Source organism: Arthrobacter sp. DMZ02-1R (genome assembly GCF_057747935.1).
Genome location: NZ_CM173230.1, coordinates 1,353,482 through 1,584,167 on the forward strand (window position 1 = coordinate 1,353,482; position 230,686 = coordinate 1,584,167).

Sequence of the window (230,686 nt, forward strand, 5' to 3'; positions counted from 1 at the left end):
GGTGTTGGTCGCGTAGACGCTCGGCCGACTAGCGGCGTAGCGCACGATCGATACGGAGGCGGGACCCACGGTAATACGCTGGAACAGGTCAAGGTGCATGCCGAGCGCGTCGGCGAGGATTGACTTGATGATGTCACCGTGACTCACCGCCACCCACACGGCTCCTGGCCCGTACTCGGCTTCGAAGGCTGCATCGTGGCGTCGAATCGCTGCCACCGACCGAGCCTGCATCGAGGCCATGGATTCACCGCCGGGAAATACGACGGCGGACGGTTGGGACTGAACAACCGGCCACAGATTCTCGGTCGCTAGATCACTGAGCGTGCGGCCCTGCCACTGGCCGTAATCGCACTCGGTGAGATCGAGATCGACCGGCGCGTACGGCGTGCCAGCCTGGCGATCGAGAATGAGCTGGGCGGTCTGCTGACAACGCTCAAGCGGGCTCGACACAACCGCGACCAAGGGCACGGCCGCAAGCCGGTCTCCGGTCAGAGCCGCCTGGTGGCGCCCGATCTGGTCCAGGCTAACGCCGACGGCCCGACCGGCCAGCCGCCCAGTGGCATTGGCTGTAGTGCGGCCGTGCCGCACGAGAATAACTGTCGCCATCCACCCAGCCTAACCACCCGCTCGCTGCGGTGGAGCCGATATTTACGCCGTCCTATCCGGCCCGGGGTAGACCAGAGCGACTTCGCTGCCCGGACGTCTGCTGCTCACGGCGAGCACGGCGTTTACATCCTGGTCAGGTGCCCGGTCCTTCGTCGATGGCCGAGCCCCAGCATTCAGCCGGGCGGGGAATCGGGGGCTCGGACGGTCCACAGCGAACCGCTTTCCTCCTCCGGATCGTGCGCGCAGCCCAACGTCGTGCCGAGACGCTTCCCTGTGACGGAACGTGGTGGGGCTCCGATTTAACGTCTAGCGTTATTAACGCTGTGCGTTATATCCTGATGTCATGATCAGGTCGTTCGGGAGCAAAGACACCGAACGACTGTGGCGTCGTGAGCATGTGGCTTCGATGGATTCACGGATCCTTCGGTCCGCCCTCCGCAAGCTTCGCCAGGTGGGGTCCGCGGAGTCGATCGAGGATCTCCGCGTTCCGCCGGGGAACCGGCTCGAAGCACTGAAGGGTGACCGGGCCGGTCAATACAGCATCAGGATCAACGACCAGTGGCGGATCTGCTTCAGGTGGACGGACGCTGGACCAGAGGAGGTGGAGATCGTTGACTACCATTGACTATCTTGCGCCGATTCACCCAGGTGAAGTTCTCATGGAGGATTTCATTGAGGGTTTCGGCATCACGCAGAACAAGCTCGCCGTGGCGATCCATGTGCCGCCGCGCCGAATCAATGAGATAGTGCACGGCAAGCGTGCGATCACAGCCGACACGGCACTACGTCTCGGCAGGTATTTTGGAACGTCGGCTCAGTTCTGGCTCAACCTGCAGACGCATTACGATCTCGACGTTGCCGAAGATCGTGCGGCTGGGCAGATCGCTGCCATCACGCCTCTCAAGGTCGCGTGAACAAATCGGTGCGGCTGGTCATCGACGTGCCGGTACAGTTCATCTCGCGAGTTATCCACATAACGCAACTCAGCCGTCCTGCGCAGCTTGCGCTTTGGCAATACTTGGTGAATGGGAATCAGATATTACGCATATGCATTCGACGGCGACCTCACTGAACAGGTGCTTTCCGACCCGATGACCTTCGTGTCGGTCGATCCACTTGCTGATGCTTGGGGCCTTGACCCTGGTGTCGGGATCAGTGGTACCACCTTCGAGCAATTGATATCTGAGCGCGACATGCTCTATCTGGACAAGGCATGGCGGCATCTGCAGGTTCTCACGGCCCCATTGGGGGCGGCCATGGCGGCGCGACCCGCTTTTCGTATGTTTGAAGGCAACGTGACCATGCATGGCGAAGGTTGGGATCCGTGGGTAAGGGCCTTGACTCCGTCCGAGGTTTTGGCGATTGCTCAGGACTTGGACGATATCTCTGATGCGGAGGTGAGGCTGCGGTTGCCGGATTCGCCATGTGTCGATCGGGACCTTGACGTCGAGTATGCCGTTGGCTATCTTCGACGGGCTCGGGTCTTCGCCACCAATCTCGCCGACGAGGGGCGCGGCATGGTCTACCTGATCGGGTAACGATCATCCTGTCTTAGCCTCGACGGGCGACATCCTGGCTCAGGATGTTAGGCCAGGTTTCGACATCTCCTGGGGTGCGGGCGACCGTCAGCGTTGCTTTGGGGAGCAGCGCGGCAAGGGATTCCGCGGTTGACAGCGGGTGGCCCGGATCATCGACCCACGCCAAGATTGTCGTCGGTACGTCTATTCCTGCGACGGCCTCAGGGGCAGGCAGATCGCTGAGTGCCGCGCCTCGAAACAAGGACGGCAATAGGGCGTCGGCGACGTCGGGCACTGTCTGCGGCGCACCAATTGTGGCCGGCGGCGGTGTTGTTCCGCGCGTGGTGGCGAGGAATGCCTCGACACCAACAGATTCAATGAGCGCCGCGGCAACTTGGTAGTTTGCAGCCTGTGCAGCCCGGGTTTCCCACGCGGTGGGTGGCACCATAAGCGTGAGCCCGGTGAAGCGGTCTGGCTCGCGGGAAGCGGCGTGCAAAAGTGTGCCGGTACCCATGGAGGGGCCAACTCCGTGGACACGTTCGCCTGGGAACCAGTGATCGAGCAGTCGCAGGAGGTCGTCGGCCAGGCTTTGCCATTGATAGTCCTCGGGGACCTTCCGCCCCGTCGACCGGCCATGGCCTCGAGCGTCGTACCGCAGCAGTCGAGTTCCACTAAGCCCTCGACCGAGGTCGAGGTTGAGCACCCGATCGCGCGCGCGGCTTGAGGTAAGTCCATGCAGTTGGACAACAGGGTGTCCACCTTCGTCGCTCAAAGCGACCGCAAGCTCGGCTCCGGAAACCTCGAAAGTGGGCATCAGGCTCCTCGTTTCGTGACTGAACGCGTCACCTTGAGCGGCCGCGTTGAGCATTCAGGTTATCTGGGGCGATAGGATACTGCCATGCGGCTGACCAACGTCACGCACCTGCGCCTACCGTTCGGACGACTCTGGGGCTACGACGTCAGCGTCTCGGTGTCCGATCGGCGTCTTCCGGTGTCCTTTGACCAGCGGCTCCACGTGGGGGCAGGCGACCGCGCCGGCTCCTGGATGGCATTGTCTTTTCGGCTGCCTTCACCAACTCGTCGTGAGTCAATTGCCGATGCTTGGCTGGCTGTCGTCGCCCGTCATGGCACACTGCGAACGGCATTCGTGCCCGGTGCGGATGGTGATCCGGAGCTTCACGAAATTGATATTGATGCGGGAACCTGGGTCGAGCATCAGGTATCTCCTGGCCAGGCCGTCAATGACGCGGTGCGGGACATTCTCGATGCCGCATGTTCGCCATACGCACAGCCCTCACACCGGCTGTGCGTATTGGAGACTGCTGCTGGACTCACAGTCGTGATTGCGGCCGACCACGCCCACGTCGATATGTGGTCGATGCTGGTGATCGCGCGAGACCTGCTGTCGGCGCTCGATGCAGGGAGGGCGGGCGGTGAACCGTTGTCCGGGCCAGCGCCGGCATTTGTTGAACACACGCAAGCACTGCTAGATCGGAATGCGGCGCCGGACCACGTGCGTCACCGATGGGAAGACATCATCAGGGACAGCGGCGGCGTAATGCCGCAATTCCCACTGCCCCTGGGTGCGCCCGATCCGCAGCGCGAGCGTGTAGAAGTTCGCGATGTGTTCGATCTCGACGACGGTGCCGCATTTGCTGCGCAGGCACGCAACGACGGTGTCTCGACGCTCGCACTCGCTGTTGTTGCGATGACAGCGGTGACCCGCGAACTGGCGGGAACCCCGCTGCGAGCCGTTTTTCCCGTGCATAGCCGCTTCGACGACCGCTGGCATGACTCAGTCGGCTGGTTCATTACTAATTCGGTACTTGAGTCGGCGGTCGCCGAGCCGCGCGCTGCGGCGGCCGCGGTCAAAGAGGCTGTGCGGCTTGGCTCGTGGCCGCTCGCGGACGTGCTAGCTCCATGGGGCGGCATGCCCGTAGCTCCTGGTATGTTCGCGATCTCTTGGCTGGACCTGCGCAGACTGCCGGTGCGAATCGACTCCGTCGGACTCGACGCCCATTATGTGAGCGCGACAATCGACACCGACGGCGTCATGCTTTGGTTCATCCTGGACGAGTCCGGTCTGCACTTGAGATGCCGTTATCCCGACACCGTTGAGGCTCGAGCCAACGTCGGCGGATGGCTTGATCTGCTGGTCGCTCGTTTGCAGGAAGGTGCGCGATCCTCAGTTCGAGGACTGCTGCGGGTGGCGGGCCGGACCTTCAGGCTGGAACGGGCGAGTCGCGATGACGTCGAGGCCATCGCCGCGCTGCTGTCTGATGATCAGTTCGGTCCCGATCGTGAGTGCGTCGAGCTCGATCGATACGAGGCGGCCTACAACTTGGTTGTTCGCGACAGTTCCAACTATCTGGGGGTTGTCCGCAATGATGCCGATCGCATCGTTGCCACGATGCAATTGACCGTCATTCCAGGTCTTTCCCGGGGCGGTTCTTCCCGACTACAGATCGAGGGACTGCGAGTTGCGGCCGCGGAACGCTCACTTGGCTTGGGCACCGCGATGCTTGAGTGGGCACACAATTTTGGGCGTGCGCGTGGGGCGCAACTGGCACAGGTGACCACGGACGAAGCACGGGAACGGGCTCGAGCCTTCTACACCCGACTCGGATATCGGACTGCCCACGTAGGGCTGAAACGGCGCATATAGTAGCCGGCTCAGGCCGGGCTAGTCTGTTTTCGGATACCAGACCACAGTCGCAGGCTCATCGTCGTGATGTGGACTGTCTTGTTCGTCCAGGTCAGGCTGGCCCTGCGCCAACCCAGACCACTGGTACTCTCCGCCTGGATGAATCTCCGGGAAGTCCGACACCTCGCCTTCGCTGCGTTCTTTATCCCGGGGACCGCCCTCATAAATGAATTTCTCGCCCATACACCTCAACGTAAACCCCAAGACGATGTCTAGATACCCCCTGCACTACGTGGCAGTTCATGAGCCCTACCGAGCGTCTCCCTGTTATCTCTTCTCCGCGTTCCCGCTGGGAAGCTTCAGTGATGGAGAATTAACTGACATAAGCCGCGGTTCGCCTTGAATCGGGGCATTTGTCACGTCGGCTGGATCACGGAAGCACTTGGACGTCCTTCAATGATTGCATCTCGATAACAAACTTTACTGGCGGGAAACTTTGGACCCAAACATCCGGTCCGGGCGCTAGGCTACTGCTCATGTGAGACGTGCCGCAAGCCTGCTGAGGGGGTTGTGGCAGTCTGCCGGAGTCAACAGCGCCGGCTTTTTCCACTCAAAAAATAGGAGGCGGAATGCGTTTCGGACGTACTTCCAAAGCAGTGGGCATCGCGGCAATCGCCGCAATCGCACTGAGCGCCTGCGCCGGCAATACCGGCGGCAACACCCCGTCCACCGGAGCGGCCAAGCAAGGTGGCTCGGCCACCGTCGTCGAGGTCAACGCTTTCAACACGTTCAACCCCAATACTGCAGATGGCAACACTGACATCAACTCGAAGGTCAGCTACGCCACGCACTCGGGGTTTTACTACATCGACAACAAGCTGAATGTCGTCCACAACGACAAATTCGGCAAGATGGAAAAGGTCTCGGATAGTCCGCTGACTGTGAAGTACACCATCAACGACGGTGTGAAGTGGTCCGACGGCACACCCGTTTCGGCCGCAGACCTCCTCCTCCAGTGGGCAGCCTTCTCCGGCTACTACGACGACGCCGACGCCAAAGCGAAGACCGGCACGTCGTACTTCTCCTACGCTGGTGACAACTCGGGCCTCAGCCTGACGGATTTCCCGGAGATCAGCAACAACAACAAGACTCTTACGCTCAAGTACTCCAAGCCTTTCTCCGACTGGGAGATTGTCCTGGGTGGCCCTGGCATTGACGTTCCTGCCCACGTCCTGGCCCAGAAGGCCGGACTGAAGGACACCCAGGCCCTGATTGACTTCTTCAAGAGCAAGCCGCGCGGAGATGCCAAGGCACCCCAGCCCGCCGACGCGAAGCTGAAGGCCATGTCGGAAATGTGGAACACCGGCTTCGACACAAAGACGCTTCCCGCAGACCCGACACTGTTCCTCTCGAACGGCCCTTACATCGTCAAAAGCATGAACCAGGACCAGTCCCTCACCATGGTCCGCAACAAGGACTACAACTGGGGACCGACGCCGAGCCTTGACGAAATCACCGTCCGCTACATCGGTTCCGCTCCGGCTCAGGTCCAGGCCCTCAAGAACGGCGAGGCAGACATCATTGCCCCGCAGGCTTCCGCTGACACTCTCGAACAGCTGAAGGCACTCTCCAGCCAGGGCGTAACCGTTGACCAGGGCAACCAGCTGGCCTTCGACCACTTGGACCTGAACTACTCGGGACCGTTGGTCGACCAGAACGTGCGGCAGGCCTTCATGAAAACCGTGCCCCGCAAGGACATCGTCAACAAGATCATTGGCAAGCTTGACCCGAATGCCAAGCCGCTCGACTCGCAGATCTTCGTCCCGCAGCAGGCTGCTTACGCGGATTCGGCCAAGAACAACGGTTCCTCGGCCTACCAGGATGTCGACATTGATGGCGCCAAGAAGCTCCTCAACGGTGCCACTCCGGAAATCCGCATCATGTACAACAAGGACAACCCCAACCGTGTTGACGCCTTCTCGCTGATTCGCGAATCGGCCACCAAGGCCGGCTTCAAGATCGTCGACGGCGGCCTTGGCAAGTCCGACTGGGGCAAGGCACTGGGCAAGGGCGGCTACGATGCCACCATCTTCGGCTGGATCAACCCGGGCGTTGGTGTCTCCGGCGTTCCGCAGATCTTCAAGACCGGCGGCGGCAACAACTTCAACAAGTTCAGCAACGCTGACGCGGACAAGTTGATGGAAGAGCTCGTGATCACCACAGACCGCAGCAAGCAAGATGACCTCGAGAAGCAGATCGACAAGAAGATCTGGGACTCCGCATACGGTGTGCCGCTCTTCCAGTCCGTGAACGTGGACGCTTACAGCGACCGCATCACCGGTGTGAAGCTCATGCCGAACCAGACTGGTGTTTGGTGGAACTTCTGGGAATGGGCTCAGAAGTAAGACCCAATTCAGCGAGCAATATCGCCAGCCGAGGCGCCGGGACCGACGTATCATGGTCCCGGCGCCTTCGGGTTGGTGAACCGGCATATTGTCTGCTTCCCAACGACCTCATGCAGGGAAGGGGCACGATTCTGCGATAGGCGCCGGCGACCCCGGGCCTGGATTTCGAGGTTCTTCACCATGGTGACCTATATCGTCCGGCGGCTCATCACCGCCGCATTCATTCTTCTTGGAGCATCATTCTTGGTGTATCTCCTGACAGCGTTGTCCGGAGACCCCTTGGAAGAGCTCCGCACCAGCAGTGCACCGAACCGGCAAGCATTGATGGATGCGAGAATCAATTTGCTTGATCTCGACACACCAGCGCCGCTTCGCTATTTCAAGTGGCTCGGCGGCGCCGCCCAATGCCTAGTTCCCCTCGGCAACGCCTGCAATCTCGGCAAGAACATCGCCGGGCAGCCAATCACGGAGGCCCTCGGCTTCGCGCTGGTTCAAACCCTGACGCTCGTTACCGGCGCCACCATTCTTGCGATTCTCATCGGCATTTCGCTAGGCATCGTCACCGCACTTCGCCAGTACAGCGCCTTGGACTATGGCGTGACCTTCATGGCATTCCTGTTCTTCTCATTGCCGATCTTCTGGGTAGCCGTCCTTCTCAAGGAGTTCGGTGCCATTGGCTTTAATGACTTCCTGCGAAATCCGGAAATACCCCCGGCCGTGGCCCTTGGAGTCGGAGCCGTCTTGGGCCTCATTGGGGCTGTCGTCGTGGGCGGCGAAGTGAAACGCCGACTGATCGTCGGAGGGTCTGTCTTTGCTGCCGTTTCGGTTGTTCTTTTCTACTTCTCGCTGACTCAATGGTTCCGCAATCCGGGCCTGGGGCCGGTCATCATTGCGATCATGGGGGCGGGAATCGCCGTCGGAATCACCATATTGGTTTCCGGACTCAAGAACCGGAAGGCGCTGCAATCGAGCCTGATTGTGGCGGGCATCGGTGTGATCGCCTATTTCGCTGTGCAGCCGCTGCTCAATGACGCGACCGCGCTCATGATCTTCCTCCTTGCAATCGCCACCATTCTGGTTGGCGTCGCGGTGGGGTACTTCATGGGCGGCTACGACCGCGGCCAATCCATGCGCGCCGCAGGACTCACGGCCTTCCTGGTCGGAGCCCTTGTGGTCATGGACCGGTTCATGCAGGCCTGGCCCTCTTATTTCAACAACAGCCGGGTTCGCGGACGTCCGATCGCCACCATCGGAGCGGGAACCCCAAACATCCAAGGCGATTTCTGGATCATGTCTACAGACACCTTGACCCACCTCGTCTTGCCAACCATTGCCCTGATCCTTGTCTCGTTGGCCAGCTACACGCGGTTCACACGTTCGTCGATGCTCGAAATCATGAACATGGACTACATCCGCACAGCGCGAGCCAAGGGCTTGAGCGAACGTTCCGTGGTCATGGGCCACGCCTTCCGGAACGCTCTGATTCCGATTGCAACGATCGTCGCCTTTGACATCGGAGCATTGATCGGTGGTGCCGTCATTACTGAAACGGTCTTTTCCGTTCGGGGCATGGGTTTCTTGTTCATCGACGGACTGCTGCACACGGACCCTAACCCGGTGATGGGCGTGTTCCTTTGTGTGGCTATGACCGCCATGGCCTTCAACTTGATAGCGGACCTCGCGTACTCCGCGCTCGACCCACGCGTAAGGATCAAAGCATGAGCCAGCCAACCCAAGAGGACGAACTCCTCGCGCAACAGGCGCTTGCCGAAGCTGCAGCCACCCACGCAGGCAGCGAAGTTACCAGCGGCCTGAGCCAGGGCCAGATTGTCCGTAAGAGATTTTTCGGCCACACGGGCGCCCTGATAGGACTCGCTGTTTTCGCGGTGATCTTCCTGCTTGCCTTTACCGCGGTGGGCGCGTTCGGGATTCCCGGGTGGTGGAAGTACAACCACCTAGACGTCTCGCCGCTCGTCAACGATGGTGCTCCAACCTCCTCGCTGTGGCCGTTTGCGTGGGGCGAGCATCCGTTTGGCCAAGACCGGATCGGGCGCGATCTGTTTGCCATGACGATGCGGGGCGCGCAGCAGTCGATCACAGTGATGCTCCTGATCGGTGGCATTGCAGGTGCGATCGGCGCCATCGTCGGGGGACTTGCCGGCTATTTCCGAGGCTGGGTCGAAGCCGTTCTCATGCGCCTGACGGACGTCATTATCATCATTCCGTTGCTTCTCCTCGCGGCCGTGGTGGGCCAGATAGCCAACCGCAGGGATGAGGGCAGTTGGTTGACCGGCTTTGCCGCCAACAACGGCGTGGTCATTCTCGGCGTCTTCCTCGGATTTGTGAGCTGGGTGGGCCTCGCCCGTCTTGTCCGGGGTGAGTTCCTGACCCTCCGTGAGCGGGAGTTCGTCGATGCTGCCCGGATCTCCGGAGCCTCCAACGCGAGGATCATCTTCAAGCACATCTTGCCGAACGCCGTCGGTGTGCTGATCGTCAACGTAACGCTGACCATGTCCGCCGCCATCCTGCTAGAGACGGCCCTCAGCTACCTCGGCCTTGGAGTGCACCCGCCAGATACCTCACTAGGCCTGTTGATTTCCCAAAACCAGGAAGCCTTTGCTACCCGGCCTTGGCTTTTCTGGTATCCGGGTCTGTTCATCATCCTCATCTGCCTCAGCATCAACTTCATCGGCGATGGCCTGCGGGACGCCTTCGACCCGCGGCAGAAGAAGTTCCGGGCCAAGTCCGCGGTTGAGACCGCAAAGCACTCCAGCACGACGACGGCGCCGGTCGCCGATACTCCGAAGGGCAGCTGAGTGGGACCCGCCAGGGGAGCCTCAGTATCGGAAGACCGCCCAGTAGCTGGCCGCGGCCAGCGCCACTGTGGCTGCCACGCGGAACCATCCGACCGTAACCGCCACTGTGGCGTCCTCCGCCCGGCCGGGCTCTACCTGGCCGGACTCCACGAGGTCCTGCCAGCGGGTGCGGACCAAGACGGCTGCGGCACCCGAATCGGTGTTCTTGAGATCTCCTGGTCGAACCGAACTGCCAGGACCGTATGTGGTGCCTGGGAGCCCTCTCAGGTGCTCGGGGCGGGCATTGCGCCCGCCCCAAATCCCGGGCGCCGGTGCTGCCCACGCGGAGTATTTTTTGCGGGGCGTCACGAGCGTGAGGGCGTAGCGGGTGTCCACCTGCACCAGGGCATCCCACGGGACCTCAACGGTGCTGTAAGGGTTCTCCAGCCGTACGCCGGAGTCCATGACCACCACCACCGGGCGCCAGAACAGCAACCAGCCGATGAAGGCAACAAGGAGCAGGGGAGCGGTGCCCGGAAGGGCTCCCGGACCGGCCGCCACAAGCGTCACGACCACCCCGAAGGCCGCTATTGCCCAACAAGCCCAGGCGAACAGCCTGCTGGTGCGGGCCTTGAAGATTTCGACATTTCCAGCATGGGGCTCTCGGCTCATGCCCCTAATAATTCAGGATTCCGGGCTACTTCACTAATCACCCCTTGGAGGGTGGCCCGGGCGGAAGGGAATACCCAACATGACTGACAATGCCAGCCCCGAACCTGAGGCAACCCCGCTTGAGACTGCCTCGGACAAGAGTGCGCTTGGGAGCGTGGTCCTGGAAGTGCGCGATCTCAGCGTCGACTTCGGTGTGGAGAAGAAATGGGTCCCCGCCGCCATCGGACTGAACTATGAGGTCAGGGCGGGCGAGGTCCTCGCGATAGTCGGTGAGTCCGGTTCCGGCAAGAGTGCCAGTTCCATGGCTTTGTTGGGATTGCTGCCAAGCAACAGCCGGGTCACGGGGAGTGTGAAGCTCTCCGGCAAGGAGCTGCTTGGCGCCAAATCCGGCACCATCAGGGAGGTCCGTGGCAAGGATGTTGCCGTGATCTTCCAGGAACCGATGACGGCGCTCAACCCCGTCTACACGGTGGGTGCCCAGATCGTTGAGACGATCCGGCTTCACAACGTGGTCTCGCCGGATGAGGCCAAGGAGCGCGCATTGCGCATGTTGGACCTCGTGGAGCTTCCTGACCCGGAGAAGGCCTTCAGGTCGTATCCGCATCAGCTTTCCGGCGGCCAGCGCCAGCGGGCCATGATCGCCCAGTCGTTGTCTTGCGACCCGAAACTGCTGATCGCGGATGAACCCACCACGGCACTTGACGTGACGGTCCAAGCTGAAATCCTGGATTTGATGCGCAATCTGCGCAACAAGCTGGATAGCGCCATCGTCCTCATCACGCACGACATGGGTGTGGTGGCCGACCTCGCTGACCGGATAGCAGTGATGCGCAAGGGTGTCATTGTGGAAACGGGTACGGCGCAGCAAATCTTCAGCAACCCGCAACATGAATACACGCAGGCGCTTCTGGCAGCTGTTCCCCACTTGGGCCAGGGCGCGGACAGCCCCGATGTCGATGTCACTGCGGCCCTGGCTGCGGCCACCAACACCGAGCTGGAATCCGTTGAGCATGACGAACTGCTCCGCAGGGAACGTGAAAACCAGGCGGCTTTGAAGGCGGCGGCGGAAGAAGCGGCCAAGCCCAAGGGCAACCCTGTGCTTGAGCTGATCGACGTTACCATCGAGTACCCCAAGCAGGGCCGTGTTCCTGCGTTCCGTGCTGTCGAGGGGGCAAACCTGGTCATCTACCCGGGTCAAGTGGTGGGCCTGGTTGGGGAATCGGGATCCGGCAAGACGACCATTGGCCGCGCCGCCGTCGGGCTCTTGCCTGTGGCCGCCGGCAGCATGCATGTGGTGGGTCAGGACATTTCCGCAGCTAAACGGAATGGAAAACAGCTCCGCGAGGTGCGCCGGGATATCGGCATGGTTTTCCAGGATCCGTCGTCGTCGCTGAATCCGCGGCTGCCTATCGGTGAGAGCATCGGCGAACCGATGTTCCTTGCCGGGGCCGCCAAGGGCGTGGAACTGCAGAAGCGGATCGAGAACCTTCTGGACCAGGTGGAGCTGCCCCGCGGTTACCGCAACCGTTACCCGCATGAGTTGTCGGGCGGGCAGAAGCAGCGTGTCGGTATTGCGCGTGCGCTGTCCCTGCAGCCCAAACTTATGGTGGCGGATGAGCCGACGTCGGCGTTGGACGTTTCGGTGCAGGCGAAGGTTTTGGAACTCTTCCAGAACCTGCAGAAGGAGCTGGGATTCGCGTGCCTGTTCGTGACCCACGACCTCGCCGTGGTTGATGTGCTGGCGGACCGGATTTGCGTTATGCAGCGCGGCCGGATCGTGGAGCAAGGCACCCGGGAACAGATTCTCCGTAATCCGCAGGAACCTTACACGCAAAGGCTGCTTGCCGCGGTACCGCTTCCGGACCCGGAGAAACAGCGCGAGCGCCGGGAACTGCGGGCGCAACTCATGGCCGCCGGCATCGAGTAGCAACTGCGCGCGAAGCAGTTCGCGGCACAAACGGACTGCCGCTCGTTGCGAAAGAGTCCCCATGGCCAACGGTCCACGGGGGCTCTTTTTTGCGCCCGGGTGTTCTTTCGCACTTCCACGAAAGACGTTTTGGCACGCCCGAGAACCCCTATTTTTCGGCGAAAAGTAGGGGTCAAGCGTGTCGAGTGTACCAAGGGGTAACCCATTACGTGAAGTGACTGCTTCATTTACTTGAAATGACTGCTTCATTACTAAAACTGTCATATGCATACTTGCCCATTTGCGCCAAGGGGATTCCATATTTCGGACAAGGTGTGGTTAGGATTGCACATCCATGTAGGCCGCGTCACAGGATAATTCTGTGCCTGGCCCCGGGGCAGCCATGAGTTGCCCCGACCCATCCCCCTGAATCCATAGGAGGCGGAATGCGTTTTTCGCGCACTTCCAAAGCTCTAGGCTTGCTGGCAGTTGCCGCACTTGCCCTTACCGGATGCGGCAGCGCCGGCTCCGGGAGCAGCGGCCAGGCTGCTGCCGGCGATCCGAACAAAATCATCACCGCATACAGCAATGAACCCCAGCACCCCCTGCTGCCGTCCAACACCAACGAGGTGTATGGCGGCCGCGTCGTTGAACTCCTGTTCGAAGGCCTGCGCAGCTACGACGCCAGCGGAAAGTCCGTGAATGCCCTCGCGGAATCCATTGACACGACTGACGGCCAGAACTACACCATCAAGGTGAAGAAGGGCACCAAGTTCACCAACGGCGAGGAAGTCACCGCCAAGAGCTTCGTTGATGCCTGGAACTTCGCCGCACTGAGCACCAACGCACAGACCAGCAGCAGCTTCTTCGAGTCGATTGACGGCTACGACGCCGTCAGTGCTACCAAGAAGGAAACTGGCGCGGACGGCAAGTCCAAAGACGTTCCTGCCCCCACCGCGCAGGCCATGTCCGGCTTGGTTCTGAAGGACGCCTCGACCTTCACGGTGAAGCTGGCCCAGCCGGAAGCCGACTGGCCATTGCGCCTCGGCTACTCCGCCTTCATGCCTCTTCCGGCCGATGCCCTCAAGGATCCGAAGGCCTTCGGCGAAAACCCCATCGGCAACGGCCCGTACAAGATGGCCGCCAAGGGTGCTTGGCAGCACGACAGCCAGATCGCCCTCGTCAAGAACGCCGACTACCAAGGTCCACGCGTGGCCAAGAACGGTGGCGTGACCTTCAAGTTCTACACCGATCCGGCACCGGCATACACGGACATCCAGGCCAACAACCTTGACGTAACTGACGTCCTGCCGACGAACGCCCTGAAGACCTACACCACGGACTTCCCGGACCACAACCTCAACAAGGCTTTCGCGGGCAACGCAACGCTCAACATCCCGAACTACCTGCCTGAGTTCCAGGGAGACGCCGGCAAGCTCCGCCGCCAGGCCATCTCCATGGCCATCAACCGCGACGAGATCACCAAGGTTGTCTTCAACGGCACCCGTATTCCGGCCAAGGACTTCACGTCTCCCTCCGTTGACGGTTACAACGCCAACGCGGCCGGCTCCGACGTTCTGAAGTTCAACGCCGCGAAGGCGAAGGACCTGTGGGCCAAGGCAGAGGCCCTCAGCCCGTGGCCGGCTGGCAAGGTTCTTCAGCTCGCGTACAACACCGATGGTGGCAACAAGGAATGGATCGACGCAGTTGCCAACAACCTGAAGAACAACCTCGGCATCAAGGCAGAAGGCCAGCCGTTCGCCAAGTTTGCTGAGATCCTGAACCTCCGCAAGGCCAAGACGCTTCCGGGCTTCACCCGCGCAGGCTGGCAGGCAGACTACCCGTCGCTGTTCAACTTCCTCGGCCCGCTGCTGAAGACCGGCGCTAGCGCCAACTACGAGGGCTACAGCAACCCGGAATTCGACAAGCTGCTGACCGAAGGCCTTGCCTCCAAGACCACGGACGACGCGAACAAGAAGTTCACCCAGGCACAGGAAATCCTGTTCAAGGACCTTCCCAACCTGCCCCTGTGGTACCAGGCACGCCAGGCTGTATGGAGCCAGAACGTTACCAACGTTGACTCCGGCTGGAACGGTGTCCTGCTCTACTACAACATCACCGCAAAGTAGTCCTCTGGACTTGTTCCAAGCTCGCTAGTGCATGGGGGTCCGGTCGCAAAACCGGGCCCCTGTGCGCTTGATCCGGCACGAAAGCTGTCCCATATGAATCCCCTTAGTTTCAAGAGCGCCCAGGAAACCTTGCTGTGATCCAGTACATCCTCCGGCGTTTGCTGCAGATCATCCCGGTCTTCTTGGGAACCACCCTGCTTGTGTACTTCATGGTCTTTGCCCTCCCGGGCGACCCCATCCGCGCTTTGTTCGGCGACCGGCCGCCCAGCGAGTCCGTCATTGCCGCACTGCGCCAGCAATACAACCTCGACCAGCCGTTCTGGGTCCAGTACGGACTGTTTCTCAAGAACCTGTTCACCTTCAACCTCGGTGTTGACTTCACCGGTCAACCCATTGCCGCCACCCTTGGCCGCATCTTTCCCGTGACCGCCATGCTCGCCGTTGAGGCCTTGGCTATCCAGGCCGTCTTCGGTGTGGCCTTCGGCCTGATCGCCGGCCTGCGCAAGGGAAAGTTCTTTGACTCCACCGTGCTGGTTGCCTCCCTCGTCGTCATTGCCGTCCCCACCTTCGTGCTGGGCTTCGTGCTTCAGCTCGTCGTCGGCGTGCAGCTCGGCTGGGCCAAGCCCACTGTGGGATCCAACGCGGACTGGGGCACACTGATCCTCCCGGCCACGGTTCTTGGCCTCGTATCCTTTGCCTACGTGCTGCGCCTGACCCGCGCCTCGGTCATCGAAAACATGAACGCCGACTACGTCCGCACGGCAACCGCGAAAGGCCTTTCCCGCCCCCGCGTGGTCCTCGCCCACATCCTGCGAAACTCCATGATCCCCGTGGTCACCTACCTGGGTGCGAACCTCGGTGGCTTGATGGGCGGCGCGATCGTCACCGAAGGCATCTTCAACGTGCCCGGCGTTGGACAGAAGCTCTACCAAGCAGTGATCCGCAGCGAGGGCCCCACCGTCGTTGCCATCGTGAGTGTGCTGGTGCTGGTGTTCGTTGCCGCCAACCTGTTGGTCGACCTCTTGTACGCCTGGCTTGACCCCAGGATTCGCTATGAAAAGTAGATCCGCTATGAAAAGTAACCGTCAAATCGAGCACTACGTTGCCCCCATCGACGGGACACCGCTGCTCGCGACCGATACCCTCAAAGTCGACGCAGCACCCCTGAGCCTCTGGGCAGACGCCTGGCGGAAGCTCCGCCGTCGTCCGCTGTTCATCATCTCCGCGCTCATGATCTTCCTGCTCCTCATCGTCGCGTTCTTCCCTGGCCTGTTCACGCAGACAGCTCCGAACGACAACTGCCAACTGGGCGACTCTCTAGCGGGCCCCTCGGCCGGCCACCCCTTGGGATTCACCTTCCAGGGCTGCGACATCTACTCCCGCGTCATCCACGGCACGCAGGCATCCTTGACCGTCGGCGTCGTCTCGGTCATCTTCGTCCTGATCATCGGCGTCACGCTCGGCGCGCTGGCTGGGTTCTTCGGCGGCTGGGTTGACACCGTCATTGCCCGCATTGGCGACATCTTCTTCGCCCTGCCTTTGGTCCTCGGCGCGCTGGTAGTTACCCAGCTCCCCTTCTTCCGCGAGAACAAGAGCGTCTTCACGGTGGTCATGGTCATCGTGATGCTCGGCTGGCCCCAAATGGCCCGGATCACCCGCGGTGCCGTGATCGAGGTCCGCAACGCCGATTTCGTCACTGCCGCACGCTCGCTAGGCGTCTCCAAGATCGGCACCCTCGTCCGGCACGTGGTTCCGAACGCGCTCGCGCCGATCATCGTCCTGGCCACCATGGAACTGGGTGTCTTCATCGTCACTGAAGCAACGCTCTCCTTCCTTGGTATTGGCCTGCCCGGCAGCATCATGTCCTGGGGTAACGACATTTCCGCGGCGAAGGACACTCTGCGCACCAACCCCGAGGTGCTGATGTTCCCCGCAACCGCACTGTCCATCACGGTCCTGAGCTTCATCATGCTTGGCGACGCGCTGCGTGACGCCCTTGACCCCAAGAGCCGCAAGCGATGAAGGAGGCAATCATGACAACGTCCAACGTCACCATCAACGAGGCCGGAACCGAAGAGCGCCCGCTCCTTGAAATCAGGGACCTCGCCATCTCCTTCCAGACGGCGAGCGGCGAGTTCCAGGCCGTCAAGAACGCCCACCTGACCATCATGCCGGGCGAGACAGTCGCCATCGTGGGAGAGTCCGGTTCGGGAAAGTCGACGACGGCGCTCGCCGCCATCGGTCTCCTGCCCGAGAACGGCCGGGTTTCGGGAGGCCAGATCCTGCTCGACGGCGAGGACATCTCGCACGCCCCGGAACGGCGCATGATCGAGCTGCGTGGCAACACGATCGGCATGGTCCCGCAGGATCCGATGTCCAACCTCAACCCGGTGTGGAAGATCGGCTACCAGGTCCGCGAGACCTTGCGCGCTAACGGCAAGCCCCATGCTCCGGCTGATGTGGCCCGTGTCCTCGGGGAAGCCGGCTTGCCGGACTCGGCGCGGCGCGCCAAGCAATACCCGCACGAATTCTCCGGCGGCATGCGCCAGCGGGCACTGATTGCCATCGGCCTGTCCTGCCAGCCGCGGCTGCTTATTGCCGATGAGCCGACGTCGGCTCTCGACGTGACCGTTCAGCGGCAGATCCTCGATCACCTTGAGACCATGACGGCGGAGCTCGGTACGGCAGTCCTGCTCATCACCCACGATCTCGGCCTCGCGGCTGAACGCGCGGACAAAGTGGTGGTCATGTACCGCGGAAACGTGGTGGAAGCCGGTCCTTCGCTGGAACTGCTCCGCAACCCGCAGCACCCCTACACCCAGCGGCTGGTGGCGTCGGCCCCGTCCTTGGCTTCCCGCAGGATCCAGGCAGCCAAGGCTGAAGGCATCCAAACGGAAGAGCTCCTGGCACCCACTGAAGCTGTGGTTGAAAAGGCGCTCCCAGAGGACGTTCTGAAGGTCGAGGATCTCAGCAAGGTCTTCAAGTTGCGCTCGGGAGTGGGTAGGTCCACGGACTTCACCGCGGTGGACAATGTCTCATTCAACGTCAAACGCGGGACGACGACGGCGATCGTGGGGGAGTCGGGCTCCGGCAAGTCCACTGTGGCTCAGATGGTCCTTAACCTCCTGCCGCCGACGTCGGGCCGGATCGTGTTCGACGGGGTTGACACCTCCACGTTGAACAGCCGCGAGATCTTCAAGTTCCGGCGCCGTGTCCAGCCGATCTTCCAGGACCCGTACGGTTCCCTTGACCCGATGTACAACATCTTCAGGACCATCGAGGAACCGCTCCGGACCCACAAGATCGGTGACAAGATCAGCCGCGAGAAGAAGGTCCGGGAGCTCCTGGACCAAGTGGCGCTGCCGCAGTCCACCATGCAGCGATACCCGAACGAGCTCTCGGGCGGCCAGCGGCAGCGCGTAGCGATCGCCCGGGCCCTGGCGCTGGATCCCGAAGTGATCATCTGCGACGAAGCGGTCTCCGCCTTGGACGTTTTGGTGCAGGCACAGGTGCTGAACCTGCTTGCCGAGCTGCAGTCCAATCTTGGCCTGACCTACCTGTTCATTACGCACGACCTCGCCGTCGTACGGCAGATCGCGGACCATGTCTGCGTGATGCAGAAGGGCAAGCTCGTGGAAACGGGCAGCACAGACAATGTCTTCGATTCGCCGCAGCAGGAGTACACCAAAGCACTCCTCAACGCGATTCCCGGAGCAAGCCTGATGCTGCCGCCCGTGGTGGCCTGACCCGGCTCAGCAACCGTCATTCAACGCCCCGTAAGGCAATCAAGAGGGCCGGTGCCACTTCCCTGAGGGAGGGCGCCGGCCCCGTTTGCTGTTCCGGGGGTTCCCCGGAAGTTTTCCGCGGATTGTGATGAAGAGCACAATTCGGTGGCGTTGGGGGTGATTTTTAGGCCAATAAATACCACAGCGTTTAGACTCTAGGTAGGTGCCCTGTGTCAAAGGGTCTCTTCCGTCGTGCGTTCCGGTTGGAAATGTCGCGATACCACAGCTGACTTCACCACTGAATCGAGCAATAACGCATGTCTGAAACCACCACCAACACTGCGGTAGCCACTGCATCGCGCAGTGACCTGCGCAACGTCGCGATTGTGGCCCACGTTGACCACGGCAAGACCACCCTGGTCGATGCCATGCTCAAGCAGACCAACTCCTTTGCCGAGCACAACCACCTCGAAGACCGCGTCATGGACTCCGGTGACCTGGAGCGCGAAAAGGGCATCACCATCCTGGCCAAGAACACCACCGTGGCCTACAACGGACCGTCCTCCCATGGCGAGACCATCACCATCAACGTGATCGACACCCCTGGCCACGCTGACTTCGGCGGTGAGGTTGAGCGCGGCCTGTCCATGGTTGACGGCGTTGTCCTTCTCGTGGACGCTTCCGAGGGTCCGCTGCCGCAGACCCGCTTTGTGCTCCGCAAGGCCCTTGCCGCGCACCTTCCTGTCATCCTGTTGGTCAACAAGACCGACCGTCCTGACGCCCGCATCGAAGAAGTTGTCCACGAATCCATGGACCTGCTCCTGGGTCTGGCTTCGGACCTCGCGGACGAAGTTCCGGACCTCGACCTGGACAAGATCCTGGAAGTTCCCGTGGTCTACGCTGCAGCCAAGGTCGGCCGCGCCTCCCTGGAACAGCCGGCTGATGGATCGGCGCCGGAGAACGAAGATCTCGAACCCCTGTTCAAGACGATCATCGAGCACATCCCGGCTCCGACCTACAACCCGAATGGTGTCCTGCAGGCGCACGTCACCAACCTGGACGCTTCCCCGTTCCTCGGCCGCCTCGCACTCCTGCGCATCTACAACGGCACCCTCCGCAAGGGCCAGACCGTTGCCTGGGCGCGTGCCAACGGCGAACTGAAGAACGTCAAGATCACCGAGCTCCTGGCCACCAAGGCCTTGGACCGCGTTCCGACCGACTCCGCTGGTCCGGGCGAGATCGTGGCTGTTGCCGGTATCGAGGAAATCACCATTGGTGAGACCCTGACCGATGCCGAGAACCCGCAGCCGCTGCCCCTCATCACGGTGGATGACCCCGCAATCTCCATGACCATCGGTATCAACACCTCTCCGCTGGCCGGCAAGGTCAAGGGCGCCAAGGTCACGGCCCGCCAGGTGAAGGATCGCCTGGACAAGGAACTGATCGGTAACGTCTCCATCAAGGTTCTGCCCACCGAGCGTCCGGATGCTTGGGAAGTCCAGGGCCGTGGCGAGCTTGCGCTGGCCATCCTCGTTGAGCAGATGCGACGTGAAGGCTTCGAACTGACTGTCGGCAAGCCGCAGGTTGTCACCCGGACCATCGACGGCAAGATCCACGAGCCGATGGAACACATGACCATCGACGTTCCCGAAGAGTACCTCGGCGCGGTCACGCAGCTCATGGCCGCTCGCAAGGGCCGCATGACCAACATGGCCAACCACGGTACGGGCTGGTGCCGCATGGAATTCATCGTTCCTGCCCGTGGCCTCATCGGCTTCCGTACCAAGTTCCTCACGGACACGCGTGGCGCCGGCATCGCTTCCTCGATCTCCGAGGGCTACGAGCCGTGGGCCGGCCCCATCGAATACCGCACCAACGGTTCGATGGTTGCCGACCGCGCCGGTGTGGTCACCCCCTTCGCTATGATCAACCTGCAGGAACGCGGCTCCTTCTTTGTGAAGCCCACGTCCGAGGTCTACGAAGGCATGATCGTCGGAGAGAACTCCCGCGCCGACGACATGGACGTCAACATCACCAAGGAAAAGAAGCTCACCAACATGCGTGCCGCTTCCTCCGACACCTTCGAGAACCTGACGCCGCCGCGCGACCTGACCCTCGAAGAGTCCCTCGAATTCGCTCGCGAAGACGAGTGCGTTGAGGTGACCCCGGAGTCCATCCGCATCCGCAAGCTGATCCTGGACGCCAATGAGCGTGCCAAGGCTACGCGCGCCCGCGCCAAAGTCTGATCCAGCGCTGATTGCGTACAAACGCATTGAATAGAGGAGCCACCGGAGCAGTACGCGGCATTGCCGCAGCTGTTCCGGTGGCTCTTTTTGCTGCCCTGGCGGGCACCGCACTGCACCGGCAGTCGGTCCTTTTTGCCGGCGTCGAAGTCTACTGGGGTGCTGCTGCGGCACTGCTCCTGCTCGCCTCGTTGCAGCTCTGGCTGGGCGCTTGGTCGCGGTCTTTGCTCCCGACGGCGGTGGCCGGCATTGGCTGTTATGTGACGGTTGGCCTGCTGTCGGCTGCCGGAACGGGCAAGCAGCTGATCGTCGCAGATGTGCCGGGAAATGTGTGGGTCTATGGAAGCGCGGGAGTGACTTTTGTGACGCTCTTGTGGTGCCGGCGATACAGGCGTCCGCCGCGCGGCTGACTAGTCCGCGCCTGATCCCGGTGGTGGGCGATCAAGAGCGAAGTGGCCACGCCGTCGTCGTCCGCCGGAAGGCGCATGTATTCCTCGACGACTGCCCGCAGCTTGCCCATCATTTCCTGTTGGCGCGCGGCGTTGAACTTCACGCCAAGCCGCCAGACCTCGATATCCTCAGAGGCGAGTCCCCGGGTTTCCTGGACGAATGTTTCGATCGGGACAGGGGAAATATCGTCGACGGGAGTGCTCCACGAGGTGCGGGTGGCGATGTACGGCACCTCGCTCTGGATCGGCTTGGCCGGGAGCATCGTTTGCGTGGCACCAGTGTTGTTCTCGCCGCCTAGGGGAATGCGCAGGCTGCCTGACGGCGTGCACGGCGCCTGACCTCCTTGGGACATGCCCCACCTTGGCTCGCAGCACTGGACATAATGGCATCATGCGCATTACTTGGCGCATCCGCTGCGCATGCTCAGCGGAGATGAAGGCACATGTCCAACGTTTGATTTCAAGATTGGACTGGAAGTTCTCCACATAGCCTATGTTTGCGCTTCCGGGCCCGCGCCTTCCGCCGGGACGATTGGGCGCATGGTGAACATCAATGAAGTCATTTCAGCGTACGACGGCGTGGCGCGGGCTAAGCATCTCGCTGCGGCCCGGGTGTCGCATTTCCAGCTGAAGTCCGCGTTGGCGACCGGGCGGATTCTCCGCGTGGCCCGAGGGGTCTATGCGGTGCCAGGTGCCGATCCCGGCTTGGTCGCCATCCGGTCCCTTCCTGCGGAGCCGGGCTGCATTTCCGCGGCCGGGCTGTCCGGGCTGTGGGTCATGGATGCCCCTCAATTTCCCCACGTGGCAGTCCCTCACAGCCGAAAGTACAAGGGCTTCGTCTGCCATAGATCCGCGGCCCCGCCCACTTTGATGGATTCAGTCGTCCAGGCGCTGCGGTGCCTGCCGGATCTGGACGGCTTGGTCATTGCCGAATCGGCTGTGGCTCTTGGCAGGCTACCGCTCACGGCCATCAGGATGAGGCTGAGGGGACGGAACGATGCACGGGAGCGGAGGCTTGTGTCACGGATCGTTCCCCAGTCACAGTCGATCATTGAGTGCATCGCCAGGTACCTCCTGCGCGAAGCAGGCTTCCACGTTGAATCACAAGTGAACATTCCGGGCATGGGGCATCTGGACCTGATGGTGGACGGAAGGCTGGGGATTGAGACCGACGGAGCAGGTTTCCACATGGACAAGCCGAGCTTCGAAGAGGACCGCCGTCGGTGGAATGTCACCACCAGGCTGGGTGTGCCCACCTTGGTTGTGAGCTATTCGATGGTGAAGAACCGGCCTCGGGAATTTGTGGGCCTGGTCCGGGACACTCTGAGGTCTCTCGACCGAGCCGCGTGACCTCCGCGTAGGCCAACATTCCGCCTGTGCCCGAAGGGACATGCCCCTCGCTGCTCATCAGGAACGGACATGTCCCTCGCCCGGGCCTGCGCTGCCGCGGGACATGCTCTGCCCTGAGAGCCAGGAATGGGCATATTGGCACTATGTCCAGTGGTTCGAGCAAGCAGGGGGCATGTCCAGGGGTTCGAGCAAGCAGGGGGCATGTCCGGTGGGTGGGGGAGACGTGGGAGCGGGCCTACTGCGGGGCGGGGCGGGGGTTACGGCGCGGAGGCGGAGGCGGGACTTCTTTTGCTGCGACCACAAGGGCCAGAGGGATCTCGACGTCGGACTGGCGGGTGCGGATGGTGCACGCGCCATCGGTGACGGAGAGCAAGTAGCCAAGGGCATCAGTGAAGCCGTTGTCCAGCCGGTATCGGACAACCACCCGTGTTCCGGAGGCGGTGTTGAGCAGGAAATCCTGGGGCCGGGGCGAATTCACTAGTTCATAGTAGGACGCCCGGCTAGGTTGGCGAGTTCACGCTGGTGGATAATAGGCTCAGAATTCGATTTACCGGCCACCGGGCCGGTGGTACTACCCGGATACTGTCCGGGACAACTGTGGAGAGGCAAGGGACGTGACCTACGTAATCGCGCAGCCGTGTGTGGACGTCAAGGACAAGGCATGTATTGAAGAATGCCCTGTTGACTGCATCTACGAAGGCAAACGTTCCCTCTATATCCACCCGGATGAGTGCGTGGACTGCGGTGCTTGCGAACCCGTGTGCCCGGTGGAAGCGATCTACTACGAGGACGACACCCCGGAGGAATGGGCGGACTACTACAAGGCCAACGTCGAATTCTTCGACGATCTCGGGTCCCCGGGTGGAGCTGCCAAGATTGGCAACACTGGCAAGGACCACCCGTTCATCGCCGCGCTGCCTCCTCAGAACCAAGACCACTAAGAACGGTTGCTTCCTTTGATTTCTGCGGCCCCCGCCTTTGGCCTTAACCTGCCCGACTACCCTTGGGAAGCAATGGCGCCGTACGTGGCCAAGGCTGCAGAACACCCGGGCGGGGTGGTCAATCTCTCGATCGGCACTCCCGTGGATCCCACGCCGGAGCTTGTTCGCGAGGCCCTCGCCGGGGCAGCCGATGCTCATGGGTACCCGACTGTCCACGGCACGGAAGCTCTTCGCGAGGCTGTGTCCACCTGGTTCGCCACCCGACGTGGAGTCCCCGGGATTGACCCCCGGGACGTTCTGCCCACGGTCGGCTCCAAGGAACTGGTAGCCTGGCTGCCGTTCCTGCTGGGACTCAGCGCAGGCGACGTCGTCGTCCGCCCCACTGTGGCCTACCCGACGTACGACATCGGCGCCATGCTCGCCGGGGCCACCGCGGTCGCGGCTGACAGTCTGGACGAACTGGACGCCGCCACCCGTGCCAGGGTCCGGCTTGTCTGGATCAACTCCCCGGGGAACCCCACCGGCAGCGTTCGCGACGTCGAATCCCTCAGGCAGATCGTGGCCCAGGCCCGCGAGATCGGCGCGGTGGTGGCTTCTGACGAATGCTATGCCGAACTCGGTTGGGGCGAATGGGATGCCCAGCGCGGTGGCGAAGCGGTGCCCAGCATCCTTGATCCGCGTGTTACGGGTGGATCCACCGACGGCCTGTTGTGTGTCTATTCGCTCAGCAAGCAGTCGAACCTCGCCGGCTACCGGGCCGCCTTCGTGGCCGGAGACTCGTCGATCGTGGCGAATCTGGTCAACAGCCGCAAGCACGCAGGCATGATCGTGCCTTACCCGGTCCAGGAAGCCATGCGCATCGCGCTCGGCGATGCCGGCCACGTGCTGGCCCAAAAAGATCGCTACCGCGGCCGCCGTGAACGCCTCCTGCCAGCACTGCAGAACTTCGGACTGGAGATCCACGAGTCCAAAGCGGGCCTGTACTTGTGGTCCACCGCAGGGGAGGCGACGTGGGACACCGTGCAGCGTTTCGCTGACCTCGGCATCGTCGTCGGGCCCGGAGTGTTCTATGGAGACGCCGGCAACGGTTTCATCCGGGTGGCGCTCACCGGCACCGATGAACGCATCGACGCCGCTGTGGAACGCTTGAACACTGCACGGTAACAATGATGTGACTTGCCGCACAGCGCGCGTCATTCCGCTAGTAACCGTAGCTTGTGGATTAGTTTGTCCCGCTTACTGGCGGTAGCTTTTAACTGACTATCAATGGTGGCTTTCTCCACGAAGGCGGTCCAGCCGATGGTGTCTGCACCTGCAGGCTCCCGGCTGGAGTCACCAGATGTTGGTTGGATCAAGCTTTCGACCGAGGCCAAGAGCCTCATGAAGGGGACTCCATGACTGAGACCACCAGTGCTACCCTGCGCCATGCCGGCGGAGAGCTCGAGCTCCCGCGGATCAAGGTTGTAGAAGGGAACGAAGGATACGACGTTTCCAAGCTGCTGAAGCAGACGGGCGCCGTCGCCTATGACCCCGGCTTCATGAACACCGCCGCCACCACGTCGGCAATCACCTACATCGATGGCGACGCCGGTATCCTGCGCTACCGCGGCTACCCGATCGAGCAGCTTGCCCAGCACTCCAGCTTCCTGGAAGTTTCCTACCTGCTGATCTACGGCAACCTGCCCACGCCCACTGAGCTGGATGCCTTTGACCAGCGCATCCGCCACCACACGCTGCTCCACGAAGAGCTCAAAGGCTTCTTCGGCGGATTCCCGCGTGACGCACACCCGATGCCTGTCTTGTCCTCGGCCGTCTCGGCGCTGTCCACGTTCTACCAGGACTCCTTGGACCCGTTCAACCCGGAGCACGTGGAAGTTTCCACCATCCGCCTCATGGCGAAGCTCCCGGTCATCGCGGCCTACGCCCACAAGAAGTCCATCGGCCAGCCCATGCTGTACCCGGACAACTCCATGAACCTGGTGGAGAACTTCCTGCGCTTGAGCTTCGGCTTGCCGGCGGAGCAGTACGAGCTGGACCCCGTCGTGGTCAAGGCGCTCGACCTCCTGCTCATCCTGCACGCAGACCACGAGCAAAACTGCTCGACGTCGACCGTCCGCCTGGTGGGCTCCTCGAACGCGAACCTGTTTGCTTCCGTTTCCGCAGGCATCAACGCCCTCTTCGGTCCCGCCCACGGTGGCGCCAACGAGGCCGTGCTGAAGATGCTGCGCCAGATCCAAGCCGATGGCGTCAAGCCCGAGGACTACATGGAGAAGGTCAAGAACAAGGAAGACGGCGTCCGCCTGATGGGCTTCGGGCACCGGGTCTACAAGAACTACGACCCCCGCGCGAAGATCATCAAGGCGACGGCACACGAGATCCTGGGCAAGCTCGGCGGCAACGACGAACTCCTGGACATCGCCATGCGCCTTGAAGAGAAGGCCCTGGGAGACGATTACTTCATCCAGCGCAAGCTCTACCCGAACGTGGACTTCTACACGGGCCTCATCTACAAGGCCATGGGCTTCCCGGAGAAGATGTTTACCGTCCTGTTCGCGATCGGACGTCTCCCCGGCTGGATCGCCCAGTGGCGCGAAATGATCAACGACCCCCAGACGAAGATCGGCCGTCCGCGGCAGCTCTACACAGGGGAACCGGAACGCAACTACCCGGCGGTCTAGTTCCAACCGGCTCCCAGGCCTCGCAAGCTCGGCCCGGGTCCCTCGCCGGTGTGGGCCCTGCCAACGCGGGGTCACTTACAGCCAGTCCCTGGGGACATCATGGGCCGTAAGTGACCCCGCGTTGCCGTAAGTGACCCCGCGTTGCTCTAGGAGCTGTAGCCGAGGGGGTTGTTCTTCTGCCAGCGCCAGTGGTCTTCGCACATTTGGTCCACGGTCTTCGTGGTGGACCAGCTGAGGTCCGCCAAGGCCGAGGAAGCGTCGGCCCAGAACGCAGGCAGGTCTCCGGCGCGGCGTCCCGTGATCTCGTAGGGCAGCGGGTGGCCCACGGCCTGTTCGAAGGCGTGGAGCATCTCCAGCACGGATGTGCCCTTCCCTGAGCCGAGGTTCCAGCGATGCACGCCCGGACGGGCCGCAACATAGTCCAGTGCGGCGACGTGGCCATCCGCGAGGTCGACGACGTGGATGTAGTCCCGTAGGCAGGTGCCGTCCGGGGTGTCGTAGTCTCCACCAAAGACCATGAGTTTTTCGCGGCGGCCGACTGCCACCTGGGCGATATACGGAACCAGATTGTTCGGGATGCCCTGCGGGTCCTCGCCGATCCTGCCTGAAGGGTGTGCGCCGACGGGGTTGAAGTAGCGCAGCAAGGCGATGTGCCAGCGCTCGTCCGCGGCGCCGAGGTCCGTAAGGATGTCCTCGATCTGCTCCTTGGTGCGGCCATAGGGGTTGTTGGCCCCGATCTCCATCTTTTCAACGTAGGGAATGGGGTTGTGCTCCCCGTACACGGTTGCCGAGGAACTGAAGACGATGGAGCGGACCCCATGCTTGTCCATGGCCCGGAGCAGGTTCAGCGTGCCCACGATGTTGTTGTAGTAGTAGTTCAGGGGTTCCTGGACCGATTCGCCAACGGCTTTGAGGCCGGCGAAGTGGATCACCGCATCGATGCTGTGCTGATCGAACACCGACTCAAGCGCGGCCTCATCAACGAGATCCACCTGATGGAACGCTGCCGTCTTGCCTGCAAGTTCACCAACGCGGCGCAGGGATTCTTCGCTTGAGTTCACGAGGTTGTCCACCACGACTACTTCGTGTCCGGTTTCCAATAGTGACAGGACGGTGTGTGATCCGATGTAGCCGGTGCCACCCGTGACAAGAATTCTCATGAAAGTAACGCTAGCCGAAATTGATGCGTGCTCGCTGAGTGTTGCGTAGGACACAGTCCCGCATTCACCGTGTGCCGGACGGCATGGTTCAAGCACATTTGTGCTAAAAAGATCTGTGCCCAAGATTGTCGATGCCGAAGCCCGGCGCCAGGAAGTAGTCGAAGCGGTTTTCAGGATCATCGCGTCTGATGGCCTTGAACGTGCCTCCTTGCGGGAAGTCGCTGATGAGGCAGGCCTCGCCGTTGGTTCCGTCCGCCACTACTTTGCCAGCAGCGATGAACTACTGGTCCATTCCTTCGCTGTGGTCATTGACAGGATCGCCACACGGCTCGAGGAGGCGTTCGCCGTCGTCGAATCCCTGGACCAAGCCTCGGCGGAACACGACGATGCCGTGTTAACCCTGCTGGGTCAATTCCTGCCGCTTGACGAGGAATCGGCCGTGGACGCCTGCGTGTGGATGGCGTTTCGCCACGCGGCCCGGATCAGGCCCGTACTCGAGGAAGAAGCCGCACGGAGCCACCGTGCCGTGGCCGCCGTCGTCGGGCGTTTGGTCATGCGTTTGATGCCCGACGCCGGGGCCGGCCAGGAACTTCTGGTGACGGAGGCCGAACGCCTCCTGGCCACTCTGGACGGGCTGTGCATGCATGCCCTGTTGCAGCCCGAGTGGATGACGTTCGAGGTCTGCCGAGACGTCCTGAGCGCGCATCTTGACTCCCTTGTCGTCCCGTCCAACCGTTAACGTCAAGGCTCATCGGGAATAGACTGGAACCCTGAGCGGGCACCTGCCAAGGGAGGCAATCGGATGCATGACACAGGCGGTCAGGGGTGGCGGATCACAATGGACACCTCCGGACCGATGCTCATTGCCTTGTATCTGAGAGACGTTGCTGGACTGGACGGAGCCGGGACGCCGACGCTGTCCCACGCCACACCTAAAGTCAGACACGCGGATCACACGCACCTCACGGCCGAAGTAGGCGGTGTGCAGGCACTCAAGACGGAGTGGGAGGCCTGGTGGGAGCAACTGCTGAGGGCATATCCGGACGCCGCGCCGGAACTTTCACCGCCAGGGTTCAACGCATTCGGCAACTCGCCTGCCCTCCGCCGGGTGCTGCAGGCCCACTTCGGTGCTGCCCTGAGTTGGGCGGGTGAACGCCTGGAAGAGTACGAGAAGCTTGAGGCCGAACGCGAAGCCAGCGGCGCCACGCTGCTCCTGGGGGACCTGGTGGAGGACCGTTTGCTGGAAGTCGGCCGGAGCTCACGGGACTTCCAGCTGACAATCATCGAATTGCCCCTCAACGAGCCAAGGGCGTGGTATCTGGAACCTGACAAGATGATCATGAGCCACCGGCTTTTGTCCGAGCCTGAGGTTTTCCGCAGCTATGTCCAGCCGGTGGTTGAACTCCTGGTCTGACGTAGGGCGCCGTCTCCAGGTGCCGCCCAACCCTGGGACTACGTTTTCGGAGCGGAAACCGTGATGGTCATGGGTGCCGACGTTGCAGAATCCTGCCAGCCTTTGCGGTCCTGCCTGTTCCAGGTTGCTCCCGCGACATCCACCTGCGTCACTGAGAGGGCTTTGGCATTTGCCACCGCCCACTGAGCCACAGCCCACGCTTGCGCACCAGTAATGTTCAGCTGGACCGTGCGGCCCTGGGCCACTACCGGCAGCGCGCCGAATGCCGTTGTCATGGCCTCCACCACAGCGTTCGGATCACCGGCGTTGTCCGCGGCTCGGAGCGTGCAGTCCAAGGCCCTTTCGGAATGTCCGGTCAGCGCCGACGCGTAGGCTCGGCCCATCGCTTCCTGCTGCGCGTAGGCCTGGGGGTAGGCGGAATGCTGGACCGCCTGAGCTGCCTCGGTGATCGCCATGGTTTCGTAGCCGGGTATCTTCACCAAGTGGTCATAGAAAGCGTTTGTCGCGTACACGGGGTCCATGACCTGGGCCTCAGTGCCCCAGCCCTGGGACGGACGCTGCTGGAAGAGGCCCTTCGAATCCGGGCCGACCTCGTCGCCATGGCCGATGTTGCGAAGCTTGGACTCCTGCATGGCCGTGGCGACGGCAATGGTGGCAGCTCGGGGAGGCAGCCCTCGCTGCGCGGAGATGGCCGTGATGAGGGCGGCATTCGCCGCTTGGTCCGTGGCCAACTCGTATGAATCTGAGCCGACGACGGCGATGCAGCGCTCCGTAACCAAGGTTTCGGAGCGCTGCAGTACAGTCACCACGGCGTAGAAGGCGCCAGCAACCAGGGCGAGGGCCAGCAACAAGATGATGGTGCGTCGGAGACGGCGCATCCAGTTATCAGCTAGTTTGCGTGGAGGGCTTCATTGAGTTCCACCGTCTGGCCCTTGCGGGGGAGGACCTCCACTTCGCCGGTGGTGGAGTTGCGCCGGAACAGCAGGTTCGGCACGCCGGAGAGCTCTACAGCCTTGATGATGCTGCTGGTGTCCTCGCCGTTGGCGTCCTTCGGACCGGGGATACGCACGCGGGTTCCGGCCGTGACGTAGAGACCGGCTTCAACCACGGAGTCGTCGCCGATGCTGATGCCCACGCCGGAGTTCGCGCCCAGGAGCACGCGCTCACCCAGCGCGATCTTTTCCTTGCCGCCACCGGAGAGGGTCCCCATGATGGAGGCGCCGCCGCCGACATCGGTGCCGTCGCCGGCAACGACGCCTGCCGAGATGCGGCCTTCCACCATCGAGGTGCCGAGCGTGCCGGCGTTGAAGTTCACGAAGCCCTCGTGCATGACCGTTGTGCCTTCGGAGAGGTAGGCCCCCAGGCGGACGCGGTCGGCGTCGGCGATCCTGACACCGGTAGGAATGACGTAGTCCACCATGCGGGGGAACTTGTCCACTCCGTAGACCGTGACTGCGCCGCGCTTGCGCAGGCGGGCACGGGTCAATTCAAAGCCGTTCACGGCGGCGGGGCCGAAGTTTGTCCATACAACGTTGGGGAGCTTGCCGAAGATGCCGTCCAGATTGATGCTGTTGGGCTTGACCAAGCGGTGCGAAAGCAAGTGCAGGCGCAGGTAGGCGTCAACGGTGTCCGCGGGCGCCTCGTCGAGGTTGATCTGGGCGAAGACCACCTTCTGTTCGGTCCCGCGATCGGCGTCGTGGCTATCGGCTGCAAGTGCGGTCAGCGATTCGTCTGCGTGCTCCACGGTACGCAGGGATTCAGCCGCGACGCCCAGGTCCGGTGCCGGAAACCACACGTCCAGCACTGTCGCTTCTCCGCCGTCGGAGGTGGCGATGGTGGCCAGGCCAAAGCCAAAGGCGGAACGGGGGTTTGCGGAAGCGCTATCGAGCGCGGCAGAGGCAGCGGTTTCAGTCATGGCGCAAGTCTATCGAGAGCCGCTGGTTCCCTTGAAACCGTGTGTGGACCAAAGGGGTCGCAATTCGCTCGGGATACAGTGGACAGGTGACCGTCGAAACTACTCCGATTCTTCTTGACATCCGGCAAGACGTCGCGGTGCTGACCGCCGCGCTCATGGACATCAACAGCGTGTCCGGCAAGGAAGCCGCGCTGGCAGACGCCGTCGAATCCGCCCTCCGCGCGATCCCCGGCCTGCAGCTCGTGCGCGACGGCGACGCCATCATTGCCCGGACCGAACTGGGACGCCCGGAGCGGGTGATCCTGGCCGGCCACCTCGATACCGTGCCGTTGCCCACTGTGGAAGGCTCACTCGGCACCGTGCCCTCCACCTGGGAGACCGGCGTCCCGGGCACCGGAATCCTGTATGGACGCGGGGCCACGGACATGAAGGGTGGAGTCGCAGTGCAGCTTGCGCTCGCCGCAACCATGTTCGACGGCGGTGCCGAGCCAGGCAAGGACGTCACGTTCGTCTTCTATGACCATGAGGAAGTGGAAGCGGTCAAGAGCGGCTTGGGCCGATTGGTCCGGAACCACGGCCGGCTCCTGGAGGGTGACTTCGCGATCCTGCTTGAACCGACCGACGGCACGGTGGAAGGCGGTTGCAACGGCACCAGCCGCTTCGAAGCCACCACCGTGGGGGAGGCGGCCCATTCGGCCCGGGCGTGGATGGGCAGCAATGCGATCCACGCTGCCGCACCCATCCTGAGCCGTTTGGCAGCGTACGAACCGCGGACGGTCAACGTGGACGGTCTCGACTACCGGGAAAGCCTCAACGCCGTGAAGATCAACGGCGGTACCGCGGGCAATGTGATCCCGGATCGCTGCGTGGTGGAGATCAACTACCGCTTCGCCCCGGACAAGACCCCGGACCAGGCAGAAGCCCATGTCCGCGAACTGTTGGAGGGCTTCGACGTCGTCCGGACCGATGCCGCCGCTGGAGCGCGGCCCGGCCTCAACCACCCAGCCGCCGCGTCCTTTGTTGCTGCCGTCGGCGCTGAGCCCAAACCCAAATACGGTTGGACCGACGTCGCGCGCTTCAGTGAGCTGGGCGTCCCCGCCGTCAACTTCGGCCCGGGCGATCCTTTGCTGGCCCATAAGGACAACGAACACGTCGACGCCGACGCCATCCGTGAGTGCCTCCGCGCGCTGCGGTCGTGGCTGGCTGACTGACTCCCCAAGAAACATGGAGGGTCCGCAAGCTGTCGCTTGCGGACCCTCCATGTCTTGGCTGCCGATGAAAGCGGCCATGGCTCTGCTGTTAGCCCTCGATTGCCACAATTTCGGACTTGGCGACCTTCACAACTTTGATGTTGCGGCGCATTCGTCCTTCAAGCCACTTGGCGATTCCAGCCAGGATCAAGCACATACCCACGTACAGCACACCAGCGATGATCGCGGACGGAATGATGGGTGAACCGTATTGGGCCTGGCTTCCGAAGTACTTGGCCTGGAAGAGGATCTCGTTGTAGGTCACGATGAAGCCCAACGCGGTGTCCTTAAGAATGACCACGAGCTGGGAAATGATCACCGGGAGCATCGAACGGACCGCCTGGGGCAGCAGGATGTTCGTCATGACCGCGCTCTTGGGCAAACCGATGGCATACCCCGCCTCGCTTTGTCCGCGGGGGAGCGATTCGATGCCGGCACGGAAGACTTCAGCCAGAACCGATCCGTTGTAGAGCACCAGGCCTGAAACGACTGCCGTGAAGGGAGTGATCCCCTGGACGCCGAGCGGAGGAAGTCCGTAGTAAAAGATCATCATCAGGATCAGCAACGGAATGGCCCGGAAGAGTTCCGTGAACCCATAGCAGGGCAAGCTGATCCACTTGCGGTCGGAGAGCCTGCCGAAGGCCAGGAAAACACCCAGGACCAGGCTGAAGACGGCTGCTGTGGCAAAAGCCGAAAGCGTGGCCCCGACTGACTGGACGATGGTCTGCTGCACCAACGGGAAGGTGAACAACTGCCACTTCTTCGCGTCGAACTGCCCGCTCTGGGCGAAGCGGAGTGCAACGAATCCGACGATGGCGATGATGACCAAAGCAGTCACGACACCGAGAATGCGGTAGCGTGCGCGGGCTTTTGGCCCCGGGGCGTCAAAGAGGACTGAGCTCATCGGGCCACCTTCCATTTCTTTTCAAGCTTCCGCTGCACAAAGGAAAGGATGAAGACGAGTAGAACAAAGACCAGGGCGATCCAGAGGAGCCCGGCCATGGCTGGTTCGCCGCGCTCGGACAGGTTTGATCGAATGGCTCCTGCCTCGAAGACCGAGAAGCCTGCAGCGACGGTGGTGTTCTTGAGCAATGCAATGAAAACGCTGAACATAGGCGGGATCACGGCGCGGAAAGCCTGGGGGAGGATCACCAGCGTCAGGGTTTGCGTGAACGGTAGGCCGATTGCGCGGGCGGCTTCGGCCTGGCCCACGGGCACGGTATTAATGCCGGAGCGTACGGCTTCCGCCACGTAAGTAGCGGTGTACAGGCTCAGGCCGATGGTTGCCGCGGTCATGAAATCAATTTCCACGAGCCCGAGCTTCGGGTAGCCAAGGGCGAAGAAAAACAAGACCAAAGTCAGTGGGGTGTTGCGCACGACGTTGATGTACAACGTGGCAGCAGCCCGCATTGCCGGGATGGGGGAAACACGCAGCGTTGCCACCACGGTGCCCAGGATCAGGGCAAAGAACCCGGAGATGAAGAAAAGTATGAGGGTGTTCCGGAACCCTGTGATGAACAGGTCCGAATTATTCAGCAGCGTATTCACAGAATGGTCGCTTTCGGCCGATATTTGAGGGGGCGGCCGTTCGCCGCCCCCTCAACATGGGTTTAGTAGTTGTCCACTGCGGGTTGGGTGACCTTGGTGCCGGACTGTCCCAGGGTGGAGTCGTAGATCTTCTGCCACACCGAGCCGCCATCGGTGAACATCTTGTTCACGAACTTGCGAAGAGCGGCGTCGCCCTTCTTCACGCCCACACCATACTTCTCAACGGTGAAAGGCTGGCCAACCACCTTGAGGTTGTCCGGGTCCTGGGAGGCGTAGCCGATCAGGATTGCCTGGTCGGTAGTGACGGCGTCAACCTGGCCACTCTTGAGGGCCTCGACACACTGTGAATAGGTGTCGAACTCGGTGGTCTTGGTACCCGGGAAGTTTGCCTTGATGTTCTGGATGGGGGTTGAGCCCGTTGCCGAACACACGTTCTTTCCGGACAGGTCCTTCTCACTGTTGATTGAGGTGCTGCTCTTCTTGACGAGGAGGCCCTGGCCGGTCACGAAGTAGGGTCCTGCGAAGTCGATCAGCTGCTTGCGTTTGTCGGTGATGGAGTATGTCCCGACGTAGTAGTCGATGTCGCCGTTGGTAATCGCGGACTCGCGGTTGGCAGAAGGGATTGGCTTGTATTCGATCTTGTCCTTGGAGAAACCAAGGGATGCGGCAATCCACTGGGCAATCTGAATATCAAAACCGCTGTACTCACCGGTTGCGGCATCCTTGAATCCCAGGCCGGGCTGGTCCTGTTTGACGCCGATCCTGATCTTTCCGTTCGCCTTGATCGTGTCGAACGTGGGGCTGCCCGAAATTGACACGTTCTGAGCAACTGTGAAAGGCGCGGACTCGCTGCTTGGTGCGGTGGTGCCGCCTCCGCCGCCGCCGCATGCGGCCAGGGAAAGGGCGAGCGCTGCACTTGCAGCGACCAGGAGAGATTTCCTCCGGTTAATAAAAGCCTTCATTGGCGTTCCTTTCATTGTGCGGCCGCCCCTGCGGCCCGGGTGCGGTGCGTGCTAGTGGGTCAGGAGTTTGGAGAGGAAGTCTTTGGCGCGGTTGCTCTGGGGATTAGTGAAGAACTCCTCGGGTTTGGCGTCCTCCACGATCTGGCCGTCCGCCATGAAGACCACGCGGTCTGCCGCCTTGCGGGCAAAGCCCATCTCGTGGGTGACCACGATCATGGTCATGCCTTCCTTCGCGAGCTGGACCATGACGTCCAGGACCTCGTTGATCATTTCCGGGTCCAAAGCGGAAGTCGGCTCGTCGAATAGCATGACCTTCGGCTTCATGGCCAGCGCCCGGGCAATTGCCACGCGCTGCTGCTGGCCGCCGGAGAGCTGTGCGGGCATCTTGGGTGCTTGTTGCCCGACGCCGACCCGTTCCAACAACGCCATGGCGTCCTTGTCTGCGGTTGCCTTGTCCAGTTTCTTGACCTTGATCGGCCCCAGCGTGACGTTTTCGAGAATCGTCTTGTGGGCAAACAGGTTGAAGGACTGGAAAACCATCCCGACGTCGGCACGGAGGACCGCAAGTTCCTTGCCTTCCTCCGGAAGCTTCTTGCCGTCGATCGAGATCTCGCCGGTGTCGATGGTCTCCAACCGGTTGATGGCTCGGCACAGCGTCGACTTGCCTGAGCCCGATGGCCCGATCACAACGACAACCTCACCTTTTTTGACTTGGAGGTTGATGTCCTTGAGGACGTGCAGTTGACCATAGTGCTTGTTGACGCCATTCAGGGAGACGAGGGCATCGCTGGAGGCTTGAATAGTCATAGGACGAATCTAGCGAAGAAATGACGCAAGATGAGACAGCTCACATCAACTTCCGTAGATCGTGATTCAACAGATACCTGACTCGCAGGTGGCGGACAGCAAATGGTGCAACTCCCTGGGCAACACCTAAAACAACAGGGCTACACCGGGACAGCAGCGGCCCCGCATCCGCGCTAGCCTATGTCAATGAGTACCAGCCAGCCCCAGGTTCCGAGTCCAGACGCTAATGGCAAAGCGACGAGCAACGGATCGGCAGCGTCAGCCGCCGTTGCCGCAGATGCGCCAGCCAAGCACAAAGGCCCCTTGGAGCTTCGGCGCAAACAGGCCGCAATGCCGATGTCGGACCAGCGGCTCCTGGACACACGGGGAGCCGACCACTTCATTCACACGGACCCGTGGCGGGTACTGCGCATCCAGAGCGAGTTCGTTGAAGGCTTCGGTGCTCTCGCGGAGCTTGGGCCGGCCGTCAGCGTCTTCGGCTCCGCCCGCACCAAGCCGGGCACAGGCTATTACGATATGGGCGTGCAGGTTGGCCGTCACCTTGCCGAAGCCGGCGTCGCCGTCATCACCGGGGGAGGCCCGGGATCCATGGAAGCCGCCAACCGGGGTGCCGTGGAAGGCAACGGGGTTTCCGTTGGCTTGGGCATCGAACTGCCCTTTGAACAAGGCCTGAACCGCTGGGTGGACCTTGGCATCAACTTCAGGTACTTCTTTGCCCGCAAGACCATGTTCGTCAAGTACGCACAAGGGTTCATCGTCTTGCCGGGCGGTCTGGGAACCCTGGACGAACTGTTTGAAGCCATGGTTTTGGTGCAGACCCGCAAAGTGACATCGTTCCCCATCGTCCTGCTGGGAGTCGACTTCTGGAGCCCCATGATCGAATGGATCAAGGGGACTTTGGTGGCCGAAGGCATGGTCTCCGCGAAGGACCTGGACCTCATCCAACTCGTGGACGATCCCGCGGACGCCGTCCACCGTGTCCTGCACGGTGTCCCGCGGCCACCTTCGACCAACGGCGATCAGCGCCCGGAGTAACGTTGCCAGCAGTCAGCTCTCAGGTGAGTCTGGCACGATGGTTGTTGTGAGCTTCTTTCTGGTCTTTCTCGCGATCGCCGTGGTCGGCGCCGTGTTGTTCCTCGGCGCTGGAATGGCCCGGTCCAGCCGCAACGCCGGTGCCGGTTTGGATGAACCCGTGCCGAACTTGCCGCCGGTGCTGCTCCCGGCCGGAGCCAGGGCGTCCGACGTCGACCGCGTGCGTTTTGCGCTCGGCCTGCGGGGCTACCGGATGGACCAAGTGGATGAAGTCCTCGACGAGCTGAGGGATCAGTTGACCGCCCAGCAGACGGAAATCGAAGGGCTGAAACGGGCCCTTGAAGCAGCCGGGAACCCGGAAGATCCGAAAGCGTGACCCAGTCGCTCGAAACGCGCACACCGCTGCGACGGCTGGGCCGGGTCGCAGCCCACGCTGCGAGTTGGCCGTGGTGGGTCCAGACCACACTCGTGTACGTCGCCGCGAGACTTGTGAGCGCTTGTATTTTCATGGCTGCCGCATTGCAGCAAGGCGTCAATCCGTGGTTCCCGCCCGCGCCCGACTACTGGAACTTCATCACTATCTGGGATGGGCGTTGGTACGCGGAAGCGGCGAACAACGGCTATCCCTCGGTTCTGCCGCTGAACGCGAGTGGAAATGTCGCCGAAAACTCGTGGGCGTTCTATCCCCTGTTCCCCTACCTCGGCAGGGCACTCGGTGCCCTCACCGGCTTGGCGACCCTGCCGGCATTGACTGCCCTTGCCCTGGCAGCCGGGCTTGGGGCGGCCGCGGTCGTTTACAAATTGTTCCAGCACTACACCGGGCGCCGCACGGCGCTTTGGGCAGTGGTCTTCTTCTCGACCTTCCCCGTCTCGCCAGTCCTGCAGGTCCCCTACGCGGAATCCCTCAATATCCTGCTGCTGGCGGGATCGCTTCTGCTTGTGGTGCGCCGCAAGTACCTCGCAGCGACGCCCGTTGTTCTGCTCATGTGCCTGTCGCGGCCCACAGGCGTGCCCTTCGCGGCCATGGCGGGGCTGCTTCTGCTCCACCACCTCTGGAAAAGGTTTGGGCGCAGACCAGGGCCAGCCACGGCGCCCATGGTTCCGGCCGCCAGGTCTGTTGACACTGCCCTGCCGGCTCCTACGCTCCGGGAACTCGCATCGCTTGGAGCACTGTTGGTGGTCAGCGCGGCGGGGGCCTTGGCTTGGCCGGCCATTGCCTGGGCAGTCACGGGGGATCCGCTGGCGTACACCAAGACCGAAACCGTGTGGCGCGGGGACCACCTTGTCCCGTTCAAACCTTGGTTCGACACCGGACAAATGCTCTTCGGGCCAGTCCTCGGGATTCTGGCGCCGTTAGTGTTCGCGGGGCTTTTTGCCATGCTTATGTTCAGCGAGCCCGTCCGGGCTTTGGGTACTGAGCTCCGGCTGTGGTGCACGTGCTACATGGGTTATCTTCTGGTTTTCCTGCACCCTCAGACGAGTACCTTCCGGATGCTCCTCCCTCTGTTCCCCTTGGCGCTCAGTGCAGCCTGGTTGTCCCGTTCCAAGGCTTACCGCGGCACGGTGGTGGTCATGTTTTTCCTGCTCCAGATCGTCTGGATTGTCTGGCTGTGGGCGTGGGCACCCCTGCCGGGCGGTGGCGACTATCCACCGTGATGCCGAGCGTCCTTTGGCCTGTACAAGCGTGATCACGGCCCGCCGGGAAAAGTCCATCAATTAGCTACGGACGGGTAATTACGAGATAATGGACACAAGCAAGGACAAAAAGCACCCTCGGGTGCTCGGCGACGACGACTGAACTGCCATGACTGTCGACGCCGTACATTCCACGCGAGCCAGCCCGGCCGGGTTGGCGGGATTTGGGACAACTGGAGGGGATTTTCCTAATGGCGGCTATGAAACCACGTACTGGCGACGGCCCTATGGAAGTAACCAAAGAGGGCCGCAGCCTGATCATGCGTGTGCCGCTCGAAGGCGGAGGACGGCTTGTGGTCGAGCTCAACGCAGCAGAAGCGGCGAACCTCAAGGAATGCCTCGTAGGCGTTACCGAATAGATTCAATGGGCAGGGCCCGGCAGAAGAGCCGGCGCCCTGCTTCCATGTTTAAGGCGGAACGCGAACAGTTCGTGAATCGCCCGGCAGGCTACTTCTTGACCGCTACCAGCAAGCCGTCGCCCGTGGGAAGCATTGCCGAGGAGAGACGCTCGTCGTCGCGGATGGCTTTGCCGATCTGACGCAGCACAACGGTGGTACTGTCCCTGGCGGCAGGGTTGGAAACCTTGTCCTTGTCCAGGGCGTCATTGATGACCAGCGTTCCGCCCGACTTCAGCAACCTGATGGCTTGCACAACGTAGCCAGGGAAGTTCGGCTTGTCAGCATCGATGAACACGAGGTCGTACGCGGAATCGGTGAGGCGTGGCAAGACGTCCGCTGCACGGCCGGAGATGGTCCTGGTTCGGTTCGCCGGGCTGCCGGATTCCAAGAACGCCTCCCGGGCGGCTTTCAGGTGTTCGACGTCGACGTCGATCGTGGTCAGGACAGCCTGTGGGCTGAGGCCCCGCAGAAGGCATACCCCGGAGACGCCTGCCCCGGATCCAACCTCCACAACGGTCTGAGCCTTCGACGCCGCTGCCAAGACCGTCAGGACAGCGCCAACCCCGGGGCTGACGGGAGTAACTCCCAGTTCGAAGGAGCGTTCACGGGCGCGAAGCAACACGTCGTCCTCGGCAGGCAGATCTTCTGCATAGGACCAGCTGGTTGACTTGTCGGCACTCATGGGGGTTCGCTTTCCAGGCAGAGGGGTATTGCTTCCAGACTACTGTCTATGGGCCGCCTAGCCCGGACGCATGCGGCCCGTAATTCTGTGTCTTCCGGGTGTCCTCCGGACGATGTTCGCTCTGCGGAAAAAGCGTGCCTCTGATCAGCAAACTTTCAGACAACACTGGGATGATGTATATCCGGCCATCCAAGCGGCGGTCGGCACCGAACTCCTGAGTGACAGGCAGGATGACAAACAGTTTGAGGGGAGTGGACGATGCGGGCATCAAGTGCTGCGCCAGTCCAGACAACGGCAGCAGTCCTGGGTTCCACCGGCACGGCTCCGCCCGCGGAAGAGTGGGTCAGGCCCAGTTGGGAAGAAGTGGTGGAAAACCACTCCGCCAAGGTCTTCCGCCTTGCCTATCGGCTGACGGGAAACAAGTTCGACGCCGAGGACCTCACCCAGGAAGTCTTCGTCCGGGTCTTCCGTTCGCTCGAAAACTTCAAGCCAGGCACACTCGATGGCTGGCTGCACCGCATCACCACCAACCTCTTCCTCGATCAGGCCCGCCGGAAGAGCCGCATCCGCTTCGATGCGCTGGCCGAAGACGCCGAATCCCGGCTGCCCGGGCACGAACCCGGACCGGAGCAGAGCTTCGAGTTGAACAACCTGGACTTGGACGTCCAGCGCGCCTTGGAGGAACTCCCGCCCGACTTCCGCGCCGCCGTCGTGCTTTGCGATCTCGAAGGTCTCTCTTACGACGAAGTTGCCGAAGCTCTGGGCGTGAAGCTGGGGACCGTCAGGTCCCGCATTCACCGCGGCCGGACCATGCTTCGCGAAAAGCTGGCCCACCGGGATCCGCGCCCGGTCCAAGCCCGCAAGCCGCGGCTCAAGATTCCGCGCATCGCCGGTCTCCTTTAGTCGCCGATGGGTGGTCTGCTGAACGGACGACGCGGTGGCTTGAACCGGGGAAACCGCCGGCACAGCCGAGCCCCGAGCCATCTGCGGGAATGCTCTGAGTGCCAAGCCGCGGTACTCCGGGAACGCCAGTACTTGGAACGACTCCGCCGTGCTGCGGTACCCGAAGCCAGTCAGGATTTCACGAACCGACTGATCGAACACACCCAACGCTTGGCGCAGTCCGAGTTCCCTCACACCCGGACACCCCGGCGAAGCGTGTGGCACGGCATACGGGTTGTTGGCCTTACGGCCGGTGGAGTCGCTGTCAGCGCCGGAATCCTTGCGGTCGCAGCCTACGCGCTCGGCGGCGACGTTGCGCCGCAGGCGTCGAACCGCGGAGAGCAGGAAGTCCGGACCCTGGTCGGTTCGACCATGGCCGGAAACGCTGGGCAGCAACTCCCTGTCACGGGTTCACAGCTGAGCCTGCCGGTGACGGTAGCCGGAACCGTCAGCCTGAGCGGGCAGCAGTTGTCGGAACTGCGGAAAGACGGTTGGGCTTGTCCCGAGCTGGCAAGCATGGGATACCACGTGGTTTCTGCCCGGGCCATGATGCAGGACGGACACCCTGCAGTGGAGTTGCATCTCAGCACCGGCGACCATCACGCGACCTTGATTGAGGAGCACCTGGAGGGCAGCGGCACGCCCGGGACGCAGATGGCCGTCACGCCGGGAGCCCTGTGGCAAGCTGTCTACTCCTCGCCCGCGGCCGTGCTGCGTTATTCCTCCGATATGCCTTCCGATCAGGCTGCGGAGGCCGTTCCTGAGCTTGTGAAAGCGGGCGATTCGCTGGCTGCTATTCCGGCCGCGAGCACCTCAGGCACATGGAATGAACGGCTGCAGCGGGGACTCGGTGCCCTGGCAGCCTTGGCAGGTTTCTGAGCGGGCTGACGGACAAGGTAACCTTCGATACGTGTTTGGAATCAATGGCCCGGAGTTTCTGATCCTGCTGATCATCGGCGTAATCGTGATCGGTCCCAGCCGTTTGCCCGAATACACCCGGAAGTTGGCGAATCTGGTCAAGGAACTGCGGCGCATGGCGTCCGGTGCCCGCGAACAAATCAAGGAAGAAGTCGGCATCGACATTGATGAAGTCGACTGGAAGAAATACGACCCCCGCCAATACGATCCGCGCCGGATCATCAAGGAAGCTCTGCTCGACGACGACACGAAGCCGGTGAGCGCAGGGGCACCTGTCGCTGCCGTTGCCGTGGAAACAGTGCCCAAGGCCCCTGAACGGGTTATTGAACGGCTTCCTGTCGGTGAAAAGGCACCCTTCGACTCCGAAGCCACCTAAAACTACTTTGGCTGGATGCCAAGCGACATTCCGGCCAGACCGCGCGGCTTGGCGTTGAGCTTGCCCGCGATGCTTTGAAGCGCCTGTGCCGCGGGCGTCTCCGGAGCCACCAACACGACGGGACGGCCCGCGTCACCGCCTTCGCGCAGACGGATGTCCAAGGGGATCTGTCCCAGCAGCGGCACATCGGTACCGACGGCAGCGCTCAGCCGCTCAGCCAGCACCAGCCCGCCGCCGCTGCCGAACAATTCCATCCTGCCGCCGTCGGGCATCTCCAGGAATGACATGTTTTCCACGACGCCGGCAAGTTTCTGGCCGGTCTGCGTTGCGATCGTGCCGGCCCTCTCGGCAACATCCGCTGCGGCGGCTTGCGGGGTGGTCACCACGAGGATTTCGGCCTTGGGAAGCAACTGTGCCACTGAGATTGCGATATCGCCGGTGCCGGGCGGCAGATCCAGGAACAGGACATCCAGGTCGCCGAAATAGACGTCCGTGAGGAATTGCTCCAACGCCCGGTGCAACATGGGGCCGCGCCAGGCCACTGCCTTGTTCCCGGAAACGAACATTCCAATGGAGATCACCTTCACGCCGTATGCCACCGGCGGGAGAATCATGTCGTCCACCCGGGTAGGCTGCTGCGTGATTCCCATGAGTGCCGGGACGGAGAAACCGTGGACATCGGCGTCGACGATTCCTACGCGCAGCCCCTGCGCCGCGAGGGCACACGCAAGGTTGACAGTCACCGAGGACTTTCCCACGCCGCCCTTGCCGCTGGCCACGGCAAAGACCTTGGTCAGCGAGCCCGGCTCGTTGAACGGGATTCCGCGTTGGCCGCCGGCGCCGCGCAGCCGCTCCTTGAGCGCATCGCGTTGTTCCTGCGTCATGACCTTGAGTTCGACCTCGACGCCGGTAACTCCCGGAACCCGCGTGAGGGCAGCCGTGGTATCGGCCGTGATGGTCTCACGCAGGGGACAACCGGCGATGGTCAGCAGCACCGCAACCCGGACGGTTCCGTCCGCGCCGGCTTCCACCGAATCCAGCATCCCCAGCTCAGTGATGGGACGGCGGAGTTCGGGATCGATGACGGTAGCCAAGGCAGCGTTGAGGGCCTCGACGGATGGTGTACTCATGGAGTGGATGTTCAGCTTTCAGGCTGGTCGGAACCAGAAATTGGCCCCGTCGAGGTGCCGACGGCCGAGAGTCCGGGGTCATCTGGCGTGGCGCTGGAATGCGCCGGGTGGACTTTGGGGATTTGCTGCGTGCGGGGATTGCGCTGTTTGTCGCGCTTGTCCTTGACCTTCTCCTTGGCCTTTTCTCCGTTGTTCGAGCCCGTGGAATTGTTCGGACGCAACTCATCCTGGGCTTCGATGAGGTCTGAAAGGAGAGAGCGGAGTTCGGCACGCACGTAGTCCCTGGTGGCGACCTCGCGCAGGACGATGCGAAGAGCCGCGACCTCACGGGTCAGATATTCCGTGTCAGCAAGATTGCGCTCGTCACGGGCGCGGTCTTGCTCGATGGTCACGCGGTCCCTGTCATCCTGGCGGTTCTGGGCCAACAGGATCAGGGGAGCGGCGTAGGAGGCCTGCGTCGAGAAGAAAAGATTGAGGAGGATAAACGGGTAGGGATCCCATTGGAAGCCGAACAAGCCAACAACATTGAATGCGATCCAGACGATCACGAAGATCGTCATATAGAACAGGAAATTCGCCGTACCCATGTAGCGAGCGAAGCGCTCGGCAAATCGGCCGAAGGCATCGGGATCGTTGCCGAAATTCGGTAGCATGCGGGAACGCAGCTCGAGCGGAGTGTCCAGTCCTCCGCTGGTGGGCTTCTCAGCCAATTCGGCCTCCTAGTTTCCTGATCGGGGCTCCGTCTTCGTGGGTTCGCCAGTCGTCCGGGAGCAAATGGTCTAAGAGGTCATCAACAGTCACCGCCCCTACCAAGCGACCGGCGCTGTTGACGACCGGGAGGGAGTTGAGGTTGTAGGAGGCCATGGTGTGGCTGACCTCGCTGACGCTGGCGTGATCGGAAACCGGTTCCAGGTTCTTGTCCACGATGCTGCCCAGCCGTTCGGGCGGGGCGCTGCGGAGCAATTGTTGGATATGAACGACGCCGAGGAATCGTCCCGTGGGGGTCTCCAACGGCGGGCGGCAAATAAAGATGGCCGAGGCCAGGGCGGGGGAAAGTTCCTCGCTGCGCACATGCGCAAGCGCTTCAGCGACCGTAGCTTCCGGGGGCAGAATGACGGGCACCGGGGTCATCAGGCCACCGGCAGTGTCTTCGTCATACTGCAGGAGCCTACGGACGTCGTCCGCCTCGTCGGGCTCCATCAGAAGCAGCAGTTCCTCGGCCTTCGCGGAAGGCAGGTCGGCCAGCAAGTCCGCGGCGTCGTCCGGGTCCATTTCTTCCAGCACATCGGCTGCCCGTTCGTTGTCCAAGGCGGAAAGGAGCGTCACCTGGTCTTCTTCCGGCAACTCTTGGAGCACATCGGCGAGGCGTTCGTCCTGGAGCTCGCTGGCCACTTCGATCCGGCGCTTGTCCGGCATCTCCTGCAGTGCGTCGGCAAAGTCCGCGGGTTTGAGGTCCTCGTGGGTGGCAACGAAGTGACTGGCACCCTGGGGATCGTTCTCGGAGCCTTGCAGCGTGTCCGACCAGTCCACTAGCAGCGTGTGGCCGCGACGCAGCCCCCGAAGCCTGGAGGTAGACGTCCCGCGGCGAATGAAGAGTTTGGACACCAGCCAGTCGCCGTTGCGTTGCTGGTCCATGGCGATGTCTTCGATGATGGCGTCGCCGCTGCCGTCCTTGAGCGTCACCTTGCGGTCAAAGAGCTCGCCGACCACCAGTTGCTCTGCACCGCGTTGCTGGAAGCGGCGCAGATTGACCAGGCCGGTGCAAATGATTTGGCTCTGGTCCATGGACGTCAGCCGGGTCATGGGAACGAAGACGCGTTTCTTACCCGGAACTTCGACGACGATGCCCACTGCATGCGGTGCCCCGCGCAAGCCGCGCGAGAGCACAACGACGTCGCGCAGCCGGCCCAAACGGTCCCCCAGGGGGTCGAAGACATCGAGGCCGAGCAGGCGCGCAACAAAGACGCGTGAAGGATTTGTGCTCACACCTACAGGCTACCGAGTCTGCTCTCTTTTAGCTGAATTTCAGCCGCTGCACATGTGAATGGGACAGAATGGGGCTATGGCGAACATTTTCGGTACCCCAAAGGCCACGGAGGAATCCCGCAGCGTCCCCAAGGGCGACACCGTTGGCTCCTACACCTCCTATCTTGATGCCCAGAAGGCGGTTGATTATCTGGCCGACCAGCAGTTCCCGGTCCAGCATGTCTCCATTGTGGGAAACGACCTCAAAATGGTGGAGCGCGTGACGGGACGGCTCAGCTACCCGCGGGTTGCACTGTCGGGCGCCCTGAGCGGCATGTGGTTCGGCCTGTTCGTGGGGGTCATGCTTTCTTTCTTCACCCCGGCCGGGGGACCGTTCTCGATTGTGACGTCGGTTCTCATGGGTGCCGCGTTCTTTATGCTCTTTGGGATCGTCACTTATGCCGCCCAGCGCGGAAAGCGGGATTTCACCTCCACCAGCCAGGTAGTGGCGACAAACTATGACGTCATTGTCGCGTTGGAAGCATCGCAGGAAGCCCGCCGACTCCTTCACCAGTTGCCGATGAATCCCTCCGAGGCGGCGTTCGGCCGGCCGCCGCAGGCCTACCCGCCGCAGGACTACCGGAACCCGCCAGTCCAGCCAGGCCCCCAGGGCCCGGCCCCCGAACGGCCGGCTTCCTGGCAGGACCCCTACGGCCAGCGCGGACCCGAGGCCGCGCACGGAACAACCGGCGAGGCTGCCCAGCCGGCCGCCGATGTTCCAGTCCAAGCGGCACGGCCGGCCCCCGGCGTGCGCTACCCGGACCTTCCGGACGGCCGGCCACAGTACGGCGTTCGAGTGAACGACGCCGAAAACGGCCAGCAGCACGAAGCTGACGGCGAAGACGCGGCCAAGCAGTAGTTAAGCCGCCCAAGCAAAGGAGGGCTACCGGATCAGTATCCGGTAGCCCTCCTTTTGCGGTTGCCTGACTAATTACGCTTCGGCGTCTTGGTAAATGCCCGCCATCCAGGTCTCGACGTCGTCCGCCTTGCGGGGGAGGGCGGCGCTGAGGTTGACGGGACCGTCGGCGGTCATCAGGATGTCGTCTTCGATCCGGACGCCGATTCCACGGTATTCCTCAGGAATGGCGAGGTCCTCGTTCTTGAAGTAGAGCCCGGGTTCAATGGTGAACACCATGCCCTCCGTGAGGACACCGTCCAGGTAGAGATCGCGCTTGGCCTGGGCGCAGTCGTGGACGTCCAGTCCCAAGTGGTGGCTGGTTCCGTGCGGCATCCAGCGGCGGTGCTGCTGGCCTTCGGGGTTGATGGCTTCTTCCACCGAAACCGGCAGCAGTCCCCACTCGGCAAGGCGCTCGGCAAGGACCGTGGTGGCGGCGGTGTGGACGTCGCGGAACTTCACGCCTGGCTGGGCCGCGGCGAATCCGGCGTCGGCGGCGTCAAGCACGGCCTCGTAGACCTTGCGTTGAACATCCGAGAACTTTCCGTTGGCCGGAATGGTGCGGGTTACGTCCGCTGTGTAGAGCGAATCCGCCTCCACGCCAGCGTCCAGGAGCAGGAGCTCCCCGGCGTTGACCTTGCCCGTGTTCCGGGTCCAATGCAACACCGTGGCGTTGTTTCCGGCGGCCGCGATGGTGTCGTAGCCGAGTTCGTTGCCTTCCTCGCGCGCACGGGCGAAGAACGCGCCCTCGACGACGCGTTCGCCCCGGTGGTGGGTCATGGCGCGGGGGAGGGCACGGACGACGTCGGCGAAACCCGCGACCGTAGCTGCGACGGCGATCTTCATCTGCTCGACTTCCCAGGGGTCCTTGAGAAGGCGAAGCTCGGAGAGGGCCTCGCTGAGCAGTTCGTCCAGGGCGTCGAGTTCGCTCAGGTCCAAGTTCTCCGGATCCTTGGCCGTGTTGTAGCGGGCGGTGTCTACGAGGGCGTCGATGTTCTCGTCCACTTTGCGGACCAAGCGGATGGAGACGCCGCCGATTTCCGCGGCGCCCACGTTCTTGGTGATGGCCATCTCGAGCTCGTCGATATGAGCAGTTTTGAGTCCGAGGCGCGCTTCGAATTCGGCGAGCGTGGGACGGGCACCGATCCAGAACTCACCGGAACGCGAGTCCGCGTAGAACTGTTCCGTGTCCCGGCCCGCCAGCGGACGGAAGTAGAGCGTCGCGAGGTGGTTTCCGCCGTCGTCGCCGGTTCCTTCCTCAACGGGCTCCAGGACCAGCACGGCATCGGGCTCGTGGTCCAGGCCCAAGCCCGTGAGGTGGGCAAAGCCGGAGTGGGGGCGGAAGCGGTAGTCGCAATCGTTCGAACGGACCTTGAGCGGACCCGCCGGTACGACGAGGCGCACACCGGCGAACTTGTCGGAGATGGCCCGACGACGCGTGGCGGCGTGGTCTGCAACGGCGTCGCGCGCAGGGGTCACCTGCGCGGCGGGCGCCCAGTTGCTGGCCATGAACGCCTTGAAGGCATCGGATGTGGGCCGCTGGGAGCGGTTGTTGACGCGCTCCTCCAGGGGCTGGGAGGCTGTGGTTTCACCGTTTTGGGTGTTGTCTGCATCGTTCACCGTCCCATCGTCCCATCAAGGCAGACACTAGGCCAACGCCGCAACGGTCCAAGCCGCCCCTGATCCAATAGGCTTGGAAAGTGAAGATCGACCTGCACGCGCACTCCAATGTTTCCGACGGGACCGAGGCTCCCGCGGGAGTGATCGCTTCAGCGTCTGCCGCGGGTCTGGATGTGGTGGCGCTGACAGACCACGACTCCACCGATGGCTGGGATCAGGCTTCCGTTGCCGCCCTGGAATTCGGTGTGGCTTTCGTGCCGGGGATGGAGATATCCTGCCGGACCCGGGAGGGGATCAGCGTCCATCTGCTGAGCTATCTCCATGATCCGGAGCACCCCGGCCTGCTCGAAGAAATCACCAAGGCAAAGGACGCGAGACTCACTCGAGCGAAGCACATGGTCACGCTCCTTTCGGAGGACTATCCCTTGAGCTGGGACGACGTCATCCACCATGTGACTCCTGGCGCGACCGTGGGCCGTCCACACATCGCCGACGCCCTTGTGGCGGCCGGTGCCGTGGCTGACCGCTCCGAGGCGTTCACCGCGATCCTGACCTCGCACTCGCGTTACTTCGTGCAGCACTACGCACCGGACCCCGCGCTCGCCGTCGAACTCGTCCGCGCGGCAGGTGGCGTGCCCGTCTTCGCCCATCCGGTCGCCTCGGCCCGCGGCCGGGTGGTGGGGGAACGGACTTACCGGGAAATGATCGACGCCGGGCTCCAAGGGCTGGAAGTGGAGCACCGGGACAACCCCGAGGAAGGCCGCGTGTTCCTGCGGCGCCTGGCTGCCGAGAACGGGTTGTTCATGACCGGTTCTTCCGACTACCACGGAACCGGTAAGCCCAATCTGTTCGGGGAGAACCTCACGTCCCCGGAGGTCCTGGCCCGCATCGAGGAACTCGGCACAGGAAGTTCCGTGGTCCGCTGACGGAGGTTCCGCGGAGCCCAACTAGCTAGCATTTGTTGTCGTATACAGGCCGCTAAACGACAACAAATGCTAGCTGTTGGGGTAGAAAGTGGCCTTGCCGTCCAGGCGCTTCCGCATCACGTCGATGGCCGGGGCGTTCTGGTCAACGCACACGAACTTGCGCTCAAGCTTCGCCGCGACTGAACCAAGCGTGCCGGACCCGGCGAAAAAGTCCAGGCACCAGTCTCCCGGCCGGCTGGATGCGGTGACGATCCGCCGGACCAGGCCTTCCGGCTTTTGCGTTGGATAGCCGGTCTTTTCCTTGCCGGTGGGCGAAACTATGGTGTGCCACCACACGTCGGTGGGGAGTTTCCCCAGTTCCCGCTTGGCCGGCGTCACGAGGCCGGGTGCCATGTACGGCTCGCGGTCCACCTCGGCGTTGTCGAAATGGTATTTGGCGGGGTTCTTCACGTACACGAGGATGTTGTCGTGCTTGGTGGGCCAACGGTTCTTGGCGCGGGCGCCGTAGTCGTAGGCCCAGATGATCTCGTTCAAGAAACATTCCCGGCCGAAGATCGAGTCCAGCATGACCTTGGCGTAGTGGACCTCGCGGTAGTCCAGATGAAGGTACAAGGTGCCGTCCTCGGCGAGTAGGCGCCAGGCCTCCACGAGCCGGGGTTCCAGGAAGGACCAGTAGTCGCTGAAGGCATCGTCGTAGCTGTGCAGGGCGCCTTTGATGGTGTCATAGGAGCGGCCCTTGAAGCCGACGCGGTCGCCGTCGCCGTCGGCGTTGCGCACCATGCGCGTTTCCTGGCGGCTCTGGACGCGGCCTGTATTGAAGGGCGGGTCCACGTAAATCAGTGTGAAGGCGCCGTCCGGCAGCGTCGGGAGGAAATCCGCGTTGTCCGCGTGAACCACCAAATTGCTGCCGTCCGGCGCCCAAACAGTGTCAGTCATTGAGGCCGTTAAGCCTCGGTGCTCTCGGCAGAACCACCGGAAGCGGCCACCACTTCGCCGTTGCGGCGGCGGGTGCGCGAACGGCGTGCGCGGGAAGGCTTGTCCGCACCTTCGCCGGACTGCGGCTCGGCAGACGGGGCTGCAGCTTCGGCAGGGGCTGCGTCGCCTTCGGAAGTACGACGACGGCGCGTGCGGTTGTGTCCACCCTCGCCGCTGCCCTCGCGAGAGGGAGCATCGCCGGACTTCGCGCCACGGCGTCCACCTTCGTGTCCGCTGTCGCGGCCGGAGCGTCCACGCCCGGAATCGCCGCTGGAGCGCGAGTTTTTCTTTCCGGTCTCGCCGAGGTCTTCCAAGACCTCAGCGTCGACGCCGGCCAGAACGCGCTTGTCGCGGGGCAGGCGGCCCTTGGTGCCCGCGGGGATGTCCAGCTCCTCGAAGAGGTGCGGCGACGAGGAGTAGGTTTCCACGGGCTCCGGGTAGTTCAGGCCCAGCGCCTTGTTGATGAGACCCCAGCGCGGCATGTCGTCCCAATCGACGAACGTCACGGCCGTGCCCTTGTTGCCGGCGCGGCCGGTGCGGCCAACGCGGTGCAAGTAGATCTTTTCGTCTTCGACGCACTGGTAGTTGATCACGTGCGTGACGTCATCGACGTCGATGCCGCGGGCGGCGACGTCGGTGGCCACGAGGACGTCCACCTTGTTGTTGCGGAAGGCGCGGAGGGCCTGCTCGCGGGCGCCCTGGCCCAGGTCACCGTGGATGGCGGCGGCTGCGAAGCCGCGGTCCACGAGTTCCTCGGCGACCTTGGCTGCGGTGCGCTTGGTCTTGGTGAAAATGATGGTCCGGCCGCGTCCGCGGGCCTGCAGGATGCGGGCGACTACCTCGACCTTGTCCATGCTGTGGGCACGGTAGATGAGCTGCCGGATGTCGCGCTTGGTCAGGCCTTCGTCGTCCGGGTCGGCGGCACGGATGTGAGTGGGCTGCGTCATGTAGCGGCGGGCCATGGCGATGACCGGGCCGGGCATGGTGGCCGAGAAGAGCAGGGTCTGGCGGACGGCGGGTGTTCCGGCAATCAGGGTCTCGACGTCCGGAAGGAAGCCGAGGTCGAGCATCTCGTCTGCTTCGTCGAGAATCACCATGCGAACGTTCTTGAGGTTCAGGTGCTTCTGCTTGTAGAGGTCGATCAAACGGCCGGGCGTGCCGACGACAACCTCGACGCCCTTCTGCAAGGCCTCGATCTGGGGCTCGTAAGCGCGGCCGCCGTAGATCGTGGCGATGCGCGCGTTGCGCTTCCGGGATGCCGTCTGGAGGTCATTGGCCACCTGAACAGCGAGTTCGCGGGTAGGAACAATCACGAGGGCCTGGGGTGCACCGGGGACAGCGAGCTTGTCGTGGCCGGCGTCGTCCGGTCCGACAACGCGCTGCAGCGCCGGAATACCGAAGCCGAGGGTCTTTCCGGTACCCGTCTTGGCCTGGCCGATGATGTCGTGACCGCCCAGGGCTACCGGGAGGGTCATGGCCTGGATGGGGAAGGGGTGGGTGATTCCGGCGTCGGCGAGGGATTCAACGATGTCGGCGCGGACGTTGTAATCGGCGAAGGACTTTTCTGCGATCTCGTGGGGTGTTTCATCCGAGGAAATGGTCTCCTCGGGTTCGATCGTTTCGGTTCCGTCTGTCAGAACTTCATGGGTGTGCAATTCACTCACAGTGGAGTTTTCCTTATTCATTTGGGCTGCGCTGCGTGCTCAACGGTTGTGGCAGGGCCGTTCCGGAGCACGGATGGGCGCAAGCAAATCCAGTGGAAGCCGATCGCGGGCTATCTAAATACTGGCACTGGGGACCAGCTGGTGTATCTCAAGATCGCGTAGGGGCGGGCTTGTTGATGTCAAAAAATTAACTGAATCAACGACCGGGCATCCATTACTACTCACACAGTCTAGCGTCTGGGGGCAATAAACCCCGGATCACGGCCCCGGGCGTGCGAGCGGACTCCGCTACGCGATCAGTTCGAAGGTGATTTGGCGGGTGGCGATGTCCGCGTCAAGCAATTTCACGCGGACCTTCGTGCCGGACTCCATTTCGCCGTCGCAACGAGCGGTGACCGCGGGCTCGGCGATCTGGACGATGCCGTACGGACCGTGCGGGGCTCCGTTCCCATTCCCGTTGTTGCCGTTGGTGCTGTTCCCGTTGCCGTTGCCGTTGTTCTTGGCGGGTTTCGACCCGGAGATGACGACGGCGTCGAACTCCTGGCCGATATGGTTCACCAGGAGCGCTGCCTCCACAGTGTCCAAGGCCAGGCGCTCAAGCTTGCCGGCAAGCTGATCGGATGACGCCATGATGGCAGGCAAGCTCGGCAGGGCGTCCCGTGCCCACGCGGGAATTGCTGTCCCGTTACTCAGGGCTTCGCAGATGACCAAGACGAAGCGATCGATCAGCCGCCGCAACGGAGCGGTCGCGTGGGCATACGGGGCTCCGATCGCGGACTGCATCACGCTGTCTGGTACCGCGCCGTCGAAAGGTGTGTAGCCGGCGCCGCGGAAGAGCATCCCTGCCGAATGGAGGATAGCCAGCTGCCGGGGGTCCCTGGCATCGAGGGTGCGCAGGTACTCGCCGTAGCTGATCCCGTCGCGCCAAGGCTTGCCGAGGGCGCCCGCCTGCCGTTTGAAATGGAGCAACGAGCGTTCATCGGGGGCGGGCATGGTACGCAAGATGCCCACTTTTCCGTCGAGCATCAGCCGGGCTGCGGCCATCCCGGTCATAAGCGAAATCTGGGCGTTCCAGTCTTCCACCGGCAACGGGGGAGCAGCAACGATCCTGTACCCCTCGCCGTCGGGCAGCTGGATGATTTCCTGCTCCGGCATGTTCAGGCTGGCTCCGCCTCGGCGGCGTTCGAGTTCCACCCGCTTGAGCCCGACCTCCTTGAGGAGTTGCAGGACCGGATCAGCTGTTCCGGAATCGATCTCCGCTTGGACGCCCTTGTAGTTGAGCTTGGCGCGGCTGCGAACCCTGGCCCGACGCACGGAGACCGTGCGGAACTCCGCCTCGGCGTCGAGTTCGAAGTCCCACACGAAGGCGCCGCACGTCTGACCAGCCAGCAGGCTTCCGGCACGCTCGCTGATGATCTCGGGGTGCAGCGGGATGCGCCCGTCCGGGGCATAGTACGTTTGCCCGCGGTGGCGGGTCTCGCCGTCGAGCGCGCCTCCCGGAGTGACGAAGGAGGGTACGTCGGAGATCGCGTAGAGAACCCTGTAACCATCGTCCGATCGCTCCATGAAAAGGGCTTGATCGAGATCCGTGGAAGATGCCGGGTCGATCGTGATGAACGGAATCTCCGTGAGGTCCTGCGCTGGCAGCGTGTGACCGGAAACCGCAGTTTCGGCATCGCGCAGCGCTTCGGTGGGATAGCCGGCAGGCAGCTCAAGCTCAGTTCGAAGCGCCGCCAGCGCCTCTGCGAGCGTGTTCGACGTTTCAGTGAGATTCGGTGCTATCCGCTGATATGACACGAAAGTCAGGGTAACGCCAAAATCTCCCGGAGTCTTGCTAAGCCGCCGCAGCGTCCAGGGCGGCAAGGAGCGCTTGGGCTGCGGCCGTCGGATCCTCTGCCTCAGTGATGGCCCGGACCACCACGATGCGGCTGGCGCCGGCTTGCACCACTTCCTCAACGTTGCTGAGGTCGACGCCGCCGATTGCGAACCAAGGGAGCACAACGCCGCCCACTGTCTCTGCGTCTGCCTTCTTCATGGCCTCGGCAGCGTACTTCACGAGATCGAGCCCGACGGCGGAACGCCCGGGCTTGGTGGGGGTTGCCCACACCGGTCCGACGCAGAAATAGTCCAGGCCGCTGCGGCCAGGCGATGCGGCAATGGCAGCGTCAATCTGTTCGGGCGTGTGCGTCGAGAGGCCGATTATGGTGGGGTCGTGGAGCAGTTTCCGGGCCGAGCGCAGCGGGATGTCCTTCTGGCCGATATGGAACACCGGAGCGCCGGAGAGGGACGCGATATCTGCGCGGTCGTTGACGGCCCAGAGACGGCCGTGACGGTGCGCCACGGAATGCAGAACTTCCAGGAGCTCCAGTTCCTCGGCCGCTTCAATGGTCTTGTCCCGCAGCTGGATGATATCCACGCCGCCCTCGAATGCGGCATCGACAAATTGCTCAAAGTCGCCCTGTTGCTTGCGGGCGTCGGTGCAGAGGTACAGGCGGGCGGTGGTGTGGACATCGTGCTGGGTCATGGAAACAGAGTAGTTCCTCTAAACTGGGCTGGTACCGCGGGAGCCGCGGCGGCAGTCACAATCGCCGCGCGGCTGAGAGGGCTTCAGCGCCGACCGCTTGACCTGATCCGGCTAGTACCGGCGTAGGGAAGGACTCCATGGACGAAGTGAAGACTCAGCACGAACCCCTGCACGCCGATGTGGCGGTGATCGGGGGCGGTGTCATCGGCCTCGGTATCGCGTGGGAGGCCCGCAGGTCCGGCCGCTCGGTGGTCCTCATCGACCCCGCACCGGCCAGCGGCGCTACGTTTGCGGCAGCGGGCATGCTGGCGCCCGTCAGCGAACTGCACTACCAGGAAGAAGACCTCCTGGAACTCATGCTCGAATCGTCGGCCTTGTGGCCAGACTTCGAACGTCACTTGTCCGCCTTAAGTACCGGACGCAGTACGGGATACCGCACGACGCCGACCATCGCCGTCGGCGCGGACGCTGCGGACCGCCGGGCGCTCGCCGACCTCCGGGACGTCCAGCTGGCCTACGGTTTGGTGGTGGAATCTGTGCCGCTGCGCGAGGCACGCGAACGTGAGCCGCTGTTGAGCCCGCAGATTTCCTGTGCCTTCCACATTCCGGGCGACCACCAAGTGGATCCGCGAAAACTTGCGGCCGCGATTATTGGCGCACTGGGAGACCACCAACCCGGTGACTCCAGTTGGGTTGAGGGGGCCGAGGAGGGCTTTGCGGTCCGCAACAAGGCGGTGAGCCTTCTGTGGGAGGACGGGCGCGTCGTCGGGGCTGAGCTCGAGTCAGGCACACGGGTGCTCGCCAAGGAAACAGTGGTTGCCAACGGGCTGCACGCTGCCCAGTTGAACGGGCTGCCGGATGGCTTGTCCCTCCCGCTACGCCCCGTGTACGGAGACATACTGCGGCTGCGCGTTCCGGAACACCTTCGGCCCATGGTCACCGCAACGGTCCGCGGGGTGGTGCGGGGGGTGCCGGTCTACATCGTCCCCCGGGAGGACGGGACCGTGGTGATCGGCGCAACGCAACGCGAGGACGGCTTGTCGGCTTCGGGTGGATCCCCGAACCCGGTGTCGGCCGGTGGGGTATACCAATTGCTCCGCGACGCGCAGGTGCTGGTACCGGCCGTAGCCGAATTGGAACTCCTGGAAGCCACTGCCCGTGCCCGTCCGGGGACACCGGACAACGCACCCCTGCTGGGGAGGGTGGCAACAGATGCCGGCCCCGAAGGGACTGAAGGCGCAGTGCACGGCCTCACAGTACCCGGCCTCATCGTGGCCAGCGGCTTTTTCCGGCACGGAGTGCTCCTGACCCCGGCAGCCGCGAAAATCTGCGTCGGACTCATGGATGGCAGTGACGATCCGCGCTGGAACAAGTTCCGCCCGGACCGCTTCTCCAAACCACTCGCAAAGGCAGGTGTCGCGACAAACGGCTCGCAGCCTGCCACCTTAATTCCTCTTCCGAAGGACCACGCATGAACATCAAATTGAACGGCGCCGACCACACGCTGAGCGACGACGCCTCCGTGACCACGCTCGTCACCCACATCACTGGACGGGCCTTGGATGCCAAGGGCCAGGCGGCCGACGGACGGAAGATTGGCGTCGCCGTCGCGCGCAATTCCGAAGTGGTGCCACGCAGCCAATGGGCTGCAACCGCGCTCGCAGAAGGCGACGAACTCGAAATCGTTACCGCAGTACAGGGAGGTTGAACCATGACCACAGCAAGCACCCAAACAGCAAGCACCCAAACCGACGCCTTGGTGATCGACGGCGTTGAGTTCAGCTCGCGCCTCATCATGGGCACCGGCGGGGCGCCGAGCCTGGACGGTCTGGGGGCAGCCCTGCTGGCCTCGGGTACCGAACTCACCACCGTTGCGATGCGGAGGTACTCGCCCACGGAAACAGGCTCCCTGTTTCAATTGCTCGTGGATCACGGGATCCGTGTCCTTCCCAACACCGCGGGCTGTTTTACCGCAAAGGACGCTGTCATGACAGCCGAGCTTGCCCGGGAGGCACTGGAAACGGATTGGGTGAAGCTCGAGGTCATCGCCGACGAGCACACGCTCCTGCCGGATGCGGTGGAACTCGTGGATGCCACCGAAAAACTCGTCGACCGTGGCTTCAAGGTCTTCGCCTACACCAACGACGACCCCGTGCTGGCCCTTCGCCTGGAAAACCTCGGGGCTACTGCGGTGATGCCTTTGGGGGCGCCAATCGGCACCGGTTTAGGCATCCTGAATCCCCACAACATCGAGCTGATTGTGTCCCGCGCTTCGGTGCCGGTAGTGCTCGACGCCGGCATCGGCACCGCGTCCGACGCCGCCCTGGCCATGGAGCTCGGCTGCGACGCCGTACTGCTGGCCACCGCCGTGACCCGGGCCCAGAACCCCGTGCAGATGGGCGAGGCCTTCAAACACGCAGTCATCGCCGGTAGGCTGGCGAAGCAGGCGGGCCGCATCCCGCGCCGGGAGCACGCTCTGGCCTCCTCGGCCATGGAAGGCCGGGCTGAGTTCCTCTAGCGGGCTTCTGCCGGCCGCAGGGGGCATCCTGCGAAGGATTCCACGTCAGCGAAGGAGCCCCCATGGCCGGCACGGATGATGTTCTCACCAGGCCCGCGATCGACGACGCCTTGGCGGAGCTGCCGGACTGGCGGTACCGCCTGGGCGGTCTCGTCACCGCCTACAAATGCCCGACGTCGGCTGCCGCGCTCGGGCTGATTGCCGCCGTCGGGCGCATAGCCGAGGAACAGAACCACCACCCGGACCTGGACTGGCGGTACAACCGGGTGTTCGTCCGCTACACCTCCCACGACGCCGGGAGTGAGGTAACGCAGCGCGACATCCGCGCAGCCACCCACGCCAGCCAAGCAGCCAAGGAAGCCGGGGCCATGGCCGAGCCGGGACTCTACCGCACAGTAGAGGTTGGAATAGACACCCCTGATCCCGGAGGGATTTCGGAAGTCTGGCGAGTGGCGCTTGGCTACCGCAAGGGCCGCTTTGGAGGCCTTGAGGATCCCTATGGCCGCGGGCCCAACGTGTGGTTCCAGGAAACGCAAACTCCCAACCCGAACCGGCTCCACTTGGACGTGCACCGAAGCCAGGCTGAATCGGGGCCAGCCGTGGAGAAGACCGCCGCAACCGGGGCGTTAATGGACCATGACCACGCACCCAAATGGGTGGTGGTCACGGATTCACAAGGAAATAGGTTGTGCCTCTGCACCGAAACGGGCCACGAGCCGGATCTGTAATTGGAGCCGCAGGGCAGCTAGAGCCGCAGGGCAGCCGTCAGCTGCGCAGTGTCGTGCCGGAACCGATGGCGGCCCAGCAAGAAGGCGACAGCCGCGGCCGCCGCAGTGCCCAGAATGATGGGCAAGACCCACGGGATCCAGGTCACACCGGGCTGGTAGCCAAAGCCAAGCTGGATGAAGACCATCCAACTCAGCATGGCGACGGCTACCGAAACACAAGCGGGGACGGCGATTCCGTACGTGCCACGATGTTTGTCATTTCCCCAAACAATGAAGCCTGATGCGATGGTGGCTAGCGCCACGATGACAAGTGAGAGCATGCGGACTCCTGGCTCGCTGGTGTTCTTGCGTATTGCTTAGAGGGCGCCGAAACCGACCCTGCGGACTTCCTCGGCCCCGATCTCAACGTAGCCCAGGACGTTGCCGGGGACGATGACCTGGCGGCCCTTCTCGTCGGTGAGACGCAAGTCTGTTCCATTGGCAATGGCCTCGCCCACGATCTTGGCAACAGCCTCGGCATCCAGAGCGGACTCCAGCACGATCTCACGGCCAACGTTCTGAATGCCGATCTTTACTTCCACAGCAGGGCCTCCCAGCCAATCAAGAATTTACACAGTCCTCTATTTGTAGCCTAGGACTCTTTGGGGAAGCGACTGATTCCGCGCCAAGCTAAACGGTAGATCAGGTCGCTGGCCACATCGAGGTCCAAATCGCCATCGGTTTCGAGCCAATAGCGGGCGCTGACCTGCGCCATTCCAGCCAGGCCCCGGCCCAGCAACTGTGCCTCCAGCGGGGGCAGCTTGGTGTCTTCGGCTATGACCTTGGCCACGGCGTCGGCGAAAGTGCGGTTGAAAGTCTCCAGGCGGGAACTGACGTCCGGGTCATTGATGAGATCGGATTCGAAAACGAGCCGATGCGCCTGGTCATCGGCCGCGATGAAGCGATAGTAAGCGCGCATGACGGCCTGGACGCGTTCCTTATTGTCCGAGGTCGAATTCAGTGCCGTGAGCATCTGGTCCGTAAGCATGGCCAGATGGCTGTCCAGGAGTGCCATGTACAGCTCCCGCTTCGACGGGAAGTGTTGGTACAGCACCGGCTTGCTGACGTGGGCTGTCTCGGCGATTTCGTCCATGGCTGCGCCGTGGAAGCCGTTGGCAACAAACACTTCCAGGGCGGCGTTCAGGAGCTGGGCCCGGCGTTCATCGCGTGGCAGCCTCGCCGAGCGTGGCGAACCGGTCCGATCTTGCTTGACGTGTGCCTCCTGTTTGACACGTGCGCTCTCAGCCACTTGTCTGCCGCCTTTCTCTTGCAGTTATGACCACAATACTGCGCAGTAATATGACCAGGCGGCACCGGCAGGCATACTTTGGAGTATGGCCACTACTTTTGCTGCCCAAACGTTGCAGTCCTCGCTGCCGCCCCTCGTGGAACCGGCCGGAGAGCTGACCACCGAAGAGGTAGAACGCTACTCGCGCCACCTCATTATTCCCGAAATCGGCGCAGCCGGTCAGCGACGGCTCAAGAACGCGAAAGTGCTGGTGATAGGTGCCGGTGGATTGGGCTCACCCGCCCTGCTTTACCTGGCCGCGGCCGGGGTCGGGACACTTGGCATTGTGGACGACGACGTCGTCGACCTCAGCAACTTGCAGCGTCAGGTCATCCACGGGGTGGCCGACGTGGGCCGGCCGAAGATTGAATCGGCGCGGGATGCCATCAAGGAACTCAACCCGCTCGTGAACGTCCAACTGCACAATGTGCGCCTGGACTCTTCCAACGCTCTGGAGCTCTTCGCCGGCTACGACCTCATCCTGGACGGCGCGGACAACTTTGCCACGCGGTACCTGGTGAACGACGCTGCCGCCATTCTCGGCAAACCTTATGTGTGGGGATCTATCTTCCGCTTCGACGGCCAGGTCAGCGTGTTCTGGGAGAAGCACGGCCCCAGCTACCGCGATCTCTATCCGGAGGCACCTCCAGCCGGCTCTGTCCCGTCCTGCGGCGAAGGCGGCGTGTTCGGCATGCTGTGCGCCGCCGTCGGCTCACTCATGGTGACGGAGGCAATCAAGCTGATCACCGGCGTCGGGCGCTCGATGCTGGGGCGCGTGGCGCTCTTTGACGCGCTCGGCGGCAGCTGGCGGGAAATCAAGGTTTCCAAGGATCCGGAGGCCGAACCGATTACCGAATTGACCGACTACGAGGCTTTCTGCGGCATTACCCCTGCGCCCTCAGGTGACTCAGTGAGAACCGTCACGGCCACCGAACTTTCCGCGATGCTCGCGGCCCGCGCGGCGGGGGAGCGCGACTTCGAACTGGTGGACGTCCGGGAGATTGGTGAACACGAGATTGTGAACATCGACGGCTCGGTGCTCATCCCGCAGGGCCGGATCCTGGCGGGGGAGGCCTGGACGGAGCTTCCGCAGGACAAAGAGATCGTGTTCCATTGCAAGGGCGGCACCCGTTCCGCTGCGGTGCTCGCGGCAGCACAGCGTGCCGGTTACACGCGTGTCAGCCACCTCGACGGCGGGATCCTGGCTTGGGTGCGCGACGTCGAGCCCGGCAAGCCGGTCTACTGACCCGACAGCGTACTGAACACGAAAGGTCCGGACGTGAGCGAGGATTCCATGACAACACCGCAGCACCCCATCGGATCGGGATTCGGTCACGGTTCCACGGCATCGGACGTGCTCACCGGGGTGGACCTCCACGGTAAAACGGCCATTGTCACCGGGGGCTACTCCGGGCTCGGTCTGGAAACGGTCCGGGCATTGTCCGCTGCCGGGGCGCGGGTCACGGTTCCAGCCAGGCGGCCCGAGCACGCGAAAGAAGTCCTCGTCTCGGCCGGTCTGGGGCCGGAACAAGTGACCGTGGAGGCCCTGGATCTGGCAGACCAGGAAGGGGTGAAGAATTTCGCGGCACGCTTCTTGGCATCGAACCCAACGCTGGACATCCTGATCAACAACGCGGCCATCATGGCTAGCCCGGAGCAGCGCGTGGGCCCGGGTTGGGAATCCCAGTTCGCCACCAACCATCTGGGCCACTTCACGCTTCTCAACACGTTGTGGCCCGCGTTGGCGGCTGCCGGCTCGGCCCGCGTCGTGTCCTTGTCCTCCACAGGACACAAACTCTCGCCGATCCGTTTCGAGGACATCAATTTCGAGGCCGGCTACGACAAATGGAAGGCCTACGGCCAGGCAAAGACGGCCAATGCCCTGTTCGCCGTGGAGCTGGACCGCCTGGGCCGGTCCTCCGGGGTGCGGGCCTTTGCGGTCCACCCCGGAGGCATCATGACTGAATTGCAGCGCCATCTGCCACGGGAAGAGATGGTTGCTGCCGGGTGGATGGACGCCGAAGGCAACGTCAGGGAGGGTTTCAAGACTCCGGAGCAGGGAGCCGCCACGTCCACGTGGGCAGCCACGTCACCGGCCCTGGAGGGCATGGGCGGGGTGTATTGCGAAGACTGCGACATCGCCAAGCCAACGGACCCGACCTCGCCCCTGGCTCGGTACCAAGGCGTCGACGCGCACGCTGTGGATCCTGAAGCGGCGCAACGGTTGTGGGCCGTCTCCGCCGAAATGACGGGCGTCAACGCGTTCGCATAGGTTCCCGCGGTTCGCGAACCACCACCACAAAGGACATGCCCATTCGCGGTCATTGCTGCTGGACATAACCCTGTTATGTCCAGTCTTGGCGATCAGGGGAGCGCATGCTCTTGCAGCATGGGGCTTGCGAACCGCAGGGGGCTTGCGAACAGCATGGGGCGGGCGGCGTCGTGTGTGCTACGCGCTTTCAGCCTGCTGAGGTGCCTGTTGGTGGTCCACAGGGCATTCAGCTGCTGGAGCCGCGGCAACAGGCTGTTCCACCTGGATGCCGTACAGTGCCTCGAGTGCGGCCACGTACTCGTCCTGCTGGCCGTTGGCGGCAAGCTCCCGCGCACGGACCGTAGGGATATGGAGCAATTGCTTGACCATGCGGCGGAGGGCGAACTCAACTTCCTCGGCCGCGGCGGTGCAGCCGTGCCTCGCCCGGACTTTCTCCATTTCGGCGTCGAGGACGCTCATGGTGTGGCGGCGCAGCGCCACGATGGCCGAGTCAACAGAGCGGGCCTCCCGCTCTTGTTCGAAGGCTGCTGCTGCGCCGGACACAATAGTGCTGGCTTGTGCCAGCGACTCCGCCTGTTCCTGGGGTGCTGCCAAGCGGACGGATTCGAGCGTCAGGAGCTCGACGCCGTCGAGCTCGCCCACTGCGGGATCGAAATCGTGGGTGAGCGCGAGGTCGATCGCAATGAGCGTTTGAGGGGACAACGCGCGGACACGGGCAAGCTCCGCGGCCTCCACGCGCGTGTCCGATCCGCTGCAGCCGACCATGACGTCAGCCGCGGCGACGGCGGCAGGAAGGGTTTCGGCGTCGAGCGCGGTTCCGCCGCGAGTCGCCACGAAAGCCTCGGCCCGGCCGGACGACGAATAGACCGACACATCGGTGCAGCCCCGCTCGCGAAGAAGTGACATGGTGGCTCCGGCGTAGGCGCCGGTTCCGAAGACTACGACCTTCTTGGTGCTCCAGTCGGCGTTCTCCGAGAGATCCGTGGCGAGGTCCAGGGCAACGGAAACGATCGACAAGCCACGCGAACCGAGGGCAGTCTGGGCCCCGACGTCCTTGGCAGTCTTGGAAGCGGCCTGGAACAGCCGGACAAGTCCTGAACTTGCGGTTCCTTCATGCTGGGCAGTGATGAGGGCGCGGCGCACCTGTCCAGCGATTTCGCGTTCGCCCACGACGGCGGAGTCCAGTCCGGCGCTCACGGCAAAGAGGTGCCTGCTGACCTCCGGCCCGGTGCGGGTGCTGAAGGCGCGTGAGACGAGTTGCTCGTTGAGCCCGCTCAAGCCACTGATCTGCGTGACGAGCGCCGAGCGCGCGGCTTCGAGGTTCTCGACATGCGGCGTTTCGCCATAGATTTCGTAGCGGTTGCAGGTGGCCAGGACCACGGCGCCGGAGACAAGTTGGGAGTCGGCCAAAGCGGACGAGGCAACCTCGGATGAACCGTTGCTCAACTGAGCGACGGTTTCAAGGTCGATGTCGGCGTGTGTAGCCACCAATGAGAAAAGAACCACAGCAAAGCAATCATAGCTTTTTCGGCGCCATGTAGAACAATGCATGGCAGTGGTTCTCCGCACTGCTTGGAGTGACGCCTGCCACGTCCCATGGTGTGGGACAGGCTGTCGTTATCTTTTGGGCCCGATCTTCGGCACAATCGAAGGCATGACTTCCAGTTCTGCACTGCCTCACTCCGTGTCGGCCAACTCTGTGTCTGCCGCCGGCGCTTCCGGCATCGTCGCCTCAAGCCTTGACACAAACCACCCGCTCATGGATGGCCGCACGGCAGACTCGCCCCTGATCCAGGCCTACCGTGGCGGCAAGCCGTCCCGTCGTCCGGTGTGGTTCATGCGCCAGGCCGGCCGATCGTTGCCGGAATACCTCAAGGTCCGTGAAGGCGTTGCGATGCTGGACTCGTGCCTGCGTCCCGAGCTCGCCTCGGAGATCACCTTGCAGCCTGTCCGCCGCCACGACGTTGACGCAGCGATCTTCTTCTCCGACATTGTCATTCCCCTCAAGCTGGCGGGAGTCGGCGTGGACATCGTGCCCGGCATCGGGCCCGTCCTGGACAAGCCCGTCCGCACGGCGGCCGACGTCGCCGCGCTGCCGCAGCTGACGTGGGAAGCCCTTGAGCCGATCCGCGAGGCCGTGCGCCTGACGGTGGCGGAGCTCGGCGCCACCCCGCTGATCGGCTTCGCAGGTGCACCGTTCACTCTCGCTGCGTACATGGTGGAAGGCAAGCCGTCCCGGGACCACCTCGGTCCGCGCACCATGATGCACGCCGATCCGGAGACCTGGACCGCCCTGGCCAATTGGGCCGCGGACGCTTCCGGAATGTTCCTGCGCGCCCAACTGGAGGCCGGTGCGTCTGCCGGGCAGCTGTTCGACTCCTGGGCAGGCTCCCTTGGCCTGGCCGATTACACCAAGTACGTCGCTCCTGCCTCGACCCGTGCCCTTGACCACGTTCGCCACCTCGGCGCGCCGCTGGTCCACTTCGGCACCGGAACCTCCGAGTTGCTTGTCGCCATGCGCGACGTCGGAGTGGACGTCGTGGGCGTGGACTACCGGCTGCCGTTGGACGAAGCGAACCGACGCCTGGGCGGCACAGTCCCTCTGCAGGGCAACATCGACCCGGCGCTCCTCTCCGCGCCGTGGGACGTCCTGGAAGGGCATGTTCGTGAGGTGATCGCAGCCGGCTCCGCGGCCCCGGGCCACGTCCTGAACCTCGGCCACGGCGTGCCGCCGGAGACAGACCCCGCAGTCCTGACCCGAGTAGTGGAGCTCATCCACTCGATCCCGGCAGGGTAGCCGGAATGCGCGGGGCACACCCAAAGCCCGAACACGCCCTTCCCGAGACATCCCAGACCGGGCTGACGGCCGTTGTCGTGGGCGGCGGTATTTCCGGCCTCCTCGCGGCACTCCGATTGGCCAAAGCAGGAACCACTGTCACGGTGATCGAAGCGAGCGACGCTTGGGGCGGTTGCGTGGGAAGCCATACTGTGGCCGGCCTTGAGCTGGACAGCGGCGCCGAGTCCTTCGCCACCCGGTCCACCGCAGTGGCCGATCTCGCCCGCGAACTCGGGCTCGGTGACAAAATCGTCGCGCCACATCCGGGCGGCGCGTGGGTGCAGTTGCCCGACGGCCCGCAAGAGCTCCCCAAAACCGGGGTGCTCGGAATTCCCGCGAATCCCTGGGACCCGGAAGTCCGCCGCTCCTTGGGCCTCGCCGGTTCCTTGAGGGCCTCTCTTGACCGCTATTTGCCCGCATCAGTGGGTACCTCAGCCGCGGTCACGAGCGTGTCTGCATTGGTCCGGGCACGGATGGGCAAGCGGGTGCTCGAAAGACTTGTGGCACCTGTGGTGGGCGGAGTGCACTCTGCCGATCCCGGACTGCTCGACGTCGACATGGTGGCTCCAGGCCTCCGTGCGGCGTTGCGTGAGCACGGTTCGCTTGCCGCTGCAGTGGCCAGCCAGCGCAGGGCTGCCTCGGGGCAAAACGGAACGGGCGAGGCGAAGGCCGGATCCGCCGTCGGCGGCTTGAAAGGCGGGATGAACACCCTGATCACCGCCCTCGTCGCGGAGCTGCGCTCCCAAGGTGTCACCCTGATTTCCGGTGCCCGGGTGGATTCCATCGCCCGCACCGAAAGCAGCTGGCAGGTTTCCACCGCGCACAAAACGTACGACGCCGGGCGGCTGGTGGTGGCGCTGGACGGTCCGGCCGCAGTCGGGCTCTTGGAGAAGGCGCTTCCGGAGCTGTCCGGGTTGCGTCCCGCAGCGGGCCCGCTGGTGAGCTTGGTGACCTTGGTGGTTGACGTGCCCGAACTGGACCGGCGTCCGCGCGGTACCGGGATCCTGGTGGCACCGCAAATCGCCGGAATCGAGGCGAAAGCCCTGACACATGCCACGGCCAAATGGGACTGGCTGGCCGAGGAAGCCGGGCCCGGCACCCATGTGCTGCGGCTTTCCTATGGGCGCGGCGAAGGGGCGGACGTCGTTGAATCGACGGCCGCGCGTTCTGTCGCCGCACGCGATGACGATTTTCTGTTTGAGGCTGCGCTCCGCGATGCCTCGACGTTGCTGACCGTGCCGATTGTCCGCGAAGACGTGCTCGATTGGGACGTGGTCCGTTGGGCGGGTGCCTTGCCGTTCGCCGCGGTCGGTCACAAACAGCGGGTTGCCGAGGTGCGCCGCATCTGCTCCAAAGCCGGGGGCCTGTCGGCTGTGGGCGGCTGGCTCGCTGGAAACGGCCTGGCTGCCGTGGTTGCCGACACTTCTGCGCAAATCGACACAATCTTGTGAAATGCACCACTTCTACGTCTTGTAGAAGTGGTGCATTTCGACTTAGCGGCATCCACGGGGCAGACTTGTACCATGAGCCACACTTCTGCCGAATCTGTCACTAAAACTGCCGAATCCGAAGAGCAGTTCTTTACGCTGTGGACCGTCTTCAAGCGGTCGGGCGATGTCCTGCGCAGCACCGATGCCGTCCAGGATTTCGAGCAGCTGGCTGCCAAGCTCGGCGAGGACGGCGTGGTCCTTCGCGGAAGCTACGACGTCTCCGCCATGCGTTCCGACGCCGACGTCATGGTGTGGCTCCACGGGGCCAAGCCCGAGGCCCTGCAGCAGGCCGTCCGTGACATCCGCCGCAGCGCGCTGTTCGCCGGCACCGAGATTGTCTGGTCCGCCATGGGCGTTCACCGTGAAGCCGAATTCGCCAAGAACCACGTTCCGGCCTACGCCCGCGGCGTCGAACCCAGCACTTGGCTGTGCGTCTACCCGTTCGTCCGTTCCTACGAGTGGTACATCCTGCCGGCCGAAGAGCGGGGCAAGATGCTGCGCGATCACGGCATGCTGGGCCGCGACTTCCCTCAGGTCATCTCCAACACCGTGTCCTCCTTCGCCTTGGGCGACTGGGAATGGATCCTCGGCTTGGAAGCGCCTGAGCTTGTTGACCTGGTTGACCTCATGCGCCACCTGCGGGCCACCGACGCCCGCAACCACGTGCGCGAAGAAATCCCGTTCTACACCGGCCGCCGGATCACCGCCGCGGAGATCGCCGAGGTCCTCGCGTGAGCGGCCGCCACTCCACCGGGCCAGCCAGCCTCACTGAGGTCAATGACGTCACCGAGGCCGGGCGCATGGCTCCCAAAGAGTACGACGCCGTTCTCCTCGCCTCCTTCGGCGGCCCTGAAGGCCAGGACGACGTCATTCCCTTCCTGCGCAATGTGACCCGTGGCCGCGGAATCCCGGACGAGCGCCTCGAAGAGGTGTCCCACCATTACCGTGCGTTTGGTGGCATCAGCCCCATCAACCAGCTAAACAGGGACCTGAAGGCCGCCCTCGAGGCAGAGCTTGCCGCCCGAGGAATCGGCCTTCCCGTGCTGTGGGGCAACCGCAACTGGGATCCCTACATTCCGCAGACGCTCCAGGAAGCCTACGACGCCGGCCACCGCAAGCTGCTGATGGTCACCACCAGTGCCTACTCCTGCTACTCCAGCTGCCGCCAGTACCGCGAGGACATCGGCATGGCGCTGACCGAGACCGGCCTTGACGGCAAACTCGAGGTGGACAAGATCCGCCAGTACTTCGACCACCCCGGCTTCGTCGAGCCTTTCGTGGAAGGAACCGCGGCGGGGCTTGCAGAAGTGCAGTCGAAACTCGCCGCAGCCGGTCTCGAGGACGCACCGATCCACATCCTGTTCGCAACCCACTCCATTCCAACCCGTGACGCCGAAGCCGCCGGGCGTTCGGACGCCGAGCCGCGCGAGTTCGAGCAGGACTCGGCCTACGTGGCCCAACACCTGGCCGCCGGCGCCGAGGTGGTTCGGCGGGTTGAAGCCGAATCCGGGCTCACCGCGCCGTGGTCCTTGGCGTATCAGTCCCGCTCAGGCGCTCCGCATGTTCCCTGGCTTGAGCCGGACATCAACGATGCCCTCGAGGAATTGGCCGGGCAGGGGATCAAGGGTGTTGTCATTGTTCCCCTCGGCTTCGTCTCCGACCACATGGAAGTCGTGTGGGACCTGGACAGGGAGGCACTGGAAACCTGCAAGAAATTCGGGCTCGCCGCCACCCGTGTTCCCACCCCGGGAACCCACCGCAAGTTCATATCCGGCCTGGTGGACCTCATCTGTGAGCGGACGGTAGCCAACAACATCGCCGATCGCCCGGCAATGACCGGATTGGGTCCGTGGTACGACGTCTGCCGGCCCGGTTGCTGCGCCAACTTCCGCGGCGAGAAGCCCACGATTGCGGGTGCAGACACCACCGTCGGGACCGGCCATGATGCCTACCCCGGAGGAGAAAGCGCGAAATGACCGTCCGGATCGGTACCCGCGCGAGCAAACTCGCGCTCACCCAGAGCCAGCAGGCAGCTGACCAGCTGGCCGCCATCGGGGGCTTTCCCGTGGAACTGGTGCGCATCAAGACCGAAGGCGATGTCCGGACGGGCTCCCTGTCCCAGATGGGCGGCACTGGCGTGTTCGTCGCCGCCCTTCGTGACGCGCTGTTGGCGAACGCGTGCGACGTCGCTGTGCACTCCTTGAAGGATCTCCCCACGGGTGCGGCTCCAGGACTCACCATTGCCGCAACGCCCAAGCGGGTCGACGTCCGGGACGCCTTGTGCGCCCGCGACGGCTTGAAGCTGTCGGATCTTCCGGAAGGTGCAAAGGTCGGCACCGGATCGCCGCGCCGCGCAGCGCAGTTGCGCGCCGCCCGTCCGGACCTTGACGTCGTGGACATCCGCGGCAACGTGGACACCCGGCTGGGCCGTGTTCCGGGGCTCGCCGGCAACGCGGTGGACGCCCCCGGCGATCTCGATGCCGTCGTCCTCGCCGCGGCGGGATTGGAGCGGATCAGCAGGCTCGACGTCGTGACTGAATTCTTCGAAACCGACGTCATGCTTCCCGCGCCGGGGCAGGGCTCGCTCGCGATCGAGTGCCGCACGGCGGATGCTCCCGGACAGGCCGGCTCGCTCGAAGGTTCCCAGGGCGCCCAGACTACCCAAAATGCCCTCGCTCAGGCCCTCGCCGCCCTGAACGACGAGGACACCCGCCTTGCCGTCACCGCGGAGCGCGCCGTATTGGCCCGCCTCGAAGCCGGTTGCGCTGCCCCGGTGGGCGCCTATGCCTACCGGAAGGGCAGCATGCTGTACTTGGAAGCCGTTGTCTGCGCCGTGGATGGGAGCAAAACCGTACGGGAGAAGAAAGCCACCGACGGCCTCACCGAGGTAGGCGCCACGTTGCTGGGAATCGAAGTCGCTGAGCTCCTGCTTGCTGCGGGTGCTGCGGACATCGCAGATCTTGCCGCTTCCCGATAACCGGAGCCAACAGGAGACCATGGGACGGCACAGCGCGGTGAAGTCAGGGCAGGCCCGGGCCCTTGAAGGCGCCCGGGTCCTTGTGACGCGCAGTCCGGACCGGGCAGCGCCGCTCGTCGCTGCCCTGCGGGAAGCTGGCGCCGAACCGCTCCTGCTTCCGTTGATCGACTTCGAGCGTGCCCGGGACCAGCATTCGCTCGAGGTCGCGCTGGACGGCCTCCGCGCAGGTGCATATGGCTGGCTCGTGGTCAGCAGCATCACCACGGTGCGCGCCCTGAAGGAAAAAGCGGCCGAACGTCGCATGGAGTTGAAGAAACTGATTCCGGACTCGGTCAGGGTCGCGACGATTGGTCCGTCGAGCAGGAGGGTCCTCGAAGCGGAGGGCATCCCCGTGGACCTCGCGCCGGAGGATGTCCAGTCTGCCGCGGGACTCGTCGCTGTTTGGCCCACAGGCTTTGTCAGTGTGCTGTTGCCGCAAGCGGACATCGCCGATGCGGTGCTGGCGGCGGGGATCGAAGCCAAGGGCGCCGTGGTTCAGGCCGTCACGGCCTACCACACCGTGGACTACCCGGCCGACCCCGAACGCCGGCTCACCGCTGCCTTGGTCGCGGCGAACGGCTGGCAAGCCGGGGCCGGATCAGGGGTCCCGGAGCTCAGTCCGGCAGCCGCCAGAGCCGAGCTCTCCAGCGGCCGGCTCCACGCCGTCGTCGCCGCCTCGCCCAGTGCAGCGCGCCGCATCCACGCCGCACTTGCACCGCTGAAGGACTGCCGCTTCATCGCGATCGGGCGCTCGACGGCGGCAGAGGCTGCCGCTCTCGGCCTCCCGGTTGCGGCAACCGCCAAGGAACCCACACCCGCCGGCATCGTGGCCGCCCTACGCACCGTACTCGCAACCGAAGGGAACGAAAGTTGAGCTTTCCAAACCACCGGCCCCGCCGGCTCCGCACCACCCCCGCCATGCGCCGGATGACGGCTGAACACCGGCTGGCGCCCGCGGACCTCATCCTGCCAGCCTTCATTCGCGAAGGACTCAGCGAGCCGGCTCCGATCACTTCCATGCCCGGCGTCGTGCAGCACACCACGGACTCGCTGAAGCGCGCCGCTTCAGAAGCCGTGGAACTCGGTGTCAGCGGAATTATGCTTTTCGGTGTTCCCGCAGTCCGTGATGCCCGCGGCACCGCTTCACTGGATCCGGACGGCGTGCTGAACAAGGCCATCCGCGATGTCCGCTCCGAAGTGGGCGATGACCTGGTGGTCATGGGCGACGTGTGCCTGGACGAGTTCACGGACCACGGCCACTGCGGGGTCCTCGACGCCAACGGTTACGTGGACAACGATGCCACGCTTGAGATCTACGCACAGATGGCCGTGGCGCAGGCCGACGCCGGTGCCCATGTCCTGGGACCGTCCGGGATGATGGATGGCCAGATCGCCGTGATTCGCCAGGCTTTGGAAGCTGCCGGACACCAGAACACCGCGGTCCTCGCGTACGCGGCGAAGTATGCCTCGGCATTCTACGGCCCATTCCGTGAGGCCGTGGATTCGCAGCTCAAGGGCGATCGCCGCACCTACCAGATGGATGCTGCCAACCGCCGGGAAGCCATCATTGAGGTGGAACTCGACCTCGAAGAGGGCGCGGACATGGTGATGGTCAAGCCGGCCATGAGCTACCTCGACATCCTGGCCGACGTCGCGGCCATGAGCCCTGTCCCCGTGGCGGCCTACCAAATTTCCGGTGAATACGCCATGATCGAAGCGGCTGCCGCGAACGGCTGGATTGACCGCCGCGGCGCCATCACAGAATCCGTGCTCGGCATCAAACGGGCCGGCGCCGACATGGTGCTGACGTACTGGGCCTCCGAGCTTGCCGGCTGGCTCAAGGAGTCCTGATGACCGGAACCGCTTCCACTCCCACGGCCCCGGTGGTTCCTAAGGAGATCCTCCTCGGACTGAACACCTTCGGTGACGCCGGATTGGACGCGGACGGCAACCCGAAACCGCACGCCCAGGTTTTGCGGGAGCTGCTGGTAGAAGCTGAACTGGCGGACGCCGTCGGGCTTCACGCCTTTGGCGTGGGGGAGCACCACCGCCGCGACTTCGCTGTCTCAGCGCCCGAGGTGTTCCTCGCGGCCGCAGCCGCCCGCACATCACGGATCAGGCTCGGTTCTGCTGTCACCGTGCTGAGTTCTGATGACCCCATCCGGGTCTTCCAACGGTTCTCCACCGTTGACGCGCTCTCCAACGGCCGGGCAGAAGTGATGCTGGGCCGGGGCTCCTTCGTGGAGTCCTTCCCGTTATTTGGCTTGGACTTGGCAGATTACGAAGTCTTGTTCGAGGAGAAGCTTGAACTGTTCGACAAGGTCCGGGCGCAAAAGCCCGTGTATTGGGAGGGCCGCACCCGGCCAAACGTGAACGGAATGAGCGTTTTTCCGCCGCTGGAACACCACTTGCTGCCAACGTGGATTGGTGTGGGCGGAACTCCTGAGTCGGTGCTGCGCTGCGCCCAATACGGCTATCCGATCATCTTCGCCATCATCGGTGGAGAGCCGCGCCGTTTTGCCCCGCTGGTGAACCTGTACCGCGAGGCAATGGGGAAATACGGACACCCCATGCAGCAGATCGCCACGCACTCGCCCGGCCACGTCGCTGCGACCGACGAGCAAGCCCGCGAAGAGTTGTTCCCGCACTGGTTGGCGCAGCGCAACCGGATCGGCGCTGAACGGGGTTGGGGCCCGGCCAGCAGGGGCGAGTTCGACGCCATGTGCGGTCCCGAAGGCGCCCTGTATGTCGGTTCCCCGGAAACCGTCGCCCGGAAAATCGTGCTGCTGAAGCAGAACCTCGGCGTGGACCGTTTTGACCTCAAATACAGCAACGGAACCCTGCCCCATGAATCCATGATGCGCTGCATCGAACTCTTCGGCACTGTGGTGGCCCCGCGGGTCGCTGAGCTGCTTGCCGGCGCCTGAACGCTCGCCTGAACCGCCGTTGCCGGCGTCTGAACCGTCCCGAATCCCTGAAAGAATGGAAACCATGACTTCAAACACCCCTGTCTCCGACCAGCTGTTCGACCGCGCCCGTTCGCTGATGCCCGGCGGCGTCAACTCCCCGGTGCGCGCCTTCGGCTCCGTGGGCGGTACCCCGAAGTTCATGGTCTCCGCACAGGGTCCCTACCTGACCGATGCGGATGGTCGCGAGTACGTAGACCTCGTGTGCTCTTGGGGTCCGGCATTGCTGGGCCACGCGCACCCGGCCGTGCTCGAAGCCGTCCACGCCGCCGTGGACCGTGGTTTGTCCTTTGGTGCTTCGACGCCGGATGAGGCAAACCTCGCCGCGATCGTCAAGGAGCGAGTTTCCGCCGTCGAACGAATCCGCATGGTGTCCACGGGTACGGAAGCCACGATGACCGCGGTGCGCTTGGCCCGCGGATTCACTGGACGCAACTTGATCGTGAAGTTCGCCGGCTGCTACCACGGCCACCTCGATGGACTCCTCGCCGCCGCCGGCTCGGGCCTCGCGACCATGGCGCTGCCCGGTTCGGCCGGCGTTACGGAAGCGGCCGCGGCCGAAACGCTCGTCCTCCCATACAACGACCTCGCCGCTGTGGAAGTCGCCTTCGCTGCGTACGGAAACAACATCGCGGCCGTCATCACCGAGGCTGCTCCTGCCAACATGGGCGTAGTCACGCCGAACGAAGGCTTCAACGCCGGGCTCTCCCGCATTACCCGCGAACACGGCGCTCTCTTGATCCTGGACGAGGTCCTCACCGGCTTCCGCACCGGCTATTCGGGCTACTGGGGCCTCACAGGCCGCCAGGAAGGCTGGGCGCCGGACCTGCTGACCTTCGGCAAGGTGATCGGCGGCGGCATGCCGACGGCGGCCCTTGGCGGACGGGGCGACGTGATGGACTACCTTGCGCCCCTTGGCCCGGTGTACCAGGCGGGTACCTTGTCCGGGAACCCCGTGGCGATGGCCGCCGGCGTCGCAACCCTGACGCACGCGACGCCCGAGGTCTACAGTTTCGTGGATGCCCGCTCGCTGGAACTCTCCGCGGCACTTTCATCGGCACTGGACACCGCCGGCGTGGACCACTCGATCCAGCGCGCAGGGAACCTTTTCTCCGTGGCCTTTGGTACATCCGCCAACGGTGTCCACAACTACACCGACGCGCAGGCCCAGGAGGTCTTCCGCTACGCGCCGTTCTTCCACTCCATGCTGGACTCGGGTGTCTACCTGCCGCCGTCGGTCTTCGAAGCGTGGTTCTTGTCCGCCGCGCACGACGACGCCGCGATGAACCGGATCTTCGACGCGCTGCCGGCCGCAGCCAAGGCAGCCGCTGAGGCGACTGCCTGACACGCGGCGTTTTTCCGATGTTTTGCAGCCTGCTCCGTGCCCGTACCGATGGGCCGGGAGCAGGCTGCAGGCAACGCTTGAATCGACAAGGCGATGATTCATCTGCTCAAGCCGTCCAGAATTTCAGTGCTTGTCCTCACAGCCCTGATGGCAGGGGTATTTGCAGGGATCGCGCGTTCCGATAGCCCGGACCGCGGTTTGTTGGCGGGCGGAGACTCACCCACGACGCTGCGTGCTCCGCAGGCCGCTCCGACGCCCGTGTTTTCCAACCCTCCGGCGGAGGGATCGCCGTCTGCTCCTGATTCCCCTGCTACGCCTACTGAGTTGCCGCCTCCTCCCCACCCGACGCCGGAGCAACGGCTTGCGGCCTTGACCCTGGAACAGAGAGTGGGGCAGTTGTTCATGGTGGCAGCCAAGGCCGACGGAGGCGATGCCAGCACGGTGGCTGAGCTCCTGAACAACCATGTGGGCAACATCTATCTGGCCGGACGCAGCCAGGCAGGCGTTGCTGCGACGGCGTCAGTGGTGGAAAAACTGAAGGCGGGCGTTTCGGCGGCTTCAACCCGTGGGTTGCCGCTGTTCGTCGCGACGGACCAGGAAGGCGGCTCCGTCCAAGTCCTCAGGGGACCCGGTTTCCTGCCTATTCCCGCAGCCTTGGACCAAGGCAAATCGAGCCCGGAACAATTACGCGCCGACGCGCGGAACTGGGGGGCCGAGCTGCTGCAGGCCGGAGTGAATGTTGACCTGGCACCGGTACTGGATACGGTTCCCAGCCCTGAGTTCGCTTCCTCGAATAAGCCCATTGGGGCGTTCCAGCGCGAGTACGGCTTCACCCCGGCCGCGGTGTCCGAGCACGGGAACGCAATGGCGGCCGGACTGCGGGACGCAGGGGTGGCGCCGGTGGTCAAGCATTTCCCTGGCATGGGACGCGTCAGCCTGAATACCGACGTGAGCGCCAACGTCCGCGACGCCGAAACCACCCGGACGGATCCCTACCTCGCTCCATTCAAAGCCGCGATTGACGGGGGGCTCCGGTGGGTCATGATTTCGAACGCCTACTACGACAAAATCGATCCCAACCACATGGCGCCGTTCTCACCCGTCATCATGCATACGATGTTGCGTGCAGACGCAGGGTTCACCGGAATCATCGTGTCCGATGACCTGTGCAACGCAGTGCAGCTGTCGCCTTGGAGCACGGGGGACAGGGCAACGAATTTCATCGCCGCGGGCGGCACCATGGTTTTGTGCGCAGATACGGCTTCCGTTCGGGTGATGTACGCCCAGGTCCTGCAACGGGCGCAGACCGATCCTGATTTCCGCAAAACGGTCGATGCCGCGGCCTTGACCGTTCTCCAGGTCAAGGCCGGGCAGTAGGCCGGACGGCAGTAGGCCGGACGGCAGTAGGCCGGACGCGAAAAACCCCGGCTTCTGGACGATTCACCACCACGTATGCGGGTGGTTCGCCTGGAAGCCGGGGATTCCTTGGTATGGCCTAGAGTACGTCCGAAAGGAAGCCCTTCAAACGGTCGGTTCGAGGCTCCGTGAAGAGCTGTTCGGGCGGTCCTGACTCCACGACGACGCCTGCATCCATGAACGTCACGGTGTCCGACACGTTCCTTGAGAAGCCCATCTCGTGGGTTACCACCACCATGGTCATGCCGCCTTTGGCCAGATCGGCCATGAGCGAGAGCACGCCCTTGACGAGTTCGGGGTCCAGGGCGGAAGTTGCCTCGTCGAAGAACATGACCTCGGGCTTCATGGCCAGCGCGCGGGCAATGGCCACACGCTGCTGCTGCCCACCGGAGAGATTGGCGGGCCGGGCATCGGCCTTTTGCTTGAGTCCTACGAGGTCCAGCTGTGCCAAGGCCTCCTCGCGTGCCTGCTCCTTGGACATACCGCGCAGCTTCCGCAAAGCCAGCGTGATATTTTCCGCCACGGTCTTGTGGGGGAACAGGTTGAACTGCTGGAAGACCATGCCGATCCGCCGCCGCAATTCATCCGGATTGTCCTTGAGCACCGAACGGCCATCGAGCAAGATGTCACCCTGCTCGGGTTCGATCAGCCGGTTCATGACCCGCAGAAGCGTGGATTTTCCCGAGCCGGAAGGGCCGATCACGGAAGCCGTGGTGCCCTTCTCGACGTGCAGGTCGATCCCGCGCAGGACATGGTTGGATCCGAACGACAGGTGGATGTTCTTTGCGGTCAGCGTTCCGGAAACGAACTCGCTCATACGTGGGCTCCCTTTCCAACGACGGCAGCTACCTCGTCCGGTTCTTTCTTCTCTGGCCGGCCCGAGCGAAGCCGCCGATCGATCCAGTTCACGAAGTGTGTCAACGGAATGGTCATGGCCGAGTAGAAGATTGCTGCAGCGACATACCCTGAGAGGTTGCCGCTGCGGGCTGCGGCGTCCTGGCCGATCTGAAAGAGTTCACGTTCGGAAGACATGAGCCCCAGGGTGAAGACGAGGGAAGACTCCTTGATGAGGGCGATGAACTGGTTGACGAGCGCCGGGAGGACGCGGCGGACGCCTTGGGGCACGACCACGAGACGCATGGCAGGGCCGTAGCCGAACCCTAACGCACGCGTCGCCTCAAGCTGGCCCTTGTCAACGCTTTGGATGCCGGACCGGAAGATCTCGCCGATGTAGGCTGCGGACATGAGCGACAGGGCGGCAATGCCCATGGGATAGGGGCTTGCGATACCGGTTAATTCTCGAACGATCGGACCAAATCCCAGACCTATCACGAGGATTGTGAGTACCGCGGGGAGCCCGCGGAACACGTCTGTGTAAATCCGCGCTACCCACCGGGCCACAGGATTGCGCGAGATCCCCATGAGGGCCAGCACCATGCCGAGCAGGGTCCCGATGATGCCGGAGATGGCGGCCAGCACAAGCGTGTTGGGCAGGCCAACGGCGAACATCGAAGGCAGGACCTCGCCGATCACCTTCCAGTTGAGGAAAGTTTCGGCGAGCTGGTTCAGGTAATCCATGTGGCGCCCGTCAGTCGATTACTTCGCGGGAATCTGGACGGCTTTGCTGCCGGGCTTCCAGCCTTCAGGCGTCTGCTCCTTGACCGTCGGGCGGTCCGTGTACCACTGTGCAGTGAGCTTGGACCAGGTGCCGTCGGCGATTACCGCATCCAGGGCGGTGTTGAGCGCATCGACGAGCGGCTGGTTTTCCTTGCTAACGGCGTAAGCGGTGAAGTTCTGGGTGTTCACGACCTTCTGGGCGATGGTTGTGCCGTCGCCCGCCTTGACTTGGCCCTCGGCCTGCTGCGACGGAGCAACCCAGACGTCTACCTGCCCGCTCTTCACGTTGGCGTAAACCGTGTTGTAGTCCGGGAAACGGACGGGCTCCAGCTTGAGGGTGTTAGTGACGTAGTCGTCCTGGACCGTGCCCTGGACAACACCAATGCGTACGCCCTGCTTGAGGTCGCCGAAGGTCTTGGCCTTTGCGCCTTCCTTGGTGACCATCGCCATGTAGCCGAAGTCGTAGCCGTTCGTGAAGGTGACGGTGTCGCGCCGGGCGTCAGTTGTGGAGATCGAAGAGGATCCGACATCGAATTGCTTGGTCTTGACCTGGGCTAGGAGGCTCTGGAACTTCGTTGACACGAACTCCACCTTCAGGCCGAGCTTGGCAGCCATGGCTTTGAGGAGCTCGTTGTCATAGCCGGTGAACTTGCCGTCCTTGTCGATGAAGATGTTCGGCGGGGCGTCCGAGAGCGTGCCGACCTTGATCGTGCCGTCGGTGATGAGGCCCAGCTTGGATTTGTCGATCTTGTCCAGCGGAGTGACGTCCTTGGTGGTGTACTTGTCCAGCGTCTTTTGGTCGCTGCCTTGGAGGGCGTCGGAGGGCGAGGCGCTGCCGGTGCTGCCCGCTCCGCCACCGCAGGCGGCCAGGGAGACGGCGAGGACTGCAGCCACAGGGACAGCAGAGAACCACTTCAGGGCTTTGATTTTCATCAAGCAAATCACTTTCATCGGGGAACACGCGTTCGTATCGAGACGGGCGGGGAACGCAGCCAAAGCAGGTTTGGGCCGCAATATCAGAACTCGACCCGCCAAACTTAATTATGTCATTCGTCTATTCAGCGATAAATTGACGACGATAAGACGTACGACTCCCGGAAAATCCGAATTAAATTCAGCATCGAATGGGATTTGTCCCTGAAGTGCCGCGTCCATCGGCATTAGGGGGAATCCGTGACTGACGTCCAGCTGGCATTCAGGCAACGAACGGCAATGTGACATGCATCCCATAATGCGGACGCTTGGAGAAGCGTCCAGTCCGTGGACCTAAGCCTTTAGAAATCTCCGCGGCTGGCATCTTCCGGGGGAAGCACCGGCCAATTGCCTTCAATGACAGCCGTTGGTTTGGTCCGACGGAGGTAGGTCTGGAAATCGGCCGCTTGGGCAGCCGCCCAATCAATCTGGAGGTGGTGCAGCTTGGAGGCGGGCATTTGCAGCTTGGGGAATTTGCCCGCCATGGCGTCGAGGACACGCAGGGTTGCTAGGGCGTCCGCGGCGGAGGTGTGGGCGTTATCGAGGTTCACGCCGTATTCCTCGCACAACGCTGTCAGGGTCCGCTTGCCCTTGCGGTACCGGTCAACCTGCTTGTTCATGACGTAGGGGTCAAGCACGGGGAAGCGGGTCAGTTGCGGCACGCCGTAGCGGGCGGATTCGGCGGCCAGGACCGTGAAGTCATAGCTCGCATTGAACGCAATGACCGGCACACCGTCGTCGAACAGTTCCTGCAGTGCGGCCGCAACTTCACGCGTGACGTCTGCGGCCGGGCGGCCCTCGGCCCTCGCCTTCTCCGTGGTGATGCCGTGGATTTCGCTGGCTTCCAAGGGGATCTCCACGCCAGGGTCCGCCAACCATTCGAGTTCCTTGATGACGCCGCCATCGTCATCCACGACCGTGACGGAAGCGGTGACGATCCTCGCGGAACGGGAGTTCCGTCCCGTGGTCTCAAGATCGAATGCGGCGCGGGGGAGGGTGTTCCAGGAGCTCATGCTTCAACGCTACCGGCGCCCTACGACAAGAACCGGACCGACACTCCTTCTGGGACGATGCGGCGGACGATGACGATACGCTGGTGGCATGCGAATGGAGTTTGTGACGGCGGTGCTGGCCGTCGTGGACCTCATGCCGCCTGGGGTTGCGGTGTCCTATGGGGATGTTGCCGAGCTTCTGGGCTCCGGCGGTCCGCGGCAGATCGGATCCGTCATGAGCCACCACGGGAGCGCCGTGGCCTGGTGGCGCGTCCTTCGCGCCAGCGGCGAGGCTCCGCCGGGCCTTGAGGCGGAGGCGCTGCGCCACTACTTGGACGAGGGAACGCCGCTCCACGGCGCCTACGCAGAGTATCTGCGGACTGGCGAGGGCCGGTGGCGGGTTAACCTCGGCTTGGCCCGGTGGGCTCCGACGGGTCAGGATTTCGACAGTATCGATGTGATCTCTGGGCAACTCGAGCGTCAGCTCCATAAATTGTCAGTGCCCGATGATGAAATGACTGAGTGAGTCCAACACCGACCCCGCAGGCAGCAACACAGCAAGCAGCAACACGGCAAACACCGCGGCAGTCCTCTGCGCGGTTGCGCCTGCTTCCGCCGCGTGAAGTCCATTACGCAGCACCGACGTTGTCGGCTGACCAGGCCGCCGTCGTCGAACTTCCGCTCGGATCCGGGCCGGTGTTGGTGCCGGGGGCACCGGGCACAGGGAAGTCCACTGTGCTGGTGGAGGCTGCTGTCCGGCGCGTGCTGCGCGATGGCGTGGATCCCGAACGGATCCTGATCCTGGCGCCCGGCCGGCATGCGGCGTCGGCCTTGCGGGACACCTTTACGGGGCGGCTGGACCGCAGTTTGAGTACGACGCCGGCACGCACCTGGGCGTCATACGCCTTCGATCTGATCCGGCGAGCCAAAGCCGAGGGCGTGCTGCCGCTGCAGCGGCCGCCCAAGTTGCTTTCGGGGCCGGAACAGGACCTCATCATCAAGGAATTGCTGGAGGGGCACGCCAAGCCGGGCTTTGAACTTCCGTGGCCCCAGGATTTGTCTGCGGCGTTGCCGACGCGGGGCTTCCGGCAGGAGGTCCGCCAGCTTTTTGACCGCATCATTGAATCCGGCCGCACTGCGGAAGACCTGACGGCGCTCGCCTACGAATGCGGCCGGCCGGACTGGATTGCTGCCGCGGACCTGTATGCGGAATACCGCGACGTCCTGGATCTGCGGATGCCAGAGGCCTTTGACCCGGCGGGAATCATTACCGCGGCGCGCCAGATCTTCCAGGATTCCCCCGGATTTTTGGCGGCCGAGCGTGAACGGCTGCAATTGATCCTGGTGGACGACATCCAAGAGGCAAATCCTGCAGTGTTCGAACTGCTCGCGGACATCGCAGAAGGCAAGGATGTTCTGGTGACGTCCTCCCCGGACACAGTGGTCCAGGGGTTTCGCGGTGCCCGTCCCGATCTTGTCGCCGAATTGCCCCAACTGCTCGGGGGCACAGCCTTCGGAGGCCTTGCGGGTACCGTACGGGAGCTTCCTCTGCGGCACACCCACCGGCACCTCCCTGAGGTCGCGAAAGCGTGGACGGGGGTGGCTGCGCGTATCTCGCAGCGCGCGGGAGGCCAGTTGGCCCGGCGTCTGGATCCGCTGCCTGCGCAAGCTGGCCCGCAGCCTGTGGGCCGCGTGGAGGCACATGTCCTTCCCTCCGCAGTCCACGAATTGCGCTACGTGGCCCAACGCATCCTTGAAGCGCAGCTACGTGAGAACCACGAGTTCGGCGACATCGCGGTGATTGTGCGCAACGGTGGGCAATTGGCGCAATTGCAACGCTATCTAAGCGGTCAAGGAATCCCCGTCCGCGTGCCCGTCGCGGATTCAGCTGTCCGCGATGAAGTGGCTGTTCGTCCCCTGCTTGAGGTGTACGGCGTGGTGCTGGACGCCGCCAAGCTGACGCCTGAGTCTGCCGTCTCGCTACTCACGTCGAGGATCGGCGGGGCTACCGCCATCGAGCTGCGCCGCCTGCGGCAATCCCTGCGCAGGGAGGAACTGCTGGGCGGCGGTGGACGGTCCAGTGACGCGTTGCTCGTTGAAGCGTTGCTGGAGCCTGGGGCGCTGGGTTCGTTGGGTATCGAGGGCAGCTCGGCACGGCGCTTGGCCCGCATGATCGCGGCAGGACGTCTCGCTTCCGCCGAACCCGGAGCCAACGCTGAAACGGTGTTGTGGGCGTTGTGGCAAGCCACCGGGCTGGCCTCGCGCTGGACGGAAATGGCGCTCGACGGCGGCGCCGCCGGCGCCCGCGCGGACCGGGACCTTGACGCCATGATGGCTCTGTTCCACACCGCCGAGCGTTATGTTGACCAGCTCCCCGGTTCCGGTCCCGAACAGTTCCTGGAGTATCTGCTCAGCCAGGAACTCCCCATGGACACCCTTGCCGCCAGGGCGCAGTTGGAGGATGCGGTGGAGCTCATGACGCCGGCCAGCGCGGCCGGGCGGGAATGGTCCGTGGTCATTGTCGCGGGCCTGCAGGAAGGCGTCTGGCCAAACACCAGGCTCCGGGGCGAACTCCTCGGCAGTACGTTATTTGCCGATGCTATCGAGCACGGGGTTGAACACGCCTTGCAACGGGGTCCCCTCAGCAGGCTGCGGGACATCCGCTATGACGAACTTCGCAGCTTCTCCACAGCCGTTTCACGTGCACGGGAAGTCCTCATCTGCACAGCTGTTTCGTCTGAAGATGAGCAGCAATCGGCCTTTCTTGACTACGTGGCGCCCCTTGAGCCGGGACAGTACCAACGCGAGTACACACCCGTAGGCCGTCCCATGACCCTTCGTGCCTTGGTGGCCGAGCTGAGGCAGCGCGTTCAGCCGGACGATGCCGCGCTTGCCCGCCCCGGCGCGGCCGGGGAGGCCGCGGAAGCGGCCCGAGTCCTGGCTCACCTTGCCACAGCGGAGCCTGCGGTGCCGGGCGCGCATCCGGATTCCTGGTGGGGATTGGCGCCGCTCAGCAGCGAAGAACCGGTGGTCCCGCAAGGAGGCACTGTGTTCGTTTCTCCGTCCAAGGTGGAGACCGTACACAAATCGCCGTTGGATTGGTTTGTCCAGGCAGCGGGTGGCGAACCCGCCACGGACTTTGCCCGTAGCCTTGGCACCTTGGTCCATGCGATTGCCCAGGAGCTGCCCGATGCCTCCGGCGCTGAGTACGTCGCGGAACTTGTGCGTCGCTGGCCGACCCTTGGCATGAAGGACAACTGGGAGGGCAGGCTGGACTTCCAGCGTGCAGAACAGATGGTCCGGAAGCTTGCCCAATATGTCCTTGTCATGCGGAGCGAAGGCCGAAGCCTGGCCGGGGTCGAAGTAGACTTCGACGTTCCCCTGCCGGAGGCGCGGCTCGATCCCTCTTCCGAGGATTCCGATGCTGTCCGGAACGCTGTGCTTCGGGGGCAAGTGGATCGCTTGGAAATAGATGCCGAAGGCAGGCTGGTGGTTGTTGACCTCAAGACGGGCAAGCGCCAGCCGGGCAAAACCGAACTTGCGCGGCACCCGCAGCTGGGCGCGTATCAGGCGGCGGTGCTGCACGGCGGATTCGAGGGCCTGCCCGTTCCCGGGCTTGTTCCAGGCGGCGCCGTTCTGGCACAGCTTGGGACCAAGACGAAGACGCCGGCAATCCAAGTGCAGGAACCTCTGGACCCGGGAGATAACTGGGCACAGGACCTTGTCAGCGAGGCCGCTGTACTCATGGCCGGAGCTACCTTCGAGGCCCGTCACGATCCCTCAAAAGGCAGCCACGGGGGCCACGGTTGCCGTCTGCCCGATATTTGCCCATTGTGCTCCAGGGGAAAGCAGGTCACCGAATGACCATCCAAACACTCGCCGGTATCGAGGCTGAAGAGACTGCCGAAGATGCCCCGGCGCTGCCCGAACCTCGATTCTCGCCCGGCGAATTGGCCGATATCCTCGGCGAACGGAACCGTCCGACGGAAGAGCAATCCGCCATTATTGCGTCCCCGTTGACCCCACGGCTGGTCATCGCCGGCGCGGGATCCGGGAAGACTGCAACCATGGCGGATCGCGTTGTATGGCTCGTGGCCAACGGATGGGTCCGCCCCGAAGAGGTCCTGGGCGTCACCTTCACTCGGAAGGCCGCAGGGGAGCTGGCAAGCCGCATCCGCGCCAAATTGGCAACACTGCAACGCATAGCGTCGTCGGATAGCGGGCACTACGGTTTCCCGGAGGGAGTTGCCGGCTCCGACGAACTTGAACCCAAGGTGTCCACCTACCACTCCTACGCCAGCGGGATTGTGGCCGACTACGGCCTCCGGCTGGGAATCGAACGCGATGTGGTGCTGCTGGGAGGCGCCCAGGCCTGGCAGCTTGCCAGTGAGGTGGTTGAAGCATACGACGGCGATTACGAGCACTTCACAGCTGCCAAGTCCACGTTGGTGAATGCCGTGATGCAGTTGGCCGGCGAGTGCGCCGAGCATTTGCGGGAACCCGCCGAAGTTCAGCGCTGGTTGATGGAGCGGGTGTCCGAGTTCGCTCATTTGCCTTATGTGGACGGGGCGAAAAAGAACCCCACCCAAGCCGCCGGCGATCTCGGCGCCATGTTGCGTACCAGGGCCAGCGTCGCGGACATGGTGGGGCGTTACCAAATGGCCAAGAGGAACCGGGGGGTCCTGGACTTCGGCGACCTCGTAGCGCTCGCCGCCAAGATCGCCCAGGACATACCCTTGGCGGCCGCTACAGAGCGGGCCCGCTACAAGGTGGTGCTGCTTGATGAATTCCAGGACACCTCGCACGCCCAGCTGGTGCTGTTCTCCCGCCTGTTCGGGGGAGGGCATGCCGTCACGGCGGTGGGGGATCCCAACCAGTCAATCTATGGGTTCAGGGGCGCCTCGGCCGGCCAGCTGTTCCACTTCGTGCAGGAGTTCCCCGTGCGCGTGGAGGACAGCTTCGGAACCGCTTCCTTTGCCACTGCCCCCACTTCATGTCTGACAACCGCGTGGCGGAACGGGCGCAACATCCTGGCCGCGGCCAACGTCATCTCCGCCCCGCTCAACAAGGCCGCCGCGAGTGAGGGAGCCCCGGGCTCGAGGGCCGAAGACAGCTCTGTGGCAGTACCTCCGTTGCAGCCCAGCCCAGCGGCTGTGGACGGCAGCGTCGTACTCGGGCGCTTTGCCACGGACGAAGACGAGGCCGCTGCCATTGCCCGGGACGTCCGCCGCTACCGGCGCACGGTCTTCGAAACGGCGGCTGATGGTGCACCCGTCTCGCCCACCATGGCAGTGCTTTGCCGCCGCCGGGCACAGATGGAGTGCTTGCGGCGTGAATTCGAGGTCCAAGGGATCCCGTACGAAATAGTCGGCCTCGGCGGGCTCCTCGACACCCCTGAAGTAGTGGACCTCGTGGCTGCGCTCCGGGTCCTGGCCGATCCCGGCCGCTCGGACGCCCTGATGCGTCTGCTGGCAGGAGCCCGTTGGCGCATCGGTACTTCCGACCTCATCGCATTCCGCGACTGGTCCCAGTTCCTGGCGCGACGGCGCTCCCAAGGCGGCACTGGGGCCGACGGCGTGGACGACGATGCCTCGGGGGCGGACGAAGGCCTGGCGGAGACCGTGGTGGAGAGCGACATCACGGATGCCGCGAGCCTTGTGGAAGCACTGGACTTCTTGCCACGACCGGGATGGACCTCACGTCACGGCCGCTCCCTCAGCGCCCCGGCTTTGGAACGTCTTGGCCGCTTGTCCGCAGAACTTCGGAACCTCCGTGGGTTCATTGGGGATGATCTCACCACCCTCCTTGGCGAGGTGGAGCGTGCGATGCTGCTGGACATTGAGGTCGCAGCGAAGCCCGGCACGAGTATCCATCAGGCTCGCCGGAACCTGGACGCATTCCACGACGCGGCTGCGAGCTTCCTGCACACTTCCCAGCGCGTGGATCTGTTGGCCTTCCTGGGCTGGCTAGAAGCTGCCTCCGCGGAAGAGGGCGGCCTGGACATGGCCGACGCCGAGGTGAACCATGAGGCCGTGCAACTGCTGACGGTCCACGCCTCCAAAGGGTTGGAATGGGACGTTGTCTTTGTGCCCGGGCTCAACGCCGGGGCCTTCCCGAGCAGCCGCGACTCGCGATGGAGCAGCGGCACCGCAGCCCTGCCATGGCCCCTCCGCGGAGACCGGGCCGACCTCCCGCAATGGGATCTGGACCAACCGGACCAGAAAGGCTGGCTGGATGCCGAAAAGGACTTCAAATCAGAGGTTCAGCACCATGGCGAGGCTGAAGAACGGCGACTCGCCTACGTTGCCTACACGCGTGCAAAGTTCGTCCTGTGGGCATCGAGCGCCGCATGGAACGGTTCCCGGGCAGGGATTGCAGAGACGTCTCCCTTTCTTGCTGAGTTGGCATGTCTGGCTGACCAGGTAAGCGACGGCACCAGTGGTGCATCCGCCGCCGTCATTCACCCGCAGTCGCTCAGTGAAGACGCACTGCCTGCTGAGAGCCCCCTGACGGTCGGCACAGAAGTGGCGCTCTTCCCCTATGATCCGCTCGAAGGTCCCAGTGATCCCCGCACGGGAAAACGGCTCCGGTTGGTACCGGGCCGCCGGGCTGCCATGGATGCCGCGGCAACCCGGGTCAGGGAAGCCATTGAGGGGCTCCGGGCGGATTCGGCGATCGTCATCGAGGCCCCGTTGGCTAGTGCTCCGTCCCGCCCGTCCGTTAAACAGCTCCGAGGCGCGGCCGCTGGCTGGGCGGCCGAGGCAAGGCTGTTGCTGGAACGGCAGTTGCGACGCAAGCCGGTCCAGGACGTCCATTTGCCGGGGCATATCTCGGCATCCATGTTCGTCGATCTCGGAGATGATACTGCTGCCGTCCTGGCCCAGCTCCGGCGGCCCGTGCCGCGGCAACCTGGGATCTCGGCCCGGAAGGGCACCGCGTTCCATTCATGGGTGGAGGAGTACTTCGGAACCACCGGCATGCTGGACCTCGACGAGGCACCCGGTTCTGACTCGCACATCGACGAGGCCTATGGTCTTGACGACATGGTGGCAACGTTTGTTACCTCCGAATGGGCACACCGTGCCCCTGCCTTCATCGAGGTCCCGGTCGAGACACGGATTGGAGACGTGGTTGTTCGTGGCCGGATCGACGCCGTTTTTCAGGGGGCGGACGGTACCTGGGAACTGGTGGACTGGAAGACGGGCAAGCGACCGGCCGGCCGGCAGCTTAAGACCCGCGCCGTTCAGCTTGCCGTGTACAGGCTGGCGTGGGCGCGGCTCAAGGGCGTGCCGTTGGAGCGGGTCAGCGCAGCGTTTTACTACGTAGCCGACGACGCCGTTGTGAGGCCCCACGATTTGGGCACCGCGGTTGAACTGGAGAACATCATCGCTTCCGCGCTAGGCAGCTGAGAACGCTAGGCAGCTGGGAACGCTAGGCAGCTGGGAACGCTAGGCAGCTGGGAACGCTAGGCTGCTGAGAACGCCCTGCCGTGAAAACCGACTAGCGGTCCTTGGCATCCTGCAAAGGAGCGGGATCCACTACCTGGAGGGCCTTCGTCGAGGTGTCGTCTGATTCGGACGGCGGCTCCGGCGTCGAGCCAGCCCTTTTGCCTGAAACCACCACAAGCTCTGAAGCGGCCTCGTCTCCGGCAGCATTATCCAGCGTGGCCTTGTCCACAGCGGCTTCGTCCAAAGGCTGAACAGTGACTGGAGGCGTCGTGGCGGCTGTTTCCGGATTGTCCGTTTGAACCGTTTCCGGGATAGCCGTCACGCTCACCGCGGGCTTCGCCGGACCATCGTCGGAAGCGGCAAGCTCCGCAGCTGCAGCCTCGGCCTCCTCGGCGGCCAACGCGTTTTGTTCATCAATGTCGTCGGCGAGGGATCTGAGCATGCCCTCGGCCTCGCCCGTCATTTCACTGTGCCCCGCCGCCATGGCCTTGACGAGATACTGGGCCAGGGCGAATTCGGCGAGCAGCGCCGAGCGACGCAGCAGGTGTGCATCCGGCGTGTCCCGTCGGGCTTCCGTGTAGTGCCGTAGGACGGACTCTACAAACCTCTGTTCGTTTGACGCCACGAGCCAGGCGAAGTCATCGGCCGGATCGCCGATGCGCAGATCGGTCCACCCTGTCAGGGCGGTGACGCTGTCGCCGTCGATCAGCAGATTGTCTTCATGGAGATCGCCGTGGACCACGCACGGATTGAAGCGCCACAGCGCCACGTCCTCAAGTGCGTGCTCCCAGCGACGAAGCAGGGAGGGCGGAATCTTGCCAGTGGTGGCGGCCTGGTCCAACTCATTCAGCTTGCGCTGGCGGAATTCGTTCGCCGTGTAGCTGGGAAGATCGGCGTTGTTGACGAGCGATTGGGGGAGGTCGTGGACCGCTGCCAGTGCCGTACCGATCTCCTTGGCCAATGCATCATTGCAGCTGGATAGCTCTTCGATGCTGCGCGTGGCCCCGGCCAAGTGGGCGTAGACAAAAGTGCTCAGCGCCCCTTGGCGTACCGTTCCGGCCACTGTGGGCATCAGAAAGGGCAGCTCGGCCCGGATCGCCGGGGCAAAGGCCCGCAGGACCATGAATTCGGTCTCCAGCCGGGCGCTGGCTTCCGGATGGCGCGGTGAACGGACGCGCCAACGCTTGCCCTCCGAGTCCAGCAGAAGCGCCGAATCGAAATCGGCAGCATCATCCGGGGCGGAGGCGGCAGCCGTCGGCGTCAGGCCGGGCACCGCCGCGGTTGCTACAGCGGCCAGTTCGAACGGTGTTCTTCTCACGTATTCCAAGGTAGATTGACTAGCGCCTATGGGAGCGATGCAGCGCGGCGAGTCTTGAGATCCGCGTGAAAACAGCGTTCAGGGAGCGTGCCTCCAAGATGAATCCAAATGTCATTTGTCGGTGCGAGTCAGTACGGTAGGTACATGAGTTTCACCGAGTTCCCGGCACCGGCAAACCACCTTATCGATACCGTTCTTCCGGTGCGTCCTGCCTTGGTGGACCGGGGATCGGCCGAGCGCTTGACGCCAGGCATGCTTGACAAAGTGATCTCTTCGGGCGGCGCCAAGGCCATGGTGCTGTCGCAACGCCAAGCTCTCGCTGTGGGTGACAAGCTGTGGCTGGGCGATGCTGCGCCGCTCTTTGAAAGTCTCCAGGCGGCCAGCGGACCGCTCACTGCCATTTATCTCGGCCGGACACTCGCACCTTCCTCTGTCCCGGAGCGAACACCGATCGTCCTCTTCGTGCCCGGCGAGCCGGCCGCCCCCGGAACTGCGGGACTTCCGGCCGATGGCATCTGGACGGGGTTTCGGGAGATCGCTGCCCGCCTCGATGCCACGGAAACCGCTTTGTTCGTTGAGGCCAGCGCCATTTCCAATTGGCATGCCACCCATACACATTGCCCGCAATGCGGTAACCCTACGGTCATCGAGGCCGGGGGCTGGGTGCGTCGATGCCCGCGGGACAATTCGGAACACTATCCCCGGACGGATCCGGCCATCATCGTCACGGTCGTCGGTTCCGACGGCAGGCTGCTTCTGGGAGGAGGCGGGCCGGCGGACGCGAAGAACTACTCCACGCTGGCTGGCTTCGTTGAGCCGGGAGAGTCGCTTGAACAGGCCGTGGTGCGGGAAATCGGGGAAGAGGTAGGTGTGCGGGTCACCGCTTGCCAGTACCTAGGTTCCCAGTCGTGGCCGTTTCCGGCCTCGCTCATGCTTGGGTTTACGGCAACAACGGACGACGTCGAAGCCCGGCCCGACGGCGTCGAGGTCACCCGGGCGCGCTGGTTCAGCCGTGCAGAACTCCAGGCCGCTGTGCTCAGCGGCGAGATTACGATCTCCACGCGGCTCTCGATTGCGCGTTCCCTGATCGAGCACTGGTACGGCGGCGTCATCGAGGACCTCCAGCCGTGACGGAGGCTATTCCCAGCGACACCGTTTCACTCGAGGACCGGATACTCGGTGGTCTTGACGCCGAGCAGCGGGAAGTCGCCAGCAACCTCAAAGGGCCCATGTGCGTCCTTGCCGGAGCCGGAACAGGGAAAACCCGGGCCATCACGCACCGGATCGCATACGGCGTCCATTCCGGTGTCTACAGCCCCCAGCGACTCTTGGCCGTCACGTTCACTTCCCGCGCCGCCGCCGAAATGCGCAGCCGGCTGCGGGATCTCGGCGTCGGAAACGTCCAAGCGCGCACTTTTCACGCCGCCGCGCTCAGGCAATTGCAGTTCTTCTGGCCCCAAGCGATCGGCGGTGTCCTGCCAAACTTGCTTGACCACAAAGCCAACATCATCGCCGAAGCCGCCCGTCGCCTCCGGCTCAGTACTGATCGAGCCTCCATCCGTGACCTTGCGGCCGAGATCGAATGGGCCAAGGTTTCCATGCTGACGCCGGCCAACTACCTTGAAAACGCCCACGGACGAGGCACCCCGGGCGGCTTCGACCTCACCGCCGTCGCGCGGGTCTTCCAGTCCTACGAGGACGTGAAGACGGACCGGAACGTCATCGACTTCGAGGACGTCCTGTTGATCACGGTCGGCATCCTGCAGGAAGACCCCAAAGTGGCGGCCACAGTCCGTGAACAGTACCGGCACTTTGTGGTGGACGAGTACCAGGACGTTTCGCCGCTGCAACAGCGGCTCCTGGAGCTGTGGCTTGGTGGCCGCGACGAACTCTGCGTGGTGGGCGACGCCAGCCAGACCATCTACTCCTTCACGGGTGCCTCTCCGAAGCATCTCCTTGGCTTCAAGGGGCAGTACCCCTCGGCCACAGTCGTGAAGCTGGTCCGTGACTATCGCTCCACGCCGCAGGTGGTGAAGCTGGCCAATGATCTCCTCGGATCCCGGCGGAGCGGTGGAACGGTGGCCGATGCTGCTTGGGCAAAGCCCCTACAGTTGGTGGCGCAGCGTCCAACTGGACCCGAGCCACGGTTCATGGAATGCCCCGATGACGAGGCAGAGGCCGCGGTGGTCGCCGGCCGGATTCGGGAGCTGATCGACGCCGGCACCAAGGCGAGCGAGATCGCTGTGCTCTTCCGCACCAACGGACAGTCGGAAGCCTATGAACAAGCCCTCGCTTCGGCGGGCATTGGTTACCAGTTGCGGGGCGGTGAGCGCTTCTTCGCGCGCAAGGAAGTTCGGGATGCCATCCTCCAGTTGCGCGCTGCCACGCGGGCAGTTGCCGAGGAGTCCACCAAAGAACCCCTCGGCCAGCTGGTCCGGGACATTGTGGCCTCGCTCGGCTACACGGATGCCGCCCCCCACAGCGGCGGGGCCCTGCGCGAACGCTGGGAGTCGCTGGCAGCTCTGGTGGCGCTCGCGGACGAACTTGCTATCAGTCGCGGGCCGGAATTCACGCTGATGGAATTCGTCAACGAACTCCAGGAACGTTCAGTGGCCCAGCACGCGCCGACGGTCCAAGGCGTGACCCTCGCTTCACTCCACGCGGCAAAGGGTTTGGAGTGGGATGCCGTGTTCCTGGTGGGCTTGAGTGAGGGCCTCATGCCGATTTCCTTCGCCGACACTCCCGAGAGCGTGGACGAGGAACGCCGCCTGCTCTACGTCGGGATCACCCGGGCACGCGAGCATTTGACGCTTTCCTGGTCCACGGCCCGCACCCCTGGGGGCCGGGCCAACCGCAAGCCTTCGCGCTTCCTCGACGGGCTGCGCCCGGATTCGGTGCTCGGAGCCAGCGCCCGCAGCCGCGCCATCCCGCGGCGCAAAGCGGCAGCACTGGCGTCGTGCAGGGTCTGCGGAACAATGCTCGCTACCGGCGCCGAGCGCAAAGTGGGTCGCTGCAGCCAATGCCCGCCCACGTATGAGGAACAGACATTTGAGGCTTTGCGGCAATGGCGCAAGGACGAGGCATTGAGCAACGAGGTTCCCGCCTACGTGGTCTTCACCGACGCGACGTTGACTGCCATCGCCGAGGCTCGGCCTGCCTCGCTTGAGGAACTGGCGAAGCTAGCCGGTGTGGGTCCTTCCAAGCTGGAAAAGTATGGCGAAGCCGTGCTTGCGGTCTTGGTCGAGAACGGGTCTGCCTAGTGCCGCGGGTCGCGGGCCAGCCCGCTTTGCCGCTGACCACCGACGACGGTGCGCCCGTCGTCGTTCGACGCTCGGCGCGCCGCCGCCGAACTGTGGCGGCTTTCTGGGAGGACGGGAACGCGATTGTTGCGATCCCTGCCCACTTCACGAAGGCACAAGAGAGCGAATGGGTCCGGCGGATGCTGGAAAAGCTCAAACGCCAGGGGGAGAGGCGGACCCAAGGTGCCGGCAGGAGGCGTCCCGCCGGCGATGCCGCCCTCGCCGTTCATGCCTCGGAGCTGTCATCAAAGTATCTGGGCGGTCGTGCCATCCCGACGTCGGTCCGCTGGGTCAGCAACCAGAAGTCACGGTGGGGTTCAGCTACTCCGGCGGACGGGACCATCCGGTTGTCGGACAAGCTCCAGGCTATGCCGCAGTGGGTTATCGACTACGTGTTGCTCCACGAACTCGCGCATCTTCTGGTGGCCGGACATAACGCCGCTTTTTGGCGATTGTTGGAGGCATACCCTGAGACGCAGCGGGCCAAAGCCTTCCTGGAGGGCGTCGCCTTTGCGACGTCGCGGGGTCTCGGTCCGGATGACAATGGCGCCGACCCGCCAGCCCGGGACTGGGACGCCGAGGCTGACGCCGACTAAATGCTGCTGGGAGCGGCGCGGCTCCTTTATGGAGCCGCGCCTTAAGGCAGGGCCGGTTAGGCCTTGGGTCCACCAGGTTCCGGGTTGTCGCCGGAGGTGTCTTCCTCATCAGACTCCTGAGCCTCCGGGCCGCTCTCGTCCGGGGTGTCGTAGCCACCCTCAAGGAGCTTCTGCAGGGCGTCGTCCACCTCGGTATCGCTGGCTTCGGCCAGGCGGCGCCGTTCGGTGAAGCCCGTGGGATCGTCCAGGTCGTGGGCTGTGGGGAGTAAATCGGGGTGCTGCCAGATGGCATCGCGGCCGGCGATTCCACGTTCGTCCTTCAGCGCAGCCCACAACGTCGCGGCCTCGCGCAGGCGCCGCGGGCGCAGTTCCAGTCCCACCAGTGAGGAGAACGCGTGTTCCGCGGGTCCTCCTGTGGCGCGGCGCCGACGCACCGTTTCGCGGAGTGCGACGGCGGAGGGCAGCACTTTCTCGGTGGCAGCGGCGGTTAGTTCGTCCACCCAGCCCTCAACAAGTGCCAAGGCCGTCTCGAGTTTCTCCAGGGCCGCCGCTTGTTCGGGCGTGCGCTCGGGCGTGAACACGCCTTGGGACAAGGCTTCTTGGATGCCCTCGGGATTGCCCGGGTCGAGATCGCGGGCGAGGTCTTCCACACGCGACATGTCAATGTGGATGCCGCGGGCATAGGCCTCGATGGCGCCGAGGAGGTGGCCCCTCAGCCAAGGAACCTGCACGAACAGGCGTGCATGCGCGGCTTCGCGGACGGCGAGGAACAGCCGGACGTCATTCTCCGGGATACTCAGGCCTTCGCCGAATTTGGCCACATTGGCCGGTAGCAAGGCCATTTCGAGATCGGCGAGCGGAACACCGATGTCGGTGGAACTGACCACCTCGGCGGACAGGGCGCCGATGGCCTGGCCAAGCTGCATGCCGAAGATGGCGCCGCCCATGTTCTGCAACATGGAGGAGGTGCCACCCATCATGGCCTTCATTTCTTCCGGCATCTGCTGGGTTAGTGCGTCCGAGAGCGCATTGGCGATGCTGTTCGCCACCGGCTCGGTGAGCCGTTTCCAGGTGGCCAGGGTGGCTTCCACCCATTCGGCGCGGGACCAGGCGCGGCCAATCAGGCCAGTTGCTTGAAGGTCAGTGACCGGATCCAGCCAGAGTTCCGCTAGCCGTAGGGCCTCGTCGACTTCGCGGGCCTGCACGGCATTCACCGACGGATCCGTGCCAGCGGCGGCAACGCGGCGGGCGTTCTCGTGGGCGAGCTGCCAATTGACAGGGCCCTCGGAGGTGGAGCTCATCATGGCCTGCACTTGGGCAAACATTTGCTGCAGCATATTGGGGTCGTTCGGCAGCCCGGCGGCCTTCGCCAATTCGGCGGGGTCGATGTTGCCCATGCCTTGCCCGCCCATCAGGTTCTTCAGCATTTCTGCCAGAGGGTCCTGGGGTGAATCGTCTCCGTTGGACGGGGTGTTGGGGTTGGAGGTCATGGTGCCGCCGATCGTCGATGTGACTGGTGATCACTTTCAAGGTACCGCGATGCCCGGGGGCTGTCTGCCTCAGGAACGCGTCGTTCGCTCTAGGCAAAGCACGTCCGGTGGGCACAGCGTCGTAGGGTGGATCGTTGGTATGTTTACTGGCCTCCACCCTGAGAGGCCGCAACGGTAGCGTCGGGCACGAGTTCCTGCGCGGAGAGGTCTTTCATTGACTAGTTTGCCGAGCCCCGGAGCGTCCGGGGAACCCGGACAGCCTCTCGGCCCCTCCTTCCCGCAAGATGCCCCGACGTCGCATGCCCCTTCCCCGGCGCAGGAAGCTGAGTCGCGGGAGCCGGAGCCGGAACAGCCTCACGCGCCTGAACCGGCGCGACGGCGTGACGGACGGTACTTCGCGATGCTGGTCTCCGGCGCCCTGACCATCGTGTTGGGAGTGGCCGCCGCTGCCCTCCCCGTTCCTTACGTGGTGGAATCGCCGGGGCCAACGTTCAACACCCTGGGCACGGACCACAACAAACCGGTCATTAGCATCACGGGCCATGAGACCTTCCCCGCCAAAGGAAATCTCGACCTGACCACCGTGTACATCAACGGTGGCCCCAACGGGCCAGTGAGCATTTTCGAGGCGTTCCAGGCCTGGTTGGACGGTTCCAAAGCCGTGTACCCCGAAGAATTGCTCTATCCCAAGGGCGTCACCAAGCAGCAATCCGAACAGGAAAGCGCGCTCGCCATGACAACCTCCCAAGAGAATGCGGTTGCCTCTGCGCTCCAGGAAGAGAACATTCCGTACCAGCAGAAACTTGAAGTTGCGGGGTTGTCCGACGGCTCGGCCTCCGCAGGCAAACTCCAAACGGGAGACGTTTTCACCTCGATCAACGGCAAGGCCGTTACGTCCCTCAATGTCGTCCAAACCGCACTGGCCGATGGTGCGGGCGCGCCAGCCGCCGTCGTCGTCGACCGCAAGGGAACTCCGGTGACCGTGAACATTACGCCGGGCAAGAGCTCAAACGGCCGCTACATCCTCGGAGTGATGCTCCAGTACAAGTTCACCTTCCCGTTCGATGTGAAGATCTCCTTGGACCAGGTGGGCGGACCAAGTGCCGGCATGATGTTTGCCCTGGGCATCATCGATAGCATCACTCCCGGCGACCTGACGGGTGGCAAGCATGTGGCCGGCACCGGCACTATTTCGCCCGATGGCACCGTGGGACCTATCGGCGGAATCGCCCAGAAAATGCGGGGAGCCCGTAACGGAGGCGCCACCCTTTTCCTCGCACCGGCAGCCAATTGCGACGAAGTCGTGGGGCATATTCCCGACGGCCTGCAAGTTGTCAAAGTGGAGACCCTGGCGGATGCGAAGTCGGCCGTGGAACGACTCGCCTCTGGACAGGACATGTCCCGTCTTCCGACGTGCTCCAACAACTAGACTGACGGTGGAACTTAGCTCCACCGCCACTCGTGGCACATATGACGGCCTCCGCCATCAGCACCAGGCACCGGGGCCGGCGAACACACGCACTGATGACAATTAACTGACGACCAGCTATGAGGTACCGAGTTTGTCCCGTCCAGCCAGCACCAACCCGCCCGGAAGACCGCCGCTGAGACGGGGTGCCCTGACTCCTACCCTGATCGTCGTGGCGGTCGTAGTGGTGGGATTCATCTTCTTTGCCAATGTGTGGACCGACGTCCTCTGGTATCAGCAGTTGGGCTTCTTCGAAGTGTATTTCCGGGAGAATCTTGCCCGGATCCTCGTCTTCCTGGCCGGCTTCGCCCTGATGTTCGTCGCAGTCTTCTACGCGATCCGCGTCGCTTACCACGCGCGGCCCGTCTATGCCCCTGACTCCGAGGCCAGGGACACCATGAACCGCTACCAGGCGCAGCTTGAACCAGTGCGCCGAGTGGTCATGATCGGCATCCCCGTGCTGTTCGGGCTGTTCGCCGGAAGCGCTGCTGCGAGCCAATGGCAGAAAGTCCTCTTGTTCTTCAACCAGGTGCCGTTCGGCCAGGCTGACCCGCAGTTCGGCCTGGACATCAGCTTCTACCTCATGACTTTGCCGTTCCTTGGGTTCGTCACGGGTTTCCTTATGAGCGTTGTGGTGGTTGCCGGAATCGCCGGGATCCTGACACACTACCTCTACGGCAGCATCAGGCTCATGGAACGCGGCATCTTCACGAGCCGCGCGGCACAGATCCACCTGGCCTTGACCGGCGCCATTTTCCTGCTGCTTCTTGGAGCCAACTTCTGGCTGGACGTCTACAGCACCGTCCAAAACAACGGCGGACACTGGGCGGGCGCCCTTTATACCGATGTCAACGCTGTGATCCCCACCAAGACCATCCTGGCCGTTGCCGCTGGCCTCGTGGCCATCCTCTTCATCGTGGCCGCTGTGATCGGCCGCTGGCGCCTTCCTGTCATCGGCACCGCGATGCTCATTATCACGTCAATCCTCGCAGGTGGCGTCTACCCCTGGGTCATTCAGCAGTTCCAAGTCCGCCCCTCGGAGCAGACACTGGAAAACAAGTACATCGACCGCAACATTGCGATGACCCGGGCAGCCTACGGTTTGGACCAGATCAAGGTTTCCCCTTACAACGCCACGACGGCCGCCAAGAGCGGGGCTCTTGCCAAGGACGCGCAGACGGCTGCCAATATCCGGTTGCTGGACCCGAACCTGGTCTCTTCCGCGTTCTCCCAGTTGGAGCAATACCGTCCGTATTACCAGTTCCCCAAGGCCCTGAACGTTGACAGGTACACGGTGAACGGCAAGACCCAGGACACTGTGATTGCTGTCCGTGAATTGAACCAGGACGGGTTGAACGCCAGCCAACAAACCTGGGTCAACCGGCATATCGTCTACACACACGGTTATGGGGTAGTGGCCGCCAAAGGCAACACATTCACGGTTGACGGCAAGCCCGACTTCCTGCTGTCCGGCATTCCATCCACGGGCACACTCGGCAGCGACACGAGTTACCAGCCCCGTATCTATTTCGGGGAAGATTCGCCGGACTACTCGGTGGTCGGCGCCCCGGACGGTGCCGCGCACCGTGAACAGGACCGTCCTGCCGGCAAGGACACCTCGACCGAAACGCAGTACACGTTCACAGGCAACGGTGGCCCTAATGTGGGTAACTGGTTCAACCGCCTCCTGTACTCCATCAAGTTCCAGTCTTCGGACCTGCTGCTGTCTGATGGCGTCAACGAGAAGTCCCAGATCCTCTATGACCGCACCCCGCGTGAGCGCGTGCAAAAGGTTGCTCCGTACCTGACCGTGGACGGCAGCGCCTATCCCGCAGTGGTGGATGGCCGCGTGAAGTGGATCGTGGACGGTTACACCACCAGCCAGTACTTCCCATATTCGCAGCAGCAGCAGCTCCAGAACGCTACGGCTGACTCGCAGACCACCTCGGGACGTACAGCAGCCTTGCCGAACAGCACCGTCAACTACATCAGGAACTCGGTCAAGGCCACTGTTGATGCCTACGACGGATCGGTGACCCTGTACGCCTGGGATGACCAGGACCCCATCCTGAAGGCCTGGGAAAAGATCTTCCCGACCACCATCAAGCCGTACTCGGAAATGTCGGGACAGCTGATGAGCCACGTTCGTTACCCTGAGGACCTGTTCAAGGTTCAGCGTGAGCTGCTTGGGCGTTACCACGTGACCAATGCGGACAACTTCTACCAGAACAACGATGCGTGGAGCGTTCCGAACGACCCCACGGTCACCGATGCCGTCAAGCAGCCGCCGTTCTACATGTCCCTGCAGATGCCCGACCAGACCAAGCCTGCGTTCCAACTGACGTCATCCTTCATTCCGCAGGTTGTCAACGGGGCCGCTCGGAATATCCTGTACGGCTTCCTGGCAGCAGATTCCGACGCAGGTAGCCAGAAGGGGGTGAAGGCTGACACATACGGGCAGCTGCGCTTGCTTCAGTTGCCCACGGACACCCAAGTCCCGGGACCTGGCCAGGCCCAGAATAAGTTCAACTCCGATCCTGAAGTGTCGCGGGAACTCAACCTGCTGAGACAAGGCGCCTCGGATGTGCTCAACGGCAACCTTTTGACTTTGCCGGTGGGCGGAGGCCTGCTCTATGTTCAGCCGGTGTATCTGAAATCGACGGGTGAGACCTCATATCCGACGCTTCAGAGGGTGCTGGTGGCCTTTGGTGACAAGGTCGGCTTTGCTCCGACGCTCGACGCCGCGTTGAAGATCCTGTTCGGGGGTGACTCCGGGGCTTCGGCTGGGGACTCGGCCAACAACGGCCAGACTCCCACCCCACCGGGGGCCAGCACTCCGCCTGCCGCAGCGGATGCCCAGGCCCAGCTGAAGGCTGCGCTGGATGAAGCCAACAAGGCAATCCAGGACGGCCAGGCCGCTTTGGCCAAGGGTGACTTCGCCGGCTATGGCGCGCAGCAGAACATTCTGTCCGCCGCGCTGAAGAAGGCGCTCGACGCCGAGTCCCGGCTCGGTGTCACGCCGGCGCCTTCCGCCAGCGCGACGCCGTCGCCGACGTCCACGTCGTCGCCATCGCCGAGCAAGTAGGTAGTTCTCCAGCTGGCTGATATCGGCCTAGCCGGGGAGCGTTACAGGACCGGGCCGGCCCACCAGGGCTGGCCCGGTCTTCCTTTTGTTTCGGTGGCCTGACCGCAGTGCTTAGGCCGTTTTGGGGCCGGAGGCGGGCCGCCGGCGGACCGGGAGACGGAAGTCACGTCGTTTGGATTTGGCCTGACATTCACCGGCAGGTAAAGTAGTTCTTGCGACGCGGGGTGGAGCAGTTCGGTAGCTCGCTGGGCTCATAACCCAGAGGTCACAGGTTCAAATCCTGTCCCCGCAACTGGAGAAAAGGATCCGGCACAGTAGAGATACTGTGCCGGATCTTTTTGTTTTCCATCGCTTTCGCGGGGTGGAAAGCGGGGTGTTCCTCAACGTGCCGCAGCCCACACGCGAGTGGTCAGAGGCGCCTACGAATGTGCGGTAGAGTTGATTTTGCGACGCGGGGTGGAGCAGTTCGGTAGCTCGCTGGGCTCATAACCCAGAGGTCACAGGTTCAAATCCTGTCCCCGCAACCAAATACACGAAAGAGTCCGCCCGACAGGGCGGGCTCTTTTGTTTTGCCCTGTTGGCTACGGTCCGGGAGGCCATGCAAGTTGAACCATTCGCAGCGGCTTACACCTAGACGGGTGGAGAACCACACCTACTCGCCCTGGAATTCCAGCCCAACTTCGCCGGAATCGTCGTGGTCGTAGCGTTGTCGGTGCTTGTCAGCGTGGTGGTGGCCGCGCGAAGCCGCAACGCATCCCCCGGACCCTCAGGACGCAGCGCGAACTAGGACACGCTTCAAGCGTTGACAGTCCGGCTCCTGGAGGACAAGACTTGGGCCGAATCGGCCGTTCATCTGACGGAACGGGCCGGCAGGGAGGTTCCTGATGATCAATGCAACGATGGTCGTGGCGACAATTCCGGTCACGGATCTGGAACGGGCGAAGGAATTCTACGGCGGCATCTTAGGGCTGACCTTCCTCTGGGAAACTCCGGTAGGCGTCCGGTACCGTTGCGGGTCGGTCAGTGAGATCTCTGTCTTCAAGCGTCCGCCTACAGCTACCGAGCACACTCTGGCCCACTTCGAAGTGGATGACATCGAGGCCGTGGTCCAGGACCTGGCCGCCAAGGGCGTCGAGTTCCTCGACTACGCGGAGGGCCCCCTTGCCACGACAGGGCACATCGCCCAGCTCGGCCCTGCACGCGGAGCTTGGTTCCGTGACCCCGACGGCAACACTCTCGGCATTCGCCAGGGTTAGGCCGGTCCCTTCCGGATTCTGATACTCACCGCTGGACCGCACGGCGATCCCGGCGTGGGAACCCCAGCTCCCGCAAGAATCAATAGGAGATCCAAGTATTCCTTCCATCGCTGCATGGTAAATACTAGGAGTTCCTAGTATTCTCGATTCCAAGCGTCAGCCATTTGCATCGAGGGAGCTGTTGAATGAAGATCGTCGTGCTCGTCAAACAAGTGCCGGACACAGCGGAAGAACGGAAGCTCGACCTCGCTACGGGTCAGCTCGACCGTGAGTCCGCTGACAGCGTGGTTGATGAAATCAACGAACGCGCCCTTGAGTCAGCTTTGTGCATCAAGGACGCCAACAAGGGCACCGAAGTCGTGGCAATGACCATGGGTCCCGCCGGGGCCTCCCAGGCCCTGCGCAAAGCTCTTTCCATGGGCGCGGATTCAGCGGTACACGTCCTGGATGATTCTCTGGAAGGCGCCGACACGGGCCGCACCGCCGCGACACTAGCGGCCGCCTTGCGGTCCACAGGATTTGACGTGGTGCTGGCCGGCAACGAATCCACGGATGGCCGCGCCGGCGTCGTGCCCGCCATGGTTGCCGAGCACCTCCAGTTGCCTCTGCTGGGATCGTTGATCTCCGCAGAGATCGCGGACAGCGCGGTAAGCGGCGTTCGCCAGGGCGAGGGCGGAACACTTAACGTCCATGCGGAGCTGCCCGCCATCCTCACTGTGACTGAACGCTTCCCGGAAGCCCGGTTTCCCAACTTCAAAGGCATCCTGACTGCGAAGCGCAAACCAGTTGCCACGCTGTCCGTCTCCGAACTCAAAGTCCCGGCAAGCGCGAGCCGCACCGTGGTGGTCTCGACTGTCGAACGGCCAGCGCGCGCAGCCGGAAGAAAACTCATCGATGATGGGACGGCAGCCAATGAGCTGGCTGAGTTCCTCGTTGCGAATCGCCTGGTCTGAGGGAGGAATAGAGATGTTGAACGTTTTGGCACTTATCGAAATTTCCCACCGTGGCGAGATTGCAGCCTCAGCCCGCGGGCTGTTGGTAGCCGCTGCCACGCTGGGCTCGCCAGTCGCCGTCGTGGTCTCATCGGAGCCTCTAGCGGACGACGACGTCGCCCGGCTGGGTGAGCTGGGCGCGGCAAGGATCTACTCGGCTGTGACTCCAGCCGCTAGGACCGTTCTGGTGGCCCCTGCAGTCGATGCGCTGAGCCGGGCGGTTGAGGCTTATGAGCCGGCGGCCGTGCTTACCACGAACACCGCGGATGGCCGCGAAGCCGCCGCCCGGCTTGCCGTGCGGACGGGCGGCAGTGTGCTCGCCGACGTCGTGCAGGTGCGCACTGACAACGGAACCGTTGTCGCCCAGCATTCAGTCTTTGGCGGGGCATACATCGTTGAGTCCGCGGTGGACGGCGGGCTGCCCATCCTCACCATTCGACAGGGTGCGATCGAAGGCCAGGCTCCAGCAACCACTGCGGACGTCAGCGCCGCGGTTGTGGAAGCCACCACCGCGGGTGCCGCTGTCATTGACCGGTTCAACGACGATCCCGTTGTCTCTGCCCGCCCGGAGCTTCGCAGTGCCACAACGGTGGTGTCCGGCGGACGGGGCCTGGGCTCGTCCGAGAACTTTGTGCTGGTTGAACAGTTGGCCGACGCTCTGGGTGCGGCGATCGGCGCGTCAAGGGCCGCCGTCGACGCCGGGTACATCGCCCAGACGGCCCAAGTTGGCCAGACCGGTGTCAGTGTGTCCCCGCAGCTGTACGTTGCTTTGGGAATATCCGGAGCCATCCAGCACCGCGCAGGCATGCAGACCGCCAAGACCATTGTGGCCATCAACAAAGACGAGGACGCGCCCATTTTTGATGTGGCCGACTTCGGAATCGTGGGCGATATTTTCACCGTTGTTCCGAAACTCGTCGAGGCCATCAAAGCCCGATCCAATTGATGGCGTAACAGGCTTTGGCCGCTTCAGCCCAAAGCCTGTTAGCTTGATGCGTCCGTGATTGCAAAGTTCATCCGAGAGGTGTCTGAGAAGATGTCCACCCCAGCGAAAAAGTCGACAGCAGCCAAGAGCAAGTGGTCCCAACCCGTCTGGGTGGTTCCCGGTGTGCTGATCGTGCTTTTGCTCATTGTCTTGGTGGCCAAATGGTTGACTGGCACGTCGAGCGTGCAATCGTTCTTGCACGACTACCCGGGCGCATCCAGCCTCCCGGAGAGCGCTCCTGTAGGTTTCCCGGCCTGGCTCGGGTGGCAGCATTTCCTGAACGTCTTCTTCATGGTCCTCATCGTCCGCTCCGGTTGGCAGGTTCGCACAGCCAAGCGGCCACCGGCCCAATGGACCCGCAACAACACAGGCCTGATCCGGACCAAGAACGCGCCTACCAAGATCAGCTTGGACCTTTGGTTTCACCTGACGCTGGATGCACTGTGGGTGCTGAACGGGATTGTCTTCATCATCGTGATTTTCGCTACCGGGCAATGGATGCGGATCATTCCCACGCGCTGGGATGTGTTCCCGAACGCAATTTCCGCCGCGCTCCAGTACGCATCCTTGAACTGGCCTACGGAGGACGGCTGGGTCAACTACAACGCGCTGCAGTTGCTGACTTACTTCGTCACGGTCTTCATCGCCGCGCCGTTGGCCGTCATCACAGGCCTGCGCACATCCTCGGCCTGGCCGAAGAGTGCCGGCATGGTGAACAAGGTGTATCCCATCGAGCTTGCCCGCGCCGTGCATTTCCCGGTGATGGTGTACTTCGTGCTCTTCACCATCGTGCATGTCACCTTGGTCCTCGCCACCGGGGCGTTGCGCAACCTGAACCACATGTACGGCGGCAGCGACGACATCAACTGGGTTGGCTTCGGCATTTTCGCCGCGTCACTCCTGGTGATTGTGGGCGCGTGGTTCCTCGCCAGGCCGCTGTTCCTTCGTCCGATCGCTTCGCTGATGGGGAAAGTCAGCAAGTAAACCGCTACCAATAGCCGGACAAACCGGGAAAAGGAGTGCCAATGTTTGAGCTCACGGAAGACCAGCAAGCGGTGGTGGAGATGGTGCGCGACTTCGCCAAGACTGCCATTGCCCCGCACGCCGCCGAATGGGACGAGACCAAACACTTCCCGGTGGACGTCCTTCGGGAAGCGGGCACCCTTGGCATGGGAGGCATTTATGTCCGGGAAGAGTTCGGCGGTTCAGGGCTTACGCGCACCGATGCTGCCTTGATCTTTGAGGAACTGTCCAAAGCAGACCCCACCATCGCCGCGTACATTTCCATCCACAACATGGTGGTCTGGATGATCGACGCTTTCGGCAACGATGAGCAGCGGGCCCAATGGGTTCCGCAGCTTGCGTCCATGGAAGCCCTGGGCAGCTATTGCCTCACGGAGCCGGGAGCAGGCTCCGACGCCGCGGCGCTGAGCACCAAAGCAGTGCTCGACGGCGACAGTTACGTTCTTAACGGCACCAAACAGTTCATCTCGGGTGCCGGTGCTTCCAGCATCTATGTGGTCATGGCCCGGACGGCGGACACGGGAAGCCAAGGAATCACAGCAATCGTGGTGCCCGCGGACGCGCCGGGCCTGTCTTTCGGCCCGAACGAAAAGAAGATGGGATGGAATGCGCAGCCCACCCGCCAGGTCATCTTCGAGGACGTACGGGTCCCCGTGGCCAACCGCCTAGGCGAGGAAGGCAGCGGATTCGGCATCGCCATGAAGGGCCTCAATGGGGGCCGCGTCAATATGGGTGCCTGTTCCGTGGGCGGCGGCCAGGCGGCGCTGGACAAGTCCATCGCCTACCTCAAGTCGCGCTCGGCATTTGGTGGGCCACTCATCAACCAGCAATCCCTCTTGTTTGATATCGCCGACATGGACACCGAACTCGAAACTGCCAGGACGCTGATCCTCCGCGCCGCTGACGCCTTGGACCGTGGAGACCCGGACACCGTGAGGTTGTGCGCGATGGCCAAGCGCGTCGCCACGGATGCGGGTTTCAACGTGGCAAACAAGGCCATCCAGCTGCATGGCGGCTACGGATACCTGTCCGAATACGGGCTGGAGAAGATTGCCAGGGACCTGCGTGTCCACCAGATCCTGGAAGGCAGCAATGAAATCATGCGGCTGATCGTCGGGCGGCTTGCCGTCGGGGCCTAAAGCACGCAGCAAGTAAGAATGGCCGGACCTCGATGGAGGTCCGGCCATTCTGTTGGTTGGATCAGAGCTTGTCGAAGTCGGCTTCGTCCACCGTGTCATCTGCCGGAGCGGTAGCGCCTGCGCTGATCGCAGCCTTCGAACCGCCGGACTTCAACGCCGCCAGGCGAGCCTCGATTTCAGTCTGCTCGCCAAGGTCCTCAAGCTGGTTGAACTGTGCGTCCAGGCTGGAAGCTGCAAGCTCCTGCTGGCCGAGTACCTTGGCCTCTTCGCGGCGGATCTTCTCTTCGAAGCGGCCAACCTCGCTGGTGGGGTCCATGATGTCGATGCTCTTGAGGGCGTCGTGCACCTGGGTCTGGGCAGCAACCGTCTTGGAGCGGGCAATCAGCTCATTGCGCTTGCTGGTGAGCTCGTTGAGCTTGCCCTTCATCTGGTCCAGGCCGCTCTTGAGCTTGTCCACGACTTCCGACTGGGAGGAGATGTTGGGCTCGGCGGCCTTGGCTTGGTTCTCGGCCGACATCTGGCGCTGGATGGCCACCTTGGCAAGGTTGTCGAACTTCACGGCGTCGGCCGCGTTACCGGTAGCACGGTACTCGTCCGCCTTGCGGGAGGCTGCAAGGGCTTTGTTGCCCCAGTCCTGGGCGTTCTTAATGTCCTCGTTGTAGTCGGCCTGGAGCATGCGGAGGTTGCCGATGGTCTGCGCCACGGCGGACTCGGCCTCGGCGATGTTGTTCGAGTAGTCGCGGACCATCTGGTCCAGCATCTTCTGCGGGTCCTCAGCTTGGTCGAGCAAGGCATTGATGTTCGCCTTGGCGAGCTGCGCGATCCGCCCGAAAATGGACTGCTTAACCATGGTGTTGCCTTTCGTCCTGCTCAGTGGTGCCCACTGAATCCAGTGATCAGTTCTTGTACCGCTCTACGTGGGGGACTGGCCCCCACCTAGTCTTCGTGAGCTAGAAGCTCCCGTCTCCGCCGCCGTCGCCGCCCCAGCCGCCGCCCCCGTCGCCGCCGAAGAAGCCTCCGCCTCCACCACCGTCGCCGCCGCCGAAGAAACCTCCGCCGCCTCCGTCGTCGTTATTCCCACCGCCCCAGCCGCCTCCGCCGCCGTGGAGGATGGAGTTGATGAGGATGCCGCCTAGAATCGCTCCGCCGAGGCCACCACCACTGCCCCCACCGCCGAACATGCCGCCACGGCCGTAGCCTTGGTTGGCGAAACCGCCGAATTGATCGACGTCGGACTGTGCCAGTTGCGCGGCTTGTGACGCAAGCGCCTGGGCCTGCTGAGCATACGTCAGCGCGGTGACCGGGTCATTGCGGGAAATGGACAGGGCGTAGTCGAGATTCCGTTGGGCTTCGGCCAATCGAGTACGGGCCTCGGGGCCAACGCCGCCGCGCCGCGCCGCGATGTAGTCCGAGGTTGCGCTGATCTGGGACTGAGCAGCCATGATGGTCTGCTGAAGCGAGGCCTGCGCGCGCCGCGCCTGTTCCTGCTGATCGCGGATTCCCGAGAGGGACTGGTCCAAGGCTTGGTGTGCCCTCTCCACCCGGTCCAAGGTGGCGATGGGATCGATCTTGCCGCCTTGGATTTCTGCCTTGACCTGAGCCAGCGCGGCTTCGACTCCGGCCACCGGACCGGCCAGTTCCGGGTGCTCGCCGGACTGGATCATCGCTTTGGCTTGTGCCAGGTCCTGGCTGGTCTCCGCCATCGCACCCTCTAACGAGTTCCGGGCTTCGTCGAGGCTGCCCGCTACCTTGGAAATGGCACCGATCAGCACGTTGGTCTGGTGTAGGCCTTCTTCCGCGGCGCGTACCGCCACTGCGGCAAGGCTGCTTTCACCTGCCGCCAGCTTTTCTTGGGCTGTACTTGTTGCGTTCTGAACGAAGGCAAGGCGGTCCTTGGCCTGCGTGATGTTGTCGCTCACGTGGCCAAGCGCACTGTCTGCGTATTTTTCGCGCAGGCCGTTCAGGGATTCCTCGGCACTGCTGATCTTCGCCTCCGCCTCGTTGGCGCCGGCAGCAACAGCTGCCAAAGCCTGGGGTGCGTTCTTCTCAAGCTCACGCAGGGAGTCGAAATCGGCCTTTTGCTCGCGCAACGACTCAAGGGCGGCCTCCGAGCGTCGGATGATTTCGCCGAGCCAACTACGCTGCTGCTCTTCAGTGTCCGGGATCTGGTCATCGAGCTGTTGCTGCAGCTTGAAAGATTCGGTCATGTGGTTTTTCGCATCCAGCAAGGCCTTGGTGAAGTTCCCGACGGCGGCATCACCGTATTGCGCTTGGGCGAAGCCGAGTTCCTGCTCACTGGACTTGATGGTGTCATCTGCTTCGATGAGCAGCGATCCAGCTTTGCGCCGCAATTCCGCGATACTCAAGGAGGCAAGGGGATCCAGCTGCTCTCCCTGCGGGCCGTAGCTCGCGCTGGATGCCGGGCTCTTCTTGCGGCGGTTGCGGAAGTACAAGTACGTGCCAACGCCCCCAGCCGCAACCACGCCCGCGCCGATGAGTACCGCAGTGCCCGCGCCGGAATTCTGGGTGTCGCCGATGGCCTTGGCGGCATCAATCGCTGCTTGGTCGTAGTTCTTCTTGCCCTGCACAAGGTTTGCTAGGACAGCGTTTTTGAGGATGTCGTCACGCTGGGAATCAGTGATCTTGCTGCCAGGGCCACGCGTGATGTTTACTTTGCCCTCGTCCGTGGCGATGGCCAGCAAGACGTCCGTCGATCCGAAGGACTTCTTCTTTGCCACTGCATTGCCCCAGTCGGTGGGCGTGGCCGGGTTGGTGAAGGTCTTTTCAGTGACGACATACAGATTGAACTGGTGTTCGCTGTAGAGGGACTTGATTGCGTTTTGAACCGCAGTCTTGTCGCGAAGGACGCCGGCGTCGTCAGTGATGTTCTGGCCGGACGGAATAGTCACCGGGTCAGCGGCCCAGGCTGCTGCGGCCGGGAGGGCCAGCATTCCAGCCAGGCCGATGACGGCGAGTACACGTTTCAACATTGACCGCATGTGCAACCCTTCAGCACGTCTGCGATTGGTCCAAGCCGGACCAATCGAAACAGAATGCATCAGCGCCCCCACGCATGGTTGTCAAGCCGCAGGTCGCTGTGGCAATTCCACTTATTCTATGGTGCACCTTTTGGAGCGTCCACAGCGGTAAATATGCCGCCAGCGAAACGGGGAGAGATCTGCCCTGCCCCAGCGTTGAAGGGGCTAGCCGGGGCCGCTCGGGGCACATGTCCGTTCCGAGGACGGCGTTCAGCAAGCTCCCAGCGAACGTCGACTCTTGATTCAGCAAGAGCGACGATAGTTAAGGGGACGAGGAAGAAAGGAAGTCCCATGACGGAGAACCCAGCACAGGGCGCCGTGCCTGAGAACAATGGCCCAGAGAACCATGGTCCTGAGAGCAACGGCAAGGCGGAGGGGGACAAGCAAGCAAGCTCCCAGCCTACGGCGCCGCTGCCGGCATACCAGCCGGGTCAGGATTTCACCGCAAAGCCCGGTCACACCGCGCAACCCGGTTACACAGCGCAGACCCCGGCACCTTGGGCCCAGGGCCCGGCCGAAGGCGCCACCGAACGGATTCAGGCGCAGCACAGTGTGCCTCGAGACAATGCGCCTCAAAACAGCGCTCCCCAGAACAACCCAGCACAGCACGGCGCCTCCCAGCACAGCGCGGCGCCGCAGCATGCGGAACCGCAGCGCCCGGACTACGCCGCAGGCCAGGCGCACCCATATCCGCAGCACCAGCCTTTCTACGGTGGACCGAATCCCGCGCAGCACTATCCCACCCAGCAGTTCCCGGCAGCGGCCCACCCGGGCGGTCCAGTGGCCGGCCCTAAGCGCAAGCCAGTCTTCGGCGTCGGCACCTTGGTGGCCAGCATCCTGGCCGCAGGGCTCGTGGGCGGCGGCGTGGTGGCCGCCAGTGATCAGTTGTTCGGCAGCCGGACCCAGATCGCTGCCAGCAGCAGCCAGACGGGAACGGTGATCGTCAACAACAAGGATGACGTCAACGCCATCACGGCAGCAGCAGCCAAGGCTTCGCCCAGCGTCGTGACCATCATGGCCTCCAGCGGAAGCCAGGGCGGCACGGGTTCCGGCATCGTCCTCGATGATCAGGGACACATCCTGACCAACACCCATGTGGTGACCCTCGACGGCGCCAGCGCCAACGCCGCGATTGAAGTGCGGTTAAGTGATGGACGCGTCATGAAGGCGACGGTCGTAGGTACGGACCCACTGTCGGACCTCGCCGTCATCAAGGTGGACAACGCTTCGGGCCTGGTGCCGGCTACGCTCGGTGACTCAAGCAAGATCAACGTTGGGGACAACGCCGTTGCCATTGGCGCCCCTCTCGGCCTGCCGGGCACCGTCACCGACGGCATCGTGTCTACGCTCAACCGCACCATCAGTGTGGCGTCCTCGGCTGTTCCCAACGGCGGCTCCGACAGCTCGCAGGGTGGCGGCCAGGGAGGATTCCAGTTCGCTCCTCCAGGCGGTGGCCAAAGCCAGCGCAGTGCGAGCCAAGGCACCGTTTCGCTCAACGTGATCCAGACCGATGCAGCCATCAACCCGGGCAACTCCGGTGGGGCCCTGGTGAACTCCAAGGGTGAGATCATCGGCGTCAACGTGGCGATCGCCTCGGCCGGCAGCAACAGTTCTTCGTCTTCCTCAAGCGGCAACATCGGTGTGGGCTTCAGCATCCCCATCAACAACGCGAAGCGTGTTGCTGATGAAATCATCAAGTCGGGCAAGGCCAGCCATGGGCAGTTCGGCGTCAGCGTGCAGCCCAAGTCGGCCACAGGAAGCACCTCCGGGTTCTCGGTAGGCGCTCAGGTGGCAAGCGTCACCGCGGGCTCCGCTGCCGAGAAAGCAGGCATCAAGGTGGGTGACGTCGTAACCAAGTTCGCAGGCATGGACGTCAACGACCCCGATCAGCTCACCGCGGCTGTCCGTGAGCGGCCGGCAGGTTCAACGGTCAAGGTGACCATCCAGCGCGGCGGTCAGACGCAGGAGCTCGATGTGACCCTGGACGCCGCACAGTAGCGTTCCATTGGGCAACAAGCTAGTAATCTACGACTGCGGGCGGCACCACACGGTGCCGCCCGCCGTCGCGTGCTTAGCCCGGCAAATGCGAGCGATCCATGAAACAGGAGTTAACGCGGGTACACGGCGTTGCCCGACTTGTCCCGCAATATGCTTAGCTAGGACGAGCCCTTACGCTGGGCACTCTTGGCCATGCCGCCAGCTGCTGGCCATCCCCGAGTATGGAAGGCTGCCTCGAACACAGTGGGAGACACATTGAAGATTGTTGTTCTGGTCAAGCACGTCCCGGACGCGCAGTTCGACCGACACCTCACCGGCCCCGGCAACACGACGGACCGCGACGAGAGCATCCTCTCCGAACTGGACGAGTATGCGCTTGAAGCCGCCCTGCAGCTCAGCGAGGCACGCGGAGGTGCGAAAGCGGGCAACGAGGTCATCGCCTTGAGCATGGGTCCCGCCGGCGCCGTGAACGCCATCAAGAAGTCCTTGCAAATCGGAGCCTCCTCAGGTGCGCATTTGAGCGATGATGCTTTGGCCGGTTCCGATGCAGCCGCCACCTCGCTGGCCCTCGCCGCGGCAATCCGGTATCTCGGCGCTGACGCACCCGTGGACCTTGTCCTGACGGGCATGGCCTCGACCGACGGCGAAACGTCTTTGGTTCCCGCCCAGCTCGCCGAGCGGCTCGGGCTCCCGCAGGTCACGTTTGCTTCTTCCCTTGAAGTCAACGGCGAACGCGTAGTCGCCCGCCGTGACGGCGACGCTCACGCGGACACCGTCGAGGCAACCTTGCCGGCTTTGGTATCCGTGACGGACCAGATCAACGAGCCCCGGTACCCCAATTTCAAGGGCATCCTTGCCGCCAAGAAGAAGAAAATCACGGCGCTCACCCTGGCCGACATCGGCGTGGATGCCGCACAGGTAGGCACCGCGGGTTCGCTGACCGCCGTCGACACCGCAGAGGCGCGTCCGCCGCGCACAGCCGGCACCATCATCACTGACGAAGGCGACGCCGGCATCAAGCTGGTTGAGTTCCTGGCCGCCCAGAAGCTGCTCTAAGAGGATTCCAGACACATGGCAAAAGCACTTGTATTCATTGACAACCCGGGATCGGCGCTCAAGAAGAGCAGCCTCGAACTCCTGACGATCGCCCGTTCCCTCGGGGACACGGCAGTCGCCTTCAACGGCGAACTGCACGACGACGTCGCTGCCGCCTTGGGGGCGCATGGAGCCTCAGTTCTCTACCGGCCATCCGCGACGGACCTGGACGACTACCTCGTCGCGCCGAAAGCCGCGTACCTTGCCGCGGCTGTTGCCGCTTCAGGGGCCGAAACTGTCCTGCTGGAGAACACGGCGGATGGCAAGGAAATCGCAGCCCGCCTTGGCGTGAAGCTCAACGCCGGTGTCATCACCGATGTTGTGGGCGTCGACGCCGATGGCACAGCCCATAAGTCGGTCCTGGCCGGCTCGTACACCACCACGGCCAAGGCTCGCACGGCCGTCGCCGTGCTCACGGTCAAGCCGAACAGTGTTGACGTCGAGGCCCCGGCCGCGGCAAGCACACCTGAATCCGTCACTGTCGACGTCCCCGCCGATGCCACGGCGAACGCCGCACGGATCACCGGGCGCGCCGAGAAGCCTGCCAGTGGCCGTCCCGAGCTCACCGAAGCCCGGATTGTGGTTGCAGGCGGCCGCGGCGTCGATGGCGACTTCGGTCCCTTGGAGGAACTGGCCGACGCGCTGGGCGGCGCACTTGGGGCTTCCCGAGCAGCAACGGACGCAGGCTGGATCGGACATGACTACCAAGTAGGCCAAACGGGCAAGACCGTTTCCCCGCAGCTTTACATCTCGGCAGGCATCTCAGGTGCCATCCAGCAGAAGGCCGGCATGCAGACCTCCAAGGTGATCGTTGCGATCAACAAGGACGCCGAATCGCCGATCTTCGAGATTGCAGACTTTGGCATCATCGGAGACCTCTTCAAGGTTGTTCCGCAGGCCACCGAAGAGATCAAAAAGCGGAAAGGCTGATCCCTTTGTCTTCTGACGCTACGTCAACAAAGAGCCCGTTCAACGCCTCCACGGAGCGCGTTGAGCGGGTGCTTTGTTTTACTGCCCACCCGGACGACATCGACTTCGGCGCGGCTGGCACTATCGCTGCCTGGACTGCTGCCGGCGTCGAAGTCAGTTACTGCGTCATGACCGACGGCGATGCCGGGGGCTTCGATCCGGCCCACCGTGAAGAGATCATTGCCATGCGCGCGGAGGAGCAGAGACAAGCCGCGGCCCTCGTGGGCGTGACGGACGTGCACTACCTCCACGAACGTGACGGATATCTGGAACCGACGCATGAAGTCATCAGGCAAGTGGTGAAGCTGGTCCGCGAGGTCCGTCCCGACGTCGTCCTGGCGATGCACCCGGAACGCAACTGGGACCGGATCCAGAAAAGCCACCCGGACCACCTTGCTGTGGGGGAGATCGTGACCCGGGCCGTGTACCCCGCGGTTGAAAACCCTTTCGCTTACCCGGAACTCGCGGAGGCCGGACTCGAGGCCTACAAGTTGCCGTGGCTTTGGCTGTTTGCCGGTCCGGAAAACAGTGAGAACTATTTCGTGGACGTCACAGGGCACATTGACGCCAAGCTCGCCGCGATCCGGATCCATGCGAGCCAGCATCCCGACCTGGAAGGCATGGAACGCGCTGTCCGGGGCATGCTGGAGCGGAATGCCTCGCGTGCCGGGATGGCGACCGGGCGGGGCGCCGAGGCGTTCCACGTAGTGGAAGTCAACGGCTCCGGAACCATCGCCGGTTTCTGAAATTGCTGATGTGTAACCTGTGTCATATGCTTAGTCTCGTTTAAATCATATTTAATTGAGGAAGGCAGACTTTGATGGCGAAGACTGCACAACAACCGGTATTGGTGATCATGGGCGTCTCCGGTTCCGGTAAATCGACAGTGGCCGGCGTATTGGCCGGCCGCCTGGGCTGGGACCTCGCCGAAGGCGACGACCTGCACCCCGAAGCGAATGTGGCAAAGATGCAGGCAGGACACGCACTCGGTGATGAGGACCGTTGGCCGTGGCTGGACATCATTGCCGATTGGATCAAGGAGCGCACAGCAGCTGGAAAGCCGGGCATCATCACGTGCTCGGCGTTGAAGAAGCGTTACCGCGATGTCCTTCGCGGCGAGGGAGTCGTGTTCGTTTTCCTCCAAGGAAGCAAGGACAAGATTTCCGATCGGCTGGCTTCGCGCCACGGCCACTTCATGCCTCCCTCGTTGCTGGAATCCCAGTTCGAGGCACTGGAAGAGCCCACGGAGGAGGAGAACCACATCTCATTGTGCGTATCTGCTTCTCCATCGGAAGAGGCAGACGAAATCATCGAACGGCTCGGCCTTGAGGCACAATCCGAGCAATCGTTCGGTGGCGCAGCGTGAATTGGACCGGGCACGATACCCAACTCCTCGTGGTCGCGGCCATCGGCATTGCGCTGATCGTCCTGCTGATCGCCAAATTCAAGGTTCACCCCTTCCTGTCCCTGGTGCTCGGCTCGGCCTTCGTCGGCCTTGCATCCGGAGTGGAACTGGCCAAGGTCATCAGCAACTTCGAAGACGGCGTGGGTGGCGTCCTCAAAGAGGTCGGCATCCTGATTGCACTTGGCGCCATGTTGGGCAAGCTCCTGGCTGATTCCGGCGGCGCAAACCGTGTGGTGGACACCCTCTTGGAGAAAGCCAGCGGCAACAAGGTGGTCTGGATGATCACCTTGGTCGCAGTCATCATCGGCCTTCCGATGTTCTTCGAGATTGGTCTCGTCCTGCTCCTGCCGGTGATCGTCCTGGTCACCCAACGCTCGCAGATGAAGCTCATGCGCATCGCCATCCCGGCCTTGGCGGGCCTGTCCGTGTTGCACGGCCTGGTGCCGCCGCATCCAGGGCCACTGATCGCCATCAGCGCGGTGAAGGCTGAACTTGGCACCACTCTGGCACTGGGTCTCTTGGTCGCCATTCCCACAGTCATCATTTGTGGTCCGCTGTTTTCCCGGTTGGCCGCGCGCTGGGTTCCCGTGGATGCTCCCGCGGTGGCCGGCGGCGTTGACACCAAGCACGCCGTCGATCTCAGCGAAGTCAAGCGTCAGCCCAGCTTCATCGTCACGTTGCTGACCATCATCTTCCCGGTGGTGCTCATGCTCCTGAAGGCCGTGGCGGACATCGTCTGGCCCGACGCCGCCCATGCTCCGATGATCCGTACGGTCCTGGACTTCGTGGGCCAGCCGCTCGTGGCCATGACCCTTGCCGTACTCGCCGCCATGGTGACTTTCGGATATGCCGTCGGATTCACCGGCACCAAGATCACGGCCAAGCTCGGCGACAGCCTCGGACCGATCGCCGCGATCCTCCTGATCGTGGGCGCCGGCGGTGGCTTCAAGCAGACCCTGATCGGTGCCGGCGTCGGTGACGCCGTTAAGAAATGGGCCGAGGGCGCCAACATGTCCGTGCTGGTCCTGGGCTTCATTGTGGCTGTGGCGCTCCGCCTGGCGACAGGCTCGGCGACGGTTGCCACAGTGACGGCCGCCGGCATCGTGGCTCCATTGGCGAGCAGCCTGAGCCCGACGCACGCGGCACTCCTTGCCCTGGCCATCGGTGCGGGTTCGCTCTTCCTGTCCCACGTCAACGACGCCGGTTTCTGGCTCGTGAAGGAGCTCTTCGGCCTGACGGTCGGGCAGACGTTCAAGACCTGGTCGGTGATGGAGACTCTTATCTCGGTGGTCGGCTTCGCCTTCATCATGGTGCTCTCGCTGATCATTTAGCGGGGCTACACAGAGCGGTAGGTACGACGGCGGCCCGGCTCCCCATACGGGGGACGCGGGCCGCCGTCGCGCTTTCAGCGGGATGCCCTAGCTGAGTCTTTCGGCGGCGTAGATCTTGATGCCTTCCAGCAGGTAGGGCGCCAAGCCGACCCGGACCTTGTCGTAATTGGCGGTGAACCGGGGGTCCTCCACATACATCCGGCCCAGGCCCACATAGGATTCGGCGTTCGGTGTCCAACTGGCGCAGATCCACTTGTAGTGGCGGTCAACGGCGGCCTGGACCTCTGGGTGGTCCGCTGGAAGGGCGGCATCGAAGCAGCGGGCGAGTTCCTGGTTAAGGGCCGCGTACTCCTCCATGAACGCCTGCTTCCGGGCTGGTGTCATCGCCGAGTGGCGGGCCTTGCTGTCGTCGACGGCCCGGTCGCCCCAGCGCTCGCGCGCCTCGGCTTCGTAGGGGTTGTTGTCGAAATCCTTGAAGATATTCTCCGCGGTCATGGTTTCTCCTTGACGTAGTGCTGCGATAGTTGCGTCGACCGTCCGGGACATCCGGTCCAGGCGGTCCCGCTCAGCCAGCAGCCAAGTCCTGTGTACGGCAAGCGCCTCCGCAGGATCGGCCTGGCCATCCAGAACTTCGCCGATGGTCTCGAGCCCAAGGCCAAGTTCACGAAGCAGGAGAATGCGCTGCAGGCGCAGCAGTTCGGGCTGCCCGTAGTACCGGTAACCGTTGTGCCCGGTATGGGCAGGCTCCAATAGTCCGAGCTGGTCGTAGTGCCGCAAGGTCCGCGAGGAAACTTTGCTGGCTTTGGCCACTTCGGAAATGGTCCACGTACCTGCTTTGTCCTGCTTCATACATCCAGCGTAGAAGTTGACGCTACGTCAAGGTCAAGCATGTTGCGATGAAACTACGTGAGAGGTGCTGCCGCAACGGTGGGGAGCGTCGGTTTCTTCGAGCCGCCCAGAGGTTCCACGGTGATGCCGATGGCAGCGGCGCTGGAAATGCCCGAGACCACCGCCGGATGGCTCAGGGCTTCGGCGTCCATGAGTCCCTGGGATACGGGGTCGGTTGCTGGCGGCACGGGCAGCACCGGGCGCATTCCGAGTCTTGAGAGTAGTCACGTGCGCCCCTTCCACGGCCGCCCCTTCCGGGCACTTGATGCCTGCGCAGGATGTTTGTGCCTGCATTGAGTATTCGATGCAGCGGGTGATTTGGATGGGCAAGCCCCAGCAGGGACCTTGTGGAATGCTCGAGCGGTTTAAGCAGCCGTTACAGTTTCGCCCCGGCGAAGCCGTGTTGGCGCCAGGCCTCGTACACCGCGATGGAGGCGGCGTTGGCCAGGTTCAGGGAGCGGAGCGATGGCAGCATCGGGAGCCGAACGCGGGCCGTGACGTGCGGGTCCTGTTTCAGCCACTCCGGAAGCCCGACGGATTCCGGGCCGAACAGCAGCACGTCGCCTTCCTGGTAGGCAATGTCCGCATAGGAGGCTTCGCCGTCGGACGTGAAGGCGAAAACGCGATCGGGTTGCAAGGCCGCCCACGCCGCCTCGATGTCCTTATGCACCGTGACCACCGCGAGGTCGTGGTAGTCGAGCCCCGCCCGGCGCAACTTCGCGTCGGAGAAGTCGAAGCCCAGCGGCTCCACCAAGTGGAGCTCCGCGCCGGTGATGGCGGCGAGCCGGATAGCGTTGCCCGTGTTGCCCGGGATTTCAGGAGTGTGGAAGAGGATGCGGAACACGTACCAATCCTAGCCAGCGGAAGTGCCCGCTTGGGCAGCTCAGTGCATGCCGCGCAGCAGCCGGGCGAGCACCGGGACAACCACGGTGTTGGGCACGGGGCCGGAACCCAGGAATTGTTTGAGGCCGCGGGCCAGCCCGGAAGCGTTGACGATCTGGACTGAACCGAAATCTCCGTCTGTTCGCCGGTAGTGGTCGATGACCGGCTCGTGCGGGTTGCCGTCCGGGCTGTGGACTACCACCCAGCCCGTCACATTCAATTCCGGGAAGATCTCCTGCATGTGGCGCACGATCAGCTCGAGTCGCGGTGGTGGCACCGAACGGCCGCCGTGCTTGAGCGCCACCCCGTCCCAGGCATAGGCGCCCTTGGGAAGCAGCATGGAGCCGATCAAAGCCAGGCGGTATCCGGCAAGCAGGGCGTGATCGATGTGGCTGTCGTCCGAGGGCGAGCGGAGACCGTTGACGAGGCGGGCCGAGGGAATGGCGGGCAGGATCTGGCGGCTGATGAGCTGGACCGTCCGCATTTCGCGCTGAATGCGGGCTTCGGCGCCGAAGATTCCACGCTTCCGGGGAATCCCGTGGATCTGCAGGGCGGCCTCGCCCTTGGAGATGAGGGGAACCTCCCGGGGATCATCGAAGGGCGGGACATAGACGGGGGCGTCGCCGGCCGTGTTGCGGGGGGCATTCGCCCTGTGGACCCCGCCGGTGGTGTGGGTTTCCCCTCCGTGAGCGCCGGCCCCACCGTAGTTCGGTCTTTGCGCCGGGTAGGGGGTTGCCCTGCCCGAAGCGCCGCTCGCGTAGCGGCGGTCGTACTCCGCGCGTCGTTTGGGATCAATCAAGGTCTCGTACGCGAGCGTGACCTGCCGAAAGACTTCAGGATCCCCGCCATGGTCCGGGTGGGCGTTCCTCGCAGCCTTCCGGTAGGCCACTTTGATCTCCTTGTCCGTCGCAGTGACGGGGACCCGGAGGACCTGATAGTGGGAACTGCTGCCCTCAGCCAACCATGGGCCTTTCTCTGGAAATTCTGAAGTTTCCCGCCGTCCCGGTGCGGAGTAGCGATCTTGGCAAGTCTAGCCAGCCATCCATGAGAACGACGGCGCCCCCGGCTTTAGTTCCCGGGGTCCCGCACGTGCCGGTGGCATGATTCATGCTGTGAACTCCCCGGCCGGCGCCAAAAGTCCCCTTGACCTACCAGGCACAGGCCCTGAGCGGCCGTGCGACGCTCCCCGCCGAAGGATTGTCCTGGCCGTCAATCCCGCCGCAGCATTTGGCCGGCACTCCCATGCCGGGGACGAAGCCGAGCGCTGCCTCCGCGCCGCGGGCTTCGACGTCGTCGTACTTCGGCGCAACAGCATGGAGGCTCTGCGGGGTGCTGTGGACGAAGCCCTTTACGCGGGCACCGATGCCTTGGTGGTGGTGGGCGGCGACGGCATGGTCCATTTGGGGGTCAACTCACTCGGTGGGACCCGGTTGCCGCTCGGGATCGTTCCCGTGGGCACCGGAAACGACGTAGCCCGGATGCTTGGGCTGCCTTTGCAGGATGTTGCGGGATCGTGCGCCCGGGTGATCTCGGCGCTCGCCGGGGGTGGCCGGGTGCTCGACGCAGGCCGCATCACCGCCGGCCGACGGACCACGTGGTTTGCCGGGGCTGTGTCCGCCGGCTTCGACGCAGCCGTCAACGAACGGGCCAACTCCTGGCGGTGGCCACGTGGCGCGTTTCGCTACACCCTGGCGATGCTCCGGGAGTTGGGTTCGTTCCGGGCCATCAATTACACCGTGACGGCCGACGGCGTGGCATCGCGGGAGGGTGCCATGCTGATTTCGGTGGCCAACTGCCAGTCGATCGGCGGTGGGATGCGCATCGTCCCGGATGCCGCGCCCGACGACGGGTTGCTGGATCTGTTTATCGTCAAGCCTCTGTCCCGGCTGGCCTTCCTTGCGGTCTTCCCGAAGGTCTTCTCCGGCCGCCATACGTCGCATCCGGCCGTGGAAATCCGCCGGGTCCGCTCAGTGCGCCTTGCGGCCAAAAACGTGGTCGCCTACGCCGACGGTGAGCGGATCGGCCTCCTTCCGTTGGACATCGAAGTGGTTCCGGGCGCACTGCGGGTGTTGGCCTGAGCAGGCCGTTCAGCGACGCGCGGTTACAGCCAAGCGGTTGAGCGCGAGTGCGGCCACCAGCAGCCCGAAGTCGCGGAGTGCGACGTCGAAGAAGCTTCCGAGCACCAGCAGGTTCACGATGATTCCCAGAAGCCATACGGCTACCAGGAGTGAGCCAAAGCGCGGGCGGACCGCCACCGCAATACCGGCCACAATCTCTATGACGCCCACGATGTACATGAATGTCTGGGCAGGGATCGGCACCACGGAGGTGGCCACGGGGGCCAGGTAGATCGTCCAGTGGGTGAGCAGGTTGGTGAACTTGTCCAAGCCGAAAATGATCGGCGCCACGGTGAACACGGTCCTAAGGAGCAGGAATGCCTGCTGCTGGGGATCCATGGACATGAGTGATCCGGTTTTCACTTGAGCCGAGGATGGTGCAGTTTTCATGATGCCTTCTTTCTATAAATGTATAGTTTGACTTTAGAATGTTCAGTGGGATTAAGCAACAAGTGTTGTTTTTAGAGTTAGGCTGTATCCATGACCGGACTTCCCTGGCTGCGTCGACTCTCGGCCCTCGCATCGCTCGACGACGGCAACCGCCGCCGCTTGTATGAACACGTCTGCGGTGCCACCCGCGCGGTGAGCCGCGACGACGCCGCGATGGCTCTCGGACTTCCCCGGAGCACCGCCTCCTTCCACCTGGACCGGTTGGTCCGGGACGGGCTCCTGAGCGTTGAATTCCGCAAACTCGGTGGCAAGGTTGGGCCAGGTTCCGGGCGCCCTGCGAAGCTCTACGCCCCCGTCATTGAAGAGATCGGCGCCTCGGTTCCGGAGCGCCACTATGACCTTGCCGGGGAAGTGATGGCCTCGGCGATCCAGGACCTGATGGCCGAGGGAGGTTCCCCCCGCGAAGTACTCCTCGAAACTGCTTATGCGCGGGGCCGCGAGGCAGGAAGCGCCGAGCCGCAATTCCTGGACGTTCTCACGAGCCACGGCTATCGCCCGGAAGCTGACGACGACGGCGGATACTTCTTGGCCAATTGCCCGTTCCACCGCCTCGCCGAAGGTCACACAAACGTCGTCTGCGCCATGAACGGCGCCTTCCTCACCGGGGCGGCCGCCGCGTGCGGAATCGCGGAGGACCGGATCGCTGATGACAACCGCGAAGGCCACTGCTGCGCCAGGATCCGCCCGGCGGTTTGAGGAGGCAGATTGAGCAACCGCCTTCCCCTGGCAAAGCCTGCATCCCGCTCCGTCGATAGACTTGGGTAGTGCCTGTTTATCTGGACCATGCCGCCACCACGCCCATCGCCGCCGTCGCCCTCAGTGCAATGACGCGCGAACTGGCGCAGACTGGGAACCCCTCGTCGCTGCACTCTTCGGGGCGCCGTGCCCGGCGAACGGTGGAAGAAGCGCGCGAGGCCATTGCCGCCGCTGCCGGGGCGCATCCGTCCGAACTCATCTTCACGTCCGGAGGCACCGAGGCCGACAACCTCGCAGTAAAGGGCCTGTACTGGGCCCGCCGCGACGAAGACGGCCGCCGCAAGCGGATCCTTTGCTCCGCCGTCGAGCACCATGCCGTGCAGGACACCGTCGAGTGGCTTGAACGGCACGAACGAGCCGAAGCAGTCTGGCTCCCTGTCGATTCCCAAGGCGTGGTGCGGCTCGACGCTGTCCGGACAGAGATCGAACGCGATCCGGGATCGGTGGCCTTGGTGACCGTCATGTGGGCAAACAATGAGGTCGGGAGTATTCAGCCCGTCAAAGAGATTGTGGAACTCGCTTCAGGCCACGGCATTCCCGTGCACTCGGATGCCGTCCAGGCTTTCGGCTCGATTCCGCTGAGCTTCCGCGAATCGGGGCTCGCTGCGATGTCGGTGTCAAGCCACAAAATCGGCGGCCCAGTGGGCGTGGGCGCCCTCTTCCTGGGGCGGTCCACCAAGGTCACGCCCGTCCAGCACGGGGGAGGGCAGGAACGCGACGTCCGCTCGGGAACCCTGGATGCGGCGTCGATCGCGGCGTTCGCCGCCGCGGCGGAGTCGGCCGCCCGGAACCTGCCCGCGGAACGCGAGCGAATAAGTGCCTTGCGGGACCGCATCATTGGCGGAGTCCAGGCGGCCATTCCCGAGGCAGTGTTGCGCGGAGCGCCTGGAGACGCCCGGCTTCCGGGCAACGCGCACTTCACCTTCCCGGGCTGTGAGGGCGATTCCTTGCTGTTTCTGCTGGACCTCGCGGGTATTGAGTCATCCACGGGATCCGCCTGCACCGCAGGTGTCCCCAGGCCCTCGCACGTCTTGCTTGCCATGGGGCTGGATGAGGACACCGCGCGGGGCGCGCAGCGATTCAGCCTGGGTCATTCCTCGAACGATGCCGACGTCGACGCGCTGCTCAAGGCGCTGCCCGACGCGTACGCCCGGGCGAAGTTGGCCGGAATGGCCGGACATGAGTCCAGTATCCAGACCGCGGCGACGGTAGCCCGCGGCTATGGCGGCGACTCTGCCAGGGGCCAAGCAGGAGATCAGGCCCCCGGCAACAACTGATCCAACGGCACCGAAGGGTCAACCAGGCGGTCGGTGTCGACGCGGACCCGCCCGGAAATCAACGCCTTGATGGGCTTCTGGACGCGTTGCTGGTTGACGCTCATGCCTGCAACCACGGCACTGTCCCGCAGCCAGAAGGCAATGAAGCTGTTCTCCTCCATCGAGCCGCGGATGACGGGCGCCGAACCCGCCGCCAGCGTGGGATATCCCCAGTACTCCATCGAGACGTCGAACTGGTCCGTGTAGAAATACGGCACCACGTCCAGCGTCGCGTCCTGCCCCAGCATCGCTTTGGCCGCGACCTTGCCGCCGCTGAGGGCGTTGGACCAGTGCTCGCTGCGGTGGTGCTCGCCGGTGAAGGGGTGGAGGGCGTTGGCAACGTCTCCTGCCGCAAAGACATCGGGACTGCTTGCCCGGAGCGAAGAATCGACCACGATTCCATTCCGGATTTCCAGTCCCATGGCTTCGGCCAGGGCTGTGTCCGGAACAACGCCCACGGCCACCACTACCAGCTCGGCTGGAAGGACCTCGCCGGAGTTGGTGACAACGGCTTGTGCCTTGCCGTCACGTCCCGTGATCTCCGCCGCGCTCGCAGGGAGCCGGAACTGCACGCCGTGCTTTTCGTGCAGGCTGCGGAAGAAGCCGCCCAGCTCGGGTCCGATGGCCAGGCTCAGCGGCACGTCCTCCAGTCCCAGCAGGGTCACTGCGTTGCCGTAGCTGCTGGCGGCCGCGGCAAGCTCCATGCCGATCCAGCCAGAGCCGACCATCACCACGTTTCTTCCGCCGGCTGACAGCCCTTCCTTGAGTTTGCGTGAATCGTCGAAAGTCCGGAACGTCGTGACGCCGGCCAGTTCGGAACCGGGGAGGGGGATGTGCCGCGGTTGCGCTCCCGTGGCAATGAGTAGCCGGCTGAACTCGAGTTGCGTCCCTGAATCCAGCTGCACGGTGTGGGTGGCAGGATCCGCGGCAATGGCCGCCTCGCCGAGGAGGAGCTCGACGCCGTTCTCCTGGTACCAGCCGGCCGCCAGCACCGGGACGGCGTCCTCTTCTGCCTTGCCCAAGAGAAACTCCTTGGAAAGCGGAGGACGCAGATAGGGCTGCTCATCCTCGGCGCAAACCACCGTGATCCTGCCTTCGAATCCTTCTGAGCGCAGGGTTTTGGCGGCAGTGGCTCCGGCCAGCCCGCCGCCGGCGATGACGATGTGTTCAGTGTCCATGGTGACTCGATTCGCGGGGGCGTGGAGGTTCGCGTGGACGCGGACGGTTCACGCAGTCGAACATCTAAAACTGATAGTTTTGACTTTAGAAGTGTCCCTGATCGCGGTCAAGGCATTTTGGGGGCCATTCCGGCGGGGCGCTAGAATAGTCGGGCGCGCTTACTCTTTTCAGCCGCAATTCTTCTCCCCAACACCAACAGAAAGCCAGCATGCGAGTTCTTGCAGCCATGAGCGGCGGAGTCGATTCCGCAGTTGCCGCCGCCCGCGCCGTCGAGGCGGGGCACGACGTCGTCGGCGTCCACTTGGCGCTGTCACGCATGCCCGGAACGCTGCGTACCGGCAGCCGCGGCTGCTGCACGATCGAGGACTCCCGTGACGCGTGGCGCGCTTGCGATGTGCTGGGGATCCCGTATTACGTTTGGGACTTTTCGGAGCGATTCAAGGAAGACGTCGTCCAGGACTTCATCGACGAATACGCCGCGGGTCGCACTCCCAATCCCTGCATGCGCTGCAACGAGCGGATCAAGTTCGCGGCCTTGCTGGAAAAGGCCATTGCGCTGGGCTTCGACGCGGTCTGCACGGGCCACTACGCCAAGGTCATCCAGGATGCAGACGGCAATCCCGAGCTCCACCGCGCGGCCGATTGGGCCAAGGACCAGAGCTACGTTCTCGGCGTCCTGACCCACGAACAGCTCAAGCACTCCATGTTCCCGCTGGCCGAGACCCCGTCCAAGGCCGAGGTCCGCGCGGAGGCCGAGCGCCGTGGCCTGTCCGTGGCGAACAAGCCGGACAGCCATGACATCTGCTTCATCCCGGATGGCGACACCGCGGGTTGGCTTGCCGAAAAGATCGACATGACTACAGGCGACATCGTGGACGAGGCCGGGACCAAGGTAGGGGAGCACCCAGGCGCCAACGCGTTCACGGTCGGCCAGCGCCGCGGGCTCAAGCTGGGCACTCCTGCCGCTGACGGCAAGCCACGCTTCGTGCTGGAAATCCGGCCCAAGGAAAACAAGGTTGTCGTCGGGCCCGAAGCCTTGCTCGCCATCGACGAGATCCGCGGAATCAAGGTTTCCTGGGCCGGACTGCCCATCGCCGAGGTAGCTACTGGAGCCGAGTTCGACTGCTATGCCCAGGTGCGGGCCCATGGCGACCCCGTCCCGGCCAAGGCGTCGGTAGAGCGGAATGTCGACGACGCCGGCGTCGAGCGTGAAGGCCTCGTGGTGACACTTATCGATCCGCTGCGCGGAGTGGCCCCCGGACAGACCATCGTGTTGTATCAAGGCACGCGCGTCCTTGGCCAGGCAACCATCGACGCAGCCCGGTCCCTCCAGCGCGCAGCGCTTTAAGGGTGTCCGCTTAAGGGTGTCCGCGGCAGCGCTCTAAGCGGGCGTGCGACATTGCCTCCACTGAAGGGCCGAGGACCCGCCCGCGGACTTGCGGGCACTCCTTGACGATTCGAGGTTCCTGGCCCAGCACGTCTACGGCGTGGCTTCGGCAACCCTTGACCTCTTCGAATCGGCGCTGGGCCAGCGCATGCCGTGGAATCCGGAGGGTCGACTCGTGTTGAAGGCGCGCGACCTTGTGACGGCCACCGGCTACAAGCGGGACACCAACTTATCCGCTTCGGGTCCATCGACCGCATGGGCTATAAGGTTCCGACGGCGTTGCTGCGTGAGCCGTTCGTCGGTGCGGTCCCCGACCACTGGCAGGAGCTGCCGAAGAGGAGGCGTCGAGCGGAGTCCAGGACAAGTTCCACCGGACGGGTGAATAGCCATTCGGCATCAGGCGTTTCTGCGCATGGTGATCGATATAGCCGGTGACTCGACCAAAGAAAAGTAAATTTTGTGTCTCAACTCACAGAATCAAACGTTTCACCAGGAATGCTTCTGATTGAATCGTGGAATCAGGAGTATGTGCTCCGAGGAAATTATCGACGGCGGTACGCCGTATCCATCGAACAGAAAGTTCACTGATGGCAATGAACAAAAAAGCCCTGCGCAGCGTTATCGCGTTCGCGGGCATCTCCGCATTCGCTTTGACGGCCTGCACGGGCCCGTCCGGCGGCGGCGGTTCGGCTTCTTCAGCTGCCAGCGGCCCGATCGCCTACGGCACCACCGATAAAGTGACCGCGCTCGATCCCGCTGGTTCTTACGACAACGGTTCCTTCATGGTGATGAACCAGGTCTATTCCTTCCTCCTTAACTCGAAGCCCGGAAGCGCGGAGCCCGTCCCGGACCTGGCGGAATCGGCGTCGTTCACGTCGCCCACCGAGTTCACCGTCAAGCTGAAGTCCGGACTCAAGTGGGCCAACGGTCACACGCTGGACTCCACCGACGTTAAGTTTTCGTTCGACCGCCAGGTCAAGATCAACGACCCCGCAGGTCCGGCGTCCCTCCTCGAAAACCTGGACAGTGTCTCCACCCCCGACGCCAACACCGCAGTTTTCAAGCTGAAGCTCGCCAACGACCAGACGTTTGCACAGATCCTCAGCAGCCCGGCCGCGGCGATTGTGGACCACCAAGTCTTCCCGGCGGACAAGCTGCTCTCCGATGATGACATCATCAAGGCCAAGGCTTTCTACGGCCAGTACACGATCGACAGCTACAAGAAGAACGAGCTCATCAGCCTCAAGGCCTACCCGGACTACAAGGGTGTGCTGGGCAAGCCGGCCAATGACGCCGCGACCATCAAGTACTACGCCGAGCCGACCAACATGAAGCTGGACATCCAGCAGGGTAACATCGACGTTGCCAACCGCAGCCTCAGCGCCACCGATGTCGATGACCTCAAGAAGGACTCCAAGGTCAAGGTAAACGTTGGACCAGGCGGCGAAATCCGCTACATCACGTTCAACTTCAACACCATGCCTTTTGGCGCCAAGGCAGCGGGGGCGGACCCGGCCAAGGCACTCGCCGTCCGCCAGTCGATCGCCAACCTCGTTGACCGCCAGGCAATCGCCGACCAGGTCTACAAGGGCACATACCTGCCGCTGTACTCCAATGTTCCCAGCGGTTTCCTGGGCGCCAACGAGTCGTTCAAGGACGCATACGGCGACAACGGAAAGCCGAGCCTGGATAAGGCCAAGAAGGTCCTCTCCGACGCCGGCGTCAAGGATGTTGTCACCCTGAACCTGCAGTACAACCCGGACCACTACGGCAAGTCCTCAGGCGACGAGTACGCCATGATCAAGGACCAGCTTGAGAAGTCGGGTCTCTTCAAGGTCAACCTGCAGTCCACCGAATGGGTGACCTACAGCAAGGCCAGCCGTGCCGACGAGTACCCGCTGTTCCAGTTCGGTTGGTTCCCGGACTTCAGCGAGGCCGACAACTACCTCACCCCCTTCTTCCCGAAGGGCGGCTTCCTGAAGAACCACTACGACAACCCGGCCGTGACGGATCTGATCAACAAGCAGCTGACCACCACGGACAAGTCGGCCCGCGAGTCGGCCATCAAGGACGCCCAGAACGCATTGGCGAAGGACATTTCCACTTTGCCGCTGCTCCAGGGTGCACAAGTTGCCATCTCGGCGAAGGGCGTGAACGGCGTCGACAAGACGCTTGACGCATCCTTCAAGTTCCGATTGGGAACCGTTTCAAAGTAAGCAGCCGGTCGGGGGAGGCGGGTGCCAACAGGCGCTTTGCCTCCCCTTACTGCTGATTGCCTCACATATGAGCAAAACCCCGCGCGATCCGCGGGCAATGAACTTTAGGTAGCAATGACAACACTTATAGAGGTGCCCGACGTCGAACCGGACGCGGTCGCTCCCAAGAGCAAATCAGCGGGCGGAGGTCTGGGCAGGTACATCGTGGTCAGGTTTTTCCTGATCATTCCCACGATCTTCATCCTTGTAACGCTGGTTTTCTTCCTCATGCGGGTCATCGGTGACCCCATCACTGCAGCGCAGGGTGGTCGGCTTCCTCCCGACGTCCTGGCACAACGAATCCACGACGCCGGTTACGACCGGCCGATCATCATCCAGTACTTCGAATACCTGGGCCAATTGGTCACCGGCAACTTCGGCACCACCATCACGGACCGGCGGCCCGTCGTCGAAATGCTGTCGACGTTCGGCGCAGCCACCCTTGAGTTGTCGATCAACGCGCTGATCGTCGCCCTCGCGGTCGGTATCCCGTTGGGCCTGATCGCCGCTCAGCGTCGCGACAAGGCTGCAGACGCCTTCCTCCGTTGCTTTGCCATCCTTTGCTATGCCACCCCGGTCTTCTTCTCGGGGCTTTTGCTGAAGCTGACGTTCTCCGTGTGGCTCGGCTGGCTGCCAGTGGCCGGGCGTGTCTCCACCCGCACCGAGCTGACCATGGGTCAACTCGCGGCTCCGACCGGCATTTACTGGCTAGACGCATTGCGCAGCGGGAACTTCAACGCGCTGGGCGACATCATCTCGCACGCCGTGCTTCCAGCCGTTGCCTTGGGCCTCCTGACCGCAGGCGTCTTCCTGCGCCTCGTCCGGACAAATGTCATCGGCACGCTGGGCAAGGACTACGTTGAGGCCGGCCGTTCGCGCGGCGTCAGCGAGTTCCGGCTCGTCACCAAGCATGCCTACAAGCCGGCGCTGATCCCCATCATCACCGTCATGGGCCTGCAGATCGCCCTCATGTTGGGCGGTGCTGTCCTGACCGAGACCACCTTCGAATGGAAGGGGCTCGGCTACCAGTTGGTCCAGTACCTGAACGCCAGGGACTTCGTGGCAGTCCAAGGCATTGTGGTGCTGTTGGCCGTCATCGTCGCCTTTACCAACTTCGTCGTGGACATCATCGCCGCGCTGATCGACCCGCGAGTGAGGTACTGAGATGAGCACTGCAACAATTTCCGGACGGAAGAAATCCTTCCTGGCCGGACTCCCTGTCATTTCGCACCTCAACAAGAGCGTTGGCCTGCAGCGCGGCATGCTCATCGCGGGGCTCGTACTGACCGGTTTCTTCCTGCTCTGCACGGTCCTCGCGCCGTTCATAGCGCCTTACGGCTACTCCCAACTGAGTGACGCTTCCGGCACGTTCCCCACCCAACAGGCCCCCAGCAGCAAGCACCTGCTCGGTACCACGGTCGGCGGCTACGACGTCCTCTCCCGCGTGCTCTGGGGATCCCAGACGGCGGTGACAGTCATCGTCGTCTCGGTGGCTATGTCCATCTTCCTCGGCGTCGCAGTGGGCCTGCTCAGCGGCTACTTTGGTGGCTGGCTGGACAGGATCTTGGTGGTCGTTGCGGACGCCATCTATGCTTTCCCGACGCTGCTGCTGGCGATCGTCATCTCGATCGTCGTCAGCAGGGGACAATCGAGCTTCTGGGGCGGCATCTTCTCGTGCTCGTTCGCAATCACCGTGGTGTTCGTGCCGCAATACTTCCGCGTGATCCGCGCCGAAACCATCAGGCTCAAGGCCGAGCCGTTCGTCGAATCAGCCATGGTGCTGGGTGCTTCCAGCCTGCGGATCATCACCCGCCACATCTTCAAGAACGCCACCAGGACACTTCCGCTGATGTTCACGCTGAACGCCTCCGAAGCAATCCTGACCCTGGCCGGCCTCGGCTTCCTGGGATTCGGCATCGAACCGTCCTCTGCGGCCGAATGGGGCTTCGACCTCGACAAGGCCATGGCCGACGCGTCCTCCGGCATCTGGTGGACCGGCGTCTTCCCCGGTATCGCGATCGTCCTCACAGTGCTTGGCTTGACCTTGGTCGGCGAGAGCATCAACGACCTCAACGATCCCCGCCTACGCGGACGCAAGCGTGCTGGAGGCAAGGCCTCCCGCTCCAAAGGCACGGCAGGAACCGACGGCAAGAACACAGGAGCCCCTTCCGCTCCTGAATCAGAAGCAGGTAAGGCATGACCACCAATATCGGCAACATCTCGGACCAGCCGCAGGACCCAGGGCGGCCCGTCCTGGACATCGAACGGCTCAAAGTCACCTTTGCCACGGACAGTGGCGACGTCTACGCCGTCAAGGACGTCAGCCTCGAGGTCAAGGCCGGAGAAGTGCTTGCGATCGTGGGGGAGTCCGGCTCCGGCAAGACGGTCACCGCCAAAACCATTCTCGGTCTGCTCCCGGAGACGGCCGTCAGCTCGGGAGCCGTGCTGATCAATGGCAACAACGTCATCAGCGTCAGCGCGTCCAAGCTGCGCAAGATCCGTGGCCGGGACGTGGCCATGGTCTTCCAGGAACCTTCCACGGCCCTGAACCCCGTGTTCACAGTGGGCTGGCAGATCGCCGAAGGCATCCGGGCCCATGCCACGGACGGGCACCGGATCTCGGCCAGGGAGGCCAAGAAGCGAGCCACGGAAGCACTGCGGAAAGTGGGCATCCCCGATCCCGAAACCCGTGTCAACTACTATCCCCACCAGCTTTCCGGAGGCCAGAAGCAACGCGTTGTCATCGCCGCTGCGCTCGCCTTGAACCCGGGGTTGATCGTGGCGGACGAGCCGACGACGGCACTGGACGTCACTGTCCAGGCCGAGATCCTGCAGTTGCTCCGGGATCTACGGGACAAATACGGCACCTCGATCGTGCTCATTACACACAATATGGGTGTGGTAGCAGACCTTGCCGACCGCGTGGTGGTCATGTATCAAGGCGACGTCGTCGAAGAAGCCACGGCCAAGGTTCTCTTCGCCGAGCCCAAGCAGGACTACACCAAGAAGCTGCTGGCCGCCGTGCCGCACCTCGGCCGCAACTCAGCATCCGAAGGGGCCACCCAACGGCTGCACCAAGGCGGGAAAGTCCTCGTTGAAGCCAAGAACCTCACCATCGAGTATCCGGGCCGCCTCGGCAAACCCGGGTTCAAGGCCGTGGACAACGTCAGCTTTACGGTCTCCGAGAATGAGGTCTTTGGCCTGGTAGGCGAGTCCGGTTCGGGCAAGTCCACTATCGGACGCGCCATCGCCGGCCTCAACCGGATAACCGGTGGCAGCCTCAAGGTCCTCGGTTACGAAATGCTGGACTTCAAGGAACACACGTTCAAGCCGCTTCGCAAGGACATCGGCTTCGTTTTCCAGGACCCGGCGGCCTCGTTCAACCCCCAGCTGACAATCGGCGAGTGCGTAGCGGAACCGCTGCTCATCCACACCCACCCGAGCCCGGCTCAAGCACGCCTGCGCGTGGCGCAGTTGCTCGAATCGGTGCAGCTGCCGGCGTCGTACGCTGAACGATTCCCGCACGAGCTCTCCGGCGGGCAGCGGCAGCGTGCTTCGCTGGCGCGTTCCCTCGCGCTCAACCCGCGCCTTTTGATCGCCGACGAGCCAACCTCGGCCCTCGACGTTTCCGTACAGGCAAAGGTCCTTGAACTGTTCAAGGACATCCAGGAAGAGTTCGGCTTCGCCGCGCTGTTCATCAGCCACGACCTCGCAGTGGTGGACATGCTCTCCCATTGGGTGGGCGTGTTGTTCAAGGGCAAGCTGGTGGAGCAGGGAATCGGTAGCCAGATCATGGGCAATCCGCAGCACGACTACACCCGCAGGCTCATCGCCTCGCTGCCGGTACCGGATCCTGATGAGCAGGCCCGACGCCGGGAAGACAACCGCGAGCTGCTGGGCACCGAGCTACTCGGAAGCTAGCCTCGACGGAAAGACCCGCCTTTCAGTGAAAGGCGGGTCTTTCGTCTGTGGCGGTCTTTCCCGTGCTGCCTATTCGGAGACGATGCTGATGTTGAAGAGCTTGTCCTTCGGCTGGCGCATGAAGATCCGGAGCCACAGCGGCATCCACATTTCCAGGCCGCGGGCGGCGTCGAGACCGCCAAGGTCGTGGATGTGTTCGGGGAGCCAGCCGAACTCCCGCAGGAGCGCGACGACGGTGGCTTTAGCGGCGTCGTCGTTCCCCGCCACGAAGACGTCATGGGCGCCGTCGGCGAGCCTGAGGGGATCAACCATCAGCGGAGCCTCCAGGGTGTTAAGGGCCTTGACAACGCGGGCCTCGGGGAAGGAACGCTGGATGGTTTCAGCAATGCTGTCGGTATTGCAGACGGAGAGCGACGGCGGGAACCCGGCGGAAAAGTCCAGGGGATTGGACACATCAACCAGGACCTTGCCTGCGAGGTTCGCCGCCCCGGCCTCACTCAACGCCGCGAGCGAGACCGTGCCGGGCGTTGCGTTGACCACTATCCCTGCCATGGCCGCCGCCTGGGCGAAGGAACCCGAGCTAGCTGCCGAACCCGCCTGCGCCGCCCATTCCGTTCCTTTGGGATTGCCCGCCTCCCGGGAACCCATCATGACCTCATGGCCAACCGCCACCAGCTTGCTGGCCAATGCATGCCCCACCATTCCGGTGCCAAGAACTGCGATTTTCATGCGTGCTCTCCTTTTCATCGGCGCGGACATGCCCATTCTGCCCCTCGAGGCGCGGCCAGCACACCATAGACTGGAGGAATGACCGAGCAGAACCATGCCCTTCCCGACGCCGATTCCTTCGATCCCGTAGCCAGCTCCCTTGCCGGCCGTGTGGACAAGTCCGTCATGGACGAGCTGCTCTCCATCCGGTCCAGCATCGACAACATTGATGCCACCCTCGTCTTCCTCCTCGCGGAACGCTTCAAGGCCACCCAGAAAGTTGGAGTCCTCAAGGCGACGCACAAGCTCCCGGCAGGGGACCCGGGCCGCGAATCCGCCCAGATCGCACGGTTGCGCAGACTCGCCGAGGAAGCGCACCTCGATCCTGCCTTCGCCGAGAAGTTCCTGAATTTCATCATCAGCGAGGTCATCCGGCACCACGAGGCAATCGCCGAAGACCACCAGGCATCCATCGCGCAGGCCTGAACACATGCCCGCAGAAACCGCGCAGAACCAGGTCACGGCGACGGCCCTGGGTCCTTGGCCCGGGACCGATCCCGCGGAGGCCGCACGGATCATCCGTGGCGAACTGGGCAATCCGCACCTGCCGTTCCTGGCTGAGCTCCCGGACCGTGGCGTTGGATCCGATCCCCTTGGCCGGACTGCTTCACTGCTGGTTGAGTTGGCCATCGACGTGCAGCCCCACGGCTGGCGCCTGGTTGACCGCCCGGGGAAAGACCTGCGGCGTGCAAGGTCCGCGCTTGCCACCGACATCAACGTCCTGGCTGACGTTGCCGGCTCGGAAGAGTCTTCCGCGGAGGCGCTGAAGATTCAGCTGCGCGGTCCCATGAGCCTCGCCACGGGTCTTTACCTGCACAACGGGGAGCGTGCCCTTCTTGACTACGGTGCCCGCAGGGACATTGCGGAATCCTTGGCCGCCGGCATCGCCGAGCACATAGCGAGGGTCCGGGCCGCCGTGCCGGGAGCCGAAGTGGTGGTCCAAATCGACGAGCCAGACATTGCTTCTGTATTGGCAGGTACTATTCCCACCGCGAGCGGCTACCGTACCCTGCGGTCCATCCCTGGCGAAGAGGTCACGGGCGCCTGGCGGTTGGTGATTGACGCTCTGCGGGCAGCTGGAGTGGCCGAGACAGTAGTCTCCGTTCGGGAGATTGAAGCACCCATCCAGCAGATTCTGGCCGCCGGAGCCGACGGCGTCGCCCTTCCGCTCAAGGCGCTCACCACGCGCCAATGGGAACAGATTGCGACGGCGGTAGAGGACGGCAAGCGCTTCTGGGCCGGCGCTTTGGCCACTGACAATCCGCGGGCAACCTTGCCACGCACCGCCGAGGTGATGGACACCGTTTGGCGGCCTTGGCGCCAACTCGGCTTACCGGCGTCGAGCTTGGGGGCCGTGCGTGTTACACCGTCGGACGGGCTGGCGGGGTACTCGCCGTCTGGAGCCAAAGAGGTCCTGACCCGTTTGACCCAGCTTGCCGATGGATTGAACCAGCTCGCCCTCGGCTAGCCGCTTCCCGGCTTCTTTAGACCCGCTGTTCCCAGCGGTCCGGCTCGGCATAGCGGGGGAGCCCGACGGCGGCGGTGGCGGTCTGCGAGGCTGCGGCGCCATCCGTCCCGGGCAGCGACGGCGCCAATCGGTAATCAAAGGAGCCCGCGTAAACAAGAACCAGGCCGACGTGTTTCTGGAGCACCTTCACCTGGATCCGATGCTTGCCTTCCGCCGCATCCCACCACTGCTCCGCGTAGGCCTTCGCATCGAGGGCAATTGGCAAGGCCAGCCTCAGGGGACCCAGGAACAAACGCGACGCGCCCGAGACCCCGCGAAGCCGCCCCTCAGGTGTGACATCCAAATCCAGCGCCGTGGCCAGCCGGCGGTAGCGGCCCAGATAGTCGACGAGCCGGGTGCCGCCGTCGTTGCCGGTTTCCGCGACCGTGGTGTCATGGAACAGGCGCGTACGCCCGGGAAAGAAGATTTCACGTCGTGCCGTGAGGCTGGACCGTCCGAACGGATCAAGGTGTGCGTGGTTCTCGATGCGGAACGGAATGCGCTCACCGTACTCCGGGAAGAAGGCCTGTTCTCCGGCAACCGTGGCCAGGAGCGGCCGGAGCCATTTCTGTTGGCAGCCGACCACATCGAACACACCCTCGCCGATTCCGTATGATCCGGACCCCGGCGCAAGAGAGAAATAGTCCTGGAGTTCAGGCTGCAACTGCCGGAACTTGCTGCCCAGCGCCAACTCGTAGATCGGAGTGCTCATGGTGGTTTCCTCGGGTTGTGGGTGTTGGTTTGATAGCTCAGTGCCTGGCTGGGCTATAGACGGCCCGCAGCCTTCAGCCGAATGTACGCATCGGCCAGGCGAGGCGGCAGGTCAACCGGCTCGGCGTCGACTACTTCTGCACCAAGCTGGCGCAGTTGGGCGCTGACTGCCTCACGGTCAAGGAGGGCCCGCTCGGCGGCCGAGGCACGGAAGACCTGGCTCGCCGTCGTGCGTTCCTCCTTCATTCGCCCTAGCAGGGGGTCACGGACCGATGCAACCAACACGACGTGCTGCCTCACCAATTGCGCCACCAAGGGAATCAGTCCTTCCTCGGGGGCCCCGGCGTCGAGCGAGGTCAGCAGCACTACCAGGGAACGGTGAGCGGAAATGGCCCGCACTTGAGCCGGGATCTGCGCCCAATCCATCTCGATCAGTTCGGCCTCGAGCGGCGCCATCGCCTGGACCAAGGAGGCGAGGAGATTGCCCTTGGCTGCTGAGTCGACGCGCCCGCGGACGCGTCGATCGAACGCGAAGAAGTCCACCCGGTCCCCGCCGCGCTCTGCCAGTACTCCGAGCAGGAGGGCGGCTTCCATCCCGGTGTCCAGGCGGGGCTCGTCGTCGATGCGTGCTGCCGCCGTGCGCGAGGTGTCGAGCATGATCACGACGCGTCTGTCCCGTTCGGGGCGCCAGGTCCGGACGACGACGGCGGTGCGCCGCGCGGTCGCCCGCCAGTCGATAGAGCGCACGTCATCGCCCCGGACGTAGTCCCGGAGCGAATCGAACTCGGTGCCGGCTCCACGGATCTGGACTGCAGCCTTGCCGTCGAGTTCCCGTAGTTTCCGCAACTTTGAGGGTAGGTGCCGCTTGGAGTGGAAAGGCGGCAGAACGCGCAGGTGGCCGGGGAGAGTCACAGTTCGTTGCCTCGCCGCCAACCCGAGGGGGCCAATCGAGCGGAGCGTGACGTGTGGTGCCGTCAGGTCGCCACGCCGTGTGGGCCGGAGCCGAACTGACATTCGCCGCCGCTCACCGGCAGGGATCTCGACGCGCTGGACGGGGGCTATGGTCCCGGCGGAGGGTTGCCAGGCGTCGCGCACCAGACCGCGGAAGGTCCGGCGGTTGCCGTTCTCCAGCGTGAGTACAGATTCCGCCTCCGAGTGGAGGGTGACATTGCCCGGATCCTGGCGCCGCAGGGAAACCTTGGCAGGCGACGCGGCCAGCAGGATGTCGGACAACATCAGGGCTACAAGCCCGGCGGCGATGAGGAGGACCGTACCCCATGCGGGGAACAGCAACAAGGGCGCCAACGCGGCGAATACCAGCAGCACAAAGCGGCCTGTGATGGCCATTCAGCACCCCCGGACGGGTCTAAGGCGCGGCACCATCAGCGCGGAACGGGGACAGAAGCAAGGATGCTGCCCAGGACATCATCCACGTGGACGCCGTCCATCTGCGCTTCAGGGCGAAGCCCGACGCGGTGCCGCAGACATGGCAGGGACAGTGCCTTGACGTCGTCGGGGGTGACGAAGTTACGTCCGGACAACCATGCCCAGGCACGCGAGGTGTTCAGCAATGCAGTGGCGCCACGAGGGGAAACTCCCAACTGGAACGACGGAGCGGCGCGTGTCGCCCGGACGACGTCCACAATGTAGCCGAGTATCTCGGGGGCCACCGTCACCCCGGCCACGGCATCGCGGGCGTTTTGGAGTTCGACGGCGCCCGCTACCGGCCTGACTCCGGCTGCCAGCAGGTTGCGCGGATCAAAACCTTCCGAGTGCCTTCGGATCACTTCGATTTCCTCGGCGCGTCCCGGTAAGGGCATGGAGAGCTTGAGGAGGAAACGGTCCAACTGGGCTTCCGGCAGGGGATAGGTGCCCTCGTATTCCACGGGGTTCTGCGTGGCGGCAACAATGAACGGCGATGGCAAGGGACGGGAAAGTCCGTCCACGGATACCTGGCGTTCCTCCATGGCCTCCAGCAGCGAGGCCTGGGTCTTGGGAGGCGTTCGGTTGATTTCGTCTGCCAGCATGATGTTGGTGAAGACGGGTCCTTCGCGGAAGGTGAATTCCGAGGTGTGCGAATCGTAGACGAGGGAGCCGGTGACATCGCCGGGCATGAGGTCCGGCGTGAACTGGACGCGTTTCGTATCCAAACTGAGCGCGGTGGACAAGGCACGCACGAGCAGGGTCTTGGCAACCCCGGGCACGCCTTCCAGCAGGACGTGACCGCCGCAGAGCAACGCGATGAGCATGCCTGTCACCGTTGCATCCTGCCCGACGACGGCCTTGCCTACTTCGTGACGGACGTCCAGCAGGGCTTTGCGGGCGGGATCGGACTCCGCAGAGTGCAGGACCGGCTGCTGCGCAGGCGGTCCCTGTGATGCCGGCCCTCCTGAGTAGCCGTAGTTCCCGTCGGTGAAGCTGTTTGCTTGATTGCTCATTGGGCTGTCGCCTCCTGCTCGAGTTTTTCGATGCTTTGTGCCCATCGGACCAGTTCGGATTCGGTGCCGGGCTGGTGGTCCAGCAGCATCCGGAGCTCCTGTGCCGGCCGGTCCACCTTTCGGCCCACCGCGTCAATGACGGCAGCTGCGCCCACCTCGGGGCCCAGCCGGAAGTGCCTGGCAAGCCTGGTCAGGGCGCCGGCCCGTAGATTGTCGGCCGCCCGGCCGACCGCCCGCGAGTCCTGGTACAACCGGGCGCGGCCTTCGGCCGTTTCTGCGGCCTTGACCACTACCGGCAACGGTTCGAACACGAGCGGACCGAGCCGCCGGCCGCGCCACAGCACGGCGAGCAGGGCGACGACCATCAGCCACAGGCCCAGGAAGCCCACCCACGGTGGCGCCAATTCATTGAGCGTAGCCGGCCTGCCGGCGGTGGGTACGTCTCCAAGTCCGGGGAGATACCAGACGAGATCCGGGGCAGGTCCAAGGGTACGGAAGGTCAATGCGGCATTGCCTTCTTCCTGCAGCAGATCGTTGCTGATCATGGCCGCGCTACCGAGAACCACCAGCCGTCCGTCCGCGCTGGCGGCGTACATCCCGCCGTCGCCGCTGCCTGGGCTGTAGCACATCGCGTCGGCTCCCTTGTAAAGGAACCCGTTCTTGCCGGAGACACGGCCTGCGACGAGTGGATCCGCTTGGCGACATCCCGCGTCCAACGTTGCCGTGCCGCTAGGAACCACGCCGGCGTGACGGATCCCGCTGCCCAGCCCGGTCAGGGTCCGGGGACCGGGAGACACCACCACCACGCGACCGGCTGATTTCAGCAGCATATGCAATTGGGCAGAGTCGAGATACCCGTTGCGGTCGTACAGCAGGACGGTGGCGCCGGGTTTGTGTGCCAGGAACGAGGCTGTGGAGGCGAAGGAATTGGATTCCGTGACCGTTACTCCGTGCTGTCGGAGGACTTCGGCCGCTGCCATGGCCCCGTCCGGGGCCGGATTGCGGGCAGACAGGGGTGCCTTGTCCGTGTTGGCGGAATTTTGGGCCACGGTGAGGATGCCAAGCACCGCGACGATCGCTCCGATGATGATCCAGGCGATGTGGCGTCTCGACCAGTCAAGCAGCCGGGAGGTCCACCGGAGTTTCTGGGCGTCCTGGGCCCCCTCCTGACCGCGTGTTCCGTCTGGCGCTCGGTCAGGGGTACCAGGTTCCTTGGCCTTGCCGGGAGCTGAAGTCATCGCGGCACCGCCAAACCGTTGCCTGCCGGACCGGCGAAATCAGGTTTCGTCGCCGACAATTCTGTGTCCAGTGCCAGGACGGCGGCGTGATCGGAAGGGGTGGCCGCTGCCTTGCCGTATTTCACCCCGTCGAAGAGCCTGGCCGCGTGCTCAAGCCGCGAACCGGCGGTCGCGAACGCGCGCCCTAATTGGATAGCCGCCTCGTCCGCGGTTCGGCCGGCTTGGGTATCAATGATTGCGCGGTCCTCAGCTGAGCGAACCACCGCGCGGAACTGCTCGACAATGGCCGTCTGCCAGTCTCCACGGCCTGCTGCGGCAGACGCCCGCACGCGGAAAGCCTCGGCATTCACCGACGACGCGTCGTCGAAAACCTCCGCAGATTCCTTCCGGCGGGCGTTGAGCCGTGGCCTGACCACGATCACGGCAACCACGATGAGGACTACCGCCAACAGTCCAATCAGGAGCATGCCGATGTTCGGCCCGCTGATGGAACCGCCGTTCAGGGAACGGAGCCATTCGACGAACTGGTTCCACATCTCATCGATCCAGCTGGGCTTGGCCGACGTGTATCGCGGCTTGGAGAGTTCCTCAACCGCCCATCGTTGGGCCTCCTCGCGGTCCGGGTCAACGGGGGGTTCGGAGGCAACGAAAAGAAAGGCAAAAGGCGCGGATGCCGGGATCATCCTGTTGGCGAACCTTGGCCGGTCATTGGCGGCCATGATTGAGTGCCGGTGTGACGGGCCATGCTGCGGCCGGGAACGCCGTCGGGATCTTCTCCGGTCTCCAAAAGCCGCAGGAGCTCCACATCCAGGCCGTCACGTCGCATCCGCAAGTCCATGTAGATCAGCGCGGATACGGAAGTTTGGAACGCGAAGCCAACCGCACCTACGAGGGCCGCGATGACCAGCGAAATCACCAGCAAGACCACTGTGGTGGTGGTCACCTGTTCGGCCCCGGCATGAGGAGAAAAGACGGCCGTCATTCCGCCGGACGCCAAGCTCAGGGGAATCTGGATGACTTGCGCGATGACGCCCACCATGAAGGCCACTAGAAGGGTGATGCCGAAGATCCGCCACCAATTCCTGGCGGTGAGGTTCCAGGAGCGCCGAAGACCGGCGAAGACGCCGAGTTCTTCTACGGTGATGGCGGCCGGGGCGACCAACAGCTTGGTGTAGACCCAGAAATATACGACGACCGCGCCGAGCCCCAAAGGAAGAACCAAAAGCAACCCGACCGGTCCCAGGCCAGTCAAGATGAGGGCGGCCAACACGATGATGACCACGAAGAACAGCAATGAGCCGGCAAGCATGAGGAAGCCCAACCCCACAAGGGACCAGATACGTGAGCGGGCCAGGGTCCACATTTGCTTGAACCCGGTTCGGCGGTTCAACGCCGACCTCGCGACGGGGATTGCCATGACGCCTTGGAGGATGGCGGAAAGCACCATTGCGAGCAATGAAATACCCAAAGCCCCGGCAGCAACGCCGAGGGCCGGGCCGAGGTATTGCATCGCTTCGGACTGGGTGGTGAAACCGTCCACAGGAGGTTGGGCTATGCCGAGCATGCCCAGCGCGGCAACTCCGCTCAATGCACCGGTGATGGCCTTAACAATGAGTGCCGAGCCGAACATGGTCTTGGCGTTCCGCCGGATGGTCTGGAAGGCGCCGTCCATGATCTCGCCGAACATCAGTGGCCGGAGGGGCACGATCCCCGGTTTCGGGGGAGCGACATAGCGGGGCTGGCCAGAGGGCGGCGGACCGCCGGCGGGCCAGCGCGGATCAACCGGCGCGCCCCACGATTGCCCCGGATACTGTGGCGCACCCCATTGTGGCTGGGCACCCCATTGCGGCTGGGCACCGGGCCCTGGTGCACCCCATTGCGGCTGGGCGCCCCACGGCGACTGCGGTCCCTGTTCGGGCCGTTCGCCCGGATCTGGCTGTGACACGTTTTCCTCCCCAAAAGATGCGGCCCGCAGCAGTGCACGGACCCGGAAAGGGACCGTTCGCTCCAGCCTATAGTTCCGCCGTCGTGCCTCATAGCCCAATCCGCCCGCCTTTTGCAGCGCGCCATGCCGTGATCCGGCTCAACACGACAAAGGCTGGGCGATAAGGGAATATATAACTATGAAGGCACGCATCCTGGTAGTAGACGACGACGAAGCGCTGGCTGAAATGATCGGCATCGTGCTGCGGAACGACGGCTTCGACCCGGTGTTTTGCGCGGACGGAGGGCAAGCGATTGAAGTTTTCCGTTCTTCAAAGCCTGATTTGGTATTGCTTGACCTGATGCTGCCCGGTTCGGATGGCATCGAAGTGTGCCGGCAGATTCGTGGGGAGTCCGACGTTCCCATTGTCATGCTCACCGCTAAATCAGATACGTCCGATGTTGTCCGTGGCCTTGAATCGGGGGCCGATGACTACGTGCCAAAGCCCTTCAAACCGGCCGAACTCGTGGCACGGGTCCGCGCCCGGCTGCGCCCGGGAGACCAGAAAGCTCCGGAGACCCTGCGGATTGCCGATGTCACCATCGACGTCGCGGGCCACTTGGTGACGCGCGGTGGGGAGCGGATTTCGCTGACACCCTTGGAATTCGACCTGTTGGTTGCCCTGGCGCGCAAGCCCTGGCAGGTCTTCACCCGCGAACTGCTCCTTGAGCAGGTGTGGGGCTACCGCCACGCTGCCGACACCCGCCTGGTCAACGTCCATGTCCAGCGGCTGCGGTCCAAGATCGAACGTGATCCGGAAGCCCCCGAAGTTGTATTGACGGTTCGTGGTGTCGGATATAAAGCAGGCTCCTGAGTCTTCCTCCGGTGAGCCCGGCACTGACCAAGAAGCCGCATCGGCAGGGGTCAAACACCCCGTTGCAGGACATCCTGTCCCGGAACACACCGACGCCCGGGCACTAAACCTCCCTTGGATCCTGGAGCGTACTCGCATCTGGACCCGCCGCGCCCTGATTCTGGCACTACGCGTGTCTCGGCTTGTGGTGACCGGACTTCACCACATTCGTCCGGGAATCCGGTATTTGTGGCGTGCCCTGCTGCGCCGTTGGCGCCGCTCGCTTGAATTCAGGACCGTTGCCGTGACGATTGTGTTGTCGGTCGTTTCATTTGCGGTGGTCGGGGCGTACCTTTCTAACCAAATAGCGAACAACCTGTTCCAGGAGCGTCTGAAGCAAGCCGAATCTGAGAGCCGCTACTACGTCAAGCAGGTCCAGGACACCTTCGACGGTTCACAGGCCAACGATCAATCAAGCGTCATCACGCTCGTCTACGACACCCTCAAAGCAGTCGAGGGCAACGGCTCGGTCATCCAGCGGCGATATGTCTTCGAAGCCATGCCCGAACAAACCAAGCCGCGCAACCGCTGGGTGGAATCGCGGGCGTCGGATCAATTGACCGTGCGCGTCATCCCCCCTGCGCTCCGCAAATCGGTCCAGGAATCGGGCAAGGACCAGTACTGGGCTTCCACAGAGTTCCCGGTCGGCAACCAAGACCACCCTGGCATCGCCGTCGGAAACAAAGTCACCTTCAACGGCACCGTCTACGAGCTCTATCTCCTCTACGACTTGGATACCGCACAACAAACGCTGGACGAGATCCAGAATGTCCTGTGGGCGGGTGGGGCTGCGCTCATCCTGATGATCGGCGGCATTGCCTGGTACGTGACCAGGAACGTGGTGAGCCCGGTGAGCCACGCCGCCGTCGTCTCCGAGAAGCTGGCCGCCGGCCAGTTGCAGGAGCGCATGGTGGTCAAGGGCGAAGATGAGGTGGCGAGGCTGGGTGCCTCCTTCAACCACATGGCCGCGAGCCTGCAGGAACAAATTACGCAGTTGGCCACCCTGTCCCAGATGCAGCAACGATTCGTTTCCGATGTGTCGCATGAATTGCGGACCCCTCTCACGACGGTCCGGATGGCAGCAGAGGTGCTGTTCGACGCGCGGGATGACTTCGACCCCATCAACAAGCGCTCAGCCGAACTCCTTTACAACCAAGTGGAACGCTTCCAATCCTTGCTCTCTGACCTGCTGGAGATTTCGCGCTTCGACGCCGGTGCTGCTGTCCTGGACTCCGAGCCCACGGACATACTCCAGGTGGTATCCCATGTCATCGACAGTGCCTCACCGGTCGCCGCGGAGTACGGCTCCGAAGTGCGTCTCAACTCCCGCCACAAACGCATCATCGTGGACATGGATTCCCGCCGGATCGATCGCATCCTCCGGAACCTGCTCCTCAACGCGGTTGAACATGGCGAGGGGAAACCCGTCCATATCTCTGTCGCAGCCAACCACGATGCGGTCGCTGTCTCAGTTCGTGACTTCGGCATAGGGATGAGCCCGGCCGAGGCCGCGCGGGTGTTCGATCGCTTCTGGCGTGCCGATCCCGCCCGTGCCCGGACAACCGGTGGCAGCGGCCTTGGACTTTCCATCGCAGCGGAGGACACCAAGCTCCACAACGGTTGGCTTCAGGCTTGGGGCCGCAAAGGATCCGGGTCCAACTTCCGCTTGACCTTGCCCCTCAAGAAGGGAGGCGCCATTGTGAAATCCCCGTTGCAGCTTGAACCGGCGGATATCCACTTGCCCGGCGCCGCCCCCGAGCGCCAAATGCTCGTCTTGGGTACGGGCGAAGCGCCCCCGGAGCAGGGTTCCACTAGCCCGACGCCGAATGGTCCTTCGGCGATGCCCCCGGCGGTTCTCCCGGCTGGCAAGGACGATGTCGACAAAACGGGGGGAACCGCACCATGAGTTTCCGACGCTCATTCTTGCCCCGACGCCGGTATCTGCTGAGGGCCACAATCGCCATTCTTGCAATCCTCGTTGTAGTCCTCAGTTCCTGCGCGCAAATCCCAAGGTCCGGGCCCGTGGGAAAGAGCAAGGACGAAAGCGCGGGCAACCCGAACGCTCCCGTCTTCTTCCCGCCGCCGCCACACCCCGGAGCCAGCCCGGCGTCAATCATTGAAGACTTCTACGGCGCCGGCAGCGGGTACGAAGGCGACTATGCGGTGGCCCGCCAATACCTTACGCAGTCGCTGTCCGTCAGCTGGAAGTCCGACAAACGCACGCTCGTTTTCCGCAAGGCAACCGTCGTCAAAACGGGTGTGGAAAATGAGTTCAAGTACCAGCTCGACCTCGCTTACGCGGTCGATGCCGACGGCGTTGCCACGCAGTTTCCAGACGGAACCACCGAGACAATTCCGGTGACTTTGGAACAGGTCGACGGCGAGTGGCGGATCTCGGCCGTTCCGGACGGTACTGCGATCCCCGAAGAGACCTTCAAAGTCATCTATGCGGCCCAGCCCATCTATTTCTACGACCCTTCGTTTACGTACGCGGTTCCGGATATCCGCTGGTTCATCAAGAAGAACACCGTCAAGGCGATGACCAGCGCCTTGCTTGCCGGGCCGGCGCCATACCTGCGGGGCGCCGTCGTCAGCGCTTTCCCATCGGGCATGAAGCTGGCCAGGGAATCGGTGCCCGTTGTTTCGGGAGCAGCCCAGGTTGATCTGTCAGCGAAGGAGCTCGTCGACGCCTCCGCCGAGGATAGGCAGCGCATGCAGAATCAGCTGGCGCTGACGTTCCGCAGCCAGCCAGATGTGGTGAACGTGCAGCTCCGGGCTGACCAGGATCTTGTCCGGGTGGAAGACAATGGCTCGGTCCTGCCGCCGGTGCTGGAGAAGAATGCACCTGCCCGCCAGATCGCAGTCAGCAACAATGAACTGGTGCGCTACGAGAACAACAGAATCTCGACTCTCGCGGACATGCAGCCGGTGGCCGGACTGGACCCGAGGGCTCCCGCCGAGTCCCCGACATCCCAGGCAGTGGCCTTCCTCAACGAGGCTGGAACCGTCCTCTATTCGATCATTCCGGGCCAGCCCGCCCGTCAGTTGACAACCAGGAGCACCCTGAGCCATCCTTCCTTCAGTCCGCAGGATTGGGTCTGGACGGCAGGGCCGGGAGCCAGCGGCGCCACTGAGGTTGTGGCATTCAAACCATCCAACGTTGCACAGGGCCAGCCTGTCCCCACGGTGACCATGACGCCTGCATGGCTGGTCGGACGCGTGGTGAGGGATTTCCGCATATCCCGCGAAGGAACGCGCGCACTGGTCATCTCCGAAATGAATGGCAAGTCATCCGTGCAAGTGGCCGGCGTTGTCCGCAATCCCGACGGCACCCCCAAAGATCTGACCGCCCCGATTACCTTGATTTCTTCAGCCCCTGCCGATCAAGGGGTTTGGGTCAATTCCACGACGGTTGCCGTGATGAAGGCCTCCTCCAGTCAAAACGTTGTTCCCGAGCTGCTGTCCCTGACATCCAGCCAGCCGCAGCTGTTGCCGGCTTGGCCGAGCCTGACCACCATCAGTGCCGGCAACGGGCCCGACCAGATATTTGGACAGTCGGCCGCCGGAGTGTTCCAGCGGGTGGGCAATGGCTGGGAACTGCAACTCAAGGGTCCGGTGGACCCGGCCTTCCCGGGCTAGTCGTCACTATCGTCAACTTCTCCATGCAGCCTGGTGTCCACATAGCCTGGTTCTCCACATGAGCACGTTCGGTGCTGTTGCCGGTGGGCGAGAAGTCAGATGCTTGGGGAATGGGGAATGACAACAGGCCCTGCCGCGGGCGTGACCCCGATCTTGTGCTCCGGGGCCACACCGCGCGTCATCGGGGATTTCATCATGCCCGTTTGATGCGGCTCGCACAGGCCCTGGACGACGCCGTCACCGAGTTGCTGGCAGTTCTGGCTCCCGTGGAGTGTGTGTGCTGTGGTGCCGAGGACTCGGCTCTTTGCGGTGCTTGTGCGAGGCAGTTGCGTCTTTTGTGCAAGCGCCCTTTCCGCGCTGAAGGGCAGGCGCCGGCCTTGCTAACGGTGGATGGCGCCGTGCTCCTGCCTGTTGTCGCGGCGGGCCACTATCGGGACGAACTTGCGCAGGCCCTGCTTTCTTTCAAGCATCTGGGCCAGGGACAGCTGGCTTCAACACTCGCCCCTGCTTTGGGGAAGGCCATCCGGGCCGCCGCTGGATACCGGGGGGATATCTGTGTGGTTCCTGTTCCCAGCAGCAATGCGGCTTTCCGGCGCCGCGGATTCAGTCCCGTCCATCTCCTACTCGGTCATTTGCGGCGCCGGGGTGCCTTGTCAGGCCTGGAGGTGAAGGACGCGTTGAAGAAGGTGAGCCCCGGGATAGCAGTGCAGACGCTCGTCACTGCAATGCCGGCCTGGTTCCAAGGTGTTGCGGACAGCATTGTGGGAAATGCCTGGCGTTGGGCCGAGGCTTTCCATCCAGCGGGTGCCGCACAAAGGGCCGGCGTTGCGTTGCGGCGGCCAGGAAGCGGACAAAAGGGCCTGGGCCGTGGAGACCGTGCGCGCCGTGTCCGCGGCTCCATGACCGTCCGGTTGTTCCGGGAACGGGCGTTGGAGGGCCGGGCATGCATCATCGTCGACGACGTCCTCACCACAGGTGCCACCCTTGCTGAAGCGGCCCGGGCAGTGACGGCCGCGGGCGGCACGGTGTGTGGCGCGGTTGTCCTTGCGGCTACTCGACCACCGGCCGGAAACGAGCTCCCCTAGATGTGCCCGGGCGGCAGTGCACATCGACTCAAACAAAAAATAAGTGACGAAAGGGTGAATTACCCGTGGCGATGAACTAACGTCGGTTATGGGTACCAAGAACAGATGTACCTGTCGATAGCGGCTCGGAAAGGGGCTCGACTGTCCGTCAGATCAGCCCCAAGAAGCGCCCTTATCGTGTCACCTGAGTTGTTTGGAGGGCACCATGGAGTTCATGATCAGCGGCCGTAATCTGACCGTTTCGGATCGCTTCCGCGAGTATGCAGGCGAGAAGATTTCAAAGATTGAATCGCTTGGGGACAAGGTCCAGAGGGTTGACGCGAAGGTTTCAAAGGAAACCAACCCGCGCCAGACACCGGGCCAGCTCACGGTGGAAGTGACAGTTCTGGGCCGGGGACCTGTGATCCGGGCCGAAGCGAGCGCCGCTGACAAGTTTGCCGCCTTCGATCTCGCCTATAGCAAGCTTCTGGAAAGACTCCGCCGGGCCAAGGACCGCAAGAAGGTCCACCATGGCCGCCACACGCCCAAAGCCGTCCGTGAGGCCACCGCGGCGCTCGAGCCCGCTAGTGCGAGCGAACCCATTTACGTAGAGGCCAGCAACCACCAGGAGCCAGCGACGCCACCGGTGGAGACTTCGCCTTACGACGTCGACAACGACATTCCGGCCGGCGATTCTCCGGTCCTGATTCGTCGCAAGGTCTTTCCCGCCGCTTCGCTCACCCTTGATGACGCGGTGGACAACATGGAATTGGTTGGCCACAATTTCTACCTGTTCGTGGACAAGGAAACCAACACCCCGTCGGTTGTCTATCGTCGCCGTGGCTGGACATATGGAGTAATCACCCTCGACTCCACGTGCGAACCCGGAGACGAAGCCGTGGAGGAAAAGATCCACGCTTACCGCTCGAATGACCAAGCTGCCACAGCCTAGGCAACATTCGTATCTCCCATGAAAGGACTGGCATGGCCGCTTCGCTGAGCCTGTTGCAGGCACGGCGGATTGCATTGGCAGCCCAAGGACTGGACAAGGAACGGCCCACCGGCCCCGTGACTTCACGGACGGTGGGCCGCACTTTTGCCCGGCTCCAGGTGGTGCAGATCGACTCTGTCAATGTCCTTTCGCGCAGCCAATACCTTCCATTTTTCTCCAGACTCGGCAACTATGACCGAAGTATCCTTCATGCGATGGCCGGGCGAAGTCCGCGGCGCATGATGGAGTACTGGGCGCACGAGGCCAGTTTCATCCGCCCGGAGCACTTTCAGGACCTGCTGCTTTGGCAAAACCGTTCCTGGGTCGGCGCGGCCCACCTGAAGAGCGGAATCCGCGAGGACATGGCTGGCCGTATCCTCGACACGCTCGCAAGCGGGCGCCCCATGACTGCCGCGCAATTGACCGCGCACTTGGGGCACGAGGAAGAACGGCAGCACGACAACTGGGGTTGGAATTGGAACCTGGTCAAACGGGTTTTGGAGCACTTGTTTGAGGAGGGACTCGTCACGGCTGCGTCGAGGACGGAGCAGTTCGAGCGCCGGTACACCCTGACGTCGAGGGTTCTGCCACCGGGATTGCTCGCAGTCAACGGCCGCTTGGGAAATTTCCGGGACGGGGATGCCGATTTGGCGGCGGCGGCCATGGACCGGCTGATCGACGCCGCAGCCCGGGCCCATGGCATCGGAACAATCCGTTGCTTCGCCGATTACTTCAGGACGCCGGTGAAGGCTGCTGCAGCATCGCTCAGCAGGCTCGTTGCCGCCGGGCGCCTGGAGCCGGTCACGGTGCGTGGCTGGGACCGGCCGGTGTATCGGCACATGGAAGCCCGACTTCCGCGCACTGCTACCGCCCGGGCGCTGCTCAGCCCCTTTGACTCCCTGGTTTTTGAGCGCAGGAGGCTTGAGGAGCTGTTTGGATTCCATTACCGGATCGAAATCTACACGCCCGCGGAGAAGCGCAAGTTCGGCTACTACGTCCTGCCGTTCCTCCTCCACGATGCTTTAGTCGCCCGGGTTGACCTCAAAGCCGACCGCTCAGCCAAGCAGCTTCTGGTGCGCGCCGCATACGGTGAACCGGACGCTCCGGCGGACACCGCCGTCGAGCTCTTCGCGGAGCTACGGCTCATGGCCGATTGGCTCGGGCTCGACGACGTCGTCGTGTCACCGAGCGGCGATCTCTCCTCGGCGCTGGCCTCGGTAGCTGCCCGAAACTGAATTCTGCCGACGTCCCCAACCGCGGACGACGCCAGGCTCTCCGCTCTCAGGGAAACGAGGCCACGTGGTCATGGTCTCTCCCGTAGACTGAAACCGCCAGAATTCGGCAGCTTGAGACTGGGAGCAACTTTACGTGGCATCACTTATCGAAAAACTTCTCCGCACGGGTGACAAAAAAACCCTGAGGCAACTGCGGACCTATGCCGACTCCATCAACGCCCTCGAAGACTCTTTCAAGACTTTCTCTGACGCCGAATTGCGCGAAGAGACCGATAGGCTCCGTGCCCGTCACGAGGACGGCGAGCAGCTCGACGAGCTCTTGCCGGAGGCGTTCGCGGCTGTGCGTGAAGCCTCTTCCCGCACGCTTGGGATGCGCCACTTCGATGTCCAGCTCATGGGTGGGGCCGCCCTTCACCTTGGCAATATCGCCGAGATGAAGACCGGTGAAGGCAAGACCCTCGTGGCCACTGCTCCCGCCTACCTCAATGCCCTCACAGGCAACGGTGTACACGTCGTCACAGTCAACGACTACCTCGCCGAATACCAGTCCGAGCTCATGGGCAGGGTCTACCGTTTCCTGGGTCTCAGCAGCGGGTGCATCCTGTCCAACCAGGATCCATCAGTGCGCCGGCAGATGTACGCGGCGGACATCACGTATGGCACCAACAACGAATTCGGTTTCGACTACCTGCGCGACAACATGGCGTGGGACAAGTCCGAGCTCGTACAGCGCGGCCACAACTTCGCGATTGTCGACGAAGTGGACTCCATCCTCATCGACGAGGCCCGAACGCCGCTCATCATTTCCGGACCTGCCCAAGGCGACACCAACCGCTGGTATAGCGAATTCGCCAAGGTCGTGATGCGCCTCCAGCCCGAAACCGACTACGAAGTCGACGAAAAGAAGCGCACCGTCGGTGTCAACGAAGCCGGCATCGAGAAGGTCGAGGACTACCTCGGCATCCAGAACCTCTACGAATCCGCCAATACTCCGCTCATTGGCTTCCTGAACAACGCCATCAAGGCCAAGGAGCTCTTCAAGCGGGACAAGGACTACGTCATCCTGGACGGCGAAGTCCTCATCGTTGATGAGCACACCGGCCGCATCCTTGCCGGACGGCGTTACAACGAAGGCATGCACCAGGCGATCGAGGCCAAGGAAAACGTCGAGATCAAGGCTGAGAACCAGACCCTCGCCACGGTGACGCTGCAGAACTACTTCCGCATGTACTCCAAGCTCTCGGGCATGACCGGTACCGCTGAGACCGAAGCCGCCGAGTTCATGAGCACGTACAAGCTCGGAGTGGTGCCCATTCCCACTAACCGGGATATGCAGCGCATCGACCAGCCGGACCTCGTGTACAAGAATGAAATCGTGAAGTTCGAAGCCGTTGTCAAGGACATCGCGGATCGCCACGAAAAGGGCCAGCCCGTCCTCGTTGGTACCACCAGCGTGGAGAAGAGCGAATACCTCGCCAAACTGTTGGCCAAGGAAGGCATCCGCCACGAAGTCCTGAACGCGAAGAACCACGCGCGTGAAGCCGCCATCGTCGCTCAGGCGGGACGCAAGGGCGCAGTCACGGTCGCTACAAACATGGCCGGCCGCGGCACTGACATCATGTTGGGCGGCAACGCCGAGTTCACGGCCATCGCCGATCTGGCAAAGCGCAGCTTGGACCCCGAGGAGAACTCCGAGGAATACGAGGCCGCGTGGCCTGAGGCGTTTGAAGCCGCAAAGCAGGCAGTCAAGGACGAGCATGAGGAAGTGCTTGAACTTGGCGGGCTCTACGTATTGGGAACGGAACGCCACGAATCCCGTCGAATCGACAACCAGCTCCGCGGACGCTCGGGCCGCCAAGGTGACCCGGGCGAGTCCCGTTTCTACCTCTCGCTGACTGACGACCTCATGAGGCTCTTTAACTCCGGTGCCGCCGAGCGCCTCATGAACAGCTCCGTGCCGGACGATGTCGCCCTCGAATCCAAGCTTGTGTCCCGTGCAATCGCTTCGGCCCAGGGCCAGGTTGAAGGGCGAAACGCCGAGCAGCGCAAGAACGTCCTCAAGTACGACGACGTCCTGAACCGCCAGCGTGAAGCCATTTATGGCGACCGGCGGAGGATCCTCGAGGGAGACGACCTGCACGAAAAGGTCCAGTTCTTCCTGGAAGACACCATCAATGCCCTGATCGATGCCGCAACTGCGGAGGGGACCGGCGACGATTGGGACTTCCACCAGCTGTGGACCAACCTCAAGACGCTGTACCCGGTGACGGTCACGTCCCAGGACATCATTGACGAAGCCGGTGGAAAGTCCCGTGTTTCCGTGGAATTCCTCAAGAACGAGATCCTTTCGGACGCCCAGCTCGTCTACAAGGATCGGGAGGAAGCCATCGGTTCGGGGAACATGCGTGAGCTGGAACGCAGGGTTGTCCTTTCGGTCCTCGGACGCAAGTGGCAGGAACATCTCTACGAGATGGACTACCTCAAGGAGGGCATTGGCCTCCGTGCAATGGCCCAAAGGGACCCCTTGGTCGAGTACCAGCGCGAAGGGTTCATGATGTTCCAGAGCATGATGGAGGCCATCCGCGAGGAGAGCGTCGGCTTCCTCTACAACCTGGAAGTCGAAGTCACGCCCGCCGAAGACGTGGTGGTCGTGGACGGCAGCGCCGAAGGCGTTCACGTGGAACATCACGATCCGCAAATCCACGCGGCCGGCCTCGAAGCTCCGGAGAAGCCTGTTCAACTGCAGTACACGGCGCCCGGAGAAGACGGCGCAAGCCAGACCAGGGTAGAAGGTCGGTCCTCGGGACGCTCAGGCAACCCCGCCAAGGCCGCCGCCGAAGACAAGCAGCGCGGGACCAGCAAGAAGAAGCGTCGCTAACCCGGGCGTTGCAAGACACGCAGAGCTGACAGGCACGTGTGGCTCCCAGGCACACACTGGGAAACGGAGAAGGACCGGAACACCAGTTCCGGTCCTTCTCCGTTTCCCATGCCATTCTCGGCGGACTCCGCCTCAACCAATTTCGAGGGCAGTGACCTTCCACACGCCATTGCCTCCTTCAAGCCTCATGGCTACGGCGCGGGAGCGTAGGTCTTCAGAGACGACCAAGCTGGCCTCGTACACGCCTTCCTTGACGGCGCAGACACGAACCGAGCGGACCACAGGATTGCGGTGAAGCCGTGACCGCCCAGCCTGGGCGCGTGCTGCATGGGCACGCGTCAGCGCGGCCCGGTGCTGGAGCGCGGTGAGGCATCTGGGGTCCAGGGACCGCGAGAGCTGCTGGGCAGGACGGGTGCCGGCAAGGACTTCGACCGCGGCTTGGGCGATGCTGCGGGCCAGCGTGCGCATTTCCCCATCAAGGCTGACCACGTCGGCCACTTTGCAGGTAAAAGACAGCCCCTTGCCGGACGAACTGCCTCCCCGGTCTTTGGCGCGCGATGAGACCGCGAGGGAAGGAGGAACGATTCGTGGCGAAGTCACCTTCCGGGGTGCATCGGGCAGGGCATGGATTACTGATGTTGCGCTCATGGAATTCCTCGGTTGAATCGGTCGGTTGCTAATGGATGGCGGGCCGGCTGCGGAATGTGTGGTCTGGGCGGTTCAGCCACGGGGCGGCGGTTGGAGGATTTGACCCGGGACGAGGAGCCCAGGGTCGTCTCCGATGACGTGTTGGTTTGCGGCGTACCACTTTGGCCAGTGAAGGGCAATGTCGACATCGCTGGCCATCGGGCCAAGCTGCCGCGCGGCAATTGACCACAGTGAATCTCCCCGGCTCACCACTACTGTGCGCTGACCTGGCGAGGCTGGCTTTTCCGCCGTTCGCTGCGGTACGGACCCCAGGAGACCGGGCTCAGTAGCGGGCGCTCGCGGTTGCCAGCGCGGTTCGATCTTCGAAGGATCGGACTCAATCAATGGCTGGGTGGAATGGTGCGTAGAGGGGACTGGTGTTGGTGCCCACTGGACGGAAATGCTGCTGGATGGCATTGTCCCGCCATCCGGGCTCCACGCATGTTCAACGTGTGCGGGGGCGGCATTCGCCAGCGGAATTCCCACGAGGTTTAGGCCGAGAATTGCCACAGCCAGCCTGCGCATGAAGGCGGGGCTGAGCTTTGCGGTGGTGCTGGCGCTGCGGCCCTTGCCCGATTGCTGGAGGACCGCGGCGGCAACGGCCAGAAGAAATGCCGCAATCCACCAAGCGACGATGGCCAGGCCGACGCCTGTTGCCACAAATCCCAGCAGATCTTCAAACATGGGTGTCTGGTGACGCCCTGCTGCAGTGCTCCATCGGTCAGTCAAGTTCAGTCCAGTGGCAGCGAGCGAAAGTCCGAGAATCAGAATGGTCGCTGCCATTGCAGCGTCGTTCCGGATGGTTCTCATGGTGTGTTCCATGGGTTCCCCTTACCCAATTGATGTCATTTGATGCAGTTTAATGAATCTAGAACCATTTTGATCACATAAGGCATCACTTGTCTAGAAGTTGAGTGTCGAGGATGGAAAATTTGACCCGCAGAGGGTGCCCGCTTACGCTGACGCAATGCGTTGGGATGCCCTGTTTGAAGACATGGAGGCGCAACTAGCCTCTGAGCACCTGCTGGGACTTGAGTCCGAGATCTCAGAGCGGGCCCGGGTGGAGATCGCCGGAATCGAGGTCTCTGACAGGTTGCGTGGAGCAATCGGCCGGAAGATTGATGTGAAGCTTCGCTCGGGGACGCTTGTGTCCGCGGCCTTGAGCCATGTCGGGAGCGAGTGGCTGGTCCTGGATGAGGGTCGCCACCAGTGGCTGGTGCCGCTAGCTGCAGTACTGACGTATCAGGGTCTCGGCCGCCAAGCGCGGGCAAGCCAATCGAAGGCGGCGCAACGCCTTGGCTTGGCCAGCGCACTCCGGATGCTGGCCCGGGACAGGTCAGAACTGGCAGTCCATCTGCTCGAGTCGACGTCGGGGGAGAGGGCAATGCACGGCGTCGTTGACCGCGTGGGCAAGGACCACTTTGATCTCGCCATCATGATGCCGGGCGAAGTGCGCCGGTCCGGCAATGTTGTTTCTGTGGCGACAGTTCCGTTCCAGTGCCTAGCTGCACTGCGATCACTGCGGGGCCAAGACCTCTAGCTCGGGCGGCGACTCTCCGGCGCCTTCATCTCTTCGGTGCTTGAGCAGCCTTTGATGCTTGGGAGTTTTGGGTGCTTGCCGGTGGTCAGGAGGACTTGGACTTGGCCTCTTGGATCATCCTGCTGGCCTCGGCATAACGTTCCTCGATGTACTGCTCCAGCATCTTTTCTTCGACGCGCCACTGACCCCTGCCACCCACCTGAATGGCTTTGAGTTCTCCGCTTCGCACCAGGGCGTATGCCTGTGGCGAGTTGATTTGAAGCTGTTCGGCGACATCAGCCAAGGTGAGGAATCGGGGCATGCCTCTATTTTGCCACCGTTGAATCCATTTGCTGAGGTTATCCACAGTTTGACGTGATTTGACGCACTTGACTTTTGGAATCTGCCTGTATGCCGTCAGAATGAGGCCACTGAAGGCTACGGCCGACGAACTACGCAATTTGGGGAGCAAGGTGAGTGCAACTACCGCGGCCGCTGCAGCGCGGCTCAAGAAACCGTCATGGAGGGATCCGCGCCTTTTGGTGGGGATTCTGTTGGTCCTGGCATCGTTGGCCGGAGTCATCGCCCTCGTTGGAACCGCAGACCGCACTATCCAGGTGTATGCGGCGCGCGAGCCGATTGCCGTGGGTCAGAGAGTCAACAAGGACGATCTTGCGGTCGTCAAGGTGCGGCTAGACGATGTCGAGACCAGTTACGTGACTCTGGCGGACGGCCTGCCCGAAGGTAGGGTCGCCGTCCAGAGAATCGCCAAGAATCAACTTGTCCCGCAGGAAAGCCTGGGAGCGGCCGATACGCTAAACCGAAAGCCTGTTGCGATCTCGATTCAGGAGTCCCTGCCTTCCCAGGCTGTGGCTGGATCCCGCGTGGACGTCTGGGTTTCGCTCCCCGACGCTCGTAACGGCTTCGGCACGCCGCAGCTGTTGTTGCCCAGCGCGGAAATCGCCCAGGTTACCGAGGGCGCTTCCACGCTCGGAGCGTCCAAGGAGAAGGTAGTGCTGGTTCTTGTGACCGATGAGCAGATGCCGAAACTTCTTGGCGCACAGGCGAATAAAGCGAAGGTTGCCGTGGTCTGGAACCCGGGCGGTGGCGGCAAATGAATATCCCCGTTGTCACCGTCGGGCAGTCACAGGAAGATTTGGTCGGGGGACTCGAGCGGCTCCATGGGCCGGTAACGGTCGTCCGCCGGTGTGGTGAACTCGCCGAACTGCTAGCCGCGTGCCAAAGCGGTCTCGCGCGTGCAGCGGTCGTAGCCGAAGGTACTGAGGAGCTGACGGCGTCGCTGGTCGACCGACTGGCGGCCGTTGGCGTGTCAATTGTTGCCCTGAGCGACGACTCGGCGGAGGTGGCCCGCCTGCGCAGTCTCGGCGTCGTGACAGCGTCGTTGGAGGTGGATTCGGCGACGCTGGCTTCCAATATCTTCGATTCCGTAGGCCAACTGTCCGGGCAGGGGAGCCGACGCGCAGGTGAGCGGGATTCCGGTTATGCGGACACCGCAGCGGAACTCCGCCCCTCCGATGTTGAGGAAGCAGCGGAACGCGCGCCTGCAGGGGCCGGCCGGATCATCACGGTCTGGGGACCAACTGGAGCGCCGGGCCGAACGCTTGTGGCCGTTAACATCGCCGCAGAACTCGCGGCCCAAGGCAAGCCCGTGATCCTTGTGGATGCGGACAGCTATGGGGCCAGCGTCGCGGCCTCGCTGGGCCTGCTGGACGAATCCGCCGGATTGGCGCAGGCGTGCCGGTTGGCCGACCAGGGGTTTCTGGACGCCGAATCCCTCAAACGGATAGCCGTGCCTGTCTTCACCAGGTCGGGGAGCTTCCGCGTTCTTACCGGCATCACGCGGGCGGACCGGTGGACTGAACTCCGCGCCTCTGCCCTCTCCTCGGTGCTCGAACACGCCAAGGACATTGCCGACATCGTCGTGGTCGATGCAGGATTTTGCCTTGAGGCCGATGAGGAACTCAGCTTCGACAGCATGGCACCCCGGCGCAATGCCGCCACTCTCCGCAGTATCGAACTGGCGGACACCGTTTACGCGGTGGGCGCAGCCGATGCCATCGGGGTTCCACGACTCGTGCGTGGCCTCGCAGAGCTCGAACGTGCAGTCCCGCAGGCGGCTCCCCTCGTGGTTTTGAACAAGGTCCGGGCAGCATCTGCAGGCCGGTCACCTGAACGCGAGCTTCGCGACGCATGGGAGCGGTACGGACCTGGCTCGGGCATCGAGGTGTTCCTTCCATCCGACACGGAAGCCTGCGACGCCGCATTGCTATCCGGTGCCGTGCTCCTCGAAGCAGCGCCCGAATCTGCCTTGCGGCGCGCAATCGCCAGATTGATCTGTGCACCTGGCCAGCAAAACGGCAAATCCTCTGTCATTTATTCCAGAGCAAGGCGACGGCTAAAGCGTTAGGCTCGCCATGTGGGCTGCAAGGACGCAGCAATCAAGATGTGATGGAGGCGTTTGTCGATGTCGTCAGGATCCAGCGTGGAGGATCGTTCCAAACCTGCAGTAGTCCGTGAAGGGTTCTTCGGTGACTACTACGAGCATCTCGCAGAGGAGGATGCCCGCAGATACGCTGCCGAGCAACTGACCTCGAGGGCAGAAGCGCACCGGGAAGTCGGGAAGAGCCGTAAACCGGGCACTGCCAACGTCAAGATCGCCAACGAGGCAGATCGCAGCATTCTGTACATCGTTACCGATGACATGCCTTTTCTCGTGGATTCGGTGAATGCCGAGCTCGTACGCCAGAACTGCGCCATACGGCTCGTCATGCACCCGCTCTTCGTGGTTTCACGTGATCACCTGACGGGCGATATCTCCGCCATCGCTCGGGTGCCTTCCAACATAGGTATCTCGAGCGGTGACACCGCAGCGATGCCGAATGTCGCCCACCTCATCGCGCAAGGCGACAACGTCTCCCATATGGAGTCGTGGATCGCAGTCGAGGTTGACAGGGTGGCGGACGACTTCCAGAAGGAACTCGTAAACGGAATCTACCGCGTCCTCAACGACGTCCGCGCCGCCGTCGAAGACTGGCCCAAGATGCGCACCAAGGCGTTGGAACTGGCGTCATCCCTGGACAGGGTGGCGCACCCTGAAGACATCGCTGAACTCAGGCAAGCACAGGACCTCCTGCGCTGGTTGGACAACGGCAATTTCACGTTCCTGGGTTACCGCGAATATGACCTGATCACCGAGAACGGTGAAGACGTCCTTGAGTTGCGGGAAGCGAGCGGCTTGGGACTCCTGAGGGCAGGGGACCACCCGCACCAAATCCAGCACCTCACCGACGCAGGACGCAGGAAGGCCCGCGAAAAGCGTGCCTTGGTCATTACCAAGGCCAACTCGCGCTCAACTGTGCACCGCCCCGCGTACCTGGATTACATAGGCGTCAAGAGCTTCGATCTTGCAGGCAACGTCAATGGCGAGCGCCGATTCATTGGGCTCTTCGCCACCAGCGCGTACACCGGTTCAGTACGGAACATCCCCATTGTCCGGGAAAAGGTCGACGCCGTGCTCCGCTCGGCCGGTTTCCCGCAGGACTCCCATTCGGGCAAGGACCTCGTGGGTATTCTTGAGACCTACCCCCGTGACGAGCTCTTCCAGATTGAGACCGACGATCTGGCCACGACCGCGTTGGGCATCCAGAGGCTTCAGGAGCGGCGCCGTACGAAGCTCTTCCTGCGCCCCGATATCTACGGACGCTTCATGTCCGCACTGGTCTACCTGCCCCGCGACCGCTACACCACCAACGTCCGGAAGCGTATTGAACAGGAACTCCGCGAGACATTCGAAGCCGAGAGCATCGACTACGAAGCCCGCATCACGGAGTCCGCGCTAGCGAGGGTTTTCTTCCGCATCCGGCTGCCGCGTGAGGCGGAACTTCGCGACGTCGACGCCGGAGAGCTCGAAAAGCGCCTCGTCCGGGCCTCGCGGTCCTGGGCCGAAGGAATTGCGGAGGTGCTCCGTGAGAACAGGAGCGCTTCGGACGCCGAGGCGTTGTCCGCCCTCTGGACGGATGCATTCCCCGCTGGCTACCGCGTCGACTACGAAGTCGAGGACGCCCTTCAAGACATTGAGCGTTTCGAGAGGTACGGCGCCACGACCGATCGCGACGCCGTCGCCGTCCAGGCGGCACCCGGAGTGCATGTCTACCTACCCGATGGTGCCGGTGAGCTTCTTGAAGAGGACGCCCGCGTTAAGCTCTACCTTCTGGAACCCAAGAGCCTGAGCCAGATCCTGCCCTATTTCCACAATCTCGGCCTAGAGGTTCTGGACGAGCGGCCTTTCGAAATCGAGACTTCCGACCACAGGGACTTCTTCCTCTACGACCTAGGCCTGAAGTACCCCGCCGGCGTCGACCCCGTGGCTACCGGCCAGCTGCTGGCGGATTCCTTCAGTGCAGCCGTGACCGGAGCGGTGGAATCCGATAGTTTCGATCGACTGGTGCTCCGCGAGGGGATCCACTGGCGGCAAGTGGTGATGCTCCGCGCTTACGCGAAGTACATGCGCCAGATGGGGAACACAAACTCCTTCGAGTTCATTGCGGACACACTCCTCGCCAACCCCGAGGTTGCACGAGGCCTGATTGATCTCTTCGGAGCCCGCTTTGATCCTGCATCAGCTGACGCCGCGCGTCCGGCCCGCCAGGACACTGCCCGCGCCACACTCGCCGAAGCGATCGACCAAGTCGCCACGCTCGACGCCGACCGCGTCCTGCGGACTTTCGTCAACCTCATCGAGTCGACGCTGCGCACGAACTACTTCCAAGGCAAGTCCTACGTTAGCTTCAAGCTGGATCCGACCAAGATCGATGGTCTGCCCTTCCCGCGGCCAAAGTACGAGATTTGGGTGTACTCGCCCCGCGTTGAAGGCGTGCACCTGCGCTTCGGCAAGGTGGCTCGAGGCGGCTTGCGGTGGTCGGACCGTCGTGAGGACTTCCGGACCGAGATCCTCGGCTTGGTCAAGGCACAGACGGTTAAGAATGCCGTCATCGTGCCCACCGGCGCCAAGGGCGGGTTCTTTGCGAAGCAGCTCCCGGATCCCGCACTTGACCGCGCAGCTTGGATGGCGGAAGGTATCGAGAGCTACAAGACTTTCATTCGCGGCCTGCTCGACCTCACCGACAACCTTGTGACTACCTCCGACGGCGAAAAGATCGTGCCGCCGTCTGACGTAGTCCGTCAGGATGACGACGATTCGTACCTGGTGGTGGCTGCGGACAAGGGCACGGCAACGTTCTCAGACACTGCCAACGGCCTGGCTGCCGAGTACGGATTCTGGCTGGGGGACGCATTCGCTTCCGGCGGCTCCATCGGCTACGACCACAAGGCCATGGGCATCACAGCCCGCGGCGCTTGGGAATCGGTCAAACGCCACTTCAGCGAGCTCGACCTGGACACCCAGACCGAGGAATTTACCGTGGTTGGCGTCGGCGACATGTCCGGTGACGTGTTCGGAAATGGAATGCTTCTCTCCAAGCACATCCGCTTGTTGGCTGCCTTCGACCACCGCCACATCTTCCTGGACCCGACGCCGGACGCTGCTTCCTCCTTCGATGAACGGCAGCGTCTCTTCGATCTCCCGCGCTCCTCCTGGGATGACTATGATCGATCGCTCGTCAGCGCGGGCGGCGGGGTGTTCCCGCGCCAGGCAAAGGTCATCCCGATCTCTCCGGAGGTCCGCAGCGCCCTCGGCCTTCCGGACGGAACCGTCCAGCTGAGCCCCCCGGAACTTCTGCGCGCGATACTCCTCGCCCCGGCAGATCTCCTGTACAACGGTGGGATCGGGACGTACATCAAGGCAAGCACCGAGTCACATGCTGAGGTGGGGGACAAAGCGAACGACGGCATTCGCGTGAACGGGCGCGAGCTGCGTGTCAAGGTTGTTGGCGAAGGCGGCAACCTCGGAATGACGCAACGCGGACGCATCGAAGCAGCACTACAAGGCGTCATCCTCAACACCGATGCCATCGACAACTCTGCGGGCGTGGACTGCTCCGACCATGAGGTCAACATCAAGATCTTCGTTGACCGCATGGTTGCCGCCGGAAAACTTGATGCTTCCGAGCGCACATCCTTCCTCGCCGACATGACCGACGAGGTTGGGCGCCTTGTGCTCGAAGACAACATTGATCAGAACATCCTGTTGCTCAACGACCGCACACGCGTCGCCGAATGGAGCCCGAGCTACGAGCGCCTGATGGACTGGCTCGAGAAGTCTGCTGATCTCAAGCGGGACCTTGAAGCACTGCCGACCACCGACACACTGCGCGAGAGGTTGGAACAGGGCCAAGGCCTGACGTCTCCAGAACTTTCCGTCCTTGCCGCATACGCCAAGATCGAATTGGGATCGGCATTGCGCGACAGCGACCTGGCGGACGATCCCTGGTTCCGTAAGACCATCCGCTCGTACTTCCCGAAGCAGCTCCGGGAACGGTTCGATGCCGAACTGGACACGCATCCCTTGCGTCGTGAGATCGTCGCGACGGTGGTTGCGAACGACATGATCAACCTGGGCGGCATTACCTTCGCTTTCCGCACAATGGAGGAGACCTCGGCCACCGAGGTTGCCGTTGCGAAGGCGTTTGTCGCCCTTCGGGAGATCTACGAACTCGACTCGATGGTCAAGGAACTCAACGCCCTGCCGGCTTCGTTCCCCACGGAACACTGGAGCACTGTGCACCTCGACATCCGGAGGCTTCTGGACCGCGCCGTTCGCTGGTTGCTGAGCCAGGGTAACGCTTCAAAGCCGATCTCGGAGGTCGTTGCTGAGTTCAAGCCGATGATGGATCCCATGAGGGCCCGGGTGCTCGACTACCTGCGCGGCAGCGACAAGGAGCGGGTGACCGGCTGGCTTGAAAAGGCACGTGCATGGGGCTTGCCGGAAATGCTTGCCCATCGCTGGGCTGAGCTTTTCGAGAGCTTCGTGCTCCTGGATGTAGCCAAGATCGCGCAAAGCAGCGAGGCCCGAGTGGAAGATGTCAGCAACGTCTACTACACGGTGTTTGACCGCTTCCATGTTGATTCGCTGCTCGAGCGGATCACCGCACTCCCGCGGGACGACCGGTGGCAGGCGCTTGCGCGTGCAGCCCTGCGAGACGACCTCTATTCGACCGTGGCGGACATGACGATGTCGGTGCTCGAATCGACCGACGTCGGTCTCGACGCCGAAGCCCGTTTGCGGGCTTGGGAGGACCTCAACGCCGAGCAGCTCGGCCGTGCAAAGAGCATGTTTGACGAGGTCAACGCGCTGGAGGCAGACGACATGGCTTCGCTGTCGGTAGCATTGAGGCTCTTGAGGTCAATCGTTCGACGCTAGGAAGAAACCCGGCGTCATATGGAGGTGCAGTGGCAATCTTTACAGACCCCATCAGGGAGCACGCTGATTTCGGGCCTGGAGATGCCGAATGGCTGCACCTCCTGGTCGGCGACTGGCAGATGGTCGCCGACCTTGCGTTCGCAGACTTGGCCCTGTGGTTCCCACATCCTGAATTCGGCTACATCGCGTTGGCACACGTCAGGCCGTCGACTAGCCACACGGTGTTTCATGCGGACTTCGTCGGGGAGGGCATCCGATCGGATTTGCAACCGATAGTCGACAAGGCATGGTCCAGCCGTTCAATCGAACGCTCCAGTGAAACGAGCTGGAGCAGCGAGATGGCGCTGCGGGTTGAAGCCGTGCCCATGGTCAGGAACGGGCGGACCCTCGCTGTCGTCACGTCGCATATGGACCTCTCCAGTTCACGAATGCCTTCCCGTCTGGAGCTGACTTACAGGCAATGCGCCTACGATCTGCTCCGGATGGGAACCCTGGGGCTGTGGCCTGACTTCGCGTCACCCACGGGCTCTCGCCGAGGCGCGCCGCGCGTGGGTGACGGCCTGATCAGGCTCGACGCGGACGGCATCGTGCAGTATGCGAGTCCGAACGGTGTCTCCGCTTTCCGCCGCCTCGGCGAGGTGGAGACCTTGGAAGGGCGGTCCCTTGCGGAGGTAACCGCAGGACTGCTCAAAGACCGGCGCATGGTGGACGAGACTTTGCCGCTGGTAGTGACCGGCAGGATGCCGTGGCGGAGCGAGATTGAGTCCCGCGGCGTCAGCCTGTCATTGCGCGCAATTCCGTTGCGGGATGAAAAGCATCGTTTCGGCGCTCTCGTTTTGTGCCGCGACGTGTCAGAACTGCGGCGCCGCGAGCTTGAGCTTGTGACCAAAGATGCCACGATCCGTGAAATCCACCACCGTGTCAAAAACAATCTGCAGACAGTGGCCGCCTTGCTGCGCATGCAGTCGAGGCGGATGGTCAGCGATGAGGCGAAGCAAGGCCTGGAACAGGCAATGCGGCGGGTGGCGACAATTGCGCTGGTGCACGAGACCCTTTCGCAGGGGCTCACGCAAAGCGTGGACTTTGATGAGCTGATCGGACGCCAATTCCGGCTCTCGGCCGAAGTAGCGTCCCCTTCCCAGCATGTCCGGACAGAGCGCTCAGGTCTTTTCGGTGAATTGCCGAGCGACTTTGCCACGCCTCTTGCTCTGGTCATCAACGAGCTCGTGACGAATGCCGTGGAGCACGGCCTCGAAGGCCGGGCGGGCACAGTATGGCTGATAGCCGATCGTTCGACGGGGGAGCGCGGCGACGAACTCCTGACCGTGACCATTGCCGATGATGGCGTTGGGCTGCCCGAGGGGTCATACACAGAAGGCCTCGGCCTTCAGATTGTGCGGACGCTTGTCACGAGCGAGTTGGGTGGCAGCATCCAGTGGATGCCCCGAGACGGGGGTGGCACCGCCGTCGAGATCGTCCTGAGCCTGGTGCGAAGCTGACCCCAGGAGCACATCATCGGTGTGCTGGTAGCCCAGCGAGGAATACAAGGATGGCCCGGACCTTGGGTCCGGGCCATCCTTGTATGTTCTTTTTGCTGAGGGCGGCGTGTCCTATCGCCTTCAGGCGTTAGGAAGCGCGGCGTGCCCGGGCGGCGCGGCGCTTGAGTGCGCGGCGCTCGTCTTCGCTCATTCCGCCCCAGACGCCGGCGTCCTGGCCCGATTCGAGAGCCCACTGAAGGCATGTGTCCACGACAGGACAGCGACGGCAGACACTCTTCGCTTCTTCGATCTGGAGAAGCGCAGGGCCGGTGTTGCCTACTGGGAAGAAAAGCTCCGGGTCCTTGTCAAGGCAGGCTGCGCGGTTACGCCAATCCATGCTGATCAGTCGCTCCATTCGTGAGTACTAGTTAAGCCTTTTGTGAAAATATTCACGAGAGGCTTCATAGGAAAGGGGCCCATTGGGCCCCCTTGATCGTCTCAGTCAAGCGTGTCATGTTAACGCCGTGTAAACAAGGGGTTCGAGACTTTGAAACCGTGAGCGATGCATCACATTGGCTGCCGGTCTACTCACAGGTATTCGACTATGTCCGGTAGTGTGCCAGTGTGTCAAGACCCCCTCTGAACCCCGCCCAGGGCCCTGCCATGCCAGGCGACGACGGCCAAGGGACCAGCCACGACAACTCTGCCGTAGCGTCCGGCGGAGGAAGGCGTCCCAAAGGAATCGTTGTTATTTCGATTGTGGTTGTGCTGGAAGCCCTCGCACTGTTGGCCGCGGCGGCCCTGTACATCTACCAGCTGGCGATCGGGGCTCCGGTGTCCTCATTCTGGGGAGCGGTGTTTACCCTGGCCCTGCTCCTGGCCTTCTCTGCGTGGTTGTTTGCCGTGGGCCACTTTTTGTTCCGTGGCTATCGTTGGACCCGCGCGGCCGCGTTGGTTGCCCAGTTGTTCGTGCTGACGATCGGATTTCCCACCATAACTGGAGGGCTGCTTCTTGGCGGCCTCGCCATGGTGGTGCCGGCGTTGGCCGTGATTGTCCTTTTGTTCGACAAACGGGTTATCGCCTTTGCGTCCAGAACGGGCGGATCCCGGGCCGCGCTCTGACCTCTTTCGCTCTGGCAGGGCGCTTCATTCTGGAGCGGCGATCTGTACCGGGCGCGTTCTTCCGTTCTCAATCAGGACAGCACGGCCTGGTGGGCGTGCCTGTTCGACGTCGACGCGTACCCCGAAGAGTTCCCCGTCGGTAGGCGACGTCCTGCCAAGGAGGATCCCGCTTCCGTGGGCTCGGGCCAGGGATGCCATGGGCGTCCGCTGTAGCAGGGCCGGGCTGTGCCCGGCAGTTGCCACTACAGAGAATCCCATAGTGGGAAGTTCGGCCAGGAGCAAGCCGGTTGCGCTGCTCAAGTGTTCGGCGTCGTCCACCAGAAGAATGGTGCCGGTACCCACAAGCTTGCTGCTTTCATTCCTGCGGAAGTCCGCCCAGAAGGCATCCGGATCTGTACCTTGCGGTGGTGACCGCCATTGATGGCCTGGGTTGAGCAGCGGCAACGCTGCGAGCAACGACGACTTGCCGGATCCGGCGGAGCCGAGGGCAAGAAGGACTCCGGAACGCGGGAGCGTGATCCAAGCAGGTTCATGTTCGTCGCCTCCGAGCCCGAGCAGCACCGCTCTGCGCGCGAGAGCCGGAGTAGGAGCAGCGGCTTCGGTTCCGTGCCCGGCCACTATGTCCGAGGCCCGGACGAACTGCGGCAATGGCTCCACCCTGAAAGGGCGCCGTGCAGGCTTAGGGGGTTCGCGGTACGGCCAGGCTGTGCTTGGCGGCGGTGCCACGAACTGGGCGACAGCGGTGTCGACATCAAGGAGGTCCCCAGTCACCACGGCTCTGCCCCGCAATGGCTTTGTTGCCGCAAACCGCGGCCACGCCATCCGGCCCTCTTCCGTAGTGCCGAGGGGAAAGTATGCACGGTTGGGAATTGACCCGAACAAGCGCGAAGCGACCAGTTCTCGGTCACCCGTTACGAGAACCGTCAGTCCCGACTTCGGCCCGTCGCGGACTAAGTCGTGGACGAGGTCCTCGGCCCATGCAAGCGGTCCCGTCCGCAACTGGGAGAGCCAGGACCCCCAGCCGGAAATGACAAGTAGCAAAGGAACTTCTCCGGCGACAGCATTCCGGGCCTGCCGTGCTGACATTTCATTTGACAGCCGCTCCAGAATCCGGACAGCCCTCCTTGCATCGCTGAGGGAAGCGACGGCACCGACGCGCCCGCGGGCTGCAACGCCTGCAAAAGCGCCGTCACCATCCAGGACATAGACGTGATGTTCCTCGGCATTTCCAACAAGCTGCGCCGTTATAGCACGGCAGGCGTCTTCGACTCCGCTAGCAGGAGAACCCACAAGTCCGAGATTCCCGTGCAGACGAGGAGTCCAGAGCAGGCCGGTAACTCGTTGTTGCGCGGGCAAGTCGACTACGCCGAGGTAGGCCGTTCCGACTTTCGCCTTCGCGGGCTCCGCATGCTTGCCCGCCGATGCGGCTGCGCTGAGGCATTGGTGCAACGAGATTGATTCAGGAAGCGCGTCCGCAACAGGTCTCCGGGGCGGTCTGCCTCCGAGGGTGTCCCAAACCTGATTGATTCTTTCGATGATGGGACGCGCCGCTTCTGCAGGGGTTACCCCTGCGCTCTGAATCTTTGCCTCGGCGATCTCAGATGAACCGCTGACAAGGAGCGACTCTGCTGCCGGACGGGCCACGATCCTCGCCAGTGATCGGATTCCCTCTGCTTGGGAGAGTGCCGCCGACTGGAAAAGCTCAGCATCTTCTTCCCCTCGAACCAAATAGGCCCGGCCAGGGAGGGACACCGGAATCGTTGCCGCAGCAGGCGATTTGATGATGTCCCTCGATTCCATGTCTGATTGGACGCGAAGAGCGATATTCGTGGTGACGTTGGCCCGGATGTCAGCACTCAGTGCCCCCTGCGGACGTTGTGTCGCCATGACCAGATGGATACCTAAGGACCGGCCGAGGGTAGCGATCCGCATCAGTTCGGCCAGGGCAGCCGGGGCGTCTTCAACAAGCATCCTGAATTCGTCGATCACAAGCACCAACCGGGGGAGGTCGGGCAATCGGTTTCCGCGTACTGCCCGGATCCCATCCCCAGTCCAAGGGACCCTGGCCCAGTATGCCGGCAAATCAGGGACATTGGCCTCCGAAAGGAATCCTTCCCTCATCCGAACCTCGGCACGGAGTGACGCAAGGGTACGCTCCAATTCGTGTTCGCTGAGATCTGTGAGCATTCCGACGCACTGGGGTAGATCGATCAAAGGCCCGAGGCCCGAACCACCTTTGAAATCAACAAACAGGAAGTTGACTCGGTCGGGGCTATGGGTCAGCGAGATCGCCGTCACGATAGTACGTAGAAGCTCGGACTTTCCTGATCCCGTCGTTCCGGCCACAAGGAGATGCGGTCCGTCGGAAACCAGGTCAAGGGACCGAGGCTCGTCGGCTCCTTGACCGATGACCGCGGACAGGCCGCTGCTGTCTGAAGAATCGCTCCAGCGGGCCGCGATGCTTGAGGGGTCATTCGGAAGCAGGTCAGCGAGCATGCACGTAGAGGGGACAAACGACGCCTTTGCTGTCGCCAGTGCGGGCACGGCTGCCACCGAGCGGCAGTAGCTGTCAAAGACAGAGTACGGGACCAAGTCAGGATCAAATTCCGTATCTGAAAGGCGCGATCGGAAGACTGCGCGACTGTTCCAAAGCTCGACAACGCAATGACCTTCAGTTCCGCCTGCCGTGCGTTGGAAGACTCTCCAGCCAGATTCGGCCGCGGCCTGCCGGAGCGAATCGTCCTCAGGATCAGGCTCGGACCCCACCAAAAGGAGTACTCCTGGTTCCCCGGTTCCCGCGGAGAGGAAGGCAGTCGCTGACCGGATGTCTGTGGTCATGGTGACGCGGGGGAGGAAGCGGGCGCCGAACGGCAAATGGGCAATTGGGCCGTGGATGAGGATCGGGACATTCGCTGCGCTGGGGAACACCGCAAGTTGCATGAGCAGAAATCTGAACATGCCGTCGACCTTTGCTCCAGGTCCCGCAAAGGAAACGGCCTGGATCGTGGGGTCCAAAACTACTGGAACCGGGCCCAACTGAGGCGGTTTGAAGCTTGGATCGGGGGGATCGAGGGCAACCAAGGCGTTCTGTATACAGGTGCCGAGTCGGAGCCAGATTTCATGGCAGCTTACCGTGCCTCGCGCCGTGCCGGTTCTTGACAGTGTCGACTGCTTCCGTCCGCGTTCGTCCGAGACCGCTAAGGCAGATGACTTGACGGTAAAGGCTAGCTCTGCGGCGGAGGGTGAGCATCGCCGTCGTCGGGCCCTGTCTTGTTCCACAGCTTCTTCGACCGCCGCGGCAAGAAGGCGGCGCTGCCGTCTTCCCGAAATCGCCGGAGTGAGGACTGCGATGGCAGAAACTGCAGTGAATCCAAGGAACATCCACATTCCCGTGGCAAGAGCGACGCCGACTCCCAGCAGGAGCGGTAGCCCCGCAGTGAGGAGCAGTTGGATCCGGGAGTGGGTGTCGCTGCGAGTCTGCACCAAGAGAGGCTCCGCGATGCTAAGGCCCGCTGTCCCCAGTGACTCAGTCCCGAATTCTCCATCGTCGAAGACTACCGACATGGCCGACCCGCCACATCGGATTCTGGAAGCCGTCGAGAGGAAAGCGGAGCGGATTTTTCGTCCATCCACCAGGGTCCCGTTCGCGCTCCCACTGTCAGTTATCGTGACTGCTGTCTCGGAAATCGCAAGGGCAGCGTGGAACCGGGAAACCTCAGGATCCGCGAGGGAAATATCGGCGCTGCTTCGCCCGATGCTGTAACTGCCCCGTTCCAGCGGGACGATCAGGCCCGCAGAAGGTCCCGCATGGACTAGAAGCGACAGCGCTGCCGGCGCGCGTCTGGCGTCTGGGACGTCTTGTCCCCACGAATCCGCGCCGTCAACCAACACTGCTCCGGACATAAGTGGCGCGGCGCCGACGGTGAGACCTTTGAGCGGTCTCCCGTCGACCACCAGTTCCCCGGTTCCGAACTCAGCGGCGACTGCGGCCTGGACGAGGGTGCCTGAGCTACCCTCGCCCACGGCGATGGCCAGCTCAACGGGTTCCGCTTGCCGAAGTGCCCGCGGACCCCGGACAAGGGTGCAATGGAATGTCACTCTGTGTTGGCTCCTTCGGCTCTCGCGACGGCGGTTCTTCCACGATATTTGGGATGAGGGTTGGATGTTCGTGGTCAGTTGGCCTATGTGGAAAACACCGCGCGCGCTGGGCGGAGAAAGGGCCCAGCGGCAATTGGGCGCGCTATCTCGGGTAGGCTTGACCTGCAGCCAATGCACACCATTGGGCTGGCCATATTCGAACCAGGAGATTTTGTGACCGCTGACCTCGTCATTGTCGGGTCAGGCTTTTTTGGCCTGACGATCGCAGAACAGGCAGCCACCGAGCTGGGCTTGAAGGTTGTTGTCCTCGACCGCCGGCATCACGTCGGAGGCAACGCATACAGCGAAACGGAAGAGCAGACCGGAATCGAGGTCCACCGGTACGGTGCGCACCTGTTCCACACGTCAAATGAACGAGTGTGGGAGTACGTCAACCGATTTACAACTTTCACCAACTACGTTCACAAGGTGTACGGCGTCCATGGGGGCGAGGTCTACTCGCTGCCCATCAACCTGGCAACCATCAACCAGTTCTTCAGGGCCAACCTGACGCCCGGCGAAGCGCGGGCACTTATTCAGGAGCAAGCAGGCGAACTTGCCGGAACGGACCCGCAGAACCTCAACGACAAGGGCATCCAGCTGATCGGACGCCCCCTGTACGAGGCGTTTATCAAGCACTACACCGGCAAACAGTGGCAGACGGACCCCAAGGACTTGCCCGCTGGAATCATTTCCAGGCTTCCGGTCCGCTATAACTACGACAACCGCTATTTCAACGACAAGTACGAAGGCCTTCCGACCAACGGGTACACCGCGTGGATCGAGAAGATGGCCGAGCACCCGAATATTGACGTCCGGCTCAACACCGATTTCTTCGACGAGTCGCACGAGTATTCCAAGGACAAAGTCGTAGGGCAGATCCCAGTTGTCTACACCGGGCCCGTTGACCGTTACTTCGACTTCATAGCTGGAGACCTGTCGTGGCGAACCATCGATTTCGAAGAAGAAGTCCTCGATGTGGGTGACTTCCAAGGCACATCGGTTGTCAACTACAACGACGACGACGTCGCGTTCACGCGCATCATTGAACCGCGCCATTTCCACCCCGAACGTGACTACCAGACGGAGAAGACCGTCATCATGCGGGAGTTCTCCCGTTTTGCGGAAAAGGACGACGAACCGTACTACCCGGTCAACACCGCGGATGATCGGGAGAAATTATTCAAGTACCGGGATCTTGCCGCCGCAGAGAGGGACGTGCTTTTCGGTGGCCGGCTGGGCACCTACAAGTACCTCGATATGCACATGGCAATCGGCTCGGCGCTGTCCATGTTTGACAATAAGATTCGTCCGCATTTCGAAAGCGGCGCAGCAATTGAGAGCGGAGGAGTGGACGCGTGAGTAGCAGCAAAATGCATGTACTCCAGCGAGTCATCCTGCCTTCCGACGACCAGATCGACACAACTTCGCTGTACGTCGACGCTGGCCCGGCAAACGGCATTCGTTTGCGCGAAAACGATGAATTCGCAAGGAACCCTAAGCCGCCTGAGGAGAAACTTCACTTCGTCAGCTCGGGCAGCGAGGAAGTCCATTTCGAGGATGTCCTCTCCAGGAGTTCGGTCAGGCTCCGCGCGGGAGAGCAGCTTTCGTTCGGAACGTACTTCAACGCTTTTCCGGCGAGCTACTGGCGGCGCTGGACGGACCTACAATCGATCCGTCTCGTTGTCCGGACAACAGGCCACGGCACCGTCACCGTCTACAAGTCGAACGCGCGGGGCACCCTCCAGCGCGTTGATGGAGCCCGGGTACAAGGAACTTCTGTCACTGAGTTCGACCTCTCACTCAAGCCCTTCGGCGACGGCGGCTGGTACTGGTTCGATCTTGCGTCCAGCCGCGAAGACCTCACGCTAGATTCGGCAGAGTGGCAGGGGGCGGAACGCGAGGGTAATCCGGGGAAGGTGACTCTGGAGATCACCACCATGAACAAACCGGACTTCTGCCTGAACAATGCCAGGATTCTTTCCGAGCATCCCGAGGTACTGGAACACGTTCAGGAAATCCTCATTGTGGACCAAGGAACACAAAAAGTCGCGGATCAACCTGGCTTCGCCGAAGTTAAGTCTGCCCTCGGAGGCAAGCTGCGGATCATCGACCAGGCCAATCTTGGTGGTTCCGGGGGGTTTTCCCGCGGCATGTATGAGGCTGTGGAAAACGGAAGTGACTACGCCCTCTTGCTCGATGATGACGTCGTCATCGAGCCGGAGAGTATTTCCCGGTTGCTGGTTTTCTCGGACCATTGCCGCAAGCCCACTATCGTCGGTGGGCATATGTTCGATCTCTACAGTCGCAGCGTGCTGCACACGTTCGGCGAAGTGGTGGACCCGTACCGCTTTGTGCCAGCCATGCCGCATGCGGACATGGAGATGAGGCATGATTTCAGCGTTGCGAACCTTCGGCAAACCCCCTGGCTTCATCGCCGTGTCGACGTTGACTACAACGGTTGGTGGATGTGCATGATCCCGACCGAGGTCATCCGCGAGATCGGGCTGTCCCTTCCGCTCTTCATCAAGTGGGACGACGCCGAGTACGGGCTTCGAGCTCGAGAGGCGGGTTTTGCCACTGTGTCCTTGCCCGGCGCCGCAGTCTGGCACGTGTCCTGGATCGATAAGGATGACCTGGTCGGTTGGCAGGCATATTTCCATGGCCGGAACCGCCTCATTACGACGCTCATTTACAGCCCCTACAAGAAGGGGGGCAGGGTGATCCGGGAGTCGTTCCAAGCGGACGTCAAACATTTGGTTTCCATGCAGTACTTCACCGAGCACTCCCGCCTCGACGCCTTACGGGACCTCTTCCTCGGACCTGACCACTTGCACCGCAATATCGCCACTAAGCTCGGCGAAATCAATGCAATGAAGTCCAACTACCCGGATGCCCAGATGCGCGAGAACGTGGACGACTTCCCTGCACCGGCCTTGGGCCAGGGGCCTTCCGGCCTCAACCCCATCGGGCTGCCCCACAAAAAGGACCTCGTCAAGTGGGGGGTCACCACGGTCGCCCGTCAGTTGATGAAAAAGCCGGCGCCTGAGGCGGCGGAGCGGCCCCAAGGTTTCCTTGCCCACCGCGACAACAGATGGTTCCGCCTGGCACATTACGACAGCGTCGTGGTCTCCAACGCCGACGGCACAGCTGCCTCTTGGTACAAGCGCGACCCGGAGCAGCTCAAGGCCATGCTGGCAGAAGCAGGAAAACAACATGCCAATCTCTATCGCCACTGGGAGGAGCTCGCGGAGCAATACCGGAAGGCTCTGCCCGAGATCACATCCATGGAAGCCTGGAAGAAGACGTTCGGCTTGGCCGACGGGGAAGGCCACTAAATGACACAACCCGTGACCGACTTGGTCCAACCGGGTCGCGGCCGCGGCATCATTGACGTCTACAAACACAAGTTCCTGCTCCAACTGCTGGTCCGCAAAGAGATCAAGATCCGCTATCGCGGGTCTGTGCTTGGACTTCTGTGGTCGTACGTGAAGCCGTTGATGCAGTTCTTGATCTACTTCGTAGCTCTCGGAGTGTTCCTCGACATGCAAAGGGGAACCCCAAATTATGCGATCTATCTTTTTGCGGGAATCGTGTTGGTCAACTTCTTTACGGAGTCCCTAGGCAACGCGACGCGCTCCATTGTCGACAACCGGGACCTGATCCGTAAGATCTACTTGCCCCGGGAATTGTTCCCGGTCTCCACCGTGTGGGTTTCGGCCGCCCATCTGCTTCCACAGGTTGTGGTCTTGGTCGGCGCCTGTTTGCTGAGCGGTTGGAGTCCATCAATTTGGCAGCTTCTGGCCGTCGTTGGAGCCTTCATCTTGACCGCGATCCTTTCCACTGGGCTCGGTCTGTTGTTCGGTGCTGCGAACGTGTACTTCCGCGACTCCGAGAACATCGTCGACATGATTCTCATGATCGTCACTTGGGCTTCGCCGGTCCTTTATGTGTGGCCTATGGTCCAGCGCGTCATGGGTCCATGGTTCTTCCTGTACCAGTTGAACCCGGTGACAGTCGCCGTCGAAATCTTCCACTGGGCGTTTTGGTCACCCACGCTGAGCGCCGAGCAATCGGTGTCGATCGCCATGCCGCCGGACCTGCTCACCGTCTGGTTTCCGTCTGCCTTTGGCGTGGCTGTACTCGTCCTCGTGATTGGCCAGCTCGTTTTCATGAAGCTGTCCGTTCATTTTGCCCAGGAGCTCTGAAATGTCTGCACCCACGGAAGTCTCCGACAGCGTAGCGATCACCTGCCGGAATTTGCGGAAGAAGTTCGTGCTCCGGCACACCCGCAGCATGAAGGAAGCAATCGTGTGGTTGTTGACCGGGCGCAAGGGGGACCTTTCCAGGAAGTTTGACGCGCTCAAGGACGTTTCGCTTGACGTTGAACAGGGCGAAACGGTCGCATTGCTTGGGCTCAACGGTTCGGGCAAGTCAACTCTGTTGAAGCTCATTTCAGGCGTGCTGCAACCGGATGAGGGAACTGTGCATACGCGGGGGAGGGTGGCCGGCCTGATCGAGGTCGGGGCAGGGTTCCACCACGACCTCAGTGGCCGCGACAACGTCTACCTCAACGGGGCCATCCTTGGGATGAGCCAAAGCCAGATCGACGACATGTTCGACTCTATTGTCGAGTTCTCCGAAATCGGAGAATTCATCGACACTGAGGTCAAGTTCTATTCCTCCGGCATGTACTTGAAGCTGGCATTCTCAATCGCGGTCCACACAGACCCTGAGGTCTTCCTGATCGACGAAATCCTGGCCGTGGGCGACGAGCCGTTCCAACGCAAGTGCATTGTCAAGATCAACGAATTGGCGGCGGCGGGCAAGACGCTGTTCGTGGTGAGCCATGACCTGGATCTGGTGGCCTCGGTGTGCAAACGCGGAGTGTTGTTGGAACACGGCCAAATCATCATGGACGGCGAAGTGCACGCAGTGGTGAAAGAACTTCGACGGCGGTCGGCGGACTAGCGGCAACCCATCGGCCCCGGCTAGTGTCCTTCCGGGCGGCTCGGCGGCGCGTTGGATCAATTGCTTCCGCAAGCCGTAATCTTGTAGACCCTGGCGTTCCCTTGGCTGTCGACGAGCTGAACTCCCGGATTTACATCCAGGTGCGTGAGGCCCGCCGGAGTGTGGTTGCCGCCGTGGACTTCAAGCGTTCCGAAGTCGAGAACATAATACGCGTGCTGGCTCCGGACTGCCCGGCACACGTCAGGGTCATTTGAGACAGTCCCCAAGCGGTCGTATATCTCTTGGAGATCGGGGGAAACGTAGCTAAGGATGTGAAGTTGCGCAGACTTTCGATCACCCAGGGCATAAGAAAGGGACGCGCCGGTATACGGGTTCCCGATCAAGACAGCGTCTTGGGGGACAACATTGTGCAGTCTTTGGATGATTGCCAACTCGTCTGTCGAAACCAGGGGGGAATCGGCTGACAAGGCGTATTTCGACGCGGTCTGTTCGACTTCCTTGTTCATTCCACCCACCTGACCCATCACCACGGCGCCAATGATGAGAAGAACCGTTCCCCCGGCTTGAACCGGCAACCGGAGTGCCGTCCTCCGGGCTGGATTCGGGTTCCCAGCTCCAAGGACCGTTCGAATCTTGGGTGAAGCCTTGATTTTCTCGCAAACCCAATCGAGGCCAAGGGCAGCGAGCAACACTGCGATGACTGGGAGAAGCGCCGCGATGCGATAGCTGTCGTTGTACCAAACACCGGTTAGAAGGCTTCTCACCCTGGAAATCGGGAATCCCGAAACCACTACGAAGAGGCCCGTAAAGATCAGGAATACGGCAACGATCCACCTGTACCGGGGCCGTCTTACGCAGGTCCAAGCACCCAGTAGAGCAAAAGGGGCAACCAGCCAAGCGGTGGGCAAGTCCAGCGGCGAGAAGACCAGGGCTTCGCCCAAGGATTGTGGAACCGTATGGTACGGACCCCAAAACGAAGCGCCAGACGGCGGCCTGAGAACGATCCAGAGCGCAAGAAAAACGACGCAATAGGCGAGCATCGCTGCGATAGGTCGTCGCAGGCTTTGCGAATTTCCTCGGCGTAGCCGGATGGCTTTCCAAGCAAGGACCGCTGCCATGGGGGCGGTCCACGTCAGCCACGCCATGAAGGTGGTCGGATGTGCCACGAGAAGTCCGGACAAACTCAGTATGAGTGCCAGGAGGGCGGGCAGATCGCGAGGCACCCAGGCAGGGGCGACGCGGGAAATCGCCGCAGCGAGCGCGATCGAGCCTGGCAAAACGCTGATTGACAGCAGATTGGGGTACAGGACGCCAAAATCCATCATCAAGAGCGGGAAGGCGCCGAGGGAGGCGCAAGCAATTCCCGCGGCCAGAGCCACAGCAGGAGAGCGGCCTATCGCCCATCGGGACATCAAAAGGCAACTCAGTGGCCAAAACAACGCGGCAATGACGATGTTGGCGATATTCACTGCGGAAGGAACGTCCAACGCAAATGTGGAGGCGACCAAGCTTGCCACCGCGTTCCAGCCAGCAGGATAGAACCCACCGCCCGTCATGTTTCCAATCGTCAGCGACGAGGCGTTTCCGGTGTCAAGGGAGTACTTGACGGAATTGAGGTGAAAGACGGCGTCGTATGTCTGCGAGAAATGTTCGGGACCGCCGACCGCCTGCATGACCCGGGCACCAACTACGACCATCGCCAGTCCGGCGGAGACAAAGGGGATGGCCCGCCGCCAAAGGCTGGATCTCACGATCATGCCTGTGCTCGCGCCCCTGTGGGAACGGGACAGGAACCAGGCAACGACGCCGAGGGCCAGGGCCAAAGCGGCCACCGGAACCAGGTTGAACCTGATATTCAAGAACGGACTCACCGTCGAGGCGATGACGATCACGCCTACCGACAGAGCAGGGGACAACGCCAGCGCATCAAATCCTCGGTACCGTAATCCCAAGGCCACGAGCAGACCGGGCGAAACCAACAACAGGGCAGCACCGATCAGCTGCGGCAGGACCGACCACCACACGCGCGGGGACTAACCTTCCAGCAGGCCGTGGAGGTATGCTCCGTAACCGCTCTTTACCAACGGCGCGGCGCGCTCACGCAGCTCATCGTCTGAAAGGAACCCTTGGCGCCAGGCGATTTCTTCAGGGGCCCCGATCTTGAGGCCTTGGCGGTTCTCCACCGTGCGAATGAAGTTCGAGGCGTCGTTTAGGTCGTTGAAAGTACCAGTGTCGAGCCAGGCCGTGCCCCGCGGAAGGATCTCGACATGGAGTTTTTCGTTCTCGAGATACGTCCGGTTGATGTCCGTGATTTCGAGCTCGCCCCGGGCCGAAGGCTTCAGGTTCTTCGCGATCTCCACGACGTCGTTGTCGTAGAAATAAAGGCCGGGAACCGCATAGTGCGATTTGGGGTGTTCCGGCTTTTCCTCCAACGAGATGGCTTTGCCATCCTCGTTGAATTCGACCACTCCGTAGGCCTTGGGGTCTTTTACCCAGTAGCCAAAGACCGCGCCACCGTCGATGTTTGCATGTTTCCGCAGCTGCGTTCCCATGCCCTGTCCGTAGAAGATGTTGTCCCCCAGAACGAGGGCTACGGTTTCATTTCCGATGTGTTCCTCGCCCAGGATAAACGCCTGGGCCAGTCCATCCGGCGAAGGCTGCTGGACGTAGGAAATATTGACGCCAAACTGGGAACCGTCACCAAGAAGCCTTTGAAACTGTTCGGCGTCGTGGGGCGTCGTGATGACGAGGATGTCTCGAATGCCCGCCAAAATGAGCGTGGAGAGCGGGTAGTAGATCATCGGCTTGTCATACACCGGGACCAGCTGCTTGCTGATGCCATGAGTAATCGGATGCAGACGAGAGCCGGTGCCACCGGCAAGAATGATTCCACGCATGGTCCCCATCATCCCTTACCTTCGAGTCCGCGGCAAAACCGGCGATTGGCCAAGGGCCCGCACTGAACTCCTAGCTGAGGTGCGCTTTTCCACTCCGGCCGCGGATGCCGTCGATTGTGCCCCTTAACGCAGACCGCAGCCGGGCAGCGCGGCCCGGTGCCAAGGCCGTGACGAAAAGGAGATGCCTCACGTCCAACAACAGGCCGCCGGCGACCCACCCCGGATGCACTTTCGCATATCGGCGACCTACAAGAATCCTGTTTCTGAATATGTAGTAATAGCGCCAGGAAGCCGCGATCCGGACCTTCAGGGTCTGGTCCTGGAACTTGATGTCTTTGCCCCAGATATTCGCATCTACCAATGAGCCCAGGGAATGGTCGAACTCGGCATCTGCCAGTACTGTCGGTAGTCCTGCATCGAGGGCACGGAAGTAATACTCCGTGTCCACAAGGTCAATGAACAGCCCATCCCAGAAGTTGCCAATCGTATCCAGGGTTGAAACCGGAATCAGCAATCCGGATTGAATCGGTTCCCGTCCCAGCTGAACCCCGGATTTCGAGCCTGCGGTCTTGACGGGATTGCCGTGGATTCGCGCAGGCGATACGAGGCCAGGGGTGATCCCAGCGGCCGTGGCAGATTCAGCGGCTTCCATTAGTTGTTGAACATACTCGGCCGTCAGGAGCGAATCCTGGTCGACCGTGATGATGTAGTCGACCGACCTGGTGCGTGCCAGGTCGATCCCCGCATTCAAGGCTGATGCGATTCCGGAGTTTTCTTCGAGCCGCAGTACCAGCGCACCCGCCGCGGACGCGGCGTCAAAGATGTGGTCGAAACCGGGCCCGCCGCCGTCGTCGACGACTACTACTGTGGTTAGCTGGCGAAGGAGGGACGAGACGTTTTCGACCAAGTGCGGCGTAGGACGAAAAGCTGTGACAACGGCGGCAACTTGGTTCAGCCGCTTCGACGGATCAATATCGAGTTGCACGTCGAATTACCTATTTTCCAAGAGTGTGGCGAAGGAGGGAACCTACAGCCGCCGGGCCGCCGTGCAATACTGCGCTGGGAAGCAGGACGAGAGCATGGCCCCGGGAAGTGAGGCGTAAGTCCGCCGCTCGCGATGCCTTCCGCCAACCCTTCTTCGTGCAAAGGTCGCTGGCAAGTTTGAAGTATCCGCGCTCCCCGGCGAAACGGGAACCATCCAGCAATTTTCTTGAGGAAGCACTGCCGGTGTGCCTGCGGTACGCGAAACACACCTCTGGCTCGATCAGAAGCTCGGCGCCAGCCAAGACCATATCGATGATCAACCCAAGATCCTGGATGACGTGGAGGCCGTCGCGAAAATCGAAGTCGCTTATCTTGTCGCGCCGAAAAATCAGGGAGGGCCAGTAGAGCCAGTCGCCATGGAGCAGGCTGACTGCCAGCTTCTCGCCCCTGACCACCCTCGCTTCGGACCCGCGAGGTTTGACCAAGTGCTGCTTCACGAAGTCCACAATCGGCCGTGCGGAATCCCCGGCTTCATCGATCACTTCGACACCTGGCTGGATGATCCAGGCGTCTGGAAAGTCCCGGTGTGCGCCGAGGGCGACATCGACGAAGTTTGGGAGGAGAACGTCGTCGCAACCCATGACTACCAACGTGTCCTGCGTCGCCAGCGAGACACACGTGCGGAAGTTCTCCGTAATGCCTTGGTTGGTTTCCTTGCGGATGTAGGTGATCCGAGGGTCGTTGAATTGTTCGAGATACTCACGGACCTCGTCGCCCGGATAAGCATCGTCCACAACCGTGAGAAGCCAATCGTCCGAATCCTGCGCGAGTACGCTGTCGACCGCCTGCCGCATGTAGTCAGGATCCCCCCAATAGGGAATGAAGATGTCCAGGGCCATTCGGTTCCTTACTTCGGGCTGGAGGGAGTTGAAGTATCGTCCTCTGTGGTTTCTGCGCCCTGAAGTTGTTCTAGGAGGGCCCGCATGATCGCAACTTCTTCAGCCAATGTCCTGGTCTCATCTTCGACGACGGAGATTTCCCAAGACAGGTGCAGACACACACCCAACAGCAGCAGGATGCTGATAATGAACAGCAGATTTGATGGCAGCTGAACGCCAACGAGTTCGGCAACAATGGTTAGCAATCGGGGGAACGCAGCAAGGACAAGGGTTCCAGTCCCGACGACGAGCCAAAGCGCAGCGTACTTCTCGCGAAGCTTCTTGCGTCGGAGCATTTCGAAAACGATCCCCACGATCGCCAAGGCGAGGAGGAAGGCAGCCAGATTTCCCATTAGGAAGCCCCCTGGGCCGATGGTGATACGGACGGAATGGTGGACCTCTTGCGGGTTAGCGCGAAGAGGAGAGCGAAGGTGGAGCGGCCTAGGTAGACCGCTGCCTTGGCAGGGTTGTGGCTAGGAGTTCCGCCCTGGCGTGGGCGCATCGCGACAGGGATCTGCGTCACCTTGCACCCCGAACGGATGGCTACAACAAGGGAATCGATTGTGTCGCCCAGATACTCTGCCGGATAGTGGTCCAGATACTGGTCAATGGCTCGGCGGTTGGCAGCCCGGAATCCGGATGTCACATCTGTGAGGCGCGTCTTTGCCAGACCGGAAATGACCCTTGCAAGGAACTGCATTGCCCATTTTCTAGGACCGCTGACTTTGTATTCGCCCTTTTCCGCGAACCGGGCGCCAATCGAAATGTCGGCATGCTCCAGGCCGGCGAGGACTTCGCCGATGTTCCGCGGATCATGCTGCCCATCGGCGTCGACTTGGATCACTTGGCGGTAGCCCAGGCGCTTAGCGTACTTGAAGCCGGCACGCATTGCGCCACCGACGCCCAGATTAAAGGGGAGGTTCAGAACCGTCGCTCCGGCCTCGGCAGCAAGTTCCGCGGTGTCGTCCGTGGAGCCATCATTGACGACAAGCACGTCGTAGGGACGTCCGACACTAAGAACTTCGCGCACCGTGTCGCCAACTGACTCGGCTTCATTCCAGGCTGGCATGATGACCAGGACCCGCGTTGAGTCATGAATTTCCATCGTTCTCCTAAATGTCATCGTGGCTGGATGCGGTCGAGGAGATCCGGGCTAATGCGACCCTGCCGCCCGCGGCATGAATCGATAAGCCCCTCCCAGGCGGCGATCGCTAGATACCGTCGATCCGGGCTGAACGCGAAGCGGAGAAGTTGCGCTTTTGCGTCTTCCAGCATGCGCCGAATGACCCATGCCGGATTGCGGCGCCAGTACCTGCGGGCGAGGGTGGTCCCATTGCGCATGATGTAGTACATCCGAAAAGGCGAGTAGTAGTTGAAAGACAAATCATCACCGCGAAGTCGAAGGGGCCGCCCGAGCACCTTCGCGGGGAGGCGCGCTCCGAGGCGGTGACCAACTTCGCACCCTTCCCCGATGACTATTCTGTAACCGGCTGACCTCACCCGTGCGGTGAATTCGGAATCCACGCAGTCGATGAAGAAGCCAGTCTCGAAGTTGCCGACATCGGCCAAGGTGGAATACGGGATGAAGAACCCGGACTGCATGGGATCGAAAGCCTCTGACAATTCGCCGGAGGTTCCGAGAGCCGGCACGCGATGCCCGCTGAATGTCTCCGCGCTCACGAAGCCCACTCTTTGTCCCTTAGCAGTTGCGCGGTCATAAGTCGCGAGCGCATTTGCGACATAATCCGGGACTGGCAGCGAGTCCTGGTCAAAAGTCAGCACAAAATCCGGGTGGGTGGTCGCTTCAAGTTCCTCCAGTCCGCGGTTCAGGGCGGCTGCGATTCCGGAGTTGCTGTTCAATCGCAGTACTCTTGCTCCGGTTTGGGAAAGGCGATCGAAGATCGATTCCGACGCCGGGGAGGTGCTGCAGTCGTCGATGACGATGAGTTCGTCAACCTGCACCCCGATGGATTCGGCATTGGTGAGCAATTCATTGTCGGGGTTGAACGCGGCGATGACCGCTGCGGTTCGTCGTTGTGGACTTTCAATCACGGAGACGATCCTACCTGTCCACACTCATCGGAAGCGCCTTGGCAGGCAGGAGCCTGGACGCTGGGGCGAGCAGGCCGAAGAAGAGCAACGCCTCGCTGATGGCCATTCCCAGCGCGACACCCGGAACATTTGTGCTCAGGCCGGCCACAAGCATGAACACGACTCCGGCCGCCGCCGACATCCCAGTCCACAACAGCACAGTTCTTTGGTGCCCAGCGGGAATGAGGAGGTTTCTAATTAAGGGCGTGGAAGCCGAGAGGAAGAAGAAAGAAATCCCGTAGAAGACCGAGGTCACGGTGTCCGCTTTGTTTGCATCGCTGAACAGAATCGCTGAAGCCCACGGACCAAGGAAACCCAATCCAAGCGCCCCGACGGCCCCGAGTGCGAGGTGCGTCAACAGCGCCACCGCGTGCCGTCGTCGGGAGTCCTCTGGGCTTCCCTCGAGGGTCCAGCTCTGAAAAGTGTTCCCGACAGCCACAACGCTGAAGAGGCCGAAGCGGTAGATGCTGTCCGCCGAAGCGAAACCGGCCGTCGCTGTAGCTACTGGCACTGTTGCAGTGGCGATGGGAACCGGGGACGAGGCGTAGGCGCTTCCTGTGAAGTTGATGGCCGCTGTCCCCGTTTCGGGAACGATCTCCTGGATGACTTTCCCCGGACGCTTGGGAAACCACGTCCCTGCCTCACCAAATCGCAGCTGGAAAGCAATCGAGGCCGCAATGGTCGCAAGGAGGGCAAGCACGCCATAGATCCAGACCTGCCCGGTGACAACAATGACGGGAACGCTGAGAAGCGCTCCACAAAAGCGGGGGAGGGTGTCGTAGATGGCCAATATCCGCGGCTGTCCAGTGCCGATTCCGAACCAGGCCGGGGAAAATCCGGTGAGGGCAGTGGCCCATGCCATCGTAATCGCGTCGAGGCGAAAGCCATCGTGTGCGACGAGGGCCACGATGATGCTCATGAGCGGAAAGACAACCAGGGCAATGATGATCCGAGTCCGGATGCTTCTTGAATAGATCGACGCGCGATCCTTCGGAGAGCGGCTCCGCGCGATGGCCACCGGGCCTGAAATATTCCAGCTCCACAGGATGATCGTGGCCCCAAAGACTCCGATGGCCTGGCCGGATGTGATGCTCGACCAACCATCGGCCCCTACAACGCGCGCAATGACAGGCAGCAGAAGGAAGGGTAGAACCAACGCCAGAAGAGGAAGCAGCGTGAAGCCAGCGAGTCGAAGCAACACGGGTTTCATTACTGGTAGGTCCTATTGCTCGACGGCGTGACTTTACGATGATACGCGATGATGCCTGCCCGCTTACCTTTTGGTAACTCGCCTAGAGTGGAGCTCATGAACGATTCGACGACGCCGGATGGGCAGCCGATCCGGGTGAGTGTCTGCCTGGCGGCCTACAAAGGATCCCTCTTCATCGAGGAACAGATTGACTCCATCCTCCGGGATCTTGGTCCCAACGATGAATTGGTTGTTGTAGACGACGCGTCCCCAGACGACACCGCCGCGATCGTCAAGGGAATCGATGATCCGCGACTCCGTTTTGTCAGCGCGTCCGTCAACAAAGGCTATGTCCGGACGTTCGAACAGGCGGTCGAATTGAGCCTGGGCGAATTCATCATGCTTTCCGACCAAGACGATGTATGGATTCCCGGTCGCGTCGAACTCATGCTGGGTGCGTTGGCAGACCACAAGATCGTTGCGGGAAACTTCGACGTCCTCGGGGGCGGAGCCAGGCCGTGGATTCCACGGCTTCGGTCCTCGGACTCGCGGCGGCACCTGGCCAATCTGTTTGCGATCTTGATCGGGTACCGGGCCTACTACGGATGCGCGATGGGTATCCGCCGGGATGCGCTCAGCTACTTTGTGCCGATTCCGGCGTACGTCAATGAATCCCACGACCTTTGGCTGGCCATTTGCGGCAATGTTGCGCGGTCGATTTGCCACCTTGATGAGTCGACAGTGCTCCGACGATTGCACGACGACAATCAGACGCCGGCGGGCTGGCGTTCCCTTTCAAGAATCGTGAAAGCCCGGTTCATGATCCTCCGCCTCGTGTTCGAGGCCGTACGCAGGGTGCGCCTGCGATCTTGACCGCCCTTGGCGTGGCGTTCGGTAGGCTGTTCCCATGCAGAAACTTCTGGTCACCGGCGGTGCCGGCTTCATCGGTTCGAATTTTGTCCACTACGTCCTAGAACGAACTGTGGACAGTGTCACGGTCCTTGACAAACTAACGTACGCCGGCAATCTGGAATCCTTAAGCGGTCTGCCGGTAGAGCGGTTCCAGTTTGTCCAGGGTGACATTTCGGACGCGGAGCTCGTGGACAAGCTCGTTGAAGACTGCGACGTTGTGGTCCATTACGCGGCCGAATCCCACAACGACAACTCGCTGCACGATCCCCGTCCCTTCCTGGACACGAACATCATCGGGACGTACACGCTGATCGAAGCCGCCCGGAAGCACGGCAAGCGGTTCCACCACATCTCCACTGACGAGGTCTACGGTGACCTCGAGCTGGACGATCCCGAGCGCTTTACGGAAGCGACGCCGTACAACCCCTCCAGCCCTTACTCTTCGACGAAAGCCGGTTCAGACCTGCTCGTCCGTGCCTGGGTGCGCTCCTTCGGGCTGCAAGCCACCATCAGCAATTGTTCGAACAACTACGGCCCGTACCAGCACGTGGAAAAGTTCATCCCGCGCCAGATCACCAATGTGATCGACGGGATCCGGCCCAAGCTCTACGGCAAGGGCGAGAACGTCCGCGACTGGATCCACGCGAACGATCACTCCTCCGCCGTGCTGGCCATCATTGAAAAAGGCCGGATCGGCGAGACCTACCTGATCGGCGCTGATGGGGAGAAAAACAACAAGGACGTTGTGGAGCTCATCCTCAAGCACATGGGCCAGTCGCCCGATGCCTACGACCACGTCGTAGACCGGCCGGGCCACGACCTCCGGTACGCAATCGATTCCAGCAAGCTCCGCGATGAGCTCGGTTGGGGGCCGCAATACTCCAACTTCGACGCCGGAATTGAAGCCACGATCGCCTGGTACCGGGACAACGAGTCCTGGTGGCGTCCCCAGAAGTCAGCCACTGAAGCCAAGTACAAGGAACAGGGCCAGTAGACGATGACGATCGAGTTTTCGAAACCGCTCGCAGCCCGCGAAACCCCGATTCCCGGCGTCGTTGTCTATGATTTGCCCGTTCACGGCGACAACCGCGGCTGGTTCAAGGAGAACTGGCAGCGGGACAAGATGATCGCTCTTGGCCTGCCGGACTTCCGTCCCGTTCAGAACAACATTTCCTTCAACGAGAAGACCGGCACCACCCGCGGAATCCACGCCGAGCCGTGGGACAAGTTCATCTCGGTGGCCACAGGGCGGATTTTCGGAGCCTGGGTCGATCTGCGCGAAGGCCCGTCTTTTGGTGCCGTCTTCACCGCCGAACTTGACCCGAGCCAAGCCATCTTTATTCCCCGCGGCGTGGGCAATGCGTTCCAGACCCTTGAGGACAACACCGCCTACACCTATCTCGTCAACGACCACTGGTCTGCAGACGCCCAGAGCCGATACACCTTCCTGAACCTCGCGGATGAGACCGCTGCCATTGCTTGGCCGGTGCCATTGGACCAGGCAGAGCTGTCTGACAAGGACAAGGCACACCCGCGACTGGCTGAGGTGGTGCCAATGCCGGCTCGGAAGGTGCTCGTGGTGGGCGCCGACGGTCAACTCGGCAAGGCGCTGCGTGAAGTGTACGCCGGCAACACTTCCATAGAGTTTGCAGCTCGGGCCGACTTCGACTTGTCCAACGAAGCATCGTTTGCGGGACGGAACTGGAAGAACTACTCGACGATCATCAATGCGGCCGCTTACACCGCCGTCGACGCAGCCGAGAGCCCCGAGGGGCGGGCAGCAGCCTGGCAAGTGAATGTGTCGGCTGTGGCGCGCTTGGCGAAGACTGCGATCGAGCAGGGCCTGACGTTGGTTCATGTCTCGTCGGATTATGTCTTCGACGGCACACGCGAATTGCATGACGAGGATGAACCGTTCACCCCGCTTGGCGTATATGGCCAGACCAAGGCGGCTGGGGACGCCGTCGTCGGCGTGGTTCCGCGTCACTACATCGTGCGCACCAGTTGGGTGATTGGTGAAGGCAACAACTTCGTCCGGACCATGGCTTCCCTCGCGGAGCGCGGAATCAAGCCTACCGTCGTCAACGACCAAATCGGCCGGCTCAGCTTCACGGAAGACATCGCTGCCGGGATTAAGCACCTATTGGACTCGAACGCTCCGTTTGGGGCGTATAACCTCAGCAATGACGGTGATTCCGAGTCATGGGCGGACATCGCCGGCGGCGTGTACGAACTCTGCGGCGCATCCCGTGACGATGTCACGGGAGTGAGCACGGAGGAGTACTTCAAAGGGAAGTCCGCGGCACCACGCCCTTCCAACAGTGTTCTCGACCTGAGCAAGATCAAGCGAACCGGCTTCGCGCCGGCCCGCAGCTCCGACAGGTTGGCGGATTATCTTCGCGGCTAGTCTTCTCCAGGCGAAGCCGAAAAAGCAAAGGGTCTGGCCAGGCAAGATTGCCTGGCCAGACCCTTTACTTGTTTCCAGGTTATCCGGGAGGACTCACTCGACGTGTTGGGATATGACGAAACCATCGCGTGGAGCTTGCTCCAACGGCCGCCCATTTCGACGGCGCACTCGGCTCAACGCATGAGTAAGCCGGGCCGGGAAGAACGGAACGCCGGGATGCAGGAATGCAAAAAGTTGGGATGCTGCAAAGATCAAGGTCGCTGCAAGAAGCACGGTGAGTACTTCCCAGGATAGGGGTGGCTGCCAATCCGGCTTGCTCAACATCACGAGCCAATTGGCGAAATCCGGGATGCCCACCACGTAACGCCGCAGGATATACACGAAGCCATACACGTGGGCGGCGCATGTTGCCCACAGCAGAATCTTGGTGAGTGCCCGGCTGGTCAGATTGGCTTGGAACTTTCGGAAACGAAGAGCCAGCCCGGCCGAAATGACCGCGATCGCGAACAACGGCAGGCTGTACCTGCCCTGCCAGATGAAGCCGCTGGTCGTGACCAGCGCCGCCTGAACCAAGGCGGGAACCACCGCGAGCATCCCAATGGCCACCCAGAAACCCAGTTGCAATCGTGCGGGGCGCATCAGGAAGACCATCAGCAGGAGCGCGATGAGCAGCATATTCCAAAACATCAGGACGGCTTGGGGAACCGGAGCGTCAAGCCAACCCGCGACGCCGATGTACTGGCTCACGAAATCGAAGGACCTATCCAGCATGGTGACGAAAGCATTGGAGGGGCGGAGGCCCTCCACCGCGTTGGAAATGCCTGCGGGTGCTTCGCCGGCCGAGGGCGGCGCCGCCAGCATGGCGAAGTTCCATATGACTCCAAGCGCCACCCCGATTGCGGACAGCCCCGCAACGATGAGCAGGAGCCGGTTCCGGAAGATTGCGACGATATCGGCTCCCCGGAAGAAAAGGCAGGCTACTATCGCGCCGCACAGGAGCCACAGCAAGGAGACATTCCTCGTGTTGGCCAATGTCGCCGCCGATATACCGACTGCCAGGATTCCCGGGCGGGCAAGATGAAGCTGCTTAGAGTTCTCAAGGACCGAGACCAAGCCGCAGAATGCCGCCATCGATGCGGCGACCTCCAGTGAATTCGGATTAACCCCTGTGGCCAGGAAGAAAACCATCGGCGTCGTCGCGACGGCAGCCGCCACCATTGGCCACTTGGGATGGCGCAGCCTGGACAAAGCGGTGAAGCCGGCAGCGTAGAAGGCAGCAGATATGAGTCCGCTGACAATGCGCATGGCAAAGATGGCCGGAGCTCCTGACATGAACAGGCTGGGCAGTCCGACGAACCAATAGTAGAAGGGGTTGTACAAACCGGCCGAGGTGACGCCAATGCTGGTGTACGTGTCGCCAAGAGGGATATCAGGTGCGCAACCTGCAGATTGTTCCTTGAGGAACGCGAAGCAACGTTGGGAATCGACGTTGGCAATGTAGGAGGGAACCTGAACGTGGACGCCATTGCCGTAGGACTCGCCGGGTGCCGGGAAGAACTGGCCTCTTGCCACGGCTGCCGCCTTAATCGTGTGGGCGGGCTCGTCGGGATAGGCCATCAGGGGGGTGGCCAGGATCCACAAGGTGATGAGTGCGGCCAACAAGGCAAAAACGCGGATGAAGAATCCGAAGCCTGCCTTGGTTGCGGGCGAGACGTTCCGCGCCCGGGACCGCACCCCCTCAGTAGGCGGGAGCTCTTGCTGCGAAGTGCCGAGCCGTGTGGGACTCTGGGAAGCTGGTTGGTGGATCACTGAGCGCTCCCGATCTTCTCAATCAAGCGTGAAGCTTCCTGCAAGGATTGTTCGCTTGGGGAGCCCACCCCGGCGAAATAAGTCGAGGCTACCTGCCCGTCCGCACCGACCACGAAGTCCGCCCAAGATTTTACGAGTGAAGCAATCTGCCCGTTCTTGTAGGTGGAACAAAATGCCTGGTAGTTCACGTTCCCCAATGCATAGCCATGGTCGGTTTTTTCAGGAAGGCTGAATTCGACTCCCGTCCCGACCGTTTTGGTGGTGCCAGCCTGCACAGCAGCTGCCACGGAGTCTTTCGACATCCTGACGTAACTTCCGCCGAAGGACAAAAGTGCCGTATCAAACCGGGATCCGATCGACGCCGAATCCATGAATGCGATTGCGCCGGCGGTGCCGTCGACCTTCTTTGCGATGTCGCTGAAGTTCTTGACCTCTTGGCCGCCCTTTACCTTCGACCACTTGTTGATGACCCCTGTGGACCAACTGGCGGACTGCGAGAGATAGTGTGTGCTGGCGGAAGTCAATGCTGAAGGGGTGCTTGCCGTGACGGGCACGATGGGTGCGTCCGGAAGCGCGGTGCCCGGATTGATCGCCGCGATCGCGCCGTCATTCCAGCGACTGATGTCGCCGGAGAAAATCTTCGCAAGCACGTCCGGATTCAGTTTCAAGCTTCGGATGTTTGGCATGTTGAAAACGACACCGATCGAGGTCACCGAGGTCGGGACACTGAACGCGCCGCCCGGGCCACACGGGGCTTTTGTCAAGTCCTGCTGCTGGGGCGTCAAAGGGGCGTCGAGCGCGGCATAGTAAGCCTGGCCGGTCGCCAGCGCTTTCAGCCCGACGTCGGAGCCGTCCGGAGAGTAGCTCAATGAAGTCGCTGTGTAGGTTTTCCGCCAGGCACTGGCCCAGGCGCCGATCGCATCACTTTGAATGGGACTTCCAATTGCGGTAAGCGCACCGCGAATGTCTTGCTGCTTAGCGGGGGGACTGGCGCAAGCGGCCAAGCTGATGCCTAGAAACAGGAGGCATCCTGCCGCTCGGCGAATCGACCGATGATGCACCGGGAGTCCTTTCGATTACGGGTGTAGCTGAGACTTTCCTCCTGACAACCCTAACCGCTGAACCTCTGAGGGCTGAACCAGCGCGCGGCTTAGTAATTGAGGGATTGGCAGCCGAGGAAGGCGTTACCGGAGCTGAACTGCGCTATTCCGATTCCGTAGGTGCACACCGAATACCTGCCCCGCTGGGTGATGGGAACCTGCGTGGAGTAGCCATGGTTTCCCGTGATCCGGAAGGCGTTGTTCACGTCGGCCCGCGGAACGTTTGCGGTGAAGGCATATCCCTGGCGCGTGCCGTCGGGATAAGTGATGTAGACATGCACGGGTGTGGATGAGCCTGGAACTGCGGGGTCGTACGTCCACCCGGTCGCCTTGATGTTGGCTTGTCCCGACACGGTGGCAATGCCCACGGAATCGAGGTAGCCGTTCGGGACAGGTGTGTTGGTTACCTGGATGGTCATGCAGCCCAGCGCCGCATTCCCGCTTGCGAGAGGTGCGACCGCCAGGGCATAGGCGCAAGCGGTAAACCTCCCAGGTGTCTTGACTCCAAGCGAAGCGCTAAAGCCGTGGTTGCCGGTAATTCCGAAGACATTGTTAACGTCAGGCCGCGAGAGGTTTGCCGTGTAGGCCGTTCCCACGTTGCTGCCGTCCGGGGCTTGGACATACACGTGCACAGGAATGCTGGCGGCCGCGTTGGTAGGGTCGAATGCCCAACCACTCACAACAATATTTGCAGCACCCGGGTTCTGGTCGATTCGGATGGAGTCGTAGTAGCCCTTTGGCGGTGGGTTGGAGCCCACCGTGATGTCCTTGCAGCCCAGCCCGGTGTTGTAGTACTGCCCAATCGCGTAGACGCACACATGGTAGTTGCCGGCTTTGGTGAGGCTGATCGATCTGTCGAAGCCATGGTTCGCGCCGTAACCTGTGGCGGTTCCAACATCCGGCCTGGATGTGTTGGCCGCGACACGGTAGCCCACGGTCTGTCCATTCGGGTCCGTGACGTAGGCGTCAGCGAAAGACACAGTATTGGAGTTAGCGCGATCTATGGTCCATCCAGTCAGGCGCAGCGAAACATCGGTTGGGGTGCGGACCTGCCCCAGGCTGTCAAAGGAGCCGATGGGCGGTTCAACGCCACTTGCTTGATAGCTCTTGCACCCAAGATCAACACCGCCGTTGGCGCTCGCGGCAGTGGCACACACTGTATAGGCGCCGGAGGCCGTGACCTGGATGTTATTGTCAAAACCGTGCGCCGGCCCATAACCGAAGGCATTGTCCACGTCCGGCCGGTATCCGTTCGCCAGGAATGAGTACCCGGTGGTCACGTTGTTGGGCCCAGTGACGGAGATGTTGACGGGAGTCGATACCCACGGCCTCGAGAGATCAACCGACCAGCCCGAGACCTTAAGGTATGCCGAGGTGGTGTCCCGGGCCAGGGACAGGGAATCGAAGGAACCCTTGGCCGGATTACCCGCGAACCTTTGCAGAGAGGCGTAGTCCCCGTTCCAAACATTCGAGTCGCCGCTGAATGGCCCCGTGCTGCTGTATTGCCAAACGCTGTAGGTTGACCAGCTGGATGGCGTGCCGATTGCCGTGTTGGTTGTGTACGAGGCAATCCAGAGCGGATAGTCGCTGAAGCCGGTTGAGTCGGCCAGGCAGGTTTTCCACCAGTCCGTCGTTGAATAGATCATCGGGTATCGCCCAGTGAGGGCACGGACAGTATCGCCGAAGTTGTGGATCCAGGTGCTGAGCGCGGACGGCGACATGCCGTAGCAGATATTCGTACTCGTATATGAAGGCGCATATTCAATGTCGAGCACCGGCGGCATTGTTGCCCCGTCCGAGGTCCACCCGCCGCCGTTCTGAACAAAGTAGTTCGCTTGATCCGCGCCCCCGGACCAGCTGGGGATCGCGAAGTGGTAGGCCCCACGGATCATTCCGACGCTGCGGGAACCGCTGTACTGCGAGCTGTAGGCAGGGCTCGTGTAGTAGTTGCCCTCGGTGGCTTTGACGTAGGCGAAGCGCGCGCCCATGTTCCACTGTTGCTGCCAATCCACTGATGGCTGGTAGGAGCTGACGTCGACGCCTTGAATGCCGAAGGGTGGGGTCCAGCTGCTTTGGGTTGTCAGTAGTCCTTGGACTCGCGGGGAGCGCTGTCCCATCTGCGCGCCCCCGGGCCCGGCGGCTTTCCGCATTGCGGCGCGGCGTACTTCGTCGCTTTGGCTTGCCGCGGTGGGCAAGGGTACCGCCGTCGGACTCTGAACCGATGGTGACGACGTCGGTACGGGCGTTGCGTTCTGGGGAGCAGGTGGCTCGGTGGTCTCGGAAGGCGAGGATAATGGACTTGCCGCTGCGGTGGCCGCGGGGGGAGGCGTCCGCGGAGATGGTGCCGGTGTTGCTGGAGCCGCTACCGCCGACGTCGTGGAAAGGAGAATTGCTGCCACTCCACATAAGACCGTTGAGACGAGGCCATGAGCGCGGCGAGCCGCGAAAGTGGAGATAGATGCTCTCAATTGAGTGGTCTTCATGGCTTGGCTCCACACGAGATTACCGATTCCCGATGAAGTACTTGAAAATATCGGTGGCCGGTTGGGGGCAACGCTAAATTTGAAGCCCACCATAACACCGATGTGCAAGGTGGGGATAATGTTGCCAGTGGGATTTTTGTGACTCGTTGAGCTCGCCATGGAGCCGCACGCGAAAACACCTACGCCCCGGCCCGCGTTATGCGGGCCGGGGCGTAGGTGCTTCTGCTTCAGTTTTGGAGCGTCAGGAGATCATGGGAGGAAGTATCCTGAAACGTCTGCAATGAGTTGCGCGGTCCCCTTTGACGCGTTGAACAGGCTGACCTGTCCAGCGGTCCCCACTGGTATCGTCACCAGGTTCGGTACGATCTGCCCGGGTGCGTAGTTCAGGTTGGAGGCGTTTGGCACTTGGGTTCCGGCCGGGAAGGCCGTAACGAACCCGTTCGACTTCGTGCTGGCCACCGTGAGGTTGAAGGTCACTCCACCAACCGTTGCGGGAACCCCACTAACGCCGCCGACCTGGAACGATATTGTTCCGTTTGCCGCCACAGGGTTGGGGCCGCTCCGGGTATCGAGGAACCTAGTAGGCGTGATTGGCTGGAAGGCCCCCGAAACCGTTGCGGCGCCACCGCCCAGATAGTAGCCGGACACGTCGGCGATGAGCTGCGCGGTTCCGGAGGGAGAGCCGTTGAAAAGGGTGACCTTTCCGTCCGTACCTACCGGTACAGTCACGCTATTTGCCACGATCTGCCCAGTAGCGTAGTTCAGGTTGGAGGCGTTCGGCCGATTGGTCCCGGACGGATAGGCAGTGACGAAACCGAATGACGCCGCGTTGGCCACAGTGAGGTTGAATGTCACCGCCGAAACCGACGCGGGAATGCCGCTGACGCCGCCCACCTGGAAGGAGACTGTTCCGCCGGGCGCTACCGGGGTGGTGCCGCTGCGGGTATCGAGGAACCTGCTCGGCGCCATAGGTTGGAACTCGCCAGGCGATTGTGCGGCCGCCGGGATGTAGTATCCGGAGACGTCCGCTATGAGTTGCGAGGTGCCGTTGGAGGCGTTAAGAAGAGTGACCTTTCCATCTGCGCCTACTGGTACTGTCACCAAATTCGGGACGATTTGACCCGTGGCGTAGTTCAGGTTGGAGGCGTTCGGCGCGGTTGTTCCGGACGGATAGGCGGTGACGAATCCGAACGACGCCGCGTTGGCGACTGTGAGGTTGAATGTCACCGCCGTGACGTTTGCCGGGATACCGTTGACACCGGCGACTTGGAACGAGACTGTTCCGTTCGGTCCCACAGGGGCGGGGTTGTTGCGGGTGTCCAGTATCCTGGTCGGGGTCATCGATTTGAAGACGCTCGCCACCCCAATTGAGTCGTACAGGCCGTAATCATCGGTTACCAAGGTCCCATTGGAGAGCAGGTTCAGGCCCATGCTGATCGCGCTGGCCCCCGCGGGGACAGGTGGTGAGGTCCATGTGGCCTGGGTCCAGGCCGTCGATGCCGCGAAGTTCGGGCTGGCTGTCCAGTACGCCCATGTGCCCAGGCCTGTCCGGTAATACAACTCGAATTGAGTCAAAGCGGTGGACTTATACCAAGCCGACATTTGGTAGGTATGACCGGGAGTAGCGCTCGGAGCACACTGGCCTAGATCCAAGGTAGGTAGTAGCTTGGCATCGCCGCTCACGTAGCCCGTCGTCACCATTTGTTCGGCGACATTTCCCGTGTGGCCTGGAGACACGCTGGTGAACGTTGAGGTTTGCGTGCCGTACGAGCCAATCGCCCAGCAGTATGGCAGCCCAGTAGCCACGGGTCCTGCGGTCTCCAAGCTTGGATTCTGGAGCAGGTTACCAACCGTGATCGGTGGGGGCGGGGGAGGCCCTTGGACGAGCGGCTTATTTACGTCGACTGCTGGATTCGACGGGTCCGGGAACTGGGCCGCCATCACCTGGCGCACGGTCTTGACGACGATCCTGCCCGCGGTTTGTTCAGCCGCCAGCCAGTCCACGTACGCGTGGAAGTTTGCGGTGGTGACGGTCAAGGGATCCGTCGTGGAGTCGAAGTGGTGGAAGGTCAACTGCACCCATCCGCCGCCTGCCTCTGCCTGAGTCACAACCGTTTGCATGTCGGCAACTGTCCAAGTGTTGTCGACCTCATCGGGTGCCTTGGTGAAGTAGAGGTCCGCGGCGGGAACGGGCAATGGTTCGGCGACTTCGGTCAGAGTAGGTGCGGCCTTGCTTTTCAGGTCACCGAGGCCGCGCCCGCTGTTGTAGCCGCAGTCGGCGACGGTTTGCTGAACGGCTGCGGTGGCCGAGGCAAAGGGGTAGGCGAAGTTGGTGACCGTGAATCCCATGTTGGTCAGATTGACGCGGTCATTGCAGACCTGCCGCTTCACTTCGTTCGCGTCCATTTGGGCGAGATCCGGGTGGGTAACGGTGTGGCCGGCAACTTCATTGCCCGCCGTTTGCAGGGCGAGTGCTTGGGCGGTTGTCATGTACGTCGGTGCGTTGAGGTATCCGGAGGGGAGGAAGAACGTTCCTTTCATCCCCTTCGAATTCAGGTAGTTGACAGCGGCAACCTGGTCTGCGTTGGCGTCATCGAAAGTCAGAGTGACCACGAGCGGTCCCGCGGCCTGTGCAGGCTGAACGAACATGGCCGCATTGAAGAGCGTCGCTAAGAGAAGAGCGACTGCCCCCATGGCAGTCGCCTTGCGATGGGTCCGTTGACCTTTATCAGGGATCCCCCGCCCAAAGCGGGAGGCCACCAACCTTCTGTTTTGCATCCGAACCCCCTCGTCGCGCCTGCAACCTGACTAGCCAGACCTTCAGTGCCGTGTGTTTGCGCTTGCACAATTCGGCTTTGCCAGTGGTCATCGCGGGCACCCAATATTTTGGAACCGACAGCGCATCAAAGGCGACAAGCCAAGCCGTTCGGCCCAGTTTCCTGCCGGCGACACGCAGCTGATGTATCGACGCTACGAGCGACAAAGAGGGACGTCAACACTCGTTTTAAGGCCCCGAAAACCAAGTATCACCACTCGCATCCGTGCCCTGAGGAGTCCCTGCAGAGCAGTCTGAGATGCCCGTGCAAGCGGCCCTGATCGCGGTTGGACTATACTTTTGAAGGTTCCTTAGCAACACGGCCGGGGTTCATTGAGCTGCAGGGTGGTAATTCATATCGTGGGGGAAGCCGTCGCCAGTTGGGTTCGCCGCCTTTTCGGGTTTGCCCGGAACGGCTACCTGATCAAATTCCTGGCCGTTGGTGCCTTCTCCTTCGGGATCGACCTCGGAACACTCACCCTCCTGCACGAGGTCGGCCGGGTGGACTTGTGGGTCGCTACGCCGGTGGCGTTCCTTGCAAGCTTGGTCTTCAATTTCTTTGCTCAAAGGAAATTCACCTTCCAGTCTGGCGACCGGGCGCACGTAAGCTTCCTCAAATACGGTGCCCTGGTTGTCTTCAATCTCTTGGCGACCGACGTGATCGTCAACGGCATCGCCGCGGCCGGCTTGTCGTATGCCATTGGGAAGGCAGCCGCCACAGTGGCCACGACGGTGTGGAACTTCCTCCTGTACAAGCATTGGATTTTTAAGTCCGCGGTGCCCGAAGGCAGCCACGGGGCGAGCCTGACACACACTGGAGTACTTGCGTCGTCGAATGAGCCGGTTGATGAGTAATCGCCGACGGTGACGTCAAGCTGGTGCTGCAGGCTATGCAGGGCTCTCTGACCGAGAATCCGCGGAGGCGATGGCATCCAGTCTGCCTCACGGCGCTGTGTCCGGGCACGATTTGACCGCTCCCGCCGTGAATCCCCAGCGGTCAGGATCTAGTGGCCGCCCACGGGACCAGGATACGTGGCTCTGCACCACCTCACCCCGCGGACGCCCACCCAGCTGCCGCCCGGCTTCATTCCCGTCCGGTCAAGCTCACTATGCTGCCGCAACAAGAAGACCGCTTGGCTAGCAAACACGAACCCGACTCGTTCAGGAAGAGCTTCTATCCCTGACCCCGGTGAGGCTGCCGGTGCCGGCCGTATTAGCGGAACTTATAAACAAACATTGTCTGCTTCGACCATGTCAGGATGCGTCCGGGCACGAGGCATGTGCCACTCAGGGGGTGCGTGGACGTTATCCCGACCAAATTAGGCACCCGTTGTTTGAGGTCACACGGATCCGCGCGCACGATGGCCGAATCAGAACCGTTATTGCCAAATACCATGGGCTGGCCCGGTATCCACTCGAAGTAGATGAAGCCGCCGCCGCGGTTCCATTCCTTAACATGGGCAGAGGCCGGATCAAGCTGTGCCCAGGCCGCCTTATCCGGTCCTGACCGCTGAACGCCGCTCAGGGAAGGAACGCCGTTGGCGAGCATGACAGTGTCCAAGGAGGGAGAGTCCGTGACCCATACCTCCCTGGCGGCGGCTGCCGTCCTGCCTTCTCCACGGAGGTAGGTGGCGGTTTCTGAGGCCCGCAAGTCGCCCAGCCCAAAAATAAGCGGGTTGGCGCCAATGACCGGCAGCGTTGCCAGAACCGCGGTGAGGGCGAGGGGCCAGATCTTGTCCCGGAAACGCACCACACAGAACACACAGGTGCTCACAGCGAGCGCCACCACCGCAATCAGAGGCTGGGTGATGTTGGGCAGGTAGGTCTGCTGAAGGGAAGACGCGGCATACGCCGTGACGAGACCGCATCCACTAGCTGAAATGGCAGCGAGCCTCAGGTTCTTTCCCGGACTCAGTCGGGACAGGAGAAGGCATACGAGGATCGACCCTAGAATCCCGCAAACCTGGGCCGCCCGCCCGGGTTGAACGTAGTTCAGGAGTGGGATAGAGGCTCCGCGGTCGCCGAAATTAATGGTGCACCAGGCCAGCCATACGAACCCGAAGGCGGACATGACGAGGACCACTGCGTTGTCCCGGAGCTTGCCAAGTGTCTTGATCCCTGTCAACAACAGAGCAGCCCATACAAACGTGATGGTGAATGCCGTGGAGAGTTCACTCTGGTTACTCCCCACGGGCGTCATGTCCCGCAATGGTCCCAAGGCCGGCGCCCCGAACAACATGCCGAACGCCTGCGCGGCCCCGGTTGAACGCCGGGACCCCGGGTAGACCGTATCCAGGAGCGCCGAGATGCCTGCGCGGTTCTCCCACAGCATTCCTGCCGCGAAAATGATCGCGATAAGGCCTGCGGTGCCCAACGCCTGGATCTTCGGCCGCCATGCGCCGTCAGCCGCCAGTATCCACGCGACGCTCGCTGCAAGGACGGGCAGGCCCAGCACGAGGGACCAAGGAATGTAGAAACTGGGCAAACCAGCGAGGAGAATACCTGAGGCCAGACACTGTACGAGGGGAATCAGCCGCTGACCAAAGGAAAAACGGCGGTAGGCGGAGAGCAACAGGCTGGACCCGGTGAGCGTGTACGCAATCAACTGGATGGGCATCATTGTCCACCACGAGGCGGCCGGGGACAGCGCTATCAAGGTGGCAGCCATCCAGCCCCACCGGCGTGCAGCTCCGACCTGGGCGAACCATTTGGGCATGAAGAGGAAGAGAAGCAACGCCGGAAGCCACCAGTGGGCCGCGAAGACCATGCTGTCCGGAAGGACCAACGCAGTCTTCAGAAGAGTCGAGTCGAAGAAGACGAAGTTCTCGAAGAAGCCGCCCGAGGGATAGCGGTGTATGAGGTCGGCTGCAGCGCCGAGGGAACTCGTTGTGGGAGCCGCTCCCGTGACCATGATGGACAGCACAATTGGCGAAAACGCGTTATATTCGTCAGCTCTGATAGTCGACGATTCACCTATTTGAAATCCAAGAGGATTGGCGGGATCTTGCCGCAGTGTGGGCATACCAATTGAAGAAGTCGTCGCTCCAAGCAGAGTCAAGGCCACGAAGGCGACGACGACCGCCAGTTTTAGCGGGTTGTCGTTCGTTAGCAGCCATGCCTTGAACCGTTCTCCTGACCGTGAAAAGGATGAAGAGCGCGACTGTAATAATGTCAACCTAATGGTCCTCAGGGGATCGAATCGAAGCTGGTGCAAAGAGAGGTCCCCAGCAATACGGCTCTTTGGAGACGCTGGGCCTGGACCCTAGTAGGTAAGCCTATACCGAAGGCCTCGGCTGGCCGAAGACGGAAAGACCAGGGTCGCGGCTCGGCCAACGCTGCCACAAGCGTTTTTTCAACCTGATCGTGTCCGAGGCCAATTCGGGCGTCGCACATCTGACCGAGTGAGTTCCGTGCGCCAGTTGTCCCGTCTTTCCCGGAAGTGTCCATCTCCTCATAGCAATCTCGCTTGTCCACGCACCATCGGCTTATACCGGTCTTTGACCGTCAGCGCGTCCGTTCCTGGCACCCCCTCCGCCTATAGACTTCCAACCGGTTTCGCGCCTAGATATCCGGCGGTGCGCATTCCGTCGCCGGCGTAGAACCAGAGTGTCCCGTCTGCTCGGCGACCCAGCAGGTCGGCTTTGCCGTCGTTATTGTTGTCGCCGACGCCGAGGATTTGGTCATAGATGGTCCAGCCTGTGCCGATTTGGCGGCCGGTCTTGTATCCGCCATTCCCGTCGCCGGGGTAGAACCAGAGGCTGCCGTTGGGGTGCCGTGCCAACAAGTCCGGTATTCCGTCCGAGTCGAAGTCGCCGGTACCGATCAGTTGGTCGAAAATGTTCCAGCCGGTACCGATTTTCTGTCCCGTCTTGTAGCCGCCGGTGCCGTCGCCGGCGTAGAACCACAGTCCGCCGTCAGGCGTGCGGGCGACCAAGTCGGGGATGCCGTCGCCGTTGGAGTCGCCGGCGTTGACGATCTGGTCGAAGATTTGCCAGCCACTGCCGACTTGTCGGGCCGGTTGGTAGTTTCCCGTGCCGTCGCCTGCGTAGAACCACAAGGTGCCGTCAGGGCGGCGAGCGATCAGGTCCGGCTTGCCGTCCCTGTTTGTATCACCGACTCCGACGATCATGTCGTAAATGCTCCAGCCGGTGCCGATGATACGCCCGGTCGTATAGCCACCGTTCCCTGCGCCCCCGTAAAACCACAAAGAACCATTGGAGTGCCTTGCGACAATATCGGGCTTTCCATCCCCATCAGAGTCGCCAGCGGCCGTCATGCTATCGAATATGTTCCATCCGCTACCGACCTGATTTGGAAGCCCGTATCCGTTGCTGCGCATTCCGTCGCCGGCGTAGAACCAGAGTGTCCCGTCTGCTCGGCGACCCAGCAGGTCGGCTTTGCCGTCGTTATTGTTGTCGCCGACGCCGAGGATTTGGTCATAGATGGTCCAGCCTGTGCCGATTTGGCGGCCGGTCTTGTATCCGCCATTCCCGTCGCCGGGGTAGAACCAGAGGCTGCCGTTGGGGTGCCGTGCCAACAAGTCCGGTATTCCGTCCGAGTCGAAGTCGCCGGTACCGATCAGTTGGTCGAAAATGTTCCAGCCGGTACCGATTTTCTGTCCCGTCTTGTAGCCGCCGGTGCCGTCGCCGGCGTAGAACCACAGTCCGCCGTCAGGCGTGCGGGCGACCAAGTCGGGGATGCCGTCGCCGTTGGAGTCGCCGGCGTTGACGATCTGGTCGAAGATTTGCCAGCCACTGCCGACTTGTCGGGCCGGTTGGTAGTTTCCCGTGCCGTCGCCTGCGTAGAACCACAAGGTGCCGTCAGGGCGGCGAGCGATCAGGTCCGGCTTGCCGTCCCTGTTTGTATCACCGACTCCGACGATCATGTCGTAAATGCTCCAGCCGGTGCCGATGATACGCCCGGTCGTATAGCCACCGTTCCCTGTGCCCCCGTAAAACCACAAAGAACCATCCGACCGTTGAGTCACCAGGTCGGGTTTCCCATCACTATCTGAATCCCCGACAGCAGTAATCTTGAATGAGGTAGATAGCTGGGGTGGCTGGGGTGGCTGGGGTGCTTGGCTCTGGGAGGCGAAGGCCTTGAGCCCGGCGTCGTCGCCGTTCCAGATATTGGAGTCGCCCTCAAATGGTCCGGTACTGCTGTATTGCCAGAGGCTGAATTGGGTCCAGCTGGCTGGCAGGGTGCCAGGCGAGTTGCCGGGCGTAGACGGATAGGAAGCAATCCAGAGCGGATAGTTGGCAAAACTTGCCGAATTTCCGGTACATCGCGTCCACCAATCCGTCGTGGTGTATATCACCGGGTAACGACCGGTCAAGGTTTTGACGGTGTTCCCGAAATCCGAAATCCAATTGACCATTGGAGCCCCCGACATGCCGTAGCAAACATCGCCGAAGTAGAACCCATTGATGGTTTGACCTTCATAGGGGTTGTACTCGATATCCAAAACGGGCGGTAGGGTGTAGCCGTCCGGGCTCCACCCTCCACCGTTCGCGACAAAGTAATTTGCTTGGTCTGCACCTGACGACCAGTTTGGAATGGCGAAGTGATACGCACCGCGCGTCATTCCGACGCTGCGGGACGAGTTGTATTGTTGCGAAAAGTTGGAGTTGAGGTAGTAGTTGCCCTCGCTAGCCTTCACGTAAGCAAGGCGCGAACCCAGATTCCATTGCGTGGCCCAATCGACGTTGCCTTGATATGCACTGACGTCCTGGCCTGCGATGCCGTAACTTGGCCGCCAATGCCCCGTGTCGGTGGCCATGGGGAGTGCGCCCGCTAAGGCCCTCGCACCGACTGAGGCCTGGCTCGCCTGGAGTCCTTTGGCTGCCAACACACGTGGCGATCGCTGCCCCATTTCCGCGCCTCCGGACGGAATCGCCGCCCTCATGGCTTGCTTCATGGAATCGGCGTTATGGGACCCATCACCAGGCGATGACGGCAACGCGGAGTGCGCTGGCGGCGAGGCCGGTGATGAGGGAACCGTCAGGAGGGAGCTTTTCCCTTCGGCCGATGGCGACGATGTTGGGTTCGCCGCAACTGAGACCGTTGTGGTGCCGGGCGCCACAACCGAGTTCTCCGAGTGGGCTGCCTCGGTCGTGGTGAGCATCAGGCCGAGCACGATCGCTGCGGCGACGCCTGTACGGCCGACGGAGAATCGAGGTGCCTCTATTGGGGTGGTTCGTTTCATTTTCAATTCCGGCAAGATACCGCCCTGTCGAGGGCACATGGTGATAGCTCGCGACTACAGTTCCAGCAATGAACGCCTGCAGTGCACCATAAAGCCAGCTCCTAACCGGGACACCATAACATTAGGTGGCAGAAGTGACCAGAGTTGAACATGTTGCCAGTGTGACCAGTGGGTGAACAGTTATCCACAACCGCCTCAATTTGACTTGGTCCCGTGTTGTAACCTCCCCTAGCGTTAACCCTGTTGGAGGTTCCACAGCGCCAGAGGCGCATCTTGCATTGGGGGAAAGATGGATGCTTTGCGCATCGTCGAGGATGAAGTCCGCGAGCTGATTCGACGGCGTGGACTAGACCCTTTGAGCCAGGCAGTCGAAGTACACCGGCTCGTCGAGGCCGCCGTGAGTGACTACGACGAGCGGGCCCTTCTTGGCCCCTTGCCTCCCCTGGGACAGCTGGACACGGCGCGCAAGTACGTGTTCGACGCCGTTGCAGGCTTCGGCCCGCTCCAGCCACTTCTGGACGACCCAACTATTGAGGAGATCTGGCTCAACGCGCCAAACGAAATCTACGTTGCCCGGAATGGTGAATCCGAACTCGCGTCCGTTAGCCTCAGCGCGCAACAGGTCCGCGACCTCGTGGAGCGGATGCTTAAGAGTTCGGGGCGCCGGCTGGACCTCTCGTCACCGTTTGTGGATGCCGCCCTGCCTGACGGTTCGCGGCTCCACGTCGTCATTCCCGATGTGACTCGCCGGAATTGGGCTGTGAACATCCGCAAATTCGTGGTCAAGGCGAGCCGGCTCGAACATCTGGTGGAGCTGGGCACCTTGACGCCACAATCAGCCCGATTCCTGGGAGCTGCGGTGGCCAGTGGACTGAACATCCTCGTTTCGGGAGCCACGCAGGCTGGAAAGACCACCATGCTCAATTGCCTGGCCGCCAACATCGGCTCCCGGGAGCGGGTCATCACCGTCGAAGAGATCTTTGAACTCCAGCTCCCGCTGCGTGACGTCGTCGGCCTGCAGTGTCGCCAGCCGAACCTCGAGGGTCAAGGCGAAATTCCTCTGCGCCGACTCGTCAAAGAGGCCCTGCGCATGCGGCCGGACCGTCTCGTGGTGGGCGAAGTCCGCGAAGCCGAAAGCCTGGACATGCTCATTGCCTTGAACTCGGGGCTGCCGGAGATGAGCCATGCGCAATGAGCGAAGATTCGGGGGAACACCCAGATGACTAGCCACCTCCCAATGCTAGTTGGAGGATTGACGTCAACGACGATATCGGACAGCTGAGCCAGATCACGCCGTTGCTGTTAGGCCGACGGTCGCGACTCAATCGCGAAAGGATATTTAAGATAGTTCAGGGCAATCTGCAAAAGGCTTCCGAGGCCCAGGCGCATCGGTTTCGCATCGGTTGTCATAGTAGCTCGCCGAGGCCTACGCCCATGTTCGAACAACCGCTTACGAAAGGGCGACCCGTATGCAGAATCCGTTCCGCCCTTCTGCCGGATCGATGCCTCCCGACATCATCGGCCGAGCAGACCTTCTGGATGATTTTGCTTCAAGTCTGGATGTGAGCGCCGGAAGCAATGAAGTTCTGACTATCATCACCGGGGCACGTGGCACGGGTAAGACCGTCATGCTGGGCGCGGCCCAGAGTGTGGCACGTACTCAGGGCTGGGAGGTCATCTCTGAGACCGCTACAGATGGTTTCGTCGATCGCATCGCCGAAACAATGCGCCGCCGCTCGGAAGATCTAGGTGCCGACGCTAGTTCCGGCACCACCGCGCGGCCCCCGATCGACCGGCGGGCGGATTGGCGGGCCTCCGGGGAGGTCCTCCTCAAGATTCTGCACGAGCGCGGAACGGGGTTGGTCATCACCCTCGACGAAGTCCATGCCGCTGACCGCGCGCCGAGATGACAACGTTGACAGTCCGTGTTCAGCAATTTATCGAGCACCGGCTGCCGATCGGCTTCGTCGTCGCAGGACTGCCGGCGGGAGTGGTGGAGCTTCTCAACGACAGCAGGGCGGCCTTCCTCCGCCAACCTAATCGGATTTACCTCTCGAAACTGGCAGTCCGCGACGTGGAAACGTCTTTCGACGAGACTTTTACCGCCGCGGGATTCGACGTGGGGCCTGGAGCCATCAGCCGGGCAGCCGATGCTACAGGAGGGTACCCGTTCCTCGTCCAGCTCGTCGGCTACTTCGTCTGGAGGGAAGCCGAAGACAACGGCGGCGCTCTTACGGCGGCGATCGTGGAGAGTGGCGCTGAGCGGGCCGAAGAGTGGAACGCCAGGACTGTGCTGGACGCAGCCACCTCCGCGGCGTCGGCCGACGAGGTGGAGTTTCTATGCGCCATGGCCGAAGAAGACGGACCGTCCGACGTCGGCCAGGTCGGGCGACGAACGGGTGTCACACCAAACCTGGTGGGGGACTACCGCATCAAGCTCATAGACGCTGGCCTTATCGAGGCCGTGGGGCCAGGAAAGGTCGACTTTGCCATCCCCGGGCTTCGTCGACATGTGCGGGCGGTGGCCCGACGATGACCGGCTTGCGGGCGTTGCCCTCAGGGACGCACCATCCAGGATTAAGCCTGGAACGATGTCGGAAACTCGGTCTTTCGCGACGGTCACCGGGACCCGGATCTATGGCGTATCGAGAACGGCGTGACGGTCTACAAGGACAGCGGTGATGAGCTGCGCAACCACCGGCTCTCCTACTTCGCCCTCGACAACTACGCCCAATGGGCAGGCACCGCCGTCGTCAAAGCCAACGGCGCCATTGTCTCCGGCGGCCACCACGAAACCGGCATCGAACCGGCGCGCGAGTTCCTGGCCCAGATCGGCGCACCCAACGAATACGCGAAGAAGATCCTGCCGCTGATCCGCGAACACATGTGCCACACCCCGGGCGGGGACGAGCGGGTCAGCGACACCGCGGTTCGGCGCCTGCTGCGCCGGCTCGACAACGCCGGCGGCGGCCCGACCCTGAAGGAATGGTCGCGTCTCGTTGAAGCGGACAAGGCCGGCCGCGGAGAAGGCGCCCAGCACGGATTCAACCACCTGCCCGTCTGGCTGGAGAAGGCCGAACGACTCGGAAACGAAAGGGCCGTCAGCACGACCCTGCTCAAAGGCCCTCACCTGGCCGAGGCAGGCATCCCGCAGGGGAAGCTGTGGGGAATCATCGTCACCCAGTCCCAGGAAGCCCAGGACGACGGCGTGTTCAGCGACGAGGACGGTGTCAAAGAGTGGCTGGCCACCAACCAGGCCGCGATCCTTGAAGAGGCGCAACGGCGGCTGCAAAAGGCGGAGGCCGAGCACGCGAAGAAAAAGGCCGCCCAGCAGCTTCTCTTGAAGGCGAAGCAGGCGGAGCAGAAAGCCGCAGCCAAGGCCCTGAAAGATGCCGAGCTGGCAGGTACCGCCAAACTGTAGTGCCCGGACATGGCAAGAGACTGGCCGGCCGTGTGGCCGACCAGTCTCTTGTTGAGCCGTTAGAGCGGCTGGATGTTCTCGGCCTGGGGACCCTTGGGGCCCTGGGTGACGTCGAACTGAACCTTCTGGTTCTCTTCCAGGGACTTGTAACCGCTGGAGGCGATTGCCGAATAGTGTGCGAACACGTCAGCGCTTCCGTCGTCCGGGGCAATGAAGCCGAAGCCCTTTTCGGAGTTGAACCACTTGACAGTACCTGTAGCCATTACTTGTTTCCTTCACGGGTCGCTGGTCGGTTCCGCTAATCGGAGTACCGTCCCTGCCACTCACACGACGAGCCTATGTGCAGGCTGGTGTCGCGGCCAACCTCTGGCGACCCTAAATACTGGTCAAAAGGGCGGCGCCCAGCCACGCATCGGCATCATCGAGGAGACCCCTTGCCCGTGACGACAAAGGATTCAGAGGGCTTCTTTTGCCAGGGCCTTCGTCTTGTCCGGTGTCGGACGGCCCAGCCGTTCATCCAGGGTGACTCGCAGCCGTGCGGCCGCCACCTGGACTCGACGCTGGGAAGCGGTTGGCGCGGTGGAGGTCTTCACCGTCACGCGGGTGCTGTGGGTGGCCTTCGGCTCAGATGTATGTGTGCTCATTGGTCATCCTCCTTCGCTGCCGGTTCCGTAGGACCATTGTCGCCGAATTCGGTGTGGGAGTCCACGCCTGTGCGGTCGAAGTCCTCGGCCTGCAGCCTGAGGAACTCGCCCAGGTCGTGCAAGTCCACGCTGTCGTCCGGAATCGAGATGTAGATGGTGGATTCCCGGGGTTCAGCAGCTTCCCCGGTCTGGGATTCGTACGGTTCGCCGTTGACGACCTCCCAAGCGATGTCGAAAAGCTCCAGTTCCTCGTTCCTCGCAAGCTCACTACGGGCGAGGACAGCCAAGGTAGCCAAACCAAGCGCCTTGGTGTCTTCGTCCTCTGACAAAGCCCGCTCCAACGCCCATTGGGCCCGCCGCCACCATTCGGATCGGCTATCGGCCGCCGTCTTCTGCTCGAGGGCACCCCGGTCGGCTTCCCTCTTCTGCTCCAATGCTTTGGCATCGGCTTTGGTGCGCTGTTTGAGGATCCGCCAATTGATAAGTGCTGCGATCAGTGCGGCGACGAGTACAGCGGCAGGACTGAACAACGCTACGTTCTGCCACCATTCCAACGGCACGGAGGCAACCTGGGCGGGGCTGGGTGTCGGCGGCATGGGTTCAGCCTAGCCTCGGGACGTTTTGATTTCGTCGACCACTTCGTCAAGGGCGTGGGCGAGCCGGATGCATTCGACGCGGGTCAGGGAGGTCTTCTCTGCGATGAACCGCCACGGACAGCGGGCCCTGCGATCTGCGGCGATCTCTTTGGCGATCGCGCGGGCGACACCAACGCTCGTCGGGAAGGCGCTGCTGCGGTGGCGCGGGAGGTTCGTTTCCATACCCGGGATGTGTGCGGAGCACCGGACCCATCTCACCATGAATAAAGAAACCGGGCCGGCACGATGCCGACCCGGTTCACTTTTCGTGGGCGAGTTCTCAGCTCCACCAGCGTCCGCAGAAAGTCCCCTAGCAGGCAAGGAGTCAGCCCGGTCCAATCTTCGCTTCGCATGATTTCCGATCCCAGTGTGGAGGACCGGACGATGACGTAAACGTCCGCTTCGGAAGCTATGTGTGCGGACTGAGGAGAAACCCTCACCCTGCAGAGCGGCCCCTAGACTTTGACGGGCTCCCGCTCCGTTTCCGGGACGGCCTCCGTGGCGATGATCGGCAGGTTAGTGGTGGTCACCTCAAGTACGAGGGTGCCGCAAGGGTAGGTCTTCAGCGAAACGTTGCGCTTCTTCATGCCCCCTAGTGTGCGGCGGGGAAAGGAATCCGCGGATCGGCGCATGGTCGTTGGCATGACAATGACACTGACTGGCCTTCGGCCGCGCCCGGAGACTTTTGGTAGCCCCTCGTTGTGCCGTATAACCACGCCTTCCACCTCGCCGGCACGGTGCAGACTCTGCTCGATGTCCGTGACGCGACAGAAGAATTCCCACCTGTGGGCGACGCACCGGATCGCGCTGAGCTTTCCGGCTGGCTGACCCGCGAACCCGTCCTGCAGCGGTGGGTCGCGATTTCCTCCGACGGCCGGATTGCCGGTCACATCTCCGTCGGCCGGCTGAGTCCGACCTTGTGGGAACACCTGCCGGTCATGGGGTGCGTGCCGGTAGCGGAACGGGGTTTCTGTGTGATCGGCCAATTCTTCGTGGGCCCGGATTTCCAGGGACGCGGCCTGGGACGGGAACTGCTCTCGGTCGCGACAAGCTACGCGTGGGACAACGGTTACCAGCCCGCGCTGACCGTCCAAGGAACCTCCCTGGACGCCCGCCGGTTCTGTACCGCCCGTGGTTTCCGCGAGGCCGGGACGTTCAATGCCATGCACGGTGTTAGCCACGTCTTTGTGGATGAAACCGTCCCTGATTTCACCGGCTGGTGACACATAGCGGATGATATTCGTCAGAATTTCCGCTTAGGTCCCGGTCAGCACGTCGCCTCGAAGACCGCGGAAAGGCGCATCGGGGACGACTGCTTCCTCGGGGCTCCCCGGAACGAAGTGCACGCTGTGCAGCTGCTCGACCATCGCGAACAGGGCTGCGGATCGCTCCGAGTCAGCGAGACGCTGGTCGTCAATTCTGGCCACCCGGTTCCGGAGATCGTCGGCGACCCTCGTACCGGCTCCGGTGTTGATGCTGGTGATCTCTTCCCGGAGTCCTCCGATATTCAGGATCAACTCCCCGATACCGTACCCCGAGAACCAGCCAACCTGGGAGATCCGGGCAATGGAGAACTCGACGAAGGCCTTCGTGAACCATCCCTCCACAAGGAACATCAGTCGCCGATCGGTCAGGACCAGCAGGCCGACCTTCCGGCCATATCGGGCCCCGGCTGCCCGGACGACCTTTTCGTCCACGGTCAGGTTGGTTTCGAGGGCGCGGATTTCGCGCCCGCAACCCCGTGTAGCGCCGTTGCCTCGGCGGAAGGCGGATGCAATGTCGGTACGCAGCGCGGGACGAGCCATGGTTGCCTCTCGGGGACGGGTGGAGCCTCTGCCTTTCTACATGCGCAGACGGTCTCCGCGGTTCCCTTGAAGCTGCCGGTCAGGCCGCCGCCAAAGAGATCCCGTCCAGGGACCGGAGCGCCCGTTCCCTGACTTCCGGCCATTCCTCGACCAGCAGGGACAGGATCGTGATGTCGCGCCAGGTTCCGTCGACCCGCTGCGAGGACCGGCGCCGTGTGCCTTCCACCGTGAACCCGAAGCGGGTCAGTGAGGACAGCGATCGGTGGTTGCGGGGGTCCACATCGCATTCGATCCGGCCGGCACCTCGGGCGACGAGCCAGTCCAACAGGGCCAGCTTCACTTCCTGGTTGGCCTTCATGCCCCAGAAGGCGGGACTGATGACGGTCCGGCCGATCTTCACTCGCTCGGTCCTGGCGTGGGATTCGGTGATCCCGGTAGTGCCGATGAACAGCGGCCCGCCGGGAAGGCCGGTGTAGTGGATTGCGAAGATCCGCAGGCCTTCGTACTTGCGGTGGATGTACGCCATGATCTCGACGTGAGTCCCCGGGCGGTGGTCGCCGTCGCCGAAGCCCTGGGCCCAGATGTCGTCATTGGCCAGGATGTGGGCGAGAGGTTCCACATCTGCGGTACTGAACGGTGCCATGACGAAACGGCCGGTGGCTGTCGTGAGGGTCGGGAGGGTGTGGGGGAGTCGCAGTGCCATCGCGGATCCTCTCGGTGAATTGTCTTGCGCCAGGGGTCCGGGCGTTGCCCTGTAGTGTGCGGCGCGAAAGTAAAATACTCAGGGATCACGGCCAACAAAGAATGAACAACCTGCCTCGGTGCAGCTGCAGAGACATCACAAGCAGTCGGCATCGGGTCGTCCTGTTGCGGATAGGAATATCAGAGCCGGATGTACCACTCGTTGTCGCCGCCGGTCCGCTCCTCGATTTTATTCAGTACCCGGTTGATCAGTACCTGGGCGCTCTCCCGAAGCGGGGCAAGGGTCTTGTGCGTGTACTGCCGGTTATAGCGGTAGTCCGGATCCGCGCTGAACATCTCGCGCAGAAACGCCCTGTCCTTGAGGTACTTCCTCCTCCCCGAGAATGCTGGCAGTGAATTCGGTGTCCCAGTCGAAGAACTCCTGGTCAGCGGCGCGCTGCTTCTCGATGAGAGCGTCGTCCGCGGCCGCCATCTCCAGCCTGAGAGTTTCCGCGGCTGCGTGTCGCTCCTCCGCAGCCTCGCGAATCCTCTTCTCCGTCCATCTACCCCGCGGTGGCAAGGTAGCGCCCTGCACAAGTGCGAGGGTGAAGTCCGGCTCAGAGTGGGTCGCGGCGGCGAACTGGCCGCCCGTGGATATACCTCGAGGCTGGCGGTTTGGAAAGGTGGTCACCTCATCCTGTGTGCGGCCAGGACCGGGTTCGGCGGTGCTAATAGCAGGTGAATCTCCAGCTGTCAGGCAAGGCCCGTCGGCGGGCACGGCGCATAGAAACAGAGGGGCACCTACCCGAGACGCCCCGACCACAGACAGGACTTTTGATGAAACTTCTTGACTCACCGCTCCAAACGTCGAGATTTACCTTGGACCCAACAACGATGGTCAAACGCGAAGCATGCATCGGTGTCAGCGTGTTCGGCCTCGTCCCTCCCCACCGGTGGTACCTTTTGGGCGAATCCGCTCTAACCAACCTGGATCTGGACATCGCACGCTTCCTCGAGTCGGCGGAACGGCCAACTGTTTTGCCACCCGAAGAGGCTACTCCGATCGACGGCCGAAAAGCCGTCAAGGACGCATCCGAGCGGTACCGCCGTGTTATCGCTGCCTTGCTGGCCCTCGACGATCGGGCCATCTTGTCAAACTCCAGCGACGGGACCTACAACGCGAAGTTCCGCGACGAAGAGCCTGCGGACGGTGCCGACGTCGGCCACATCGTTTGGATTCCGTATCGTCCGGGCGGCTACCTCAAGTTCAGTCACCGGATGACAACGGACAACGGGCACCTCTCCGTGTACAGCACCGCGTTCGTCGACTACTTCGAAGGGGACAGGGCCGGCCGGGAAGCCGATGCATATTACAACGACGAGCGGAACAGGAACGCAGAAGCGGCCCTCCTCCGCTATGCGGACCAGTTCTACGCCCCGGCAGCCGGCGAGTAGCCACACTGGATGACACGGGCCCCGCTTCGGCGGGGCCTGTGTCATCTCCTAAGCATGGTTACCGGCATGCACCTGCACAGACACACCCTCGGCGGATTCGCCCTGATCCCCGATGACTCCCTGGCAGCGAAACTCATCCGATGAAGTCCACATGGCTGATATTTCGGTTAGTGATCGAGATCAACAGCGCTGGCGAGGATGGTGGAGGAACTGTCGACTGGGAGATGGTCAGCCGGCCGGGCGAAAGCAAGTAAGTATCGGGGACGGTGAGACTTGCCGAGCCGTCCTCACACATGGGGTGATGAAAGCACCGGCACCGGCCGGGGCCAGTCCCGGAGGAGTATCGAGCAATGCGCGCAATTAGCTGGATCAGCTTTGATCACACCGTCCCTGTCCCGGTCCTTTCCGAGGGCTACCTGATCTCCCGCGACGACATTCCGCTGTTGCTCACTGATGAGTTCAACCTCTTTAAGTGGGACAAGGACGGCGTCCGGGTCCAGTACCGGTACGAGCAGGACACAGCCTGGGATGACGCCGAGGCCGACCTTTTAGAGCGTGTCGAGGTCGAGGGCGTGGAGTTCTTCCGCATCGGGACCGCACCGTTCGAGTTCAACGACGACACCGAGCAGATGAGCGGGCTGGGTTACCGCGCCCACTTCGTGCCCGGCGGAGGAATCGTCGTCGTGAACCCGGACACCCCGGTAACACTGGCCGCGGACCGCATCTGGGAAGACCTGAGCCGGATCTTCGGTATCTACGCCCCGAAGCGGGTCAGCTCCTGGGCCGAGTACGCCAGCCAGGTCCCGAACCTTGACCGGGTCTTCGCCCTCGCCGGGGTGGAACGGCACGAGAAGGAGAAGCAGGCCGCGGTGGCTTCCAGGATGGATGCATGGCTTTCGGAGCACGCCCAGCACGCCGACACGACAAACACCGCCCGCGCAGACGAGCTGGCCGTTGGGGATGTCCTGGACGGATCCGACGTCCGCTGGTGGTCCCACACGACGCAGCGCGTCACCTACGTGGTTTCGGCGATCGAACCCGCAGCCGACGGCAAACTGACTATCACGTTCGTCTCCGGCAACGACCGGGCCCGGACCCTCACCGTCCCGGCAGACCGTCGCTTCCTGAAAGCCGCCGGCGCATAACGGATCATCAGAGTCGGGTCTCAGTCCGGGCCAGCAGTGTCGCGTCATCGCCAAGCCGGTGCTGGCTGTAACCTGACAGCGAGCCACTACCTATGGGGAGTAATGACCGAGACCATCACGCCGATCCCGTCCGCACTTGCGTTGAACCAGCCGGTGAGAATACTTGCCGCTGCAGCCGTCCTGTCCGTTCTGCTTCTCACGGGTTGCTCCTCGCAGCCATCAGCGGCACCGACAACTCCATCAGATGTCTCCACGACCGCCTCAACGTCCCCCAGCGCAACGCCCACCCCGACCCCATCCGTCACGACCACGCCCCTGGGAAACGGTTCCATTGACCCCGCCACATTGGATAAGGCGTTCCTGGCAGGCGCACGAAAAGCAGTTCCCGCCGGGCCTGATGACCCCACGCTTATCTCCATTGGACGCGGCATCTGTACCGATCTGGCCGCAGGACTTCCTGCCCAGGCCGCATTGGACAAGGTGAAGGCGCACGGACTCACCCAAACCGATGCGCTGATTCTCCTGGTCACGGCCAAGACGGTCTACTGCTCGACGACGAAGTAGCAGGCCAGACGGGAATCTCCCCGGCGCCGCGCTAGTAGAGCCGGATGGATGGCTCCGAGTGGCCATAGGCGGCGAAGCTGCCTCTGTTGGCCCAGTTCTCCTGAAGGTGTCCCCAGCCGCCAAGGGGGTCACGTCAGAATTCGGAGCTCAGAGTACGCTAAGCGGCTTCTCGACACCCGAGGCCAAGGCCAACTGTTGAGAATCGGTTTCGAGGACCAGTTTTGAGAACCACAAATCCGATTGTTTCCGGGGGTTTCGTTTCGGACGGTCTGAAGTTCTTGAAAATGAGGGGTATTCAAGAGGATCAGCTGGTGATCAGACGGAGAATGGACTACAAAGTACGCTAGAAATCAACGATCTGCCATCACTAACGTACTCTGAGCTCCGAATTCTCAAGTGACCCCTCTGTGCTCAGAGCGGACGCCTCGGGAGAACCACGGTGACCTCGCGAAACGCCCTTCTCCCGGTACTACCTCAGCGATTGATCGGCGTCAGGGCCGTCGGCGGCCACCCGTCCCGGATGAGGAGCAGCTGACCGGCGGACAGCTCCGGAACATTGACGGGGCCCAGGCGCCTCGTCACCGCCTGCCGTGAGCCCGGGTCTGCGGTTGCGCCGAGGATCCAGTCCGGGTGCCGCCACCCATCGCCAGCAGTAGCGCCGAAGGTCCAACCCGTGAAGCCCGATCCCCCTGCGGCGAGAACGAGCTGGCGCCAGGAGACCCCGCCGTGGTTCACGGCGCCTTTTGGGTGCGGGGCGCCGACGTGGTGCCAGACCACCGTCGGGCCCGCCGGTGGCCGGTTACGCCGCGCAGCGCCATTTGCGACGGCTTTCAGCAGGGCTACGGCCACCTGGCGTTGGGCGAGGGACGCTCCCTGGGGCAGGCTGACGGCCATGATTGTCGAGGTGGCCAGCCACGAGTCCAGATCGAGCCGCTGCGCCCGAGGTCCGTTGCTGCGAATGGCCTCTTCAACCGGGGCGAGCGCCTGCCACGCCGCGTGCACGGCGGACTGCAGCTGCGGCTCAGGCGAGGCGAGCACCCCCTCCACGGCGCTGATCAACGGCAGCTGGCCGCGCCCGAGCTGATCAGCGAGGGGGCGGCAGTAGGCGAGCATGTGTGCCAGTTGCCCCGCGGACAACCAGTCCATGGCCTGCCTCGTTCCTTGCCCCGAGGCGCCGGCCGTCCACAAAACGACCTCGATGACCGGAAAAACCCGAAACCAGTCAGGTTGGACGAAGGGGGCGAGCTTCCGAAGCCAGTCAGGTTGGACGAAGGCGGCGAAATTGCCCGGCTCGACATTGGCCGGAGGGGCCCAGTTCTCTTGTGGGTCGATCACCGGCCAGACGAGTTCATCTACCACGACCATCTCGTCGAGGTTACGACTGGCTGGATCCCAAACGACATGAGGGTGTCCCCCCTGACATTGACCGGTCATGTCGTAGTGCATCAGCGGTCGATCCCCGAGCAGTGAAATGTCCGGACCCTCGTGCACGTAGCACTTCGGTCTCAGGTCGCGGGCGCCGAGCGCTTCAAGCAACATCAAGAGCTCGTCCTGCGCGCTCAGGCCCGTCGCCATCAGAGAACCGGCCATGCGCCCCGTGCCGTCGCAGAGCGGGCATCCCGTCCCCCCGCAGATGAAGCAGACCGGCCCTTCCGGTTGTCTCGGCCCGATACCAGCAGCCTCTTCACTCCAATCCGACATCAGCTTCCCCGTTCGCTCGTCTTACCTGGTCTCCGACTAGGGGTCCACCCGATACACGGTACAGGAGGCCGGCGTGTCTTCATCGGCAGCTTGGATGACCGTGAAACTGAAATGACGGATGGAGCCCGTGCTGAAGGCCTGCACGATCAGCGCGTGGCTGGCCAACCGCTCCGCGTCGGGCAGAGCCGCCAGGGCCCGCGACGAGCGAACCTCACGGGCCCACGCCGGATCCTTCTGCATTTGGGCCTGCTGTGTGTTTAGTGGAAGAGCCTCAAATGCATTGATGCGCCCGAGTAGCTCCCGTTCTTCCGAGTGAAATCGGCGCTGCTCGGCGGGCGTCATCTCCTTGAACAGGACGTGGGTCGTCGCCTGAGCCTTCAGGTGTGCTGGCTCGCTGTCAGTCGCGCGCAAGCCGTGTTGCACCGCTTCCTCTGCTGAGATCGTGTGTCGGAACGGCTCGATATCGGCGGCGTGCTGGGCGTCGACCACGAAGTATTGCGGTCCGGCTGGGGTGGACGCGATGAGGGTCGCTCGCCCTTTCGGTTGCTTGTAGAGGTCGGAGACTTTGAGGTTTTCTTTCGAATGCGTCGGGCTTTGGGCTTGACGGCCGGCCGCGGCCATCACCCCTCTGAAAATTGCGCCCTTCGCCTGGCCGTACGGAGAGATCCACCGGTCCTGCTCGCCAAATGCCGGAACGCCCTGGTCCTGGGCGGAACGGACCCTCGCAGCCCCACCGAGGACCCCGGGAACTCACGGGTTATCTCTTAGTTCGGCAGTTTCGTAGAGCTGCCCCCTTTGGGAAACGGCCAGCGCCTCGTCTCAGATATTGACTCCGGCCCTTTCCCAACATCGCGCGTTACTTCGTTCCCTGGGGAAGGAGCGGACCACTTGGCTAGCGCTTGGTGACGGGTCCGCCGCTTGCCTAGGCGGCCCGCGTGATCCCGATGCAATGCATGGGACTGCTCTTCAACGCCGTGAGGCCGCGGTGGTGTCGATCGAGTCAGTGAGGCTGACAAAGCCAATGCCGCGATCGTTCAGGCCTCCGGCGAAATCCAGGAGGTCCTTCACGCTGCGGCCAAGACGGTCCAGCTTCCACACGATGAGGCTATCGCCCTCCCGGAGCACATCCAGCGCCTTGGCCAGACCGGTGCGACCGGCCTTGGTGCCGCTCATCGTGTCTTCAAAGATGCGATCGCATCCTGCACCCTTTAAGGCACCCAGCTGCAGATCAAGGTTCTCTCCTTGATCGCGATTCAGCCGACGCGCGACCCGACCCGGCACGACCCACCGGAAGGGATCAGCACGACATCACGGGCACAAGATCAACCGGCCACCGCAGAAACATCGAGGCCGGATCTCCCACCAGGCCAACGCCCTCGGCCTCGCCGTCCGCTTCGAACCCACGAGGCGGCCTGAGCACCCTTGCCGACCGGGTTCAGACATTATTTCGGACCAGAGCCAGGTTATCGACAAACGTTATGCGGAGCACAGTGCCATACCCCGATCCTGCCGCAGGCGAAGCAACCGTAGCTCAGCGCCGGTGCGTAGTATTGGAACAAAACAGGCGTGAGGCGCTGGGCCGAAAACTTCGCCCAATTCGCCTGGACCTGAGACGTGCCGAAACCAAGGTGCGCGCCACCCCGGCAACCGGGTCGCCGATGGTCTCAGATAGTAGTAGAGCGTCAGCAAAGGGGGCGTGACATGCCTTTGTACTGCAGCAACTGCGGACGGCAACTCCTGATCGGCGTCCCTCACTGGTGCCCCGACCTGAGCCCTGAGGGGGTCGCTGAGGCGCGCCGGAAGAGCAAGCACTGGGTCCTCAAGGGCTTCCTTTTCTTCCTCATTTTCGACGTCGCCGTGATTGCCTTCATCGTCGCGGCCATCGTGCTACACCCCTAAAAGAGCGCGTTTTATCCACCGCAGTGCCTAAGGAACTGCCCCCACAAGCCACGGTAGTTCAGGGCGGGGGAGGGCCGGCGGACACCAACTGCCGCGTCGAACGGGCAAGGCCGCGTGCTATCGGGGAATGGAAAGGAAGGCGAAGTCCGGTGAGCGCTCGCTCGACAGACGGGGATGACCACTGTATTATGCGGGCAAGCGTCACGTTCCGTGAGGACATCTTTTGAACCTCGACCATCAGCGCGAGCAGGTTGGCAGATGGTCAAGGCTGGCAAGGGGCGACTCCATCCAGAGTACTCACTCGGTGGCGGAGGAAGAGAAGAGGGCCGGTTAAGATGTCCCGTCGGCACTGGAGGCTAGCCATATTCCTCGGATTCGCTGCACTAGCGTTTGCGGCGGGCGGTATGTCCGACCTTGGGACAAAAACGAATCCCGCTGGGTCGTTTTTAGTCGCGATCGTCCTCGGGGTTGTGGCGGTGTACCAGTTGAGGCGAGTTCGGTCCGTTGCCCCCGCACGGTACTCGCCCGTTCCGGTCCAGAAGGCCGGCCGTGTCCCCAAAACAGCGGCCATGGTGATCTCAATGGGCGAAGGGGTCCTCTTCCCTGACGCCTCTCTGTCTGTCCCGGAAGATCGTCTCCAGACCCCGTGGCCAGATCTCCTGCGGGGTGCGGCGCGTCGCGACGAACCGTTCCTGGTCCAGCCGTTCCTGGGCCAGGCTCAGCGGTCCGAGTATGCGGTAGAGGCGCGTGTCTCCGAAGCCTCGCACTTGTACGAGGTCCGAGGCATTCGTCGGGTCCGGATCCTGAAGACCTACCAACCAGGCCGGGAGTTGACCCGGCGAGTGCTAAAGATCCTTCAAAGCCGCGGGGTCCCGCCAGGGTCTGGCGCTGCTGTCTTCGAATGCGAGTACCAGGTGCTGAACGACGACGCCTCAGGTCTGATAGACGAGGTGGCCGCGCTGCGTCGACCGTTCGAAAGGTGGGCCAAGGAACAGCCCAACGGTGCGGCCATTTTGCGCTCTGTCAACGAACCGGCCGAACCGGCGAAGGTGATCAATCGAATGTGTCAGGCGCTATTCGGCCAGCAGCCGCAAGTAGGGGCGTACCTCCTGCAAGTAGATGACGTGTCGTACCGGGCTCTTTCGTGCCTGAAATACCTGACTCCCGGACCGTTTATACCGACCACGACGGGCAAGGCTGGCCAAAGAGGCGGTTTCACTGTTGAGCGGCCAGCGACCCCCTTCGCTGATGTCGGAGGGATGGAGCCTCCCAAGCCGGTTACAGCGGCTTCCAGCGGTGGGCATCGAGGGGCTGCATTAAGCGTCGACTCTCTGCTGGTCCAGCTCGACAGCCTGATCGGGTTGCGGGCGGTCAAACGCGATGTGGCTGACGTCATGAGCTTCGTAGAGTTGGAGCGCCAGCAGCGGAACGCGGGGCTGGTCGCGGAGCCAATGGCCCGGCACCTGATCTTCGCCGGTCCGCCTGGTACGGGGAAGACGACGGTGGCCCGCCTGTATGGGAAGCTGCTCGCGGCCGCCGGGGTTCTTACCAAGGGCGAAGTGCACGAGGTGAGTCAGGCGGACTTGGTCTCTGAGCACGTCGGGGGGACCGCGCAGCTCACCACCCAGCAGTTCATGGCGGCGCGGGGCGGGGTTCTTCTTATCGACGAGGCGTACACCCTGGTTCAGCACGCCGGTGGAGCCCACGACTTCGGGGCTGAGGCGATCAACACCCTAGTTAAGCTCATGGAGGACCACCGCTCGGAGGTGGTCGTCATAGCGGCCGGCTACACCGCGAAGATGGAACAGTTCTTGAAGTCCAACCCGGGGTTGGCGTCAAGGTTCACCAAGACGATCCACTTCGACTCCTACACTGTCGACGAACTCGTCGAGATCTTTGCCCGGCGGGTCGCGGAACTCGGCCTCCGCTGCGACGAAGGGGTGTTGGCTGCGGTGAGGGACCTGATGGCCCGGACGGAGCGTGGCCCCACGTTCGGCAACGCCCGCGAGATCCGTGAACTGGTTGACCGGGCGCGGGTGGCGATGGGTCGGCGGCTCGCGGGACGTCGGGACCTGTCGCCTGAGGAACTGGCGAGGCTCGACGTGGCCGACATCGCCGAAGAGGACAACAGCCGACCAGCGGAGATCGAAGGGCAGGGCCTTGCCGCGGTCCTATCCGACCTCGATGCCTTGATAGGGCTGACTGGGGTCAAAGCCCAAGTGTCCGGTCTGATCAATCTCCTCACCCTCCAGAAGGAGCAGCGCAATATGGGTATCGCCGGCCGCCGGGTCAGCCCCCACCTGGTCTTCGCCGGCCCGCCCGGCACCGGCAAGACCACGGTAGCCCGCCTGTACGGGCGAATCCTATCGGCTCTCGGCGTCCTTCGTGACGGCCAGGTCGTGGAGGTGGGCAGTCAAGACCTCGTCGCGGGCTACATTGGTCAAACGGCGCTCAAGACGGCAGAAAAATTTGCCGAGGCTCGAGGCGGGATCCTGTTCATCGACGAGGCTTACGCCCTCTCACGCCCGGGAGACCACACCGGGGACTTCGGGATCGAGGCGATCAACACGCTCGTCAAGCTAATGGAGGACCACCGCACGGATACCGTGGTCATCGTGGCCGGCTACACCGACAGGATGAAGGAGTTCCTGGCCGCCAATCCCGGGTTGGCGTCCCGTTTCGGCAAGACAATCGTTTTCAACGACTACTCCGAGGACGAGCTTCTCGAGATCGTGCGAGCTCAGGCCACCGCCGACGGGCTGACACTGGAACCCGCAGCTGAGGAGGCGATGCTAAGTCGGCTGGCGGCCGGGCGCCAGTCCCCCAACTTCGGCAATGCCCGCTTCGCCCGCAATCTCCTCGACGAGGCAGTAACCAACATGGCTCGCCGCCTTGGCGCCCGCCCCGCGGGCCCCCGGACCCGCGAGGAGCTCACAACCATCACTGCTGTCGATGTCTCAGCCTGACGAAGATCCGCTCGCGGCAGAGGCCGCGGGGACCGCGCGCTCCGCCCGGCCTCGGCCAGTGCCAGCTTCCTCATCGTCTTGCGTCGGCTTCGCTGCAGGGCGCCGGACCACTCGGCTCGTCGATAGTCGTGGCCGGCGAGGGGTCCACGTGGAAGCGATTGCGCGGATCATCCCTGTCTCCCACGCGGTGAAGCAATGAACCCGAACCCGCCCTTTCCCATCACCCTGCCCAGCGACTGCACCATCAGCGGGATATTCGACGCCCTGCTCGGCAGCGGGCTCGGCTTTACCCTGGCGGTAGCCATTCTGATCGGCCTCCTGCCGGCGCTCGTCGGCCTAAAGCACTACAACGCCAAAGCGTTCTGGGTGGTGTTTGTCGTCGTTGTCGTCATTATCGGCGCCGGGTTCCAATCGGGATGGACCGAGATTCTCAGCCACTGCGGCTACTGGACATTCTGGGCGCCTTAGTCTAAGACCGAATGAGGTGACCGCTTCGCAGGGCGGCCGTTTGCGGGCCGGGGACGAGACTGGCAGGCGCGTCGTCGAGGCGGCAACGGTGGAGTACAAAATGGGAAGGCAGATCCCGCAACGGAATACCTGCCCGGTAGCGGTAGATGATCCCCTCGGTCATCAGCCGGTGGTCATTGAACGGGCGGGCCGGTTTCCGCGACGAATCAGGCGTCAACGGGGCAACGAACTCCTACTGGGCATCGGATAACAAGGCATAACGCGAGCTCACCTCTCAATTTTGCCCAAAAGCCCACCCAAGAATTGGGAGACACGCCCTTCAACGCCAACCACGGCACGCTCCTGGCGAACGCTAGCGTGTCTCCTAATGGCTAAGCAACAGTCGACGTGTTCCTGAGCCGCCAAGTTGGACTGGTTCCGGAAGGGGCCGCTCCGAAAGGGAATCGGGTTCCAGTTCTTGGGGCGATGACTATTTTGTGTGGAAACACCTCGTTCACCGGGGCGGTTGGTCATCGTTTCAGCTCTTCCCACCGAACATTTAAGCGCGAGGATGGCATCGTCAGGTGCCATCCATGCTCAGGTAGCGGTAGACGGTGGCGCGGCTGGCCCCGATGATCTTTCCGATGTCTGAGGGTTTGAGGCCTTTGGCCTTTAGCTCTCGGGCCCGTTTGACCTTGCCGTGGTCGGCGGTTATCTCGCGTCGTCCTGCCTTGCGGCCGTTGGCAGCGGCTACGACCATCCCTGCCCGGGTACGTTCGGATAGCTGGTCACGTTCCAGTTGGGCGAACGCGGAAATGATAGTGACCATGGCCTGGACCATGGCCCCGCCCAGGCTGCTATCTGGATCTGTGGCGATGCCGTCGCGCAGCGATCTGAACTTGATGCCGCGCGCCTTGAAATCATCGAGCAGCTCCAGCAGGTGGCGGGTGTTGCGTCCCAGCCTGTCTAGCTTCCACACCACGACCTCGTCCCCTGGGCTGAGTCGGTCCAGAAGCTTGTCCAGCCCGGGCCGGCCGGTCCGGGTTCCACTGATTCCGTGGTCGCGGTAGATGCGTTCGCATCCTGCGGCATCCAATTCCCGGATCTGCAGTTCTGTGCTCTGGTCTGCCGCGCTCACTCGGGCGTAACCAAGGCGAGTCATGTCGGCCCTCTGCAATCTCCTAAATGGTTCAGTGCGGTTGATTTTGAGAATATCAGGGTGAGACACATTATTGAGACGCGGCCAGGTGCAGAAACGCTGAGGGTCGGTCGGAGCGGGCGGGCGTCCATGGCTTGTCCCGACAAAGTGTTGAAGGCCGACCCTGGGCCTGCGGGGCTGGAAGCACTGCTAACGGAGGTGGAGAAGCTTTCGGCAGCTCAGGCATTGGAGTTGCCGGTGGATTTGTTTGCCGGGGTATCGGAGAAGGTCGTGAGTACCTGGCGGGCCAGGGCAGGGCGGATGTATCCATCGGATTTCCAGAACACACCGAACTGTCAGCAACGAACCCGACGTGCCATCTACGACCAACGCGTCCAACCTTGCCATACGCTCCGGACCAAAACGAGATAGGACATTCGTGGAGAAATCCTGTTCAAACATTGCCCGAGCCGCACCGATCATTCGATTCAGGCGCCCCCGGTGGCTCAATCCTTTCGTGACGGCAACGACCCAAAACGGCCTCCGCCAGAGCACTTTCTCGAACTTCAGAAGGACAGACCTTCATTGCAAGCCACGCCGTTAGATCAGCCTCATCGGCACGAGTGAACTCTCTAAAGCCAAACACCGTCCGGATCTCGGCGCGGTGACGCTCGATTGTCCGCCCCGTCCAGGCATAGGCTCCAAAGTCTTGCGCCTCAACTTCTACCTGCTCGGAAACATAATCCACCGCTGCGCGGTCGAACTCATCAGCCCCGCTGGGGAATCTTGCCTCATTCTCGAAAAACTTCAGCAACAACGCGAATCCCAGGCGCGTGGAGCGAGGTTTCTGACCGAGCAGGTCAAAGTCGCGCCCAACCAAAGTCCACTCCTCAATAAGCCCAGTCACTCCACCACAATCGCACGATCAGTCCTTCAACCGCACAAACTTGGCGGCTCAGGACAGCTATAGGAGCACTGGGCCCTGTTGGAAGCAGCGGTCGTCTTGCCCCGGCCGGCGGCCGCCGTGGCCTTCGCCATCCGCTGCTGCAGCTTGCGCTGGGCCTCCCACAACTCCATCTGGAGATTGTGCAGATCCTTCCGGTTGATCCGGTTGCCTTTCGAGTCGGTGTACTCGTGGCAGTTGGATGGCTCGGTGGCGGCTCCGATCGGTCCGAACGCGCTGTGGCAGGACGGGCTCTGGCCGGCGTCCTGGGCATACTCGTTGGTTCCTGTGATGACCCCGCCTGTGTTCCGGGTCCATTTCACGGTCTTGAGCCGGTTGAAGAATGCCGTGGCGGCTACCGATTCGTGCGCCCGCTCCGTGGCGCCGCGGTTATCCCCGGTGCTCCACCGGACCATGTTGGAGTCCTTGTCGAAGGACACGGACCCTTCACCGGCCGGGAAGCTGGTGGTCCGGTTGGTCGGGAACGGCAGGTCCGACTTGAGTACGCGGGCTGGCTTACCGCCGTAGGGGAGGGAAAGACGCCATTCGACGTCGTCGTTGAACTCTTCGGAGACCGGCGGATGTGCCGGCCGGCTCCACGACGGCCTGTCCTGGTAGGCGTAAAACTCCTTGTGCTTGGCTTCCGTGTACTTCCTGAGGGCTGCCGTGTAGGCGGCCGGGTCGGTCTGCTCCTTACGGGTCAGGCTCTTCCAGAAAGTCTGGGTTTCTTCGAAGACCATGGTCTGGTGTTCGTGGGTGGCTTTCTGAACTACCTGGCGGACGGCGGCGAATTCAGCGGAGGGGAGGATGATCTCCCCGTGTTCGGTGTCCCAGTGGCCCATGGTGTTCCTTTCAGCGGGTTCACCTGGTTGTGTGCGGCGGTGACCGCAGGCGGCGGGTCCGTACACATGGACTGACATGAAGAGATTTCAGGTTCACGTCCGTACCCGCCTCGACGCTGGAGAAGGCGGAGTGCAGAACTCCCATGTCGAGACGCTCCGCGTGTTCAACGAGTCGCTGGTGACCGTGTTCGAGTCCGACGTCTGCCGCATGATCGAGAGAATCGACAATGTCGCCTACGGAACGATCTTCGGCACCGTGGACCGCAGGAACGCTCACTGCCTCGCACAGGTGCGATTTCGTGACCCGGAGGCTGGCACCACCCTGGCCGAATCTTTCAAGGACCGCGCCCGCGAAGCCGGACTCGAAGCGAATGCATCGGCCGTATCCAAGTCGGTCATCCGCGCCCACCGCTCGGCACGTGTCCCCGCCGCACACAGGCAGGTATGAACGTAGAGAGCCGCAGCCGTGTCCAGCCCGGCATCCCATCCGGCGGACAATTCGCCGCCGAACTGCACACAGAAGCAGGCATCACCTTGACCGTCCCGTCCCCGCTGGATACGGCCGCCGTGGCCTATGTCGGCGATCTCGTCCGCACCAGCGTCGCCGCCGAGACCGGCAAATGCCAGCGCCGGATGGACGGCTGGGGAAGGGACGTGACGGAGATCCCGCTGCCTCCCGAGCTGATCGAGTACAACCGCCAGGCAGCCAATTTCGAGTCCCTGCCCCGCCAGGAACAGGAAGAGGTGCTGGATCAGCTCAAACTCCCGAACGCCAAGCCCCTGCTCGAACCCGGACAACAGCTTGGCAACGACAAGGTACGAATCGCCGAGGACCTGGACACCGAAGGCGGAAACCTCGGGCTCGCGCTCACAGCTCAGAAGCTGGTCGCCGAATCCGGAATCCGGGGCGACATCACATTGACGAAGATCGGGAACAACACCGAGTTCACCGTCCAGAACGGAAACATCCAGCACACTCTCGAGATCGGCGACAGGATGGTGTCCTTCTCGGCCACCAGCGGCGCCGCGGAAGACTACGACCGCGACAACTGGCTCTGCCGGGCCGACATGAGCTCGTTCGGCGGGTCCATCTTCGAGCAGGACCGGGCCAAGGAGCTCCTCAAACTCCACGACGGGCACCGCGAATACGCAGTCATGATGGACGTCGTCGCCGATTCCTCGTTCCGACACTTCGAAAGCTTGATCGGGGAGTTGAACCGGGAGTACCGGACCGCCGAACTGAAGGTCGACGGCACCGAGTACGAGCTGGACGTCTCCGAGGACACACCCTCTCTCCGCGGGGACGGGGCATCCCTCCTGCACCCTTCGATGGTGCCAGGGTTCCTGAACCACACCGCCACGCAGACCGGACACCCCGACGGGGACGCCCTAGCCTCGGACCTGTGTGAAGTGTTCCGCGAAACCGACCGTCGCCTCATTCCCTGACACCCGCCGGAACCCGGAAGGCACCGCACCGTTCAACGGTGCGGTGCCTTTTTCATGGCCGGCGGTTGTCGCTCAACGCGGAAGCCAATAATGTCGTCGACGCATGTGCACAATAAAGACCCGCACACGCACTGGAGGCGCTCATGTTCTTTCTCCCCGCCGAAGATCCCTACGGTGAGGACGACCTGGTCATCTCCGCGACCGACATCGTCACCGGCTACGCCTGCGAGTACGCCGCGATGCGGCGCCTTGACGCCCTCACAGGCCGGATCGCGGTGGAACCGGTCAAGGATGCGATGCTCCGGGTCGTCACCGATCTGGGTACCCGGCACGAAATCGAGGTGCTCGAATCCCTGCGCCCGCGCGGAGTCTACGAGGTCCAGGCCTCCGGCCGGCTCTCCCGCACTGCGCTGCGGGCCCGCCACCAGGACACGATGGCCGCCCTCGCCGGAGACCACGGTGTCATCTACCAGGCATCCTTCTTCGACGGGTCCTTCCACGGCGCCGCCGACTTCCTGGTCCGGGAACCGGACGGCTCCTGGGCGGTGCACGACACCAAGCTGGCCCGTTCGGCGAAGGCACCGGCCCTGATGCAGCTGGCCGCCTACGCAGACCAGCTTGAGACCGCCGGCGTAAGAGTCCACCCCGAAGCTGTCCTGATCCTTGGCTCCGGGGAGCGCAGCATCCACGCACTGTACGATCTGCTGCCCGGTTACCGGTACGCCCGCATGCACCTGTCCGCGCTCTTGCACGACCACCTCGACGACGACGATCCGGCCGGTTGGGGCGATACCCGCTGGACGGCGTGCCTGAGCTGCGCCGACTGCAAGGCCGCCATCGCAGCCAACGATGACCTCATGCTCATCCGCGGCATGAACCGTACCCGCCGGGCCCGGCTGATCGCCGCCGGCACCGAGACCATGCATGGGTTCGCCACCACAACCTTCCCGGGCGGGGACCGGATCCAGTCCACCTTGCACGAGCAGGCCAAACTCCAGTGCGGGATGGGCACCGAGACCGGGACGATCAACGGAGTGTCGTTCAAACTCATCGTCCCGCACACCCTCGCCCGGATCCCGGCACCGGATGCCGGTGACATCTTCTTCGACTTCGAAGGGGACCCGCTCTACCAGGACCCCGACACCAGGGAATGGGGCATGGAGTACCTGTTCGGGCTCCTCGAGCACCAGGCAGCCGGCGGGACCAGGTTCTCGGCGTACATCGCCCACGACTATTCCGCCGAGAAGCAGGCCCTCATCGACTTCATCACGCATGTGACGGCGCAGGTGAAGCAGCACCCGGGGCTGCACATCTACCACTACGCCAGCTACGAGGTCACGGCACTGCGCCGCCTCGCTGCCCGGCAAGGGGTGATGGCCGCCGAAGTCGAATGGCTCGTCGAAGCCGGGGTCCTGTTCGACCTGTATGAGATCGTCAAAACGTCCCTGATGATTTCGGACCGGTCCCTGTCGATCAAAAAGCTGGAGCCGCTCTACATGGACGGGCACCGGACCGGAACCGCGACGGCAGTCGATTCGATCACCCAGTACGCCGACTACCGGGCTGCTGTCGAGGACGGCGACACCGGCACAGCGTGGGCCATTTTCAAGGACATCCTCGCGTACAACGAATACGACTGCCTCTCCACCCTGAAGCTCCGCGACTGGCTGATTGGCCTGCCAGTCAGCCAGTGACGGTCCGGCCGCGGACTGTCAGTGGCCTGCGATGCCGGCCGCGAGCAGGCCTGCAGTTCAGACCTACGCATGATCCTTGGCGGTCGGGACGGCCTTGCCGTTCGACCACTGACCCCCTGTCATCGTTCAAGGATTCAACATGCTCTCCCGCAAGACCTCTTCCCGCAGGCTCAGCGCCGCCGCCACCGCCGGAACCCTCTCGGCGATCGTCCTTTCCGGGCTCGCCCTCCCGGACCAGGCATCCCCCGCCCCGGCCGCCGTGCCGGCCACGTCGCCCGCCGTCGTCCGGGCCGCCGCTGACACCACCTATACGGTCAAATCCGGTGACACCTTGTGGGCGATCGCCGCCTCCCACGGCGTTTCGCTCGCGTCCATCTTCGCCGCCAACAACATGGGCATGAACACGATCATCTACCCGGGCCAGAGCATCAAGCTCACCGGGGCTGCACCTGTCGCACCGGCTCCGGTTGCCGCACCTGCGGCCCCGTCGGCGGCCACCTACACGGTCAAACCCGGTGACACCCTCTGGGCGATCGCATCGTCCCACGGCGTTTCCCTGGCGTCCATCTTCGCCGCCAACAACATGGGGATGAATACGGTCATCTACCCGGGCCAGAGCATCAAGCTCACCGGGGCTGCACCGGCGGCGCCTGTCGCACCGGCTCCTGTGAAGCCTGCGGCACCGGCACCGGTTACCCGCCCTGCGGCCGCCCCGGCAACTACCAGCACCGCTGACGTGAAGCAGCTGGTCGCCGACACCGCACGCTCCATGGGCGTCGACGTGTCCCTGGCCCTGGCCATCGCCCAACAGGAGTCCGGCTTCCGGCAGAACGTCGTATCCTCCGCCGGGGCGATCGGGACCATGCAGATCATGCCCTCCTCCGGGACGTGGGCCTCCCAGCTCATCGGCCGCACCCTGGACTTGAACAACACCCGGGACAACATCACGGCCGGCCTGGTGATCATCCGGGCGCTGGTCCGCACCAGCCCGTCCCTGGAGGCCGCGATTGCCTCCTACTACCAGGGCCAGTATTCGGTGCTGCACCGCGGCATGTACGACGACACCAAGGTCTACGTCGCCCAGGTCCTCCAGCGCCAGGCATCGTTCCGCTGAACCGGCACGCCCAGTGGCCCGACCGGACCGGTGCGGGCCTTCAGGACACCCGGGGAGGCCCGCCCCGGCTGCCGCACACATGACGCCCATGTACTTTGTCATCGGGCTTGCCCTCACCGCGGTCCTCCTGCTGGTTGCCCGCGCCGGGGCGGACCGGGTCCTGGCCCGGTTCTACCCCGATGACGTCCGCGATTGCGTCCCGCTGCGGACGGCCTACGCCATTGTCGGGGCCGCCGCCTGGAGTGCGGGGGCCGCCTCCGCCGTCCTCGCCGCCGTCTGTTTCACCGCCGCCGGGGCGTGACCCATGTCTGTTGAGCTTCCCCGCAGGGTCCGCCCACTGATGCCCGAGGACCCGGCCACTGACTACATCCCGGACGCCCTGTTCGAAAACAGGCGGCTCGGCGTCGGGGAACTCTACGGCATCGAGTTCCCGGCCGACCTGTCGCACCTGCGGGACTTCCGCACCGCGTGGGTGCTGTCCCTGACCCTGGGCGTCGTCGGCGCGGACCGGTTCTATCTGCGCCGACCGTTCACGGGGATACTGAAACTTCTCACTGCCGGTGGGCTTGGCGTGTGGTGGCTCATCGACCTGGCACGCATCCTGTCCGGGTCCGCAACGGACGGCGGCGGCCACCCGTTGACCGGTTCGCGCCGACACCGGAGGGCAGCATGGGCTGTCACTGTCGTCTACGCAGTATCCGTGCTCTGGGCTGTCAGCACGCTCGCGTTGCCCCCGGCCCAGGCCCTCTGCGGTGACATCCAGGCCCGCGTACTGGGCATGATCAACCCTCCCAAGCCTCCTCCACAACCGGCGTGGATTGTCCGCGGGGTCGCCTCATCCCAGAATCCGGTGACGCCGATGAAGCTCACGAGCGGATCCGTGCATCTGAGCTGGCACCTCCCGGCGGCGGCATACGTGTACCTGCAGCCTGACAACGGAGGCCCCGGGCAGCAGTTGTTCATCACCTCGCACCCGGAAACCAGCGAAAAGACCTTCAAGGTCCCGCCCGGCACCTACACGATCGTCGTCGTCTCGTCCGCACCCGGATGGAGCATCAAGGCCGAGGAATACGTCCTCCCCGGGAACTGATCGCCACGGCGCCGCACACATGTCTGGCATGACGAGAAAACGTGAAGACCTGGACATGACCAGCATTGTCGACAGGGCATTCAAAGCCATGCTTGAAGCGACGGCGCTGCCCGGAACCATGGGTGTTCTGACGCCGGCCCAAATGGAAGCGATGAAACGGTCCATGATCGGCCCCATCCATTACGCGATCCCGGTCATCATCGAGATGCTGGAAGAGAAGCCGGTCGAAACCGACGAGGAGATCCTCGCCGCGTTCACCGTCCCGGACTCCCTCGACGGGCTCTTGCCGTGAGCCGGAACCTCCTCAGCGAGGCCACCGCCGTATCAGAGGACGGCTACTCGATCACCGTCAAAGGCTGGTCCGAGGACCAGGCACTCGGGGAGCCATGCGTGGCGAACCGTGGTGCAGCCGACCTGATCGTCACCGCCCCGGACGGCACCACATTCTCCTTCCGGCTGCCGGGCGAACAAGCCGCACTGATTGTCCACCCCCTGGTAGCCGGGGCCGTCCTGACCGAATCCCAAGCTGACATCGCCCGCCGCTACCTGCGCGACCACTCGGCAATGATGTACCCGGAGCAACTGGCGAGCCTGCGCCGGATGGCCGGATATCCAGACGACGAACCGTCCCCGGAGGAACTCGCGCGCGGCTAAGCTGCCTCGTTGGCCGGTGATGAGCCATCGCTCCGCCGCCTACGCATGCTCCCTTATGTACGGCCATCCGCCTAGAAGCGGGCAGAGAAAAAGCCGGATCCGACATGATTGGCCTCAGTCGGGTCCGGCTTTTTCGTGCATGTCAAAGTCAGGGCAGCCCCAACCAGAGGAATCAGACTATTTCCAGCAAGTTGTCGCAGGTATATCCTCGACGAATGGGCGCAGAGGTTATCGCGTTAGCTTTCGCATGGGTTGCCACGATCAAGGATCTGACCTGATTTCACGCCATCCCTGTGAGTCGAACTGAACATTCCGTCAGGAACGAAGAGCGGAGGACACCGTGACCAGTGGAACCAGTGGGGATGGTGAGGTTGTACAGGTCGATCTCGACGGTGACGGTCAGTTCGAGCAACTGCAGGGGTACGAAGACGAGACTGGCACTGTGTTCACTGACGTCAGCAAGAACGGGGTGACGATCTGGTCGAGTCAAGGCCCGATTGATAATTGGAACCGAGTGCGCGAAGACCTGTTCCTTGCCGTTGACATCGATCACGACGGTAAGCAAGAGATCGTGATCGCGAACAATACGGACGGTTGGACCGGGATATTGAAGTGGTCGAACAATGCATTGCATTGCCTGTGGGCCTCCGCTTCGCCGCTGAACGGTCCCGGCGGAGATTGGAATCGGCGGGGCAGCGACGCCTTCGGAACTACTGTGTGGCAGGGTGGTCCGGCAGTGTCGATCGCTCACTATGAAGATGAATGGTATGGAACCCTCGCCTGGCTTGGCGACAGAGTTGGACCAGTAGCAATATGGCAGGGCGGCCTTCAATTGCGAAAGTTTACGTTTCTTTATGATTTGATCGAGGTCACCGGGACGGTGGAAGAATTTATCCCGGCAGGCAACAATGTGACGGGAATGAGTCTGACAGCGGATGCGGGGTTTCTCTTAATACCAAATACGGTTTCCAGCAGGAGAGGACTGCATTGTGAAACGTATCCGGACGCTATCTCGGTTCCCGATAACAAGGGCGAAAACCAGATCAATCACATGCTGCCGTTCGAGCCGTGGCCGAACAGGGCCTACTATTCCCAAGCCGGTGGAGCTCCACTGTATGTAAATGACGGCGGCGTCAGGCGACTACTCAATACGAAAGAGCGCATCCGGGTGCGCGGACGGCTCATAATTGAGAACGGGCACCCGAACCCACCGTATGCACCAGCCGGTATCGGTCAGGTGTTTGTTGAGCTGCATCCGTTCGACTGGGAAGGCATCCAGCTTGATCCGGTACCGACCGGTTCGGACAGCACCCGTTCTCACACGCTTTTGGTCATCGCTCCACTGTATGAAGCCGTGGAACTCACGAACCGTAAAAACGGCCAGTTCCCTGACCAGATAGATCACCTTGTGTTCCTGAACGGGGACCCGATGCCGTACCACAACACGGTGGACGCTACGGTGACCTTTGATGCACCCGAGGCGCCCGGGGTGCGAGCTCAGGTGGCCTTCACGGAGACCGTGCTGGTGAACAGAACTGGGAAATCCATTGACGGGCTTCGGACGATCACCGCGACCCCCACGGGAATCGTCGTTGAGTCTCATGTCGACGCCCCAACGAACCTGCAAGTCGGTCCGTTTGCTATTGCCAGCCCAGACGAACTTGTCGGGGATGGTCCGGCCGGCGTGCTTCTCGTCAGGTATGACGTGTTTTGGCACACACCAGAGAAGGATGCCAAAGACAACAAAGATGGTAAGGACGATCCGGACAATACCAAGTCCATAAAAGACGACATGGACGCTAAACAAGCCGCAGACAAACCCGACAAGGACAACAAAGAGGATAAAGACTCTAAGGACGACGGTGACAAGCCTGATAAAGACAACAAGGACAACCAGGACAAGCCCGGGGATGTCTATAACTACGCGGGGGGCGATCGAGGGGAGGCTGAGCGGGGCTCTGGCCTGTCGAACGAGCCGGTCCGTCATTTCATCACTGCTGAGCTCCGGCCATTGATTTCCGTTTCCGCGCTGCGCGCCGAACCCGATATGGCGGGCAAAGAAGCCGCCGAGCTAACCCGTGAACTCGCGCCGCCCGGTGTTGATGCCATCGGGAATGAGGGCCGCGGGTTATCCCGCGCCAGGGCCAACGAAGACGGCGCATAGCGTGTGGCTGGTTGTTTGCCAAGACGGCGACGGAGAAGCCTGGTGGATCGCCGATCAGCTTCTGGCTCGAGGCATGGCGCCCGTCGAACTCCTGACCGCATCGATACTCGTTCACGATGCGACATGGGAACATCGCGTGGGGTTACGGTCGACGAGGACAGTCGTGCGTCTCGAGGATGGGCGTGTGATCGACTCGGCTGATACTAGCGGCGTCGTGAATCGACTGGTGTGGCTCGGTGCGGAAGGTTTTCGCGGGGCGTCAACGACCGACCGCGAGTATGCGTCAGCAGAGCTAAACGCCCTCGCTCGAAGCTGGCTCGAGGGATTCGGCCACAGGGCTATGAACCGGCCTTCGCCCACGGGTATGGCGGGAGGGTGGCGACCCGATTTCGAGTGGCGCTGGCTGGCCTCGGCAGTGGGCTTGCCCTCGGCCGCCTACTCGACCCGGGACCAGCGCCCGCGCCAAGTTTCAGACGCCACGACTCAAGACATGAGTCACTCTCTCCTGGTCGTTGACGGCACGGCTCTCGGGGATTGCGACATCCCCGTCTATGTGCAGACCGGATGTGAGCGTCTCGCGGGCAAGGCTAAGCTCGCGCTTTTCGAAGCCCGGTTTTGCGATCAGGATGGCGATTCGTGGCAGTTGCTAGACGTCAATGTGATGCCGAGCATTCGGGCTGCGGGCGAGATAGGGATGGATGCATTGGAGAAGGCACTGCTAAGGCGCGGGAAAGCAGCGAAATGATCCTGCTTTGTGGTATACCGAGTGAAGCGCCGCTCTCGATGGTTGCAGCCGAGCTTGAGTCCCTCAACGTGACGGTCATCACGTTCAACCAACGGGTCTTCGAGAACACAGCGCTCGAGTTCGACCTTGTGGCGGGCATTATTGCGGGAAGTATGCGTCTCGGAGCGCAAAGCTACCGTCTCGATGAGATCGCCGGCGTGTACACCCGGCTCATGGACGACCGCTACCTGCCGGAGCTCGCCAATCATCCGGCCGACTCTCCACTCCGTGTGGTTTGCCGTGAGCTGCACGACACGCTAAATCGCTGGTCGGAGATGACACCAGCCCGGGTCGTAAACCGTCCGGGCGCGATGTCATCCAACTCGTCCAAGCCGTATCAGGCGCAGGTCATTCGTTCTTGTGGTATGCACGTTCCGGAGACGCTGGTAACGAATTCGCCAGACCTAGCCCGCGACTTTCTATCCTTGCACGGCCGGATTGTATTCAAGTCCACTAGCAGTGTCCGTTCAATCGTCCAGGAACTCGACGAGGCCCACCTTAGCCGCCTCGATGACATCAGATGGTGCCCTGTCCAATTTCAGGCCTACGTTGATGGCGTGGATATTCGGGTCCACGTGGTCGGTGAGGAGGTATACGCAACCAGGATCACTTCCGCCGCTACCGACTACCGCTACGCCGGTTCCAACGGTGGCGTTCCGGCGCGACTGGAGCCTGCGTTTCTGTCCGACGAGCTCGAAGAGCGCTGCGTCGCCCTGTCGCGCGGGCTGTCTCTCCCCTTTACTGGCATTGACCTCAGGGTCTCGCCAGACGGTGACGTGTTCTGCCTTGAAGTCAATCCCTGTCCGGGATTCTCATACTTCGAGCGTCACACAGGTCAGCCAATCGCAAACGCCGTAGCGCGGCACCTGGCGGCAAAAACTGTCGCATAAAGTACCGTTCCTCGGTTTTAGAGGAGGCGCAGGAAGTTATGGGGGTCGATGTTGCGCAGGTCCACGCCGCCGATTCCGGACACGCCGAAGAGGCGTCCGCCTGCGAAGAGGATCGCCAGCTCGTCGGAGTAGATGACGGTCAGCCGGTACCAGGTCATGGCGGCGCCGCCGATACCGCCGAACGGACCGGCTGTGGAACCGTACAGCTGACGGACCGAGTGCAGGCCGGTGAGCTTGCTTCGGTCGAATCCGATTGTGAGGTTCTCGGACTTCATGATCTCGGGATCCAGGGCGGCGGTGACCTTGGCCTCCACCTCGTCGGTGAGCAGGGCGGCTATCGCCTCCGCGACCTGGTCGTCGCAAAGCATCAGGCGGCCCTGAGCTGGCTGGACTTGACGACAATGGGGTACTCGGCCAGTTCGTCGCCGATGTGCGTGACCCGCAGTTGCCCCTTGTTTTCGGCCGGTTCGGCGGTGACGGTGGCACCGACGAAGAGCCCGTCCTCTTTGTCGAGGTAGTCGGCCTCGACGACGGTGTAGCTGCTTGCTGCCATGGGGTTTCTCCTTGGTTCTGTTGGCTGGTCCCTATGTGTGCGGCGGCGCCCGGGGCACTCACCTGCATTTCTGCGCCTGGCGCCGCACACTGAAGGGCATGGCATTCGCAAACCCGTTCAAGAGCCCCGCCCGCACCACTCGACAGGGGCGCGTCGAAGCCGGTGTGGCCGCCGGCGGCCAGTTCAAGGCTGTACTGCGCTCCGACGACGTCGTGGCGCTGCAGGTGCGTGACCAGGAATATCGTCGCCTCCCCGAGACGCTGCGGATGTCCCGCTTCCAAAACCCCCGGCTGGTGCCAAGCCTGGAACGGTGCGTCCGTGCCGTGGCCGGCCGTGTTGCGACCCCGGAGGAAGGATTCGCGAAGTTCAGCGCCCTGACGCCCCGGCTGGCCCCGGACGAGGCAGCCCAATACTTCAACGAGGCAGGCCGGCTGAGCGTGCAGGGCCTCGACCCGACCGCCGTGCTGGAAGACGCCGCCGCCGAAGACACCCGGCGTCAACCCGGTGGGGACCACTACGGCTTCACCTTGCCCAGGGTCGAGGAGGACGGCACCGGAGGGTTCAGCGGAGAGAATTTCGATCCGAGCCGCAGCCCGGAACAGATGTGCAAAGACCTCCGCAGCGAACTCGACGCCGCCGCGGTCGCGAACTTCCTGCCCGAAGGTGTCACCTACTCAATCCGCTCCTACGTCACCACCGCCAACGGTGCCCCAGAGCGGGCCCTGCAGGTGGCCATCCACGGGGTCGCCGACGCGGACCGTGCAGACTTCAACGCCAGCGGCCCGGACGGGCGGCTGTTGGAACGGCCCGAGGCGGTCGACCTGCGCAACCGGGTCCAGTACCTCGTCAGCTCCTTCAACAGGGTCGTCGTGGACGGACAGACCCGCCGGCCCGCGTTCTACGCCGAGGCGTACATTGAATCCGACTCCCAGGCGCTCTATCGGGAACAGGCGGCCGCCCGGCAAGCCCCTGTCCGGATGTAGCGGCTCCCACAACAGGTGCTTCCGGTGCGGTCCCCGCGCGATGCCGCACACATAGGCTGCGAAGACTCCGACTACTGAAAGACTTTCGTGAAGCAAACCATTTTCGGCCGCGTCGCCCAGCTCGCCAAGGCCAACATCAACGCGCTCCTGGACTCCGCCGAGGACCCCCAGAAGATGCTGGACCAGATGATCCGGGACTACTCGGACAACATCCACGAAGCCGAAACGGCGGTCGCCCAGACCATCGGCAACCTGCGCCTGGCCCAGGAAGACCACAGCCACTCCGTCAGCGAAGCATCCGACTGGGGCAACAAAGCCCTCGCAGCATCCCGCAAGGCCGACGAATACAGGACCGTCGGGAACACCGCCGACGCCGATAAGTTCGACAACCTCGCCAAGGTCGCGATCGGACGCCAGATGAGCGCCGAGTCCACCGCCAAAGCCCAGGAACCGAACCTGGCCGCTCAGACTCAGGTCGTCGAGCAGCTCAAGCACGGCCTGGACCAGATGAAAGCCAAGCTCGGGGAACTGACGGCCAAGCGCAACGAGCTCGTCAACCGCGCCCGCGTCGCCTCCGCCCAGTCCCAGGTGAACAGCGCGCTCAAGTCCCTGGACGTCGCCGACCCGACCTCGACGCTGGGCCGGTTCGAGGAACGCATCCGCCGCGACGAGGTCACCGTCCGCGGGCAGCAGGAGCTTGCGGCATCCTCGCTGGAGGCCCAGTTTGCGTCCCTGGACGACCTCGGTGAGCAGAGCGAAGTGGAAGCGCGCCTTGCCGCGCTCAAGTCCGGCGGCAGCCTGAAAGCCATCGAATACTAACCCCGCGAGACCAATGAACGGCCCCGGCACCCGAGGGTTCCGGGGCCTTCGCGCATCTGCGTAGTTGGCCGCACACAGACGGGCATGAGCACATCAATACTTCGCCCCCGCCAGGACGCCGGAACCCCCGCCGGCGGCGAGTTCAAGGCCTATGCCCACAGCGACCAGGGACTCCCCACGCTCGGTGGCCGCCACGTTGCCGCTGAGAGCGCCCGGTTCGTTCCGGAGTCTTTGCGTATGGCCCACATCCCCGACTCCACCCAGCTCCGTGATTTGGAATGGGAGGTCGCGCAGGCCAACGACGATGAGACCACCGGTGACTGGCGGGCCGACAGGTTCGCTGAGCTCGTCCCCAACCTGCATTTCGAAGAGGCGTGGAACTACTACAACAAGGCACGGCAAGAGCACTACGAGGGCGGGGACTGGCAGGCCATCGTTGCCGAAGCTGCCGCCGCCGACGCCGAACTCCACCCGGGAGGGACGCTCAACGACGGCTACGTCCCGCCGACTGCGGAGCGCAAGCAAGGCTACGGGCAGGGCACCCTGACCACCGGGTCCAAGTACACCGGCTACCGGAACGCCTCCGAGATCTGCAAAGACATCCGTGCGGACCTGAAAGCGGTGACGGAGGCCAACTACCTTCCGGCCGGCTTGAGCTACTCGGTCACCAACGAGAAGTACTCCGGCGGGCAGTCCATCACTGTCCGCATCCAGGGCGTGCCCGACACCGACCGCCTCCACCCGACCGAGGTGGACCGGTGGGGCCAGCCCAAGAACCGTGCAGAAGCCGATGAGCTTCAGGCCAGAGTCGCGGCCATCACGGACGCATACAACCGCAGCGACATCGACTCAATGTCCGATTACTTCAGCACCTCCTACTACAGCCGCACCGCGCTTGAAACGGACTACGACCGGCAATGGCGCGAGAAGGAAGCTGCCAGGCGCAAAGCCAACGCGGCCGCCCGTGCGGCCGGAAAATAGGGGGCGACGATGACCACGAGTACCCCCTCAATTCCCGCCGAGCACCTCCTGCGAGTCACCACGCTGAACCTCAACCACGACCCGGCCGAGCGGGAGCGCCGCACCGGGCTCGCCTGCGATGAGCTCAGCGCCCTGGCCCCGGAGGTCCTCTGCCTGAAGGAAGTCACCTTCGAACAGGACGGAACCTCGGCCCAGCTTCGAGCCGTCACGGCCGAAACCGGGCTCACTGTTGTCAGCGCCGCGGCCCAGGCGGTCTCCAAACACGGAACCCTCACCGGCAACGCCGTGCTCTCCATCCTGCGCAGGATCGAAGCAGGACCGATCGACCTGGGAACTCCGGAGGCAGTCCTGGCCCGGGCCGACTATGCCGTCCTGCAGGCCGGCACCGGCCAGACCCTCATCGTCGTTTCCGCGCACCTGTGCTGGGGCGGGGATAAAGAAGGTGTCCGGCTCGCCCAGATGACCGCAATCGATGGCAGGATCCGGGCTCTGATGGACAGGTATAAGGACCGCCACCCGGTCGCCATCCTTGCAGGTGACTTCAACTCCGCACCGGGCAGTGACACCCACCGCTACCTGGCCGGCCTCAGCGCCGGGGCCAACGGCGGGTACACCTACTGGACCGAAGCATTCGCTGTCGCCGGCAACCCGGAAGAGGCCGTTACCGTCGCCGCCGACAACTACTGGGCGCAGGCCACCGCCCGCGGAGTCGGAATCGAATTCCCCGAACTGCTCCCGGACCGCCGTATCGACTTCGTCTACACCTACGGCTGGGCGTACGGTAAGCCGGGCTGCCCGGTATCCATGCGACGCTCCTTCACGGACACGACCCGATACAGCTTCCCGGCGTCGGACCACTATGGCTTGACCGTGGATCTCTGGACCCCGCCGGTTCCGGGCGCCGACGTCAGAGCCGCAACCGGCCACGAAAGCGTCGCACCCACCGGCCAGCTGGCTATCGTCCAGGGGGCCGGGGAGCCCGTTCTCGTCTGATCCTGCGGGCGGCTGGGGGAGGGAAACCCCGACCGCCCCACACATGAGGCCTGTGACTACAACAACTGCTGCAAAACCGTACGAGCTCTACGTCAGGGTGCCGGTGTTTGAAGCCGCCGGTATCCTCTCATCCCCCGCATTCGCCACGTTCATCGACAACGGACTCAGCGAAGAGGACCGTGAAGCCGTGGCATCACCAAAGACTCGGGCATCACTCGCTCTGCTCGCCCTGCTCGAGCGTCTGATCCTTGGAGGAATCCTGGTGGTAGGCACAGCCTCGGTCTTCATCATCGGCCGGGATGTGCGCATGGGCCTTGCCGGAATCGGCATCTGCTTTCTTCTCCTCGGAGCCGGTCTGCGAACTGAACTTCATCTGAGGAAGGAGCAGAAACGCATCACGACGCTGACCACACTTCTCGCCGCCAACGGCGTCCTTGGGACAACCGGCTCCGCCATCATGGAGGACATCGGGCGGATCCACACTGTCCTGGTGGCCATGCACGAGCGCGGCGACACCACCCTCGACGATCAAGCGCGCGCCGCCGTCAACAAGGTCCTCCGCCAATACGCCAAAGAACCCACCATCAAACAGTCCAACATCGCAGCCTCGGAAGCTACCGACGAGGCCACGATAGCAATCCGCACCGCCGTCGCCGCGCAGAACGCCCAATTGGCTGCCGATGTCGCCGACGCCGAAATCGCCGTCGCCGGACTCGAGGCTGCGTTCGCTGGAACCCGCCACGAATAAGGAACACTGGTAGCCGTGACGCAACAAAAGCCGCTGCCGCCGAGCGCCTCCCGGCCCTACCGGGTCCACCTTGAAGTGCTCGCGTTTACGGGGTCGTTCTGGACCCCGCGGGCGACAATTCAGCGCTGGGCCGATCTGGCCCTGACCGCGGAACAGGCCGAGACCCTGACCCGGGAAGCTGACATGGAGGAGGTCGTCAAGAACCTCGACTTCCCGATGTACCTCGTCCTTGCCGGGTGGGCTGTAGCTACTGGAGCGCTGACCGTGATGGGCTTCATTCCCGCTGTCGGTTTCGCCGCCCCGGCCGCCGCCTGGGCGGTCGGAACCGGGGTGCTCGCGCTCATCCTGGGCCGTCGCTGGCGGTTCCTGGGCTTGGTCCGACGTCGGATCCAGCACACCCTGGACGCGGCCGTCGCTGCAGGCTCGGTGCACCGAGTCAACCTTCAGGACACGAACTGGTCCAGGCTGCACCGCATCGACACCGCTTTGACAACCCTGCAAGCCCACGCCGGGTCAGCCTTCGACGACCAGGCCCGCGCGGCAGTGGCCGCAGTGCTCACACCCCTTCCTGATATGGCCTCGGCACGGGAACCCGACACTGCACCAAAAGGCACCTCGCCCCGGGCGCGGTACCGGGCCGCCATGCACGGGATATTCAGAGAGCTGTTGCAGTCTCCGAAGGCCCCGGCGCCCGTGGATCCCCTCGCCGCACTCGAAGCCGAAGCTGACCGGTACCGTGACGGGTGACATTCCGCACAGCCGCCGCACACATAGCTGTCAACGGGACCCCGGGGTGACTGAGAACCCCCGGGGAACCGCCCCCAACTTCCAGGAGCACCCGCCGTGTCCGCACCCCTGACCGCAGAACCCATCGAGGGCCTCGACTTCGTTTCCATCGACTTCGAAACCGCCAACGCCAAACGCGCCTCCGTCTGCCAGATCGGCATCGTGAAGGTCCGCGACGGCATTCCGGGGCAAATCCACACCCACTACGTCCTGCCGCCACCCGGCTTCCAAAACTTCGCCGAACGGAACATCCAGATCCACGGCATCACCCGGGGCACCCTGAACAACGCCCGGAAAAAACTCACCTGGGAGGCTGCCCTAGCCCGGCTCATCGCCTTCACCGGCGACCTGCCGCTGGTCGCCCACAACGTCTCCGTGGAACGCTCGATCATCGTCCAGGCCACCGAGGCGATCGGCGGTGAGGTGCCCGAATTCGACTACCTCTGCACCATGGGTCTGGCCAAGCTCCACTACCCGGATGCCGAGTCGTACAGGCTGGACCGGCTCGCCGGCCAGTTCGGTCTGCCCGCTTTCCAGCACCACGACGCCGGTCATGACGCCGCCGCGGCGGCGCACCTGGTCCTGCACGTCGCCCGCGACAAGAGGCTGAACGGTATTGCGGATCTATGGCCGCCGGTAAAGAAGCGCACCTACTCGCGCCCGTTCAACCCCGCCTGGAAGAAAGCCTCGTGAGCGTGACCGTTTTCAACAAGCTGGTCCGCGACAACATCCCGAGGATCATCGCTGAGGACGGGCACACCCCGGTCACCCGCGTCCTGGATCAGGACGAGTACCGTCAGTCTCTACTGGACAAGCTGGCCGAGGAGACCGAGGAGCTGCGCACCGCGCCGGAAGAGGAACGGATCGGGGAACTCGCCGACCTGCAGGAAGTCCTAGCGCCCTGGCTAGGTCATACGGCTGCACCCCGGCGGAGGTCGCCATCGCTGCGGACCGGAAACGACGTGAGCGCGGAGGGTTCGACGGCAGGATCTATCTGGAATACACGACACCCGCCACCTGAGCCCGCAGAACCGGCGCCGGACCGGTATCTTGAGCTTGACAAGAGGGGCACTATTGAAACTCCAACCGCTCGCGTGGATCGCCTTCATTTGCACGGCTATCTTCCTTGCCGCCGGGACGATACCCGTCACCGCCAAGTTCGAGGCAACAAGCGTTCCGGACCTTTGCGGTTCGCCCTTCAACGACCTGGGCCAATCGTTCCGGTCTTGCCAAGGCAGCCATGTCGGAGCCATCATCATCATGGTCCTGACCGCAGCGGTTGGGGTCATCGCCCTCGGCCTGATTGTCGCCAGGCGCGGCAATCCGACAGTTCTCAGCACGGGCCACTCTGAGGTTCCCGTAGAAGCGTCTCCATCACGACCGCCAGCGGGCCAACAAGTTGCTCCTCAATCGGCCGCACAGACGTCGACCCAGCCCCCTGCCGGTTGGTACATCGACCCCAAAGACCCCACCCTTATGCGCTGGTGGACCGGGGAAGCATTCTCCGAAATCGCGAAGCCCCGCGACACCTGATAGTGGGGATCCGCGGGGTTCCTGCCGCACACATGTGGGACATGTCTGCTGACTCGGAAAACACCGTCGACATCAAGGTCGCCACCCCGCTACCCTCCAACGTGGTCTTGACGCTCGGAGCGCTCATCGACGCCGCCTGGCCGGGATCCGAACTCGTCCTGAACGAAGACCGGCTCAGCAACCAGGTCATCTACCGGGTGAATAACTTCACCCGCAGGCCGGTCTCTGACGAGGACGCCGCCGCGCTCCATGTCGAACCTGGGCCAGACGATATTGACGTCACCGGACTCGGGTCGGATGGGGTGTCCATGCTGACCCCTCTGGAAGTGGCAGCGAACCTGGTGCCGGTGATCAAGACAGCGTTCGAGAAGTTCCCCGACGCGGAAAACTACCTCGAGATGCCCATCCGCGACCCCTCCGACGGACACCGGTACTTGCTGACGTTCTGCCGGTCCAAGAACCAGACCCCGCACGAGCTGCGCCAGAAAGCCGAGCGGGAGCTCGCCGAAGCCAGGGAACGCATCCATCGCGATTACGCCGCCGCAGCCTGGGGTGTACGCTCGAGCCCGCGCCCGATGAACGCACCGGACACCTACACTGCCGGCGTGAACGCCGTCCTGGATGTCATCCGGAACCTCGGTTTCCCGTTTGCCGCGGGGGATACCAACATCTGACGGGCGCTCACCCAGCACGAGAAACGCCAACCCTACCTCGAAGCTATTGACCAAGCCCACACCGACTGCGCCAAGCTCCGGCCGGGCGCCTAAACGGCCGGGTGCCGCTGGTCAGCCATATAAACCTGTGATTCTCGGCGAGGACTACGACGACCCCATCCCGCGCCACGACGACGTCGCGTCAAAGGCGCGAAGATGTAAACCGGCCTGTGGGATAGAAAGGGGAGGCGATGATAGAGCAAGGTGGTGAAGACTTTGGCAGTCCTGCTCCCGCAGTCACTCGGGAGGACCAACCAACCGATACCAGGCGGTTGCAACGGTGCTCATCATCAACGTGAAAAGACGGCCGCAGCACTAAGCGCAGGTCTGTGATTACCGAAATCGTCGAGGAGCAGTAGCGACTGCCCGAGATGGCAAGGGCTTGAGACCGACTCTTATCAACCGCGCCCCTGAGCCTGCACGCCGAGAACCGCGGCGGCCGCTTTGTGCCCGTCAAGCTCGAGCTCCCACTCTGGGCGATGAAATCGCTCCTTAGCGAGGCGGAACCGCACCTCCCGCTCGATGACGCCGAGCGAGTTCTCCAGGCGCCCCTCACCGTTGGGCTCG

General features: G+C 62.7%; 208 protein-coding genes, 2 tRNA genes, 1 pseudogene and 1 riboswitch (2 of these 212 cut by a window edge). Of the genes and pseudogenes, 128 read left to right on the forward strand and 83 right to left on the reverse strand.

The features are described from left to right. A protein-coding gene (locus AC3ANQ_RS06595) for a histidine phosphatase family protein (RefSeq protein WP_488304348.1) crosses the window boundary here: on the reverse strand, window positions 1-606 show its 5' portion. 87 nt of this gene lie to the left of the window's left edge; 606 of the gene's 693 nt are visible here — the first part of the coding sequence; the start codon lies at window positions 604-606; its stop codon lies off the left edge, out of view. A gap of 343 nt (window positions 607-949) precedes the next feature. On the opposite strand from AC3ANQ_RS06595, the gene AC3ANQ_RS06600 reads away from it, so the two are divergent. The 3 genes from AC3ANQ_RS06600 (at window position 950) to AC3ANQ_RS06610 (ending at window position 2,144) form a co-directional block, all read left to right on the forward strand. After that, complete coding sequence (locus AC3ANQ_RS06600) at window positions 950-1,231, forward strand: type II toxin-antitoxin system RelE/ParE family toxin (RefSeq protein ID WP_234748389.1); 282 nt, start codon at window positions 950-952, stop codon at window positions 1,229-1,231. Next, window positions 1,218-1,520, forward strand: a complete 303-nt coding sequence (locus AC3ANQ_RS06605; RefSeq protein ID WP_488304349.1) for a HigA family addiction module antitoxin — start codon at window positions 1,218-1,220, stop codon at window positions 1,518-1,520. Before AC3ANQ_RS06600 ends, AC3ANQ_RS06605 begins: the two co-directional genes overlap by 14 nt. Window positions 1,521-1,631: 111 nt before the next feature. Continuing rightward, window positions 1,632-2,144, forward strand: a complete 513-nt coding sequence (locus tag AC3ANQ_RS06610; RefSeq protein ID WP_488304350.1) for a hypothetical protein — start codon at window positions 1,632-1,634, stop codon at window positions 2,142-2,144. Window positions 2,145-2,157: 13 nt separating this feature from the next. Here the strand turns inward: AC3ANQ_RS06610 and AC3ANQ_RS06615 are convergent, their stop codons facing one another. Then, window positions 2,158-2,937 carry an alpha/beta fold hydrolase gene (locus AC3ANQ_RS06615; RefSeq protein ID WP_488304351.1) on the reverse strand — a complete coding sequence of 260 codons (780 nt, stop codon included), beginning with the start codon at window positions 2,935-2,937 and terminating at the stop codon, window positions 2,158-2,160. 84 nt (window positions 2,938-3,021) lie between these two features. Between AC3ANQ_RS06615 and AC3ANQ_RS06620 the strand changes: the two genes are divergently transcribed. Continuing rightward, window positions 3,022-4,788: a GNAT family N-acetyltransferase gene (locus tag AC3ANQ_RS06620; protein WP_488304352.1), complete on the forward strand. Its 1,767-nt coding sequence runs from the start codon at window positions 3,022-3,024 to the stop codon at window positions 4,786-4,788. 18 nt (window positions 4,789-4,806) lie between these two features. Here the strand turns inward: AC3ANQ_RS06620 and AC3ANQ_RS06625 are convergent, their stop codons facing one another. Next, on the reverse strand, window positions 4,807-5,010 hold the full coding sequence (locus AC3ANQ_RS06625; protein ID WP_488304353.1) for a hypothetical protein: 204 nt from the start codon (window positions 5,008-5,010) through the stop codon (window positions 4,807-4,809). A 386-nt stretch (window positions 5,011-5,396) separates the two neighbouring features. Between AC3ANQ_RS06625 and AC3ANQ_RS06630 the strand changes: the two genes are divergently transcribed. The 3 genes from AC3ANQ_RS06630 (at window position 5,397) to AC3ANQ_RS06640 (ending at window position 9,988) form a co-directional block, all read left to right on the forward strand. Next, complete coding sequence (locus AC3ANQ_RS06630; RefSeq protein WP_488304354.1) at window positions 5,397-7,172, forward strand: ABC transporter family substrate-binding protein; 1,776 nt, start codon at window positions 5,397-5,399, stop codon at window positions 7,170-7,172. A 180-nt stretch (window positions 7,173-7,352) separates the two neighbouring features. Further along, the gene (locus AC3ANQ_RS06635; RefSeq protein WP_488304355.1) at window positions 7,353-8,894 is read left to right on the forward strand and encodes an ABC transporter permease; all 1,542 of its coding nucleotides are present in this window, start codon (window positions 7,353-7,355) and stop codon (window positions 8,892-8,894) included. Further along, window positions 8,891-9,988, forward strand: a complete 1,098-nt coding sequence (locus tag AC3ANQ_RS06640; RefSeq protein ID WP_488304356.1) for an ABC transporter permease — start codon at window positions 8,891-8,893, stop codon at window positions 9,986-9,988. Before AC3ANQ_RS06635 ends, AC3ANQ_RS06640 begins: the two co-directional genes overlap by 4 nt. A 21-nt stretch (window positions 9,989-10,009) precedes the next feature. On the opposite strand, the gene AC3ANQ_RS06645 is transcribed toward AC3ANQ_RS06640, so the two are convergent. Continuing rightward, on the reverse strand, window positions 10,010-10,639 hold the full coding sequence (locus tag AC3ANQ_RS06645) for a PH domain-containing protein (RefSeq protein WP_488304357.1): 630 nt from the start codon (window positions 10,637-10,639) through the stop codon (window positions 10,010-10,012). Window positions 10,640-10,718: 79 nt separating this feature from the next. On the opposite strand from AC3ANQ_RS06645, the gene AC3ANQ_RS06650 reads away from it, so the two are divergent. From AC3ANQ_RS06650 to typA, 6 genes are all read left to right on the forward strand, one after another. Beyond that, complete coding sequence (locus AC3ANQ_RS06650; protein WP_488304358.1) at window positions 10,719-12,566, forward strand: ABC transporter ATP-binding protein; 1,848 nt, start codon at window positions 10,719-10,721, stop codon at window positions 12,564-12,566. Window positions 12,567-12,991: 425 nt separating this feature from the next. Beyond that, window positions 12,992-14,674, forward strand: a complete 1,683-nt coding sequence (locus tag AC3ANQ_RS06655; RefSeq protein WP_488304359.1) for a peptide ABC transporter substrate-binding protein — start codon at window positions 12,992-12,994, stop codon at window positions 14,672-14,674. A gap of 134 nt (window positions 14,675-14,808) precedes the next feature. Continuing rightward, window positions 14,809-15,738, forward strand: coding sequence for an ABC transporter permease (locus AC3ANQ_RS06660; protein ID WP_488304360.1), 930 nt, complete (start codon window positions 14,809-14,811; stop codon window positions 15,736-15,738). 7 nt (window positions 15,739-15,745) lie between these two features. Beyond that, window positions 15,746-16,696, forward strand: a complete 951-nt coding sequence (locus AC3ANQ_RS06665) for an ABC transporter permease (RefSeq protein ID WP_488304361.1) — start codon at window positions 15,746-15,748, stop codon at window positions 16,694-16,696. Between the two features lie 11 nt (window positions 16,697-16,707). Continuing rightward, the gene (locus AC3ANQ_RS06670; RefSeq protein WP_488304362.1) at window positions 16,708-18,420 is read left to right on the forward strand and encodes a dipeptide ABC transporter ATP-binding protein; all 1,713 of its coding nucleotides are present in this window, start codon (window positions 16,708-16,710) and stop codon (window positions 18,418-18,420) included. Between the two features lie 296 nt (window positions 18,421-18,716). Then, complete coding sequence (gene typA, locus AC3ANQ_RS06675) at window positions 18,717-20,645, forward strand: translational GTPase TypA (protein ID WP_265977008.1); 1,929 nt, start codon at window positions 18,717-18,719, stop codon at window positions 20,643-20,645. 334 nt (window positions 20,646-20,979) lie between these two features. On the opposite strand, the gene AC3ANQ_RS06680 is transcribed toward typA, so the two are convergent. Then, window positions 20,980-21,444: a hypothetical protein gene (locus AC3ANQ_RS06680; RefSeq protein ID WP_488304363.1), complete on the reverse strand. Its 465-nt coding sequence runs from the start codon at window positions 21,442-21,444 to the stop codon at window positions 20,980-20,982. A gap of 187 nt (window positions 21,445-21,631) precedes the next feature. On the opposite strand from AC3ANQ_RS06680, the gene AC3ANQ_RS06685 reads away from it, so the two are divergent. Beyond that, a complete protein-coding gene (locus AC3ANQ_RS06685; RefSeq protein ID WP_488304364.1) occupies window positions 21,632-22,441 on the forward strand; it encodes a hypothetical protein in 810 nt (269 codons plus the stop codon). Between the two features lie 235 nt (window positions 22,442-22,676). Here the strand turns inward: AC3ANQ_RS06685 and AC3ANQ_RS06690 are convergent, their stop codons facing one another. Further along, a complete protein-coding gene (locus tag AC3ANQ_RS06690) occupies window positions 22,677-22,919 on the reverse strand; it encodes a putative acetyltransferase (RefSeq protein ID WP_488304365.1) in 243 nt (80 codons plus the stop codon). A 136-nt stretch (window positions 22,920-23,055) separates the two neighbouring features. Here AC3ANQ_RS06690 and fdxA point away from each other — a divergent pair, with 136 nt between their 5' ends. The 3 genes from fdxA to AC3ANQ_RS06705 all read left to right on the forward strand — a co-directional run bounded on the left by fdxA (window position 23,056) and on the right by AC3ANQ_RS06705 (window position 26,060). Continuing rightward, a complete protein-coding gene (fdxA, locus tag AC3ANQ_RS06695; RefSeq protein WP_488304366.1) occupies window positions 23,056-23,382 on the forward strand; it encodes a ferredoxin in 327 nt (108 codons plus the stop codon). A 15-nt stretch (window positions 23,383-23,397) separates the two neighbouring features. Further along, window positions 23,398-24,546, forward strand: coding sequence for a succinyldiaminopimelate transaminase (gene dapC / locus AC3ANQ_RS06700; RefSeq protein ID WP_488305271.1), 1,149 nt, complete (start codon window positions 23,398-23,400; stop codon window positions 24,544-24,546). Window positions 24,547-24,776: 230 nt separating this feature from the next. After that, window positions 24,777-26,060, forward strand: a complete 1,284-nt coding sequence (locus AC3ANQ_RS06705) for a citrate synthase (RefSeq protein ID WP_488304367.1) — start codon at window positions 24,777-24,779, stop codon at window positions 26,058-26,060. Between the two features lie 146 nt (window positions 26,061-26,206). Here AC3ANQ_RS06705 and galE read toward each other — a convergent pair whose 3' ends face one another. Beyond that, window positions 26,207-27,220 carry a UDP-glucose 4-epimerase GalE gene (gene galE, locus AC3ANQ_RS06710; RefSeq protein WP_488304368.1) on the reverse strand — a complete coding sequence of 338 codons (1,014 nt, stop codon included), beginning with the start codon at window positions 27,218-27,220 and terminating at the stop codon, window positions 26,207-26,209. A gap of 115 nt (window positions 27,221-27,335) precedes the next feature. Between galE and AC3ANQ_RS06715 the strand changes: the two genes are divergently transcribed. Both AC3ANQ_RS06715 and AC3ANQ_RS06720 read left to right on the forward strand, forming a co-directional pair. Next, window positions 27,336-27,959 carry a TetR/AcrR family transcriptional regulator gene (locus tag AC3ANQ_RS06715; protein ID WP_488304369.1) on the forward strand — a complete coding sequence of 208 codons (624 nt, stop codon included), beginning with the start codon at window positions 27,336-27,338 and terminating at the stop codon, window positions 27,957-27,959. A 63-nt stretch (window positions 27,960-28,022) separates the two neighbouring features. Next, window positions 28,023-28,634 carry a hypothetical protein gene (locus AC3ANQ_RS06720; protein ID WP_268021060.1) on the forward strand — a complete coding sequence of 204 codons (612 nt, stop codon included), beginning with the start codon at window positions 28,023-28,025 and terminating at the stop codon, window positions 28,632-28,634. Between the two features lie 38 nt (window positions 28,635-28,672). Here the strand turns inward: AC3ANQ_RS06720 and AC3ANQ_RS06725 are convergent, their stop codons facing one another. Together AC3ANQ_RS06725 and dapD are read right to left on the reverse strand one after the other, a co-directional pair. Further along, window positions 28,673-29,512: a transglycosylase SLT domain-containing protein gene (locus AC3ANQ_RS06725; RefSeq protein ID WP_488304370.1), complete on the reverse strand. Its 840-nt coding sequence runs from the start codon at window positions 29,510-29,512 to the stop codon at window positions 28,673-28,675. A gap of 11 nt (window positions 29,513-29,523) precedes the next feature. Next, complete coding sequence (gene dapD / locus AC3ANQ_RS06730) at window positions 29,524-30,549, reverse strand: 2,3,4,5-tetrahydropyridine-2,6-dicarboxylate N-succinyltransferase (RefSeq protein WP_488304371.1); 1,026 nt, start codon at window positions 30,547-30,549, stop codon at window positions 29,524-29,526. Between the two features lie 86 nt (window positions 30,550-30,635). Here dapD and dapE point away from each other — a divergent pair, with 86 nt between their 5' ends. After that, the gene (dapE, locus tag AC3ANQ_RS06735) at window positions 30,636-31,760 is read left to right on the forward strand and encodes a succinyl-diaminopimelate desuccinylase (RefSeq protein WP_488304372.1); all 1,125 of its coding nucleotides are present in this window, start codon (window positions 30,636-30,638) and stop codon (window positions 31,758-31,760) included. A gap of 88 nt (window positions 31,761-31,848) precedes the next feature. On the opposite strand, the gene AC3ANQ_RS06740 is transcribed toward dapE, so the two are convergent. The 4 genes from AC3ANQ_RS06740 to AC3ANQ_RS06755 all read right to left on the reverse strand — a co-directional run bounded on the left by AC3ANQ_RS06740 (window position 31,849) and on the right by AC3ANQ_RS06755 (window position 35,116). Further along, complete coding sequence (locus AC3ANQ_RS06740; protein ID WP_488304373.1) at window positions 31,849-32,703, reverse strand: amino acid ABC transporter permease; 855 nt, start codon at window positions 32,701-32,703, stop codon at window positions 31,849-31,851. Continuing rightward, entirely contained in the window at window positions 32,700-33,347 is a 648-nt protein-coding gene (locus AC3ANQ_RS06745; RefSeq protein ID WP_265977027.1) for an amino acid ABC transporter permease, read from the reverse strand. Before AC3ANQ_RS06745 ends, AC3ANQ_RS06740 begins: the two co-directional genes overlap by 4 nt. Window positions 33,348-33,409: 62 nt before the next feature. Then, entirely contained in the window at window positions 33,410-34,309 is a 900-nt protein-coding gene (locus tag AC3ANQ_RS06750) for a glutamate ABC transporter substrate-binding protein (protein ID WP_488304374.1), read from the reverse strand. A 51-nt stretch (window positions 34,310-34,360) separates the two neighbouring features. Then, window positions 34,361-35,116, reverse strand: coding sequence for an amino acid ABC transporter ATP-binding protein (locus tag AC3ANQ_RS06755; RefSeq protein WP_265977029.1), 756 nt, complete (start codon window positions 35,114-35,116; stop codon window positions 34,361-34,363). 186 nt (window positions 35,117-35,302) lie between these two features. Here AC3ANQ_RS06755 and AC3ANQ_RS06760 point away from each other — a divergent pair, with 186 nt between their 5' ends. The 4 genes from AC3ANQ_RS06760 (at window position 35,303) to AC3ANQ_RS06775 (ending at window position 38,202) form a co-directional block, all read left to right on the forward strand. Continuing rightward, window positions 35,303-36,151 (forward strand): LOG family protein, encoded by an 849-nt coding sequence (locus AC3ANQ_RS06760; protein WP_265977030.1) that lies wholly within the window; start codon window positions 35,303-35,305, stop codon window positions 36,149-36,151. 37 nt (window positions 36,152-36,188) lie between these two features. Further along, window positions 36,189-36,524: a DivIVA domain-containing protein gene (locus tag AC3ANQ_RS06765; protein ID WP_488304375.1), complete on the forward strand. Its 336-nt coding sequence runs from the start codon at window positions 36,189-36,191 to the stop codon at window positions 36,522-36,524. Continuing rightward, window positions 36,521-37,804 (forward strand): hypothetical protein, encoded by a 1,284-nt coding sequence (locus AC3ANQ_RS06770; protein WP_488304376.1) that lies wholly within the window; start codon window positions 36,521-36,523, stop codon window positions 37,802-37,804. Before AC3ANQ_RS06765 ends, AC3ANQ_RS06770 begins: the two co-directional genes overlap by 4 nt. A gap of 230 nt (window positions 37,805-38,034) precedes the next feature. Continuing rightward, window positions 38,035-38,202 carry a DUF3117 domain-containing protein gene (locus AC3ANQ_RS06775; RefSeq protein WP_009357720.1) on the forward strand — a complete coding sequence of 56 codons (168 nt, stop codon included), beginning with the start codon at window positions 38,035-38,037 and terminating at the stop codon, window positions 38,200-38,202. Window positions 38,203-38,290: 88 nt separating this feature from the next. On the opposite strand, the gene AC3ANQ_RS06780 is transcribed toward AC3ANQ_RS06775, so the two are convergent. Next, complete coding sequence (locus tag AC3ANQ_RS06780; RefSeq protein WP_488304377.1) at window positions 38,291-38,923, reverse strand: O-methyltransferase; 633 nt, start codon at window positions 38,921-38,923, stop codon at window positions 38,291-38,293. Window positions 38,924-39,181: 258 nt separating this feature from the next. Between AC3ANQ_RS06780 and sigE the strand changes: the two genes are divergently transcribed. From sigE to AC3ANQ_RS06795, 3 genes are all read left to right on the forward strand, one after another. Continuing rightward, a complete protein-coding gene (sigE, locus tag AC3ANQ_RS06785; RefSeq protein WP_488304378.1) occupies window positions 39,182-39,826 on the forward strand; it encodes an RNA polymerase sigma factor SigE in 645 nt (214 codons plus the stop codon). Window positions 39,827-39,958: 132 nt separating this feature from the next. Beyond that, window positions 39,959-40,744 carry a hypothetical protein gene (locus AC3ANQ_RS06790; protein ID WP_488304379.1) on the forward strand — a complete coding sequence of 262 codons (786 nt, stop codon included), beginning with the start codon at window positions 39,959-39,961 and terminating at the stop codon, window positions 40,742-40,744. 31 nt (window positions 40,745-40,775) lie between these two features. Further along, window positions 40,776-41,159 (forward strand): twin-arginine translocase TatA/TatE family subunit, encoded by a 384-nt coding sequence (locus tag AC3ANQ_RS06795; RefSeq protein ID WP_488304380.1) that lies wholly within the window; start codon window positions 40,776-40,778, stop codon window positions 41,157-41,159. A gap of 2 nt (window positions 41,160-41,161) precedes the next feature. Here the strand turns inward: AC3ANQ_RS06795 and AC3ANQ_RS06800 are convergent, their stop codons facing one another. From AC3ANQ_RS06800 to AC3ANQ_RS06810, 3 genes are read right to left on the reverse strand one after another with little or no spacing between them, the layout of a single operon-like run. After that, window positions 41,162-42,289: an Mrp/NBP35 family ATP-binding protein gene (locus AC3ANQ_RS06800; protein WP_488304381.1), complete on the reverse strand. Its 1,128-nt coding sequence runs from the start codon at window positions 42,287-42,289 to the stop codon at window positions 41,162-41,164. An 11-nt stretch (window positions 42,290-42,300) separates the two neighbouring features. After that, complete coding sequence (locus tag AC3ANQ_RS06805) at window positions 42,301-42,942, reverse strand: DUF1003 domain-containing protein (protein WP_488305272.1); 642 nt, start codon at window positions 42,940-42,942, stop codon at window positions 42,301-42,303. A 49-nt stretch (window positions 42,943-42,991) separates the two neighbouring features. After that, window positions 42,992-44,275, reverse strand: coding sequence for a magnesium transporter MgtE N-terminal domain-containing protein (locus AC3ANQ_RS06810; RefSeq protein ID WP_488304382.1), 1,284 nt, complete (start codon window positions 44,273-44,275; stop codon window positions 42,992-42,994). A 76-nt stretch (window positions 44,276-44,351) separates the two neighbouring features. Here AC3ANQ_RS06810 and AC3ANQ_RS06815 point away from each other — a divergent pair, with 76 nt between their 5' ends. Continuing rightward, a complete protein-coding gene (locus AC3ANQ_RS06815; RefSeq protein WP_488304383.1) occupies window positions 44,352-45,173 on the forward strand; it encodes a YflT domain-containing protein in 822 nt (273 codons plus the stop codon). A gap of 72 nt (window positions 45,174-45,245) precedes the next feature. On the opposite strand, the gene AC3ANQ_RS06820 is transcribed toward AC3ANQ_RS06815, so the two are convergent. Then, the gene (locus AC3ANQ_RS06820) at window positions 45,246-46,829 is read right to left on the reverse strand and encodes an aminopeptidase P family protein (protein ID WP_488304384.1); all 1,584 of its coding nucleotides are present in this window, start codon (window positions 46,827-46,829) and stop codon (window positions 45,246-45,248) included. Between the two features lie 80 nt (window positions 46,830-46,909). Here AC3ANQ_RS06820 and AC3ANQ_RS06825 point away from each other — a divergent pair, with 80 nt between their 5' ends. Continuing rightward, window positions 46,910-47,755, forward strand: coding sequence for a PHP domain-containing protein (locus AC3ANQ_RS06825; RefSeq protein ID WP_488304385.1), 846 nt, complete (start codon window positions 46,910-46,912; stop codon window positions 47,753-47,755). 69 nt (window positions 47,756-47,824) lie between these two features. Here AC3ANQ_RS06825 and AC3ANQ_RS06830 read toward each other — a convergent pair whose 3' ends face one another. The 4 genes from AC3ANQ_RS06830 to thiE form a co-directional block, all read right to left on the reverse strand. Further along, window positions 47,825-48,691, reverse strand: coding sequence for a DNA-methyltransferase (locus tag AC3ANQ_RS06830; protein WP_488304386.1), 867 nt, complete (start codon window positions 48,689-48,691; stop codon window positions 47,825-47,827). An 8-nt stretch (window positions 48,692-48,699) separates the two neighbouring features. After that, complete coding sequence (locus AC3ANQ_RS06835) at window positions 48,700-50,394, reverse strand: DEAD/DEAH box helicase (RefSeq protein ID WP_488304387.1); 1,695 nt, start codon at window positions 50,392-50,394, stop codon at window positions 48,700-48,702. A 288-nt stretch (window positions 50,395-50,682) separates the two neighbouring features. Continuing rightward, window positions 50,683-52,191 (reverse strand): RNB domain-containing ribonuclease, encoded by a 1,509-nt coding sequence (locus AC3ANQ_RS06840; RefSeq protein WP_488304388.1) that lies wholly within the window; start codon window positions 52,189-52,191, stop codon window positions 50,683-50,685. Between the two features lie 37 nt (window positions 52,192-52,228). Continuing rightward, window positions 52,229-52,918: a thiamine phosphate synthase gene (gene thiE / locus AC3ANQ_RS06845; protein ID WP_265977044.1), complete on the reverse strand. Its 690-nt coding sequence runs from the start codon at window positions 52,916-52,918 to the stop codon at window positions 52,229-52,231. A gap of 26 nt (window positions 52,919-52,944) precedes the next feature. Continuing rightward, window positions 52,945-53,064: riboswitch (TPP riboswitch) on the forward strand. On the opposite strand from thiE, the gene thiO reads away from it, so the two are divergent. The 4 genes from thiO to AC3ANQ_RS06865 all read left to right on the forward strand — a co-directional run bounded on the left by thiO (window position 53,056) and on the right by AC3ANQ_RS06865 (window position 56,164). Further along, the gene (gene thiO / locus AC3ANQ_RS06850) at window positions 53,056-54,393 is read left to right on the forward strand and encodes a glycine oxidase ThiO (protein WP_488304389.1); all 1,338 of its coding nucleotides are present in this window, start codon (window positions 53,056-53,058) and stop codon (window positions 54,391-54,393) included. Its footprint overlaps the riboswitch before it by 9 nt. Continuing rightward, window positions 54,390-54,626 (forward strand): sulfur carrier protein ThiS, encoded by a 237-nt coding sequence (gene thiS, locus AC3ANQ_RS06855; RefSeq protein ID WP_268021082.1) that lies wholly within the window; start codon window positions 54,390-54,392, stop codon window positions 54,624-54,626. The genes thiO and thiS overlap by 4 nt, the downstream gene beginning before the upstream one ends. 3 nt (window positions 54,627-54,629) lie before the next feature. After that, window positions 54,630-55,436, forward strand: coding sequence for a thiazole synthase (locus AC3ANQ_RS06860; RefSeq protein ID WP_488304390.1), 807 nt, complete (start codon window positions 54,630-54,632; stop codon window positions 55,434-55,436). Window positions 55,437-55,498: 62 nt separating this feature from the next. Continuing rightward, window positions 55,499-56,164, forward strand: coding sequence for a 4a-hydroxytetrahydrobiopterin dehydratase (locus tag AC3ANQ_RS06865; RefSeq protein ID WP_488304391.1), 666 nt, complete (start codon window positions 55,499-55,501; stop codon window positions 56,162-56,164). 17 nt (window positions 56,165-56,181) lie between these two features. Here the strand turns inward: AC3ANQ_RS06865 and AC3ANQ_RS06870 are convergent, their stop codons facing one another. From AC3ANQ_RS06870 to AC3ANQ_RS06880, 3 genes are read right to left on the reverse strand one after another with little or no spacing between them, the layout of a single operon-like run. Further along, window positions 56,182-56,484 (reverse strand): hypothetical protein, encoded by a 303-nt coding sequence (locus tag AC3ANQ_RS06870; protein ID WP_488304392.1) that lies wholly within the window; start codon window positions 56,482-56,484, stop codon window positions 56,182-56,184. A 36-nt stretch (window positions 56,485-56,520) separates the two neighbouring features. Next, entirely contained in the window at window positions 56,521-56,745 is a 225-nt protein-coding gene (locus AC3ANQ_RS06875; RefSeq protein WP_395797724.1) for a DUF3107 domain-containing protein, read from the reverse strand. A 50-nt stretch (window positions 56,746-56,795) separates the two neighbouring features. After that, complete coding sequence (locus AC3ANQ_RS06880; RefSeq protein WP_488304393.1) at window positions 56,796-57,452, reverse strand: TetR/AcrR family transcriptional regulator; 657 nt, start codon at window positions 57,450-57,452, stop codon at window positions 56,796-56,798. A gap of 85 nt (window positions 57,453-57,537) precedes the next feature. Between AC3ANQ_RS06880 and moeB the strand changes: the two genes are divergently transcribed. Beyond that, on the forward strand, window positions 57,538-58,737 hold the full coding sequence (gene moeB / locus AC3ANQ_RS06885) for a molybdopterin-synthase adenylyltransferase MoeB (protein WP_488304394.1): 1,200 nt from the start codon (window positions 57,538-57,540) through the stop codon (window positions 58,735-58,737). Window positions 58,738-58,770: 33 nt separating this feature from the next. Continuing rightward, the gene (locus AC3ANQ_RS06890) at window positions 58,771-59,763 is read left to right on the forward strand and encodes an SDR family NAD(P)-dependent oxidoreductase (protein WP_488304395.1); all 993 of its coding nucleotides are present in this window, start codon (window positions 58,771-58,773) and stop codon (window positions 59,761-59,763) included. Between the two features lie 177 nt (window positions 59,764-59,940). On the opposite strand, the gene AC3ANQ_RS06895 is transcribed toward AC3ANQ_RS06890, so the two are convergent. Next, a complete protein-coding gene (locus AC3ANQ_RS06895) occupies window positions 59,941-61,269 on the reverse strand; it encodes a glutamyl-tRNA reductase (RefSeq protein ID WP_488304396.1) in 1,329 nt (442 codons plus the stop codon). Between the two features lie 148 nt (window positions 61,270-61,417). On the opposite strand from AC3ANQ_RS06895, the gene hemE reads away from it, so the two are divergent. The 10 genes from hemE to AC3ANQ_RS06945 all read left to right on the forward strand — a co-directional run bounded on the left by hemE (window position 61,418) and on the right by AC3ANQ_RS06945 (window position 72,793). Then, window positions 61,418-62,560: a uroporphyrinogen decarboxylase gene (hemE, locus tag AC3ANQ_RS06900; protein WP_488304397.1), complete on the forward strand. Its 1,143-nt coding sequence runs from the start codon at window positions 61,418-61,420 to the stop codon at window positions 62,558-62,560. A gap of 5 nt (window positions 62,561-62,565) precedes the next feature. After that, window positions 62,566-64,050, forward strand: a complete 1,485-nt coding sequence (hemG, locus tag AC3ANQ_RS06905; RefSeq protein ID WP_488304398.1) for a protoporphyrinogen oxidase — start codon at window positions 62,566-62,568, stop codon at window positions 64,048-64,050. A 72-nt stretch (window positions 64,051-64,122) separates the two neighbouring features. Next, window positions 64,123-64,824 carry a hydrogen peroxide-dependent heme synthase gene (gene hemQ, locus AC3ANQ_RS06910; protein ID WP_488304399.1) on the forward strand — a complete coding sequence of 234 codons (702 nt, stop codon included), beginning with the start codon at window positions 64,123-64,125 and terminating at the stop codon, window positions 64,822-64,824. Window positions 64,825-64,889: 65 nt separating this feature from the next. Next, entirely contained in the window at window positions 64,890-66,065 is a 1,176-nt protein-coding gene (locus tag AC3ANQ_RS06915; protein WP_488305273.1) for a ferrochelatase, read from the forward strand. Continuing rightward, complete coding sequence (gene hemC / locus AC3ANQ_RS06920; RefSeq protein WP_488304400.1) at window positions 66,062-67,066, forward strand: hydroxymethylbilane synthase; 1,005 nt, start codon at window positions 66,062-66,064, stop codon at window positions 67,064-67,066. The genes AC3ANQ_RS06915 and hemC overlap by 4 nt, the downstream gene beginning before the upstream one ends. Window positions 67,067-67,085: 19 nt before the next feature. Then, entirely contained in the window at window positions 67,086-67,979 is an 894-nt protein-coding gene (locus AC3ANQ_RS06925) for a uroporphyrinogen-III synthase (RefSeq protein ID WP_488304401.1), read from the forward strand. Beyond that, complete coding sequence (gene hemB / locus AC3ANQ_RS06930; protein WP_488304402.1) at window positions 67,976-68,956, forward strand: porphobilinogen synthase; 981 nt, start codon at window positions 67,976-67,978, stop codon at window positions 68,954-68,956. Before AC3ANQ_RS06925 ends, hemB begins: the two co-directional genes overlap by 4 nt. Beyond that, window positions 68,956-70,032 carry an LLM class flavin-dependent oxidoreductase gene (locus AC3ANQ_RS06935; RefSeq protein WP_488304403.1) on the forward strand — a complete coding sequence of 359 codons (1,077 nt, stop codon included), beginning with the start codon at window positions 68,956-68,958 and terminating at the stop codon, window positions 70,030-70,032. Before hemB ends, AC3ANQ_RS06935 begins: the two co-directional genes overlap by 1 nt. Window positions 70,033-70,096: 64 nt before the next feature. Then, a complete protein-coding gene (gene hemL / locus AC3ANQ_RS06940; RefSeq protein WP_488304404.1) occupies window positions 70,097-71,416 on the forward strand; it encodes a glutamate-1-semialdehyde 2,1-aminomutase in 1,320 nt (439 codons plus the stop codon). Between the two features lie 93 nt (window positions 71,417-71,509). Continuing rightward, window positions 71,510-72,793: a glycoside hydrolase family 3 N-terminal domain-containing protein gene (locus tag AC3ANQ_RS06945; RefSeq protein ID WP_488304405.1), complete on the forward strand. Its 1,284-nt coding sequence runs from the start codon at window positions 71,510-71,512 to the stop codon at window positions 72,791-72,793. A 118-nt stretch (window positions 72,794-72,911) separates the two neighbouring features. On the opposite strand, the gene AC3ANQ_RS06950 is transcribed toward AC3ANQ_RS06945, so the two are convergent. The 4 genes from AC3ANQ_RS06950 to AC3ANQ_RS06965 form a co-directional block, all read right to left on the reverse strand. Continuing rightward, window positions 72,912-73,649, reverse strand: coding sequence for an amino acid ABC transporter ATP-binding protein (locus AC3ANQ_RS06950; RefSeq protein ID WP_488304406.1), 738 nt, complete (start codon window positions 73,647-73,649; stop codon window positions 72,912-72,914). After that, a complete protein-coding gene (locus AC3ANQ_RS06955; protein WP_488304407.1) occupies window positions 73,646-74,410 on the reverse strand; it encodes an amino acid ABC transporter permease in 765 nt (254 codons plus the stop codon). Before AC3ANQ_RS06955 ends, AC3ANQ_RS06950 begins: the two co-directional genes overlap by 4 nt. Before the next feature lie 18 nt (window positions 74,411-74,428). Further along, window positions 74,429-75,382 carry a substrate-binding periplasmic protein gene (locus tag AC3ANQ_RS06960; protein WP_488304408.1) on the reverse strand — a complete coding sequence of 318 codons (954 nt, stop codon included), beginning with the start codon at window positions 75,380-75,382 and terminating at the stop codon, window positions 74,429-74,431. A gap of 341 nt (window positions 75,383-75,723) precedes the next feature. Continuing rightward, the gene (locus AC3ANQ_RS06965) at window positions 75,724-76,434 is read right to left on the reverse strand and encodes an exonuclease domain-containing protein (RefSeq protein WP_488304409.1); all 711 of its coding nucleotides are present in this window, start codon (window positions 76,432-76,434) and stop codon (window positions 75,724-75,726) included. Window positions 76,435-76,522: 88 nt separating this feature from the next. Between AC3ANQ_RS06965 and AC3ANQ_RS06970 the strand changes: the two genes are divergently transcribed. The 3 genes from AC3ANQ_RS06970 (at window position 76,523) to AC3ANQ_RS06980 (ending at window position 83,822) form a co-directional block, all read left to right on the forward strand. Next, a complete protein-coding gene (locus AC3ANQ_RS06970) occupies window positions 76,523-76,939 on the forward strand; it encodes an MGMT family protein (RefSeq protein WP_488304410.1) in 417 nt (138 codons plus the stop codon). Window positions 76,940-77,013: 74 nt separating this feature from the next. Next, window positions 77,014-80,277 carry an ATP-dependent helicase gene (locus AC3ANQ_RS06975; protein ID WP_488305274.1) on the forward strand — a complete coding sequence of 1,088 codons (3,264 nt, stop codon included), beginning with the start codon at window positions 77,014-77,016 and terminating at the stop codon, window positions 80,275-80,277. Beyond that, window positions 80,274-83,822 (forward strand): ATP-dependent helicase, encoded by a 3,549-nt coding sequence (locus AC3ANQ_RS06980; protein WP_488304411.1) that lies wholly within the window; start codon window positions 80,274-80,276, stop codon window positions 83,820-83,822. Before AC3ANQ_RS06975 ends, AC3ANQ_RS06980 begins: the two co-directional genes overlap by 4 nt. Before the next feature lie 91 nt (window positions 83,823-83,913). Here AC3ANQ_RS06980 and AC3ANQ_RS06985 read toward each other — a convergent pair whose 3' ends face one another. Then, a complete protein-coding gene (locus AC3ANQ_RS06985; protein ID WP_488304412.1) occupies window positions 83,914-85,179 on the reverse strand; it encodes a macrolide 2'-phosphotransferase in 1,266 nt (421 codons plus the stop codon). Between the two features lie 144 nt (window positions 85,180-85,323). Between AC3ANQ_RS06985 and nudC the strand changes: the two genes are divergently transcribed. From nudC to AC3ANQ_RS07000, 3 genes are read left to right on the forward strand one after another with little or no spacing between them, the layout of a single operon-like run. Continuing rightward, entirely contained in the window at window positions 85,324-86,310 is a 987-nt protein-coding gene (nudC, locus tag AC3ANQ_RS06990) for an NAD(+) diphosphatase (protein WP_488304413.1), read from the forward strand. Then, a complete protein-coding gene (locus AC3ANQ_RS06995; protein ID WP_488304414.1) occupies window positions 86,307-88,439 on the forward strand; it encodes an ATP-dependent DNA helicase UvrD2 in 2,133 nt (710 codons plus the stop codon). Before nudC ends, AC3ANQ_RS06995 begins: the two co-directional genes overlap by 4 nt. Next, entirely contained in the window at window positions 88,439-89,074 is a 636-nt protein-coding gene (locus AC3ANQ_RS07000) for a M48 metallopeptidase family protein (RefSeq protein ID WP_488304415.1), read from the forward strand. The genes AC3ANQ_RS06995 and AC3ANQ_RS07000 overlap by 1 nt, the downstream gene beginning before the upstream one ends. A gap of 56 nt (window positions 89,075-89,130) precedes the next feature. Here AC3ANQ_RS07000 and AC3ANQ_RS07005 read toward each other — a convergent pair whose 3' ends face one another. Beyond that, window positions 89,131-90,564: a zinc-dependent metalloprotease gene (locus AC3ANQ_RS07005; RefSeq protein ID WP_488304416.1), complete on the reverse strand. Its 1,434-nt coding sequence runs from the start codon at window positions 90,562-90,564 to the stop codon at window positions 89,131-89,133. 400 nt (window positions 90,565-90,964) lie between these two features. Here AC3ANQ_RS07005 and AC3ANQ_RS07010 point away from each other — a divergent pair, with 400 nt between their 5' ends. The 9 genes from AC3ANQ_RS07010 (at window position 90,965) to AC3ANQ_RS07050 (ending at window position 100,512) form a co-directional block, all read left to right on the forward strand. Next, window positions 90,965-91,993: a YlbL family protein gene (locus tag AC3ANQ_RS07010; RefSeq protein ID WP_488305275.1), complete on the forward strand. Its 1,029-nt coding sequence runs from the start codon at window positions 90,965-90,967 to the stop codon at window positions 91,991-91,993. Window positions 91,994-92,126: 133 nt separating this feature from the next. Continuing rightward, window positions 92,127-95,117, forward strand: a complete 2,991-nt coding sequence (locus AC3ANQ_RS07015) for a UPF0182 family membrane protein (protein ID WP_488304417.1) — start codon at window positions 92,127-92,129, stop codon at window positions 95,115-95,117. A 218-nt stretch (window positions 95,118-95,335) separates the two neighbouring features. Further along, window positions 95,336-95,409 (forward strand) — tRNA-Met (locus AC3ANQ_RS07020). A 158-nt stretch (window positions 95,410-95,567) separates the two neighbouring features. Further along, window positions 95,568-95,644, forward strand: a tRNA-Met gene (locus tag AC3ANQ_RS07025). 357 nt (window positions 95,645-96,001) lie between these two features. After that, window positions 96,002-96,373: a VOC family protein gene (locus tag AC3ANQ_RS07030; protein WP_488304418.1), complete on the forward strand. Its 372-nt coding sequence runs from the start codon at window positions 96,002-96,004 to the stop codon at window positions 96,371-96,373. 185 nt (window positions 96,374-96,558) lie between these two features. Then, on the forward strand, window positions 96,559-97,326 hold the full coding sequence (locus AC3ANQ_RS07035) for an electron transfer flavoprotein subunit beta/FixA family protein (RefSeq protein WP_488304419.1): 768 nt from the start codon (window positions 96,559-96,561) through the stop codon (window positions 97,324-97,326). Between the two features lie 13 nt (window positions 97,327-97,339). Further along, on the forward strand, window positions 97,340-98,311 hold the full coding sequence (locus tag AC3ANQ_RS07040; RefSeq protein WP_488304420.1) for an electron transfer flavoprotein subunit alpha/FixB family protein: 972 nt from the start codon (window positions 97,340-97,342) through the stop codon (window positions 98,309-98,311). Between the two features lie 90 nt (window positions 98,312-98,401). Then, window positions 98,402-99,334 carry a cytochrome b/b6 domain-containing protein gene (locus AC3ANQ_RS07045; RefSeq protein ID WP_488304421.1) on the forward strand — a complete coding sequence of 311 codons (933 nt, stop codon included), beginning with the start codon at window positions 98,402-98,404 and terminating at the stop codon, window positions 99,332-99,334. 41 nt (window positions 99,335-99,375) lie between these two features. Next, window positions 99,376-100,512, forward strand: a complete 1,137-nt coding sequence (locus AC3ANQ_RS07050; protein WP_488304422.1) for an acyl-CoA dehydrogenase family protein — start codon at window positions 99,376-99,378, stop codon at window positions 100,510-100,512. A gap of 61 nt (window positions 100,513-100,573) precedes the next feature. Here the strand turns inward: AC3ANQ_RS07050 and AC3ANQ_RS07055 are convergent, their stop codons facing one another. Beyond that, complete coding sequence (locus tag AC3ANQ_RS07055; RefSeq protein WP_488304423.1) at window positions 100,574-101,362, reverse strand: PspA/IM30 family protein; 789 nt, start codon at window positions 101,360-101,362, stop codon at window positions 100,574-100,576. A 100-nt stretch (window positions 101,363-101,462) separates the two neighbouring features. Beyond that, window positions 101,463-103,511: a TPM domain-containing protein gene (locus tag AC3ANQ_RS07060; protein WP_488304424.1), complete on the reverse strand. Its 2,049-nt coding sequence runs from the start codon at window positions 103,509-103,511 to the stop codon at window positions 101,463-101,465. A gap of 330 nt (window positions 103,512-103,841) precedes the next feature. Between AC3ANQ_RS07060 and AC3ANQ_RS07065 the strand changes: the two genes are divergently transcribed. The 6 genes from AC3ANQ_RS07065 (at window position 103,842) to AC3ANQ_RS07090 (ending at window position 110,348) form a co-directional block, all read left to right on the forward strand. Beyond that, on the forward strand, window positions 103,842-105,548 hold the full coding sequence (locus tag AC3ANQ_RS07065) for a S1C family serine protease (RefSeq protein ID WP_488304425.1): 1,707 nt from the start codon (window positions 103,842-103,844) through the stop codon (window positions 105,546-105,548). Between the two features lie 255 nt (window positions 105,549-105,803). Beyond that, a complete protein-coding gene (locus tag AC3ANQ_RS07070) occupies window positions 105,804-106,604 on the forward strand; it encodes an electron transfer flavoprotein subunit beta/FixA family protein (RefSeq protein ID WP_488304426.1) in 801 nt (266 codons plus the stop codon). A gap of 15 nt (window positions 106,605-106,619) precedes the next feature. Then, window positions 106,620-107,573, forward strand: coding sequence for an electron transfer flavoprotein subunit alpha/FixB family protein (locus AC3ANQ_RS07075; protein WP_488304427.1), 954 nt, complete (start codon window positions 106,620-106,622; stop codon window positions 107,571-107,573). Between the two features lie 5 nt (window positions 107,574-107,578). Further along, on the forward strand, window positions 107,579-108,358 hold the full coding sequence (locus AC3ANQ_RS07080) for a PIG-L deacetylase family protein (protein WP_488304428.1): 780 nt from the start codon (window positions 107,579-107,581) through the stop codon (window positions 108,356-108,358). Window positions 108,359-108,432: 74 nt separating this feature from the next. Beyond that, window positions 108,433-108,978, forward strand: a complete 546-nt coding sequence (locus AC3ANQ_RS07085; protein WP_488304429.1) for a gluconokinase — start codon at window positions 108,433-108,435, stop codon at window positions 108,976-108,978. After that, complete coding sequence (locus AC3ANQ_RS07090; RefSeq protein WP_488304430.1) at window positions 108,975-110,348, forward strand: GntT/GntP/DsdX family permease; 1,374 nt, start codon at window positions 108,975-108,977, stop codon at window positions 110,346-110,348. The genes AC3ANQ_RS07085 and AC3ANQ_RS07090 overlap by 4 nt, the downstream gene beginning before the upstream one ends. Window positions 110,349-110,435: 87 nt before the next feature. Here the strand turns inward: AC3ANQ_RS07090 and AC3ANQ_RS07095 are convergent, their stop codons facing one another. From AC3ANQ_RS07095 to AC3ANQ_RS07110, 4 genes are all read right to left on the reverse strand, one after another. After that, a complete protein-coding gene (locus tag AC3ANQ_RS07095) occupies window positions 110,436-111,197 on the reverse strand; it encodes a MerR family transcriptional regulator (RefSeq protein WP_488304431.1) in 762 nt (253 codons plus the stop codon). A 53-nt stretch (window positions 111,198-111,250) separates the two neighbouring features. Continuing rightward, window positions 111,251-111,424: an anti-sigma factor domain-containing protein gene (locus tag AC3ANQ_RS07100; protein ID WP_488304432.1), complete on the reverse strand. Its 174-nt coding sequence runs from the start codon at window positions 111,422-111,424 to the stop codon at window positions 111,251-111,253. 188 nt (window positions 111,425-111,612) lie between these two features. After that, complete coding sequence (locus AC3ANQ_RS07105; RefSeq protein WP_488304433.1) at window positions 111,613-112,080, reverse strand: tRNA (cytidine(34)-2'-O)-methyltransferase; 468 nt, start codon at window positions 112,078-112,080, stop codon at window positions 111,613-111,615. A 39-nt stretch (window positions 112,081-112,119) separates the two neighbouring features. Beyond that, window positions 112,120-113,079, reverse strand: a complete 960-nt coding sequence (locus tag AC3ANQ_RS07110; protein WP_488304434.1) for a J domain-containing protein — start codon at window positions 113,077-113,079, stop codon at window positions 112,120-112,122. A gap of 151 nt (window positions 113,080-113,230) precedes the next feature. Between AC3ANQ_RS07110 and AC3ANQ_RS07115 the strand changes: the two genes are divergently transcribed. After that, complete coding sequence (locus tag AC3ANQ_RS07115; protein ID WP_488304435.1) at window positions 113,231-114,196, forward strand: diacylglycerol/lipid kinase family protein; 966 nt, start codon at window positions 113,231-113,233, stop codon at window positions 114,194-114,196. Between the two features lie 9 nt (window positions 114,197-114,205). Here the strand turns inward: AC3ANQ_RS07115 and AC3ANQ_RS07120 are convergent, their stop codons facing one another. Next, a complete protein-coding gene (locus AC3ANQ_RS07120) occupies window positions 114,206-114,625 on the reverse strand; it encodes a hypothetical protein (RefSeq protein WP_488304436.1) in 420 nt (139 codons plus the stop codon). A gap of 90 nt (window positions 114,626-114,715) precedes the next feature. Between AC3ANQ_RS07120 and AC3ANQ_RS07125 the strand changes: the two genes are divergently transcribed. Then, window positions 114,716-115,381: a helix-turn-helix transcriptional regulator gene (locus AC3ANQ_RS07125; RefSeq protein WP_488304437.1), complete on the forward strand. Its 666-nt coding sequence runs from the start codon at window positions 114,716-114,718 to the stop codon at window positions 115,379-115,381. A gap of 68 nt (window positions 115,382-115,449) precedes the next feature. After that, the gene (locus tag AC3ANQ_RS07130) at window positions 115,450-116,718 is read left to right on the forward strand and encodes a cysteine desulfurase family protein (protein WP_488304438.1); all 1,269 of its coding nucleotides are present in this window, start codon (window positions 115,450-115,452) and stop codon (window positions 116,716-116,718) included. Here AC3ANQ_RS07130 and AC3ANQ_RS07135 read toward each other — a convergent pair. After that, window positions 116,697-117,935: an NAD(P)/FAD-dependent oxidoreductase gene (locus AC3ANQ_RS07135; RefSeq protein ID WP_488304439.1), complete on the reverse strand. Its 1,239-nt coding sequence runs from the start codon at window positions 117,933-117,935 to the stop codon at window positions 116,697-116,699. The genes AC3ANQ_RS07130 and AC3ANQ_RS07135 overlap by 22 nt on opposite strands. Window positions 117,936-118,162: 227 nt before the next feature. On the opposite strand from AC3ANQ_RS07135, the gene mnmA reads away from it, so the two are divergent. From mnmA to AC3ANQ_RS07160, 5 genes are all read left to right on the forward strand, one after another. Beyond that, a complete protein-coding gene (gene mnmA / locus AC3ANQ_RS07140) occupies window positions 118,163-119,284 on the forward strand; it encodes a tRNA 2-thiouridine(34) synthase MnmA (protein ID WP_488305276.1) in 1,122 nt (373 codons plus the stop codon). A gap of 626 nt (window positions 119,285-119,910) precedes the next feature. Next, the gene (locus AC3ANQ_RS07145) at window positions 119,911-121,539 is read left to right on the forward strand and encodes an ABC transporter substrate-binding protein (RefSeq protein WP_488304440.1); all 1,629 of its coding nucleotides are present in this window, start codon (window positions 119,911-119,913) and stop codon (window positions 121,537-121,539) included. A gap of 114 nt (window positions 121,540-121,653) precedes the next feature. Beyond that, window positions 121,654-122,742 (forward strand): ABC transporter permease, encoded by a 1,089-nt coding sequence (locus AC3ANQ_RS07150; protein ID WP_488304441.1) that lies wholly within the window; start codon window positions 121,654-121,656, stop codon window positions 122,740-122,742. 1 nt (window position 122,743) lies between these two features. Further along, the gene (locus AC3ANQ_RS07155; protein WP_488304442.1) at window positions 122,744-123,778 is read left to right on the forward strand and encodes an ABC transporter permease; all 1,035 of its coding nucleotides are present in this window, start codon (window positions 122,744-122,746) and stop codon (window positions 123,776-123,778) included. Next, window positions 123,775-125,499 (forward strand): ABC transporter ATP-binding protein, encoded by a 1,725-nt coding sequence (locus AC3ANQ_RS07160; RefSeq protein ID WP_488304443.1) that lies wholly within the window; start codon window positions 123,775-123,777, stop codon window positions 125,497-125,499. The genes AC3ANQ_RS07155 and AC3ANQ_RS07160 overlap by 4 nt, the downstream gene beginning before the upstream one ends. A 69-nt stretch (window positions 125,500-125,568) precedes the next feature. Here AC3ANQ_RS07160 and AC3ANQ_RS07165 read toward each other — a convergent pair whose 3' ends face one another. Further along, the gene (locus tag AC3ANQ_RS07165; protein ID WP_488304444.1) at window positions 125,569-126,228 is read right to left on the reverse strand and encodes an NADPH-dependent F420 reductase; all 660 of its coding nucleotides are present in this window, start codon (window positions 126,226-126,228) and stop codon (window positions 125,569-125,571) included. A 78-nt stretch (window positions 126,229-126,306) separates the two neighbouring features. Between AC3ANQ_RS07165 and AC3ANQ_RS07170 the strand changes: the two genes are divergently transcribed. Further along, window positions 126,307-126,693: a chorismate mutase gene (locus AC3ANQ_RS07170; protein ID WP_488304445.1), complete on the forward strand. Its 387-nt coding sequence runs from the start codon at window positions 126,307-126,309 to the stop codon at window positions 126,691-126,693. A 4-nt stretch (window positions 126,694-126,697) separates the two neighbouring features. Further along, the gene (locus AC3ANQ_RS07175; RefSeq protein ID WP_488304446.1) at window positions 126,698-127,735 is read left to right on the forward strand and encodes a uroporphyrinogen decarboxylase/cobalamine-independent methonine synthase family protein; all 1,038 of its coding nucleotides are present in this window, start codon (window positions 126,698-126,700) and stop codon (window positions 127,733-127,735) included. Window positions 127,736-127,751: 16 nt separating this feature from the next. On the opposite strand, the gene AC3ANQ_RS07180 is transcribed toward AC3ANQ_RS07175, so the two are convergent. The 6 genes from AC3ANQ_RS07180 to AC3ANQ_RS07205 are packed head-to-tail and all read right to left on the reverse strand — an operon-like array spanning window position 127,752 to window position 134,106. After that, a complete protein-coding gene (locus AC3ANQ_RS07180; protein WP_488304447.1) occupies window positions 127,752-128,486 on the reverse strand; it encodes a DUF4166 domain-containing protein in 735 nt (244 codons plus the stop codon). A gap of 53 nt (window positions 128,487-128,539) precedes the next feature. Continuing rightward, window positions 128,540-129,832 (reverse strand): DUF58 domain-containing protein, encoded by a 1,293-nt coding sequence (locus AC3ANQ_RS07185; protein ID WP_488304448.1) that lies wholly within the window; start codon window positions 129,830-129,832, stop codon window positions 128,540-128,542. A 35-nt stretch (window positions 129,833-129,867) separates the two neighbouring features. Next, window positions 129,868-130,923 (reverse strand): AAA family ATPase, encoded by a 1,056-nt coding sequence (locus tag AC3ANQ_RS07190; protein WP_488304449.1) that lies wholly within the window; start codon window positions 130,921-130,923, stop codon window positions 129,868-129,870. Beyond that, complete coding sequence (locus AC3ANQ_RS07195) at window positions 130,920-132,161, reverse strand: DUF4350 domain-containing protein (protein WP_488304450.1); 1,242 nt, start codon at window positions 132,159-132,161, stop codon at window positions 130,920-130,922. The genes AC3ANQ_RS07190 and AC3ANQ_RS07195 overlap by 4 nt, the downstream gene beginning before the upstream one ends. Beyond that, window positions 132,158-132,844: a DUF4129 domain-containing protein gene (locus tag AC3ANQ_RS07200; RefSeq protein ID WP_488304451.1), complete on the reverse strand. Its 687-nt coding sequence runs from the start codon at window positions 132,842-132,844 to the stop codon at window positions 132,158-132,160. Before AC3ANQ_RS07200 ends, AC3ANQ_RS07195 begins: the two co-directional genes overlap by 4 nt. Continuing rightward, a complete protein-coding gene (locus tag AC3ANQ_RS07205; protein WP_488304452.1) occupies window positions 132,841-134,106 on the reverse strand; it encodes a DUF7847 domain-containing protein in 1,266 nt (421 codons plus the stop codon). Before AC3ANQ_RS07205 ends, AC3ANQ_RS07200 begins: the two co-directional genes overlap by 4 nt. Window positions 134,107-134,284: 178 nt before the next feature. On the opposite strand from AC3ANQ_RS07205, the gene mtrA reads away from it, so the two are divergent. From mtrA to secA, 7 genes are all read left to right on the forward strand, one after another. After that, a complete protein-coding gene (gene mtrA / locus AC3ANQ_RS07210) occupies window positions 134,285-134,959 on the forward strand; it encodes an MtrAB system response regulator MtrA (RefSeq protein ID WP_488304453.1) in 675 nt (224 codons plus the stop codon). A 118-nt stretch (window positions 134,960-135,077) separates the two neighbouring features. Continuing rightward, window positions 135,078-136,904 (forward strand): MtrAB system histidine kinase MtrB, encoded by a 1,827-nt coding sequence (gene mtrB, locus AC3ANQ_RS07215; protein ID WP_488305277.1) that lies wholly within the window; start codon window positions 135,078-135,080, stop codon window positions 136,902-136,904. Next, window positions 136,901-138,637, forward strand: coding sequence for an LpqB family beta-propeller domain-containing protein (locus AC3ANQ_RS07220; RefSeq protein WP_488304454.1), 1,737 nt, complete (start codon window positions 136,901-136,903; stop codon window positions 138,635-138,637). The genes mtrB and AC3ANQ_RS07220 overlap by 4 nt, the downstream gene beginning before the upstream one ends. A 206-nt stretch (window positions 138,638-138,843) precedes the next feature. Further along, a complete protein-coding gene (locus AC3ANQ_RS07225; RefSeq protein ID WP_488304455.1) occupies window positions 138,844-139,722 on the forward strand; it encodes a ComF family protein in 879 nt (292 codons plus the stop codon). A 205-nt stretch (window positions 139,723-139,927) separates the two neighbouring features. Beyond that, window positions 139,928-140,653, forward strand: a complete 726-nt coding sequence (gene hpf, locus AC3ANQ_RS07230; RefSeq protein WP_488304456.1) for a ribosome hibernation-promoting factor, HPF/YfiA family — start codon at window positions 139,928-139,930, stop codon at window positions 140,651-140,653. A 32-nt stretch (window positions 140,654-140,685) separates the two neighbouring features. Next, window positions 140,686-141,927: a winged helix-turn-helix domain-containing protein gene (locus AC3ANQ_RS07235; RefSeq protein WP_488304457.1), complete on the forward strand. Its 1,242-nt coding sequence runs from the start codon at window positions 140,686-140,688 to the stop codon at window positions 141,925-141,927. Between the two features lie 133 nt (window positions 141,928-142,060). Further along, on the forward strand, window positions 142,061-144,805 hold the full coding sequence (gene secA, locus AC3ANQ_RS07240; RefSeq protein ID WP_488304458.1) for a preprotein translocase subunit SecA: 2,745 nt from the start codon (window positions 142,061-142,063) through the stop codon (window positions 144,803-144,805). 132 nt (window positions 144,806-144,937) lie between these two features. Here secA and AC3ANQ_RS07245 read toward each other — a convergent pair whose 3' ends face one another. Together AC3ANQ_RS07245 and AC3ANQ_RS07250 are read right to left on the reverse strand one after the other, a co-directional pair. Continuing rightward, window positions 144,938-145,453: an Rv3235 family protein gene (locus tag AC3ANQ_RS07245; RefSeq protein ID WP_488304459.1), complete on the reverse strand. Its 516-nt coding sequence runs from the start codon at window positions 145,451-145,453 to the stop codon at window positions 144,938-144,940. Window positions 145,454-145,525: 72 nt separating this feature from the next. Further along, entirely contained in the window at window positions 145,526-146,302 is a 777-nt protein-coding gene (locus AC3ANQ_RS07250; protein ID WP_488304460.1) for a LysM peptidoglycan-binding domain-containing protein, read from the reverse strand. A 157-nt stretch (window positions 146,303-146,459) separates the two neighbouring features. On the opposite strand from AC3ANQ_RS07250, the gene AC3ANQ_RS07255 reads away from it, so the two are divergent. Beyond that, window positions 146,460-147,032, forward strand: coding sequence for a hypothetical protein (locus AC3ANQ_RS07255; protein WP_488304461.1), 573 nt, complete (start codon window positions 146,460-146,462; stop codon window positions 147,030-147,032). A gap of 85 nt (window positions 147,033-147,117) precedes the next feature. Here AC3ANQ_RS07255 and AC3ANQ_RS07260 read toward each other — a convergent pair whose 3' ends face one another. Then, complete coding sequence (locus AC3ANQ_RS07260) at window positions 147,118-147,333, reverse strand: helix-turn-helix domain-containing protein (RefSeq protein WP_268021148.1); 216 nt, start codon at window positions 147,331-147,333, stop codon at window positions 147,118-147,120. A gap of 151 nt (window positions 147,334-147,484) precedes the next feature. On the opposite strand from AC3ANQ_RS07260, the gene AC3ANQ_RS07265 reads away from it, so the two are divergent. Genes AC3ANQ_RS07265 through AC3ANQ_RS07280 form a run of 4 tightly spaced genes read left to right on the forward strand, consistent with a single transcriptional unit; the run spans window position 147,485 to window position 155,849 of the window. Continuing rightward, on the forward strand, window positions 147,485-148,129 hold the full coding sequence (locus tag AC3ANQ_RS07265; RefSeq protein WP_488304462.1) for a CpaB family protein: 645 nt from the start codon (window positions 147,485-147,487) through the stop codon (window positions 148,127-148,129). Continuing rightward, window positions 148,126-149,439 (forward strand): CpaE/TadZ family protein, encoded by a 1,314-nt coding sequence (locus AC3ANQ_RS07270; protein WP_488304463.1) that lies wholly within the window; start codon window positions 148,126-148,128, stop codon window positions 149,437-149,439. Before AC3ANQ_RS07265 ends, AC3ANQ_RS07270 begins: the two co-directional genes overlap by 4 nt. 57 nt (window positions 149,440-149,496) lie before the next feature. After that, complete coding sequence (locus tag AC3ANQ_RS07275) at window positions 149,497-154,350, forward strand: NAD-glutamate dehydrogenase (protein ID WP_488304464.1); 4,854 nt, start codon at window positions 149,497-149,499, stop codon at window positions 154,348-154,350. Window positions 154,351-154,379: 29 nt separating this feature from the next. Further along, on the forward strand, window positions 154,380-155,849 hold the full coding sequence (locus AC3ANQ_RS07280; RefSeq protein ID WP_488304465.1) for a sensor histidine kinase: 1,470 nt from the start codon (window positions 154,380-154,382) through the stop codon (window positions 155,847-155,849). Between the two features lie 127 nt (window positions 155,850-155,976). Here the strand turns inward: AC3ANQ_RS07280 and AC3ANQ_RS07285 are convergent, their stop codons facing one another. Next, window positions 155,977-156,225, reverse strand: a complete 249-nt coding sequence (locus AC3ANQ_RS07285) for a WhiB family transcriptional regulator (RefSeq protein ID WP_003804966.1) — start codon at window positions 156,223-156,225, stop codon at window positions 155,977-155,979. A gap of 227 nt (window positions 156,226-156,452) precedes the next feature. Between AC3ANQ_RS07285 and AC3ANQ_RS07290 the strand changes: the two genes are divergently transcribed. After that, window positions 156,453-156,950, forward strand: a complete 498-nt coding sequence (locus tag AC3ANQ_RS07290; protein WP_488304466.1) for a hypothetical protein — start codon at window positions 156,453-156,455, stop codon at window positions 156,948-156,950. A gap of 24 nt (window positions 156,951-156,974) precedes the next feature. On the opposite strand, the gene AC3ANQ_RS07295 is transcribed toward AC3ANQ_RS07290, so the two are convergent. Next, window positions 156,975-161,048: an FtsK/SpoIIIE domain-containing protein gene (locus AC3ANQ_RS07295; protein WP_488304467.1), complete on the reverse strand. Its 4,074-nt coding sequence runs from the start codon at window positions 161,046-161,048 to the stop codon at window positions 156,975-156,977. 213 nt (window positions 161,049-161,261) lie between these two features. Here AC3ANQ_RS07295 and glf point away from each other — a divergent pair, with 213 nt between their 5' ends. The 4 genes from glf to AC3ANQ_RS07315 are packed head-to-tail and all read left to right on the forward strand — an operon-like array spanning window position 161,262 to window position 166,058. Then, window positions 161,262-162,449, forward strand: coding sequence for a UDP-galactopyranose mutase (glf, locus tag AC3ANQ_RS07300; protein ID WP_488304468.1), 1,188 nt, complete (start codon window positions 161,262-161,264; stop codon window positions 162,447-162,449). A gap of 11 nt (window positions 162,450-162,460) precedes the next feature. Then, window positions 162,461-164,425, forward strand: coding sequence for a glycosyltransferase (locus tag AC3ANQ_RS07305; RefSeq protein ID WP_488305278.1), 1,965 nt, complete (start codon window positions 162,461-162,463; stop codon window positions 164,423-164,425). Next, window positions 164,426-165,295, forward strand: coding sequence for an ABC transporter permease (locus AC3ANQ_RS07310; protein WP_488304469.1), 870 nt, complete (start codon window positions 164,426-164,428; stop codon window positions 165,293-165,295). Between the two features lies 1 nt (window position 165,296). Beyond that, complete coding sequence (locus AC3ANQ_RS07315; RefSeq protein WP_265977135.1) at window positions 165,297-166,058, forward strand: ABC transporter ATP-binding protein; 762 nt, start codon at window positions 165,297-165,299, stop codon at window positions 166,056-166,058. A 56-nt stretch (window positions 166,059-166,114) separates the two neighbouring features. Here the strand turns inward: AC3ANQ_RS07315 and AC3ANQ_RS07320 are convergent, their stop codons facing one another. The 8 genes from AC3ANQ_RS07320 to AC3ANQ_RS07355 all read right to left on the reverse strand — a co-directional run bounded on the left by AC3ANQ_RS07320 (window position 166,115) and on the right by AC3ANQ_RS07355 (window position 174,178). Next, window positions 166,115-168,082, reverse strand: coding sequence for a DUF6541 family protein (locus AC3ANQ_RS07320; RefSeq protein ID WP_488304470.1), 1,968 nt, complete (start codon window positions 168,080-168,082; stop codon window positions 166,115-166,117). A gap of 9 nt (window positions 168,083-168,091) precedes the next feature. Beyond that, the gene (gene rfbA / locus AC3ANQ_RS07325) at window positions 168,092-168,955 is read right to left on the reverse strand and encodes a glucose-1-phosphate thymidylyltransferase RfbA (RefSeq protein WP_488304471.1); all 864 of its coding nucleotides are present in this window, start codon (window positions 168,953-168,955) and stop codon (window positions 168,092-168,094) included. A 70-nt stretch (window positions 168,956-169,025) separates the two neighbouring features. Further along, window positions 169,026-169,940 carry a glycosyltransferase gene (locus AC3ANQ_RS07330; RefSeq protein ID WP_488304472.1) on the reverse strand — a complete coding sequence of 305 codons (915 nt, stop codon included), beginning with the start codon at window positions 169,938-169,940 and terminating at the stop codon, window positions 169,026-169,028. Window positions 169,941-169,950: 10 nt separating this feature from the next. Next, the gene (locus AC3ANQ_RS07335) at window positions 169,951-170,838 is read right to left on the reverse strand and encodes a glycosyltransferase (protein WP_488304473.1); all 888 of its coding nucleotides are present in this window, start codon (window positions 170,836-170,838) and stop codon (window positions 169,951-169,953) included. A gap of 8 nt (window positions 170,839-170,846) precedes the next feature. Beyond that, window positions 170,847-171,230, reverse strand: coding sequence for a DUF2304 domain-containing protein (locus AC3ANQ_RS07340; protein ID WP_488304474.1), 384 nt, complete (start codon window positions 171,228-171,230; stop codon window positions 170,847-170,849). After that, on the reverse strand, window positions 171,230-171,982 hold the full coding sequence (locus tag AC3ANQ_RS07345) for a glycosyltransferase family 2 protein (RefSeq protein WP_488304475.1): 753 nt from the start codon (window positions 171,980-171,982) through the stop codon (window positions 171,230-171,232). The genes AC3ANQ_RS07340 and AC3ANQ_RS07345 overlap by 1 nt, the downstream gene beginning before the upstream one ends. Before the next feature lie 14 nt (window positions 171,983-171,996). Then, window positions 171,997-172,929 (reverse strand): glycosyltransferase, encoded by a 933-nt coding sequence (locus AC3ANQ_RS07350; protein WP_488304476.1) that lies wholly within the window; start codon window positions 172,927-172,929, stop codon window positions 171,997-171,999. Between the two features lie 10 nt (window positions 172,930-172,939). After that, entirely contained in the window at window positions 172,940-174,178 is a 1,239-nt protein-coding gene (locus tag AC3ANQ_RS07355) for a polysaccharide biosynthesis protein (protein WP_488304477.1), read from the reverse strand. Between the two features lie 96 nt (window positions 174,179-174,274). Here AC3ANQ_RS07355 and AC3ANQ_RS07360 point away from each other — a divergent pair, with 96 nt between their 5' ends. Genes AC3ANQ_RS07360 through AC3ANQ_RS07370 form a run of 3 tightly spaced genes read left to right on the forward strand, consistent with a single transcriptional unit; the run spans window position 174,275 to window position 177,476 of the window. Then, window positions 174,275-175,030 (forward strand): glycosyltransferase, encoded by a 756-nt coding sequence (locus AC3ANQ_RS07360; RefSeq protein WP_488304478.1) that lies wholly within the window; start codon window positions 174,275-174,277, stop codon window positions 175,028-175,030. A gap of 34 nt (window positions 175,031-175,064) precedes the next feature. Continuing rightward, a complete protein-coding gene (gene rfbB / locus AC3ANQ_RS07365) occupies window positions 175,065-176,063 on the forward strand; it encodes a dTDP-glucose 4,6-dehydratase (protein ID WP_488304479.1) in 999 nt (332 codons plus the stop codon). A gap of 3 nt (window positions 176,064-176,066) precedes the next feature. Beyond that, window positions 176,067-177,476 carry a sugar nucleotide-binding protein gene (locus tag AC3ANQ_RS07370; protein WP_488304480.1) on the forward strand — a complete coding sequence of 470 codons (1,410 nt, stop codon included), beginning with the start codon at window positions 176,067-176,069 and terminating at the stop codon, window positions 177,474-177,476. Window positions 177,477-177,569: 93 nt separating this feature from the next. Here AC3ANQ_RS07370 and AC3ANQ_RS07375 read toward each other — a convergent pair whose 3' ends face one another. From AC3ANQ_RS07375 to AC3ANQ_RS07390, 4 genes are all read right to left on the reverse strand, one after another. Then, window positions 177,570-179,285, reverse strand: a complete 1,716-nt coding sequence (locus tag AC3ANQ_RS07375; protein ID WP_488304481.1) for a DUF2142 domain-containing protein — start codon at window positions 179,283-179,285, stop codon at window positions 177,570-177,572. Then, window positions 179,282-180,289: a substrate-binding domain-containing protein gene (locus AC3ANQ_RS07380; protein WP_488304482.1), complete on the reverse strand. Its 1,008-nt coding sequence runs from the start codon at window positions 180,287-180,289 to the stop codon at window positions 179,282-179,284. The genes AC3ANQ_RS07375 and AC3ANQ_RS07380 overlap by 4 nt, the downstream gene beginning before the upstream one ends. A 146-nt stretch (window positions 180,290-180,435) precedes the next feature. Beyond that, window positions 180,436-182,580: a lysozyme gene (locus AC3ANQ_RS07385; RefSeq protein ID WP_488304483.1), complete on the reverse strand. Its 2,145-nt coding sequence runs from the start codon at window positions 182,578-182,580 to the stop codon at window positions 180,436-180,438. 537 nt (window positions 182,581-183,117) lie between these two features. Further along, complete coding sequence (locus AC3ANQ_RS07390; protein WP_488304484.1) at window positions 183,118-185,562, reverse strand: polysaccharide deacetylase family protein; 2,445 nt, start codon at window positions 185,560-185,562, stop codon at window positions 183,118-183,120. Window positions 185,563-186,028: 466 nt separating this feature from the next. Here AC3ANQ_RS07390 and AC3ANQ_RS07395 point away from each other — a divergent pair, with 466 nt between their 5' ends. After that, a complete protein-coding gene (locus AC3ANQ_RS07395) occupies window positions 186,029-186,538 on the forward strand; it encodes a GtrA family protein (protein WP_488304485.1) in 510 nt (169 codons plus the stop codon). A gap of 358 nt (window positions 186,539-186,896) precedes the next feature. Here the strand turns inward: AC3ANQ_RS07395 and AC3ANQ_RS07400 are convergent, their stop codons facing one another. Then, window positions 186,897-188,897, reverse strand: a complete 2,001-nt coding sequence (locus AC3ANQ_RS07400; RefSeq protein ID WP_488304486.1) for a DUF7657 domain-containing protein — start codon at window positions 188,895-188,897, stop codon at window positions 186,897-186,899. 321 nt (window positions 188,898-189,218) lie between these two features. Next, window positions 189,219-191,888 carry an FG-GAP-like repeat-containing protein gene (locus tag AC3ANQ_RS07405; protein WP_488304487.1) on the reverse strand — a complete coding sequence of 890 codons (2,670 nt, stop codon included), beginning with the start codon at window positions 191,886-191,888 and terminating at the stop codon, window positions 189,219-189,221. Between the two features lie 289 nt (window positions 191,889-192,177). Here AC3ANQ_RS07405 and AC3ANQ_RS07410 point away from each other — a divergent pair. From AC3ANQ_RS07410 to AC3ANQ_RS07425, 4 genes and pseudogenes are all read left to right on the forward strand, one after another. Beyond that, a pseudogene (locus tag AC3ANQ_RS07410) lies at window positions 192,178-193,068 on the forward strand (TadA family conjugal transfer-associated ATPase); the annotation flags it as partial. Window positions 193,069-193,357: 289 nt separating this feature from the next. Then, the gene (locus AC3ANQ_RS07415; RefSeq protein ID WP_488304488.1) at window positions 193,358-193,798 is read left to right on the forward strand and encodes an ATP-binding protein; all 441 of its coding nucleotides are present in this window, start codon (window positions 193,358-193,360) and stop codon (window positions 193,796-193,798) included. Then, window positions 193,795-194,424 (forward strand): ATP-binding protein, encoded by a 630-nt coding sequence (locus tag AC3ANQ_RS07420; RefSeq protein ID WP_488304489.1) that lies wholly within the window; start codon window positions 193,795-193,797, stop codon window positions 194,422-194,424. The genes AC3ANQ_RS07415 and AC3ANQ_RS07420 overlap by 4 nt, the downstream gene beginning before the upstream one ends. A 120-nt stretch (window positions 194,425-194,544) precedes the next feature. Then, window positions 194,545-195,309 carry a hypothetical protein gene (locus AC3ANQ_RS07425; RefSeq protein ID WP_488304490.1) on the forward strand — a complete coding sequence of 255 codons (765 nt, stop codon included), beginning with the start codon at window positions 194,545-194,547 and terminating at the stop codon, window positions 195,307-195,309. A gap of 59 nt (window positions 195,310-195,368) precedes the next feature. Here AC3ANQ_RS07425 and cspE read toward each other — a convergent pair whose 3' ends face one another. The 5 genes from cspE to AC3ANQ_RS07450 form a co-directional block, all read right to left on the reverse strand. After that, window positions 195,369-195,572, reverse strand: a complete 204-nt coding sequence (cspE, locus tag AC3ANQ_RS07430) for a transcription antiterminator/RNA stability regulator CspE (protein ID WP_488304491.1) — start codon at window positions 195,570-195,572, stop codon at window positions 195,369-195,371. Between the two features lie 192 nt (window positions 195,573-195,764). Beyond that, window positions 195,765-195,953, reverse strand: a complete 189-nt coding sequence (locus AC3ANQ_RS07435) for a hypothetical protein (RefSeq protein ID WP_488304492.1) — start codon at window positions 195,951-195,953, stop codon at window positions 195,765-195,767. Next, window positions 195,950-196,549, reverse strand: a complete 600-nt coding sequence (locus tag AC3ANQ_RS07440) for a hypothetical protein (RefSeq protein ID WP_488304493.1) — start codon at window positions 196,547-196,549, stop codon at window positions 195,950-195,952. The genes AC3ANQ_RS07435 and AC3ANQ_RS07440 overlap by 4 nt, the downstream gene beginning before the upstream one ends. 9 nt (window positions 196,550-196,558) lie before the next feature. Beyond that, window positions 196,559-196,771 carry a hypothetical protein gene (locus tag AC3ANQ_RS07445; protein ID WP_488304494.1) on the reverse strand — a complete coding sequence of 71 codons (213 nt, stop codon included), beginning with the start codon at window positions 196,769-196,771 and terminating at the stop codon, window positions 196,559-196,561. Window positions 196,772-197,043: 272 nt separating this feature from the next. Next, complete coding sequence (locus tag AC3ANQ_RS07450; RefSeq protein ID WP_488304495.1) at window positions 197,044-197,175, reverse strand: hypothetical protein; 132 nt, start codon at window positions 197,173-197,175, stop codon at window positions 197,044-197,046. A 114-nt stretch (window positions 197,176-197,289) separates the two neighbouring features. Between AC3ANQ_RS07450 and AC3ANQ_RS07455 the strand changes: the two genes are divergently transcribed. Beyond that, window positions 197,290-197,811, forward strand: coding sequence for a GNAT family N-acetyltransferase (locus AC3ANQ_RS07455; RefSeq protein WP_488304496.1), 522 nt, complete (start codon window positions 197,290-197,292; stop codon window positions 197,809-197,811). A 33-nt stretch (window positions 197,812-197,844) separates the two neighbouring features. Here AC3ANQ_RS07455 and AC3ANQ_RS07460 read toward each other — a convergent pair whose 3' ends face one another. The 3 genes from AC3ANQ_RS07460 to AC3ANQ_RS07470 form a co-directional block, all read right to left on the reverse strand. Continuing rightward, a complete protein-coding gene (locus tag AC3ANQ_RS07460; RefSeq protein WP_488304497.1) occupies window positions 197,845-198,393 on the reverse strand; it encodes a hypothetical protein in 549 nt (182 codons plus the stop codon). A gap of 79 nt (window positions 198,394-198,472) precedes the next feature. Next, window positions 198,473-199,096, reverse strand: a complete 624-nt coding sequence (locus tag AC3ANQ_RS07465; protein ID WP_488304498.1) for a GNAT family N-acetyltransferase — start codon at window positions 199,094-199,096, stop codon at window positions 198,473-198,475. Between the two features lie 303 nt (window positions 199,097-199,399). Next, the gene (locus AC3ANQ_RS07470) at window positions 199,400-199,765 is read right to left on the reverse strand and encodes a hypothetical protein (RefSeq protein ID WP_488304499.1); all 366 of its coding nucleotides are present in this window, start codon (window positions 199,763-199,765) and stop codon (window positions 199,400-199,402) included. A 146-nt stretch (window positions 199,766-199,911) separates the two neighbouring features. Between AC3ANQ_RS07470 and AC3ANQ_RS07475 the strand changes: the two genes are divergently transcribed. The 3 genes from AC3ANQ_RS07475 (at window position 199,912) to AC3ANQ_RS07485 (ending at window position 202,238) form a co-directional block, all read left to right on the forward strand. Then, complete coding sequence (locus AC3ANQ_RS07475; protein WP_488304500.1) at window positions 199,912-200,529, forward strand: hypothetical protein; 618 nt, start codon at window positions 199,912-199,914, stop codon at window positions 200,527-200,529. Window positions 200,530-200,879: 350 nt separating this feature from the next. Continuing rightward, on the forward strand, window positions 200,880-201,674 hold the full coding sequence (locus AC3ANQ_RS07480; RefSeq protein ID WP_488304501.1) for a hypothetical protein: 795 nt from the start codon (window positions 200,880-200,882) through the stop codon (window positions 201,672-201,674). Window positions 201,675-201,776: 102 nt separating this feature from the next. After that, complete coding sequence (locus AC3ANQ_RS07485; RefSeq protein ID WP_488304502.1) at window positions 201,777-202,238, forward strand: DUF732 domain-containing protein; 462 nt, start codon at window positions 201,777-201,779, stop codon at window positions 202,236-202,238. Between the two features lie 474 nt (window positions 202,239-202,712). On the opposite strand, the gene AC3ANQ_RS07490 is transcribed toward AC3ANQ_RS07485, so the two are convergent. From AC3ANQ_RS07490 to AC3ANQ_RS07500, 3 genes are all read right to left on the reverse strand, one after another. Further along, the gene (locus AC3ANQ_RS07490) at window positions 202,713-203,828 is read right to left on the reverse strand and encodes a hypothetical protein (protein WP_488304503.1); all 1,116 of its coding nucleotides are present in this window, start codon (window positions 203,826-203,828) and stop codon (window positions 202,713-202,715) included. Window positions 203,829-203,975: 147 nt separating this feature from the next. Continuing rightward, window positions 203,976-204,560 (reverse strand): hypothetical protein, encoded by a 585-nt coding sequence (locus AC3ANQ_RS07495; protein WP_488304504.1) that lies wholly within the window; start codon window positions 204,558-204,560, stop codon window positions 203,976-203,978. A 345-nt stretch (window positions 204,561-204,905) separates the two neighbouring features. Continuing rightward, window positions 204,906-205,220 carry a recombinase family protein gene (locus AC3ANQ_RS07500; RefSeq protein ID WP_488304505.1) on the reverse strand — a complete coding sequence of 105 codons (315 nt, stop codon included), beginning with the start codon at window positions 205,218-205,220 and terminating at the stop codon, window positions 204,906-204,908. Window positions 205,221-205,640: 420 nt separating this feature from the next. Between AC3ANQ_RS07500 and AC3ANQ_RS07505 the strand changes: the two genes are divergently transcribed. The 3 genes from AC3ANQ_RS07505 to AC3ANQ_RS07515 all read left to right on the forward strand — a co-directional run bounded on the left by AC3ANQ_RS07505 (window position 205,641) and on the right by AC3ANQ_RS07515 (window position 209,272). Further along, window positions 205,641-205,838, forward strand: a complete 198-nt coding sequence (locus AC3ANQ_RS07505) for a hypothetical protein (RefSeq protein ID WP_488304506.1) — start codon at window positions 205,641-205,643, stop codon at window positions 205,836-205,838. 569 nt (window positions 205,839-206,407) lie between these two features. Beyond that, window positions 206,408-208,804, forward strand: coding sequence for an AAA family ATPase (locus AC3ANQ_RS07510; RefSeq protein WP_488304507.1), 2,397 nt, complete (start codon window positions 206,408-206,410; stop codon window positions 208,802-208,804). Between the two features lie 195 nt (window positions 208,805-208,999). Then, window positions 209,000-209,272, forward strand: a complete 273-nt coding sequence (locus tag AC3ANQ_RS07515) for a hypothetical protein (RefSeq protein WP_488304508.1) — start codon at window positions 209,000-209,002, stop codon at window positions 209,270-209,272. Between the two features lie 559 nt (window positions 209,273-209,831). Here the strand turns inward: AC3ANQ_RS07515 and AC3ANQ_RS07520 are convergent. The 3 genes from AC3ANQ_RS07520 to AC3ANQ_RS07530 form a co-directional block, all read right to left on the reverse strand. Then, window positions 209,832-210,413, reverse strand: a complete 582-nt coding sequence (locus AC3ANQ_RS07520) for a recombinase family protein (RefSeq protein WP_488304509.1) — start codon at window positions 210,411-210,413, stop codon at window positions 209,832-209,834. Window positions 210,414-210,843: 430 nt separating this feature from the next. Beyond that, window positions 210,844-211,296, reverse strand: coding sequence for a DUF4158 domain-containing protein (locus AC3ANQ_RS07525; protein ID WP_488304510.1), 453 nt, complete (start codon window positions 211,294-211,296; stop codon window positions 210,844-210,846). 26 nt (window positions 211,297-211,322) lie between these two features. Further along, on the reverse strand, window positions 211,323-212,174 hold the full coding sequence (locus tag AC3ANQ_RS07530) for a hypothetical protein (protein WP_488304511.1): 852 nt from the start codon (window positions 212,172-212,174) through the stop codon (window positions 211,323-211,325). 76 nt (window positions 212,175-212,250) lie between these two features. Between AC3ANQ_RS07530 and AC3ANQ_RS07535 the strand changes: the two genes are divergently transcribed. The 11 genes from AC3ANQ_RS07535 to AC3ANQ_RS07585 all read left to right on the forward strand — a co-directional run bounded on the left by AC3ANQ_RS07535 (window position 212,251) and on the right by AC3ANQ_RS07585 (window position 222,010). After that, entirely contained in the window at window positions 212,251-212,622 is a 372-nt protein-coding gene (locus AC3ANQ_RS07535; RefSeq protein ID WP_488304512.1) for a hypothetical protein, read from the forward strand. After that, on the forward strand, window positions 212,619-213,620 hold the full coding sequence (locus AC3ANQ_RS07540) for a hypothetical protein (protein ID WP_488304513.1): 1,002 nt from the start codon (window positions 212,619-212,621) through the stop codon (window positions 213,618-213,620). Before AC3ANQ_RS07535 ends, AC3ANQ_RS07540 begins: the two co-directional genes overlap by 4 nt. A gap of 143 nt (window positions 213,621-213,763) precedes the next feature. Further along, entirely contained in the window at window positions 213,764-215,314 is a 1,551-nt protein-coding gene (locus tag AC3ANQ_RS07545) for a TM0106 family RecB-like putative nuclease (RefSeq protein WP_488304514.1), read from the forward strand. Between the two features lie 139 nt (window positions 215,315-215,453). Continuing rightward, the gene (locus AC3ANQ_RS07550) at window positions 215,454-216,428 is read left to right on the forward strand and encodes a lytic transglycosylase domain-containing protein (RefSeq protein WP_488304515.1); all 975 of its coding nucleotides are present in this window, start codon (window positions 215,454-215,456) and stop codon (window positions 216,426-216,428) included. Window positions 216,429-216,516: 88 nt separating this feature from the next. Next, the gene (locus AC3ANQ_RS07555; RefSeq protein WP_488304516.1) at window positions 216,517-216,729 is read left to right on the forward strand and encodes a hypothetical protein; all 213 of its coding nucleotides are present in this window, start codon (window positions 216,517-216,519) and stop codon (window positions 216,727-216,729) included. 3 nt (window positions 216,730-216,732) lie between these two features. Beyond that, window positions 216,733-217,518 (forward strand): TM2 domain-containing protein, encoded by a 786-nt coding sequence (locus tag AC3ANQ_RS07560; protein ID WP_488304517.1) that lies wholly within the window; start codon window positions 216,733-216,735, stop codon window positions 217,516-217,518. A 28-nt stretch (window positions 217,519-217,546) separates the two neighbouring features. Continuing rightward, the gene (locus tag AC3ANQ_RS07565; protein ID WP_488304518.1) at window positions 217,547-217,810 is read left to right on the forward strand and encodes a hypothetical protein; all 264 of its coding nucleotides are present in this window, start codon (window positions 217,547-217,549) and stop codon (window positions 217,808-217,810) included. Then, complete coding sequence (locus AC3ANQ_RS07570; RefSeq protein WP_488304519.1) at window positions 217,807-218,172, forward strand: hypothetical protein; 366 nt, start codon at window positions 217,807-217,809, stop codon at window positions 218,170-218,172. Before AC3ANQ_RS07565 ends, AC3ANQ_RS07570 begins: the two co-directional genes overlap by 4 nt. Before the next feature lie 340 nt (window positions 218,173-218,512). After that, the gene (locus tag AC3ANQ_RS07575; protein ID WP_488304520.1) at window positions 218,513-220,336 is read left to right on the forward strand and encodes a hypothetical protein; all 1,824 of its coding nucleotides are present in this window, start codon (window positions 218,513-218,515) and stop codon (window positions 220,334-220,336) included. 490 nt (window positions 220,337-220,826) lie between these two features. Beyond that, complete coding sequence (locus AC3ANQ_RS07580) at window positions 220,827-221,081, forward strand: hypothetical protein (protein WP_488304521.1); 255 nt, start codon at window positions 220,827-220,829, stop codon at window positions 221,079-221,081. Window positions 221,082-221,119: 38 nt separating this feature from the next. Then, the gene (locus AC3ANQ_RS07585) at window positions 221,120-222,010 is read left to right on the forward strand and encodes an ATP-grasp domain-containing protein (protein WP_488304522.1); all 891 of its coding nucleotides are present in this window, start codon (window positions 221,120-221,122) and stop codon (window positions 222,008-222,010) included. Window positions 222,011-222,027: 17 nt separating this feature from the next. Here the strand turns inward: AC3ANQ_RS07585 and AC3ANQ_RS07590 are convergent, their stop codons facing one another. Next, window positions 222,028-222,378 (reverse strand): hypothetical protein, encoded by a 351-nt coding sequence (locus tag AC3ANQ_RS07590; RefSeq protein ID WP_488304523.1) that lies wholly within the window; start codon window positions 222,376-222,378, stop codon window positions 222,028-222,030. After that, the gene (locus AC3ANQ_RS07595; protein ID WP_488304524.1) at window positions 222,378-222,563 is read right to left on the reverse strand and encodes a hypothetical protein; all 186 of its coding nucleotides are present in this window, start codon (window positions 222,561-222,563) and stop codon (window positions 222,378-222,380) included. The genes AC3ANQ_RS07590 and AC3ANQ_RS07595 overlap by 1 nt, the downstream gene beginning before the upstream one ends. A gap of 98 nt (window positions 222,564-222,661) precedes the next feature. Here AC3ANQ_RS07595 and AC3ANQ_RS07600 point away from each other — a divergent pair, with 98 nt between their 5' ends. The 9 genes from AC3ANQ_RS07600 to AC3ANQ_RS07640 all read left to right on the forward strand — a co-directional run bounded on the left by AC3ANQ_RS07600 (window position 222,662) and on the right by AC3ANQ_RS07640 (window position 230,080). Then, window positions 222,662-223,546, forward strand: a complete 885-nt coding sequence (locus AC3ANQ_RS07600) for a hypothetical protein (RefSeq protein ID WP_488304525.1) — start codon at window positions 222,662-222,664, stop codon at window positions 223,544-223,546. An 87-nt stretch (window positions 223,547-223,633) separates the two neighbouring features. Continuing rightward, on the forward strand, window positions 223,634-224,365 hold the full coding sequence (locus AC3ANQ_RS07605) for a PspA/IM30 family protein (protein WP_488304526.1): 732 nt from the start codon (window positions 223,634-223,636) through the stop codon (window positions 224,363-224,365). An 84-nt stretch (window positions 224,366-224,449) separates the two neighbouring features. Then, window positions 224,450-225,346: a hypothetical protein gene (locus AC3ANQ_RS07610; RefSeq protein WP_488304527.1), complete on the forward strand. Its 897-nt coding sequence runs from the start codon at window positions 224,450-224,452 to the stop codon at window positions 225,344-225,346. A gap of 9 nt (window positions 225,347-225,355) precedes the next feature. Continuing rightward, on the forward strand, window positions 225,356-226,339 hold the full coding sequence (locus AC3ANQ_RS07615; protein ID WP_488304528.1) for an endonuclease/exonuclease/phosphatase family protein: 984 nt from the start codon (window positions 225,356-225,358) through the stop codon (window positions 226,337-226,339). A gap of 52 nt (window positions 226,340-226,391) precedes the next feature. Then, window positions 226,392-227,087, forward strand: coding sequence for a hypothetical protein (locus AC3ANQ_RS07620; RefSeq protein WP_488304529.1), 696 nt, complete (start codon window positions 226,392-226,394; stop codon window positions 227,085-227,087). A 15-nt stretch (window positions 227,088-227,102) separates the two neighbouring features. Then, window positions 227,103-227,834, forward strand: a complete 732-nt coding sequence (locus tag AC3ANQ_RS07625; protein ID WP_488304530.1) for a hypothetical protein — start codon at window positions 227,103-227,105, stop codon at window positions 227,832-227,834. 96 nt (window positions 227,835-227,930) lie between these two features. Next, window positions 227,931-228,566: an exonuclease domain-containing protein gene (locus AC3ANQ_RS07630; protein WP_488304531.1), complete on the forward strand. Its 636-nt coding sequence runs from the start codon at window positions 227,931-227,933 to the stop codon at window positions 228,564-228,566. Window positions 228,567-228,947: 381 nt separating this feature from the next. Further along, window positions 228,948-229,406: a DUF2510 domain-containing protein gene (locus AC3ANQ_RS07635; protein WP_488304532.1), complete on the forward strand. Its 459-nt coding sequence runs from the start codon at window positions 228,948-228,950 to the stop codon at window positions 229,404-229,406. A 41-nt stretch (window positions 229,407-229,447) separates the two neighbouring features. Continuing rightward, window positions 229,448-230,080: a hypothetical protein gene (locus tag AC3ANQ_RS07640; RefSeq protein ID WP_488304533.1), complete on the forward strand. Its 633-nt coding sequence runs from the start codon at window positions 229,448-229,450 to the stop codon at window positions 230,078-230,080. A 437-nt stretch (window positions 230,081-230,517) separates the two neighbouring features. Here AC3ANQ_RS07640 and AC3ANQ_RS07645 read toward each other — a convergent pair whose 3' ends face one another. Beyond that, a protein-coding gene (locus AC3ANQ_RS07645) for a GNAT family N-acetyltransferase (RefSeq protein WP_488304534.1) crosses the window boundary here: on the reverse strand, window positions 230,518-230,686 show its 3' end. 500 nt of this gene lie beyond the right edge of the window; 169 of the gene's 669 nt are visible here — the last part of the coding sequence; its start codon lies beyond the right edge, outside the window; the stop codon is at window positions 230,518-230,520.

Coding starts and splice junctions, on each gene's coding strand:
- AC3ANQ_RS07540 (WP_488304513.1), top strand. CDS start 212,619: ATGAACGTAGAGAGCCGCAGCCGTGTCCAGCCCGGCATCCCATCCGGC.
- AC3ANQ_RS07250 (WP_488304460.1), bottom strand. CDS start 146,302: ATGAGAACCATCCGGAACGACGCTGCAATGGCAGCGACCATTCTGATT.
- nudC (WP_488304413.1), top strand. CDS start 85,324: ATGAGTTTCACCGAGTTCCCGGCACCGGCAAACCACCTTATCGATACC.
- AC3ANQ_RS06830 (WP_488304386.1), bottom strand. CDS start 48,691: ATGACTGACACTGTTTGGGCGCCGGACGGCAGCAATTTGGTGGTTCAC.
- AC3ANQ_RS07505 (WP_488304506.1), top strand. CDS start 205,641: ATGCCTTTGTACTGCAGCAACTGCGGACGGCAACTCCTGATCGGCGTC.
- AC3ANQ_RS07590 (WP_488304523.1), bottom strand. CDS start 222,378: ATGCTTTGCGACGACCAGGTCGCGGAGGCGATAGCCGCCCTGCTCACC.
- AC3ANQ_RS07480 (WP_488304501.1), top strand. CDS start 200,880: ATGCGCGCAATTAGCTGGATCAGCTTTGATCACACCGTCCCTGTCCCG.
- cspE (WP_488304491.1), bottom strand. CDS start 195,572: ATGGCTACAGGTACTGTCAAGTGGTTCAACTCCGAAAAGGGCTTCGGC.
- AC3ANQ_RS06665 (WP_488304361.1), top strand. CDS start 15,746: ATGAAAAGTAACCGTCAAATCGAGCACTACGTTGCCCCCATCGACGGG.
- AC3ANQ_RS07475 (WP_488304500.1), top strand. CDS start 199,912: ATGAAACTTCTTGACTCACCGCTCCAAACGTCGAGATTTACCTTGGAC.
- AC3ANQ_RS07515 (WP_488304508.1), top strand. CDS start 209,000: ATGAACCCGAACCCGCCCTTTCCCATCACCCTGCCCAGCGACTGCACC.
- AC3ANQ_RS07490 (WP_488304503.1), bottom strand. CDS start 203,828: ATGGCCGGTTCTCTGATGGCGACGGGCCTGAGCGCGCAGGACGAGCTC.
- AC3ANQ_RS07550 (WP_488304515.1), top strand. CDS start 215,454: ATGCTCTCCCGCAAGACCTCTTCCCGCAGGCTCAGCGCCGCCGCCACC.
- AC3ANQ_RS06925 (WP_488304401.1), top strand. CDS start 67,086: ATGGGACGGCACAGCGCGGTGAAGTCAGGGCAGGCCCGGGCCCTTGAA.
- AC3ANQ_RS06705 (WP_488304367.1), top strand. CDS start 24,777: ATGACTGAGACCACCAGTGCTACCCTGCGCCATGCCGGCGGAGAGCTC.
- AC3ANQ_RS07460 (WP_488304497.1), bottom strand. CDS start 198,393: ATGGCTCGTCCCGCGCTGCGTACCGACATTGCATCCGCCTTCCGCCGA.
- AC3ANQ_RS07135 (WP_488304439.1), bottom strand. CDS start 117,935: ATGGACACTGAACACATCGTCATCGCCGGCGGCGGGCTGGCCGGAGCC.
- AC3ANQ_RS07600 (WP_488304525.1), top strand. CDS start 222,662: ATGGCATTCGCAAACCCGTTCAAGAGCCCCGCCCGCACCACTCGACAG.
- AC3ANQ_RS06775 (WP_009357720.1), top strand. CDS start 38,035: ATGGCGGCTATGAAACCACGTACTGGCGACGGCCCTATGGAAGTAACC.
- AC3ANQ_RS07055 (WP_488304423.1), bottom strand. CDS start 101,362: ATGGTTAAGCAGTCCATTTTCGGGCGGATCGCGCAGCTCGCCAAGGCG.
- AC3ANQ_RS07530 (WP_488304511.1), bottom strand. CDS start 212,174: ATGGGCCACTGGGACACCGAACACGGGGAGATCATCCTCCCCTCCGCT.
- AC3ANQ_RS07360 (WP_488304478.1), top strand. CDS start 174,275: ATGAACGATTCGACGACGCCGGATGGGCAGCCGATCCGGGTGAGTGTC.
- AC3ANQ_RS07010 (WP_488305275.1), top strand. CDS start 90,965: ATGCTGGTCTCCGGCGCCCTGACCATCGTGTTGGGAGTGGCCGCCGCT.
- AC3ANQ_RS07245 (WP_488304459.1), bottom strand. CDS start 145,453: ATGAGCGCAACATCAGTAATCCATGCCCTGCCCGATGCACCCCGGAAG.
- AC3ANQ_RS07220 (WP_488304454.1), top strand. CDS start 136,901: ATGAGTTTCCGACGCTCATTCTTGCCCCGACGCCGGTATCTGCTGAGG.
- AC3ANQ_RS06720 (WP_268021060.1), top strand. CDS start 28,023: ATGCATGACACAGGCGGTCAGGGGTGGCGGATCACAATGGACACCTCC.
- AC3ANQ_RS06915 (WP_488305273.1), top strand. CDS start 64,890: ATGGCTCCCAAAGAGTACGACGCCGTTCTCCTCGCCTCCTTCGGCGGC.
- galE (WP_488304368.1), bottom strand. CDS start 27,220: ATGAGAATTCTTGTCACGGGTGGCACCGGCTACATCGGATCACACACC.
- AC3ANQ_RS06750 (WP_488304374.1), bottom strand. CDS start 34,309: ATGAAGGCTTTTATTAACCGGAGGAAATCTCTCCTGGTCGCTGCAAGT.
- thiO (WP_488304389.1), top strand. CDS start 53,056: ATGGACGAAGTGAAGACTCAGCACGAACCCCTGCACGCCGATGTGGCG.
- AC3ANQ_RS07200 (WP_488304451.1), bottom strand. CDS start 132,844: ATGATCCCGGCATCCGCGCCTTTTGCCTTTCTTTTCGTTGCCTCCGAA.
- AC3ANQ_RS07035 (WP_488304419.1), top strand. CDS start 96,559: ATGAAGATCGTCGTGCTCGTCAAACAAGTGCCGGACACAGCGGAAGAA.
- AC3ANQ_RS06965 (WP_488304409.1), bottom strand. CDS start 76,434: ATGAGCTCCTGGAACACCCTCCCCCGCGCCGCATTCGATCTTGAGACC.
- AC3ANQ_RS07095 (WP_488304431.1), bottom strand. CDS start 111,197: ATGAAGCAGGACAAAGCAGGTACGTGGACCATTTCCGAAGTGGCCAAA.
- AC3ANQ_RS07310 (WP_488304469.1), top strand. CDS start 164,426: ATGACACAACCCGTGACCGACTTGGTCCAACCGGGTCGCGGCCGCGGC.
- AC3ANQ_RS06970 (WP_488304410.1), top strand. CDS start 76,523: ATGCGAATGGAGTTTGTGACGGCGGTGCTGGCCGTCGTGGACCTCATG.
- AC3ANQ_RS06935 (WP_488304403.1), top strand. CDS start 68,956: ATGACCGGAACCGCTTCCACTCCCACGGCCCCGGTGGTTCCTAAGGAG.
- AC3ANQ_RS06600 (WP_234748389.1), top strand. CDS start 950: ATGATCAGGTCGTTCGGGAGCAAAGACACCGAACGACTGTGGCGTCGT.
- thiE (WP_265977044.1), bottom strand. CDS start 52,918: ATGACCCAGCACGATGTCCACACCACCGCCCGCCTGTACCTCTGCACC.
- AC3ANQ_RS06870 (WP_488304392.1), bottom strand. CDS start 56,484: ATGCTCTCACTTGTCATCGTGGCGCTAGCCACCATCGCATCAGGCTTC.
- AC3ANQ_RS07225 (WP_488304455.1), top strand. CDS start 138,844: ATGCGGCTCGCACAGGCCCTGGACGACGCCGTCACCGAGTTGCTGGCA.
- AC3ANQ_RS07345 (WP_488304475.1), bottom strand. CDS start 171,982: ATGGAAATTCATGACTCAACGCGGGTCCTGGTCATCATGCCAGCCTGG.
- AC3ANQ_RS07085 (WP_488304429.1), top strand. CDS start 108,433: ATGGCGAAGACTGCACAACAACCGGTATTGGTGATCATGGGCGTCTCC.
- AC3ANQ_RS07370 (WP_488304480.1), top strand. CDS start 176,067: ATGACGATCGAGTTTTCGAAACCGCTCGCAGCCCGCGAAACCCCGATT.
- AC3ANQ_RS06610 (WP_488304350.1), top strand. CDS start 1,632: ATGGGAATCAGATATTACGCATATGCATTCGACGGCGACCTCACTGAA.
- AC3ANQ_RS06670 (WP_488304362.1), top strand. CDS start 16,708: ATGACAACGTCCAACGTCACCATCAACGAGGCCGGAACCGAAGAGCGC.
- AC3ANQ_RS07565 (WP_488304518.1), top strand. CDS start 217,547: ATGACGAGAAAACGTGAAGACCTGGACATGACCAGCATTGTCGACAGG.
- AC3ANQ_RS07595 (WP_488304524.1), bottom strand. CDS start 222,563: ATGGCAGCAAGCAGCTACACCGTCGTCGAGGCCGACTACCTCGACAAA.
- hpf (WP_488304456.1), top strand. CDS start 139,928: ATGGAGTTCATGATCAGCGGCCGTAATCTGACCGTTTCGGATCGCTTC.
- AC3ANQ_RS07450 (WP_488304495.1), bottom strand. CDS start 197,175: ATGAAGAAGCGCAACGTTTCGCTGAAGACCTACCCTTGCGGCACCCTC.
- AC3ANQ_RS07355 (WP_488304477.1), bottom strand. CDS start 174,178: ATGAAACCCGTGTTGCTTCGACTCGCTGGCTTCACGCTGCTTCCTCTT.
- thiS (WP_268021082.1), top strand. CDS start 54,390: ATGAACATCAAATTGAACGGCGCCGACCACACGCTGAGCGACGACGCC.
- AC3ANQ_RS07520 (WP_488304509.1), bottom strand. CDS start 210,413: ATGACTCGCCTTGGTTACGCCCGAGTGAGCGCGGCAGACCAGAGCACA.
- typA (WP_265977008.1), top strand. CDS start 18,717: ATGTCTGAAACCACCACCAACACTGCGGTAGCCACTGCATCGCGCAGT.
- AC3ANQ_RS07005 (WP_488304416.1), bottom strand. CDS start 90,564: ATGACCTCCAACCCCAACACCCCGTCCAACGGAGACGATTCACCCCAG.
- AC3ANQ_RS06740 (WP_488304373.1), bottom strand. CDS start 32,703: ATGAGCTCAGTCCTCTTTGACGCCCCGGGGCCAAAAGCCCGCGCACGC.
- AC3ANQ_RS06655 (WP_488304359.1), top strand. CDS start 12,992: ATGCGTTTTTCGCGCACTTCCAAAGCTCTAGGCTTGCTGGCAGTTGCC.
- AC3ANQ_RS06725 (WP_488304370.1), bottom strand. CDS start 29,512: ATGCGCCGTCTCCGACGCACCATCATCTTGTTGCTGGCCCTCGCCCTG.
- AC3ANQ_RS06640 (WP_488304356.1), top strand. CDS start 8,891: ATGAGCCAGCCAACCCAAGAGGACGAACTCCTCGCGCAACAGGCGCTT.
- AC3ANQ_RS07145 (WP_488304440.1), top strand. CDS start 119,911: ATGGCAATGAACAAAAAAGCCCTGCGCAGCGTTATCGCGTTCGCGGGC.
- AC3ANQ_RS07560 (WP_488304517.1), top strand. CDS start 216,733: ATGTCTGTTGAGCTTCCCCGCAGGGTCCGCCCACTGATGCCCGAGGAC.
- AC3ANQ_RS06680 (WP_488304363.1), bottom strand. CDS start 21,444: ATGTCCCAAGGAGGTCAGGCGCCGTGCACGCCGTCAGGCAGCCTGCGC.
- AC3ANQ_RS06650 (WP_488304358.1), top strand. CDS start 10,719: ATGACTGACAATGCCAGCCCCGAACCTGAGGCAACCCCGCTTGAGACT.
- AC3ANQ_RS07495 (WP_488304504.1), bottom strand. CDS start 204,560: ATGGCCGCGGCCGGCCGTCAAGCCCAAAGCCCGACGCATTCGAAAGAA.
- AC3ANQ_RS07175 (WP_488304446.1), top strand. CDS start 126,698: ATGCCCGCAGAAACCGCGCAGAACCAGGTCACGGCGACGGCCCTGGGT.
- AC3ANQ_RS06815 (WP_488304383.1), top strand. CDS start 44,352: ATGGCGAACATTTTCGGTACCCCAAAGGCCACGGAGGAATCCCGCAGC.
- AC3ANQ_RS06950 (WP_488304406.1), bottom strand. CDS start 73,649: ATGAGCGAGTTCGTTTCCGGAACGCTGACCGCAAAGAACATCCACCTG.
- AC3ANQ_RS07510 (WP_488304507.1), top strand. CDS start 206,408: ATGGTGATCTCAATGGGCGAAGGGGTCCTCTTCCCTGACGCCTCTCTG.
- AC3ANQ_RS07545 (WP_488304514.1), top strand. CDS start 213,764: ATGTTCTTTCTCCCCGCCGAAGATCCCTACGGTGAGGACGACCTGGTC.
- AC3ANQ_RS07065 (WP_488304425.1), top strand. CDS start 103,842: ATGACGGAGAACCCAGCACAGGGCGCCGTGCCTGAGAACAATGGCCCA.
- AC3ANQ_RS07315 (WP_265977135.1), top strand. CDS start 165,297: ATGTCTGCACCCACGGAAGTCTCCGACAGCGTAGCGATCACCTGCCGG.
- AC3ANQ_RS07030 (WP_488304418.1), top strand. CDS start 96,002: ATGATCAATGCAACGATGGTCGTGGCGACAATTCCGGTCACGGATCTG.
- AC3ANQ_RS06805 (WP_488305272.1), bottom strand. CDS start 42,942: ATGCTACCGAATTTCGGCAACGATCCCGATGCCTTCGGCCGATTTGCC.
- AC3ANQ_RS07580 (WP_488304521.1), top strand. CDS start 220,827: ATGAGTCACTCTCTCCTGGTCGTTGACGGCACGGCTCTCGGGGATTGC.
- AC3ANQ_RS07555 (WP_488304516.1), top strand. CDS start 216,517: ATGTACTTTGTCATCGGGCTTGCCCTCACCGCGGTCCTCCTGCTGGTT.
- rfbB (WP_488304479.1), top strand. CDS start 175,065: ATGCAGAAACTTCTGGTCACCGGCGGTGCCGGCTTCATCGGTTCGAAT.
- AC3ANQ_RS07190 (WP_488304449.1), bottom strand. CDS start 130,923: ATGAGCAATCAAGCAAACAGCTTCACCGACGGGAACTACGGCTACTCA.
- AC3ANQ_RS06645 (WP_488304357.1), bottom strand. CDS start 10,639: ATGAGCCGAGAGCCCCATGCTGGAAATGTCGAAATCTTCAAGGCCCGC.
- AC3ANQ_RS06635 (WP_488304355.1), top strand. CDS start 7,353: ATGGTGACCTATATCGTCCGGCGGCTCATCACCGCCGCATTCATTCTT.
- AC3ANQ_RS07270 (WP_488304463.1), top strand. CDS start 148,126: ATGAATATCCCCGTTGTCACCGTCGGGCAGTCACAGGAAGATTTGGTC.
- hemL (WP_488304404.1), top strand. CDS start 70,097: ATGACTTCAAACACCCCTGTCTCCGACCAGCTGTTCGACCGCGCCCGT.
- hemG (WP_488304398.1), top strand. CDS start 62,566: ATGCGCGGGGCACACCCAAAGCCCGAACACGCCCTTCCCGAGACATCC.
- AC3ANQ_RS07195 (WP_488304450.1), bottom strand. CDS start 132,161: ATGACTTCAGCTCCCGGCAAGGCCAAGGAACCTGGTACCCCTGACCGA.
- AC3ANQ_RS07160 (WP_488304443.1), top strand. CDS start 123,775: ATGACCACCAATATCGGCAACATCTCGGACCAGCCGCAGGACCCAGGG.
- AC3ANQ_RS06780 (WP_488304377.1), bottom strand. CDS start 38,923: ATGAGTGCCGACAAGTCAACCAGCTGGTCCTATGCAGAAGATCTGCCT.
- AC3ANQ_RS06945 (WP_488304405.1), top strand. CDS start 71,510: ATGATTCATCTGCTCAAGCCGTCCAGAATTTCAGTGCTTGTCCTCACA.
- AC3ANQ_RS06755 (WP_265977029.1), bottom strand. CDS start 35,116: ATGACTATTCAAGCCTCCAGCGATGCCCTCGTCTCCCTGAATGGCGTC.
- AC3ANQ_RS07465 (WP_488304498.1), bottom strand. CDS start 199,096: ATGGCACTGCGACTCCCCCACACCCTCCCGACCCTCACGACAGCCACC.
- AC3ANQ_RS07335 (WP_488304473.1), bottom strand. CDS start 170,838: ATGGCCCTGGACATCTTCATTCCCTATTGGGGGGATCCTGACTACATG.
- AC3ANQ_RS07445 (WP_488304494.1), bottom strand. CDS start 196,771: ATGGAAACGAACCTCCCGCGCCACCGCAGCAGCGCCTTCCCGACGAGC.
- AC3ANQ_RS07585 (WP_488304522.1), top strand. CDS start 221,120: ATGGTTGCAGCCGAGCTTGAGTCCCTCAACGTGACGGTCATCACGTTC.
- AC3ANQ_RS07415 (WP_488304488.1), top strand. CDS start 193,358: ATGCAGAATCCGTTCCGCCCTTCTGCCGGATCGATGCCTCCCGACATC.
- AC3ANQ_RS07340 (WP_488304474.1), bottom strand. CDS start 171,230: ATGGGAAATCTGGCTGCCTTCCTCCTCGCCTTGGCGATCGTGGGGATC.
- AC3ANQ_RS07535 (WP_488304512.1), top strand. CDS start 212,251: ATGAAGAGATTTCAGGTTCACGTCCGTACCCGCCTCGACGCTGGAGAA.
- AC3ANQ_RS06955 (WP_488304407.1), bottom strand. CDS start 74,410: ATGGATTACCTGAACCAGCTCGCCGAAACTTTCCTCAACTGGAAGGTG.
- dapD (WP_488304371.1), bottom strand. CDS start 30,549: ATGACTGAAACCGCTGCCTCTGCCGCGCTCGATAGCGCTTCCGCAAAC.
- AC3ANQ_RS07610 (WP_488304527.1), top strand. CDS start 224,450: ATGAGCACATCAATACTTCGCCCCCGCCAGGACGCCGGAACCCCCGCC.
- AC3ANQ_RS07285 (WP_003804966.1), bottom strand. CDS start 156,225: ATGGATTGGCGTAACCGCGCAGCCTGCCTTGACAAGGACCCGGAGCTT.
- AC3ANQ_RS06865 (WP_488304391.1), top strand. CDS start 55,499: ATGGCCGGCACGGATGATGTTCTCACCAGGCCCGCGATCGACGACGCC.
- AC3ANQ_RS07275 (WP_488304464.1), top strand. CDS start 149,497: ATGTCGTCAGGATCCAGCGTGGAGGATCGTTCCAAACCTGCAGTAGTC.
- AC3ANQ_RS07180 (WP_488304447.1), bottom strand. CDS start 128,486: ATGAGCACTCCGATCTACGAGTTGGCGCTGGGCAGCAAGTTCCGGCAG.
- AC3ANQ_RS07150 (WP_488304441.1), top strand. CDS start 121,654: ATGACAACACTTATAGAGGTGCCCGACGTCGAACCGGACGCGGTCGCT.
- AC3ANQ_RS06630 (WP_488304354.1), top strand. CDS start 5,397: ATGCGTTTCGGACGTACTTCCAAAGCAGTGGGCATCGCGGCAATCGCC.
- AC3ANQ_RS07185 (WP_488304448.1), bottom strand. CDS start 129,832: ATGGCCATCACAGGCCGCTTTGTGCTGCTGGTATTCGCCGCGTTGGCG.
- AC3ANQ_RS07075 (WP_488304427.1), top strand. CDS start 106,620: ATGGCAAAAGCACTTGTATTCATTGACAACCCGGGATCGGCGCTCAAG.
- AC3ANQ_RS07120 (WP_488304436.1), bottom strand. CDS start 114,625: ATGAAAACTGCACCATCCTCGGCTCAAGTGAAAACCGGATCACTCATG.
- AC3ANQ_RS07640 (WP_488304533.1), top strand. CDS start 229,448: ATGTCTGCTGACTCGGAAAACACCGTCGACATCAAGGTCGCCACCCCG.
- AC3ANQ_RS06685 (WP_488304364.1), top strand. CDS start 21,632: ATGGTGAACATCAATGAAGTCATTTCAGCGTACGACGGCGTGGCGCGG.
- AC3ANQ_RS06760 (WP_265977030.1), top strand. CDS start 35,303: ATGAGTACCAGCCAGCCCCAGGTTCCGAGTCCAGACGCTAATGGCAAA.
- AC3ANQ_RS07235 (WP_488304457.1), top strand. CDS start 140,686: ATGGCCGCTTCGCTGAGCCTGTTGCAGGCACGGCGGATTGCATTGGCA.
- AC3ANQ_RS07405 (WP_488304487.1), bottom strand. CDS start 191,888: ATGAAACGAACCACCCCAATAGAGGCACCTCGATTCTCCGTCGGCCGT.
- sigE (WP_488304378.1), top strand. CDS start 39,182: ATGCGGGCATCAAGTGCTGCGCCAGTCCAGACAACGGCAGCAGTCCTG.
- AC3ANQ_RS06625 (WP_488304353.1), bottom strand. CDS start 5,010: ATGGGCGAGAAATTCATTTATGAGGGCGGTCCCCGGGATAAAGAACGC.
- rfbA (WP_488304471.1), bottom strand. CDS start 168,955: ATGCGTGGAATCATTCTTGCCGGTGGCACCGGCTCTCGTCTGCATCCG.
- mtrA (WP_488304453.1), top strand. CDS start 134,285: ATGAAGGCACGCATCCTGGTAGTAGACGACGACGAAGCGCTGGCTGAA.
- moeB (WP_488304394.1), top strand. CDS start 57,538: ATGGCCACTACTTTTGCTGCCCAAACGTTGCAGTCCTCGCTGCCGCCC.
- hemC (WP_488304400.1), top strand. CDS start 66,062: ATGACCGTCCGGATCGGTACCCGCGCGAGCAAACTCGCGCTCACCCAG.
- AC3ANQ_RS07255 (WP_488304461.1), top strand. CDS start 146,460: ATGCGTTGGGATGCCCTGTTTGAAGACATGGAGGCGCAACTAGCCTCT.
- AC3ANQ_RS06615 (WP_488304351.1), bottom strand. CDS start 2,937: ATGCCCACTTTCGAGGTTTCCGGAGCCGAGCTTGCGGTCGCTTTGAGC.
- AC3ANQ_RS06960 (WP_488304408.1), bottom strand. CDS start 75,382: ATGAAAATCAAAGCCCTGAAGTGGTTCTCTGCTGTCCCTGTGGCTGCA.
- AC3ANQ_RS06800 (WP_488304381.1), bottom strand. CDS start 42,289: ATGAGTACACCATCCGTCGAGGCCCTCAACGCTGCCTTGGCTACCGTC.
- AC3ANQ_RS07440 (WP_488304493.1), bottom strand. CDS start 196,549: ATGCCGCCGACACCCAGCCCCGCCCAGGTTGCCTCCGTGCCGTTGGAA.
- AC3ANQ_RS07165 (WP_488304444.1), bottom strand. CDS start 126,228: ATGAAAATCGCAGTTCTTGGCACCGGAATGGTGGGGCATGCATTGGCC.
- hemQ (WP_488304399.1), top strand. CDS start 64,123: ATGAGCCACACTTCTGCCGAATCTGTCACTAAAACTGCCGAATCCGAA.
- AC3ANQ_RS07050 (WP_488304422.1), top strand. CDS start 99,376: ATGTTTGAGCTCACGGAAGACCAGCAAGCGGTGGTGGAGATGGTGCGC.
- AC3ANQ_RS06765 (WP_488304375.1), top strand. CDS start 36,189: ATGGTTGTTGTGAGCTTCTTTCTGGTCTTTCTCGCGATCGCCGTGGTC.
- AC3ANQ_RS07305 (WP_488305278.1), top strand. CDS start 162,461: ATGCATGTACTCCAGCGAGTCATCCTGCCTTCCGACGACCAGATCGAC.
- AC3ANQ_RS07125 (WP_488304437.1), top strand. CDS start 114,716: ATGACCGGACTTCCCTGGCTGCGTCGACTCTCGGCCCTCGCATCGCTC.
- AC3ANQ_RS06620 (WP_488304352.1), top strand. CDS start 3,022: ATGCGGCTGACCAACGTCACGCACCTGCGCCTACCGTTCGGACGACTC.
- AC3ANQ_RS07170 (WP_488304445.1), top strand. CDS start 126,307: ATGACCGAGCAGAACCATGCCCTTCCCGACGCCGATTCCTTCGATCCC.
- AC3ANQ_RS07485 (WP_488304502.1), top strand. CDS start 201,777: ATGACCGAGACCATCACGCCGATCCCGTCCGCACTTGCGTTGAACCAG.
- AC3ANQ_RS06860 (WP_488304390.1), top strand. CDS start 54,630: ATGACCACAGCAAGCACCCAAACAGCAAGCACCCAAACCGACGCCTTG.
- AC3ANQ_RS07390 (WP_488304484.1), bottom strand. CDS start 185,562: ATGGGGGCAGTCGCTCTTCTCTTAGCGACGCTCTTCAATGCGGCCATG.
- AC3ANQ_RS07040 (WP_488304420.1), top strand. CDS start 97,340: ATGTTGAACGTTTTGGCACTTATCGAAATTTCCCACCGTGGCGAGATT.
- AC3ANQ_RS07260 (WP_268021148.1), bottom strand. CDS start 147,333: ATGCCCCGATTCCTCACCTTGGCTGATGTCGCCGAACAGCTTCAAATC.
- hemE (WP_488304397.1), top strand. CDS start 61,418: ATGACTTCCAGTTCTGCACTGCCTCACTCCGTGTCGGCCAACTCTGTG.
- AC3ANQ_RS07045 (WP_488304421.1), top strand. CDS start 98,402: ATGTCCACCCCAGCGAAAAAGTCGACAGCAGCCAAGAGCAAGTGGTCC.
- mnmA (WP_488305276.1), top strand. CDS start 118,163: ATGAGCGGCGGAGTCGATTCCGCAGTTGCCGCCGCCCGCGCCGTCGAG.
- AC3ANQ_RS07435 (WP_488304492.1), bottom strand. CDS start 195,953: ATGAGCACACATACATCTGAGCCGAAGGCCACCCACAGCACCCGCGTG.
- AC3ANQ_RS07420 (WP_488304489.1), top strand. CDS start 193,795: ATGACAACGTTGACAGTCCGTGTTCAGCAATTTATCGAGCACCGGCTG.
- AC3ANQ_RS06980 (WP_488304411.1), top strand. CDS start 80,274: ATGACCATCCAAACACTCGCCGGTATCGAGGCTGAAGAGACTGCCGAA.
- AC3ANQ_RS07615 (WP_488304528.1), top strand. CDS start 225,356: ATGACCACGAGTACCCCCTCAATTCCCGCCGAGCACCTCCTGCGAGTC.
- AC3ANQ_RS07060 (WP_488304424.1), bottom strand. CDS start 103,511: ATGCGGTCAATGTTGAAACGTGTACTCGCCGTCATCGGCCTGGCTGGA.
- AC3ANQ_RS07155 (WP_488304442.1), top strand. CDS start 122,744: ATGAGCACTGCAACAATTTCCGGACGGAAGAAATCCTTCCTGGCCGGA.